The following is a 198,085-nucleotide window of genomic DNA, read 5'->3' on the forward strand; positions in this document are numbered from 1 at the left end:
TCCACAGGCAACTCGCCCGACAGCACGCCATGCACTCGATCGAAGAACGCATTGGAAACGCGTGGATAGCGATCGGCAGTGATTGAGGCGGGGCGCATGACCCCATCGTTGAGAATGCTGTGCAGCTGAGCGTAATAAGGCATGGCCGCGAGCAATTCGGGGTCTTGATACAGCGACTCGATAACCGGGTTATAGGCGCCTATCAGGGCACGACGTTTTTGCTCTTGGGCACGGGTCAGGTAGCTCACCAGTTCGGCGGCAAGTTTTGGATGGGCGCTGTAACGCGATACCGCCAGACCCCAGCCACCAAGGGTGGAGGCATGGCTGCCGGTCTCGCCGCCACGGGGCAGGGGAGCAACGCCGACTTTGTCTTTTACCGCACTGTCCTGACTTTGAACCAGGGCCCAGACATACGGCCAGTTACGCATGAACAACGCATTGCCCGACTGGAATACGCCTCGGCCTTCTTCCTCGGTGTAATTGAGTACGCCACGCGGGGAGATGTCTCCTACCCAGCTTTTCGCCAGGGTCAACGCCGTTCTTGAAGCCTGGCTGTTGACCACGATGTCGCCTTGCGGATTGACCAGCCCACCTTGCGGTTGGCTGCTGATCCACTCCAGCGCATTACACGTCAGGCCCTCGTAGGCGCGCCCCTGAAAGATGTAACCCCAGGCATTGGGGTTCCCGGCAGCGCGCTCGGCCTGTTGAACATTCCGGGCGGTCGCGGTCATTTCTTCCCAGGTCTGGGGAACCTGTTGGTTGTACTTCTCGAGCAAGTCCTTGCGGTAATACAGCAGACCCGAGTCGGTGAACCACGGCATCGTCACCAGCCGTCCGTTCACCGTGGCGTTATCCACCTGTGCCTGGAAGTAGCCTTGGGTCGCATTGGCGGGAAGCACCTCGCGCAGATCCATCAGATGTTTGGCCAGCATTCCCGGCCACACCATATCGATTTGAATGATGTCGATGTCGCTGGACTGCGCACTGAGGATCTGTTGGTAGAACGACAACCGCTCGGTTGCCGAATTAGGCGTGGAAACCACCTCGACGTGGTTGCCGGTCTGTTTCGACCACGCCTCGACAGCCTCTTTACAGAGTTGTAACTCCGCACCCACCGCGCCGCAGGAGATCGTCAAATCAGCTGCGTTCGAGAGGGATGGAAGCCCGGCACAAAGGGTGAGCAGTGCTGCTGGAAGAAGAGATTTAAGCTGTTTCATAAAGCCCTCTTTATTTTTGTTTTTAAAAAAGTTAACGTTAACATCGCCAAATGTAGCAGCGTATTTGCGATGAGGCATCCTTTTTTTCGTCAATTTTGACAATTCACAATTCACGAAGAAAACCGGTTGCGGAAGCAGAAAAATAAAAACAAAACAGGGGAATTCACATGCAGAAAGCATCAAGCTGGCTTCTCGCAGGCGTGCTCGGCACCTCGGCGGCAACCTCTCAGGCCGCGACTCTGGAGGAGCGCATGGCTGCGTTTGAAGCCCGTGCCAGCGCAGCGGAAAAACGCGCAGCGGCAGCTGAACAGCAAACCCAGGCCCTCGCCAGGGAATTGCAGCAGATAAAACTCGCCACTCCAACCTTGCAGCCTGCAACGTCTACCGCCGCAGCCATATCCGCGCCTGCTCTGGACACTCGACTGGCAAAACTCGAAGCCCGTCAGCAAAGCCTGGAAAAGCAGGACAGCAGCGCACACCTCACTGACGGCTTCAGCTTCAAGGGTTACGCACGTTCCGGATTGCTGATCAACGATGGGCTGGGTGGTGGTCGTGGCGGCCCTTATACCACCCCTGCCGGTTCAGTCGGGGGGGCAGTCGGGCGACTCGGTAATGAAGACGACACCTACATGCGCATCGACCTGTCGAAAGAAATCTATGCGCAGAACGGTACCCGTTCCAAATTCACGGTGTCCATCGCCGACGGTGTGGAGAGTTCCAATGACTGGACGGCCGACGAAAGCAACCTGAACGTGCGTCAGGTATTTACCGAACTCGACCATCTCGCCGCCTTCAAGGGCAACTCAGTGTTCGAAAATTCCACCTTGTGGGCAGGTAAACGATTCGACAGGGACAATTTCGATATCCATTGGCTGGACTCGGACGTTATCTTTCTGGCCGGCACCGGGGGTGGTATCTACGATGTGCAGATGAACAAGGATTGGCGCTCGAATTATTCCTTGATCGGGCGTAACTACGGGGATTTCAGTGAGGGCGGTGTCAATGCCGATGTAGAAAGCTACATCCTGACCTCCAACCAGTTCTTCGATAATGGTCAGTGGCAGTGGATGTTCAATGGCATTGGCTCAAAGAAAAACGACTTTGCCACCCGCACCAATGAAGCGGGTCTGACGCCTGCGGATTCCGGCTTGCACAGCATGGTGGCCAATCACCAGAAAAACTTTTTCGGCAGGGAAGGTTTCTTCAAAACGGCACTGCTCTACGGGCAAGGTCTGGGGGCGGAGGTCAAGAACATCGGCTCGGATGGCGAACTGATTGACGATGCCCGCGCGCTGCGTCTGGCGCTTTACGGCGAGACACCTATTGCCCCCGGCTGGCGCATCGGCCCAAGCTTGTTGGCCGAACAAAGCAAGGACCGGTACGTCAAGGGTGACGATTACCGCTGGATGACCCTGAACGTGCGGTTGGCCAATGAAATCAACAGCAATTTCGAGATGGCCTACGAAATGAGCTGGCAAACCATGGACCTCGACCCCAAGGGCTACATGCAACGTAATGCGGTCGACGGTAATTTCTGGAAATTCACCATCGCCCCGACATTCAAACCTGATGTTGGAGACCTGCTCACACGTCCCGAATTGCGAGTGTTCGCCAGCCTCATGAACTGGTCTTCGGACCTGGACAGGTACAGTTCTACAGACAACTTCGGCAAGTCGGATTTCAATGCTGGCGGCGTATGGCAATACGGCATACAGATGGAAACCTGGTTCTGATATCTGCTTCATCGGCGTAGGAGCCAGGCTGCCGTAATGCCGGTCAGTTAAGCGTGATACTGAACCTGTGGCGAGGGAGCAAGCTCCCTCGCCACAGGTTACTCATCGCTTGTTCTGTCTCTTAACTGGCCTCGCTTAACGGTGTGAGCTCATGGGTGAGCTTCCACGCAAAATCTCGATGGGCGGCTCGATCAGTTGCAGCTCGAGCGCACCCGAGGCAGGCACGAAGCGCGGGCCTGTACTTTCAGATGTTGCCCGCAACCTCCAGGTGCGCTGCACCTTCGCCAGCTTGGCGACGCCTGATCCCAGCGACCAGCGCCGGCAGACTTTCTCCAACTTGAGCGGGTAAATCGTGAGTTGGTCGCCTTTGAAATGCATGCGCAGGAAGCATTTGTGGTCGGCGATGCACTGTGAGGAAAAAACCGCCTCGCTATGTAGCCCCCAAAAGGTGTTGCCCATCACCATCCATGCACCGAACAACAAGCCTCCCAAACTGCCGCCGAGCACCAGCGTCTCCGCCAGGAACAACAAAACCTGGTGCAGGTTTTCTACCTCGAACTGCAAGTAGTGAATGTTGACACGGCCCATCAGCCATAGCAGTCCGATTGCCAGTCCCAGATGAAGTACCCCGTGAGCAGCGCCAATGGCATAGGCGAGCTTTCGGGTGCGCTTGACCCCGGCGGCTGAGAACACTGCGCAACCCAGCACAATGATCACGGCGAACATCACCGACGAAGGACTGTGTGACATGACCAGGAGCAGCTGTCGCCAAACTTCGCTGATGTTGGAGATAGACGCTTGGAGGTCAGACAACACGTCCATCAGGCTGCGGTTGCCTCGTGCCGGGTGGGGCACCGTGCTGGCGCTTTGTACCATCCAGTCAAACAGCAGGTACAAGATGGCTAGCATGCCGCAGAACGAGAGATTGCGGGTAGGTAGCCGCCATGCCCGGTTACGCAGTTGCTCGGAGGTTTTTTTGTCCGGGTAGACCGCAGCCAGCTCGTAGTGCTGCCGGGTTCCGCCAACGTTGATCGGCTTGGGCGGATCTGGAAGCTGATGTGTGGCATTCAAGAAGGCGCCACCACCTCCGCAGGTGATGCGCTGCGGTGCCTGGGTGCCAGCTTTTGGCTGGTAGCGCGCGTAGTGGTGCGAGTCTCCGGCCAAGACTACTGCCAAGTGGTCACCCAATAGTTCCTCGATCTCGCGCAGGCTGCGAAAACGCGGCGTCTGGGTTTCAATCGAGGGCAAGGCCTTGCTCTCCTCGCGTGCCAGCCGTTCGGCCTCGTCCACCCAGCTTGGCTCGGGTGTACAGAGGATCACGCGGTCGCCTGGCTGCAGTTTGGCGTGCATCTCTTCGAAGTAACGTTTCTGCTCTCGGTCGATCATGGACTCCAATTGCAGGTCCAGGCCCCAGACCCACCAGCCATTGGGCAGCTGCAGCACGTAGTAACTGGTGCGCTGACGGGTTTCCCAGCCGCCAATGGGCTTTTGCTCGCAAAACAGTTGGGAGAAGCCGCGTAGACCGTCATACCAATCGTGATTGCCGGGCGTCGCCAATATCCACGGTGCACCCGGCTGCCGCACGGGCTGGTCCTGGTCACTAGGGGGCTGCTTGGGTACTGGCGCGGGAAAGGCGGCGCGGAAGGGATCCAGGAAGCGGGTGCGGTAGCCGGATTGGGCTGGTGTGGGATAGACCTGATCGCCGCCGAGCAGCAACACATCGCCGCGCGGCAGCGAGAGCTGGTGCTGCGGCAACTCGACAGCATGGCTGACGCACAGCGCCATCGAATAGGTAGAGTTCCAGCCATCGCCGGTGTCGGCCAGATAGTCGACCCACACGTCACCGTCGGCAGGCGCCGGGATGGGCGGGTTAGCGTTCCGAGGGTTGAGCATGGCCGATACATCGCGTGGGTCCGCGAAGGCACCCATCGTGGTGGCCGCAGCCGATTGCAAGCCCGTGCGCATAAGCTGAAACGGGCCTAGCCAGTTGACCATCGGCTCTTGGGTGTAAAGCTCGATTCGGCTATTGAGCGTGGAAGATTGGGTGGAACGGGTCATGGCGAGGGGGGCAGAGTGCGGCGTATGCACCTCTCCAGCGCGAAACTCAATCGATTGCTCCTTCATCATCCAGCCTCCATTGCTGTAACGAGTTCAGGTACCTCAAAAGGGTGATCTTTTGTCGGTCGATTCAGAATAGGTCAGTTATGCGAGTGTCGCCGGTTCATCGACTCAAGGAGAGGCTGTCGTGAACAGTTCCCGAAAACGTTGCGTCTACCGGTCCGATGAGAAAGACAGGTCCCACGCCATCCCATTGAACCGTTACGGTTCCGCCATCACATTCAACCTCAACGCATTGGTCTAACAAGCCACGACGAATTCCGTTAACAGCGGCGCCACAAGAGCAGGAGCCGGAACCGAGCGCAATGCCACCCCCGCGCTCCCAAATGCGCAACCGAATGTGCTTTCGATTAATAACCTGGACGAAATGCACGTTCGTCTTGAGAGGAAACAGAGGGTTGGTTTCAATGGTCGGTCCGAGGGTCGCTATATCAACGGCTGTCAGGTCATCCACAAAATAGGTGCAGTGCGGATTGCCCATGCTGGTCGCTGCTGGGCCACCCGCCAGTGGTAAAACAGCAGTATCCAGTTCCAGAGCCAGGGGAATATCCGACCAGCCGAACAGAGGTTCTCCCATGTTGACGGAAATTGCGCCGGTTGAAGTTCGTTCGCAAGTGAGTAGACCACGGTTGGTTCGCAGCGCTATCGAAGTCATATTGGATTCACGCATCAGCATATCCGCGGCACCCCGGGTTGCGCTGCCACAAACATCCAGCGTGGAGCCGTCCGCATTCCAGAACATCAAGCGCGCAACGGCATCATCGCAATCGAGCACCACCGCGAGTTGATTGAATCCGATTCCTCGGTTCCGATCACCCAATCGCCGAGCCAAGGTACTTGTCATTGGATTGGCCGAGTTTCGCAAGTCCACAACAACGAAGTCATCGCCATTGGCGTGCATTTTATGAAAGCTCAGCGACATAAATTGATCCTGGTGGCGAGGCATGGGGTGAATTGATATTTAAAGGCAATCCAGCCCCACTCGCATAGAAATGGACCCGCCAGAATAGCGGGTCCGAAAGGGGAGATCAGAGTTTCGGCAACTGCCCGATGCGCCCGAACATCTCGGTTACGATCTGCAGGTCCAGCAGGAACTGGTCGACGGTCTTGAACTCGTTGTCGTTGTGGCCGGTGTACTTGAGCTCGGGCCTGGCCAGGCCGAACTGCACGCCATTGGGCAGCTCATGGACCGAGGTGGCGCCGGCAGAGGTGCCAAACTTGTGTTCCATGCCAAGGTTTTCGCTGGACACGGCCAGCAGGGCCTTGACCCATTCACCCTCAGGGTTGCGGTGCATCGGCTCGGCGATCGAGTAGTCGAAGGCCGGCTCAATGTGGGTCTTCTTGCTCCAGGCGCCAAGCTTGTCGGCGATTTCGGTCTTGAGCACTTCTGGGGATTTGCCCTTCGGCACGCGCAGGTTGACCGCGAGCTTGAAGGCTTTTTCATCCATCCCGACATAGGTCAGAGAGGTGGTCAGCGGTCCCATGAAGGCATCGGAAAAACCGACCCCTAATTTGCCTCCCAGGTAGTCCAGTCCCCAGTTATCGGCGGCGTAGCGGGCGGCGTCGGTAATGTGGTTGTGTTTGAGCGCGACCTTCCCGTCGAGGCTGTTGATGAAGTCCAGCATTCTTGCCACCGGGTTGATGCCTGACTCGGGTTCGGAGGAGTGGGCGGACACGCCGGTGACCGTCAGCTGGACGTCCTTGCCGACGACCTTGACGGTCACCTCGAAGTTGCCGCCATTGCGCTTGGCATAATCGCTACCAGCCTTCTGCAGACGGGTGGCCAATTCGGCGGGTTTGTCGGTCACGAGGGTGGCGACCGAAGTCGAAGGAATCTGGTTGGTGGCCAGCCCGCCCGTCATTGAGGTGATTTCAGCGCCTTTGCCCTCTGCGGCCCGTCGGGCAAAGTTCGCCATGACGGTGCCGTAGCCTTTCTCGGCAATCACCACCGGATAGCCGCCATCCAGCGCCAGGTTGTAGTTGGGTGTCGGGTTGTGTTCGAAGTAATAGGGGATGGCGTCGCCCGTGGTTTCTTCGGTGGTGTCTACCAGCAGCTTGAAATTCCTCGCCAGCGGCAACTTCTCTTCCTTGATGATCTTCATGGCGTAGAGCGCCACCACGATGCCGTTCTTGTCATCCTCGGTGCCCCGGCCATACAGGCGGTCGCCGACCAGGGTGACCTTGAACGGATCGAGTCGGGTGCCGTCTTTCAGGACCCAGTTTTCCGGCGTCACGGGCACCACATCGGCATGTGCGTGAATGCCTACGACTTCGTCGCCGTGGCCGGTGAGGGAGATTTCATAGACGCGGTTGTCGATGTTGCGAAAGTTCAGGTTGAACGCCTGGGCAAGGCCCTTGAGCTTGTCGGCGATCTTGATGAATTCGGGATTGTCGTGCTGGGCAACGCCGTCTACGCGGAAGGTCGGAATGGCCACCAGCTCGCGCAGGGTCTCGGTGGCAGCACTGCCGTATTTCACCCGTGCATAGAGGCCCAGCAGGCGATGAATCTCGTTCTGCTGTTCAGGGGTAAGAGGCTTGTTGCCCTGGAAGGCACTGATTGCCAGGCCGAGGTCGTCGGTTTTGGCAAGCTCGCTCTTGGCCAGGCGTCCCAGGAACTGTCTGAAATCGGTTACCGACGCGTCACTGAAAGTCTTGAGGATGGTCGCGCTCTGTTGTGGGGTGATGTTGGCGTGCGCTGACGTGGTGAACGACGAAAGGCTGGCCAGTATCAGGGTTGTCGTGGCCAGGTGTTTGAATGAGAAATCCATTGTTGGGGCATTCCTTTGCAGGCAGTTTGTGAGAAATATCTGGTCGATGAGTCAGAAACTTTTCCAAACTAACACCACGAGGGAGTGGTACGGGAGTCCCGGAAGTAGGATCTGTCGCACAGAAATGCAAAAACGACGCAGAAACGAAAAAAACCGAGAAGGTTTCATCTTGAGTCAGTGAGGATCTTGTGGCGAGGGAGCTTGCTCCCGCTTGAGTGCGTAGCACTCACAAAAATCGGTGATTGTCATCAGATTTTTGGTGCCGCTACGCAGCCCAGCGCGAGCAAGCTCGCTCGCCACAAAGGTAGGCTCTTACCAACGCAACTCGAAGGCATTTTTCGCGCCCGGCTGGATGCTGCTGCCCAAGCGTGCGCACTCGCGAGAAAGGGTGTCGTGCAGCCATTGACGGTCATCCCCTTCGGCGCGACAGATGCAAAAGCGACAGAGGCGGGTGGGTATCAGGTCCAGCGACTGCAGGTGTCCACCCGGGTCCAGCGAGGCAAAGTACAGAAGCCCAAGGTCGCCGCGAAAGTCTGTGTGGCCCTCGATGCCTTCGTAATCGTTCAGCAGATCACCGCAGCCATAGAGAATCAGGTGTTCGCGGTACACCTCGATGCCCTTGATATGGTGCGAGGAATGCCCGTGCACCAAGTCAACTCCTGCCTCGTCGATCAAGGCATGGGCGAACCGGATCTGCTCCCGTGGAATATCGAACCCCCAGTTGCCGCCCCAATGAATGGAGGCGACCACCAGATCCCCCGGTTTTTTGCTCTCGAGAATCCGTTTGGCCACAGGGCGCAGGCTTCGCATAGTCAGATCTTCCAGCCGCGCCACGCCCGCGCGCTTATCCGTGGCGGCCCAGTCCTGCCCAATGCCGCTGTCGGGGGCGCCGAGGCCAAACACCAGTAAGCGCCGCCCGCCAGGCTGCGGCAGCACGGCAGGCCCTTCGGCAGATTGTCGGTTGTGCCCGGCGCCGGCGCTGCACATGCCGTTGCTCGACAAGGTATCCAGCGTATCGGCCAGGCCGACTGCTCCCCAGTCCAGCACATGGTTGTTGGCCAGCACGCAGCAGTCGATGCCGGCTGCACTGATGGCCGGGAAGTTCTCCGGAGTCATGCGGTAATTGATGCCCTTTTGCTCCGGTCGTCCACGGCGGGACACCGCCGTTTCCAGATTGATGATGCGTGCGTGTGGCTGGCGAAGTTCAAGCTCATCCAGCGCAGCGCCCCAGATATAGGTGAAATCGACGGGGAGGGGAATCGGGCCATTGAGTCTTTCTGCCAGCCGGACGTAAACGCCGGCATTCTTGACGTAGTCTTCGTAAAGCCGCGGATCGCCAGGATGCGGCAGTACTGAGTCAATGCCGCGGGCGGTCATGACATCGCCGGCAAGAAACAGCTTCAGTGTGTCGGTAACAGCCGCCATGGCACTCTCCAGGGTCAAGAGTAAGCATCTGTTTTAAAACAAATATATTTTTGTGTTGGCCTTCCCAGGCGAAGCGAAAGTTGATAAATTCCCGCCCGTTCTTGCAGAGCTCCTTACAAGGAGAGGCCCTTACAGGGGTTGTAGCGCAAGGACGCAGCATCTCGATGTTGCCGGCAAGCTGAAAACTCAGCGCCGGGCACTCGCAGCAACAGATACAGGGGCGTCGCCAAGCGGTAAGGCAGCAGGTTTTGATCCTGCCATGCGTTGGTTCGAATCCAGCCGCCCCTGCCATTTTCCTTACACTCATCCAAGTATGGCTCCGCCAGCAGGTATTGCGGGAGTCCGGGATGATTGTCTTTACAGAAAACGCCAACGCCGATCCGGTCTGGCGTTTTTTTATGGCTGAAAATCCCTTTTTGTGACGCCTTTGACATTCAGCTGACTTGCGAGCAAAGCGAGCGCGGCGCCGTGGCGGCGCGCTCGCCAGTCACTCAGTGGGGCGCGCGAGGGAGGGTCTTGAGCAGGTCTTCAGGGCTGATGTGGCCGACGACTTGTTGCACCACGCTGCCCGGTTGCGGCAGGTCAAGGATGTGCCCCTTCATCTTGCCGATCACATGCATCTCGCAAGGCTTGCAGTCGAATTTCAGCGTCAGCACCTCGTCACCGTGTACCAGTTGCATCGGCGCGACCTTGGTGCGCACGCCGGTGACGCCCTTGGCCTGCTTGGGGCAGAGGTTGAAGGAGAAACGCAGGCAGTGCTTGGTGATCATCACCGGCACCTCGCCGGTCTCCTCGTGAGCCTCATAGGCCGCGTCGATCAGCTTGACGCCGTGACGGTGATAGAAGTCGCGGGCTTTCTCGTTATAAACGTTGGCCAAAAACGACAGGTGCGATTCCGGGTACACCGGCGGCGGCTCGGTCTCGGCCTTGCGACCACCCCGTGGGTGAGCTTTGATGCGGGCCGCGGTCAGCGCTTCGATGACTTCGCGGCGCAAGGCCTTGAGCTGCGAGTTGGGGATGAAATACGCCTGCGGTGCATCCAGCTCGATAGCCATAGCGTGATACTGAGTGGTGCCCAGTTGGCCGAGCAGGTCATGCAATTGCTCCATGGCCTGTTCCGGCTTGTTGGCCAGACCGAACGGACCGTCCAGGGCAACACTGATGCTGACACCTTCCTCGCTAGTGGCGGTCAGCTCCAGGCGATCCTCACGCAGGCGAGCAACCCAGGCAACCCCCACCCGGCGTTCGGCGGAGGTCTTGAGCAAGGCCTGCTGCCAGTTGTGGTCCAGGTTACGGTTCAGCGGGTGGTTCGGCCGCAACTGGTGCAGCCCCTGCGGCATCTCGTTGGGCTCGACGCGGTAGCGGTAGCGCTTTTCACCGTCCTCTTCGAACTCGCCCTTGGGCTCGGCAATGTTGGTACGCCAGCCCACCACCTCGCGCTTGACCAGCACATTGAGGCCGTCGCCGTTGGACAGCGGTTCTTGGGTGACCACCAGCAGGTCGCGCTTGCCGACTTTTTCCACGATACCCACCGGCAGGCCGGTGAAGGTGGGTGTGTCGAAGGCGCCGATATCGATCTTGCGGTCGCTGACGAAGTAGTCGGTGCTGCCGCGGTGGAAGGTCTTTTCCGGGTCAGGCAGGAAGAAGTGCGCGGTGCGGCCGCTGGACGCGCGGGCCAGGTCCGGGCGGTCTTCGAGGACGTCGTCCAGGCGCTGGCGATACCAGGCGGTGATGTTCTTCACATAGCCCATGTCCTTGTAGCGCCCCTCGATCTTGAACGAGCGCACGCCGGCTTCAACCAGCGCGCGGATGTTGGCGCTCTGGTTATTGTCCTTCATCGACAGCAGGTGTTTTTCGTAAGCGATCACACCGCCTTTTTCGTCCTTGAGGGTGTACGGAAGGCGGCAGGCCTGGGAACAGTCACCACGGTTGGCGCTTCGACCGGTCTGTGCGTGGGAGATGTTGCACTGGCCGGAGAACGCCACGCACAACGCGCCATGGATGAAAAATTCGATGGCCGCATCGGTCTCGTCGGCGATGGCGCGGATCTCCTGGAGGTTCAGCTCGCGGGCCAGTACCAGTTGGGAGAAGCCGGCCTGATCGAGGAACTTCGCCCGCGCCAGGGTGCGGATGTCGGTCTGGGTGCTGGCGTGCAGCTCGATCGGCGGGATGTCCAACTCCATCACGCCCAGGTCCTGAACGATCAGCGCATCGACGCCGGCGTCGTACAACTGGTGGATCAGCTTGCGGGCCGGCTCCAGCTCGTTGTCGTGTAGGATCGTGTTGATGGTGGTGAACACCCGGGCGTGATAGCGACGGGCGAATTCCACCAATTGGGCGATATCGCTCACCTCGTTACAGGCGTTATGGCGGGCGCCGAAGCTCGGTCCCCCGATGTAGACGGCGTCGGCGCCATGCAGAATGGCCTCGCGGGCGATGGCTACGTCGCGGGCGGGGCTGAGCAGTTCCAGATGATGTTTAGGCAGGGACATGTTTTTTTAGTCTGGCTTGTCACGGTCAAGGTGCGCATTGTAGCGGCGAAATGTTCGACCGGCACCCGTATGCTGCCCGATGGCGAGCGGGGCCGCCGGATGAAGCTGTGGTTAGCCTCTGCCAGGCATGTCGATGTCATGTTGATGCACCCGTCGATACAGCGTTGCCCGGGAGATGCCCAAAGCCTTGGCTGCGGCGGTGGGTTTCCAGCGATGACGCACGAGCGCATCGATGAGTGCCTGGCGTTCCGGGCTGGCGCAGTGTTCCACGGTGTCGGCTGAAGCCGGATCACTGAGTCGATGGCCGAGCAGTTGCTCAGGCAAGTCACTCAACAGAATCAAATGGGTCTCGCACACCGCGCAGGCGTAACGCAGCACGTGCCGCAGTTCGCGCACATTGCCCGGCCAGCGATAGCCGAGCAGGCATTCCAGTGCGGCGTTTCCCAATTGCATTGCTATCGCGCAGGCCGATGATTCTTCTTCGAGTATCCGGTTGATCAAGGCCAGTCGATCACTGCGTTCGCGCAACGGCGGCAATTGGAACCGCGCGCCACTGAGGCGAAAGTACAGGTCTTCGCGAAACTCGCCAGAGGTCACTCGTGCTTCCAGATCGCGGTGGCTCGCGCAGACGACCTGAATGTCTATCGCTTTGCTTCGTGACGCTCCCAGGGGCGCCACTTCGCCCTCGGCTAAAACCCGCAGTAGCCGAGTTTGCAGGGACAGAGGCATATCGCCGATTTCATCGAGAAACAGAGTGCCGCCATCGGCCTGTTCCAGCAGACCTCGCATACCTTTATTCGATGCACCGGTGAAGGCACCAGCCACATAACCGAACAGCTCGCTTTCGATCAGGTTTTCGGGAATCGCTGCGCAGTTCACCGCGATAAAAGGCTGCTCACGGCGCAGACTGGCCTGATGCAACTGGCGGGCGAAGACTTCCTTGCCAGAGCCGGTTTCGCCCTGGATCAGCACCGGCAAATTACGGTCTTTGACGCGCACCGCAAGGCGCAGGCTTTCTTCCAGTCGCGGGTCGAGTTCGGCGGGTGATAGCACCCGGCGCGCAGGATTGCGTTTGACTCGCCGTGGCGCGCTGAGTCGTCCATGCAAGGCATGGCGACCACCCTGGCCGTGAAGCAGGCAGAGCGATTCGTCCCTGGCCCGATGCAATAACTGCTGATCGAATATTTGGTCGATGTGTTCCGGCAATTGGCCAAAGCTTTGTAACAGCCACTGCCGCGCAGCAGGGTTCAGCGCCTGCAGTCGTCCGTCATCATCCCAGGCGAGCAGGTAATCGGGTTGGCTGTCGACATAGCCCGGGCTGTTGTGGGCCCGCAGCACCCAGTAACCCTGGGCACTGCTCATGAAAAATGCCTGTTCTATTTCCCGCGCGCTCTGCACCACCATCTGCCGGATCAGGTGTTGCGAACGGCGGTCGTCCGGAGAACGCACCGCGGACACATCAAGCACCCCAAGCAGTTCGCCCCGAGGGTCGAAGACCGGAGCGGCAGAGCAGGTGAGCCCGATAAAAGCAGCGCGGAAATGATCTCGCTTATGCACCGTGACCGGTGTTCGTGCAGTCAGTACCGCGGCTACGCCGCAGGTGCCTTCCTCGCCTTCTGACCAGCAAGTGCCCAGGTACAGGCCGGCTTTGCGGCAGTCATTACGGATAGATGTTTCCACGCGATAGTCGATGGTCTGGCCCTGGGCATCGGTGAGCAACACGCAGTAGTCGGCATCGCGCACGCGACCGTGGAGGCGGGCGACTTCTTCGCTGGCAATACGCAGGAACAGTTCGGAGCGTTCTCGACACTCCTGCAGCACGTTCTGCGAAAGGATCCGTGGCCCTTGTAATGAGCCGGGGTCCAGGTGGTGTTGCTCCATGGAGCGGCGCCAGGAATCCAATATCAAGTCTGGCACTGGCAACTGCGGCAGGTGCGCTGCGTTCTTCAAAACACGGCTGACGCAATCCACGTGCGCCTTCGAGTGTGCGGAAAGCATTCAAGGTCTCCGGTTCGATCTTCTTTTAGTTGTGCGGCTATTAAGCGCTGTTCGTGGAGGGTCGACAAGCCTCGGTTCACTCACGGCGAAGATGAGACGCAACGTCTCAAAGTCTCACCAGAAGCCCGTGCGGGCTGACATGTGACGTCTCAATCGAGCGTAACCCCAATTCCTGGAAGTGCGATCAAGACCGCTCTGGAACAGGCCTTCTGGCGATTCTTTGCCGATCTGGCACCGCCCTTGCTCTAGCCCCTGCAACCAGTACGACTGGCAACCCGATAATAACAAGAGGTGCCCTATGTCCTCCTGCCGAGGCCTTTACCCTGCTTTATCTGTGGTGGCGACATGAGTCGCGTGCCCCTGACCGTCGGCATCATTGCCAACCCTGCGTCCGGCCGAGATGTACGGCGCCTGACGGCGAATGCAGGGCTGTTTTCCAGCACCGACAAAGTCTCGGTGATCCAGCGGCTGCTGGCCGCTTTTGGCGCCACCGGTGTCGAGCGGGTGCTGATGCCCACCGACATGACCGGCATCGCCGCTGCGGTGTTGAAGAACAGTCACGGCCGCCAGGCGCGTGACAGCCACTGGCCAACCCTGGAGTTCCTCGACCTTACCTTGCGCCAGAGCGTGGCGGACACTCGCCAAGCCGCGCGCTGGATGGCTGAACGCGGTGTGTCGCTGATCGCCGTACTCGGCGGTGACGGCACCCACAAAGCGGTGGCCGCAGAAGTCGGCGACATTCCACTGCTGACCCTGTCGACGGGGACCAACAATGCCTTCCCGGAACTGCGTGAAGCCACCAGTGCCGGGTTGGCCGGCGGGCTATTCGCCAGCGGGCGGATTCCCCCCGAAATCGCTTTGCGCCGCAATAAACGCCTGCTGGTGCGGATTCCGAGCCGCGACGTGTGTGAAGTGGCATTGGTGGACGTGGCGGTGTCCTCGCTGCCGTTTATCGGCGCTCGTGCAATCAGCCGCGGGATCGATCTGGCGGAAGTTTTTGTATCCTTCGCCGAACCTCAGTCCATTGGCATCTCGGCCCTCTGTGGCTTGTGGTTTCCGGTATCACGCCAAGCCCCCAATGGCGCCTGGATGCGCCTCGATCCGCAATCTTGCGAAGCCTTGCTGGTGCCACTGGCGCCCGGCCTGTTGCAAGGCTGCGGGGTGCTTGCCGCCGCCAGCCTTGAACCCGGCGTTGCCCATCGCCTGTGCCTGGACCGCGGCACCCTGGCTCTGGATGGCGAGCGAGAAATCGAATTCAACGCCCATGATTTACCCACCGTGACCCTCGATGCCGGCGGTCCGCTGAGCATCGATGTCAATGCGGCGCTGGCCTATGCAGCGCAAGAGCGGCTGCTGGCCATCGGCCGTGAACATCCGCAACACCCTCTGAACCTTGAGTCTCAAGACACCCTGGAGAATAAAAATGTCGACACAGCTGACCGCTGATCAATTGCTGCATGCCTATCGGGCGATGCGCACCATCCGCGTCTTTGAAGAGCGCTTGCACGTGGAGTTCGCCACCGGCGAGATTCCCGGTTTCGTCCATCTTTATGCCGGTGAAGAGGCCTCGGCCGCCGGTGTCATGGCTCACTTGAGGGATGATGATTGCATCGCCTCCAACCACCGTGGCCACGGTCATTGCATCGCCAAGGGCGTTGATGTGTACGGGATGATGGCCGAGATCTACGGCAAGAAAACCGGGGTCTGTCAGGGCAAGGGCGGCTCCATGCACATCGCCGATTTCGAGAAGGGCATGCTCGGCGCCAACGGCATCGTCGGCGCCGGCGCACCGTTGGTTGTAGGGGCGGCGCTGGCAGCCAAGCTCAAGGGGACCGACGGTGTCGCCGTGGTGTTTTTTGGCGACGGCGGTTCCAACGAAGGTGCGGTATTCGAAGCGATGAACATGGCCTCGGTGTGGAACCTGCCGTGCCTGTTCATTGCCGAGAACAACGGTTATGCCGAGGCCACGGCCTCCAACTGGTCCGTGGCCTGCGATCACATCGCCGACCGCGCGGCCGGCTTCGGCATGCCAGGGGTCACCGTCGACGGCTTCGATTTCTTCGCCGTTCACGAAGCCGCCGGTGCCGCAGTGGAGCGGGCCCGCGCCGGTGAAGGACCGTCGCTGATCGAGGTCAAGCTGACCCGCTACTACGGCCACTTCGAGGGCGACGCCCAGACCTATCGGGCACCGGACGAGGTCAAGTATTTCCGCGAGCACAACGACTGCCTGATGCAGTTTCGCGAACGCACCACGCGAACTGGTTTGATCGATGCCAGCCAGTTGGACCAGATCGATAGCGAAGTGGAACTGCTGATCGAAAATGCCGTGCGCAAGGCCAAGTCCGACCCCAAGCCGAGCGCGGCCGACCTGCTTACCGATGTCTACGTTTCCTATCCCTGAACGCCCCCTATAACAAGAATCGAGACCTTCATCATGGCGAGAAAAATCAGTTATCAGCAGGCAATCAACGAAGCCCTGGCGCAGGAAATGCGCCGCGACCCCAGCGTGTTCATCATGGGCGAAGACGTCGCCGGCGGTGCCGGTGCTCCCGGTGAAAACGACGCCTGGGGCGGGGTGTTGGGCGTGACCAAGGGCCTCTATCATCAATTCCCCGGACGCGTGCTCGACACGCCGCTGTCGGAGTTGGGTTATGTCGGTGCCGCCGTCGGCGCAGCGACCTGTGGCGTGCGCCCGGTGTGTGAATTGATGTTTGTCGACTTTGCCGGTTGCTGCCTGGACCAGATCCTCAATCAGGCGGCCAAGTTTCGCTACATGTTCGGTGGCAAGGCCTCCACCCCGTTGGTGATTCGCACCATGGTCGGCGCGGGCCTGCGGGCAGCCGCCCAGCACTCGCAAATGCTCACATCGCTGTGGACCCACATCCCCGGGCTGAAAGTCGTCTGCCCGTCGTCACCTTATGACGCCAAGGGCCTGTTGATCCAGGCTATCCGCGACAACGACCCGGTGATTTTCTGCGAGCACAAACTGCTCTACAGCATGCAGGGCGAGGTACCGGAAGAGCTCTATACCATTCCTTTCGGTGAAGCCAACTTCCTGCGCGATGGCAAGGACGTGACCCTGGTCTCCTATGGACGCACGGTCAATACGGCGATGGACGCAGCCCGAAGCCTGGCAGGGCGAGGCATTGACTGCGAGGTCATAGACCTGCGCACCACCAGCCCGCTGGACGAGGACAGTATTCTCGAAAGCGTGGAAAAGACCGGGCGCCTGGTGGTGATCGACGAAGCCAACCCGCGCTGTTCCATGGCCACCGACATCTCGGCCCTGGTGGCGCAAAAAGCGTTTGCCTCGCTCAAGGCGCCCATCGAGATGGTCACGGCGCCGCACACGCCGGTGCCATTCTCCGACGCCCTGGAAGACCTCTATATCCCCGACGCGGCGAAGATCGAAAACGCCGTGCTCAAGTTGATCGAGTGGAGCAAGCGTTCATGAGCCAGATCCATACCCTGACCATGCCCAAGTGGGGCTTGTCCATGACTGAAGGCCGGGTTGATGTCTGGCTCAAGGAGGAGGGCCAGGCGATCGCCAAGGGCGATGAAGTGCTCGACGTAGAAACCGACAAAATTTCCAGCAGCGTCGAGGCGCCGTTTTCCGGTGTGCTACGTCGGCAGATCGCGCGCCAGGATGAAACCCTCGCGGTCGGTGCGTTGCTCGGCATCGTGGTCGACGGCGAAGCCAGTGAGGCCGAAATCGATGCGGTGATCGAGCAGTTCCAGGCCGCGTTCGTGCCAGGTGACGGCGCGGAGGAAGACAGTGGGCCGAAGCCGCAGAAGGTCGAGCTGGACGGGCGGCTGATCCGTTACTTCGAGCGCGGCGAAGGCGGGGTGCCGTTGGTGCTGGTGCATGGGTTTGGCGGTGACCTGAATAATTGGATGTTCAATCATGAAGCATTGGCTGCCGAACACAGGGTGATTGCTCTGGATTTGCCGGGCCATGGCGAGTCGGCCAAACAGCTGCAACGCGGAGATCTGGATGAGTTGAGCGAAGTGCTACTGGCACTGCTCGATCATCTGGAGGTTCCCGTGGCGCATCTGGTGGGGCATTCCATGGGCGGTGCGGTGTCGCTGAACACCGCGCGTCTGGCACCCCATCGGGTGCGCTCCCTGAGCTTGATCGGCAGCGCCGGTCTGGGCGCGGAAATCAATGGCGATTACCTGCAAGGTTTTGTCGAGGCGGCCAGCCGCAATGCCCTCAAACCACAGCTGACGCAACTGTTCTCCGACCCCGAACTGGTCAATCGGCAGATGCTTGAAGACATGCTCAAGTACAAGCGCCTGGAAGGGGTGGACGCGGCCCTGCGCCAGCTGGTTTCGGGGTTGTTCAACGAAGGACGGCAACAGTTCGATCTGCGCGGCGTGGTGCAAGAAAACCGGCAGCCGACGTTGCTGATCTGGGGCAGTGACGACGCGATCATTCCTGCGGCTCACAGCGTTGGCCTGACAGCCCAAATCGAGATCCTGCCGAGCCAGGCGCACATGGTGCAGATGGAAGCGGCCGAGCAGGTCAATCGGCTGATTCTGGACTTTGTGCAACAACACTAATGCTCCTTGGCGACCATTTTCGGGTCGCCAAGGCCAACGACTTCAAGGAGATTCCAATATGAGCCTTTCAATTAATCCGGCCCGTAGCATGCGTGCCGCTGTCTGGCATGGCCGTCACGATATCCGTGTCGAAGACGTTCCATTGCCCGTGTCGCCACCCGCGGGCTGGGTCCAGATTCGTGTGCAATGGTGCGGTATTTGCGGCTCCGATCTGCATGAATACGTGGCCGGGCCAGTGTTCATCCCGGTGGATGCGCCGCACCCGCTGACCGGAATCAAAGGGCAGTGCATTCTCGGTCATGAGTTCTGTGGCGAAATCGTCGAAATCGGCGCCGGTGTTCAGGGGTTCAGTGTTGGCGAGCCGGTGGCTGCAGATGCCTGTCAGCACTGTGGCACGTGTTATTACTGCACCCACGGGTTGTACAACATTTGCGAGAACCTGGCCTTCACCGGGTTGATGAACAACGGTGCGTTCGCCGAGTTGGTCAACGTGCCGGCCAATCTGCTTTACAAATTGCCGGCCAACTTTCCCGCCGAAGCCGGGGCGCTGATCGAACCGTTGGCAGTGGGCATGCATGCCGTAAAAAAGGCCGGGAGTTTGCTGGGAAAAAACGTGGTGGTGGTTGGCGCGGGAACCATCGGTCTGTGCACCATCATGTGTGCCAAGGCGGCTGGTGCGGCCCAGGTCATCGCCCTGGAAATGTCAGGAGCGCGCAAGGCGAAGGCTCTGGAGGTAGGGGCGAGCCATGTGCTTGACCCCAATGAATGCGACGCTCTGGCAGAGGTGCGACGGCTGACCGGCGGGCTTGGGGCGGACGTCAGTTTCGAATGCATTGGCAATAAACACACGGCCAAGCTCGCTATCGACCTCATTCGCAAGGCCGGCACGTGTGTGCTGGTGGGTATTTTCGAGGAACCCAGCGAGTTCAATTTCTTCGAGCTGGTCGCCACCGAAAAACAGGTGCTGGGTGCGCTCGCCTACAACGGTGAGTTCGCCGATGTGATCGCCTTCATTGCCGATGGCCGGTTGGACATCACCCCGCTGGTCACCGGGCGTATTCAGCTGGAACAGATCGTCGGGCAGGGCTTTGAGGAATTGGTCAACAACAAGGAACATAACGTGAAAATCATCGTGTCACCCGCTCGAGTCTGAGGCCCTTGCGGGAGAACGATGGATAAACGATCGCCATAAAAAAAGGACCTCTGAACAGAGGTCCTTTTTTGCCAAAAGGGTCTTTCCAAGCCTTTCTGGATCAGCCCGGGTTGCGCTGAGCTGCCTGCTTCAGCACAACTATTGCTTAGTTCTTCACCGTTTCCTCAAGAGAGAAACGCCCCAACGGATTCTGCTGGAAGTTTTCGATGTTCTTGCGCGAAATATTGATATACGGGCTGTAGTACAGGTCGATCCAGTTGACGTCCTGTTTGGCGACTTTCTGTAAATCGACATACATCTGTTCACGCTTGATCGGGTCCGCTTCGATTCGGGCAGCCGACACCAGATTCTTGACCTTGTCGTTCTTGTAGCGGGTCATGTAGTTCATGTTGGTGTCGTGGCCCAGAACGAACGTGGTCTTCTGGTCCGGGTCGAGGATGTCGTTGGTCCAGTACATCACGGACAGGTCGTAGTCACCGTCGACCAGCATTTGCCAGCTCTGGGTCGGGTCGACCTTTTGCAGGTTCGCGGTCACACCGACTGCCGCCAGTTGCTGTTGAACCAGCACGGCAATCTGCTCATCGGCTTCGTTACCGGCGTTGACCACGTAATTCAGCTTCATGCCCGCTGCGCCGGCATCGCTCAGCATCTGCTTGGCTTTGGCCGGGTCGAATGGACGCTTCAAGTTGTCGGCGTAGTGGTAAAGCGAGCCCTTGGGGATGTAGGAGTAAGCCTCCTGACCATGGCCGAAGGTGACGGTATCGACCACCGACTTCTTGTTAATAGCCATGTCTAGCGCCTGACGTACTTCAGGCTTGCTCAGCAATCCGTGCTCATGGTTGATCAACAGGTGATCTTCCCGAGTGGAAGGGTCGGAGTGGATGGTCAGGTTGGGGTCCTTGCGCAACGCATCGACGCGCGAAAACGGTACGAAAATCGCCGAGTCCAGCTCGCCTGCCTGCACCTTGAGCATCCGGGTATTGTCATCCGGGATGGAAATCCATTCCACGCCATCCAGGCTGACCTTGTCGGCCTGCCAGAAATGCGGGTTTTTCTCCAGCTTCACGCGGTCGCCGCGCAGCCACTCTTTGACAAAAAATGCGCCGGAGACCACAGGCTCCTGAGCATAAGCATCTTCGCCCATGCGGGTCATGGCCTTCTGCGAGAGAACCGACACGGTCGGCGAAGCCAGTTGCGAGAGGAACGGTACCGACGGAGCGGTCAGGGTGACCACCAGGGTACGCGGATCGGCCGCTTTCGCCGTGTCGATCAGTTTGTAAGCGTCGCTCCACAGCGAGGCCTTGTTATCGCGAGTGCGCAACAGACTGAATGCCGCATCATCGGCCGTGATTGGCGAGCCGTCGGAGAATTTCGCCGCGCGCATTTTGAACGTGTAGGTCAGGCCATCGTCGGAGACTTTCCAGCTTTCAGCCAGGCCGGGCTCCATCTTGCTGCCGGCCTTGTCGACCCGGATCAGTGTGTCGTAGACATTGGAAAACACCCAGGTATCGCGGTTTTGCGCGCTCTTGATCGGATCGAACGTGGTGCTTTCTTCACGGCAACCGATGGTGAGTACGCCGGCCGCTTGTGCAATGCCGCTGGCAAGGGTGCAAGCGGTCAATGTGGCTGCGGCGAGCAATTTCAAATGCCTGGATCTCATGGTCAAACTCCTTCTTGATGGGTGCATTGTTTTCTAAAACAGTGGCTCCTCGAGCACGCAGTCGTAACGGCGAGCGTCGAGTTGACGGGTAGGGGGCGTCACCTGGCTGCAAGTGGGACGAACGTAGCGACAGCGCGGGTGAAAGGCGCAGCCGGATGGCAGCTGCAAAGGGCTGGGCGGTTCACCGGGCAAAGGGTCGGTGGGTAGCGCCCAGCTTGGGTCGATTTGCGGAATCGACTGGATCAGTGCGGCGGTATAAGGATGTCGCGGGGAGCGAAATACTTCCTCCACGGGGCCTTCTTCGACGATCTTGCCCAGGTACATCACCGCCACCCGATCACAGAGCCGGCGAACGATCGCCAGATCATGGGCAATGAACACAATCGCCAGGTTCATGCGCTGGCGCAGCTCCAGCAGCAGGTTAATGATCTGCCCCTGAATGGACACATCCAGCGCGGCCACGCATTCATCGGCGACGATCAGGCGCGGCTCCACGGCCAGCGCGCGGGCGATCCCGACACGCTGGCATTGGCCTCCACTCAAGGCGTGCGGTTTGCGGGCGGCCAATTCGGGGCGTAGACCAACCAGTGTCAGCAATTCATCGACTCGGGCGGCAATCAGTGGCTCCGGCACTTTGCGTTGGACCCGGAGCACTTCCGCCAGGGTCTGGCCGATGCTCAGGCGTGGGTTGAGAGCGGCGTAAGGGTCTTGAAAAACCATCGCCGTTTCCTGACGCAGCCTCTGGATATCGATCTTTCCGGCGTGGGCCATGTCGACGCCATCGAACAGCACCTGTCCGGCGTAAATCTCGTTAAGGTGCAGGATCGCCCGGCCCAAGCTGCTTTTGCCACTGCCGGACTCGCCGACCAGCCCGAGCGTTTCTCCAGCCGAAAGGGTCAACGAAACGCCGTTGACCGCTGTCAGCCATTGCCGCTTCATGCCCAGCAGACCGCTGCCCGGCGCCGCAAAACGCACCTGCAGATCCTTGACCTCGAGCAGGGTCATGAGCGGTCTCCGACGGCCAAGGGGTAATGGCAAGCGATGCGGTGTTCATGGCTGACGGGCTGCAAACTCGGCATCAGTGATGTGCATCGGTTGCCGGTTTGCTGGCAGCGCGGATTGAAGCGACACCCCTGGGGCAGGGCGTCGAGCAGGGGCGGTTGCCCGGCGATGGTTTTGAGTAAGGCGTGACCGTGACTGGTGGCTGGCTGACAGTCGATCAATCCGGCGGTGTAAGGGTGGCGCGGATGAGCCAGCACCTGGTGTTTGTTGCCGTGCTCGCACAAGCGTCCGGCGTACATCACGGCAATCGAGTCGCAGGTCTGGGCAACGACGCCCAGGTCATGGGTGATCATGATGATCGACAGGCCACGCTGGTCGCGTAAATCGAGCAGCAGGCGCAGGATCTGCGCTTGCACCGTGACGTCGAGGGCGGTGGTCGGTTCGTCAGCAATCAGCACGTTCGGGTTGCAACCCAGGGCCACGGCGATCATTGCTCGCTGACGCATGCCGCCGGAAAATTCGTGGGGGTAACTGTCGACTCGCCGCTGCGGATCGGGAATGCCCACTTGCCGCAGTACGTCGATGGCCTGGGCGCGGGCTTCACGCTTGCTGGTGCCCTGATGCAGACGAATGCCTTCGCCAATTTGCTCGCCAATGCGCATCAACGGGTCGAGATGGCTGCTGGGGTTCTGGAAGATCATCCCCAATTGGCGCCCACGCATGCGACGCATGCCGGCCTCGTCCAGGTGCAACAGATTTTCCCCGGCCAGCTGCACGGTGGTGCCTTCGACTCGCAGGTTCGGCGATGGCAGCAGCCGCATCAAGCCGCGACAAGCCATGGTTTTGCCGGAGCCGCTTTCACCCACCAGCCCGAGGACTTCGCCCTCGGCCAGGTCAAAGGACAGGCGATCCACCAGGGTCACCTCGTGCTCACCCTTGCGGGCGATGACGCTGAGCGCTTCGACCTTCAGCACGGGTGTACTCATGAGCGTTCACCCAAGTGTTCGGCGACAGCGTCGGCCAGCAGGCTGAAGCCCATGGCCAGGGTGACGATCGCCAATCCCGGAAAGGTGCAGATCCACCAGGCGGAAGTGATGAAACTCTGGCCTTCGGCGACCATCGTGCCCCACTCGGCGGTCGGCGGTTGCACCCCGAGGCCGAGGTAACTGACTGCCGCGCCGTTGAGCAATACCAGCACCGCATCGGACATGGAAAACACAATCGAGCCGAACATCGCGTTCGGCAACAGGTGCCGAAACAGAATGCGCCCATGACCGAAGCCGAGGCTTTTGGCGGCCAAGGCAAAATCGCTTTCCTTGAGTATCAGGATCTGCGAGCGGATCAAACGTGCATAGGACACCCAACCCACCAGTGCCATGGCGATATAGAAACTCATCAGGCCGGGGCCGAGGATTGCCATGATCGCCAGCATCAACACCAGAAACGGGAAGGCCAGGATGATATCGATCAGGCGCATGCAAAACGTATCGAAACGCCCGCCGATGTAGCCGGACAAGGCCCCGACACAAGTGCCGATCAGAAACGGAAAAATCACCCCGATCACTGCCAGCTGCAAGTCGATGCGGGCGGCCCAGATCACTCGAGACAACACGTCGCGGCCAAAATTGTCGGTGCCGAACGGGTGGGCCAGATGGGGCGCCAGCAGGCGAATATCAGTGTTCTGGGCGATTGGATCGAAGGGCGCGATCCAGGGCGCGAAGATCGCCAGCAGCAGCCAGCCGAGCAGGATTGCCAGGCCCAATCCCATGGCCAATCGAGGGTTGCGCAAACCAAGGCGCAGGTTTAGCCGGGGGGCAGTCGTTGCCTGACTGCTCATCGGATGTTCACGCGAGGATCAATGGCTACGGTCACCACATCGGCGAGAAAGTTGACCGCCACGGTGGCGCAGGCCAGCACCATTGCCACGCCCTGGACCACCATATAGTCACGGGTAAAGATGCCTCGGACCAACAACTGGCCGATCCCGGGAATGGCGAACAGGCTCTCGATGACCACGGTGCCGCTGATCAGCCAGCCGATGTTCACCGCCAGCAGGTTGACGGCGGGTACGAGCGAGTTGGGCAGCACATGGCGTCGAAACACCGCGTCTTCAGGCAGACCGCGAGCCCGGGCCGCCGTGACATGGTCGGCTTGCAACTCCATCAGCATGCTGGCCCTCAGGTTACGTACCAACACCGCCGATAGTGCCAGGGCAATGGTCAGGCAGGGCAAGGCCATGTGGTGCAGTTTGTCCAGCCAGGAACGGCCGTAGCCGGAAACCGGGAACCAGCCCAGTTGCACACTGAATAGCAGGATCAACATGATCCCCAGCCAGAACGCTGGCATGCCGAGGCCGGCGGTGGTGAACAGGCGAATCAGGTTGTCGCCCCAGCCGCCCTTGTTACGGGCCGCAACGGTGGCCAGCGGCACCGCGATCAACATGGCGAGCAGCACGCTGCCAAGCACCAGAAACAGTGTGGGCTCGATGCGCGTGCTGATCAGCTTCAAGGCGTCGACCTTGTACAGCAATGACTGGCCTAGATCGCCGTTGAACAGGTTTTTCAGGAAGTAGAAATATTGCATCCACAGCGGCTGATCGAGGCCGAATTGAGCGCGAATCCTGAGCAGCCCCTCCGGCGTACTGCGCGAGCCGAGCAGGGCGCGCGCCGGGTCGCCGGGAATCGAGCGCACCAGCACAAACGTGATGAGACTGATGCCGAACAGCACCGGCAGCAGCTGCAGGGGGCGTGACAGGATGAAACGGTAACGCGACAGATTCATCGACTAACCTCGGTGCTGCCGGAGGAAATCCAGCAACACCGGAAAGTAGGCGTGAGGTTCTTCGTAGAAGGGCATATGGCTGCTGTTGGGGAACACATGCAGTGACGCATCCTTGAGCACCATTTTCATGCGCATTGCACAGGCCGGTGTGAGTTCGTCGTGCTGGCCGGTGGTAATCAATACCGGCATGGTGAAATCGGTCATTTCCTGCAGACGATTCCAGTTTTTCAGGTTGCCGACATAGAGAAACTCATTCGGCCCCTGCATGGTTGTGTAGGGTCCCATGTTCCAGTCGCCAAGAGAGCGCGTGACCGGCGCCGGCCACTCATCCAGGCGGCAGACATGGCGGTAGTTGAGGAGGGTGATCGCTGCTTGGTATTGCGGGTGATCGAGGGTGCCCATGGCTTCATGGCGTTGCATCATGGCCACGGTTTCGCTACCCAGCGCGCCACGCAGACGCTCCAGTTCCTGGGACAGGTGCGGGATATCGCCTACGGTGTTTTCCAGAATCAGGGTTTTGAGCGCGTGAGGGTGGTGAATGGCGTATTCGATCGCCAGCCAGCCGCCCCAGGAGTGCCCCATTAAGTGCACCCGGCCCAGGTCGAGGGCCTGACGGACGGTTTCCACCTCAGCGACATAACGGGTGATGTCCCACAGGGACGGGTCTTCGGGCCGGTCGGACGCGCCGGTGCCGAGTTGGTCGAAGGCGACAACGCGCAACCCCTTGTCCTTGAGCCAGCCATGAGCGTCACGCAGATAATCGCAGGGAAGGCCCGGGCCTCCATTGAGGCACAACAGGACCTCATCGCCCTCGCCAAAGCTGTAAACCACCAGATTGTGGCCGTCGACTTCGACGTTATATTGCTGATCCGGTTCGATTTCACGCCACATCGCACGCTCCCTTTATGATGCTGGCCGGTACGGATGCTGACCAAATGCTCAACCTTACCGAGTAAGTCCTGCGCCCAAAAGCTAGTATTTGTTATAGGTTTTGGTCTGGCAGTCCCTCGCCGAGGCGTGGCATTCTACGTGCTGAATTTCAGGATTGAAATTAATTAGGGAGCGCAATGGATGCAGACCAAGCTGTCTGACCTCAATCCCCGTCTGTTGTCGGGCAAGAGCCTGGATGAGCAGATGGACAACGCCATGCTATTGGCCGAGGAACTGGGCTTTGATGCCTTGGTGTACGACTACAGCCCGGTGCCGCTGGACCATGAGGGCAAGTTGATCACGCCCTCGGTGCTCAAACTGCGCAACACTCCAGCCGATTGGCATACGCGTTGGTGTGCAGAGGGTTACTACCAGATCGACCCGGTTCAGCAGGTAGCACTCAATTGTGTTTCACCCTTTGTCTGGTCTTACAAACCGGGGACGGACACTTTGTTGGAGCCGGTCATCAGTCAGTGCCATGCGCCGGTGGTGAATTATCTGGAAGACGCGCAGATGACCTGTGGTGTGTCGGTCCCGATTCATCTGCCCAGAGGCGGCTTTGCCTCCTTGACCGGGCTGCGTACCGGCAACAGCAGTGTCCTATGCGATGCCCGGCGGACCCTGGCGGATTTCAGCCTGATTTCCCATGCCTTGCAGGAAGCGGCCTATCCGTTGCTTGGCAAAGAGGCTCATACGCCTCCCATTCACCTGACCAAACGTGAACGCGAGTGTCTTAAATGGGCGGCTGAGGGCTTGACCGCCGCCGAGATTGCCAGCCAACTGAATCGTTCGTTGGCCACCATCAGCCTCCATCTGACCTCGGCCATGCATAAACTCGGGGCCAAGAATCGGGTCCAGGCCGTGGTTCGGGCCACCCACTACCGACTGCTCGATAGCTGAAACAGGGCAAAAACCTATCTATTTCTCTAGTTATTTTGAAGGTCGGATCCCGCTATTGTGTGCCGTACGGTTTTTCAGGGGCGGCACGAAGAAATGGAATCTATCGGAACACGCGAAGGCTTCGCACCTTTTGGTCCTTATCAGACCTGGTACCGCGTCACGGGTCACTTCGACGGTAAAAACACGCCGCTGGTGATTCTTCATGGCGGTCCGGGCTGCACGCATGATTACGTCGACGCTTTCAAGGACATCGCCGCGAGCGGCTATCCGGTGGTTCATTACGATCAACTGGGTAACGGTCGTTCGACCCACTTACCAGAAAAAGACGCCTCATTCTGGAACGTAGCGCTGTTTCTCGATGAACTGGACAACCTGCTGGATCATCTGGAGATCAGCGACAATTACGCGCTGCTGGGGCAGTCCTGGGGCGGTATGCTCGCCAGTGAGCACGCCGTACGGCAACCTGCGGGGCTACGGGCCTTGATTGCCGCCAATTCTCCCGCGGATATGCGCGTCTGGGTTGAGGAGGCCAACCGTTTACGTCAATTATTGCCCGCCGGCGTACATGAAACATTGCTGGAGCACGAGCGGACAGGGGATTTTCAAGCGGTCGCCTATCAGGACGCTTCGAGGGTTTTTTACGACAACCATGTGTGTCGCGTCCTTCCCTTGCCAGACGAAGTCGCACGTACGTTTGCCCAGGTCGATGCCGACCCCACCGTTTACCATGCCATGAGCGGGCCGACGGAGTTTCATGTGATAGGCAGCCTGAAAGACTGGACCATTGTCGACCGCTTGCAGCACATCAACGTGCCGACGCTGGTGATCTCCGGTCGCTACGATGAAGCAACACCGACGGTGGTCAAACCCTATCTGGAGCAGATTCCGAATGCTCGTTGGGCGCTGTTCGAGAACTCCAGCCACATGCCTCATGTCGAGGAGCGGGTTGCCTGCATGGGGACAGTGGTGAGTTTTCTGGATGAGTGCTTGTAGAGTGGGATGAAGGTCGGCCAAGGCCTGCTTGCGGCAACCAGGCATAAAAAATGGACCTCTTAAAAGAGGTCCATTTTTTTTGCCCGGAAGACGCCTTTTGTACCGTCGCGCATTTCCACTACATCAGGGGTATTTACTGATAATACATCGCACAATACAATGAGAATCGTTACTACTAACTCATCGAGTGCGACGTCTTGAGCCAGCCCCACCCCTTTGCCCGCCGCAAGGTCTTCATGAAAAACGCGTTGCCAACGCTCTCCTGCGTTATGTTTGCCAGCCCTCTGTGGGCACAGGCACCCCTCGAACTGCCGACCACTGATATTCAGGCAAGCCGCGTCAGCCAAGACACGAGCTACACCACCTCTCAAGCCAGCACCGCGAGCAAAAGCACTGTGCCGATCAAGGAAGAGGCGCAATCGGTCAATGTGGTAACCCAGCAAACCCTGGCCGACTATCAGGTGCGCTCGCTGGACGACGCCATGAAGTTTGTCAGCGGCGTCAGCCAGGGCAATACCTTGGGCAACTCTCGCGACTCACTGGTCAAGCGCGGTTTTGGCACCAACGATGACGGCTCGATCCTGCGCGATGGCGTGCGTTCCAATATGGGGCACAACTTCAGCGCCACCACGGATCGTGTCGAAGTGCTAAAAGGGCCTGCTTCGATGCTGTACGGCGCGCTGGAGCCCGGCGGATTGATCAACGTGATCAGCAAGAAGCCTGAATACACCCAGAGCACGACCCTGAGCGGATCGGCCTATAGCGAAGGCGGCGGCACCCTGGCCGTCGACACCACCGGGCCGCTGGGAGATACGGGCCTGGCCTATCGTCTGATTGCCGAACGCGGCCATGAAGATTACTGGCGCAACTACGGCGTGAACGAGAGCACCCTGGTCGCGCCATCGCTGAGCTGGACCGGCGACCGCGCCAGCCTGACCCTGAGCTACGAATACAACGACTATTCCAACCCCTTCGACCGCGGCACTGTGTTCACCAACGGTCACCCGGCGGACATCGACTACGACAAGCGTCTCGACGAAAAATGGGCCAAAAGCGTCGGTATCCGTGAAGTGGCCACCGCGCGTTTCGAGTATCAGCTGAGTGACGATTGGAAAACCCGCGTCACCTACGGCTGGAACAACGACCGCTACAGCCTCTCGATTGCCCAGCCGAGTTCATTGACCGGCAACAATCTGCGACGTGCCGCCAACGGCGCTCACTACGATGATGAGACCCGTTACGCCAGTTGGGATTTCATCGGCCAGCAAGAACTGTTCGGCCAGCGCCATGACCTGCTGGTGGGCGCGGATACCGAAGCGTCCGACCAATTTCGCGGCAAAACCTACCGTAATACCCCGCGGTCAGGCTTCGACATCACCGCGCCAGTTTATGGGCGTTTGGCCGAGCCCAGCCTCATCAGTGCCACGCAAAGTGACTTGAGCAATCAGCTGACTTCCAGCTCCGTGTACTTCAAGGATAACTGGCACCTCGATGACCGCTGGATCCTGGTCCTCGGCGGTCGCCAGCAGCATTACGATCAGTACAGCGATCAGGGCCGCGGCAGCCGCTATACCGTCAACCGCGACGATAACGGCGATGCCTTCGTGCCGTTTCTGGGCCTGGTCTACAAAGCCACCGATACCTTGTCGCTGTATGGCAACTACAGCCGTTCGTTCAAGCCCAATACCCAAGTCGACGATGCCGGCCATACGTTCGATCCGGAGGAGGGCCGCAGCTACGAAGTCGGCGCGAAGTACGACCCGCTGCCGGGGCTGAACATCAACCTTGCGCTGTTCGACATCGTCAAGAAAAACGTCGTGACCACCCAGTCGATCGGAGGGGTCAACCTCTCGGAGGCGGCGGGCAAGGTGGGTTCACAGGGGCTGGAACTGGACATCACCGGGCGTGTGGCCGAGCGCTGGGACCTGATCGGCACCTACGCCTACACCCACACGGAAATCCTCGACGACCCGGATGACGAGGGTCATCGCCTCGCCGATGCGCCGAAGCACACCGCGAGCCTGTACCTCACCCATCACCTGAATGTTCCTGCGGAATTCGGGGCCTGGCATGCCGGCGCTGGCGCACGTTACGTCGGCGAACGCGCCGCCAACAACGCCAACGATTTCTGGCTGAGCAGCTACACCGTGGCCGATGCCTTCGTGCGTTGGGAAACACCAATGTTCGGCTACAAGACTTCGCTGCAATTCAACGTCGACAACCTGTTCGACAAACAGTACTACCCGTCCTCTACCGGCACCCCACTGGCAGTCAATGTCGGTGAGCCGCGCACGGCAACACTCAGCGCCAGTGTGACGTTCTGATCCTTGTGCATTGATTCACTGACCCGTTCCGCTGGTAGATGTATCGGGCGGAACGGGTCGGGGCTCAGAGCTTCATGACAGTGATCAGGTTGTCCAGCGCCTGGTGAATGATCAAAGCAACGGGATCTACGTGCGCGAAGAGGTCTCTATCGATCCGCCAAATCCAATGATCGCTTTGGTTTCCAGGTACTCTTCAAAGCCGTAGACACCGTATTCACGACCATTACCAGATCGCTTGTAGCCGCCGAAGGGAGCCGTTGGATCCCAGGCGGGATAGTTCAGATGCACTTGTCCCGCGCGGATACGAGAGGCAACGGCACGTGCAAGGTCAAGGTTCTGAGCCTGAACATGGGCGCCCAGCCCGTAGACCGTATCGTTCGCGATAGCGACCGCCTCATCGATCGTTTCATACGGGATGATGCACAGCACCGGACCAAAAATTTCTTCTTGAGCGATCCGCATGGCGGAATCTACTTCGGAGAAAACTGTCGGTCGGATGTAGAAGCCCTGTTCATAACCCGGTACGCGTCCGGGTCCGCCGCAAATGAGTTTTGCGCCCTCATTCAAGCCAGCCTCAATCATTAATTGCACGCGATTGAACTGGGCCTCGTTGGCAATGGGGCCGAGTACCGTCTCTTCTGATTGCGGGTCACCAACGATGATTGCATTGGCGGTAGCGGCAGCCAGTGATTCGACCTCCGCCAGTCTGTTTTTTGGAACGATCATTCTTGTCGGGGCGCTGCACGATTGTCCGACGTTGCGAAACGCCGACATCACCCCCAGCGGAACGGCTTTGGCGAAGTCGGCGTCGGGAAGCATCAGGTTCGGTGACTTGCCGCCCAATTCTTGTGTGACACGCTTCACCGTATGGGCGGCCGCCTGTGCGACCAGCGCGCCTGCCCGGTTTGAGCCGGTGATCGAAATCATATCGATGTCGGGGTGCGCTGCCATGGCTGCGCCTACCTCGTGACCACTTCCGTTCACCAGGTTGAACACGCCCGGTGGAAGGCCTGCGTCATGCACCAGTTGTGCAAAAAGAAGGGCGCTCAGAGGTGATAGCTCGCTGGGTTTCAGGACCACTGTGCAGCCGGCCGCAATAGCCGGGGCGACTTTCGCAGTGATTTGATAAAGCGGCCAGTTCCACGGCGTGATGAGACCGCAAACGCCTATCGGTTCGCGTTCAATCGCGGTGCTGCCTTCAACGGTTTGGAAACGGTAGGTGGACAGCAGATCACGTGCGACCCGTACATGTTCGGCCGCAAGAGGCACTTGCATGGCCCGGGCGGAACCGATGGCTGCGCCCATTTCGAGAGAGATCGCCTGCGCAAGAAGCTCCTTTCGTTCAAGGATCAGATCATGGATTTTCCCAAGGAAAAGCGCGCGCGATTCTGCCGAAGTGGCAGACCAACCGGCAAACGCGGCACGAGCCGCTGATACAGCCCGATCAACATCCTCGGCAGACCCTTGCGCGACGTGCGCAACAACCTCTTCAGTTGCCGGATTGACCACCGGCAAACTGGCCGGGACTGCCGGGGAAGACCAACAGCCATTGATATAAAACGTGTGAGACGTTTGCGGATCAACGCTGTAGCTATTCGAAGATTGTGTTGTCATCCAACTAGCTCCTTAGAGCGGTAATAGGCACTGCGAGCAGCAGAGGGCGGGCTGTCTTGCGACTTTGCAAGGCTGCCGAGTCTTCTCAATAAGCTAACAAAGCAGGCCAGACAAAATATGCCGTTCTTTAAGGTTGCAAAGGACAATCTGCTGTATCTGCCAGGCTAACTTTGCACCAACGTAATTTGACTCCTTTTACGTCAGTAACCCATCTGATAAAGCCTCTTGCTGGCGGTCGTGATCGCTAGTCGATAGCTTTTAGTAACCAGAGCAAACTGCTTGATTGCGCCGCTTGATTGCGGCTAAACAGAGCTCGTCAGCGCACCATAACTGCCCGATAAGGCGCAGAAACAGCGCTGAAACGCCCGAGTCTGGAGCGTCCCGCACAGTCTGCTGAGCGAGCCCTGCAAAACGGTGGTTTGTACCAAGCAGCCTGCACATTTAACGATTTATGCACGGTCTCATGATGTTGTAATGAATTCGTGATGCAGCGTTGCCCCGATGCTTCTCGAACGGAGTAACTGCTTGCCCCGTCATGACCTCAACCATCATTCAGGACTGCACTCATGAGCTTTCTTCGACCCAAGTTTATTACCTTCGACTGCTACGGCACGTTGACCAACTTCCAAATGGGAAACATGACGCGCGAACTGTTCGCCGATCGTGTCCCTGCCGGGCAAATGGATCAGTTCGTCAAGGACTTCTCCGCCTATCGTCTGGATCAGGTGATGGGTGACTGGCGGCCGTATGATGAGATTATCAAGACCTCTCTGGCGCGGGTCTGCAAACGTTGGGGCATTGAGTACAAAGGCGAAGGCCAACTCTATTACGACGCCGTACCGACGTGGGGCCCACATGCCGACGTGCCGGCCGGCCTGGCGAAAATCGCCGACAAGATTCCGCTGGTAATTTTCTCCAACGCGATGGACGAGCAGATCATGTCCAACGTCGACAAGCTCGGCGCGCCTTTCCATAAAGTCTTCACCGCCCAGCAAGCCCAGGCCTACAAGCCGCGCCTGGCCGCCTTCGAGTTCATGCTCGATAACCTCGGCTGCGGGCCGGAGGACGTTCTGCACGTATCTTCAAGCTTTCGCTATGACTTGATGCCTGCCCACGACATGAAGATCAAGAACAAAGCCTTCGTTGCCCGTGGTCACGAACAGCCGGCGAATGCGGTCTATGGCTACCACCAGATCCCCGATATCGGCGGGTTGGCCGGGTTGGTCGGTCTCTGAGTCTCACGGCACTCTTCAAGGCAAAAGGGGTTAGACATGGGCAGTGAGTCCTATTGGCTCGATACCGCACCGGTATTCACCGGTGCCCAGCTCGGCGGGTTGCCCGGGCAGGTCGATGTGGCCATCGTCGGTGGTGGTTTCACCGGCCTGGCGGCGGCCCGGGCCCTGGCCTTGAAGGGGGCCAGTGTGGTGGTGCTGGAAGGGGGGCGGGTAATTGGCGAGGCGTCAGGGCGCAATGGCGGTCAGTGCAACACCGGCGTTGCCCAGGACTACGCGGCGCTCAGCGCCAGCCTCGGCGCTGATAAAGCGCGAGCCTATTACCTGGCCTATGAAAGCGCCGTGCAGAGCGTCGTTTCGCTGGTGGAGCAGGAGCAGATTGCCTGCAACCTCAAGCGCAATGGCAAGCTCAAGCTGGCCGCCAAACCGATGCATTACGAAGGCCTGGCGCGTACCTGCGAATTGATTCGGCGCGAGGTCGATGCCGAGGTCGAGTTGCTGTCTGCGCAAGAGGCCCGCGCTGAAGTCAACTCGGCCGAGTTCCATGGCGGCTTGCTGCAGCGCAACGGCGTGCAGATGCACGTCGGGCGCTTCGGTGTCGGTCTGGCCGAAGCGGCAGCACGTCACGGCGCGTTGATCTTCCAGGGCGTGTCGGTGACGGACTGGAAAGCCCGTGCCGGCGGCTATCAGGTCAACACCACCAAGGGCTCGCTGCATGCCAAACAGGTTCTGCTGGCCACCGGCACATGTCAGCAGGGCGGATTGGGCTGGTATCGGCGGCGGATCGTGCCGGTGGGCAGTTTCGTGATCGCCACCGAGGTGCTACCGCAGGCCCTGATCGACAGCTTGCTGCCGGCACGGCGTTCCTATGTCACCAGCCGCATGATCGGCAACTACTTCCGCCTGACGCCGGACAACCGCTTGCTGTTTGGCGGTCGTGCGCGGTTTGCCATGTCTGACAGCGTTTCCGACGCCAAGAGCGGCGAAGTGTTGCAAGCGGCGATGGTGCAGATGTTCCCGCAGTTGGCTGCCGTGAAAATCGATTATTGCTGGGGTGGGTTGGTGGACATGACCTCCGATCGGTTGCCCCGGGCCGGCCAGCATGGAGGGGTTTATTACTCCATGGGTTACAGCGGTCATGGGGTGCAAATGTCGGTGCACATGGGGCAGGTCATGGCCGAGGTTATGGCCGGCAAGGTCGAAGCCAATCCTTGGCGCGAACTCGACTGGCCAGCCATTCCCGGGCATTTCGGCAAGCCCTGGTTCCTGCCCTTGGTGGGTGCGTATTACCGCCTGCAGGACTACCTACACTGAGTTCAAGGTATTTGCTTTACGTTTCAGCCACACACGATTAATCGCGAGCACTCGAGCCTTATCATTTTTCGAAAGGTAGAACTGACATGACTGACAACAAAAATAGTATCGACTCCCAGTTGATCACAGGGAAAGAAAGTCTGCGTATTTTCGAAGGGCTCAATCGCGGCATGTCACGCCGCAATGCATTGCAAATGCTGGGGTTGGCAGGAGTGGCCGTCGCGGGCGCCGGCAGCCTGTTCGGCGCCGCTGGCAAGCTGTTTGCCGATGATGAGGCCGCAAGCCCTGGCAAAGGCAAACCCGGCGGTCGTATCCGCGTCGCAGGCTCGTCCAGTTCCACCGCCGATACCCTGGACCCGGCCAAAGGTTCATCGTCCACCGACTACGTGCGCCATTACATGTTCTACAACGGCCTGACCCGTTTCGACAGCCATATGGTGCCGCAACTGGAGTTGGCCGAGCGTATCGACACCACTGACGCCACGCTCTGGGTGATCACTCTGCGCAAGGAAGTGGTCTTCCACAACGGCAAGCCTCTGACCGCCGCCGACGTGGTGTTTTCTCTGTTGCGGCACAAGGATCCAATCACCGGTTCCAAGGTCCTGCCGCTGGCGTCGCAGTTCGCCGAAGTCAAGGCTAACGGCACCCACGAAGTGCAGATACAGTTGAGCGGCCCCAATGCTGAACTGCCATCGGTTCTTGCCATCTCACACATGTTGATCGTTCCCGAGGGTACGAGCGATTTCAGCCAGGGCATCGGCACCGGCCCGTTCAAGGCCAAGGAGTTCAAGCCTGGGGTGCGCTCGATTGGTGTGCGCAATACCAATTACTGGAAACCCGGCTTGCCGTATCTGGACGAGATCGAATTCATCGCCATTGCCGACGAGCCGTCACGGATCAATGCCCTGTTGTCGGGCGACGTACACATCGTCAACGAAGTTAACCCGCGTTCAACGGTTCGTATCAAGGCCAGTACCAAGCATCGGGTCGTGGACTCGCCGTCGGGTAACTACACCGACCTGATCATCCGTCAGGACCAGTTGCCGGGCAAAAGCCCGGAATTCACCGAGGCTATGAAGTTGCTGCTGGACCGGGAACAGATCAAGTCGGCGATATTCCGTGGCTACGCCAGGGTCGGCAACGATCACCCGATCGCACCCGGTGCGCGCTTCTTCAACGCCGACCTGCCACAACGTGCCTACGACCCGGAAAAAGCCAAGTTTCTGCTCAAAAAGGCCGGAATGGAAAGCATCACCATGCCGCTGATGTGCTCGCCGGCCGCGACCGGTTCGGTGGACATTGCTGTGCTGCTGCAGCAGTCAGCCAAAGAGGCCGGGCTCAAGCTCGACGTCAACCGCCTGCCGAGCGACGGCTACTGGTCCAACCATTGGGCGAAGCACCCGCTGAGTTTCGGCAACATCAACCCGCGGCCCAATGCCGACATGCTTTTCTCGCAGTTCTTCCAGTCGACAGCACCCTGGAACGAGTCCGGTTGGAAAAACGATCAGTTCGACCAGCTGTTGGTACAAGCCCGAGGCGAAACCGACGAAGCCAAGCGCGGCAAGATGTACGCAGACATGCAAACCCTGGTGCATGAGCACAGCGGTATCGGCGTACCGGTGTTCATCAGCAACATCGATGGTGCCGATCAGCGAGTCAAAGGCTACGGCACCAACCCTCTGGGCGGTTTCATGGGCTACATGTTTGCCGAGCAGATCTGGCTGGACGCTTGATGAAAGTCGGGTTTTTGCTGCAGCGATATTGCATGAGGATAGGGTGATGAATAGCAACACACTGTGGTTGATCGGCCGGCGCCTGGGCGCGGCGATCGTGACCTTGTTGATTGTGTCCATGGTGGTCTTCGCCATCACGGCGGTGCTGCCGGGAGACGCGGCGCAACAGTCTCTGGGGCAGTTCGCCACGCCGGAACAAGTGGCCGCCTTGCGCCTGAAAATGGGGCTGGATCAGCCTGGTGTGTTGCGTTACCTGCACTGGTTGATAAGCCTGCTCAGCGGCGACATGGGGGTGTCGGTGTCCAATGCCATGCCGGTCAGCGACTTGATGGCCGGGCGGCTGCCCAACACCCTGATGCTGGCGGCCGCCACGGCGCTGGTATCGGTGCCGGTGGCGTTGATTCTGGGCATCGGTTCGGCCATGGGCCGGGGCGGACGTATCGACAGCTTCCTCAGCTTTTGCACCTTGACCATGGTGGCGGTGCCGGAGTTTCTGGTCGCGACCCTGGCGGTGCTGATTTTCGCGGTGAACCTGGGCTGGTTGTCGGCGTTGTCCTACGCCAGTGACATCACTTCACCTTGGCAATTCATGCGCACTTACGCGTTGCCGGTGATGACGCTGTGCTGCGTAATCGTCGCGCAAATGGCGCGCATGACCCGGGCGGCGGTGATCGATCAGCTCGACAGTCCTTACGTGGAAATGGCCCGACTCAAAGGTGTGAGCAAGATGCGGATCGTCCTGCGCCATGCCTTGCCCAATGCCATCGGCCCCATCGCCAATGCTATTGCCTTAAGCCTTTCCTACCTGTTGGGCGGGGTGGTGATCGTTGAAACGATCTTCAACTACCCCGGCATCGCCAGCCTGATGGTCGATGCCGTGACCAATCGCGACATGGCCTTGGTTCAAGCCTGCACCATGTTGTTTTGTACGGCGTATCTGACGTTGGTGCTGATTGCCGACCTGTGCGCGATTCTTTCCAATCCGAGGCTGAGAAATCAATGAACAATCTCATTGTGAAATCGCCGGCTACTACCAAGTTAGCGCTGGGCAAGGTTTCCCACGGATCGTCCTGGCTCGGCCTGATCGGCGCCGCGATGTGTGTGATCTGGTTGCTGGTGGCCATCTTCGGCCCGTGGCTGGCGCCACATCCGGTGGGGGAAGTGGTCTCTGATAATGTTTTCGACAACCTGAGCGCTGCTTACCCGTTCGGCACCGATTACCTGGGCCGCGACATGCTTAGCCGGATCCTCGTCGGCGCACGATTCACCGTCGGCCTGGCGTTGGTGGCCGCGGTAATGGCCAGCGGTCTGGGGACCAGCTTTGCGTTGCTGTCGGTGGTTTCACCAAAGTGGCTGGATGAGTTGATCAGTCGCCTGATGGACGCCTTCATTTCGATCCCCAGCAAGATGCTGGCGTTGATCATGGTCTCGGCCTTCGGCTCCTCGGTCACCTTGCTGATCTGCACGGCGGTATTGAGTTTCACCCCGGGCGCATTTCGCATCGCCCGCAGCATGGCGGTGAATATCGAAGCGCTGGAATACGTGCAAGTGGCCCGTACTCGCGGCGAGCGTCGGCTGTACATCGCCTGCGTGGAAATCCTGCCGAACATGCTCAACCCGGTGCTGACGGACCTGGGCTTGCGCTTCGGCTTCATCGTCCTGCTGCTCAGCGGCATGAGCTTTCTGGGCCTGGGTGTGCAACCGCCGGATGCCGACCTCGGCTCCCTGGTGCGCGAGAACATCGGTGGCCTCAATCAGGGAGCACCGGCCATCGTGATTCCGGCCCTGGCCATCGGTACGCTGACCATCGGTGTGAATCTGTTTATCGACCGGCTGTCGTCGCGACGTAGTCGACGTTCGGGAGGCCATTGAAATGAGCGAATTAATTCGAGTCCAGGACCTGCGAGTGGTCGCCTGTGGCGAGCTCGGTGAGGTGGAAATCGTCAAGGGCGTGAGCTTCTCCCTGCAAAAAGGTGAAGTGCTGGCGTTGATCGGTGAGTCTGGCTCCGGCAAGACCACCATCGCCTTGGCGTTGCTCGGTTATGCCCGGCGTGGTTGTCGGCTGGCGGGTGGCGTGGTGCAAATCGGCGAACACGACATGCTGGCGTTGAGCGAAAGCGAGCTGCAAGGCCTGCGCGGCAATCGGGTGTCGTACATCGCGCAAAGCGCTGCGGCGGCGTTCAACCCGGCGAAAAAACTCATCGACCAAGTGGTGGAGGGCGCGTTGATTCATGGTCTGGGCAACCGGGCTGTGCTTGAGGCCAAGGCCATCGAGTTGTTCCGCGATCTGGCCCTGCCTGATCCCGATAACATTGGCCAACGTTACCCCCATCAAGTCTCCGGCGGGCAACTGCAACGGGTGATGGCGGCCATGGCGCTGATCAGCGATCCGCTGCTGGTGGTGCTCGACGAACCGACGACGGCACTTGATGTGACGACCCAGATCGATGTGCTGCGTGCCTTCAAACGGGTGGTGCGCGAACGCGGCGCGACGGCGGTCTACGTCTCCCACGACCTAGCCGTGGTCGCGCAAATGGCTGACCAGATCGTGGTGCTCAATGGCGGCGAGATCTTCGAACAGAGCGCCACCGGACCTTTGCTCAACGGCCCGGCCCATGAGTACACCCGCAGCCTGTTGGCGGCGGCGCGGCCGGACACGACGATTCGTCCGCCTTGCGGCATCGCCGAAGAGACGCCGCTGCTGACCATCCAGGGCCTGACCGCCGGTTACGGCCACAAGAATGCGCAAGGCATGCCGGCCATTCGCGTGCTGGAAGACATCGACCTGACGGTTCGCAGAGGCCAGGCCATCGGCGTTATCGGTGAGTCGGGTTCTGGCAAGTCGACCCTGGCACGGGTGGTGGCCGGATTGTTGGAGCCCGCTCTCGGCGGTCTGACTTTCGATGGCCAACCCTTGGGTGGCAGCCTGTCGTCGCGCACCGACGAGCAGTTCCGACGCATTCAAATGGTCTTCCAGAATGCCGACACCGCACTCAACCCGATGCACAGCGTCAGCACCATTCTGAGCCGTCCGCTGAAGATGTATTTCGGCCTTAAGGGGGCCGCGCTGCGCGAACGTATCGGCGAGCTACTGGATCTGGTGCGCTTGCCGCGAACCATGGCCGAACGCCGCCCGAACGAACTCTCCGGGGGGCAAAAACAACGGGTCAATCTGGCCCGGGCCCTGGCCGCCAAGCCGGACCTGATTCTGTGCGATGAAGTGACCTCGGCACTGGATACCGTGGTGGGGGCAGCGATTCTCGAACTGCTGCGCGATCTGCGTCAGGAGCTGGGCGTTTCCTATCTGTTCATCAGCCATGACATCTCCACCGTGCGAGCGCTGTGCGACGACATTGTGGTGATGTACAGCGGCCACAAGGTTCAGTCCGGCAGTCGCCAGTCGTACGCTGAGGCGCCGTTCCATCCTTACACAGACCTGTTGATCCATTCGGTGCCGGAGTTGCGCCAGGGCTGGCTGGAAGGCTGCGGAACAACGACCTGCGGCACGCTGCCGCCCATTGGTGCCAAAGCCAATGTGCCTGGGCTGTGCACGTTCCTCAATCGTTGCCCGGTGCGGGTTGATGGCCTGTGCAATTGCGTCCCGCCGGACCGCAGGATGATTGTTGGCGGCAGTGAAGTCCTTTGTCATCACGACAGTGCCGAGTTGCTGAAAACCCAGAAGGATTCAAACAGCATGACTGCGGGAGCCTATGCATGAACGGGCGTTTCGTAAGGCTGGCCGAACAGGGCCGGCCCATCATCAAACTGCAGGTAGACGGCAAGCCTATCGAGGCGCTGAAGGGCGATACGCTGATGGTCGCGTTGCTGACTCAGGGCTCGGCGTTGCGCCAATCAGAATTCGATTCGGGTCGCCGCGCCGGTTTCTGCCTGATGGGCGCGTGTCAGGACTGTTGGGTCTGGACCCGCAGTGGCGAACGTCTACGCGCCTGCTCCAATGAGGTCCGTGAAGGCCTGGATATTGTCACCACACAACCGGAGGCGATATGGCCACTGCGCGGATAGTCATTGTCGGTGCCGGGCCGGCCGGCACACGTTGTGCCGAAACCCTGGTTGCCGCTGGTTTCAAGCCCATTCTGATCGATGAGAATCGCCGGGATGGCGGGCAGATCTACCGTCGCCAACCCGAAGGGTTTACCCGCGATTACACCACGCTGTATGGCACCGAAGCCGCCAAGGCCAACGACCTGCACCAGAGCTTCGACCGCTTGCGCGGGCAGATCGACTACCGTCCGGACACGCTGGTGTGGAACCTGACACCGGGGCAACTGTGCTGCGTCAGCCAGGGCAAACACTCGACGGTGGATTACGACGCGTTGATCCTGTGCACCGGCGCCACCGACCGTTTGATGCCGATCGAAGGCTGGCAGTTGGCGGGCACCTATAGCCTGGGCGGAGCGCAGATTGCGCTCAAATCCCAAGCGGTTTCCATCGGCCACCGCGTGGTGTTCATCGGCAGCGGGCCGTTGCTGTATCTGGTCGCCAGCCAATACGTCAAGGCTGGCGCCAAGGTCGCGGCGGTGCTCGATACCTCGCCGCTGAGCAAACGCATCCTCGCCATGCCGAAACTGCTGGCGCGCCCTGGCCTGTTGTTCACCGGGATGAAACTGCTGGCGCAGCTGTACCGGGCGAAGATCCCGGTGCATCTGGGAATTTCGCCGCTTCAAGTGGTGGGCGATGCGGTCAGTGGTGTCAGTGGTGTACGGGTGCGGACCGCTGGCGGGAAGACCCTGGTGGTGGATTGCGATGCTGTGGCGCTGGGTTATCACCTGCGCCCGGAAACTCAGTTGGCGGACCTGGCCGGTTGTCTTCTGCGCTTCGATGAAGCGTCGAACCAATGGTTGCTGGCCACGGATGAAGACGGTCGGACCTCGATCAGTGATGTGTATGCCGCCGGTGACGGTTCGAAGATTCGCGGTGCCGATGCCGCCGAGTGCGCCGGACGCCTGGCCGCACTGGCGCTGCTGGAGGACCTGCAGCAGCCGGTGGATGCCGGACAGGTCGCCGAACAGCGCCAAGCCCTGGAAGTGATGGATGAATTTCGCCTCGGCCTGGCTCAGGCGTTTCCCTGGCCATCTGCGCAAGCCAAAGCCTTGCCGGACGAGGCGATCGTCTGCCGCTGCGAAATGATCACGGCCGGCGAGTTGCGCCGTACTGTCAGTGAGAAAGGTGCCTGTGAAGTCAATCGCGCCAAGGCTTTCAGCCGGGTTGGCATGGGCCGTTGTCAGGGACGTTATTGCTCCCAGGCTGGCGCCGAAGTGATCGCCGCTGCGGCGGGTGTTGCCGTGCAACAGGTCGGCCGGCAGCGGGGGCAGGCACCGGTCAAACCCCTATCGATGCTCACCGAGGAGGTGTCGCCATGACGGTACAGAAAGCCGATGTCGTGATTGTCGGCGGCGGCCTGATGGGCGCCGCGGCAGCCTTTTTCCTGCGCCAGCGCGGGCAGTCGGTGATCCTGCTGGAGCGCGACCAGATCGGTCAGTACGCCAGCGGCGTGAACTTCGGCAATGTGCGACGCCAGGGGCGTTACCTCGGGCAGCTGGAATTGGCCAACCGCTCCTGGGCGCTTTGGAAGCGTCTGCCGGAACTGATTGACGATGACCTCGAATTCATCGCCAGCGGGCATATGCGGGTGTGTTACCGCGAAGACGAGATCGCCGAGCTGCAAGCTTATGCCGACGCTCCCGAGGCGGAGCAACTGGAGCTGAAAATCTTTCGTGGCGCCGAGCTGCACAAGCGTTTTCCGTTCCTCGGCCCGGATGTAAAGGGCGGCTCCTATGCCCCCCATGATGGTCACGCCAACCCGCGTCTGGCGGCCCCGGCGTTTGCCCGGGCGGCACGCCGCCTCGGTGCGCGGATCGAAGAGCGGACCGAAGTGGCCGAGGTGCAGAAGGTGGGTGGTGAGTTCAGCATCAGCACCACCGACGGCCGTCAGTTCAGCGCCGAGCGTCTGCTGATTACCGCTGGCGCCTGGGGCCAAAAACTTTCGGCGCAGTTCGGCGAACCGGTGCCGCTGGACACCCATGGCCCGCAAATGGCCGTGACTGAGCCGGTGCCTTACGCCTTGCCGACGGTGATCGGCGTCTATACCAAGATTCCCGAAGAATTGATTTATTTCCGCCAGATCCCCCGCGGCAACATCGTCATTGGTGGCGGCTACCGCAGCAAGCCGGACATGCTCACCCGTCGGGCTCAGGTCGAGCCGCGCAGCATCCTCAATCAGCTCGAGCAAATGCGCCGTCTGCTGCCGGGTGTCGGCAACCTGAATATCATTCGGGTCTGGAGTGGTATCGAAGGTTACCTGCCTGATTCTCTGCCCGTGATGGGGCCAAGCGGCACGGTTGATGGCTTGTTCTATGCCTTCGGCTTCTCCGGCCATGGTTTCCAGCTCGGTCCGGGCGTGGGCGACGTGATGGCCGAACTGATCAGCACCGGCAGCACCAGCACTTCGATTTCGCCGTTTTCCATCAACCGGTTCGCTTCTTCAGCCGAGCAACGGAGCAAGGCCTCATGAAACCCCGCGTACTGGAGATTCTCAAGCGTCTGATGGCCTTTGACACCGTCTCTTCGGAGTCGAACATGGCTTTGATCGAGTACGTGCGCGATCTGCTGCTGACCAAGGGCATCGAGTCGTTGATCGTCAAGGATGAAAGCGGCAAAAAGGCCAACCTGTTCGCCAGTACCGGTCCACGGGAAGTGCCGGGGATTTTGCTGTCCGGGCACACCGATGTGGTTCCCGCAGCGGGACAGGCCTGGACCTTCCCGGCGTTTCAGGCGACGGTGCAGGACGGACGGATTTATGGGCGTGGCAGTTGCGATATGAAGGGCTTTATCGCGCTGGCTATCGACGCCATGCTCGATGCCGCTGACCATTCCTTGAACCGGCCATTGCAACTGGCGCTGTCCCATGACGAAGAGATCGGCTGCGTCGGCGTGCGACGTTTGCTCGACGTGCTGCACCTGGCGCCGGTGCGGCCGTTTTTGTGCGTGATTGGTGAGCCGACCAATATGCGGTTCGTGCTCGGGCACAAGGGCAAGGGTTCTTACCGCACTTACTGTCGCGGCCTGGAAGCGCATTCCTCGCTGGCGCCACGTTCGGTCAATGCGATTCACGTGGCTTGCGATTTCATCGCGGCACTGCGTCAGAGCCAGCAGCAACTGCAAGAGCAGGGCGCGCAGGATGCAGATTACGACGTGCCTTACAGCACCGTGCATGTCGGGCAGATTGTCGGCGGCAAGGCGCTGAACATCGTGCCGAACCTGTGCACCCTGGACTTCGAAGTGCGTAACTTGCCGGCGGACGATCTGGATCAATTCCTGGAGCAGATGCGCGAGCGTGCCGAAGTGATCGTGCGCGAAGCCAAAAAGCTGTCCAGCGCGGCAGATATCGAAATTGAAACCCTGAACGTCTATCCCGGCCTCGATACCCATCCGAGTGTCGAAGCGGTGCGCTTTGTGAAAAACTTCGCCGCACCGGATACCGGCACCGCCAAGGTCTCCTTCGGCACCGAGGGCGGGTTGTTCCAACAACGCCTGGATGTGCCGGTGGTGGTCTGTGGCCCGGGTTCGATAGAGCAGGCGCACAAGCCTGACGAGTTCATCGAGATCAGCCAAATGGAGGCTGGCGAGCACTTCCTGCAAGGGTTGTTGGGCTCGATGCGGGTTTAGAGTTCCGTTTGCCTACGCCGAACACTTGCTCACACACGCTTGTGTCCCGGTTATGGCGTGACGCCCGAGCTTGAGTTCACCCCTTCAACGTTCTGACAGTGTGGGAAGTGCTGAGAAAGACTTCCCAGGCTTGACTGCGCCTATTCAGAAAACCGCTAGCCACTCGCAACCCTTCCGGAGTTCCCCCATGAAAGTGCTTGAGCGCCTGTCATTCTCTGGCAAGTTCGTCTTGCTCGGCTTGCTAGCCGTGACCCTGATTGCCATTCCAACCAGCCTTTACGTATTGGGTGCGTACCAGAATAGCCGCCAGACAAATCTTGAACTGCGCGGCATACAGCCGGTGCAGGCATTGCTCCAGCTGATCCACTTGACGCAGCAGCATCGCGATTTGTCATCCGTCGTGCTGGGCGGCAACCGGACTTTCCACGAGGCTCGTTTGAACAAGCAGGCCGAGGTGGATCAAGCCTTCGAGGCAACCGAGCGCGTATTGCAGGAGGTCAAGGTCAGCCCCGACATCCTGGCTGCCTGGGGGCGGGCGCAGCAACAATGGCGCGAGCTGGCCGGCGAAGTTGGCCAGGCAACAGTCAAAGGCCCGCAGAGTCTGGCCCGGCATAGCCAGTTGATCACAGCCTGCCTGCTGATCGAGGATGCAATGCTCGATCACTTCAAATTGTCACTGGACCCGGTTTTAGAGACTTACTCGCTGATGGCGGGTGCCTTGATCGAGTTGCCGCAAGCCAGCGAGTTGTTAGGTCAGTTGCGCGGTGCCGGCGGCCTGTATCTGGCGCAGGGCCGGATCCTGCCCGAGCAACAAGGTGCACTGCGTGGCTTGGCCACCCAGGCGCTGAGCAGCGTTGACAAGACGGCGCGTGCCTTGACCAAGGCGAGTGCCGCCGAGCCCGAACTCAAGACTCTGCTGGACGCGCCGCTAACGGCACTAGGTCCGCAAATCCATCAGGCGCTTGAACTCAGCAATGCGCGATTGGTATCGGCCGTCGAAATGGACATGGATTTCGCGCCCAGTGCAAACCCCACCGGGAATAACGAGTCTACCGATGCTCTGTACGCGCTTAAGCTGAATTACCCGGTCGGCGACTATCTCACGGCTTACAACAAACCTGTTGACGCCTTGTATGCCCTTGGCGATTCAGCGCTGACGGCACTCGATGAGGCGCTGGTGAAACGCCGCGACAGTGCCCGGCAGAGCCTCATCCTGATGTCCTCAGGTTTGCTGGCGCTGCTGTTAGCTGGCGGCACCTTGGCCACCTTGATCGTGTTGCGTCTGCTTAAACAGTTGGCGATTGCCATGGCGGCAGCCGAGCGTATCGCCAAGGGTGACCTGACCCAACCACTGGATATCGTTGGCATGGATGAAGCGTCGCGCCTGCTGCAGGCGCTTGAGCGCATGCAGATGAATCTGCGCAGTACCGTCAGGCAGGTATTGAGTTCTTCCGAGCGACTGGCCACGACCTCCGCCCAGTTGAGCGCAGTGACCGATGAGGCCACCCGTGGCGTGCAACGCCAGAGCGCTGAACTCGACCAGGCGGCCACTGCGGTCACCGAAATGACTGGCGCGATCGAAGACGTGGCGCGCAATGCTGCCTGGGCTTCGGAGGTTTCCCTGGCCGCAGATCAACGCTCGCGTCAGGGCCAGGAGAGCGTCAGCCGTACAGTCGGTGCCATCGAATCGTTGACCGAGGATATCGAGGATACGGCAGGGGCCCTGCAAGCCCTGGCAGGCCAGATAGGTGATATCGGCTCGGTGTTGGATGTGATTCGCGGCGTTGCCGAGCAAACGAATCTGCTCGCCTTGAATGCGGCGATCGAGGCGGCTCGCGCGGGCGAAAGCGGACGCGGTTTCGCCGTGGTGGCCGACGAGGTCCGGGCCTTGGCGCAACGAACCCAGGAATCGACCAAACAGATCGAGAGCATCATCGGCTCGGTGCAGAAAGGCAGTCAGGTTACGCTGCGGGCGATGCAAAGCAGCAATGGTAAAACCCGCGATGCCCTGGAGGTCGCCCGTGCGGCAGGTACGGCACTGAATGCCATCGTCGCCGACATCGCCCAGATCAACGAACGCAATCTATGCATTGCCAGTGCCACCGAAGAGCAGTCCCATGTTGCCCGTGATGTGGACCGCAACCTGCTCAATATCCGTGATGTTTCCCAACAGGCCTCGGCCGGGGCCAATCAGAGCCAGACCTCTAGTCGGGAGCTCGCCGGCTTGGCCAGCGAGCTGAATGGCATGGTCAAGCACTTTATCGTTTGACCGAGGCTCGTGGTGTTGAGCGGCTGCGCCTCGGCACCGGGGCCTCCCGACGATAGCGATCTCAAACCAACAGTAGAGCCTGCCGTCGAATGCTGATTTTCAGCATTCGACGGCTGCAGGGGCGGCGCTTTCAGCATCCTCGTCTGTGACGACGCAATAGACTGAAGGCTGTCTCGGAACAGGACTCGACCATGCTCAAGAATCGCCTGAAAGACCCCAGCCTGCTGGTAGAACTCGCTTACATCGACGGTCAGTGGATCAGCGCCGACAACGCTGCCATCCTGGACGTCATCGATCCGGCCAGCGGCCAGTTGCTCGCCCGCGTGCCCGCGATGCAAGGCAGCGAAACCCGACGTGCCATTGAAGCCGCCGACCGCGCCTGGCCTGCATGGCGCGCACGCCCGGCGGCAGAGCGGGCGGCGCTGCTGGAGCGCTGGTATCAGGCCATGGTCGACAACCTCGACGACCTGGCGCTGATCATGACCTGCGAACAGGGCAAACCGCTGAATGAAGCCAAGGGTGAAATTCGCTACGGTGCCGGCTTCGTCAAATGGTTCGCCGAAGAAGCCCGTCGGGTCTACGGCGAAACCATACCGGCACCCAGCGGCGACCGCCGCTTGCTCACGCTCAAGCAACCGGTTGGTGTCTGCGCCGCGATCACCCCATGGAACTTCCCCAACGCGATGATCACCCGCAAGTGCGCGCCGGCCCTGGCCGCCGGGTGCACGATCATTGTCAAACCCTCGGACCTGACGCCGCTGTCGGCCCTGGCGCTGGCAGTACTCGCCGAACGGGTCGGCATTCCGGCCGGGGTGTTCAACGTCGTGACCGGCATGCCCGCCGGCATTGGCGAAGAACTGACCGGCAACCCGACGGTGCGCAAAATTTCCTTCACCGGTTCCACCGCTGTCGGTCGGCTGCTGATGCGCCAGAGCGCCGAGCACATCAAGCGCTTGAGCCTGGAGTTGGGCGGTAACGCACCGTTCATTGTGTTCGACGACGCTGACCTTGAGCAGGCAGTGGCCGGCATCATGCTCAGCAAGTTCCGCAACGCTGGCCAGACCTGTGTTTGCGCCAACCGGATTCTGGTGCAGGACGGTATCTACGAACGCTTCGCCCAGCGCCTGGTGGAGGAGGTGGGCAAGCTCAAGGTCGGCAATGGCCTGGACTTTGAGGTGACCATCGGCCCACTGATCAATGCAGCGGCGGTGAGCAAGGTCGCTCGACATATCGACGAGGCTTTGAGTCAGGGCGCCCGTCTGCTCTGTGGCGGAATCCCTGAGGGCGACAGCCAGTTCGTCCAGCCGACGGTGCTCGGTGAGGCCCATGCCGGGATGTTGCTGGCCAACGAAGAAACCTTCGGCCCGGTTGCACCGCTGATGCGCTTTACCACTGAGGAAGAGGCGCTGGCCCTGGCCAATGCCACACCTTATGGCTTGGGCGCCTATTTCTTCACCCAGGACTTGCGCCGTTCATGGCGGTTCGGCGAGGCGCTGGAGTTCGGCATGATCGGTCTTAACACCGGGCTCATTTCCATGGAAGTCGCCCCATTCGGCGGTATCAAGCAATCGGGCCTGGGTCGCGAAGGCAGCAAGTACGGCCTGGATGAATACCTTGAAGTCAAAGCCTTCCACATCGGCGGGCTGTGATCCGGTCATCGTTTGAACAGACATTGAGGAGCCACGATTGATGAGCAAACCATTCAGAATCGCCGCGATTGCCGGCGATGGCATCGGCAAGGAAGTCTTGCCGGAAGGGCTGCGGGTACTGGAGCAGGCCGCGAAAAAATGGCAGCTGGATTTGAGCATTGAGGTGCTCGACTGGGCTCACTGCGATTACTACCTGGAACACGGGCAGATGATGCCCGCCGACTGGTTCGAACAACTCAAGGGCTTCGACGCAATTTACTTTGGCGCCGTGGGCTGGCCGGACAAGGTGCCGGATCACATTTCCCTGTGGGGTTCGTTGCTCAAGTTCCGCCGCGACTTCGATCAATACGTGAACATCCGTCCGGTGCGGCTGTTTCCCGGTGTGCCGTGTCCGCTGGCCGGGCGCGAAGCCGGGGACATCGATTTCGTAGTGATTCGCGAGAACACCGAAGGCGAGTATTCGTCGGTCGGCGGCAAGATGTTCGAGGGCACCGAGCATGAGTTCGTGCTGCAAGAGTCGGTGTTCACCCGGCGCGGCGTGGACCGGATTCTCAAGTTCGCCTTCGACCTGGCCCAGACCCGGCCGCGCAAGCGTCTGACGGCGGCGACCAAGTCCAACGGGATTTCCATCAGCATGCCGTATTGGGACGAGCGCACTGCATTGATGGCTGCGAAGTACCCGGACGTCACCTGGGACAAGCAACACATCGACATTCTGTGCGCGCGGTTTGTGCTGCAACCGGACCGCTTCGATGTGGTGGTGGCGTCGAATTTGTTCGGCGACATTCTGTCCGACCTGGGACCGGCCTGCGCCGGTACCATCGGTATCGCTCCTTCGGCCAACCTTGATCCAGAGCGACGCTTCCCTTCGCTGTTCGAGCCGGTGCATGGGTCAGCGCCGGACATCTATGGGCAGAACATCGCCAACCCGATTGCGATGATCTGGTCCGGGGCCTTGATGCTCGATTTCCTCGGCAATGGTGATGAACGTTATCGCGCGGCCCATGACGGTATTCTCAAGGCCATCGAGCAGATCATTTCCGAGGGGCCGATCACCCCCGATCTGGGCGGGCAGGGCTCGACTCAGGATGTCGGCAAGGCAATCGCCGCGGCGCTTTGAGCTGAGGTAACGACAGGTCGGCTGGAAAGCTCTATTCATTCTTGTGCGTCACCCTTTTAGCCCGTTCACACTGCGGGCTTTTTTTTTGGTTTGTCGCGTCCAGACACCGCTCCCGCAGACACTGCCCAGGTCTGCCGGCGCAAGCGTTGTGAAACTGTTCTAACACCCCTTTCCTTTACTGTTGCGAAGGAGCAGGAAAGAGGGATCAACGGAAGGAAATCCTGCATGCGGATGTTGCTGGTTGTTTTACTGGGGGGCGTGCTACACGCCAAGAGTTGGGCGAGCGCCCCCGTAGACGTGGTCATTCTCTGTGACGCCGGCTACCCACCCTACAGCTACGCCGAGGGGGATGAGGCCAAGGGGCTTTACACCGATATTTTGCGTACTGCCTTTAAGCGCATGCCAGACTATCGCGTGCATATTCGTCCCGTACCCTGGGCGCGCGGTCTGGCGGAAGTGGCTAGCGGCCGAGCCTTTGCCCTGTATCCACCCTACTACCGGCCCATCGAGCGCCCTTGGATGGATTATTCGCGGCCTATATTGAAAGAGAAGGTAGTCGTCTTCGTGCGCGCCGAAGTGGCGCGAAAACGTCCGATCGAGCGCTTTCCGCTCGGCTATGGCGGCCTTCACATTGGCATGAATAGAGGGTTCATGAGCATTGACGATAAAGACTACCAAGTCATGCTGGCCTCAGATGCACTGAAGCAGAGTTATGCCAACGACAACCGTACCAACCTGGAGAGGCTCTATCACGGACGAATAGATGTCTATATCAATGACCGTCGTTCGATCCACTGGGAGCTTGACCAGATGCAACACGAGGGCGTCTTCGCCCAGAGTGATCTCAGTTGGCTAGTCGAAGGACCTTGGCTCTCCGGTGAGGCGGGGTACCTTGGTTATACCCGGCTCAATGCTACGGCTTACCCTTACAAGCCCAAATTCATGCAGCGTCTCGATAAGATTCTGGCGGAGTTGGAACGTGATGGCAGCATCGAGCGCCTGGTAAAAAGTTACGACTTGGTTAACCCCTTGTACTCCCCGGGTGATGGCATCTAGCTGCGGTGGGGGGGACACGCCCGGCCCACCTTTCAGGGGGCACTGCCTCCGCGGGTCTCAAGTGTACCCCCTGGCCCACCGGCCTATCTGCTTGCAACCACCTGCTTTAGCGCCTCGACAAAGCGGCACAAATTGCTCTTCTGCGTGTAGAGGCTCGGCGATACCCGAAGGCCGCTGATATGTCTGATCTGGCGAAACTTGACATGCACCCCGTGGGTTGTTCGAAGCGCCTGTTCAATCCATCGAGCATCGCATTGATCAATAGAGAACAGACTGACTGCGCCCAGCTCGACGGTATCAAGTGGCGTGTGAAGCCTGAAACCGGGAATGTCTTTGGCGAGGTCAACCCAGTAGCGGGTCAGCTCCTGTAGACGAGCGTGAATGACTCGCGTGCCGATTTCCGTATGGAAACGGATAGCGGGGGCAATGCCTGCCTGTATCGCCGAGTTATAGGTGCCGAGATTCCAGTGGTCGAACTTGTCGATCTGCAGCGGCGGCGGGTCGAAAGGTCCCAGCAACGGCCAGGTGCTGTCGATTCGGTCGCGCCTGACAATGAGCATGCCATTGCCGACCGGCGCGCCCAGCCATTTGTGCAGGCTGGTGACAAAGTAGTCGCAATCCAGTTCGCGGAAGCTGAGCGGTATCTGCGCAAACGTCTGGGCACCGTCCACCACCGTGATAATCGCCCGCGCCCGGGCTAGCGCACAGATGCGCTTGACCGGTAGGACCCGCCCGGTCCAGTGCAGCATGTGGGTCAGCTGGATCACCCGGGTACGCGGGGTAATGGCCTGCGCATACGCTTGCACGATGACATTCTCATCGTCCATCAGGTCGAAGTCGACGGTCACCACTTCGATGCCTTCGCGTTGCTGACGCTGCAACCATCCAGCTATTACGCTCGGATAGTCCCACAGTGAGACCAGCACTTGGTCGCCGGCCTTCAATGGAATGCCGAAGATGGCCGTCGACAAGCCTTCGGATGAGTTACGGTTCAGGGCGATCTCATCGGGATTGCAATCGGCCATGTCAGCCAGCTGTTGCTTGATCGTAGGGAGTTCGGCGTCGAGCTTGCTCCACATATTGACGTCCGGGTTCTGGCTGATCAGCCGATAGGCATCGATCATGGCCTGCTCTACCACCAGCGGCGGTGGGCTCACGGCCGCGTTGTTCAGGTTCAATAGGGGGCGCTGCTCCGGATAGGCTGTGCGCACACGCTCCCAGAATGCTTCCCCACCGACAGGCTTGTCGGGCATCGACTGCACTTCCATCTCTACTTCTCACCTCGGTTTGAATGGTTGACTGGGGCTTGGGCACTCGAGTCTTCGAGCGTGCGCGCCTGAGCGTCAATAGGCGGGGCGCTGGGCTCGTCAGTGACTGGCTTATCGCCGCCCATGGATTTGCGGAACCCCCTGATCGTGTCGCCGAGGTCCGACCCCAAGCCTTTCAGGCGCCTGGTTCCGAACAGCATGACCACGATCAACAGGATGATCAGGAGTTTTCCGGTACTGAGGCCACCCAATCCCATTGTCTGTACTCCGCAAGTGATTGATCGGTTTTGTGGTGCGGCCGGCGGAGGAAAATTCATCTGCCGGCGCTAACGTTGTTCGAGTTATTTGACGACGTAGAACTTGCGCACATAGACGCTGCTCTTCCAGGCGCAGGGGGCACCTCGGGGCACGAACACCGTATCGCCGGTGTTGACCGTCAGATGGGTCCCGTCTGCCACCTGGAGGGTGACGCTGCCTTCGAGCAGGTGCATCAGTTCATGCAGCAGGTGCGGCCTCGCCCCGCGGGTATAGGGAGTCGAGTCCCAGACGCCGATGCGTAGATTGGTCGGTTCTTCGACAAACAAATTGTGCGAGCGGCATTGCGGTGCGGGGCTTAGCAGAATTTCTGCACCCGGTGCCGCCGAGGGAGAGAGCAGGGTTAGCGGGGGGAGCACCGTGAGCCCGGGATGGCGCTCTGTAACGAGCTGGGTATCCGCGCAGAATGCCCAGAGAGAGTCGGGTTGCGCCTCGATCTGGAGCGACGTACCGCGGGCGATCACGGCGCTGTCACCGGGATTTAGTTGGAGCGTGCAATCCTGGCTCCGCAGGGTGACGTGTCCTGTGTGAACCACGATCATTTCGCTGTAGGGATAGTCATCGATGCTCAATTGTCCGCTCGCCTGGACCACGCCGGCAGCGATGTCGTCCTGCCCGACATAAGCAATGTGTCGGTCGAAAGGATCGTTGGCTCCCAACGAACCGGGGGTGAATGTTGTTGGAACGGGACTGCCGTCGGCGTGTGCCAACAGCACTGCAGTGGGCTCTAGCATGAAGGTGTTTCTCCAGGAAAATGCATCGTGTTGCGTTGGATGTACTGAGGGGTTTGTCAGCCGATGGCCTGAGTCACCAGAGCAAACTGACGCATCGCGCCGACAGCCTGCGGTGGGGTACCACGAGCCATTTGTGCGACGGTATCGACATGCTTCAGCCCGGCCTCTTCCAGCCAAGGGGCCAGACCGCTGTCGGACGGTATATCCATGCGCACGAAGGCGTCCGGCACTTGGGCCAACAACACCGCGATCAAGTGCTTGGCCTGCTCTGGGTTTTCGGCGATGACCGGGCCGATACAGCGGCCACGGCCGAATGGACGCAGCATGGCGAAGGCGCGCAGCTGACCATCGCGCTTGATACCGACCGAGTGTTCAACGACATCGAACAGATCATTGAGCACGGCGTGTCTGTCCAGGCCGCTGCCGGCGTTGGCCAGTTCAATCTGGCTGCTCCGATCGGCATCGGTCAGCGGGCGGCAGCGCTCACCGGCTGCCAGGTCATTGGGTGCAGGAACCCGCGCGAGCCCCTGATGTTGTTGAATATGGCCAAAGTCAATGAACCCCTGGCTGGCATAAAGCGGGGCACCGGCCAGCGTCGCATTGAGCATGGCGGTACGCGATCCGCAGGCCTCAAGTGCCAGTTCCATCAGCTTGCGACCTATACCCTGGCCTTGGTACTCATCACTGACGATCACCAGGCCGATGGTGGCGTAATCTCCCTGCGGACAAGTGAACGCGGTACCGATCAGGCGGCCTTGGTCTTCTACGACAAAACCCTGCGCGACACGCTGCAACATGGCCCATTCCTCCAGGCGGTGGGGCCATTTCAACTGTACGGACAAGTCATGGGCTGACGCTACATCAGCAGAGGTCATGGGACGATAGAGATACGCAGGGCGTTGCGAGATGGACATGACAGATCTCCATTGATGGGGAGCGTAATCGGTCGGATTTCTCCGCTGAAAGTCTTTGTATCTCACCTGCGACGAGGCCTGACAAGAGGCCCCGATTGATTCGGCAGATTCCGTCAGCGGCGGCTTTGCAAGCCACAGTTACTGCTCAAACAGGAAGCTGGATCGGCAGCAAATACCGGGTCGGCTTTCATGATGCAGGTCGAAGCGAAAGACACTCCTGAGGGGTACATTGCAAAAAAAAAGCGCCCGAATGAGCGCCTCAAGGCAAAGGGAGCGAGGAGGAGGCCTTCAAGAAAGCCGGCCGGCCCACGCGCTAAACCGACCGGGAACAACCCTTACAGAATGCTCAGCGGGTACTCGATGATCAGGCGGACTTCGTCGATGTCGCTGTCGAACGAGCTGGAGCGATGGGTGGCTTGGCGCAGGCGGAAGGACAGGTCCTTGGTCGCACCTTCCTGGATCACGTATTTGGCTTCCAGATCGCGTTCCCAGTGCTTCTGGTCGTCACCCACCTTGTTGGCGTAGGCACCGTTCGGATCGGCCTTGGTGCCATCGATCTGATCGCCTTTGACATAGCGGGTCATAAAACTCAGCCCCGGTATGCCGTAGGCGGCCATGTTCAGGTCATAGCGAGCCTGGACGGAGCGCTCGTTAGGGGCGTTGAAGTCGGAGTACTGAACCGAGTTGGCCAACCAGATCGAGTCCACACCGATGTAGTCGAAATACTCGTCGCCATCGATCTTCTGGTAGGCCAGGGTGAGCTTGTGGGCGCCGAAGGACCAGGCCGCTTTGGCCGACCAGCTAGTGGTGTCCAGTTTACCGGCACGCGCTTCGCCCTGGTCACTGGTCTTATAGGCTGTCAGACCGAAATTGAGCGACTGCTTGTCAGCCAGTGGAATCGTATAGGAGGCACTGCCGAAGTGCTGACGCCAGACATTGACGGCCTCGCTGGTGTACGCCTTCAGGATGAGGTTTTCGTTGATTTTGTAGGTGCCGCCGACAAAGTCGACGCTGTCAGCTTCAGTCCCTCCGTAGGTGGTGAACAGGCCGTCATCGGAGTTGGTCGAATTGCGATTATTGAAGGCGGTGAAGTGACCACCCTCCAGGGATAAGGCATCGAACTCGTTGCTGGTCAGTTGAAAGCCGGTCGCTGTTTCCGGCAGCAAGCGGTTGTCGCCGGTGGCGAATACCGGAGCGGTCGGGCGTTGTTCGCCGTACTTCAGCACGGTAGAGGAAATGCGCATCTTCACAGCGCCGCCAATCTCGCCATAGGCGTCCGGCACGTCGGCTTCGGCGGTGCGGTTGTTGCTGATCGGCAGCAGGCCGTTGCCGGCTCGGCCGCGGCCGGTGTCCAGCTTGACCCCACCGTAGGCGAAGGCATCGGTGCCAAATCCGATGGTGCCCTGGGTGAAACCGGAAGCGAAGTTGAGCATGGCACCGTGTGCCCACTCCTCGCGATAGCCGTTGCGCTCGCTGGACGGCAAGGAGCCGTTGATACCCTGGCTGTTGCTGCCGCCATTGCGAAAGTCGCGGTTCATATAGAAATTACGGTTGAGCAGCACCAGGCTGCTGTCTTCAATGAAGCCCTTGGCTTGCTGTTGCTGATCCGCTATTGCCAGTTGCGCGGTGGCGGCAATGACCGCCAAGGAGAGAGCGCTTTGTTTTGCGATGTTCATCGCTTACCTCATTTGATCTTATTAGTATTCGTTGCCTGCACGGCAGGCAACGTTCTGCTCAGGTGAACACTGCGAAGCAAACCGGGAGAACCCTGGATCTTGTCGATCACTGCACGGCCGGACTGCACGCAGCGGTGGCTGTATCGCAGCTACGGCGAGGCCTGGCAATGGGCTGCAGTCAATTCGGTAGATTGCATAAGTTGCGACTTCACAGGCCGCAGTTATTGCTCAAACGAGGGGTAAGGCCAGCAGTTAATAACTTCGCTCGCGGTCAACCTGGCCAAGCATTGATTCACCGCGTTGATGCCGACGGATGTTCTCCAGCAACACGCTAAATGCGCTTTCTGGCTGAGTCATCGCCGCGATATGCGGTGTCAGCAATATCTGCGGATGCTGCCAGAAGGGATGATCCGGCGCTGCCGGTTCCTGTTCCAGTACATCGAGCACCGCCGCGCTGAGTTGGCCGCTGGCCAGAGCCTCCAGCAGATCCTCTTCTACCAGATGCCCACCGCGGCCCATGTTGACCAAGGCAGCACCTTTGGGCAGGTGCTGGAACACCTGACGGTTGAGAATCCCTTTCGTCTGCTCGGTCAATGGCAAGACACACAGCACGATGTCGCACTGGCCGAGGAAGGCCGGAAGTTGCTCTGCACCGGCAAAGCAGTCCACCCCGGCGATGCGATGCTCGCTGCGTGCCCATCCCGACAAAGCGAAACCAAAGGTCTGCAAGGTGGCCAGAATCTGTTGGGCCTGCGTGCCGAGCCCCATCACGCCCACCCGACGTTTGGCGGCCGGTTGCAGCAGGTGAGCCTGCCAGCACCGGGCCATTTGTTGCTGGCGATAACGGAGCATGTCCCGGTGCAGGCTCAGCACCGCAAAACTGGCGTATTCGCACATGCCCCGGGTGATGCCCGGGTCGAGTAAACGTACCACCGGCAGGTTTGTGGGCAAGCGGTCAAGGTCAAGCTGATCGACCCCGGCCGACAGGGCGAACAGTACTTGCAGGTTGGGCAACAAGGTGTCGAGATCGTCCGGCGTCTGCCAGGCCGCAAGGTAGCGAATATCCTTCGGATCGCCGATGTCCGGCCAGGCACGCCATTCGATATCCGGAGCGTGCTCAGCGAATAGACGCTTCCATTGTTCGCCGCGCACCGGGTCAGCTTTATAGAACAGGGCCATGGGTAATTTCTCGCATTAAATAGGGAGCCTCAAGCATGCCCGAGTGACAAAGCAGGATATGTCGAAAGGCTCTGCGTAAACACACGACGCTGCGTTGTAGGGGGCACCTATCGGCAGATTCCATGGGGGCTGGCCGCCGCTGAAGGATTCTGCTGTTTGCCGGGGTGAAAACAGTCGATCCCGATTTCTCAGAGGCCAAGTTCGGCTTAGACAATTGCGTCGAAAGCTTAACCTGTGAAACACGTCGCAGCCGCTTCCCGGTTGCCAGGCCCACTATGAGAGATGCCAATGAACAGTAAAGTCGAAGAAACCCCGAGTTTGCTCCGTCAACGCGATCAATTCGTGCCACGGGGTTTGGTCACCGCACACCCGCTGGTTATCGATCGCGCCCAGGGTTGCGAGGTGTGGGACGTGGATGGGACGCGCTACCTGGACTTCGTCGGTGGCATCGGCGTTTTGAACATCGGCCACAATCATCCGAAGGTGGTTGCGGCGGTGCAAGCCCAATTGCAAAAGGTCAGCCATGCTTGCTTCCAGGTGGTGGCTTACAAACCCTATCTGGACCTGGTACAGCGTTTGTGCGAGTTGGTCGGTGGTCGCGAAGCCTATAAGGCGGCGCTGTTTACCTCCGGTGCAGAGGCTGTGGAAAACGCGGTGAAGATCGCCCGCGCGCATACCAATCGCCCGGCAGTCATCTCCTTTCGTGGCGGTTTCCATGGGCGCACGTTGCTCGGTACGACCTTGACCGGCATGAGCCAACCCTACAAACAGAACTTCGGGCCTTTCGCTCCCGAAGTCTTCCATACTCCGTACCCTAACGCCTATCGCGGTTTCAGCAGCGAGATGGCCCTGCAAGCCCTGAACGAATTGCTGGCGACCCAAGTCCCTGCGGACCGGGTAGCGGCGATCATCATCGAGCCAGTGCAGGGCGACGGAGGCTTCCTTTCCGCGCCACCGGAGTTTCTCCAGGCGCTGCGAGCTCTGACTGAGCAACATGGCATCGTGCTCATTCTCGATGAAATTCAGACCGGCTTCGGCCGCACCGGCAAATGGTTCGGTTTCCAGCACGCAGGCATTCAGCCGGATCTGGTCACCGTCGCCAAGAGCCTGGCCGGTGGTTTGCCGATTTCGGGCGTGGTGGGGCGTGCGCACATCATGGACGCGCCATTACCCGGTGGCCTTGGCGGTACTTATGGTGGTAACGCCCTGGCTTGCGCGGCGGCGTTGGCGGTGATCGAAGCCTACGAACAGGAGCAGTTGCTCACGCGCGGTGATGCATTGGGCGACCGGTTGCGTCAGGGCCTGCTGCGCTTGCAGGCACGTCATCCGCGTATTGGTGATGTACGCGGTACTGGCTTCATGCTGGCGATTGAACTGATCAAAGACGACGAGGCCCGCAGCCCCGATGCCGAACTCACCCAGCAACTGATCGATCAGGCCAGGATTGGCGGGCTGTTGGTGATCAAATGCGGCGTACACCGGAATGTGCTGCGCTTCCTTGCGCCTCTGGTGACCGACGACGATCAGATCGACGAAGCGCTGGCGATTCTTGAGGCAGCATTGTTACGCGTGTTGAATTAACCTCAGACTTCGGTTGGCGCAGTGTCGCTGCGTCAACCGGGGCATTTGGAACGCATGGATTGATGAAACGCATCATGGGAGGCTACACACCATGTACCTGACTGATTATCGTGCACTGTTGATCGATTGCGATGAAGTTCTGGTCGATCGGGATTCGGGTATCTGGACGGCCCTGCAACCGTTGCTCGAAAACCATCCGGGCGTGCTGAGCAGGGAAGAGATATTGGCTGAGTTTGACGAGGCGGTGCGCACGCTCTATCCACGCTTTGCCGAGCTGGGTTTCAGTGGCTTGTTGTGCTTCGCCCATCGTCAGTTGGCAGAGCGTTTTGGGCTCAAGGCCAGTTGGGAGGAGGGGATGAGTTTCGCCCGATCGGTGGGCAACTGGTCGCTGTTCGAGGATGCGCCCGGTGCCATGTTGTATCTGCGCAAATTCTATCGGCTGCTGGTGTGTTGCGATCGTGATGCCGAGGATCGCGAACAGCTCTGTGAGCGTTTGGGGATTACGCCCGAAGACTTGCTGTCTCGAGCCAGCAAACCGTTAGAGGACCGCGACTGGTTGCAAGCCAACAATCTGGAACCTAAAGATATCCTGCAGGTTTCCAGGCCTCCTGCCGAACCGCAAAAATCGGCTGGTTTGTGCCTGATTTGTCGTGGCCATGGGAACGATACCCCGCAATGCCCTGCAGATTTTTGCATCAATAGCATGGCCGATCTGGTCGCTCAGCATCAGCAATCCTTGCATCGCTGATTTTGCTATAACCTCTGTACATCCGAACGGCATCAAGAGGTACGCGATGGAAGGTTTGATCAAACTGGACCGCATTGATATCAGTATCCTGGTTGAGCTGCAAAAAGACGGCCGAATGACTAACGTCAGCCTCGCCGATGCGGTGGGTCTGTCGTCCAGCCCTTGCTTGCAACGGGTCAAGCGGCTTGAGTCGGCCGGTTATATTTCCGGGTATAGAGCCCATCTCAATCTCGCCAAGATTACCGACTCGGTCACGGTATTTACCGAGATCACGCTCAGCGACCACAAACGGGAGGACTTCGCCAAGTTCGAGTCCAATATCCGTTTGGTCGATGAGGTGCTCGAGTGCCACTTGATCAGCGGTGGTTACGATTACCTGGTGCGTTTCATGACCTGCAGCATCCAGCATTATCAGGAAGTGATGGAAGGCCTGTTGGACAAGAACATCGGTATATCCAAGTACTTCAGTTACATCGTCATCAAATCGCCGGTCCTCAAAGATGGGGTTCCGTTGCGCAGGCTATTGCGTCACTGAGGCCCGGCCATGAGCGCAATTAATTTTGCTCTCGCCCCTGTTTTACCGAGATAAAACGTATCAGCAGAGAATGGGAATTGATATTATTCGTCATCAATTCTCGCCGAGCTCCTGATGTGCCCGGCATCTTCCCAAGGTTGTCTGTCGATGCGTCGAACTCTCGTTTCTCTGTGTGTGATCCAAGCCATTTCCCAGACCACCTGGGCTGACCAGGCACCGACTGATCCTGCGTCAATAGAGTTACAAGCGATCGACATCAACGGCACATTCGAAGAGCCGGCCCAAGGCCCGGTTCAAGGGTATCGAGCAACCCGTTCGGCCAGTGCGACGCGCACAGACACTCCAATTCATGAAACCCCACAATCCATCAGCGTTGTCACCAAGGATGTCGTGGAAGACCTCGGCGCCACTCGCCTGCAGGACGCTCTCGATTACGCCGGTGGCGTGGGCCGTGCGAACAATTTCGGCGGCCAGGGCCTGACCACGTTCACCGTGCGTGGCTTTACCACCGGTGAGTTCTACCGCAACGGTTTCCCGATCAACCGCGGTTATCCGAACATGCCTGATGCCAATACCATCGAGCGCCTGGAGGTCCTGCGCGGGCCAGCCACAACACTCTATGGCCGTGGCGACCCGGGCGGCACCTTCAACGTGGTGTCCAAACAACCCCTGGCCGAGCGCACCGTCACCTTGGGCAGTCAGCTCAACGATCAGGGCATGCGTCGCGGAACGCTGGATGCCTCAGGGCCGCTGGATGATGAAGGGCGACTGGCCTATCGGCTGAACGTGATAGGCGAGGGTGGCGATACCTTCCGTGATCACGTCGAAAACGAGCGTTACGGTGTGGCGCCGGTGCTCGGTTGGCAGGTCAACGACACCACCCGTATCACCTTCGAAGGCGATTTCATGCGCAACAACGCGCCGCTCGATCGGGGTGTGACCCACTATCGCAATCAGATCGGCGTCGCGTCGCGGGATACTTTTTTCGGTGAAAAGGATATCGGCAAGCTGCACAACGACAACAACATGGCGCAGGTGCGTTTCGAGCATTTCCTGAACGACGACTGGACCTTGGGCGGCGGCGGCCAGTGGCTCGACGGCAGCATGCAAGGCAATGCCATCGAAGGCAATGGTGTCGCTGCCGACGGCCGCACGCTGGGACGCAACTTCAACTACCGCAAGCTGGAGTGGCGCGACCGGGATGTGCAGTTGAACCTGACCGGGCATTTTTCCACGGCCGGATTCGACCACACGTTGCTGACGGGCATCGAATATGAGGATTACGACTACAAGTCGATCATCCGTCGCTCCAGTGGGGCGGTGAGTGCCTACCCCATCGATATTTTCAATCCGGTCTACGGCCAGCCGCGTCCGGCGCTGACTCGCACCACCACCCACGATCAGGAAAACCTCAAGACCTACGCCGCTTTCGTGCAAGACCAGGTCACCTTGACCGAGGGATTGAAAGCCTTGGCAGGCGTGCGTTTCGAACGCTTCGAACAGGATTACGACAGTTACCTCGTCAACGGTACGAGCTGGACCAACAGCGACAACGCGGTCACCCCGCGCCTGGGGCTGATCTACGACTTGACCCCGACCGTGGCGATTTATGCCGATACGGCGCGGTCCTTCAAGCCCAACAGCGGTGCCAGTCGAACGGGCGGTGGCTTCAAACCTGAAGAAGGCAAATCTTACGAGGTGGGTGTCAAGTGGGAAGCCTTCGATCGCCAGTTGAGCGTGGATGCCGCGGTGTATCAGATCGAAAAACGCAACGTCCTGACGACAGACCCGGTGGACTCGACCTTCAGCGTGGCGGCGGGTGAAGTTCGTAGTCGTGGCTTCGATCTGAATGTGGCCGGCAACCTCACGCCGCAGTGGCGCATGATCGGTGGCTACGCCTATGTGGATGCCGAAGTCACCCAGGACAACGTGCTGAAGTCAGGCACGCGCCTGGTGAACATTCCGCGCAACAGTCTCAGCCTGCTGAACGTCTATGAGTTTCAGGACGGCGGCCTCAAAGGGCTGGGCCTGGGACTGGGCGCCAAGTATGTCGACGAGCGCGCCGGTCAGACCGCGGCCAATGCCTTCTCCATGGATAGCTACACGGTGGTCGACCTGCTCAGCTATTACAAAGTCAACGAACACCTGCGGCTGAATCTTGACCTGAAGAACCTGTTCGACAGCCACTATGATGAAGGCGCCTTTGGCAATGTCTACGCCTATCCGGGGGCGCCGAGAACCGTGCAGGCGGGAATTTCATACACCTTGTAGAGAGGAAATTCCTGGGGCGCGGGTGCATGGCGTGAGTGCGCAGGAGGCTCAAGACCAGGGCATGTAAGGAGAACGCGTCGGTGGCGACCGCCGACCGTCTGCCGTGCTGCCCGTCGGGCAGGTATTAATCGGGGAACATTGAGTATGGTCAAGTTAGGCATGGCACAACGTATCGTCATCGGCTTTTGATTGCGCCGTTGCACTGTTCATCAAGCGGGCTTGCTCGCGAAAACGGTGTATCAGTCAACATCAAAGCTGAATGACACACCGAATTCGCGAGCAAGCCCGCTCCCAGGTGGACTGCGCCAGGTTGTGTTTTTCAGAGCTGTACCCGTCGCAGTCTGCCGCTCAACGGGACGACGTTGTTGTCTGGCGTGGGCAGTGGCCGGCCGGCCAGTCCCATGCCTTCACTCACCAGTACCGCATCCTCCACCAGGCACAGATTGGAAGGGGTATCCAGGCCGCAGGCGAGCACGGCGACCTGGGCGGTTTGCAGGTTGCAGCTCAGCAGTCGACCGGTGAAACGGGTGAAACCGCCATGCAGCGGTTCGCCGTTCCAGTCCGGTGGCAAGGGTTGCTGCAGGCGGTCGCAGAGCTCCAGGACCAGCACATTGCCCTGCGGACACAATGCTAGTCCGGTGGGCAGTTGCAAGCCATGAATCAGCACCTCGATCTGCCCGCTGTCGGGCCAGACCCGAATCACTCGGCCTGCCTTATCGGCAAAGTCGATGCCCTTGCGCGCAGGGTCGCCTTGCAGCTCTCCGGAGAACAGGCTGATCAGCACGGCGTCTGTCGCCGGTTCGTACACCAGGGTGACGGGGACGGCTTCCTGGCCTTGACCCAGTTCGGGCAACTGGACCAATACGCGCTCGCCCTGTTCGCCGGTGAATTCCACCAACTGATTGGTATCGGGTTTGACCGCCAGCCAGCTGCGGCGGGTCGGGTGGTAACACAGCGCATTCAGATTGCCACGGCTGTGAAACACCGGCTCGGGCGGGGTGTATTGCAGGTCCAGCAGTTTGGAGCCCTCGACATAATCGGTCTGGCTGGCCAGGCAGCGCCCGTCACCGCAGGCGATGTCCGACAGCCCCATGATTTCATCGCGCAGCATGCGGGCCTGCATGTTCATGGCGCGAAAGCCTTGCGCCAGTGTTTCGCGAGGCAGGTAGGCGCCGGGGCTGTGCGGATCCGGTCGTAGCCGACTGATACGGCCGCTGAAGGTCTGGTCCGGCAGGCCCGAGCCGGCTTCGGTCAGCAGCAGGCTGCCATCGGCCTGCACACAAAGGCCCCGAGGGTTCAGCAGACCCTCGGCGATGATCGTACTCGGGCGCAGGGTTTCGCTGGGTCGCGCCGGGATATAAAAGGGAACGGGCATAAGGGTTCTCTCCATGAACAAGGGGTGGACGCGACTACTGTGGCGCCTGCCACGGTTCACCGGTGAGATAGGCCCTCAGCAGTGCCCGCTGGCAGGGCGACATCGAGCGCACCACAGGCATGAACAGGGTGGTGCCTTTGTAGGCGTCCGAGGTGCGGGCGAGAATGGGGTTCTTGGCGCCCATGACCGCGTCGGGCTGATTGAGCGGGATGTAGCGCGACATGGCGGGGAAGGCCAGGTAGTGAAAACGCAAGACGTTCGGGTACATCAGCTCCCAGGTGATGGTGGTGCCCGCGGGGATGCCGAAGTCGGTCTGTGCGTATTTGCGAAAGCTGGTGAAGTAGCCACTGCTTGGAAGGCCATTGGCCGTGCAGGTCAAGGCGACAAAACCCGCCTGGGCGGCGCTACCCGGTTTGACGGTGACGGGGAAACTGATTGCGAGCTGGCCGGTGTTGACGGTCAGCGAGACAGGAAAGTCGAGGAAATCCCAGTATTGCGGTTCATCGTACACAGCAGGAGCCGCGGCCTGCAGGTCGATTTCGGTGGCGCTGGGGACCGGACCGCCCAGGTACCTGACCTGCAGGGTGACCGACAGGCCATTGGGGTAGTCCTCCAGGTAGACATTGCGCTGATCGGCATAGATTCGATAGGTCGATTCGGTTGCTTGAAGCGAGGTTCCAGCGACCTTGTTGGGTGCGTTGATTGCCAGCGCAGTGGTCCGCACCGCCTGTTGCTGGCTGGCGGTCATGGGCAGGTCGACGATGCCGCCATACACGTAGTAATCGAATAAAGGGCGGGTGGTCGGGTCCAGGGTGGCCAGTGTGGTGGTGCCGGCGCTGATGGTCACGGTCCCGTAGTTCGCGTTGGGTCCGATAGGGCTGGTGATGTCGTCCCTGACGGCCCTGAAGGTTTCCTTCGGAATGACGTTCACCATGTCGATGCTCAGGTAGCCGTTGTTTTCGCTCAGATCGGCATAGCCGGCATTCCCTGTATTCTGGTTGACCAGTTGTCGGCCCGGCTGGCAGTTCAGCGGCTCGTCGGCGAAGGCCGGGGCCAGTGTACCGATGACCCGGCCGATGCTCGGGTTGGGCGTGTACCTGCCGGCGGCGTAGTCGGCATCCAGTTGTTCGGTGGTCATCGTGGGGCACATTTCGAACATGACGAAACGCAGGACGATGCCTGTCGCACCCGGCGCGTTGATGATTGAGCGCAGGCCATTGCTGTTCTGGTTCCAGCTGACGATGCTGCTCAAAGGGAAGGTCAGTTGAAACGTACCGCTGGCGTGGAAAGATCCCGGAGCATCCATTTTCGCGGGCAGCAGCACACGTCCCGCCACGTCGAAACTGCTGCACACGGTATTACTGCGAATCAGCAGTTGGATGTCGCTGTTACCGCCAATTTGCAGACCACCGACGAATATCTGAGTGGTCGTTGAGGAGGTGGGGTCCAGGTCCACCATCATCGGGCCGGAAACAGGGCCCTGTCCGGTCACCGGGTCCACCGAGCCGAGCAGATAGACCGGCTGGCCCACCATATCGCCGGTGGTGTTGATGCTGCCCGGAATACCCTGGGAACTGATCAAGGCGTTCTGCATGTCGACGACATGCTGCCCGTAGTGATTCCAGCCGCCGGCGGTGTAGTAGGTGCCGTCGGGCGCGTTGATCATGTTGTTCAGTTGATCGTCGGTGTAAGACTGGGCACCCGGTGCCAGGGTCGAGGTGGTCAGGTCGAAGAGCGGCCATTCGTCATTGCCGTCGTAAGGGATGGTGGGGGAGTTGTTCGGCAGGCTGACGTCCGTGCGGATGCCGCCCCAGAAATTCAGCCGTGGTCCATTGAGAATGCTCATGATCTATTCCTCGTCCTTGGTGGTTTTGCCGACAGGTGCATTGGCGAATTTGAACAGGTAGGAGTAATCGGATTTGTAGGGGCTCTTGACCGGTGTCGCCATGGAGTGGCAATTCATGCAGCTGCTGTTGGGCTGGATGTAGCTCTCCATGGTCACGTTGGCCGACAGGGAGGGTGTCGGCTGGCCCAGTGGGTTACTGGGGTTGTCCGGCATCAGCGGGCGCTGGGTGGTGATGAGCTGGTAGTACTTCAGCACGCTTCTTTGCAGGTCCGGGTCGCTGCGGTATTGGGTGTTGACTCCGTTGGTGACCTCGGCAATCGGGGTGACCCGGTTCAGCGGGTTCGGAGTCTGGAACGTGGTGCCGGGTTTAGGCACGCAGACCAAATGTGCGCCCTGTGTCTGCCAGTCGCACGGCGACTGGTTGAGGCTGGCGGCAGGAGCGGCGGAGTTGAAGTAGGAATAGGCCGTGCCGGATGTCGGCTGGTCGACCCACTTGTCGTTCACCAGCGCCTTGGACGGAACGTTGTCGATCTGCTCGAAGGTCGACCAGATCCACTGCGGATAGCCGTTCGCCTTGGTGATAATGTGCAGGCCCACCAAACCCAGGTAAGCCTCGGTGACACCGGTGCGCTGGCCTTGGTCGTTGAACGTGGCCACGCGCGCGAGCATGGTCAGGTAGTGACTGGCGTTGTCAGCGGTCGTGAGGATGCGCCAGCTCGATTTGACCTCGATGACCCCATAGGGAAAGTTGATGTTGTTGGCTTTGGAAACGACATTAGCGTTATAGAAACTATTGGTGACGATGTAGTTGTAAGAGGTCTCGTTGGCCGAGATGTCGTAGTAGGTCGGGTTGCCGGCCTGGTCGATCAGCCAGCCACCGACGGCCTGGTCGACAGCATTCACCTGAGTGCTGTTCTTCAGTGCGGCGATGTTGATGATACCCAGGCTTTTTGCGGTCTGCGGGGTATTCCACGGGCCAGGGTTGGCCCCTTGCGGCAGAAAGATTTCCTCCACGGTCTTGTAGGTCTGCCAGACGGTATAGCCGGGATCCCCAGGCTGTTTGTTGCAGTCGGGATCACCTCGCTGCCCGTCCTGCGCGGGCCAGTTCAAGGCGATGAACATCTGCCAGCTGTATTGATCGAACAGGTCTTGACTGGCCGAGGCGGCCGGTGCGGTGCTGGGAGGCTGGCAGCTCAGGCTGGTGGCCTGCGTCGATGGCATGGCCTGTTCCCGAGCCAGGGCTGGCAGGCTGGCCAGACCGAGTAACACCATGGTGAGACGGAGTGAAGTTTTCATGGCGATCCTTCGTCATTGATCAGGGTTTGCGTTGCATGAGCTTGTCCCACTGCGCTCGCTTGCCATTACCCAGAGAGGGCGGCGGATCGAACAGTTGGCACTGCGGTGGATTCGCCGGGCACATCGCGGCCACTTGCGCCCAGGTCTGGGCCGGGTCCGGTTTGGCGATGCGGAAGTTGGTGTAGTTCTGGCTGACGATGGGCGCATTGGCGACGCTGGTGTCACCGGAGAAAAAGAATGACTGGGGATGCCGGTAGGGCGGTTGTCCTGACAGTTGTTTGAAAAAGGCGTAGCCGAACAGGATCGGACCTTGCGGTGACTCGAGGTCCAGGGCGTAGGCCTGCACGCTGCCATCGAGGTTTTTGCTGCGCTCGGCACTGTAGGGCAGGTGTTGGATGAAGTCTTGGCGCGGCGGGTGATTCATCGGTGAAAACATGCAGCAGGCCGGCATGTCCTTGGGGCGGTCTTGCGGGTACGTCAGGAAGTACGCCTTGTTGCCCAGGGACACAAAGGAGCAGGTGTAGTTGTTGTTCTTGATCGGGAAGATCGGCAGACAGTATTTCTCGTAGTGCTCCATCATGGCGCCGAAGCCGTCGCCATCCGGTGGGATGTAGGTCGTGTCGTAATAGCTGGTGCCTCGGGAGACGGTGTAGTCCGCCGGGGTCAGGGTCGTGGGTGGATTACTGTAGGGCGGCGGGTTTTTTTCGTAGTTGTGCATCACCCGGTACATGGTCCAGTCGCTGATCCAGAACGCCGGAAAAAACGGATCGGAAGGGTCGCCCGGTGCTCGAGTGGCGATGCAGTTGCCGTTCTTTTCATTGCACCCCTCGGTGTTGTGCACCCCCATGGTGAAGTAGACGGCGCCGCTGTCCGCCTGGGCGAATAGAGTCGGGCTGAGCAGCAGGGTCAGCAGCAACAATCGGTTCAAGATGCTGGCTTTCATATGACACTCCTGTGAAGTGCCGGGTGACAGGCTCGTCACCCGGTGGTCCCGTGTGAAACGTTGGTGTTTTAGCCTTGTTCGTAGTCGCTCATGCTGAGCGGGACGGGTGGGTAATTGCGTTTCACCAGCGACTGCGCCCAGAGCTCCAGCACAGCGCGTCGGCTTTGTGACATGTCGCGGGTGATAGGCATGGCGAGGGTGCTTTCCTCCTGATACTCCTTGCTGATCAACACAATGAGCTGGTCGACGGCACCCTCTATCCGTTCCAGCGAATTGAGTGGCATGTATTTGCTCATGATCGGGTACAGGTAGTAGAAGGGCTGCAGGATGCGTGGGTAGATGAAGCTTTCCCAGATCAGCACCCGGGCCTCGGGTTTCGTGTAGATCTGGTTCCATTCATTGACGAAGTCCTCCTGCAGTTTCGGTTCCAGCGGCAGCACACGCAAAGGCGCCATGAAGTCGGTATAGGCGTCGGTGTAGTTGAAACTGAAAGGGATCTCGGGAGGCTGTTCACCCTCCTGCACGAAGAAGCGCAGGGTCGGAAAGCCAGGAGCCCGACCTTTGACGGTCAGTCGTGCGATGCCCTTGGCGTCGGTCTGTATCTGCGTTACGCAATAGTTCACGGTACTGTTCTGGAGATCCTGCAGTTTGCCTTCCATGGCAATGGGATTGCTGAAGCCCAGGCTGGGGGCCAGGGAGACCGAAGCGGGAGTCGACAGGTATTGTTGATAGGTGACAGGGATCGGCACCTCGAAGGGAGCCTCGGCGTGCAGCGCCATGAGCCGGCGGCCACTGCCCGTGCTTGCCTGGCTGTGTTCGCTGGGGGTATCGATAAATTGCGGCAGATTGGATTTGTTGTTTTGGCGGTTCAACGGATAGTCGTAGAACAACGTGAAGTCGACCTTGTTGCTGAACGCCAGGTAATAGTTGCTGGTACTCAGCATGAAGGCGTTGTCGTACTCCGCCACCCAGAGCACGGTGCCGGCCGGCGCCGGAAGGCCGTCGTATTGCACCATGATCTGCAGTGTTCTGCTGTCTCCCACATCGATGAAACTGGCGCTTTCCACCACCTCGGCGGTCCACATCTGCTGGGTAGCAGCCTGCGTCGGTGTTGTGCCCTGCAGTTGCAGTTCCAGCGATCCGGTTTGCAGCTTTTTCCTGGCGCCGGGGTTGAGCGTCAAATCCAGGATGCCGGAGCGTTTGTCGAAGGCTGCCTGTCGATACTGTTCGAAGCCGAAACTGGCCAGGGGGCTGAATTGGCCTGCGTCGTTTATCCCCAGTACGTAATTGCCTGCCTGGAATTTCTCCGCCACCGGAATGTCCGCCTTGCTGTCGAGCGGATAGAACGGGAAGGCAGTCGAGAGATCCAGCGACAGGGTATCGCTGTCGGGTTGGAGCTGGGTCGAGATCACTCCCAGCTGTATTTCCACACCCGGAGGAAGGGGGGTATCGCCCGGCGTTTTTTGGTAGATGCTGATGGCGGAGGCGGGGACCAGGCGTCGTCCTGCCGGCGCGGTCGGGAACTCATCCTCAAACCACAAACCCAGGGTGCCGGCGGTGCGGCTGTAGGCCGGGTTGAAGAAAATGTCGGCAACGTTATCCAGGCCTTTTTGATACATCGCCTGCACGTTCGCCTGTATCTCGGGGTCTGTGGAGTGGGTGTTGATGGGAGGGTAGTTGTTGAAAATACCATTTTTGTCGTAGCAGGTCAGGTAGGTGGAGAACCTGAACATCAGCCCCTTGGCGTGTTGTTGGTCCATCTGTTCCTGGAGGTCTTTGAGCAGTTGCGAGTCGCCAATTACCCACTGCAGGTTCTCTTTGGGAAAGCAGGTCTGCCACGTCGTGGTGACATAGATCAGGCCACCCAACGCCCCCCAGTTGAAGTTCAGAAAGCGATCGAGCATCCGGTGTTGACGCTTGAGCGTCACGCCGCACTGATCGTCACCCAGCACCAGCTTGTCGAAGTACAGCGCGGTGAAGGTGTTCTGCCAGGGGCTGACGTCGACGAATCGGGCAGGGGTGGGATTCGTGCTGCCAAGGGGGTTGCCGAACAGTTGGTAAGCCTTGTCGATCAGCGGATCCTGGTCGACGTAACCACCGCCAGGAAGCTCGCCGCCAATGATCACGGAGCGGGTCTGGTCATAGCTGACAGTGCCGCAGGCGTTGTCACCGAACAGGTCCCATTCGGCGGGAATCATCGGGTAGTTACCCGGATTGGCATTACCCGGTACTTGCTGGGCATAGGCAGGTACGTCGCTTAGCGGCAAGGGCGCGATGGTCCAGGGCATCAAGGTGCTGGCGGCATTCTCGGGATCGATGCCGTATTCAGCGAGAAACCGCCAGTTCATCTGCATCTTGACCGCGTCGTAGAGCGGCAGCACATCGTTGTTGTTGGCCGTCGGCGGGTTCCAGAACATATGGCCGTTGAGGTAGATACGGGGAAAATTCAATACGCTCATGTCATGCTCCTTAGCGTTGCCACTGGGCGCGTTTGAGCGACCAGACAAAGTCCAGTTTGTTGTAACCGACGAAGGCCGACTCCGGCAGGAGGGCGGTGGGGTAGACGATGCCGCCCTGTTCTTTCATGGCGAAGTTGAAATAGCCCTTTTTCGCCGAATACGCGGCGGTGTCGTGGCAGGCAAAGCACGACGACTGGCTCTGAAAGGCTGACTCCAGCTGAGAGTTGGCCAGCAAGGTCGGGTTGGTCCTGGACTGGACTGCGATCAGTTCGTACTGCGACAACCCTGGATATTGGGCCTGGAACTGGCTATTGACGGGCTTGGCAGCGGCTATCGGCCCGGTACTGTTGGTCATCGGGGTGGGCGGGATGGCGTTGGTGACGGTGTATTTGCTGTTGTTAATGTTTTCGAAAGTGGTCCAGACCCAGCCGGGATTCAGTTTGTTGATGATGTGCAAGCCGCTCAGCGCTGCATAGCCGACCTGGTAGTTGCCGTCTTGCAGGTAATAGGCCTGGGCGATGTAGTAACCGTCGTTTTCCAGTGTCTGTTTGTAGGTCGCGTCGGAGCCGATCCACAACCAGGCGGACTTCAATTCCCAGGCGATGGACGGGAATTCCAGGTTGCTGGTCAAGTCGGCTTGACCATTCATGTTGTAGACCTGGCGTTGAACGACGTAATCGAAAGTGCCTTCGCCCATCAGCAGCTGAAAGCGCACGGGTTTGCCGGTTTCCGGCGCCGGCACCGCACCGCCCATTTCCAGAATCATGCCATCGACCTGTTGCGTGGCATTGAGGTTATGGAAGATTCGGGAGAGGTCCATTCCCTGCGCCTTGGCTTGCGTAAGCACCGCGCCCGGGGGCGGCACGGGCGTGCCATAAGGGGCGGGTTTGGCGCCATTGGGCAGGTAGACCTGGTCGGAGGGCTTCATGGATTCCCACTCGCGGTTGGGACTCCCCGCGGCGGCAGGCTGGTTCAAGCAGACGAACCAGTTCCAGGCCAGGGTTTCGGGGCTCTGGACAAACGCGGTCCGGGTCTTGTTGACGTCTCCTCCAAACTGCAGAAAATTGTTGCAGTCGAAGGTGTTCGGGCTCTGAGCCTGGGCCAAACCGGCCAAGGCACTCAGAACTGTTATAGAAATGGCGCGCCGCATGGAAGCTCCTTGGCATTGGCCAGGTCGGTGTGTGGGTGCCCCAGGAAATGCTGTAGGAGCAGTTGTTTCACCGCCGTGGCCGCAAGGTGCTGCGGCAACGGCAGATCGCAATTGGTGATGAGCAGCGGGCCGGTCTTCTCGCTGACGGGCAGGCGGCCATGGCTGCCGCGGACCAGTCCTGTATCCAGCGGAATCAGGTCCATGTAGTAGCGAAAGCCGAGCTTTTTCTGCAGCAGGCGGCGCGCCACTTTCAGTTTGGGGAAGCGAATGGCCGGGTCAATGAACAGCTCAAGCGGGTCGTAGCCGGGCTTGCGATGGATGTCCACGGTGCGGGCAAAGTCGGGTGCCTGACGATCGTCAAACCAATAGTAGTAATCGAACCAGTAACCCGGCGCGGCCACGGTCACCAGCTCGCCGCTGCGGGGATGATCCAGCTGCCAGGCGCGTTGTTCGGCTTTATCCAGCACCTGCTCAATGCCGGGTTGGCGCTGCAACAACGCTTTGACGCGAGGTATGTCTTGCGCCTGCTTCACGTAGACATGCGCGATCTGATGATCGGCCACGGCAAACGCAGCGCTGGCGCCAGGGTCGAGCAATTCCCAGGTCAGCGATTGGCGCACCTGCAACAAGCCTTCCGAGCGCAACAGCCGGTTGATGGAGACCGATTGCTGTACCGCTTCGATGCCGTATTCGGACAGCAGCATCACCGCCGCGCCTTGTTCCTGGGCAAAGTCCAGCAAACGACCCACTTCACTGTCGATGGCACGCACCTCGTCGGCAATCGATGGATGATCGGGGCCCAGGCGCTGCAGGCTGTAATCCAGATGGGGCAGGTAGACCAATTGCAGGTCGGGTCGGTCGAGCTGGAATTCGGCGATGGCGCAGTCGACGATCCAGCGGCTCGACGCGATGCCGGCCGCCGGGCCCCAGAAACTCGGAAACGGGAATTCGCCAATCTGCTGCTCGATGCGCTCGTGCAACGAGGCCGGTGATGAATACAGACCGAACATTTTGCGGCCGTCGGCCGGGTAGTGAGGGCGTGGGGTGATGGCGGCGTCCACGTCCGCATACATGTTGTACCACCAGAACAGCTGGCTGCAGCGAAACCCGGGGATCTCACGCTTGAGCTGCTGCCAGACCTTTTCCCCCTGGATCAATGCGTTGGGTTGCAGCCAGAAACGCACTTCGGCCTGATCGCGAAAATACCAGCCATTGCCGACGATACCGTGCTCCGACGGCGGCAGACCGGTGAGGATCGAGGCCTGCACCGTAGACGTGACGGCTGGAAACACCGGTTGCAGGCTGGCCATTTTTGCCGTTTTCAACAGGGCATTGATGTGAGGCGTCGCCGCCCCCAGCAGCACCGGGGTCAGCCCCACCACGTTGATCAGCAGCAACGGTTGACGCGGGTGATCAGAGGGCATCGGCGTACGCCTCCCACGCTTGGGTTTGCAGCAATTTTCGCTGGCGCAGTTGGTCTTCGACCCAGTGCAGTTCGGCGGCGATCCCCTGGAGTTGGGCGTGCTCGGTAGTGGGCCGCAACTGGGCGGGCAGGACGCCCCAACTATAGGTTTCCACTTCCAGCACCGGACGAAAATCCGCATGGTCTGCCAGAAAGTCGAAGGTCTGCGACAGGGCAATCTGACTGCCGCTGAGCTCGGGCAGCAGCAAGTGTTCGCTGAACAGTGGAATGTGGAAATGAATCCTCAGTTCGGGGTATTGCCCCGGACTTTTTGCGCAATCGTCGAGGGCGGCGGGAAGGTCTGCCCAAGCCAGTAACCGGCCCTGCGCATCGCGAGCTTTCACTTGATGCAGGTAGGTGGTTTCGGCAAAGTCGCTCAAGGTCTTGAGTACGTGTTCGCGCCGGTTGTCGTCTTCAGGGGGCAGGTGACAAATCAGGGCGTTGGACAGCTGGATCTTGCCGATGGGCACCCGGGCTTGACGCAGCTTTTCCAGCGATTGATAGCAGTGTTCGAAGACCACGGCCTGGTGGCAGACATCAAAACACAGCGCCAAATAGTCATGGTACGGGTCCGTGGCTTGGTAGCGATGGAAGAAGGCGATGGCCTGGTCGGTGTTTTCCAGCACGCAATCCGGCTCCATTTCCAGGCAGAACACGATCTTCTTGCCCGTCTCCAGATGCAGCCTGGCCAGTGCGGCCGTGAGTTGGCGCAGCAGATGCTCGGCACGCTGCTGTAAGGCCGGGTTCCAGCTAGCGGCATAGCCCAGCGGCACGGTGGAAATCACCCCCTGTTTACAGGCCGGGGGCAGGGCATCCGCGAGGATCCGCGCCAGATTCAGGCTGTACGCCAGCCGTTCCGGATCGGCCCAACTGGGCAAATACACCTCGGCTTTCACCGCGCCCTGATGAAATTGGCCGTAAGGAAAGCCGTTAAGCGAAGTCAGGCGTAGCCCGCTGCGTTGCAGCAGGCTCAGGAAGTCCGCGCGAGCCGATGCCTGTTGTAATTCGGACGCGGCGAGGGCGCTGATCCACAATCCACTGTCCTGCTCGTTCAACCCGCGCAGGGTTCGCACGCCCTGAAAATGCTGTTCGATGGAGGACCGTAGCCCAGCCAGGTCACGGGTCGGGTGCACATTGCTGCAATAACCGACCTGCGCGGCAGCCCAACCCGTGCCGGCACTCATTTGATCACCGGTTCCTGGCCCCGCAGGGCGGAGTTGTCCTGCCACTGCCGACGCTGATCGATGGGCAGTGGGGTGCTGACCAGGGCTTTGTCCAGTTGGCCGCTTTGGGCAAAAAAGTCCACCGGGTTGTGGAACAGCACCTGTTCGACCTGGGCCTCGGTGAAGCCGGCAGTCAGCATCGCCTCGCCCGTTTTGGGCACCTTGAGCGGGTCGCTGATCCCCCAGTCGGCGGCGCTGTTGACCACCATTTTCTCGGTGCCGTATTCCTTCAACAGGGCGACCATGCGCTGTTCCGACATCTTGGTATTGGGGTAGATCGAATGACCGCGCCAACAGTCGCTGTCCAGCACCAGAGGGAGGGTCAGTTCGTTGAGGTGGTCGATGATCACCAGGTGCTCGGCAATGCCCACTTCGCGAATCACCGCCAGGGTTCGTTTGGTGCCACCGATCTTGTCGCGGTGCGGGGTGTGCACCAGCACCGGCAAGTTGAACTGTTTGGCCAGTTCCAGCTGAGCGGCGAGAAAGCGATCCTCCTCGGGGGTGATGTCGTCGTAGCCGATTTCGCCCACCGCCACGACGCCGTCTTTCACCAGGTAGCGCGGCAGTATCTCCAGCACTTCATTGGCCACCGACAGGTCATTGGCTTCCTTGGGGTTGAGGCCGATGGTGCAGAAGTGATGGATGCCGAACATGCTGGCGCGAAAGCGCTCCCAGCCCAACAGGGTGTCGAAGTAGTCGATGAAGCTGCCGACACTGGTCCTGGCCTGGCCCTGCCAGAAGGCCGGCTCGATCACTCCGGTGATGCCGGCAGCGGCCATGTTCTGGTAGTCATCGGTGGTACGGCTGACCATATGAATATGCGGGTCGAAGTACTTGAGCATGGTGAATCCTCGTCAAGGGGAGGGGAGCCGTTGAGTATCAGTTCAGTGGGGTATCGGCCAAGTGCTCACGCCATTCGGGCGGCAAGCGATGCTGCTGACTCAGGCCGACCAGACGCTGGCGTTGCGCCGGGCTGAGCAGGTCGAAGGCAATCACCCGGGGTAGCCCGGCGGACACCGTTCGTTCGGCAGCGAGCTGTTCGTCCAGCAGGTCGAGGGCCAGTTGGTTGAGGGTGACGCTGTGTCGTTGCGTCAGGCCGATCAGGCGTCGTACGTCGAGCCCCATGCCCAGTGCCTTCAGCACCAGTTGATGGAAGGCCCGTTCGCTGTAGTGACGCGACGGGTAGAGGGTGTCCAGGGCGAGGGCGGCAAACACCTGGCTGTTGCTGGTACGCCCGGCCTGCAGCGCCAACTCGACGCATAGCCCACGGCTATCGAGCCAGTCGAGGGCTTTCAAGGTGGCGATCTTTTCCTGATCGTCCCCCCACATAAACAGCTGGCGCAGCAAGGGCAATTGCCCGGCGAGGGGTTGTTGCTCCAGTACCTGAGACAGCAACAACGCCCGCGCCATCTGGACGTTGCTCCAGCCGCAATTGTCGGGCAGCGCATGCTCCTTGAGGCTGCGCTTGCATTGGCTACTCAAGAGCGCAGCAGTGTTGGCGTCCGGGCGTTGGTCAAGCCGCTCCTGCGCCTGGCGCCACCACTGCAACTCAGTATCATCGAGCTGCTGGGTGAGGGCCTGGCGTTGTTCGGCAAGGCAGTCGTGGCGCATTTCGAGGGCCGCCGATGGCGGTGCAGTGACGTCCATGTTCATGTCGGCTTGATCCAGCGCTGGAAGTGTGGAAGCAGGAAAAACACCAGAACACATAACAGGCTGCCCAGTGGCTGGTTGGCCACCGCCAGCACCAGGGCATCGAACAGCGGCAGGGCCGCCAGGCCGGCGCCGATAAAGGCGCGGACTTGCCGTTGCTGCGGGTTGGCCAGGTGGCGCCAGTAGTGCCAGCCCAGCCAGCCAAGCCAGAGCAGCAGCACCGGCCAAAACCAGACGTTGTCGGAATAGAACGCCAGGGCCAGCGGGCTCATCATCAGGATCAGGGGGAGGCGGCTGAGTAACTGGTTGCGGTGTTCCTGGCGGGCCAGGTAGGTCAGGCCACTGATGTAGACGCCCAACAAAATGGCGCAGAGCCAGATCGGCTCCGGTGGCACCGCGAGGCTGGCCGCCGCAGTGAGGTAGAGGGCCGAGCGGCAGGCCCCCATCAGCCAGACGCTGTGGGCGTATTTCTTGTGCAGCAGGTTGTAGCCGAGGATGCAGCCCACCAGCAGGGTGGCGCTGCCCAGCAACCAGTGCGGTTGGTCGATCAGTCGGCTCAGGCCCAGTACCGAAGCTGCGGCCAGCATCAGCAACAGCGCAGTGGCCAGGCCCACTTGCTGTCGACTGACCAGACCCAAAGTGATAGGGCGGGGATTATGGTGCTGTTGGTCCCAGTCGGCGTCGAGCAGGTCGTTCAACAACATGCCGGCCAGATACAACAGCGACAGTGCGGCCAGCAGCAGGATCCACACCAGGGACGACGGCGGCGCCAGCGCTCCGGCGCTACTGGCCAGCAGGGCGGCGGCCAGAGTGTTGGTCCACACGGTGGGCAGGTTGGACACCCGACCCAGGGTCATCCAGGTCTTCAGGTTCAGCGGTGTCTGGCTCATTGTGCGCAGCCCTCGCCAAAGGTGAGCGCCGGGCCGATGTAGGTGGACAGTCGCTGCAACGCTTGCTCCATCCGCGCGGCATCGATTTCATGCAGGTCCACCGACTCGCCGATCCGGCTGAGCATGGGGATGGAGAGTTGCCCACCCAAGTGCTGGCGGAATTCCTCCAGCCCGAGCAAAACCTGTGAGCGCCCCTGTGGATCTTTCAAGGTCAGTTCCGGTGGGCACAAGCTGAAGCCGAGCTTGAGCAGCAGGGACAGAACACGTTCGGTGTCAGCATCGTTCAACAGCCCGAGGGCATTGGCATAGAGTCCATCCAGGGCCATGCCCACGGCCACGGCTTCGCCATGGCGCAGCCGGTGGTGGCTGAGATTTTCCAGTTTGTGCGCGGCCCAGTGCCCGTAATCCAGTGGCCGCCCATTACCGCGTTCGAAGGGGTCGCCAGCACCGGTGATGTGCGCCAGGTGCAGTTCGGCGCAGCGGCGGATGGCATAGCGGCTGGCCGGGTGATCGAAGTGGGCGAGGGCGTCGGCCTGTTGCTCCATCCATTGGAAAAACGCCTGGTCCTTGATCAGCGCCACCTTTACCGCCTCGGCCAGCCCGGCGATCTGGTCGCGGCGGGTCAGGCTGGTCAGCAGCTGGAAGTCGTTGATCACCGCGGTGGCGGGGTAGAAGGTTCCCAGCAGGTTCTTCTGGCCGAAAGCATTGATGCCGTTTTTCACACCGATGCCGGCATCGTTCTGGGCCAGCACCGTACTCGGGATACGAATCAGGCGAATGCCGCGATGGAAGGTGGCGCTGGCGTAGCCCACCGCATCCAGCACCGCGCCACCCCCCAGGGCCAGGACATAGCAATGTCGGTCCAGCCCATGTTGCAGCATGTCGCTGTACAGCTGCTGCAACACCTGTGAATCCTTGCTCAGCTCGCCGGCCGGAACCGCAATCGGCGCGGCTTGCAAATGCAGATCCGTCGCATGGGCGCCAAAGTAGGCATCGATCTGTTCCAGCAGGTGCGGGGCGCTGCGCAACAGATTTTCATCTGCGAACACCAGCACCGCCACTGGGCCTATGTGCTGTGGGGTGAGTCGTGCAGTGAGCTGGCGGTGCAGGCAGGGGTTGGACGGATCGAACAGGTGATCGGTAAACACCACCGGGTAGTCGTAACTGACCTCGAATCGCCCGTGCAGTGGTTGCTCCGCGCTGTGTCTGTGCAAGGTCTTGAACAGGCTGTACCCGGCGATAAACAGCCCGGGCAACACCATGCTGGCGAGAAGGGTCACCAGCAGCGCGTTCTGCTCGACGAGGAAGGTGCCGATGGCGCTGTAGGCCAGTGCCAGGCCGGCATTGGCCAGGGTGGTGACCAGCACAAAAGCGCGCAGTGGATAACGCTGCATACCGGCGGCGACCACTGAGGTTTCCGCCAATACCGGCACGCCGCGCAGGCAGATCAACGACAGCGTGCCCAACCGGTACGCCAGCTGCCCCGGCTGGCGCTGATGCAGACCCAGGCGACCGGACAGCAGACGAAAATAGCCCGCCCCCAACGCATAACCCAGCCCGGCACCCAGGCACAGGCCAATGAAAATCACCAGGTAGCCACCGAGACTGCCGAGCATGGCCACGGCCAGCAGCGCCACCATGCTCGAAGGCACCGGCAGCACCACGTCCAGCGCCAGCAGGGCGATCAGCAGCAGCGCCAGGTTGAGTTTCTGGGAAGGTGTCGAGGGCAGGTACAGGTTGAGATGGGTCAGGAAGTCCTGGATTTGTTGTTCGAACAACAGAAAGCTGGCGATCACCAAGCCTGAGAAGCAAAGCAATGAAATCCAGAAATGTCCGGCAGGCCCTCTTTTCGAGAGCGCACGATACCAACAGCTGCGCTTCATCAAGCATCCCTCTTAATTTTTATGACTGATTCCGTGTCAGTAATTAAAAGCAGCGTCTGGTTTTTTTTAGGTAAATAGACTCTCTCGCCTGAGGGGCTGGTTAGGTGCGGTTGATTGCGCTTGTAGAGCTAGTTGTGAACTTAGACGGTCGTGGTGTTTTTGCAAGCTCGCCTGATGGCAATTTGATTTTTCAACGACGCCTTCTGAAAACACCCTTTTCCAGCCGAATGGGTGCATTGGCAAGACGTCAATGTGCCCCATTGAGTCAATGCATCTGAGCGGCACGTCAGTGCAGTGTTAAAAAATGTTATTTTAAAAAAACACTTCACATAATCCGTTCATTGGGGGATTATCTGCTCAACCTGTATGACAACCTGATAACAAGACAAAAACAGGATGGCTACGATGTTCGACAAGGTCCCGACTCATGTGCTGAGTGACAGCGTCGCTCAGCAGCTGCTGGACAAGATTGAGAACGGTGTGTTCGCCACCGGTAGCAAATTGCCCAGTGAAGCCATGCTCTCAGAAGCCTTCGGTGTCAGTCGCACTGTGGTCCGCGAAGCCATTTCCCGCCTCAAGAACGAAGGCGTGCTGCAGCCCCAACAAGGGCGCGGCATCTTCGTCACCGCCAACGCCAATATCCGCCCGCTGCGTATCGATTACACCGAAGCCAATCTGCCCGGCAGTGTCTTTCACCTGTTGGCATTGCGGCGTGCCATCGAGGCGGAAATCGCCAGCGAGGCGGCGCTCAATCGCAGCGAGGCGGATCTGGTGCAGATTGACGAGGCACTGGCACGCATTGATGAAGAGGTCGATGAAGGGCAGGACGGTGTTCGCGCCGATGTGGCTTTTCACCGCGCCATCGCTCAAGCCACAGGCAATCCCTACTTTCTCAAGACCCTGGAATTCGTCAGTCAGTACCTGGAGGCCGCCACCCGCATCACTCGCACCAACGAGGCGGGCAGGGCGGATTTCTCCCGTCAGGTGCATGAAGAACATCAAGCGATCGTGGCGGCCATTCGGCTGCGCGATCCACTCGCCGCCGGGCATGCCGCCCGTGCCCATATCTACAACGCGGCCCGCCGCCTGCGCCTTGCTGGCGTGGAATAGGCCGCCGCTTTTCTCATAAGCAGCTATCTCGGGAGTGCCCCATGAATAACAAGAATGTCGGTGTCGTCGGTCTGGGCGCGATGGGCCTGGGCATTGCACGCTCACTGTTGCGCAGTGGCTTTAATGTGCATGCCTGTGATGTGCGTGCCGCGGTGACGGAACAGTTTGCCAGCGAGGGCGGCGTGGCGTGCGCTTCACCCGCGCACATGGCCGCAGAATGCGACGTGATCATTACCGTGGTGGTGAATGCCGAGCAGACCGAAACCGTATTGTTTGGCGAGGGTGGTGCCGTCGCTGCGTTGCGCCCGGGCAGTCTGGTGATCGGTTGCGCCACCGTGGCGCCGACCTATGCCGTGGATCTGGGGCAGCGCCTGACCGCGCAAGGCTTGCGGTATCTGGATGCCCCGATTTCCGGTGGCGCAGCCAAGGCGGCTGCCGGTGAAATGACCATGATGACGTCTGGCCCGGCCGACGCTTATGCCAAGGCCGACGCGGTTCTTGCAGGCATGGCCGGCAAAGTCTATCGCCTGGGTGACACCCATGGCCTGGGCTCGAAGGTCAAGATCATCAACCAGCTGCTCGCCGGGGTACACATTGCTGCCTCCGCCGAAGCCATGGCGCTGGGCCTGCGTGAAGGGGTCGATGCCGATGCGCTTTACGAAGTGATCACCCACAGCGCCGGTAATTCCTGGATGTTCGAAAACCGCGTGCCGCACATTCTCAAGGCCGATTACACGCCGTTGTCCGCGGTGGATATTTTCGTCAAGGACCTGGGCCTGGTGCTGGATACCGCACGGGCCAGCAAATTCCCGCTGCCGCTGTCGGCCACCGCTCACCAGATGTTCATGCAGGCATCCAGTGCAGGTTTCGGTCGTGAAGACGATTCGGCGGTGATCAAGATTTTCCCCGGCATCGAATTGCCAACTGCCAAGACTGAGCCGGTTTGAGGAACGCCCAATGAACACAACCACTGCACGCCCATTACTGGGTTGCATCGCCGACGATTTCACCGGTGCCACGGACCTTGCCAACATGCTGGTTCGCGGCGGTATGCGCACCGTGCAAAGCATCGGCATTCCGAGCAGCGAAGTGGCGGCGGGGCTTGATGCCGATGCGATTGTCATCGCACTGAAGTCACGCACGATTCCCGTCGCCGAAGCGGTCGAACAGTCTCTTGCCGCGCTGGCCTGGCTGCGCGAGCAAGGCTGCGAGCAGATTTTCTTCAAGTACTGCTCGACGTTTGACTCCACCGCGGCCGGCAATATCGGCCAGGTCAGCGAAGCGCTGCTGGCGGCGCTGGGCAGTGACTTCACCCTGGCGTGCCCGGCGTTCCCGGAGAATGGCCGGACGATCTTTCGCGGCCACTTGTTTGTGCAGGATCAACTGCTCAGCGAATCGGGCATGCAGCATCACCCGCTGACGCCGATGACCGATGCCAATCTGGTTCGGGTGCTGCAATCGCAGACTGCCCTGAACGTCGGCCTATTGCGCTACGACACCATTGCCCAAGGGGCCGAGCCGGTGCGTCAGCGAATCAAAGAGTTGCGGGCTCAAGGTGTCGGCATGGCGATTGCCGATGCCTTGTCGGACCGCGATCTGTACACCCTCGGCACCGCCTGCGCCGATTTGCCGCTGCTGACCGGCGGTTCGGGGCTGGCCCTGGGCTTGCCGGAAAACTTCCGTCGCGCAGGCAAATTGCGTGATCTCGATGCCTCGAAACTTCCGGCAGTATCGGGCGGTGAAGTGGTGTTGGCCGGCAGCGCTTCGATCGCCACCAATGGCCAAGTCGCGGCCTGGCTCGAAGCCGGTCGGCCGGCGCTACGGATTGATCCATTGGCCCTGGCGGCCGGTGAACCGGTGGTTGCCCAGGCCCTGGCCTTCGCCAAGAACAATGAACACACCGTATTGATCTACGCCACCAGCGCACCGGACGAGGTTAAGGCGGTGCAACAGCAGCTCGGCGTCGAGCAAGCTGGCAGTCTGGTGGAAAACGCTTTTGGCGAAATTGCCGAGGGCCTGCGCCAGAGCGGCGTACGACGCTTCGTGATTGCTGGCGGTGAAACCTCGGGCGCGGTGGTTCAGGCACTGGGTGTGCAATTGCTGCAGATCGGCGCACAGATCGATCCGGGTGTACCGGCGACGGTCAGCAGCACGGATGAACCTCTGGCCCTGGCGCTCAAATCGGGCAACTTCGGTGGTCGGGATTTCTTCAGCAAAGCCTTGAAGCAACTGGCCGGGGATGTGCAATGAACGGTGCAGTGAGTAATGAAAACGCCCTGCGCGAAGAAATCTGCCAAGTCGGTCGCAGCCTTTATGAGCGCGGTTACACCGTCGGCAGCGCCGGCAATATCAGTGCGCGCCTGGATGACGGTTGGCTGATCACACCGACCGATGTCTGCCTCGGCCGCCTCGATCCGGCGACCATCGCCAAGGTCAATCTGGCCGGCGAATGGGTCTCTGGTGACAAGCCTTCGAAGACCCTGGCGTTGCATCGCCAGGTCTACGACCGCAACCCGAGTGTCGGTGGCGTGGTGCATACCCATTCCACTCATCTGGTGGCGTTGACGCTCGCAGGTGTCTGGCAGCCGGACAACATCCTGCCGCCGCTGACGCCCTATCAGGTGATGAAAGTCGGGCCTGTCCCGTTGATTGGTTACCAGCGGCCCGGTTCACCGAAGGTGGCCGAACAGGTCGCGCAATTGGCCAACAGCGTTCGCGGCGTGATGCTCGAACGGCTGGGGCCGGTGGTCTGGGAGAGTTCAGTCTCCAGGGCCAGCTACGCCCTGGAAGAACTCGAGGAAACCGCGCGGCTGTGGCTGATGAGCAATCCCAAGCCCGAGCCGCTCGATCAGGCAGCGCTGGACGAGCTGCGAGTGACCTTCGGCGCGCACTGGTAGAGCTGTGATTTTTTAACACGAACACGACAGACCGATAACGCAGGCCCTGTTCGGGAGACGCGCAGCGACTTCCCACGACCCCGGCTTGCCTGAAAAATACAATAACAAGAGGACATCCAGGCATGACTCACGTTCACTGCGACATTTTCAGAACAACCCTTTCGTTCAGCCGATGTGGAGGGCTTCTGAAATGAGCCCGTTAATCCTGATGGTTACCGCGGGGCTAGGGATCGCTCTGTTGTTGTTTCTGGTGCTCAAGTACAAGTTCCAGCCCTTCGTGGCGTTGATGCTGGTGAGCATTCTGGTGGCGCTGGTGGCTGGGGTGAAGCCGGCCGATCTGGTCGCCACCATCGAAGGCGGCATGGGCAAGACCCTGGGCCATATCGCGATCATCATTGCCCTGGGCGCGATGATCGGGCGGATCATCGAACTCTCCGGCGGTGCCGAGGCGCTGGCCAAGACGCTGATTAGCCGTTTCGGCAACCGCCGCACGCCACTGGCGCTGACGATTGCCGGATTCATGGTCGGGGTGCCGGTGTTCTTCGAGGTCGGCGTGATTATTCTGATGCCGTTGGCCTATGGCGTCGCTCGCAGTGCTCGCAAGCCGTTGTTGGTATTTGCGCTGCCGATGTGCGCTGCGTTGCTGACCGTACACGCCTTCCTGCCGCCACACCCGGGGGCGGTGGCTGCTGCCAGCCAGTTGGGTGCAGACCTCGGCCGCGTGCTGATGTTCGGCCTGCCGCTGACTGCGTTCCTTTGCTATGTCGGCTATCGCGTGGCCGGGCGCATGACCCGTCGGGTGTACCCGATGACCGATGATATTCGTGCCGAGGTCTATGGCCCGCATGTCACCAACGAGGACTTGGCCGCTTGGTCCAATGGCCACGACAATAGCACTGAACGAGCGGCTGTGGCCGTGTCGCACATGGGCCTGGAAGAGTCCACCAGCAGCATCGTTTCCAAGTTGCCGCCGGCACCAGCGCCGGGTTTTGGTTTGATCGTCAGCCTGATTGTGTTGCCGATCATTCTGATTCTGCTGGGAACGCTGTCCACCTCGTTGCTGCCTGCCGACTCGATCCTGCGCGGCATCATGACCGTGCTCGGTGCGCCGCTGGTGGCGCTGCTGATCGATACTTTGCTGTGTGCCTGGTTGCTGGGTTCGCGTCGGGGCTGGAGTCGTACTCAGGTGTCTGACGTGATCGGTTCGGCCTTGCCTGGCGTGGCCATGGTGATCCTGATTGCCGGCGCCGGCGGTGTGTTCGGCAAGGTGTTGGTGGATACCGGAATCGGCGCTGTGGTCTCCGATATGCTGCGCACCACCGGTCTGCCGGTACTCGCGCTGGGCTTTCTGCTGACCATGCTGCTGCGTGCGGTTCAGGGGTCGACCACGGTGGCACTGGTGACCACCGCCGGCATTATCAGCCCGCTGATCGCTACCCTCGATCTCACGGCAAACCACATGGCACTGTTGTGCCTGGCCATGGGTGGTGGCGGGTTGGCCATGTCCCATATCAATGATGCCGGTTACTGGATCTTCACCAAATTGTCCGGGCTGAACGTGGCCGACGGCTTGCGCACCTGGACGGTGTTGACCACCTTGCTCGGCACGTTGGGTTTCGGTATTACCTTGCTGATCTGGCCGTTTGTCTAACGCACTGTCGACTTGTAGGAGCCAGCGGTGCGGCGATCCGACTTGCCGCACCGCTGGCTCCTACAAAAAACATACATAGGAGCTACCATGCCTCGTTTTGCCGCCAACCTCAGCATGCTCTATCCAGAACATGAGTTTCTGGACCGCTTCGCCGCCGCTGCCGCCGATGGCTTCGAAGCCGTGGAATACCTGTTTCCCTACGACTACAGCGCTCAGGAACTCAAACAGCGCTTGAGCGACAACGGCCTGGTGCAGGCATTGTTCAACGCACCGCCCGGCGATTGGGCGGCGGGCGAGCGCGGCACGGTGTCGTTGCCGGGGCGGGAGAGTGAATTTCGTAGCGGCTTCGATCGCGCGCTGGAATATGCCGCGGTGCTGGGCAACTCGCGTATCCATGTGATGGCCGGGCTGCTGCCGTCGGAAAGCGATCGCCCGCGCCATCACGGCGTGTACCTGGAGAACCTGGCTTACGCCACCGCGCAGGCCACCAAGGCGGGTATCACGGTGTTGCTGGAACCGATCAATACGCGGGACATGCCGGGCTTTTTCCTCAACCGCCAGGATCAGGCCCAGGCCATCTGCAAGGAAGTGGGCGCGAGTAACCTGAAGGTTCAGTTCGACTGCTACCACTGCCAGATCGTCGAAGGCGACCTGGCGACTAAACTGCGTCGGGACTTCGACGGCATCGGTCATATCCAGATCGCCGGCGTGCCGGATCGACATGAGCCGGACCTGGGAGAAGTCAATTACCCTTATCTGTTCGAGTTGATCGATCAGTTGGGTTATGACGGCTGGGTAGGGTGCGAATATCGGCCGCGTGGTAACACATCGGCCGGTTTGCAATGGCTGCGTGACTGGAAGGCGCGCTAACGCCTTACACGTTGTTATCGGAAGGCAACAGCAGTTCGACACCCTGCTTGCGGATGCTATCGGCTGCGGCAGGGGTCAGCGCGTCGTCGCTGAGGATGATGTCGAACTGCTCGAGTCCGGCGATCCGGTACATGCTGAACGTGCCGTACTTTGAACTGCTGGCCACCAGCACCACTTGCGAGGCCGATTGCATCGCGACTTGCTTGACTTCCACCTTCAGCGCCGAAGGCGTGGTAAGGCCGCGACGCAAATCCCAGGAACTGGTGGAGATGAACGCGATATCGGTGACGACCTGGCGCAAGGTGGCCACCGCCAGACCGCCCACGCACGATTGATTGGAATGATCCAGCTGCCCGCCAGTGTGAATCACTGTGACATGGGGCGCATCGATCAGCGCCTGGACAATCCCGAAGTCGTTGGTCACCACGGTCATGCCCGACAGCGCCTTGATGTACGGGACAATCTCCAGCGTGCTCGTCCCCGCGTCCAGATAAATCGTCATATCGGCATGCAGTAGCCGGGCGGCCAGCTTGGCCATCGCCTGCTTTTGCGGCAACTCGACCACCGCCTTGATCTGATGGCTGGGTTCGCTATGGAGCTGGCTGGCGATTCGCACGCCACCGGTGACCGAATAAGCCCGGCCTTCCTGTTCAAGCAGCGCGATATCGCGGCGAATGGTCATGTGCGAACATTCGAACATTTCCATCAACTGATGAACGCTCAGCACCTGATGCTTGCGCAATTGACGCAGCATCAATTCACGGCGCTGTTCAGGGATCATCGGTGCGCCGCTGTCGGCGGCGATGTCCTTTTGACTAGGCATTCGGGCTCCAGAATGAAGAAATCCGCCAACGGGGAAAGCGGGGCAAACATAGTAGCGAATCTATGGTGAAGGGACGAGTTGTTGCGGATCGTCATGGCGATAAATAGCTCTGCTGTATACGCGCCAAAGTGCCGTCAGCACGAAGCGTTTCAACCGCCTTGCGCAAGTCTTGCACCAGTTGAGCGGAGCAAAGCCTGGAGCAAGCCAGATAGAGCTCCGCTCTGCTCATGACGGGGCTCATGAACAGCTTGCGTTCAGACACCTTCGGCCAGATGTATTGACTCTCGGGAACACCATTGAACCAGGCATCAATGCGACCTTTCAAAAGCATCTGCGCAGGGTTGTCGCCAATGGTCAGCGGGTAGATCTGCTCGTCGCTGAAGCCTTGTGCACGCAGGATTTCCTCCTGAGCGCTGCCCAGGCCGACACCGATCACCCGGTAGGTTTTTTTCGCTTGGGCGAAGCTGCTCACCGGCCGGTCGAGGCTGAAAAAAGCGCGCTCCATGGGCATGATTGACGTGATCCAGGTGAAGCGATCTTCGCGTTCCGGCGTGCGCGACAAGGGGGCTATCAAAATATCCTGCTTCTCGCTGACGTACTTCTGCGATCTGGCCCAGGGAAGCACCTGGACATGAGCGACATAGCCGGCGTTGGCAATGGCCGTCAGAACGGCTTCTCCGACCATTCCGTGACCCTTGGCATCATCGACAAACGTCAGGGGCGGCGCGTCCGGGATATACAACTCAAGCGGTGATGGCGCGCCAGATGCGTTACCAGCAATAAGCAACGATACCGACAGACAAAACCTGCAAAGCGCTTTTGTATTGGTAATTAATACCCATGAGCTCTCGCTCATGGTTGATAGTTCAGGCATTGAACGTGGAAGGGCGCCACAAATCACCAGTTGATCACAGGGAGGATGAGTCTACCGGCCGTTGTTTATTAGTGGATACGGTATCGACCCGCATTCTACGCAAACTTGAAGTCAGGACATATCTTCCCCCAGGTGCCGAAGAAGGAAAGTGCTGATCTGGTCCAGTGCTCGGCGGGCTTCTTCGAGTTGATCGCTCATGGTCTGGAAGACATGGATCATTCCCGGCCAGACGTCCAGGTATACCGCCACTTCAGCGCTGGCCAGGCGGCTGGCGAGCCGGGTTGAATCGTCCAGCAGGCATTCCCGACTGCCTACCTGGATCAGCACTGGCGGTAGACTCCGAAGGTCACCGTATAAGGGGGAGGCCAGCGGATTCCGTGGCTCGGCGCCCTGCAAATAGGTGTCGGCCATAATGGTCTTGCCAGCAAGCGGGCCGAGCAATGGATCTCGAGCCTTCTGCAAATTCCAGGACTCTGCGGTCTGAGCCATGTCTACCCAAGGCGACATCACTACCGCAGCCGCGGGCAACGGCAAACCAGCGGCCTTGGCAGCCAGCATCAGGGCCATGCACAGACCGCCACCGGCACTGTCGCCGGCCAGCACCAGGTGCTCGACGTTCACACCGTTTTCGAGGAGTGCGCGGTAGACATCCAGAGCGTCCTCTACGGCGGCCGGGAAAGGGTGTTCCGGGGCCAGGCGGTAATCGATGCAAAGGGTACGAATCCCGCTGCGGGCTGCCAGTTGGCTGACGAGCGGGCGATAGGCCTGGGCGCTGCCGAATGAGTAGCCTCCGCCATGCAGATACAGCAACACGAAGTCTGGCCGGGCATCTGTGGGAATGGCCCAAAGTCCGCTGACGCTGGCCAGGTTGGCGACCTCAAAGGTCACGCCCTCGGCACAGGAGCCGGCGCCGAAGAGTTGTTCGGCCTGTTGACGCTGTTGATCGACAGTCAGCGAGCTGAGGGGGGGCAGTTTGCTGAGCTGTTCAATGATGCCGTCGATGCTGTTGAGGGGCATGTGGACTCCGGGCGCGTGTTATGGGGTAAACAAGTTAACTTCAATCATAGTTAATTAGCATAACTATATTGGCAAGATAATTTCGTTTCACCCTCATCTGTGTCGGGTAGCCGTTGCTCCGCCAACCTCCGTGCTTCAACAAGAGCGGGGCTGCTCCTACCGAGGTGGGCTTGCATTGACTCAGCCTGAGTCAAGCCGATGCCTGTCGGTACTTTTTCAGTCGGTAGGCAAACTGCGCACGACTCAATCCCAGCAACCGAGCGGCGGCGGCCAGGTTGCCTTCGCTCTTTTGCAGCGCTTCGTCGATCAGACGCGACTCCAGACCTTCAATGGAGAAGCCGTGTTCCAGACGAGCCAGGGTTTCCAGCAAGGCTGGACGAGGCTGCGTGCTGGCGGGGCTCGGGTCAGTGGCTGCGAGGCTGCCATTGCCGTCCAGAGAGTACGCCTCCTGCGGCATGGGTTCGTTGCGAAACAGGTGGACCAGATCGATGGCTTGACCGTCTTCGCTGGCGATCAGGCCGCGCTCGACCAGGTTCTGCAATTCCCGCACGTTGCCAGGAAAGTCATAGCGCAACAACACCTTGAGCGCGCGCATGGTCAACCCGGCGGGCTTGCGGGCGTAGGCTGTACAGAAGCGTCGCAGGAACGCGTTGACCAGCAACGGAATGTCGTCACGGCGTTCGCGCAATGGCGGCAACGTGATGGGGTAGACGTTCAGGCGGTAGAACAGGTCTTCGCGAAAGTCTCCGGCCGCCACGGCTTTGCGCAAGTCGACATTGGTTGCCGCCACCACTCGGACATCGACCTTGATCGGCTGACTTGCACCGATGCGCTCGATCTCACGCTCTTGCAATGCACGCAGCAGCTTGCCTTGGCCCGGCAGGCTGAGGCTGGCGATTTCATCGAGAAACAGCGTGCCGCCGTGAGCCCGTTCGAAGCGTCCAGGGCGCGAATGGGTCGCGCCGGTATAGGCGCCGCGTTCGACACCGAACAGTTCGGCCTCGATCAGATTGTCCGGGATCGCGGCGCAGTTGAGGGCCACGAAAGGTGCTTGATGGCGTGGGCTGAACTGATGCAACTGACGGGCGAACAATTCCTTGCCGACCCCGGACTCGCCACTGAACAGCACCGTGGCCGGCGTCGGCGCAACCCGCTGCAAGGCGAGGGTCGCGGCGTTGAAGGCGGCGCTGGCCCCAATGGGTATTGGTCCGCCGGGCATTTCGCTGTCGTCGCCCTGGGGCGCGGGCGCCGGGGCTGGACGCTGCTTCGGGGCGATGCTGGATGGCGAGGCGGTGAGATAACTCAGGTCCTGTTCGACATCGCCCCATTGCTCGGCGGTCTTGCCGATCACCCGGCAGTTCTCATGGCCCATGCCCCGGCACTCGGTTTCACGGAAGATCACCAGGCGGCCGAACAGTCCGCTGACATAACCGATGGCATAGCCCAGTTCGGTCCAGCACACCGGATCCTGGCCGATCCCGTAGGCGGCGATATGTTCGTCGGCCTCACAGGAGTGGTGCCAGAGGAATTCACCTTCGTAGAAGCCTGAGTCGGCGTCGAATTTGAAGTGCAGGGGTTCGACCTTGGTCATGCCTTCGAGTGTGTGCAGGCGAGTGCCGGCCGAGAAAACCGCCGCGGCGTCGGCGTCTGGCCAGCGCTCGCGGATCAATCGCGCATCGCGTGCACCGGACAAATAACCGGTGCGGGTAAACAGGCCGCGGGTCTGTTCCAGTCCCTGGCGCTCGATAATCTCCCGCCGCAGCGCGCCGAAGGATGAACTGTGCAATAGCAGCATGCGCTGGTCGTTGAGCCAGATACGTCCGTCAACCGGGGAAAAGAACAGGCATTCGGCTAACTCGGCCAGGGTCGGTGAGTTGCCCTCGGTCAGTTGAGTGCTGTCTCCCCGTGGCGAGAAATGTTCCTCCTGCACCGCGAGATGAGGAAGCAGCGAATGGGGATTATTCATTGTTATATGCCCCTGAGCGAGTCGACTGATCGAAATGATCAATTAGCAAAACAGTTATTAAACATAACTTTATCATTTGGACAAGTGGCCGGGTGTCGACCGAACGCCAAACGCCTTGCCTTATTCATAAGTCCCCCTCTCAAGCCCGCAGGCCAGAGCCTTCGCCACCTAAAACGCGAGGCGACGGAGGAAGTCGGCACAGCCCTTGCTCTAGTGCTTTCACGACGCTGCATCCTTTTAGCAAGGCGCGTCAGGCAATTACAAACACAAGAGCCGGGAGACCGAAATGTCGGTAAGTGAACCATCTGATTTTCTGCGGGACGCACTGTGGTGCGAACGCATCTTCAATGGCGACTGGATACGTCCATTGGGCGGCGTCAACAGAGTCATCGAGCCTGCCACCGGCGAGGTACTGACCGTCACAGGATTAGCCGATGCGGCGGACATCGCGTTTGCCAGCCTGATCGCTGCCCGTGTTCAACCGGCCTGGGCGGCATTGGGGCCACGGGAACGCGCAGAGATCTTTCGCAAAGCCGCCGCCCTGGCCCAGCAACACTTTGCCGAACTGGCGCTTTACATCGCCCGGGAAAGTGGCGGCAGTCTGTTCAAGGGTGAACATGAGGTTCGCGAGGCGATCGTCTTGTTGCATCAGGCTGCCGGTCTGCTGTCGCAACCCCATGGTCTGGTCCTCCCAAGCGAAGCGGGGCGTTTGTCCTATGCGCGCCGGTTGCCCCATGGCGTGGTCGGGGTGATCTCGCCGTTCAACTTTCCCCTGGTGCTCTCCCTGCGTTCGGTGGCACCGGCGCTGGCGGCCGGTAATGCGGTGGTGCTCAAGCCCGATCCACAGACCCCGGTCAGTGGCGGCTTCATCATTGCCCGGTTGTTCGAGGCGGCCGGTTTGCCAAAAGGGTTGCTGCAGGTTTTGCCGGGCGCAGCAGTGGCCGGTGAGGCCCTGTGCCGCGACCCGAATGTCCGGATGATCGCGTTCACCGGTTCTACCGCAGCCGGGCGCAAGGTCGCGGAGGTGGCTGGGCGTCATCTGAAAAAAGTCGCTCTGGAACTGGGCGGCAAGAACTCGTTGATCGTGCTCGAAGATGCTGATCTTGAGTTGGCGGCGAGCAATGCCGCTTGGGGTGCCTGGCTGCATCAGGGGCAAATCTGCATGGCCACCGGACGCATCCTGGCCCATGAATCGATCGCTGAAGAACTGGTCCGCCGGCTGGCAGAGAAAGCCCGGGCGATCACGGTCGGCAATGCCGCTCGCGGCGAGGCGGTATTGGGGCCTTTGATCAACAAACGACAGTTGCAACGCGTGCATGAAATCGTCACGGAGAGTGTGACTGCCGGGGCAACACTGAACGCCGGCGGCGAGTTTGAACGGCTGTTCTACCAACCTACGGTGCTTTCCGGCGTGCGTCCGGGCATGCGCGCATTTGATGAGGAGATCTTCGGTCCGGTCGCCACAGTGGTGAGTTTTGCCAGCGACGATGAGGCCATCGATCTGGCCAACCGCACCGAATATGGCTTGTCCGCTGGGATCATTTCGTCTTCGGTAGGGCAAGCGATGGCGATTGGCGAGCAACTCAATTGCGGTCTGCTGCACATCAACGATCAGACGGTGGCCGACGAGTGCATCAACCCGTTCGGTGGGCGCGGCAGCTCGGGCAATGGCGGCAGTGTTGGCGGCCCGGCCGACTGGGACGAATACACCCAATGGCAGTGGGTAACGGTCAAGGATAAGGCGCCACGTTATCCGTTCTGACGGACAGGACCAGACCGACGAGGTCGGGCGAGTACACAAAAATAATAAGAGGACTCAACATGAAACTCGACAACAAGATTGTGCTGGTGACCGGGGTCTCCTCGGGTATCGGCGCCGCTACTGCAAGCCTGCTGCGCGCCCACGGCGCCCACGTGATTGGTGTCGATCTGAAGGCCCCGCACATGACCCTGGACGGTTTTGTGCAGGGTGATCTGAGCAGTGCCGAGAACATCGACCGGCTGCTGCCGCAGTTACCGGCACGGATCGACAGCCTGTGCAATATCGCCGGGGTGCCGGGCACCGCAAATCCGCAATTGCTGGCGCAGGTTAATTACCTGGGACTGCGTCACCTGAGCCACGCATTGCTGCCGCGAATCGCCGCTGGCGGCAGCATTGTCAATATCGCTTCGATCCTCGGCGCCGAGTGGCCGTTACGCCTGGAACAGCACAAGGCGCTGGCGCGCATCGAAGGCTTCACCGCCGCGCAAGCCTGGCTGGCCGAGCACCCGGTACCGGACGCGACCTGCTACCAGTATTTCAAGGAAGCCTTGATCGTCTGGAATTACCTGCAGGCCCAGCCCTGGTTCCTCGAACACTCAGTGCGCATGAACAGCGTAGCGCCGGGCCCGGTCTTCACGCCCATCCTCGGCGACTTCGTGAGCATGCTCGGTGAAGCACGAACCCAGGCTGATGCCCATCGCATGAAACGTCCAGGTTATGCCGATGAGGTGGCGGCGGTGATCGCTTTCCTGTGTGCCGACGAGTCGCGCTGGATCAACGGCGTCAACCTGGCAGTCGATGGCGGGTTGGCCTCCACCTACATCTGAAACGCACACACCTAGACAGCTGCGCAAGCCGCTAACTGTGGCGAGGGAGCTTGCTCCCGTTCGGCTGCGAAGCAGTCGTAAACCGGCACACAAGTTCTACTTTAGAGAACGCGTTGCCCGATTTTAGGGTCCGCTGCGCGCCCCAGCGGGGGCAAGCCCCCTCGCCACAAGTGCAAAGCCATGCCAAAAATAAAAATAATGAGGAGCGTCCATGGACAACGTTAAACGTTGCTTTCGTTTCAAGCATTGCGCCCTGTTTCTGGCGTTATGCAGTGCAGGTGTGATGGTCGAAAGGGCCGAGGCCATGCAAATGGACCTGGGTGATTCGGACTGGAAACTGCGTTGGGACAACACCATCAAATACAGCCAGGCCTGGCGTCTGCAAGGTCAGGACAGCCGATTGGTCAACGCACCGACCGCCAATGGCCTGTACCCCTCGATCCAGAGTCAGGGCGATAAAAACTTCAGCAGCGGCCTGGTCTCCAACCGTCTGGATCTGTTTTCTGAAATGGACCTCAGCCGGCAAAACTATGGGCTGCGTGTGAGCGGCGCGGCCTGGTACGACGATATCTACAATCAGGACACCGACGACAGCGAGCAACCGCATTTCCTCAGCGAAACCCGCAAGCTCCACGGTCGCGACGCTGAAATTCTCGACGCCTTCGTGTTTCTGCGTGGTGACCTCGGCGAAGACTCCCAGGGCGTGGCGCGTTTGGGGCGGCACAGCCTGATTTACGGTGAAAGCCTGTTCTACGGTGGCAACGGCATTGCCAATGCCCAGGGCCCGACCGATGTGGTCAAGTTGCTCAGCGTGCCGGGAACTCAGTTCAAGGAGATCCTGCGTCCGGTCAACCAGATCTCCGGGCAGTTGCAGATCAACCCGCAGTTGTCGGTGGGCGCTTACTACCAGTTCGAGTGGGAACGTTCCAATCTGCCCGGTGCCGGCAGCTACCTGAGCGATGTCGATGCCATCGGTTACGGCAGCGGGTCCCTGCGCGAAGTGTTCGGCAACGACACGGTGAATGGCGGCGATCTGAAACCGCGAAATTCGGGGCAGGGCGGCATGCAGATTCGCTTCAAACCGACCGGGACCGAACTGGAGCTGGGTTTCTACGCCGCGCAGTATCACGACAAAGCCCCGATCGGTCTGTACGCCTACCTTGATGGCGCAGACGCGGCGGCCACCGGGCTGCCGATCCTCAGTTCCTATCGTCAGGTCTACGCCGAAGACATCAAGACGGCCGGCGTCAGCTTTTCCACTGCCTATGGCCCGTTCAACTTTGCCGGTGAAACTTCCGTGCGCTGGAATGCGCCGCTGGTGAGCAACCTGCAAGTGGTGACCCCAGGCATGGAAGCCGATGGCGGCGATGACTCACTGTTTGCCCGGGGCAAAACCGCTCACGCCAACCTGTCGGCGATTTACCTGTTGTCGCCTACCGCGTTTTGGGATGGCGGCTCGGCACTGGCCGAACTGGCGTGGAACCGCACCCTGAGCGTCACCGAGAACGCCGCCGCGCTGGATTCCAACACCACCCGCGATGCCACTGCGTTGCGGGTATTGGTGGAGCCCGCGTACTTCCAGATTGTCGACGGGATCGACCTGACCGTGCCGATCGGCATGGGCGTGGTGCTCGATGGGCGTTCTTCGGCCGTCAACAAGTCGGGCTTCGGCAATACCCATTCCGGCGACTGGAGTGTCGGGCTCAAAGCCACGTATCTGCAGCGCTGGGATGTTGGCCTCAACTACGTGAACTTCTTCGGGGCCCCGAAAGCCGGCCTGCGCGAGGACGGCAATTTCAGTTACGGGCAGTCGCTGGCCGACCGCGATTTCGTCTCGCTCTACGTGAAAACCTCATTCTAATAAGGTGGATTCGCCATGCAGAACAACGCTTTCCTGAACACTTGCGTCCTTACCCTGGCCCTGGCCGGCATCAGCCTGGCGCAGGCAGCAGTGTCGCCTGAGCAGGCTGCACGTTTGAAATCTGAACTAACGCCTCTTGGCGGCGTGCGCGCCGGCAATGCCGATGGCAGCATCCCGGCTTGGGACGGCGGTTACACCAAGGTCGCGCCGGGCTACAAACCGGGTGACAAACGTGCCGATCCATTCGCCGGCGAGAAGCCGCTGTATTCGATCAAGGCCTCGAACATGGAGCAGTACGCCAGCGAACTGGCCGAAGGCACCAAGCTCCTGTTGAAGAAATACCCGGACTATCGCCTGGACGTCTACCCGACCCATCGCTCGGCAGCAGCCCCGCAATGGGTGTATGACAACACCGGCAAGAATGCCACCCGTGCCACGCTGGAAGTCGAGAGCGAGAAAGTCGCCGGTGCTTACGGCGGCATCCCGTTCCCGATTCCGGATAACGGCGCGCAAGTGTTGTGGAATTACCGGTTGTCCTGGCAGGGCGGCGACACCATCAGCTCGCCGTTCGACACCTGGCTGATGACCGCCGGCGGCAAGAAAGTCCAGGCGACCCGAGCCCTGTTCACCTACCAGTTTCCCTACTACGTCGAAAGCGGCAGCCTGGAAAATTATTCCGGCAAGTACCTGATTGGCAAACTTCTGACCGAACTGCCGTCGTCCAAGGCCGGTGAAGGCCTGATGACCCATTGGGACATGGACCCGGCCAACCGTGCGGCCTGGCAGTATCTGGTCGGTCAGCGTCGGGTGCGTCGGGCGCCGAACATCGCCTACGACACCCCGGATTTCGTGACCTCTGGTGTCGGTCTGTTCGACGAAGCGTTCATGCTGTTCGGGCCTACCGATCGCTATGACCTCAAGCTGACGGGCAAGAAAGAACTGATCGTTGCCTACAACAATAACCGCGCCGGCCTGGCCAGCAGCGACGATCTGGTCAAACAGAATTTCCTCAATCCCGATCTGGTGCGTTGGGAGAAACATCGGGTCTGGGTGGTCGAGGCCACGCTCAAACCCGGCAAGCGCCACGTGGTACCACGTCGGACTTACTACGTCGACGAGGACTCCTGGCAGATCCTGATGGCCGACGGGTATGACGCGCAGGGCAAACTGGGACGGCAGCAGTATTCGCTGACACTGCTGGCGCCGGACCTGCCGGCGCTCACTGCGCAGGTCATGTGGGGCAGTTACAACCTCGACACCGGCGCCTACTTCCTGAACTCATCGAGCAACGATCTGACGGTCCAATACCAGAAAGTCGCGAAACCGTCGGCTTCCTATTTCACGCCGGATGCCATGGCCAACGAAAACATGCGTTGAACCATGGGGGCCGTGGCGGGCGAGAGGCTCGTCGCGGTCGCCAGCGATTTTACAGCCGGGGTAAAGACATGAACGTTGAAAAAATCTTTGCGAGTTTTGGTCTGCGATTGAGCGCCCGCGCCCTGGTGTTGTGCCTGTTGGCGAGCACATCAATGGCTGCGCAGGCCGCGACGTTCGCGGTACTGCAGCAGCCGGCACTGCCGACCGCCAAGGCCGCGCGTGCGGTATTGCTTGGGTTGGCCCGGGCTGGCGAGCGTCTGGTGGCGGTCGGCGAGCGCGGCATCGTGCTGCTGTCGGATGACTCTGGAATGAGTTGGCGCCAGGCCCGTGTGCCGGTCAGCGTCAGCCTGACCGCGGTGCAATTCGTCGATGCCGAGCAGGGCTGGGCGGTCGGTCATCTGGGTGTGGTGTTGCACACCGAGGACGGTGGTGAAACCTGGCACAAGCAACTCGACGGTGAACGTGCCGCCGCGCTGGCGGTGCAGGCCGCGGAGCGCAACGCCGATCAGCCGGGTGGCGCCAGCAACCTTGCGCAGGCACGGCAGATGCTCGACGACGGGCCGGATAAACCGTTTCTCGACCTGTACTTCCGTGACCGCCTGCATGGCTACATCGTTGGCGCCTACAACCAGATCTATCGCACCGACGACGGCGGACGAAGCTGGCGGCCGTGGATGCAGCATGTGAACAATCCGCAGGGCCTGAACCTGTATGGGATCCGCGCTTCGGGTAACGACCTGCTGCTGGTGGGCGAGCGCGGTTTGCTGTTGCGTTCGACCGATGCCGGGCATTCGTTCCAGCCTCTGAAATCACCTTATGAAGGTAGCTTCTTCGGTCTGCTCGGTACCCGCGGCGGAGCGTTGATTGCCTACGGATTGCGCGGTAACGCCTGGTGGTCCGAAGACCGTGGCAGCAGTTGGCGACGCCTCGACACCGGCATCGAATCAACACTGGCGACAGCCATCGAGCTGCGTGACGGCAGCCTGCTGTTGGCCAGCCAGAGCGGTGAACTTTTGTTCAGCCATGACCAGGGGCGCAGTTTCGACAAGCGCCAGAGCCGCAGCGGCGGGACGGTCGCTGCCGTGCAACAGACAGCCGACGGCAGTCTGGCCAGCGTCGGTTTGAGTGGCGTGGCCACTGACCAGGATCCGCGGGCCTCCGCCAAACCTTGAAACTTCACGGTGTAGCGCTATCGGGCCATAGCCCGTGCAACAGGAGTCAGACTTGAAAGACGACAAAACCCAAACCGTGATCGGCCGCCTGGAAGACTTCGACCAGGCGTCGGGTAATTTCGCCGAGCGAATGATATTCAACCATCGACCGCTGGTGATCCTGCTGTGTCTGCTGGTGACGCTGGTGCTCGGCTGGCAAGCCACGCGCATCGGTATCAACGCCAGCTATGAAAAGACCATCCCTACGGGGCACCCCTATGTCGCCAACTTCCTGGAGAATCGCAGCGAGTTGAGCGGTCTGGGCAACTCGTTGCGGATCGCCGTGGAGGTCAAGCAGGGCAGCATCTTCACCAAGGATTACCTCGACACCCTGGCCAGGCTCAACGATGAGCTTTATCTGCTGCCGGGTGTCGACCGTCCTTACATGAAGTCGTTATGGACCCCGACCACGCGCTGGACCGCAGTAACCGAGGAGGGGCTCGATGGCGGTACCGTGATCCCCGACGATTACGATGGCTCGGCGACCAGTATCGAGCAGGTGCGAACCAACGTCGGCCGTTCCGGTGAGGTCGGCCAACTGGTCGCCGGCAACTTCAAGTCCAGCGTGATCTTCGTGCCGTTGCTCGAAGTCAGTCCGCAGACCGGCAAAGCCCTGGACTACGGTGAGTTCTCCCGGCAGTTGGAGGCGCTGCGGGACAAGTACCAGACCGATGACCTGCGAATCCACATCACCGGTTTCACCAAAATCGTCGGCGATCTGATCGAGGGGCTGACCCAGGTCTTGTTGTTCTTCGTGATGGCGGTGTTGGTGACCGTGGTGGTGCTTTACGGTTACACCCGCTGCGCGCGCAGCACCCTGGTGGTGGTGACCTGTTCGTTGGTGGCCGTGCTCTGGCAGATGGGGCTGCTCGCGATATTTGGGTATGAGCTGGACCCGTACTCGGCGCTGGTGCCGTTTCTGGTGTTCGCCATCGGCATGAGCCATGGCGCGCAGAAGATGAACGGCATCATGCAAGACGTCGGTCGCGGCACCCACCGGGTAGTGGCCGCGCGTTATACCTTTCGCCGACTGTTCGCCGCCGGCATGACCGCTTTGCTCTGCGATGCGGTGGGCTTCGCCGTGTTGCTGCTGATTAATATCCGGGTGATTCAGGACCTGGCGATCACCGCCAGCCTCGGCGTGGCGGTGCTGATTTTCACCAACCTGATTCTGCTGCCGATTCTGCTCAGCTATATCGGCGTCAGCCCGGCAGCGGCGCAACGCAGCCTGAGTTCCGAAACCGCCGAGCTGCAAGCACAAACCAAGCATCCCTTGTGGCGTGTACTCGATCTATTCACCCAGCGGCGCTGGGCCATTGGCGCGATGCTGGGCGGCCTGCTGCTGGCAGCGTTCGGTTTTGCCGTGAGCCTGAACCTGAAGATCGGTGATCTCGATCCCGGAGCTCCGGAGTTGCGCGCCGACTCGCGCTACAACCGCGACGCACTGTTCATGACCCAAAACTATGCGACCAGTTCGGATATTTTCGTGGTCATGATCAAGACGCCGGAAGATCAGTGCACGCGCTACGCCAGCCTGTCTGCGGTGGACGCGTTGGCCTGGCAACTGGAGCAATTGCCTGGCGTGGAGTCGACCACTTCAATGGCGGCGCTGAGCAAGATCGCCACGGCCGGTTACAACGAAGGCAACTTCAAGTGGTATGAGCTGATCCCCAACGACGGTGCGCTGGGCGCAGTGCAGACACGTGCACCGCGGGAACTGTTCAATCAGGGCTGTTCGATGCTGTCGCTGTACGTTTACCTGTCCGATCACAAGGCCGATACCTTGAATCGGGTGGTGGAGGCGAGCGAGGCCTTCATCGCTGCGCATCAGGTGCCCGAGGTCAAGTTCATGCTGGCCGCCGGCAGCGCCGGAATCGAAGCCGCGACCAATATCGTGGTGAAAAAATCCATGCACGAGATGCTGTTCTGGGTCTACGGCGCGGTCAGCCTGCTATGCCTGCTGACCTTCCGTAGCTGGCGTGCAACCCTTTGCGCGATGCTGCCGCTGATGCTCACCTCGATTCTTTGTGAGGCGCTGATGGTGGGGCTGGGCATGGGGGTGAAAGTCGCGACACTGCCAGTGATCGCACTGGGCGTGGGCATCGGCATCGACTACGCGCTCTATGTATTGAGCGTGATCCTGGCTCGAATGCGTGCCGGTGACACCTTGGCTCAGGCGTATTACCAGGCGCTGTTGTTCACCGGCAAAGTGGTTCTGCTGACCGGCATGACACTGGCGGTCGCAGTCTCGACCTGGGCCTTCTCGCCGATCAAATTCCAGGCCGACATGGGCATCCTGCTGGCCTTCATGTTCCTGGTGAACATGCTAGGCGCCTTGATCCTGCTGCCGGCTCTGGCCTGGCTGCTGCTGCCGCAGAAGGTCTTCGCAAAAAAGCCTGAGGAGAGCGTGCTTGTGCAGTGGGTCAAGGAGGGCTGAAGGGCTCGGTAAAGAGCAAGGGCCGGGCGAAGTGTGGGGTGCTACCGGCACGCCGGACCCTGTGGGAGCGGGCTTGCCCGCGAAGACGGCGGCACAGGCAACATTGATGTCGTCTGACACTCCGTCTTCGCGAGCAAGCCCGCTCCCACAGGTCTCGCGTTTTAACTGACGGGCATCAGGCCTTGGCCTTTTCCATCGATACAGTCAGTGGGGCTGAACGGGCAATCACGCTGATGATGGTCAGTGCTGCAATCACCAACCCGGGGGAGGTCGCCAGCAATACCCCGGTGGTGCCGGCTCCGGCTGCCAGAATCTGCCCCGCGGCCAAGGGCCCGGCGACTGACCCCAGACGACCGATGGCCACAGCCGCGCCGACGCCGGTGGCACGCACCGAAGTCGGGTATGACGGCGGTGCCAGGGCGTAAAGCACCAGTTGCGCAGCCATCACAAACAACCCCGCAGCAAACCCGGCGATGCCCATAGGAACAATGCCCACCGACAGGCCGACCCCGGCCAGCGCCGCCAGCAACCCGGCATAGACAAACAGCACAACCTTGATGCCGTTGCAGCGATCCAGCAGCAGTCCGCCGAGCAGGGAGCCGAGGGCGCCGCCGATATTGAACAGCATCTGCACCAGGCCAGCCTGGGGTTTACTGAAACCCTGTTCCAGCAGCAGTGACGGCAGCCAGTTGAGCAACATGTACATCACGGTCAGGGTGAAGAAATAGCTCAGCCACAGCGCCAGGGTGACGCGAGCCCGGCCTTCGCCGAACAGTGCCTGACCGGTTGAAGCGCGCGCCACATTGACAGTCCCTTGCTGCTGGCGAAAGGCGCTGGACTCGGGCAGCAACAGGATCATCAGCGGCACCACCAGCAACGGCGCGAGTCCGCCGATGATGAAGGTCGCCTGCCAATGATCGGTGAACAGCATGGCGACCACCGCCGCCAGTGCTCCACCCAACGGCACGCCGGCATACATGATGCTGATGGCAGTACCTCGGCGTTGCTCACCCACGGCTTCGGCACACAAGGCGATCAGGTTGGGCAGGGCGGCGCCCAGGCCCAGGCCGGTCATGAAGCGCGCCAACAACAGGCTGGAGAAAGTGCTGACGTAGGCAGTGCTGAGCGAGAACACGCCGAACAGCAACACGGCGCCGATGAGGATTTTCTTGCGACCGATGCGATCGGCAATCCTGCCGCCGAAGAAGGCGCCCGGCAGCAAGCCGATGATGCCGGCGCTGAACACCCAACCCATCATTTTCGGGTCCAGGGCAAAGGTCTGGCGCAGGCCCGAGGCGGCAGTGCCGGCAGCTTGCAGGTCGAAGCCTTCAATCAGTGCAACGATAAAACACAGGGCGATGGTCAGCGTCGTACGACGTGATGGGATGTCCATGGCGAACCTCATTATTGTTTTTGTGGGTGTGCTGACGGGTGAGCGCGAGTCTGCTCGCCTCAAGCGATGACAGGCTGAAATTAAGATTAACAAAGATAACTAAAAAATGAACAGCCAAGGTTTTTGGCCAAAAAAATGGCATTAATCTCATTAAATCAATGTCATGACGCATTGAGTAAGATGGATCTAAAAAATAGATAATAATATTAATGTTCGGTTATCGGTCATTATGGATTGACGCCACCCCTCGGCTGTTTCCATTCTCTGGCCTGAGATCCCTGGAACAACCCTGGCGATCCCGTTCAAAAAACAACAACAATAAGTGGACATCGAACATGCCAAAGCTCCCTTGGAAGGCCCTTGCGGCGACTTCCGCCTTACCTGTTCGCGCACCTTGCCTGGTCCTGTTGGGCTTGAGTGTGATTGCCACCCCGGCGCTGGCCGAAGGCTTTATCGACGACAGCCACGGCACCTTGACCTTGCGCAATTACTACCTGGATCGCGACTACAAGGATGAAGGGGCGAAAACCGCGGCCAGGGAATGGGCTCAGGGTTTCATCATGAATGTGGAGTCGGGCTTCACCACGGGGACTGTTGGCTTCGGCCTGGATGCCCGCGGGCTGATGGGGGTGAAGCTGGACTCGTCGCCGGACCGTAGCGGCACCGAGTTGCTGCCGGTGTCCAGCAGCGACAAGCGCGCGGCGGACGAATATTCGCGCCTGGCCATGACCGCCAAGATGCGTTTTGCCCAGACCACGGTGAAGAGCGGCGACGTGTCGATCTTCCTGCCATTTGCTTTCGCCAGCCCGTCACGGCTGCTGCCGCAGACGTTTCGCGGCACCACCCTCAGTTCCAAGGACATCGACGGGTTGACCTTCAACACCGGCTACATCGATCGCATCAACAAGCGTGATTCCACCGACTACCAGCCGATGAGCATCGCCTCGCCGAACCGGCGTTTCAATGGCGCGGCCACCTCATCGCACATGGCCTATGTCGGCGGCGATTATCAGGTGAACAAAGACCTCAGTCTGCGTGCCTATCACGCCGAAGTGGCGGACCTGTACCAGCAGAACACCCTGGCCTTGCTGCACAATCTGCAGGTGGGCGAGGGCACGCTGACCACCGATCTGCGCAGTTTTTTCAGCGACGAAGATGGCAGCGCCAAGGCCGGCAAGGTGGACAACCGCAACCTGTCGGCGCTGTTTGGCTATCGCTTTGGCGGCCATCGCCTGAGCCTGGGCTATATGCACGCCAGTGGCGACACGGCGACGCCCTATGTGTCGGGCACCGAGTTGATGGGCATGAGTGAGCTGACCATGAGTTCGGACTTCCTCAATGCCAAGGAGCGGACCTGGCAAGCGATGTACGACTATGACTTCGCCGCCGCCGGGGTGCCCGGGCTGAAAAGCCGGCTGCGTTATGTGCGCGGTGACCATATCGAGCTGACGGCGCTGAATGCCGACGACCGCAAGGAGCGAGAATTCCAGATGGAGCTGGGCTATGTGATCCAGAGTGGCCCGCTGAAGAACGTCGGGCTGATGGCGCGCAAGTCGATCTATCGCAATGACTTCCCCGCCGGCGCGGCGTTTCGAGATGAAAACCAGACCCGGTTTCTGGTGCTCTACACCGTGCCGATCTGGTAAGTCGTTTTTACCTGCATGCGCATGCGTTTCTTGATTTTTATGGTGTGCATATCCGTTTCTGCGGCAACGGCTGCTATTGGTTTCGCTTTTACAGCGAGTCACTTTGGAAAAGCCCCAAAGTAACCAAAGGGCTTCTGCCCCTGTCGTTCGGTGCCTCGCTTAGGCTCGGCATGCCCTCGCTCCGGTCCTGCTCCGTGGGCCCGCCGCGATCGGCCATCCCTGGCCGTGCGCGGCTAACCCGGCATCCATGCCGGGTTGCCCACTGCGCAGAACCTCCTCTCGGCCTCTCGAGGGGGCGGTGCGTCAAGATCAACAGCTGCAGGCGAGCTAACGCTCGGCCTGTTGAGTGGTGAGAAGCGTTGTCGTACGCCGATCTATTGTGGGAGCTGGCTTGTCGGGTCGCCGCTTCGCTGCGATGGCGACCTGACAGCCGACCAACCTCTTGCAGATGCACATCATCCCTGTGGGAGCTGGCTTGCCTGCGATGGGGACCTGTCAGCCGACCAATTTCCCCGGGATGTACCCAGTCCAATTGTGGGAGCGAGCCTGCTCGCGATGCTGTTGATCTTGCCGTTGCCGTTGCCGTTGCCGTTGCTTTGGCTTTTGATCTTGATCTGCCGCCCCTTTCCCAGAGGCCGAACGCAGGCGTTGCGCAGGGGGCACCGCGGCAAGGATGCCGCGGTAGCCGCCCCCGGCCATGGATGGCCGATGGCGGCGGGCCCCCGGAGCAATGCCGGAGTGAGGGCATGCCGAGCCTAAGCGAGGCACCGAATGGCGGGGCAAAAGCGCTTTGGTTACTTTCGCGCTTTTCGAAAGTGACTCGCTGTAAAAGCGAAACCGTCAGCGGCCGTTACCGCAGAAACGGATATGTACTCCAAAACACCAAGCCCCAACAACAAATCTCTAGCTCAAGAGATGTGTAGATACCCATGCTGCCATGAGGCCTGCCGTTCCCCAGGAACGCCGGCATCGGCGTTTCAGGCCTGATAGACCTTTTTCAGCAACCTGAGCAGTTCTTCGCGCTCCTGGCTGTCGAGGTTGGACGTTGCATCCATGTCGCTCTCGGCAGCGATCTGCTTCAATTCCTTGAGCAGCGTCTCGCCGGTCTTGCTGAGAAAAATCCCATAGGAGCGCTTGTCTGGCTTGCAACGCACCCGCACCGCCAGCGCCCGTTCTTCCAGTTTGTTCAGCAGCGGTACTACCTGCGGTGGCTCGATGGTCAAGGCCTTGGCCAGGTCGGTCTGCATCAGCCCTGGGTTCTGGTCGATGATCGCCAGGGCCGAGAACTGCGCCGGTCGCAAGTCATGGGCCGAGAGCCGACCAATGAGATTCTGGAACAGTTTCAGCTGCGCCCGGCGCATGGCGTAACCGATCAGATCGTCCAGGGCGGAATCCAGCGGCGCCTGGGTTTCGGCGCTGTCGGCAGGGGCCTCGGGGGCGGCGGCAATCTTGGAAGACTTGGCCATTGCAGGGTGAATCCTCAGCTGGCGGTTAAGAAGACTATCTAGTTTGCCGAGATTGGCCGGGGATAGCCATGGCCTCTTTCAGATCTCTGGGCGTTGCGCCTGTTTTCGGGACAAAAAATATTCGGTTAATTTCATTAATAGTTAATTGACATAACTAATATTGGGGTTTAGTTTTTACCCATCGTCAAGCCAAGAACAAGAGAGCATCACCATGAGCAATTACGAAGGTCGCTGGACAACGGTCAAAGTGGAAATCGAGGAAGGCATCGCGTGGGTCATCCTCAACCGCCCGGAAAAACGCAACGCCATGAGCCCGACATTGAACCGCGAGATGATCGACGTTCTGGAAACCCTGGAGCAGGATCCAGACGCCGGTGTACTGGTGCTGACCGGTGCGGGCGAAGCCTGGACCGCCGGCATGGACCTCAAGGAATACTTCCGCGAAGTGGATGCCGGCCCGGAAATCCTTCAGGAAAAAATCCGCCGTGAAGCCTCGCAATGGCAATGGAAACTGCTGCGCATGTATGCCAAGCCAACCATCGCCATGGTCAACGGCTGGTGCTTCGGTGGTGGTTTCAGCCCGCTGGTGGCCTGCGACCTGGCGATCTGCGCCGATGAAGCGACCTTCGGCCTGTCGGAAATCAACTGGGGCATCCCGCCGGGCAACCTGGTGAGCAAAGCCATGGCCGACACCGTGGGCCATCGGCAGTCGCTGTACTACATCATGACCGGCAAGACCTTTGATGGGAAAAAAGCCGCCGAGATGGGCCTGGTCAACGAGAGCGTACCCCTGGCGCAACTGCGTGAAGTGACGATCGAGCTGGCGCGTAACCTGCTGGAGAAAAACCCGGTGGTGCTGCGGGCGGCCAAGCACGGCTTCAAGCGTTGCCGCGAACTGACTTGGGAGCAGAACGAAGATTACCTGTACGCCAAGCTCGATCAGTCGCGTCTGCTGGACACCGAAGGTGGTCGCGAGCAAGGCATGAAGCAGTTCCTCGACGACAAGAGCATCAAGCCCGGTTTGCAGACTTACAAACGCTGAAACCCGGCATTGAATCAGGGCGAGTTGGCTGGGCGATCGAGCGTCCGCCAGCTGTTCGCCCCGGCGCCTTGGCGCTACTGTGAGCCCCTCGAACGTATTCCCGAAAAAGACAATAAAGAGGAATCACCATGCTGGACGTGCCCCTGCTGATCGGCGGCCAGTCGTGCCCCGCCCGAGACGGTCGAACCTTCGAACGACGTAATCCGGTGACCGGCGAAGTCGTGTCGCGGGTTGCCGCCGCCACCCTGGACGATGCCGACGCCGCCGTGGCCGCGGCCAAAGCGGCATTCCCGACCTGGGCGGCCCTGGCCCCCAATGAACGACGTACCCGGCTGCTGCGCGCGGCCGAACAGTTGCAGGCCCGCAGTGCGGAATTCATCGCGGCGGCCGGTGAGACTGGCGCGATGGCTAACTGGTACGGTTTCAATGTGCATCTGGCGTCCAACATGCTGCGCGAAGCCGCGTGCATGACTACTCAGATCACCGGCGAAATCATTCCCTCCGATGTGCCCGGCAGCTTCGCCATGGCCTTGCGTCAACCCTGCGGCGTGGTGCTGGGCATCGCGCCCTGGAACGCCCCGGTGATCCTCGCCACCCGCGCCATCGCCATGCCGTTGGCCTGCGGCAACACCGTGGTGCTCAAGGCGTCGGAACTGAGCCCGGCGGTGCACCGACTGATCGGCCAGGTGTTGCAGGACGCAGGCCTCGGCGATGGCGTGGTCAACGTCATCAGCAACGCACCCCAGGATGCCGCGGAGATTGTCGAGCGGCTGATCGCCAACCCGGCGGTGCGTCGGGTCAACTTCACCGGCTCGACCCATGTCGGGCGCATCGTCGGTGAACTGTCGGCGCGTCATCTCAAACCGGCGTTGCTGGAACTGGGAGGCAAGGCGTCGTTCCTGGTGTTGGAGGATGCCGACCTGGATGCAGCGGTGGAGGCTGCAGCCTTCGGCGCTTTCTTCAACCAGGGACAGATCTGTATGTCCACCGAGCGCCTGATCGTCGATGCCAAAGTGGCCGATGCCTTTGTCGCCAAGCTCGCGGCGAAGATCGCCACCTTGCCCGCCGGCAACCCCAACGCCGAAGGTTCGGTGCTCGGTTCCCTGGTGGACAGCAGCGCTGGTGAACGGATCAAACTGATGATCGACGATGCCCTCGACAAGGGTGCGACTCTGGTCTCGGGTGGCCAACTTGAGGGCAGCATTTTGCAGCCGACCTTGCTCGACGGCGTCACCGATGCCATGCGCCTGTACCGCGAAGAGTCCTTCGGCCCGGTGGCGGTGGTGTTGCGCGGCGAGGGCGATGAAGCCCTGTTGCGCCTGGCCAACGATTCCGAGTTCGGTCTGTCGGCGGCGATTTTCAGCCGCGACACCGGCCGCGCGCTGGCCCTGGCCCAGCGAGTCGAGTCGGGCATCTGCCATATCAACGGCCCGACCGTGCACGATGAGGCGCAGATGCCCTTCGGCGGGGTCAAGTCCAGCGGCTATGGCAGTTTTGGCGGCAAGGCGTCCATCGAGCATTTCACCCAGTTACGCTGGGTGACCTTGCAGAACGGCCCGCGGCACTACCCGATCTGAGCATCCGCCGCACCGTCGGGCGAGCGAACGCTTGAGAGCAATCGCTGCCCGCGTGCAGGCAGACATAACAATAAAGAGGCTGCTGCCATGCCCTGGTTGAACGCATTTCTGCGAGCCGGTGGCGTGCCTTGATGGAGAACAAGCACGTGAGTTCCGAATTCAGATCGCCACCCCAGACCGAAGCCAACGCGCCGCGCTATCGCCAGGTGTCCATCGGTCATCCTGCGGTCGAGGTCAGCGAAGAGCAGGGCATCCTGCACATGCGCTCCCTGGAGCCTTTGGCCAAGTTGCCTGTACGTTTGCTGGATCGCCTGGTGCATTGGGCCCATGTGCGCCCGCAACAGACCTTTATCGCTGCTCGCCAGGACGGCGGCGACTGGCGTCGAGTGAGTTACGCCGAGATGCTGACCAGCGTCCGCGCCATTGCCCAAAGCCTGCTGAGTCATGGGCTTTCGGCCGAACGACCGCTGGCGATCCTCTCGGGCAACGACATCGAGCATTTACAGATTGCCTTGGGCGCGATGTATGCCGGGATTCCTTATTGCCCGGTTTCTCCTGCCTATTCATTGTTGTCCCAGGATTTCGCCAAGCTGCGGCATGTCTGCAACCTGCTGCAACCTGGCCTGGTGTTCGTCAGCGACGCCGCGGCTTATCAGCGGGCGATCGATGCGGTGCTGCCGGCCGAAACGCCGCTGATCACCGTGCGCGGTCAAATTCCTGGCCGCAATCAGGCGAGCTTTGCCAGTCTGCTGGAACAACCCGGCAGTGCCGAGGCCGATTGTGCTTTCACGGCTACCGGGCCGGACAGCATCGCCAAGTTCCTGTTTACCTCAGGTTCCACCAAGTTGCCCAAGGCAGTGATCACCACCCAGCGCATGCTCTGCGCCAACCAGCAGATGCTATTGCAGACCTTTCCGGTGTTCGGCGAAGAACCACCGGTGCTGGTGGATTGGCTGCCGTGGAATCACACCTTCGGCGGTAGCCACAACGTCGGCATCGTGCTGTACAACGGCGGCACCTTTTATCTGGACGACGGCAAGCCGACCGCCCTGGGTTTTGCTGAAACACTGCGCAACCTCAAGGAAATATCGCCCACCGCGTACCTCACCGTGCCCAAGGGCTGGGAAGAACTGGTCAACGCGCTGGAGCAGGACGGCGAGTTGCGCGAATGTTTCTTCTCGCGCATGAAGCTGTTCTTTTTCGCCGCCGCCGGTTTGTCCCAACGCGTTTGGGATCGTCTGGACCGGGTCGCCGAACAGCATTGCGGCGAACGTATTCGCATGATGGCCGGGCTCGGCATGACCGAGGCGGCACCGTCCTGCACGTTCACCACTGGGCCATTGTCCATGGCCGGCTACATCGGTCTGCCGGCCCCCGGTTGCGAAGTCCGGCTTGTGCCGGTGGACGGCAAGCTGGAGGGGCGTTTTCGCGGGCCGCACATCATGCCGGGTTACTGGCGTGCGCCGCAGCAGACCGCGGAAGTGTTCGACGAGCAGGGCTTTTACTGCTCCGGCGACGCGTTGAAACTGGCCGACGCCCGCGATCCGCAACTGGGGCTGATGTTCGACGGGCGCATCGCCGAGGACTTCAAACTGAGCTCCGGCGTGTTTGTCAGCGTCGGCCCGTTGCGCAATCGCGCGGTGCTCGAAGGTTCGCCCTATGTTCAGGACTTGGTGGTGGCCGCGCCGGACCGCGAGTGCCTGGGGGCGCTGGTCTTTCCCCGGTTGTACGAATGCCGACGTCTGGCCGGTTTGAGTGCTCACGCCAGCGATGCCGAGGTCCTGGCCAGCGCGCCGGTGCGTCAGTGGTTCGGCGATTGGCTGCAACGGCTCAATCGCGACGCCACCGGGAATGCCAGCCGCCTGGAATGGATCGCGCTGCTCGACGAACCCGCGTCCATCGACCGCGGTGAAATCACCGACAAAGGCTCGATCAACCAGCGCGCGGTGTTGCAGTGGCGCGCCGACAAGGTCGAGGCGCTGTATCGCGGCGAAGAACCTTCCATCTTGCGTGCCGGACCTCTGCCGTGAGCGGTACGGGGCAGTATTCGAGCTTTGGCGATGTAGCCATTTTCGAAGCGCTGCGCACACCTTGGGTCGATCTCGGCGGGGCCTTGGCCCAGGTTTCGCCGATCGACCTGGGGATCAAGGTCGGGCGCGAGGTGCTTGCCCGCGCCGCTATCGATCCATCCGCGGTCGATAGCGTGCTCGCCGGCTCCATGGCTCAGGCCAGTTTCGATGCTTACCTGCTGCCTCGGCATATCGGCCTCTACAGTGGCGTGCCGCAAGAGACTCCGGCACTGGGTGTGCAGCGCATCTGCGCCACCGGTTTCGAACTCTTGCGGCAGGCCGCCAGGCAGCTGGATGACGGCGTGCAGTTGGCCCTGTGCGTAGCGGCCGAGTCCATGTCGCGCAATCCGATTGCCGCCTACACCCACCGAGGTGGTTTCCGGCTCGGTGCGGGCGTGGAATTCAAGGACTTTCTCTGGGAGGCCCTCTACGACCCGGCCCCGGGCGTAGACATGATCACCACAGCCGACAACCTGGCCCGGCGGCATGGCCTGAGCCGCGAAGAGGTGGATCGCTTCGCCCTCGACAGCCATCAACTGGCGCTGCAGGCCCAGGCCGAGGGCTGGTTTGAACCGGAGCTGGTGGCGCTCGGCAATGAGCGCTTTGAACTGACTGGCTATCAGCCACGCAGTATCCAGTTGCCACGGGGCGTAGACCGCGTGACTCGCGACAGTCATCCGCGACCCACCGATCTGGACGCCTTGGGCCGGTTGCGAGCGGTGCATGCCGGCGGTGTGCAAACGGCCGGCAACAGTTGCGCGGTGGTTGATGGCGCGGCGGCCGCGCTGGTGGGGCGAGCATCTACCGCCCGGCGTCCGGTATTGGCCCATTTGCTGGCCAGTGCCGTGGTAGGCGTGGCACCAGAATTGATGGGGATCGGGCCGGCGCCAGCCATCCAGTTGCTTCTGCAACGCAGTGGTTTGGCCCTTGGCGACATCGGCTTACTGGAAATCAATGAGGCCCAGGCCGCTCAGGTATTGGCTGTGGCCCAGGCGCTTGAACTGGACGGTGACCGGCTCAACCGGCGGGGCGGCTCGATTGCTTTGGGACATCCTCTGGCCGCCACGGGTTTGCGCCTGGTGCTGACCCTGGCCAGGCAACTGCGCGAGGGCAATCTACGTTATGGCATTGCCGCCGCGTGTGTCGGTGGCGGGCAGGGCATGGCGCTGCTGATCGAAAACCCGGCGTATCAAGGCTGAAGTAGATCTGCAGTCAGCCCAATCCTTGCGTCACTGTCTTGCGTTACTATGCAGCCCCACCTTTCTGGAAGTTGCCTGGATGAGTAAGCCCGGTCAAACGGTGCTGGTCGCGTTGCGCAAGATGATCGCCTCGGGCGAGCTGGCGGCTGGCGAGCGCTTGATGGAAGTTCCCACAGCGGAGTTGTTCGGTGTTTCGCGAATGCCGGTGCGCATGGCGTTCCGCACGCTGGAGCAGGAAGGCTTGCTGGTGCGCTTTGGCGGGCGTGGATTTCAGGTGCGTTCGGTCAGCCCCGATGACATTGCCGGTGCGGTTGAAGTGCGAGGTGTACTCGAAGGCCTGGCGGCGCGTCAGACCGCCGAGCGCGGGCTATCGGACGAGGCCCGCGCGACCCTTGAACAGTGCCTGATGCAAGGTGATCAGCTGTTCGACAAGGGGTTTGTGACCATCGAGGACCTGGAGGTCTATCACGATCTCAACATGCGTTTTCACGAAGTGATTGTCGAAGGCAGCCACAACCCGGCGATCGCCGACGCACTGGCGCGCAACGATCACTTGCCCTTCGCTTCGGTAACAGCCCTGGCAGTGGACCGCAACGACATGGTCCGGGAATACCGACGCTTCAATTACGCCCACATGCAACATCATTCGGTGTTCGATGCCCTGGTCAACCGCCAGGGTGCGCGTGCCGAAGCGATCATGCGCGAGCACGCCAACGCCACGTTACGCTATGCCGAGATCTTCGGCTCGGCGACAGCCGAAGAGCGGATGAAGGTCATTCTCCGCTCGGAATAGGCACGATATCTTTCAGATATCCAGCACCAGCAGCGGCGTTTTCGAGCGCGAGCAGCAAGGAGTGAACTGGTCGTTGCAGGCCTGTTCATCCTCGGTGAGGAACAGGTCACGGTGTTCCGGCACGCCCTCCAGAACCCGAGTCAGGCAGGTGCCACAAATGCCCTGTTCGCAGGAGATGGCGATTTCGATGCCCTGGTTTTGCAGTACCTGCACCACGTTCTTGTCGGCCGGCACCTCGAAGACCTGGCCGCTGCTGGCGACCTTGATCGAGAAACTGCCATCGGCGCCAGTGTCGACGGGGTTGGCGGCGAAGTACTCGCGATGCAGGCATTGCTCCTGCCAGCCTTTGGCCTTGGCCGTGTCCAGCACATGCTGCATAAAACCGCCGGGGCCACACACATATAAATGAACGTCATTGTGTGGCGTGGCCAGGACCCTGGCCGCGTCCAGCGCAGTGTCGGGTTCCTGATCGAAGTGCAGGAATACCCGGTGGGCAAAAGGCGAGTGTTGCAGGCGTTCGACAAAGGCCGCGCGCTCTCGCGAACGGGCGCAGTAGTGCAGCTCGAAATCCGCGCCGCTATGGGCCAGTCGTTCCGCCATGCAGAGGATTGGGGTGATGCCTATACCGCCAGCGAAGAGCAGGCTGCGCCGGGCCTCATGCGCCAACGGAAACAGATTGCGCGGCTCACTGATAGACAGCCGCATGCCAGCGTGGATTTGCTCGTGCATGGCCAGTGAACCACCACGAGAGGTCGGGTCCTTGAGCACGCCGATCAGGTAGCGATGGCGTTCCTCAGGGTGGTTGCACAAAGAGTATTGCCGGATCAAGCCGCCAGGCAGATGCACGTCGATATGCGCGCCGGCGCTGAAGGTCGGTAGCGGTCGATCATCGACACTGGCCAGCTCGTAGCTGCAGATGTCCTGGGCTTCGTTGTTGCGGGATACCACCAGCACTTCGATCATGCCATTGACTCCTGCGGTGTTTTTTCCCGGGCGAGAAGGCGCTCCAGAACACGGCGCGACTGCACGCCACCGGCGTCGATATTGAGCTTGAGCAAGTTGCGCTGGGGATGGCTGAGCAGGTTCTGTTGCTGGCGTTCGAGCATTTCCAGGTCCTCGCTGAAAATCTTCCCCTGACCCTCGCGAATGCTCGCGGTCAAGGCTTCATCCTGCGGGTTGAAGTTGCGCGCCATGCCCCAGAAGTACCAGATCGAGGTTTCGGTTTCCGGGGTGATGAAGTCGACGACGATGCTCGACGCCTTGAACTGTTGGGGAGCGTGATAACCACCTTTGCCGGCATGGGCCACACCGACTTCGATCAGCACATGACTGGGCGGGGTGAAGCGGCAGATCTGCCAGCGATCCACTGGCACATCGTCGGCCAGGTTGTTGCCGCGCAGAGCCATGCGCCAGAAGGGCGGGGCCATGATGTTTTCCATGTGGCGGGCGGTGACCACCTCGTCGCCATCGACTGTGGTCACCGGAGGTGCTTCGTCGATTTCCTTCTGGCCGATGCTGGACGCGTGAACGTAGGTTTCGTGCGTCAGGTCCATCAGGTTGTCGATCATCAGGCGGTAGTCGCACTGGATGTGGAACAGGCCGCCGCCATAGGCCCACTCGTCGCTGACCGCCCATTCCAGATGATGGATCAGCGCTGCGTCGGCCAATGCCTGATCGCCAGGCCAGACCCAGATAAATCCGTAGCGCTCGACCACGGCGAACGTCTTGTTGCAGGGAAAACCGCGAACCCGTTGCCCGGGCATTTCCACGGTCTTGCCGTCGCACCCCATTACCAGGCCGTGATAGCCGCACACCAGATTGCCATTTTCCACGTAGCCCAATGACAGCGGTGCGCCGCGATGCGGGCAGAAGTCCTCGACAGCGGCCACCTTGCCTTCGTGACCGCGATAAAAAACCATCTTTTCACCACAGATCTGACGGCCTAGCGGCTTGTCGGCGAGTTCATCGGGCGTACAGGCGACGTACCAGGTGTTCTTGGGGTACATGGAGATTCTCCAAGGCTGTTTGTTGTTATTTAGTGGATCCATTAATGGTGATTTGTAGGGTGTTTGTCAAACTGATTCTGTTTGTTAACGATTGTATGGATCCATTGGTGAGGTTTTAGCCCTCGGTCGGGCCAGCCGGATCCGCAGTGGATCATCACGGATGTCAGCTTCGGAATCGGTCGATTCTTGTGCCGCGTATTAATGCTCTTTGGCTTTCCTGATTCTGATCAAAATAAACAGCAGGACGCAGAGCGCGAGCGGGGTCATGGCCAGCATGGCGTCTCTCGCGGAAATGTCCGCGCCCATGACGTGCAGCCCCGAGTAGAACAGCTTGAACAGGCTCAACAAGTAATAGGTGATGGCGATAATCGACAAGCCTTCGACCGCGCGCTGGATTTTGATTTGAGTGTCGGCACGGGCGTTCAGGCTTTTCAGAATTTCCGAGTTCTGCTCTTCCATTTCGACCTGCACACGGGCCTGCAACAAGTCCCCGAGGTTGGCCACGCTTTCGGCCAGTTGCTCCAGGCGTTGTTCGGTGACGGCGCAGTATCTGACCGTGGGTTTAAAGCGTCTTTCGATGAAGATACCCAGTCGCTGGCAATCACCCACATGACTTTCGCGCAGTTCGCCCAGGCGTTCGAAAACCAACTGTGCATAGGCCTGAGTGGCGCTGAAGCGGTGTCGGGTTTTTGCGCTGCTGCTGACCACTTGTGCCGACAGGTTGGCAATGTCGGTCAGCAACGCTTTCGCATTTCCGGTATCCGGGCCGGCGTTACGTTCCGAGAGGTTTACCAGGGTCTTGTCGAAGACGTTGAGCTGAGTGCTCAAGGCTTTCGCGGTGATGAGTGAAAGCGAAGCCATCATTCGGTAGGTTTCGATTTCCAGCAGGCGGCGGATCATCCGTCCCAGCCGATACGCATTCAGGCGTTTATTAATGAACAGGAAACGGTTGGTGCCATCGGCGCTCAGGCGAAAATCGCTCCAGACCGTCGCATCGCCACCGCCGATGCAAGAGCCGCTAGGATCTTTGAATCCATAAACAGACAGATCACCAGAAAAGGACGTATCAGTGCGCACCACAATCTGCACAGCGTTGATCATGTGCTGCATGAAGGGCTCGACCCGCTCCATCAAGGCTTTGGGTGGCGGGCTCCAGCATGGCTCGTGACTGGAGGAGGGCACCACCAGCGTCAGCGTCAGGAATTCCGCGTGCCGCTCCCACTTCAAGGCATGGCCCTCCAGCTCGGTGATGCCCTGCGCCGCATCCGGGTCGACCGGGCCGGGGCAGCAGCGACTCAGCAGGGTGTCGCACTGCCCGTCATTCGCCAGAAACGCCAGATGAAACACGTGGGCGGGCTCATCGAAATACAGAGAAGGACGCGCGTGCAACTCGTTGTGCAGGATCAGTCTTTGCGGGTGCATGCTGTTTGGGCCATGTTGGAGTTGTTTGTTGTTGGGACTGGATGACGAATACCCGAGTCACAAACCAAACCTGGTGATTGCCCAATACCAATCAGCCAACCACGGAACCTGTGGGAGCGGGCTTGCCCGCGAAGGCGGAGTATCAGGCAACATTAATGTCGACTGACACTCCCTCATCGCGGGCAAGCCCGCTCCCACAGGGAATGCGTTTAACTGACTGGGTTCACGTACTCCTTAACGCAGCGCTGTACAGAACGCGCGGATGGCTTCGCAGGCCTGGCGCAATGAAGCGTCGTCGAGGGCATAGGCAATGCGAATATAGGGGCCAAGGCCGAACGCACTGCCATGCACCACCGCCACATCGGCTTCGTCGAGCAGCGCATGGGCGACATCTTCGTCGGTGTGCAGCACTCGACCGGCGGGCGAGGTGCGGCCGATCAGGCCCGCACAGGAGGCGAATGCGTAGAACGCGCCCGCCGGGCTCACGCATTCCAGTCCCGGTGTGTCGTTCAGCAGCGCCACCATCAAATCGCGACGCTCCTGGAAAGCGGCACGGCTTTCGCGGATGAAGTCTTTCGGCCCCTCTAGCGCGGCGAGTGCGGCTTGTTGCGAGACAGAACTCGCGCCAGAAGTCTGCTGGCCCTGCAATTTTCCCATGGCCTCCAGCAACCAGCGCGGCCCGGTGGCAAAGCCGATGCGCCAGCCGGTCATGGCGTAGGCCTTGGAGACACCGTTCATGGTCAGGGTTCTTGGCGCCAGTCGCGGCTCCACCTGGGCCAGGGTGTAGAACGCTTGATCGTCGAAGATCAGGTGTTCATAGATGTCATCGGCCAGAATCAGCACGTGGGGATGATCCAGCAGCACGGCCGCCAGGGCACGAAGTTCCGTCTCGCTGTACACCGCACCGGTCGGATTGGACGGTGAGTTGAGGATCAACCAACGGGTCTGCGGGGTGATCGCGGCAGCCAGTGCCGCAGGCGTCAGTTTGAAACCGGTACCGGCATCGCACGTGACGATCCGCGCTTCACCGCCGCACAGTTGCACCATTTCCGGGTAACTGACCCAGTACGGCGCCGGCACGATGACCTGATCGCCCTCGTTGAGGGTCGCGGCCAGCGCGTTGTAGATCACCTGTTTGCCACCGTTGCAAACCAGCGTGTCTTGCCAGTTCACGTCCAGACCGTTTTCGCGGCGGAACTTGGCCGCCACCGCTTCTCGCAACGAGCGCACACCGGCGACCTGGGTGTAGCGAGTGTGGCCATGCTCGATGGCGTGAGTGGCTGCTTCACGCACATGTTTGGGAGTATCGAAATCGGGTTCGCCGGCACACAGCGAAATGATCTTCGCCCCTTGTGCCCGGCGCTCCGCCACCCGGTCCATGATCCGATAAGTCGCCGAGGGTTGTGCGCTGGCCAGGCGTTGGTTGAGGCGCTGAATGTCGGTGCTCATGCCCGGGTTCTCCAGTCTGTCAGGTTCATCAGTTCCAGCGTGGAGCGGCCTTCGGTCAGCGCCTGCATCATTTGCGCTTCCTTGTTCGCGCGCGATTCGCCTTCTGCGAGGGTACGTGCCGCATCGGCCTTGGGGATGATGATCACGCCGTCATCGTCAGCCACCACCAGATCGCCCGGCGCTACGAAAGCACCATTGAAATTGAACGGTTGTCCTACCGAGGGGGCGCTGGCCTTGACCGTGCCTTTGACCGAGATACCACGGGCAAATACCGGGAATTGGCGTTTCTTCAAGGCAGCGATATCGCGTACGCCCCCATCGATCACCAGACCCACCACGCCAGCCGCTTCCGCCGCCACGGTGAGCACCTCGCCCCAATAACCGGCGATGAAGCCCCCCGTGCCCACGACCAGTACGCTGCCACGGGGCACCCGTTCCATCGCCAGATGCAGGGCCAGGTTGTCGCCCGGCGAACACTCCAGAGGGTAGGCGGGGGCGGCGATGAAGGCGCCGTCCCAGATCGGCCGGATCGCACTGTCGACTGCGCAGGGCAGATGGGACGCTTCGTACAGTGTCGAACTGCCCAGTACTTTTGCCCGCGCGCGAAAATCCTGGGGGAAGGGGAGCGTGGTCATCAGACTTTCCTCTGCAGGTTGTGGTAACCCAGGGCGGCCCGGGCTTCTTTAAGGGTTTTGCCTTGGGTGATCAGGGCGCGAATGTCGGCTTCGACCGATTCGATCTGACGGGCACATGCCGCCACTTCAGCGGCACGGGCGCGAGGCACGATCACCACGCCGTTGGCATCGGCGACCACGATGTCACGGGAACAGACCCGCGCCGTGCCGATAGACACCGGCTGGTTGACCGACTGCACTTGCACGCGGTCTTTGCCGGTACGCATGAAGCGACCCTTGCTGAAGATCGGGTAGCCATCGCCCAACGCTTTGTTCACGTCACGGCACACCCCGTCGATGACCGTGGCGGCGATCTGTCGGGTGCCGGCGTACTGGGTCATGATGTCGCCCCAAACGGTGCAGTCGGTGCGGCCGCCGTTGTCGATTACCACCACGTCGCCGGGTGCGACGTCTTCGATGAAATCGCCCACCGTGCCCGGCGGGACGCTGGCCGAGACGTACTGCACGGTGAACGCCGGTCCGACGATGACCTTGCGGTAATTGTCCAGTGGCGCCACACCGAGGCATTGCCCGGGCAGGCCGAGCTTGTCCAGGGCATCGGAGACGCCAGGAGTGTCGAGGCCTTCAAACAAGGCGACCAGTTCTTTATCTTCAAGATTCATCAGGCGTGCTCCACGCGGATCGCTTCGAATTGGGTGTCGTGCATTACCTCGGCCACCGAACGACCGCTGCGAACGGCCTCGACCATGCCGTCCTGGCGACGGGCGATGCGCTCACCGAGATCGATGACCTTTTCGATATCGGTTTGGGGGACGAATACGGTGCCGCAGGTATCGGCAATGACATAGTCATCCTCGCTGACATCAACACCGGCCACCTTGATCGTCACCGCCGCATCGATCTGCACCACCCGATTGCGCGCACTGATCATGGTGACCCCACGACCATAAACCGGGTAACCAATCGCCTCGCTGCCGTCGATGTCGCGGCTGAAACCGTCGATCACCGTGCCGCGCACCTGCTTGCCGGCCGCCGCGTTGGCGAGGATGTCGCCCCAGCAGGAGATACCTTCGATGCCACCGGCGATCACCAGCACACGATCGTCGCTGTCGATTTGTTCAACTACCGGAGTAATCAGGTGCACGGTCGGTAGGGTGTCGGACTTGGGCGCCAGCAACACGGTACTGGCGCGGCCGACGATCTTCGGGCAGTTCCACAGCGGGCGTAGCCCCACGGTGGCGCCCGGCAGGCCGAGGAAGTCGAGTGCGTCGGAAACCGTGTTGGTGTCCAGCGCCGCCAAGCGATCCAGCAAACTCTTATTGATCATGGGAAAGTCCCAGTGGTGACGGAGGCGCCCAGTGTCAGCGAGACAATTTGATAGGTATATTACTAATCACAGAAGCGTTACATACGTTAAACCTATGGATTAACCATGATCAATTTCCGCTTGATTCGTCACCTCTGGTTGTTCCTGGCCGTTGCCGAAGAACAGAATTTCGGCCGCGCCGCCAAACGCCTGGGAATGTCCCAGCCGCCGCTGAGCGAGCAGATTCAAGTGCTGGAGCAGGCGCTCAAGGTCAAACTGTTCGACCGCTCGCGGCGAGGGGCGAAGCTGACTCCGGTGGGGGCAGCGATCCTGCCGGCGGTGCGCAAATTCGCCGAGCAACTGGAGCGCCTGGAACTGGCCGTGGAAGAGGCGGTGGCGGGGCAGTCGGGGATGTTGACCGTCGGCGCGATTTCCACGGCGATGTTCGATGTGTTGCCCGGGTTGATCGAGCAACTGAAGATCGATTACCCGCACCTCACCGTGTCCGTGCGGGAAATCGACAGCGTCGAAGCCGTGCCTGCGCTGGAAGCCGGGGACATCGACCTGGCCTTCGCCCGTCTGGACGGTGATCTGGGGGCCTCGATCAAGTCTCTGCCGCTGACCGAGGATCGCCTGGTCGTGGCTTTGCCCAGCGATCACCCATTGGCTTCGCGCAAGCGCATCAGCCTGTCGAGCCTGGCCACCGAGCCCTTGGTGATGTTTTCCCGAAAGGTCAGCCCGGTGTACTTCGACAATCTGATCGCGACCTGCCGCGCCAGTGGTTTTTCCCCGCGCGTGCTGCATGAGGTGCGCTCCGTCGCTTCGCAAATCGCTTTCGTCAGTTGTGGGCAAGGCATCGCCCTGGTGCCGGCGTCGCTGAAAAAACTCGCCCCCGATAATGTGGTACTGCGACCGCTGAGCCAGCCGCTCAATGTGGTGACCACCGCAGTGGCCTGGAATGCCGATCGGCCCAATCCGCTGGTGGAGGAGGTGGTTGCCCGGCTCCAAAAAACAGTTTGATAGGTTTGACCTATGACGGTATTCCCGAATGAGGAATTTACAGAAGGTCCGATCCCCGCGAAATTGACGGCCTGCCGGCGCAACCTGTGGCGAGCGAGCTTGCTCGCGCTGGGCTGCGTAGCGGCCCCAGAAATCGGACAAACATTGCCTATTTTTGTGAGTGCTGCTCACTCAAGCGCGAGCAAGCTCGCTCGCCACAGTGAACAGCATTTGCGGCCCGGCGGTCACCCTTTTCGCTCAAGGAATCCATCACGTGTCCACACCCGAAACCTTCACTCAAGCGCACATCCCTCTGACGGTGGAGGGCGTCCAGCTGAACATCGCCACTCTTCACCGCGACGGTGTCCTGGCGCCGATTGTGTTCCTGCATGGGTTTGGCTCGACCAAGGAAGACTATGCCGACATCGTGCAGCAAGCCGCGTTCGCCGGTCATCCTTTCATCGCTTATGACGCACCGGGTTGCGGCGAAAGTCAGTGCGACGACCTTTCGCGGATTTCCATCCCTTTTCAGCTGAAAACCGCGTTGCAGGTGCTGGAGCATTTCGGTATCGAACGCTTTCATCTGGTCGGCCATTCCATGGGCGGACTGACCGCACTGATGCTGGCTCATCAATACCCGGGCCGGGTACTCAGCTTCGTCGACATCGAGGGCAATATCGCCCCGGAGGACTGTTTCCTCAGCCGGCAGATCGTCGATTACCCGGTGGACGATCCTGAGGTATTTTTCGCCGCCTTCATCGAACGCGCCCGGCACGCGCCGGCTTATGCCAGTGCACTTTATGCCGCCAGTTTGCGGCACAAGGTTCGTGCCGGTGCGGTGCGCGGGATTTTCGAGTCGATGGTTGATCTCTCCGACAACGCCGACTTGATGGGCAAGTTCCTCGGCCTGCAATGCCCGCGCATGTTCATGTACGGCGAGCAGAACGCTTCATTGTCCTATCTGCCGCATATCCAGGCCCAGGGCGTGCGGTTGGCGCCGATTGCGCAGTGCGGGCATTTCCCCATGTATTCCAACCCGATCGCGATGTGGCAGCAGATCGCCGATTTTCAGGCGAACGGCCATCGCGGATGAGTCCGGCACGAGTTGCACAGCACCGTTGTGAACTATTCTTTTCAAGTGGCCCCTGCAATGCCTCATTCAAGGAATTGATATAAATCAACGCCTAAGAGGCTTTAAGGGCGGAGTCTGGGCCTGATGCTGGATTCTCGAGCCGGCGTCGAGGATCAACCTGTCTGGAGTCAGATCATGAGCCAGTATCAACGGTTATTACTGATCATCAACCCGCTGCTGCGCCATTCTCCTGCGATAAACCATGGCGCCGCCCTGGCCAAGGCCAGCGGGGCGAGCTTGCACATTGCCGGCCTGATTCCCTCGTTGGACATTCTGTCGCTGCTCGAAGAAGGCGACCGCAAAATGGCCCGGGCGACCTACCTGCAGGAGCACCGCGACTGGCTCGATGAGCAGGCGGTAAAGATGCAAGGCCGGGGAATCGAGGTGACAACCGAAGTCGCATGGGCCGATAACATGCGTCAGGACATCCTTGACCATGTCACGCAAATGCAGCCCGATCTGTTGATCAAGCAAGTGCAGCATGAACCCGTGCTCAAGCGCGCATTCTTCACGCCGCTGGATTGGCGTTTGTTGCGCCATTGTCCGGTCCCGGTTTATCTGGTGGGGGGTGAGTGCCATGCCTTGCCGCAGAAGGTGGTGGCCGCGGTTGACGTGTCAGACACCGAGCCTTCGAACAGTGAACTCAATGACCGGATCATCTTGCAGGCTTCCAGCCTGGCGTTGCAGTGCAATGCCGAGCTGCACCTGCTGTACGCGTGTGACATTTCGGCAGCTTTTCTGGCGGATATGGACGGCGGTCTGACGCTCTCGGAGCTGACCAAGGAGTTGCGCAACGACCTGGAAAAAGCTTTTCTCAAGCTGGCCGCTCGGTTCGGTGTACCCCCTGAGTGTCGGCATTTCATCATGGGACAACCGGTCCCGGTGCTGAGTGAGTTCGCCCACGTGCATCAAGTGGATGTGGTCGTGATGGGCAGAGCTCAATACCACGGCCTGGAGCGGCTGCTCGGTAGCACCACCGAACATATTCTGTATCAGGTGCCTTGCAGCATTCTGGCGGTCTAGGGGCGGGCATCCTTACCGGGTTCCCGCCCCAGGGAGGTTTTCAAATGACTAGTCCTTCATTGCAAACCATCTTGCATGACCGGGTTGATGCCGGCCGAGGCCTGGTGGAGCCGTTGCTTAAATACGCTAAAAGAGCCGATGTCATCGTCCTTGCCTTGCCCCGTGGCGGCGTTCCGGTCGCCTATGAAGTGGCCACGGCCCTGGAGGTTCGCCTGGACCTGATGCTGGTGCGCAAGTTGGGAGTACCGACCCACCAGGAGTTCGCCATGGGCGCGATTGCCAGTGGCGGCATACAAATTGTCAATGACGATGCGCTACGGGCTAACGGTATTGATCAACGTACGCTCGATGGCGTGGTTGCAAAGGAAACGCAGGAGTTGTTGCGTCGCGAGCGGGTATACCGGGCATCCCGTGCACCTGTGGCACTCAAGGATCAGGTGGTGATCCTGATCGATGACGGCCTGGCGACAGGTGCCACGATGATGGCCGCGATACAGGCTGTGCGCCTGCAAACGCCGTCTCGCATCGTCGTTGCCGTGCCGGTGGCACCGCTTGAGACGGCAGAGGCGTTGCGCGATGAAGTGGACGAGCTGATTTGCCCACTGATCCCCGATTGGCTGATTTCGATCGGACATTGGTACACGGATTTTTCGCAGACATCGGATGAAGAAGTCATCGATCTTTTGCACCGGGCCTGGCAGAGAGAGTCCGGTTCGGGCGACTCATTTCAGAACGGATCCGGTATTTGAGCCGTTGCCTGGCGTGGAATAAACCACGTCAGGCCTTCAAGTAATCCTGACGTTCAAAACCGTCCACTGACGGGAATGAGGCGAACTGCTGGCCCCCCGATGTCCGTTTCGTTGTCAAACTTGCTTTCTTTTCAGAAGGTTAGGCGTTGGCGATATGCGGACTTTGGTATGGATGGCTGCGACGTTTGTCCTGGTGACTCTTTCGCTTGAGGTTCAGGCAAAGGAACTGAGCAATAACAGTCGTTTCGTCTGCAGCTGGGGCTCGGACATAGCCGCAGACGCGCAAGCGTCGAAGCTTTCCGGATTCACGCTTTACGGGGCACGCAAGAAACTGCAATCGCGAAAATTCCCCCGGCCGTGGATGCGCATGACGGCCATGGGGATTACCGAACAAACCTATAACAGTCCCTCGCGCCTCAAGCCTGCCGGTATCAAGCAAACGTATTACGAACAATGCGTCCGGCATGAATTGGCGCGACGCTAGGGGCTGGACTCCTCAACTGAAACGATCAGCGCGCACGATCAGAAGTTGATCGAGGCGCTCAGCCGGGCGGTCAGTGGGGCGCCCTGGAACACGTAGCCATCGCCCATGTATTCACCGGCGTCACGCCAGTAGCGTTTATCGAACAGGTTGTCCACGGTCAGGCGGAACACGGTGTCGTAACCGTCGATGCGCGTGCTGTAGCGGCTGCCGATGTTGAAGATGGTGTAGGCACCGGTCTGCACCTCACCTTGGCGGTTGGCGTACTTGCTGGCGCTGTACTGCACTGCGCCGAGCAGCGCCAGGCCGTCGAACCAGGGCAGGGCGTAGTCGCCGTAGAGGCTGGCACGCAGGGTCGGAACGTTGATTGCCTGGTGGCCCTCATAAGCTGGCGTGCCGCTGTCGGTGACTCGCGCGCGGATCGCCGCGACACTGGCGGAGATCTGCATGCGTTGTGTGGCCCAGCCATTGGCCGAGAGCTCCAACCCGGTGTTTTTCTGTTCGCCCTGTTGGGTGAACGTGAATGTGCCGTCGTCATTCGGTCGCGAGTACTGGTAGGCCTGGCGAATCTGGAACAGCGCCGCGGCCAGACTGATGCGCTGCCAGTCGTATTTGATACCGGCCTCGATTTGTCGCGATACGGTGGGCGCGAGTATTTCATAGGCATTGGTGGTGAACCACGCCGCTTCGCCGCCCAGGGACAGGCCCTTGCTGTAGCGGGTGTACAGCGACAGGTTTTGCACCGGCTTGTAGATCAGCGCGGCTTGGGGCAGGAACACATAGCGTTGAGTGTGCCGGGTGGTGTCGCCCTGGCTGTCAAAGGTCTCTTCATCCAGGCGCACTTCGCGCCCGCCAAGCACTGCCTGCCATTGCTCGTTGAAGCTGATCCGGTCATTGAAGAACAGCCCGTATTGGCGGCTGTCCAGGCGTCGGTAGGCGTCGTTGAGCGGCCCTTCGTAGCGGGCAAAATCAGCCGGCTCGCTGTTGATGTTGGCACTGCCGATCATCTGGTTGATGGCATCACGTTTGTCCACCACGCGGCGGAACGCGCTAGTCCCCACGCTCAGTTCGTGACCCAGACCGCCAGTTTCGAAGCGGCCACTAAGGGCAGCCTGCACCTCGTCGTTGCGGCGGGTATCGTCGGGGCTGCGGAAATCGTAAATGTCGTAGTCGCCCTCGGGGCTGAAGTAATTTGGCACTGCAGCGCTGGCGCAACTGGCGGAGCCGTAGCAACCCCAGGCGAACGAGCTGTAGTCATCGATCACCACGCGGCTGCGCGAGGCGCTGAAGCTGCCTTTCCACTGGTCGCTGAAGCGGTATTCGAAGTTGCCATTGAGGTTCAGCGCATCGGTGGTGACCGGCTTCGAACCACTCTGGTGTGCCAGCAGCTTCTTCGGCGAGGCGTGGTGCGGCAGGCTGGAACCGCCGAGCAGTTGATAGCCCGGTGCCGAGCGCTGTTCCTTGGTCTGGTACTCGGCGTCCAATTGCAGCAGCGCATCGGGGCTGATGTTCCAGTCAAAGGCCAGCGAGGCGAAATCGCGTTGGCCATTGGTGTGTTCGACGTAGGAATGGAGGTCTTCGTGGGCAAGGTTGGCGCGCAGGCCGAACTGCTGCTCACTGCCGAACCATCCACCGACGTCAGTGGCCAGGTAACCACTGCCGCGATCATCGGTGGAGACGGTGACCGAACGCACATCGGCAGGCCGCTTGGTCACATAGTTGACTAGCCCGCCGGGCTCGCTGACGCCGCTTTGCAGGCCGGAAAGGCCCTTGAGCAACTCCACCTGCTGTTTGTTCTCCAGCCCGACATTCTGCTCGCCGGTGATGGTGCGGCCGTTGATCTTGTAGCTGCTGGCGGAGTTGAGGGAGAAGCCACGTACGACGAAGTTTTCGTAGTAGCCGACCGGCGCGTAGCTTTCACCCACCGAAGCATCGTTGCGCAGTACTTCGCTGAGCAGGCGGGCTTGCTGATCCTTGATCAAGGCTTCATTGACCACCGAAATCGAGGCCGGCGTATCAAGCAATGGCGCCGCCTCGAAACCACCGACCGAAGCGCTGTCGGCCTGATAACCGGAGGTGTCTTCGCCGGTAACGGTCACCGCCGGTAGTTCGGTCGCGGCGGCCCAGACCGAAGGCACGGCGCTGGACAGCAGCAGGCCCAAGCCCAGGTTCAGGGAATTGAGCGCGAACCGCGGGGCGGCCACTCCCTGGCGGGAGGTCCGGTAAAGCCTATTCATGAAAAATCCTCGACGACTGCGGGCCTGGGTTTGGCGGGTTTTAGCCTGGGGCTCACGCTGAAGCGGGGCATCATACAAGAGGAGCGATCACAACCCCCCAAGCCATCTCTCACAGCCTTTCGAATCCCTTCCAGCAACATCGCAAACGCCGTGCCATCAAACGCGAAGGCAGTTAAAGCCACTCATGCGTTATCCGGCGCCAGAAACCGTTGCTCGATGGCATCCGCAAACGGGTACAACGAAAACCAGGGCCTGGCTTCGTCGATCACCCGCTGAAATGACGGTCTCTGTACCAACCTGTCGAAATAGGCGCTCAAGTGGCCGTAGTCATCGGGGAATGGCACGAGCGTGCTGGCATAGAAAAGTGCCGGGGCGGCGGCGCAATCGGCCATGCTGAACTCCGGGCTGGCCACCCAGATTCTGGACGCCATCCGGCGATCGAGCATGCCGTACGCGGTTTCCAGCGTGGATCGCTCTCTGCTCAAATCGCCGTTGGTCGCGTGTAGTCGATCACTGACAATCTGTTGCATCGGCACTTGTACATAATGGTCGAAGAAACGATCCCATAACCGGACCTCCAGCGCGCTATCCCAATCGTCTGGAACCAGTCTGTGTTTGCCTGGATACCGTCGATCCAGGTACTCGATGATGATGCTGGACTCGGGCAGATTCCGCTGGTGAACATGGTCGCGAATAATCGGAAACTTTCCGATTGGCCACAATGCCTGAAGTTCTGCGCGGTCGGCAGCGTCCCCGAGATCGATGATTCTTCTCTCGAATTCGGTGCCGTTTTCGTAGAGCGCAATGAGTACTTTGTGACAGAACGACGCCAGCGGATGGTAGTAAAGCGTCAGCGACATCTTTCAACTCCTCATTTGAGGTGAGGGGGCGAGAGCCCTGGAACTGATGAAGGTGGGTCAATAAACAATCATAGGCGGATGTTGGCGATGCGTCAGCGCCGCCACTTTCAAGCTTGCGTACTTGCAGACGGAAGAATCCCTGCTTAACTGTGAGCCACTGGTCGGTTTGTGACTTGTTGGTCATGGTGTTCATCTCAGCGCCCTTGTACCGTTGTCGCTGGTTCGTGCTGTCAGGCTTGCCCGGAGGAAGCCGGATAGTCATTCACGCTGGGTGTTGATCCAATTTTGTTCAAGGAAGAGAGTGACATGATGCTGAAAACTGCGATCGTCGAGATTGGTAAGAAGTACAAGGTTTATACCGAGCATTATCTCAACGCCACCGCCGACAAGACCATTATTCTGGTCAATGGCTCGCTGGCAACGACCGCATCTTTTGCCCAGACGGTGCGTTACCTGCGGCCACGCTTCAACGTAGTCCTCTACGATCAGCCCTACGCCGGTCAATCGAAACAGCACAACCAGCATGACCAACCGATCCGCAAGGAAGACGAGGCCGCCATCCTGTTGGAGTTGATCGAACACTTTCGCGCGCAGCATGTGATGTCCTTTTCCTGGGGTGGGGCGGCGACTTTGCTGGCGCTGGCTCAGCGGCCGCGCCTGATCGAAAAGGCGGTGATCAGTTCATTCGCCGCACGGATCAACACGCCGATGCGCGATTATCTGGAAAGCGGTCGGCATTTTCTCCAGGCCTGCGATCGGCGCAATGTCGGGCGCTTGATCAACAGCACCATCGGCAAGCACCTGCCGTCGTTGTTCAAGCGTTTCAATGAGCGCCATGTCAGCAGCCTGGACGAACACGAATACCGGCAGATGCATTTTCACGTCAATGAGGTGCTGACCCAGGACACGCACTGCTACGTTTCCTGTGCCGATGCCATCGACGTCCCGCTGCTGTTTATCAACGGTGATTGGGATGAATACACGTCGGTGGAAGATGCCCGTCTGTTTGCGACCCATACCCGTCAGGCTCAGTTTCAGACCATCAAGAACACCGGGCACTTCCTCGACATGGAACACCCGACAGCCTGGCATGACACCCAGCAGGCCTTGCTGGGCTTTCTGCAGCCGGTCGCCAAAATACCGAACCAGCCTCGTGACCTTACTTTCAGTAGCAAAGCGTCGGTGATTCCGCCCCTTCAGTCAGCTAACTGGGTGCGGCTTTAACTGGCGCAGCAACTCGATCTGATCTGCCGGGATCAGGGTGCGCAGGGCTTTATACAGCGCGCGGGTTTCAAGCAGGTTCCAGACGCGCAGCATGGTTTCCAGGGCATCCAGTGGCTTGCTGATGAAGTCTTTGGCACCCAGGGCCAGCGCGCGCAGGCGGGTATCGCGGGTGGCGTCGGCGGTGAGCACGAGGATCGGCAGGTATTCGCCGGCCGGGATGCGCCGGTTGAGCTGTTCCAGTACGGCAAAGCCGTCGAACTCCGGCATGTGCAGGTCGAGAATCACCAGGTCAGGCTCGAAGCTGTTGAACAGGTCCAGGGTTCGCAGCGGCTGGGTGCTGCTCAATACATTGGTCAGCCCTTCGCGGACAAGCAGCTGCTCCATCAAATCGAGGTTAGGCCGTTGGTCGTCAATGATCAGAATGCGCAGGTCAGTGTTCACACGGGCTCCGGTAGATGCTGGTCAAGATGGGCGAGGAATGAAGGGATGTGAATCGGCTTGGTCAGCACCGCCGTCGCTCCCGCTTCCAGCAATGCCAGATGAGTGAGGTCGCTGGCATCGGCGGTGATCATCAGCACTGGAATGGCGCGGGTGATGGAAGACTGGCGCAAGCGTTGCAGAACATTGAAACCATCAAGATCCGGCAGCACCACGTCGAGCAAAATCAGTTGCGGCGCATGTTGACGAGCCAGGTCCAGACCCATTTGCCCCTGCATGCTTGAGAGCAACTGGATGTGCGGTCGTCGTTGCAGCAGGGTTTCAATCAGGGCCAGGCTCGAGAGATTGTCTTCGATACACAGCACTTTGCCCTGATAATCGGGAGCGGTGAGGGCGGCTGTGACCGTTGGGTGGTTGATGCGTGCAGCAAGCGATTTGATGGCTGGTTGCAGGCGCACGAAGGGCAGTTCCAGGGTGAAACTGGAACCCGCGCCGGGCTGGCTTTTGACAGTCAGGCTGCCGTTCATCATTTCCAACAGACTCTTGCTCAAGGCCAGGCCCAGGCCGGTACCTTCCACGTTCGGATCGGTCTCCAGGCGCTCGAACGGCTTGAACAGTTGCTCCAGTCGATCGGCCGCAATGCCCTTGCCGGTATCGCAGACCGCCACGGCAATTCGCTGTTGAAGAATCCTGACCTCAATGTGCACCTTGCCTTCGGGCCGGTTGTATTTGATCGCGTTGGATAACAAGTTGAGCAGCACCTGAACCAGACGTTGCCGATCGGCGACGATTCCGCTGTCGGCGGCCAGCATCGGCAGTTCAACCAGCTGAATGCCGGCGTCGCAGGCCATCGGGGAAACCAGTGCCAAGGCTTCTTGCAGCACCACCGCCAAGGGCACGGCTTCAACGTTGAGAGGCAGGCGCCCGGCCTCGATTTTGGCGATGTCCAGCACCTCGTTGATCAGAGTCAACAGGTGTTGCCCGGCCCGCAAAATGTGACCGATCTGCGCCCGTTGTCCCTTGGGCGAGTCCATGTCCAGCAGTTGTGCGAAGCCAAGAATGGAGTTGAGCGGGGTACGCAGTTCGTGGCTCATGCGCGACAGGAATTCACTTTTGGCGCGGCTGGCGCGTTCGGCTTCTTCCCGTGCGGTGCTCAGCGCGATCTCGGCGGCACGGCGATCGGTGATGTCGCGGGTGATCTTGGAAAAACCGCGCAGGGCGCCACTGCTGTCGTATTGCGCGGTAATCACCACGCTGGCCCAGAAGCGGCTGCCATCCTTGCGACAACGCCAGGCCTCTTCCATGTAATGACCGTCGCGAGTGGCCTCGCGTAGCGCCATGTCGGGATGCTGCGGGCATTCTTGCGACAGATAAAACACCGAGAAATGCTGGCCGACGATTTCTTGCTCCGTGTAGCCCTTGATCCGTTCGGCGCCGGCATTCCAACTGGTGACGAAGCCCTGTGTGTCGAGGGCGAAAATACCGTAGTCCTTCACCCCGTCGATGATCAGCCGCAAGCGCTCTTCGTTATCGCGCAAGGCCCGTTCACGTTCGGCCAGCAACAGCCCGGCTTCGACCAGACGTGTGCCCAATTGACCGATCTCATCGTTCTCCGGCGGTTGCGGCAACAACGGCTGACCGAGTGCCAGGCGTTGTGCGTTGCCCTGGACCTGTTTGACCCGGGCGACGATGCCCTTGGACAGGAACAGCACCGCCACAATGGCGCCAAACAACCCGCACGCAGCGGCCAGCAGGGTGGAGAACAACAACCGCTGTCGAGTGGAGGCGGCGGCCGCCGTGCGCTCGGCCAGCAGCGTGTCTTCAAGGGTGCGCATGGCGCTGATGCGTTCGCGCAATTCGTCGAGGATGTGCTTGTTGTTGATCAGAATCGTGGTGACCGACTCGGGTGTAGCGTTGCGATCATCGAGCAGTTCAACCAGGCCCTCGACCTTGGTCTCGATCAACGGAGTAATCGCCTCCAGATGTTTGCGCACCCGCACGTCGCGAACGTTGCTGTCGAGCCGTCGCAGTGCGGATTCGATCAAGGGCTTGGCTTGCCGATAACCCGGCAGGAAATCCTCGCGGCGAGTCAGCAAATAACCGCGCACGCTGGCGGCAGCCTCGGCGAGCAGCGTATGTACGGCCTGAATGTCACCTTGCACCAGCAGCACACGGCGCACGTCCTCTTCCGCGCGTGCGGTCTGGCGCTCGGTGGTATAGATCAGCACCAGCGACAGCAACAGGATCACCAACGGTAGGGAAATCACCACGAGGGCTTTGCCACGTAACGGCAGATCGGCCCAGCGTCGAGCGTTTGAAGCCTTCATGACTGGGTCACCAGACCCAAGGCGATGCCACGGACCGCCGCCTGGGTTCGGTCGGCGGCGCCGAGTTTACCAATGACCCGTTCCACGTGGGCCTTGGCCGTGCCCGTAGTGATGCCGAGTTCTTCGCCGATTTCACGATTGCTGAAACCGCCGGCCACCAGCCCGAGGACCTGGCGTTCGCGGGCAGTCAGGGTTTCGGCAGGCGCGGCGCCACTGGTGTTGCGCTCGGTCATGCGCCGTAGCAGACGGGCGCTGACCGCGCTATTGAGGGCTTCCTCACCCGCGGCGACGCGTTGCAGGGCGTTGATCACTTCATCGCGGCTGGCGTCTTTGAGCAGGTAGCCCACGGCACCGGCATTCATCGCCGCTTCCAGGTGATCCGGGCTGTCGTCCATGGTGAAGATCACCACTTTCAGGGTTGGCAGGCGCTGCTGAAGAATCCGCGCCGCGCCCAACCCGTTGAGCACGGGCATGCGAATGTCGAGGATCACGATGTCGGGCAGCAGACGTTCGCACGCGTCTACCGCTTCCTGGCCATCGCGGGCCTGGCCGACCACTTCGAATTGCGGATGGCCCGCCAGCAGCGCGACGAAGCCGGTCCGGGTGACCTCATGATCGTCCGCCAGAACCAGACGTAAAACTTCAGTCATTGAGCTGTTCCATTGAGGTCGGAGGGCACGGTGGCGCGCAGTTGCGTTCCGTCATGTGCATGGCTGACACAGGTGAAATCACCGCCCAGCAGGCTCGCGCGTTCCTGCATCGCCGCGAGCCCCAGGTGCCGGGCACCGCAGGTGTCGAGGCGTTGTTCCATGGCAAAACCTTTGCCGTTATCGTCCACCCGCAGCGAGGCTTGCTCTTCGTGCAGTTCCAGCGCCAGGACGACGTGGCTGGCCTGTGCATGTTTGAGAATATTGTTGATGCCTTCCTGGGCAATCCGGAACAGGGCGATTTCCACCTGGCTGGGCAAGCGTGCTTCGCAACGCGTGCTCCAGTTCACTTTGATCCCGGCGTCACGTAGGCGATCCGCTTCTTTGTCGACCGCCTTCAGCAAGCCAAAGTCGTCGAGCACTGTCGGGCGCAGGCCACTGATCAGTTGCCGGCCTTCACCGACACAATGCTGGGCCAATGCAAGAATCGTCTGTAAGTCCGCACCGAGTTCGTCGGGCAGTGGTGGGCAGCGACCGGCAAAACCTTGCAGGCGCTGATGCAGCCCGGCGAGGGTTTGCGCCAGGCCGTCGTGCAGGTCGTAGGCCATGCGTTTGCGTTCGTCTTCCTGGGCCCTGAACAGCCGATGCACCAGATCGGACATGGTGCGCTCGCGCGCGACCAGTGCATCCAGCAGACGCTGGTTTTCCAGGTGCGCGGCCAGCAGGGTGGCGAGCAATTGCAGGGATTCGATGTCCTCGGTGTCCGGCGCACTGATGCTGACACTGTTGGCCAGCACCAACGCACCAAAGGCCGCGCCATCGCCACCGCGCAAAGGCACCCGCAGCACGTTGGGCAGGACGGCGCTAGGCTGCTCCTGCCATTGCGGAGTGCGCATCGCGGTATCGGCGAGGTGTTCGAGGCTGTTTAAACGATCACGACTACCGTGACTGGCGGTGGTCCTGACTTGCGCATCCTCGTCCCATTCCAGCAATAGCGCGTGGTCCATCGCGAGGAAGGCACAGGCCCGTTGCAGCACGCGTTGGCGCATCGCTTCGGGGGCCAGTTGCGTCAGTTCCTGGCCGGTATCCACCAGCAACCGCAGCCGCGCGGCGCGACTTTGCGATTGCCGATACTGGGTGCGAATGGCCAGGGCGCTACCGGGGTCATGATCAGGAATTTGCATGGGCGGGTTCCGGCGCAGGCACGCCCGTTCGGGCAGGGGCGTCATTAAACCGTGTTAACGGGGCAGGGCGCTATCTGCCGAATGGCATAGGCAAATGACTCCGGTTGGCCGATGGCGGGTGGCGTTTCGAGCGGCACAGTGTCGCCATCGACCACCATTGGAATAGTGCAATGAAACTCAAGACCTTAACCATCGCCCTGTTGTTCGCCCTGACCGCCCCGTTGGCCCAAGCTCTGGAGGCAGTGCCTTACGTTTACAGCAGCGTGGCCGAACAGCCCGCTAACGTGAAGGATCGCGAAATCGCCGCACTGTTTGATCAATGGAATAGCGCGTTGAAGAGCGGCAATGTTCAAAGCGTGGTCGACTTGTACGCGCCGAACGCCGTGCTGCAGCCGACGGTTTCCAATAAAGTGCGCACCACGCCAGCGCAGATCAAGGACTACTTCGATCACTTCATGGCGCTCAAGCCGGTGGGGCAGATCAACTACCGTGAGATCCGTCCATTGGGCGCCAACGTGGCGATGGACAGCGGCGTCTACACCTTTTTCCTGACCGAGGCCGATGGCAAGACCCGTCAGGTGCAGGCGCGTTACACCTTCGTCTACGAGCAAGTAGGCGGTCAGTGGAAGATTCTCAACCATCACTCTTCGGCGATGCCGCAAGCGCAGGTGCTGCACGCCGGGAAGTAATCGCGTCTTCGACGGCCAATCGCAGAAAATGTGCAAGACACAGCCCAATGTCAGTCAAGCACAATCCCTGTGGGAGCGGGCTTGCCCGCGATAGCGGTGTATCAGTCAACATTGATATTGACTGACTCGCCCTCATCGCGGGCAAGCCCGCTCCCACAGGGTCTGTGTCTTAACTGACTGATTGTGTGCTCAGTTCAACGCCAGGTCGTCCACCGGCTGCTGCCCGCGGGCCAGCGCGGCGCGTTGCAACTGGCTGGCGATCAGGGTGTTTTTCAGCAGAAAGGCAATGGTCATCGGCCCGACGCCACCGGGCACCGGGGTGATCGCACGGGCGACGGTGCGGGCGCTGGCGTAATCGACATCGCCCACCAGACGGTCGCCGGACTCGGTGGCGATACGGTTGATGCCAACATCGATCACCACCGCACCGGGCTTGAGCCAACTGGCGTCGATCAATTCTGGCCGGCCCACCGCAGCGACCACGATATCCGCCAACCGGCACAACGCCGGGGCATCGACGCTGCGCGAATGCACCACGCTGACCGAGCAGTTGGCCTGCAACAGCAAGGTCGCCATCGGTTTGCCGACAATGTTCGAACGGCCGATAACCACGGCGTGCAAGCCGCTCAAGTCATCACCGCAGGTCTCGCGCAGCAGGCGCATGCAGCCGCTGGGCGTGCACGGGGTCAGAACCTCGAAGCCTTGCACCAGCCCACCGACGTTTTCCCGATGAAAACCATCCACGTCCTTGATCGGGTCGATGGCATGAATCACTGCTTGTTCATCGATAGCATCCGGCAAGGGCAGTTGCACCAGGATGCCATTCACCGTGGGATCGGCATTGAGTTGTGCAATCAGTTCCAGGACCTGGGCCTGACTGGCGGTTTCCGGCAGACGGTATTCAAGGGAGCGGATGCCGACTTCCTTGGCGCGCAGCAGTTTATTGCGCACATAAACGTGGCTGGCCGGGTCGTCGCCGACCAACAGGACCGCCAGGGCGGGATAGATTTGCTGGCCGGCCAGGGCCAGAACCTCTTCCCGGACCTCGTCGAGAACCTGGGCAGAAATGGCTTTGCCGTCGATATCGCGGGCAAATGCGGAGGTGCTGCTGATCAAGAGAGTCACCGTTGTCTTGATTGAAAGGGATGAAGTGACCATCGAGGCGTCTTCGCGCGACGGTGATCCATCAGAGACATGCAGGCAAGGGCGCTCAGGCTACCAGTTGAGGGCAGGCGAACACCACCGCAACACCGGAAGATTAGACGGGCAGGTATCGAGGAAAAAACAGGCGACGCTTAGCGAGAAACCTGTGGCGAGGGAGCTTGCTCCCGCTGGGGCGCGCAGCGGCCCCAAAAAAGGAGCCACTGCACAACCCTGCGTCAGTCACTCACCACGGCAGACCGCACCTACTCAGGCGGATTCATTTGATCCAGCACCCGGTTCGCGGTGATCTCCGCCACCATGATGCTGTTTGAAATGCCCAGCAGGGCATGACGAGACTCACCCTCTAGATGATCGACCAACTGATGGACCATCACATCGACCGAGGCCAGCGTCTCGACCAAAAAAACCGCCAGGGTTTCGGTCGTCGCCTCTGGGTCCACGGCAAACAGCTTGCTGGGTTTACGCGCGGTGGCTTTGATGTCGGCATTCGACGGGAAGTGGAAGTCGAGGGCCCGCTCGGCGGCCTCGTTGAGTTTCTTTGAATCGGGTTCGTAGGGGGAGACCGGATCGGTGTCCGGTGGGTTTGGCGTTACCTTGAACATTGGCTCTATCACTCATAGGAGTGAGGCTACAACCCGTTCGCTGCTAAACGAGAGGGAGGCAGCTGTGCGCAGGTTAGCAGACCGATGAGCCAAGAAATCGGCGCGCCGAAGCGCCCTGCGCACAGCCACCATCAAATGCAGGCTGGGATACCTGATTGATAGGGACATCGTGCGTCTTGACATCAACGGGCTGCTAAACCCGATCACTGATGGGCAGTGACGGGAACCAAGTTACCGAGCAGCCCCCAGGCGCACAAGCCGGCGGATTCTGGCGTAAGCGTAGGCAATGGCGCAAGATCTTGTAGCTTGCAGGAAGTAACCTTGATAGCGCTTAAACAGATGCCTTCAACCGATGTTTAATGATCTGGCGCGCACTTCCTATAAACGGTGAAAGCCTCGAAAAAACCGCTACATGCACTTTTATAAAGCGCGATGCCATAAAAACGTGCACCCACCGTGAGCGGTGCACCGGGTTTTATCCTCTGCCAGTGCCCCCAGCGATCCGCGCAACCACTTCTGAAAGACCGTCCTCCCCCCGCCAGAACAGGCCTATCCCACGGTCGCCAAGTTGTTCCGCGGTTAGGTTTCAGCACGGGTGAAGTGTCAAGCCGCTGGCTGGCACAAAGGCTGCATTGATCCCCTCAGGTCCATCGAAAACAGATGGGCAGCCCACTCGATCAACGAAGATCGACCGGCCGAGCAGGTCGTGGGCAACATCGGTGGATCCGGCGAAGGCGCCAGGTCGAACACCGCGAAGAACAGGCAAAGACGCCTGAAACCGAGAGGTTTCAGGCGTTTTTTTTTGCTTTTTTAACCGTGATTGGCTTTGGCTGGGTGCTTACTATGAATTCCAATGTTGCCGCGTTGAACAAACTGCAAACACTGATCGTGATCGGCAATGGCATGGTCGGACATCATTGTGTCGAGCAGCTCATCGAGCGCGGCGCCCTCGACCATTACCGCCTGCATGTCTTCAGCGAAGAGCCGATGCGTGCCTACGACCGTGTGCATCTGTCCGAATACTTCGGCGGTCGCGATGCCGAGTCGCTGGCCCTGGGCGAAGCCTCTCTGTACCAGACGCCGGGCGTTACCCTGCATCTGGGCGTACCGGTTCTGGAAATCGACCGGGCGCGACGCCAGGTGATCACCGCACAAGGTTGCGTCGCTTACGACAAACTGGTTCTGGCCACCGGCTCTTATCCGTTTGTGCCGCCTATTGAAGGTGCTGAAGGTGACTCGCGCCTGGTCTATCGCACCCTTGAAGACCTCGACGCGATTCGTGCCGCCGCGGCCGATGCCCGGCGCGGCGTGGTGGTCGGCGGTGGCCTGCTCGGTCTGGAAGCGGCCAACGCTCTGAAAAGCCTGGGTCTGGAAGCGCATGTGGTGGAATTTGCCCCGCGCCTGATGCCGGTGCAACTGGACGAGCAGGGTGGCTTGGCGCTGAAGGCGCAAATCGAGCGTCTCGGCGTGGGTGTGCATCTGTCCCGTGGCACGCAGTCGATCAGTGCCGGCGAGCAGTACCGCTACCGGATGAATTTTGCCAATGACGAATTCCTCGAAGCCGACCTGATCGTGTTCTCCGCCGGGATCCGCGCGCAAGATGCGCTGGCCCGGCAATGTGCGCTGGACATCGGTCCGCGTGGCGGCGTGGTGATTGACGATCAGTGCCTGACCAGCGATCCGAATATCTACGCCATCGGCGAGTGTGCCGCGTGGAACGGCAGCCTCTTCGGTCTGGTCGCCCCCGGTTATCAAATGGCTCGTGGCGTTGCGACGCTGCTGTGCAATCAAGTGGCGGAGCCGTTCCAGGGCGCCGACATGTCGACCAAGCTCAAACTGCTCGGCGTCGATGTCGGTTCCATCGGCGATGCCCACGCCCAGACACCGGGTGCGCGCAGTTATCAGTTCATCGATGAAGCCACGGCCAGCTATCGCCGGTTGGTGGTGGATGCTGACAGCAAACGCGTTCTCGGCGCAGTACTGGTCGGCGACAACAGCTATTACGACACCTTGCTGCAATACATGCAGAACGGCATTGCCTTGCCGCCGGAACCGGCCAGCCTGATTCTGCCATCGTCCACCGGCGCGCCAACCCTGGGCCCGGGCGCGCTGCCTGAGGCGGCGACGGTGTGTTCGTGCCATAACGTCACCAAGGGCTCGATCTGCTCGGCCATCGACGGTGGCTGCACCGACCTCGGCCTGCTCAAGTCGCAGACCAAGGCTTGCACCGGTTGCGGCGGTTGCGCGGGGCTGCTCAAGCAAGTGTTCGAGCATGAATTGATTGCTCGCGGCGTCAGTGTCGACAAGAGCCTGTGCGAACACTTCGCCTACACCCGTCAGGAGCTTTACGCACTGGTGCGGGTAGAAGGGGTGATCACCTTCGAAGAACTGCTGGCCAAGCACGGTCGCGGCCACACCGGTTGCGACGTATGCAAACCGGCGGTGGGCTCGATCCTCGCCTCGTGCTGGAACCAGCCAATCATGGACGCCTCGCTGGTGCCGTTGCAGGACACCAATGACACCTTCATGGCCAACATGCAGAAAAACGGCACCTATTCGGTGGTGCCGCGCATCGCTGGCGGTGAGATCACCGCCGACAAGCTGATCGCGATCGGCGTGGTGGCGAAGAAATACGACCTCTACACCAAAATCACCGGCGGCCAGCGGATCGACCTGTTCGGCGCGCAGTTGCATCAGTTGCCGGACATCTGGTCCGAGCTGATTGAGGCCGGTTTCGAAACCGGGCACGCCTATGGCAAATCGACCCGCACGGTGAAGTCTTGCGTTGGCAGCACCTGGTGCCGTTACGGCGTGCAGGACAGCGTGAAAATGGCCCTGACCCTCGAGGATCGCTACAAAGGCCTGCGCTCGCCGCACAAGCTCAAATTCGCGGTTTCCGGCTGCACCCGTGAATGTGCCGAGGCACAAAGCAAGGACGTGGGCGTGATCGCCACCGAGAACGGCTGGAACCTCTACGTGGCCGGTAACGGCGGTATGCGTCCGCGTCATGCCGAGCTGTTCGCCACCGACCTCGACGATGAAACCCTGATCCGTTACATCGACCGGTTCCTGATGTTCTACATCCGCACCGCCGACAAGTTGCAGCGCACCTCGGTCTGGCGCGAAAGCCTGGAGGGCGGCCTGGATTACCTCAAGGACGTGGTCATCAACGACAGCCTGGGACTTGGCGCGGAACTCGAGTCGCAGATGCAACTGGTGGTCAACCGCTACGAATGCGAATGGGCCAATGCCCTCAAAGACCCGGAAAAACTCAAGCGCTTCCGCACCTTCGTCAACGATCAACGCCCGGATCCGGACATCCATTTTGTTCAGGAACGCGGTCAACGCCGGCCGATCATGGCCGCCGAACTCAACCTTATCCCTGTCACCGAGGAGAATGCCTGATGAGCCAGTCCAATACCCAGCGTGTCAACGCCCTTGCCACGGCCGCCAATGCTCAAGCCTGGCAGGCGGTGTGCAGCCAACAGGATCTGGTCAGCAACTCCGGCGTCGTCGTCTGGCTCGACGGCGCGCAGGTGGCGCTGTTCTACCTGCCGCAGGCCGAAGGTCGCACCCTCTACGCCATCGACAACCATGATCCGCAATCCGGCGCGAACGTCATCGGCCGCGGACTGATCGGCAGCCTCAAGGGTGATCTGGTGGTGGCGTCGCCGATCTACAAACAGCATTTCCGTCTTGAAGACGGCAGTTGCCTGGAGTACCCGGAACAGCGCCTGCGCGTATGGCCGGTGCGCCTGAACGCCGGCGTCGTGGAAGTCGCGGCGGCTTGATTGCTGCCCTGAACCGTATCGGAGAACGTTGATGAAGACAGCCGCACAGTTGCTGAAACTGAAAGTCGTGCAAAACCAGCAGGTGCACAGCATTGCGCCGGATCAGATGGTCCTCGACGCCCTGAAAATGATGGCCGAGAAAAACGTCGGCGCGTTGCCCGTCATCGAAGACGGGCAGGTGGTCGGCGTCATCAGCGAGCGTGACTATGCGCGCAAGGTGGTTCTACAAGGGCGATCTTCGGTCGGTACGCCGGTGCGCGAGATCATGAGTGCGCCGGTGGTGACCGCCGACAGTCAGCAGAGCATCGAGCGCTGCATGGCGGTCATGACCGACAGTCATTTGCGCCATCTGCCGGTGCTGGAGAGCGGCGCACTGATCGGGCTGTTGTCGATCGGCGATCTGGTCAAGGAAGCCATCGTCGAGCAGGCCGATTTGATCCGGCAACTGGAGCACTACATTCGCGGGCACTGAGAACTTTGCGTTGCCGACTCACAAGATCAAAACGCGATAAGGCATACCGCAGGTCGATTAAAACGGCTTGAGTGGAAATAGGCCTAATTAACCGGTGGGAACAGTCGATAACCCCAGGAGCAAAGCACGTTAGCCGAGCATGCAGATGCCGTCAGGGGAATCATCAAATGTCCATAAAATTGCGTTTGTTTTTGTTGATCGGCACCAGTTTGCTCGCCGCCCTGATCGTGAGCCTGGTCAGCTATCTGGGCAATACCCGGATGGCTGAAGCGGTGAGTGACAACGAGGTCAGCATGACCGCGCTGCGCAACCACCTCGAAGCCGACATGATGCACGATGCGCTGCGCGCGGATGTGCTGTCGGCAATGCTGGTCGGGCTGGGTAAAAGCGACAGTAGCAAAGCAGAAGTGCGCAGCTCCCTCGATGAGCATGCAGGGCATTTTCGGGAGATGCTTGGCGACAACCTCAAGCTGCCGGTCAACGACACCCTCAAGGCAGCGCTGGGCAAGATCAAGCCCAGCCTGGATTCATACATCGGTGCCGCCGAACGCATTGTCGCGCTGGCGCTGGAAAATCCGGATACCGCACAGCAGCAACTCGGCACGTTCAATACCGCGTTCAGCCAACTGGAAGACCAGATGGGCGCTCTCAGCGAGCTGATCGAAACCAACACCCAACAGACCAGTGCGGGCACTCAGCAAGCTATCAGCAATGCCAATTTCACTCTCGGCACGGTCCTCATCGCCAGTTTGTTATTGCTGCTTGCCCAAGGGCGTTGGGTCATCCTGAGCATTATGGGGCCGTTGCAGATCGCCAGCCGGATTGCCGACAGCATCGCCCATGGCAACCTGAGCGAGCCTATCGTCGAGCCCACCCGCAAGGACGAAGCCAGCACCTTGATTCGCAGCCTGGCGACCATGCAACGCGACCTGCGGGGCATGATCGAAGTGGTTCGCAGCAACGCCCATGGCGTGAGCGGCATGAGCCAGCAATTGAGCAGTGGCTGCCATCAGGTCGCGGGCAGCAGTCAGCAGCAAAGCGTCGCCGCCAGCACCATGGCCGCAGCCGCCAGTGAGATGACCGCGAGCATCGAGGAAATCACCCGGCATGCCGAGCGCGCACTGGACATGGCCAACCAGGCCGAGGAACTGGCCAAGGACGGCGGTCGGGTGATTCATCAGGTGGTCAGCGACATGGACGGTATTGCGCGTTCGGCGCAGCAATCGGCTCAGGTGATCCGCACCCTGGACAAGGAGTCCGAGGGGATTTTCAGCATCATTCAGGTGATCAAGGGCATTGCCGATCAAACCAACTTGCTGGCGCTAAACGCCGCCATCGAAGCCGCCCGCGCCGGTGAACAGGGCCGAGGTTTTGCCGTGGTGGCCGATGAGGTGCGCAGCCTGGCGGGCCGCACCAGCGCCTCCACCCAGGAAATCGCCGCCATGGTCGCACGCATCCAGCAAAGCACCCGCGAGGCAGTCACTAGCATGGAGGCGGGCGTCGCGCAGGTCGACAAAGGCATGGCAGTGACCTCCGACGTCGAGCGCGCTATTCGTGAAATCCTCCAGGCCACGCTCAGCACCACTGAACTGGTCAATGACATCAGCCGCACGATCGGTGAACAGAGCCTGGCCAGTAACGAAATCGCTCATCAGGTGGAAATGATTGCCGGCATGTCCGAAGGCAACAGCAAAGTCATCAACCAGACGGCCTCGACCACCGATGAGCTGTCCACTTTGGTGGGTCAGCTCTCGCAGTCAGTGGACCGGTTTCGCCTTTGAGGCATGGGCTGGCCCTGGATTGATTGATGTGCAAGGCGGCGTAAGAAGGCCATGTCTACCGTGCAGTAGACATGGCCTGTTCGGTACGGGCTTCAAGTCGGGTTCAATGCGAGTCAGCTCATCCAGTTGCCACCATCGACGTTGTAAGTCTGCGCCACAATGTAATCGCTCTCGGCCGATGCCAGGAAGATCGCCATACCGACAAGATCGTCTGCCGTACCCATACGTCCGTAGGGAACTTCCTGGCCCGCCAGCTTTTTCTTTTCCCCAAGCGGCCGGTTTTCATATTTGGCGAACAGCGCGTCGACGCCATCCCAATGCTCACCGTCCACCACGCCCGGTGCGATGGCATTCACATTGATCTTATGGGGAATGAGATTGAGGCCGGCCGATTGCGTGAGGCTGATCACCGCCGCTTTGGTCGCGCAATACACCGCAACAAGCGCTTCACCGCGTCGACCGGCCTGACTGGCCATATTGATGATCTTGCCGCCGTGGCCCTGGCGGATCATCTGCTTGGCCGCGGCCTGCAGCGTGAACAGGGTGCCGGACACGTTGATCGAGAACAGCCGTTCGTAGCTCTCGCGAGAAATCTCCGTAATCGGCGCGAGATCAAACAGTGCCGCGTTGTTGATCAGGATATCGAGCTTGCCTGCGGTAGCGATGACCGCCGCGATGGCGCCGTCGATTGATTGCTGATCGGTCACGTCCATCTCGACCGCATAGGCATTCGGCCCTAGCTCGGCCGCGGTGGCTTGCGCACGCTCAAGGTTGATGTCTGCGATCGCGACCGTAGCGCCTTCGCGGATATAGGCTTGCGCGAACGTTCTTCCGATGCCTCTGGCAGAACCGGTGATAAGGGCGCTTTTTCCTTCCAGACGTTTCATTTTTTCCATCCAATCGTTAGAGCTAAAGAGACGCCCCCGTTGAGGGCATTAAAAGCAGTCGTGAGTCTGCGAAGAACCCTTGTAGGAGCGGGCTTGTGTGGCGAGGGGGCTTGCCCCCGTTCGGCTGCGAAGCAGTCGTAAACCAGACAACGCGTTGCTGACTAAAGATCGCGGTGACTGGTTTCAGGGTCGCTTTGCGACCCGACGGGGCAAGCCCCTCGCCACACAAGCCCGCTCCCACAGAAATTGCCCCAAGCCGTTGCTACTTGGGATAACCAGCGCGCTTCATTTCGCGTTCGGTGGTTTGCTGGGCCGAGGCCAAAGCCTGCTCAACCGGCATCTGCCCGGTGAGCGCCGCAGACAGTAGCTTGCCGACCGACGTGCCGATGGCCTGGAACTCAGGAATGGTCACGTACTGGATACCGACATAGGGCACGGGTTGGACTGACGGGTGCGCAGGGTCGGCGTGCTGCATCATTTTCAGCGTGACACTGGCGAAGGGCGCGGCCTGCAAGTAAGCATCGTTATAGGTAGACATCCGTGTGCCCGGCGGTACGTTGGTGATGCCATCCTTCTCGGCGACCAGTTGGATGTATTCCTTGGAGGTCGCCCATGTCACAAAGGCTTTGGCGGCTTCTTTGTGTTTGGACGTCGCAGGGATGGCGAGCGACCAGGCATAGAGCCAGGACGAGCCCTTGTCGGTGACTTGCGTGGGCGCCGCAACGAAGCCGACGTGGTCAGCCACTTTGCTTTGGGTTTTGTCGGTGATGAAGGAACCGGCGACGCTGGCATCGACCCAGATCGCGCATTTGCCGCTGTTGAACAGGGCCAGCGTCTCGTTGAAACCATTACTCGAAACACCCGGCGGGCCGTACTGCTTGAGGGTGTTGACGTAGAAGTTGGCCGCAGCGGTCCATTGCGGCCCGGTGAGTTGCGGCTGCCATTGCTCGTCGAACCAGCGCGCACCAAAAGCGTTGGACATGGTGGTCAGCAGGGCCATGTTTTCACCCCAACCGGCCTTGCCGCGCAGGCACATTCCATACTGCTCTTTATCCGGCTGGTGCAGCTTGCCGGCGAACTCGCCGAGCTGCGTCCAGGTCGGGTGCTCGGGCATACTCAGGCCAGCGTCCTTGAACAGGTCGGTTCGATAATAGGTGATGGTGCTTTCGCCATAGAACGGCAGGGCGTAGAGGGTGTTGTTGACCGACAGTCCCTGACGAACCGAGGGGAAAATATCCTCGAGGTCATAGCTGGCGGGCAGGTCTTTCAACGGTTCCAGCCAATGCTTGGCGCCCCACAATGGTGTTTCGTAGGTGCCGATGGTCAGCACATCGAATTGACCGCCCTGAGTGGCAATGTCAGTGGTCAGGCGCTGACGCAACACGTTCTCTTCGAGTACCACCCAGTTGAGCGTCACGTCCGGGTGCAGCTGTTCGAATGTTTTGGACAGCCGCTGCATGCGGATCATGTCGCTGTTGTTCACGGTGGCGATGGTCACCGTTTCGGCAGCCTGGCAGAGCAGGGCAGAGGACAGGCCGGCGGACAGAAAAAACGCATTTGGAATGATCTTCATCGTGTTCTCCGCTCTGCGCCTTGGGGGCAGAGGCTCTTATTGTTGTTGTAGTCCACGGTGCGAGTCATAGCCGCAACGGGATGACCACAGGATTACAGCAACCCAAGCGGTGAACAAATGAACGGCATACGCGGCACTGATACTTTTTTAACCACGCAGGACCATGGAAAAAAAGTATCAGTGGCCGCCATGCAGCGCGCTAGGCTTGCTGCCTGTTTAGGGTGAATCTGATAACAGCGCCGTGGAGTTTCGGATCAGCTTCGACTCGTCCCGGGCTTCGCGGTAGCCTTGATAAAACCAACAAAAATGGAATCGCCAGGGTGATGAACCATCACGTAACAGCAGACAAGCCGCCAGCGCTTGAAGTCATTCTGAACGAGCCCCAGCACAGCTTTCGTTGGTATGAGCATGACTATCCCTTCGACCTTGCCCGCTGGAACCATCATCCGGAATTCGAGATCCACCTGATCCGCGAAGGCAGCGGACGGCTGTTGGCCGGTGACTACATCGGCCTGTTCGAGGCCGGCCATGTCGCCCTGATCGGCCCTGGCCTGCCACACGACTGGATCAGCGATCTGGGCAAAGGGGAGGTGATTGCCGGCCGCGACGTCGTGTTGCAATTCGATGGTCAGATGCTGATGCAACTGCGCGACAAGGTCCCTGAACTCAGCGAATTGCAAAGCCTGTTTCGCCAAGCGGCCCAGGGCATCGAATTTCACGGCGTTACCCGCAAGAAAGCGGCCCGACTGCTGGAAGACATGGGCCAGTGCGAAGGATTGCAGCGGTTGTGCCTGTTCCTGTCGTTACTGCAATTACTGGCGTCAGCCCCCGACAGCGAGCGACAGACGCTCGCCAGCCTGCAATATGCGCCGATGCTCGACGCATTGACGGCCCAGCGCATGAGTATTGTCTTCGATTACATCCTCAACGACCTCGCGGATGAGTTGCGCATGTCCGTCATCGCCCAGCGCCTGGACATGAACGAACCGGCCTTCTCCAAATTCTTCAAGCGCGCCACGGGCCATACCTTCGTCGACCTGACGCGCAAACTGCGAGTCCAGCGCGCCTGCCGGTTGCTGGCGCAAAGCAGTTTCAGCGTTGCAGATATCTGCTTTGAAGTGGGGTATGCCAACCTGTCGAACTTCAATCGACACTTCCGACATGAAATGCAGGAGACGCCCAGTCAGTATCGACAGCGGCTGCAGCGGGTGGTGGCGGTCAGTCATTGAAGAGGGAAAACACAAGCAAGATCAAAAGCCGACACTCATCTTGCGATAGGTAGCGTTTTCTGTGGCGCTGAAGTGTTAGGCTCGAAAGCGACCGGGTATTGGCGATCGCGCATCTCGAATTATTTTCCTCCGCTTCTTGACATGCCTTTCGAACCAGTCCAGAATTGCGTCCATTCCTGCTTAGGGAACACGAAAACCCCTTAGATTTCAAAGGGTTGGAAGCTAGATTAGTATCTTGTTTCCAGATACGAGTTTACACGTTTGATGTTGTGTTATTGACGTCAGATGTTTGAGGCCGAATAGCAAAATGGTTATGCAGTGGATTGCAAATCCACCTACGCCGGTTCGATTCCGACTTCGGCCTCCACTATTAAAAACCCCGTAACTCAATGAGTTACGGGGTTTTTTTATGTCGCAAGGAAAGTGAAGTGTTCCGCAATTTTTGTCGGGTGTTCCGCAATTATTGAAATTATGATCACCGTCCAATGTCGAACCTGTATCTCATCTGATTCCCCTCTTAGACATCTAGTACACCGCTAGTGTCTGCGCTCTTATTTTCAAGAAAATGCGCGATAGTTGTTATTCCAAAATATTACTTTCGTTGTTGACTTTGGCCTAAATTTCATCGTCTAGACTCCTTTTGGCTAGTAGAATTACTGAAGTAATAATTAATAATCAGCCAGCACAGGACTAATATCATGATACCTCAAGGGTTTCAGCCGAATCTGAACACCGAGGAAATGAATAAATTCATAACTGATCAGCAACAAGGAGCGGGAAGTATCTATTACGAAAGTCCGCCTAAGCAAAGTGGCTTTAGACTTTCTTCCGTGCAGGGGCGTTTTGCTGGATCATTTGATAAATTGATGGATGATAGCGGTGTGTCGTCTCCAGTGGTAATGTTTTGGACGTTGTTAGAGCATTACATGGTTACGGAGGGCGATCGTCCTGATATGACGGTGATCTCTGATCTGCAAGTTGCTGTGCCTCAAGAACAGAAACTTAAAATATCTGTGTGGGCTTATCTTTACTTCAAAGAAATGGGAGAGGTGCCTACCGAAAATATGATTAGTGCGGTGGAGTCTGCGTTTAATGGTTATAGCTATGCTGTGCATGGTCCTGTCGATGAATACGCGGAAAAAAAACTGGCGGATGTGCCTGGCTTAAAAAGAAATATGTTTGTTATTGCATATGTATTTTCGGCTGAAAAAATTGGTGATGGGAAGTCTTATGATACTGTTCGGGATGCCGCACTGGCTATGTACTATAATAGTGCAAATGGAAAAGTTTATCCGAACCCTCGTGATCGATCCGATGAAGGCGAGCGAATTGGTGATAACGCCGGTGGTTGGCTCGCGCAGAAACACTTTGTAGTGACGCGTATTCGGTCTGAGGTAGTTGCCGGATTTCCAGATACCAAAAAAGACACGCTCCATGAGCGGGAGCTCAGTCCGGGAGCAGATCCAGAAGAGGCGTTAGAAGGCATATCAAAGCAAGAGGCAGAAAAACTAGATTGCGGTGGAACATTCAAGCAGCATAATTATAAAATACTGACTTTATTTGAGTATCCTGAGTTTATGTTGGTATGGCGCGAGAAGAGGCTTGTTCTTTATCGCGACGATTGCGGTAATGAAATATCGATCAGGATACAGGTTCCAGTCATTCAGATACGGTTTTCGCAACTCAATCTTTGGGCGTATATGAGGCACCCAGATAATACAGATGAAGTTAATGATGTGATTATGAAGGTGTTGGAGACATGTGCGATTCGTGCAGCACTTTCTGGTGCGGTTGTAGGTGTTGCGCTTCTGAATTTCTCCGCTGCGGTAGCAGCTTTTAAAGCTGTTTTTCAGCGGTGTGTTGATGATCATTTAAATACAGTGATTCAGTGCATGATACCCGGACTGTCTACTTTGACAGAGGTAAAAAGTCCAGGGTGGAAAGACTTTATTGCGCCTTGATTTGGTGTCTCATCTGGAGAGTGAAAATGGCAGCGGCAAAGTTTATTAAGAAGGAAGCGTCAGGTCCATTGGGGAATTTTAAATACACATATGAATGTACTTGTAGCGATAGTTCAAAAAAAACAATAACAGTTCAGGCTGCAAATGATAATGAGGCTAAAACCTTGGCGGATCTTGAGTGTAAAGATAAGTGTAAAGAGTCTTAGTTGGAGCATATGTTGATTGCTTTAAGGATTTTAAATGGTGGATATGAAGCCAAGGCACAGACCTTGGCTTCATATTTTGTGCGAGTTACTTGGTGTAAGATCAGTGTTTAGTGTTAGAGCGTCTTAAGCTTGTTGGCTTTTGTTAAAGGCTTACTTTGTAGGGTTCACAATTTCACCAACTCGACGATAAATTTTTTTAGTTATCTCTTGTGTTGAATGTCCTAGCAAACGGCTGGCTTGCTCAATATTGTCGATTTCACTGGCCGCCTTTGGTCGTATATCGCGGAACTGAAACTGGCGTACCGCGGAAGCTAACGTTGAGTCACCCTCGCTCATTGCTTTTGTCGCAGCCTTGTCCCTCGCTTCATCCCAGCGATTTCTCAGCATCGCATAGCTCATGCGTAGTCCATTCTGGTTGGTTATTAAGTTTGAGCTTTTGATGCCAGCGATGGCTTTGCGCTCTAGTAATGCATCCAGGAAGGTGCTGAGGTCGGAGGCGGCGGCACCATCATGTAAGCGGATCCGTAGTCGTTTCTGGGTTTTGCCTTGGCCAACCATTAAGAACCCGTTGTTGATGTCTGCCTCCGATGCTTTCAACACGTCAGCCGGCCGTTGCCCTGTCAAATAAGCCAGGTCCATGGCGTCCTTAAGTTCGAGCGGGGCTTGTGCGTACACCGCATCCCACACTATTTTTCCAGCGTAAAAGTCCCGCGGCGTCTCTTTGTTTCGGCGCATGCCAATGCAAGGATTTGCCTTATCGGTAAGACCCCATTCTCGAGCGAAGGTGAACATTGTGGACAGCAGGGCGATTTCCCGATTCGCCCGAACCTTGGCCGATCTGGCATCGCGATATTGTGCAATCACTTGCGGGGTCATGGACTCAAGTGGGGCAGACTCAAAAGCGTTGCGTAACTGCCTCAAGCCTTTTCTATAGTCATCCTGGGTGCCAGAGGTTAGCCGAGGCATTACCTTCGACTCGTAATCGTCGAACAGACGGCCCATCAAATGGGCCGGCTTAGGGACAGCTTTGCGATCGAGGCGCGCCCATTCGATCTTGGCTTCGTCCAGATCGCCGCCCAGCGGGATCTCGACACGCTTACCGTCGGCGTCCCTGCCGTTGTAGTAATAGCCAGTCCATTCGGTGCCGCCTTTTCTTTTGCGGGTACGCCGGATCATCCGTGGCGGCAGGTCGCGGTTTGCTGTTTTTTTCTGTCGCATCGTCAGCCCACACGCGAAAGGTCGAGAGTCCAGGTCTTGGCTACGGCGTTGTTTGCCGTGGGTTTGACGCCGGCCAGTTTTAGTCTGGCATAAATCCTGCCGACGACTGGGCGTTGGGCGCCGGTCAGCGCGAACTCCCAGTGATTGCTACTCAGCCACTGACGCTGGCAGGATGGGATTTTGTAGCCCGTTATTGCTGCCAGTTCGTCCTCGGTCAGGGTTTCACTGGTTAGCTGGGACGCGGTTTCTCTATTTTCAAATACGGTCATGTGCTGTGTACCTCAGTAGAGCCCGCCGCCGGGATTCTTGGTGAGAGGCCGGCGGCGGGGTGTTGCATGGTGGTTAACCGAGGTTGAAGCTGCCGATGGTCAGGTTCGCGCCGCCGCCAACTTCCTGTTGCACGACATCCTTGAACTCTTGGGCCAAGTCTTCGCGCAGTTGCTCTTCGCCAATCCAGCGCAGACGGAGTAGTGGCTTGTCACCACCGGTGAGAACGGCAACACGAAGACGGATGATCTGGACCTTCAGTCCTTCGTATGGCTCGACGGTGAACAGGAATTCTGCGGGCAGGCCTTCCGAGGACTTGGCTTCGATCTGGTCCATCGCTGAACGGGATGCACTCAGGTCACCGACGACGTGCTCGCTCTTACGTGCTTGCTCGATGCTGATAGAGCGGATGGCGCTCGCGGCTTTGCGCAAATCAATGTGGCTGTCATCGGCTGCAAGGGTCTGGAGGTTCGACGCCCAATCCTCGATCCAGTCGCTCAGGTCTTTCTGCGCGAATTGGATGGAGGCAGCACGCTCCAGCGCTCGGAACGCAGCGGTTTTTCTCAGGTTTAGGGTGGCAGTGAAGTCGCCGTGCCCTGGTGCTTTGGTGTCGCCCAGGTTGAAAATCACGGTGCATGACATGGATTCTGCATCGACAAAACCAGAAGCAACGATCTCGGCGCTTTGCTCCATAACGTAGTTGCCGAAATCCAGCAATGAGTGGGTGGTCAGCGCGCCACGGAACCGACTGCGAGTGGCTTGGAATTTCTCGATGCTGTGAATCTTCTGGTCAGACGGCAGTACCAGCGTAGGGGTGAAGGTGTTGAGCTGCTTGGCGTAGGCGAGAACGGCGGTGTCTTGAATCAACTGAATTGCTTTGGCTTCCATCGGATCGATTTCCTTTTGGCGAGAGGTATGGAGCTGGGTAGCTTAGGACTTGGCGTGAATCGGTGCGTTGGCTCGGTTGAACAGCTGGCCCGCCCGGGGTGCTTCAGCAAATAGCGTCAGGCGCCCGCCCTCGTTGACGTGCATAGGTGTGTCGAGCGTGGTGTCTTCGCTGCGGCTGCCGCGTTTCGTTGGCACTTTGTAGGCGAGCTTATGGTTGATGGTGACCTGGTGGCTGTCGGCGATCTGCTTCAGGGTGAAAGTCAGGGTGACTGACCCGACTTTGCCGTTATCGACAACGCCCGTTGCCACTTCGGAAAGCGCGTGGCCGATCTGATTTGCGAAGACGCCTGCGTTGAGTTCACCGATGAATTCGGCGGTGTCTGTTGGTTTCATGTGCTCTGCCTAATTGAGTGCATGTTGTTTGTCCCTGGACGGCAGGGGCCACCGTTGAATCAGGCTGCTGCTTTCGTCGCTTGGGCGTCGAGGTAAGCGGCCAGGTTGTGCAGGTACACCACCGGTTTTGCCCGCACCGAACAGTGCAGGCGCGTCACGACCAGCGCGATGCGGCCGGCCTTGATCTCGCCCAGTAGGTGGCGGTCGGTGCGGATGTGCGTGAAGTACTGTTCCCGCACTGCGGTCAGGGACGGGCAGGGCGTGGCGAACTGTTTGCGGAGTTGATCGAGGGTGTCGCTCACGCTGCGTCCTCCCCGAACCCCTCCGTTGGGGACACCAGCTTAAGGCGGATCAGTTCGGCGAGGCTTTCTTTGCTTTTGCCCATGCCGGCGGCGCAGACGTTGCCCTTTGCGTCAGCGACCACCGCGCCGAATGGATATTCGGGCGAGTTGGTCGGGGTAACGTAGGCGATCTGGCCTTCGTGGATCACGTTGTTGACGCAACGGAACACTTCTGCGAGTTCGGTACTGAGCGCCGGCATGTTGTCCAGCAACTGGACCGCTTCGGTCGAGGCGCCCAGCAGCGTTGCGCGACTGATGACGCCGGGGCAGTTGAGGTAGATCGGGATCAGCTTCAAGGCGCCAAGCGCCTGGGTGTAGGCGTTGAGTTGATTGGTTTTCATGCGGCGGCGTCCTTCTTGGTGATGGTGATTCCCAGCTTCTTAGCCAACCAACTGACCCCATCTTCTTTCACCATCACTACGGTGTAATGGCGGCATTTGTTGATCGACGGAATCAAGGTGCTGCGCGGGTCCGAGTACAGGTAGCCCCGGTCGCGGTGCTGGCTGGCAAGGTCGCCGCTGCTGTTCAAGATGCCCAGCTCCCGCAACCTGGTGCGGAAAGCGCGGGGCTTGATGCCGAGCACTGCGGCGGTTTCGTCCAGGGTGCGGTTCATGGCGCTGTCCTCAGACCACTGCTGCGCGGGTGTGCAGGGTGTCCACAAGCTTGTTGAGGTTGGTTTGAAGGTCTTCGATGGTCCCGTCATTTGGCAGGAACCAGTCGCCCTGTGCGCCCCAGATACCGCGTTCGCTGCGGTGCGGCACCACGGCTTTGACTGAAGTGCGCTGGATGTGAATCACTACGCCACCACGCCGGCGGATGAATTCCGCTTCGTTCTCAAACCGCAGATCGCTGACCACGAACCCGCGAACTGTGTCGTGAGTGCGGGCCAACAGGTCGAGGTTCTGCGCGGCCAGCAGCAGCCACAGTTCGGGATGCACGGTGTCCCGCCCCCACTCGGTGCCCAGGGTCTGCATCAGGTAGCGTGGAGAGCGGCCTAGCCACGGCAGGATGCTTTCCTTTTGCTCGCCTTCGAAGTCGCAAGGACTCAAGTTGAGGATGTGCATCAAACCATCGCGAAGTGGGTCGGCGAACGCGTAAGACTGGAATCCGTGTTGGTTCACCAGGTGCTGCGCGGCGGTGTCTTTGCCGGAGCGGGCGACGCCCGCGAGGCCGAACAGAAGTGTCTTCATGCTGCATCACCCCCTAATGGGCGTGACTCGGAGCCGACAACGTTGATCTTTGCGGACGCTAGGCGACAACAGGCTGTGACAATCACCAGCAAACCGGTGTTTTTTTGGATGGTGTCAACGGCTTGTGGGTTGGTGCAGGCTGCCGGGTGCAGGTACACCGTGCAGCGAGGGGATTTGTGCTGTGCAGTGGGCATCGCTCGTACTCTTGGTGAGAGGTGTACGAGCAGATTAGGTTGGCGGGTTTAAAAAATCAACCGTAGGTTTAAATATTAGTATTTTTTGAACTTGCCTATGACCACGCCGCAGATAGTCCAGCTGTCGTCCAAGCGTACTACGGGTTCCGGCCAGTCTCTGTTCTGCGCTTTCAGATATAGATTATCTCCCTCTTGCAGCAGCTTTTTGAGCGAAGCCTCACGATGCAGCGCAAGTTTTGCGACAACAAAGTCACCTGATTTCGGAGGTCGAGCCGGGTCTACAAAAATGATCTCATTTTCGAAAAACTCGTTCTCCATACTGCTTCCACGCACGGGGAGAGCATAAGTAGAAGCACTGCAAGGATATGGCCAAGCCAGCCAATCCTCTGCGTCGGCAGGTGCAATTTGTTCGTTCGGGTCAAGCAGCGTTGCTGCTTGGGCGTAACTGAGCAAGGGGTGAAGCTCAACGGATTCCTTCATAGGGCGAACACCTGGCATCTGAAGCATCAGGCTTTCGGGGTCATGAGGACGCCAACTTCTTTCGTTTGTATCGAGAAACCAATCGATGCGAAGCCCTGTGATATCTGCGAGTTTTTGAAGGTTCGCTTTTTCGATCTTGCCGGTTTTGATCCACTTGTAAACGGATTGAGGCGTAACGCCTATGCGCTGCGCGGCTGCCGTTTGGGACAGAGAAGCGCGCTTGAGTGCGTAGCGAATTTTTTCGTTCAAATCATTCATTTGTGGATCATCTTCAATCTTTGGTTGACGGTCTACAACGCACTGGCTCATTATTTAAACCATAGGGTTAAATCAGGGGTTGCCAATGGATATCTTTGAGATGCTCCGACAGCAGGTTCGCAGCCAGTCAGCTCTCGCTCGTGAGCTGGGGATTTCCCCCCAAGCTCTAGATGGCTGGCGAAAGCGCAAACAGGTTCCTGCCGAGCGTGTTCTCGACATCGAGAGAATTACTGAGTTGAGAGTCACTCGGTACATGCTGCGGCCTGATATTTTCGGTGCAGCACCAGAATCCATTCAATGAAAGCACACGGTTGCAATGACCGCAGAAAAGTTTCCCGCTAATCATTGAAATGGTTGCTCTGTTGTTTAAGTGATTTCGCCACAGAGCGCTTGTAAGGGTGCCGGGCTGGGACCTCTCACCAAAGAATCCCCCAGCCCAGCTACGACGATACACAACACATGCACATCGGTCGTGGTCGTAGGATAGGGCGTGCCCTATCTTATGGCTAGGCCGTAAATGGGGTATTTACGGTTATGAGTCGCACAGATCTTTTGCCGGACGCTGGTCCGGTTCTTCCCCTGCGCCAGGCGATTTATCGCGCTGGTCGTGACTACAAGGGCGGAATCACCGCCCTTGCCTTTGACATGGTTTTAGATAACGACACCCTCCAGAAGAAACTCAAGCTCGATGAAGAACGGCGTTGGCTGAACCCTGATGAGCTTGAAGAGCTGATCCGGCTCACCGGTGATTCTCGTTTACTAGATGCGCTGATGCGCCCGGCAGGGGCGGTCTGGTATCGCCCGGTGCCAGTGCCAGCAACACGCGATGCCTTGAAAGCCGTTGGCAAGTTGCTCGGTGAGACTGGCGAGTTCGTGGCCGCAATGCACGATGGCGCTGCCGACAACGTCTGGGAGCTTCACGAAGTCTTGGACTTGGAAAGGCAGGGGATGGACGTGATCCGCGAAGTCCTCGGGATCATGGCGGGTGCCCGTCAGGCGATGGAGGACTCGGAATGAATCCTCCATCCTCTAATTCAGTTTGGAGAGGTGCCGACCGGTCAAGTGTTTGCGGGAGGCTGCCGCCGGCTGGCGATCAGAGCTGGAAGCGTAAATATATAAGTCAAAAATGCTTCGGTAAACGTAACGATATCTTCTGCATCTTTCGCGGTGAATTCTTCATCATCGTGGATTGCCGTGTTCCGATCTATGCGTATTTCTTCAGCCCAGTCGGCCATAGCAGCGGTGATTTTGCCATCGGTAGCAAGCTTTTTGAGGCGCTTGTCCAATTTCCAAGCTGGGTCCATATCCTTTGTAGCCAGATCCAGAGCTTTTCCGCAAAGCAACACCGCAGTTTCAAACTTCTGTCGATGAAGGTTATCGAGTGCTTCTTCGTAGGTATTACCTATCTTTTCCGGAACAGCATCAGGTACCTCTCGTTTCATTACTTTCGGATATTGAAGCCCCGTTCGCCTGAAGTAGCTGTTTTCATTGTCAAGATTAAACACCACGGAATCCAGGAAATTGGTTTTCTCGTATTGCATCGTCGATTGGCCGCCGACTATGACCATTTCATGGCAGTGGGGGCAGATCAGGGGGATCCTGTACGCCCCGCCGGTACTGATGGCCACTTCAGATCTCATGCCTGCTTTGGTAGTTTTACAGTGTGGGCAGTCAAGACTCGCAACGTATGCCGGCATAGTTCATTCCTTTTGAAGGCGTTGGGAATCAGCATCATTGATTGCTTCACACCTATCTCGCAAGATGGGGAAAGCAAGAATGCTTAAGGGAGCAGTGATATCGAAGTGGGCAAAGCATTACGTCGAATCTCTCAACCTAGCACTCGTACCGATTGAGCCTGGCGAAAAGGCCCCGAAAGGCAGGGGGTGGAACAAACCCGGCGGCTACATGACTGATGCTGCCGCGGCTGAAGTGTTCTGGCAACGAAACCCTAACCACAACCTTGGCGTCGTGCTCGGGCCAAGCCGTGTCTGTTCGTTGGATGTCGACGACGTTCAATGGACGCGGCATGTGCTGTATGAGCTGCTGGGCCTCGATCTGGATGCGATGGCCGTGGTGTATCCGACGATTGTCGGTAACCCGCTGCGGTTCCGCGTGATGTTCAAGTTGCCGGACGGTATCGAGCTGACCCGGCATTCGCTTTCGTGGCCGAATCAAAATGACCCGGACGGTTCGATTTTCAAGGCGCTGGGAGAGAAAGCAAAGGCGGCGAAAGAGCTGGGCGATGCAGCGGGTGAAGCGACAGCACAGGCAGAAGCCGAGGATTACAAGCGCTTCACTGTGTTCGAGCTGCGTGCTGGCCTGGTGCAGGACGTGTTCCCGCCGTCGATCCATCCGGGCACTGGCAAGCCGTACTCCTGGCGCACGCCGCCGAATGCCACAGATGGTTTGCCCACGCTGACCACTGAACTGTTGGCCATCTGGCAAAACTGGGACATTTTCAAACGCGACGGTGAAGCGGCCTGCCCGTGGGCGCCCAAGCCGAAAAAAACGGTGGCCAAGGTCATCAAGCGAGCACCGCCCGCGGCGGGTAAACCCTCGGTTATCGATGAGTTCAATCGCAGCCACGACGTTGAAGAGCTGCTGCGATCGCATGATTACATCAAGCGCGGCAGTAAGTGGCTGTATCCACACAGCAGTACGGGGGTGCCGGGTGTGACGATCAGTGACGGCAAGGTGTATTCGCACCATGGCGCCGATCCGCTTGCGAACGGTCATCAGAATGATGCGTTCGAGGTGTTCTGTTTGTTGCAGCACGGCGGTGATCAGTCGCGCGCCGTCAAGGACGCGGCGCTGTTGCTGGGTATGCAGCATTCTTCTCGACCGGATCCGCGTAATCTTCCCCCGACCCCATCTGGTGACCTGAGCGAGCCGAACTGTGCGCTTGGCGGCGGCAGTGAGGCCGCTCCGGCTTCTGACGGGGGCGCGGGGGAGGTGCTGACGCTTGAACAGATTCTCCGACGGTATGCGCTGGTGGAAGGAACCACTCACGTGTGGGACTTCGACCAGTCACGGGTGATGAAGAAGTCGGCGTTTGAAGCGCGTGTCGGCAAGCCGCTGGCGAAACAATGGACGGAAGATACCGAGCACCGCAAGCTGATATCAGATGACCATGTGCGCGACATCGAGCAGTCGCGGCGGATGGCGGGCAAGAAGGGCGGGGCGTTCGGTATGCCGCCGACCGAGCGTTACGTGTACATCGATGGCACGAAGGACGTTTGGGATCGAGAGAAGAAACGCCGCGTTGCCGAAGGCGCCGTGAAAATGGCGCTGGGCGACACGTACCCGTTGTGGTTGAACAGCAGCGAACGGCGGGTGGTCGATGTCGACCACATTGTCTTTGACCCGACGATGACCAAGGACCCGAGTGTCTTCATCAATACGTTTGATGGCTTGCCGCTTGAGCCAGTCAGGGACGATGACGCCTGCGCGAACCTACGGTGGTTGATTTCGTTCCTGTGCAACCACGATGAAGACGCGGCGCGGTGGTTAACCCGGTGGATGGCGTACCCGCTTCAGCACCTGGGTGCGAAGATGGACACGGCGGTTCTGATGCATTCCATCATGGAGGGCTCGGGCAAAAGCCTGTTGTTCGCCGATGCACTGGGGATGCTCTACGGCCAGTACGCCGCGACAGTCGGGCAGACGCAGTTGGAAAGCAACTTCAATGCCTGGCAAAGCCGCAAGCTGTGGTCGGTGTTTGAAGAAGTTGTTAGCCGCGATCAGCGATACAACCAGGTGGGCAAGATCAAGCATTTGATCACCGGCAAAACGGTGCGCATGGAATCTAAGTTCATAAATGGCTGGGAAGAAGCTAACCATATGAACGCGGTGTTCCTGAGCAACGAGATCATGCCGTGGCCGATCAGCGAAAGTGATCGGCGGATGCTGGTGATGTGGCCCGAGCAGACCCTACCCGAAGTTCGCCAGAAGGCTATCGGCCAAGAGCTGAAAAACGGCGGGGTGGCGGCGCTATATGGCTGGCTACTGTCGATTGACCTGGGCGACTTCGACGAGCGCACCCGGCCGCCGAATACGGACGCGCGTGAACGCTTGGTGGCGTTGAGTCGGGCCGGTTGGCAAACATTTCTCAACCTTTGGAAGTACGGCGATCTGGGGCGCGATTTGTGGGGCGTGTGCCTCTCGACTGACCTCTACTCGCTGTTCCTTGAGTGGTGCCACCGCAACAAAGAGCATGTGATGAGCCAGACGAAGTTTTCGCTGTTCATTGGCTCGGAGGTGGATAAAACCCGGTCCATTCCCTGGACTGAAGGCAGTAACCGGCGCTTTGGTGCGTTCTTCTTTCCCAATGATCCCGGCGCTTCCCAGCCCCCATCACTGAAGGCGGCAGACCTGGGCAAGACGGTCAGCGACTGGCGTGCCCAGGCGAAGCTGGCAGGGTGGAACGTTGACAACTGGGAACACGTGAAGGCGGCTGCGGCATGAGTGCGCTTAAAAGTGTGTTGGGTGTGTCGGGTGTGTGTTGGGTTGGTTTTGGCTATCCAACACAGCTTCGAGGCTTTGATTACGCGGGTTTGCGGGCAGTGTGTTGGGTGTGTTGGGTTTGGCGTCGCGTGCGCGCATGCGTGATGTTATTTGCAGCGAAAACAGAAGACAGAAATTTTTCTTATGCGAAGGCAGAAAAACCCAACAAACCCAACACACTCAACACAGATAGATTGAAAGCATTGATTTTGAAGGGAATTATTTGTGTTGGGTTTGTGTTGGGTTGCAGCTTTTCTGTGTTGGGTTCGGTTTTTCAGGGGGAAGGGCAATGATCGGGGCAATGGAAGAGCTTTTGAAGCACTGGGGCGAGCAATGCCGGCTGAACGGCGAAAGCGGCGGCATGGGCAGCCCGATGGCGACCATTATGGAGTGGGGTGGGTCGGCGCCTCGCGGCACACCGGGATCGCGGATCATCCTCGGTGCAGGGGCTGGGCCTGATGCGGTCGCCCAGCAAGTCGCGGCAGCTCTGTCGGAGATTGGGCGGCAGGATGAGCAGGGTGATCGATTGATGCGGCTGGCCGGTTTGCGTTACGGCGATGATCCGGCACCGACCTGGTTGATGCAGCTGCATTTGTTAGGGTTCGAGTCGAGGGCGAAACAGACTTACTACGACCAGGTGCATCGCCTGCATGAGCGGCTGCTGGTGGTGCTGGCCGAGCGTGCCGATGCCCGTCAGTGGCTGACCGCTGGTCGGGGCGTTTTACCTCAAAGTCTCCTCAAAGTTGCGTCAAAGTTGTGTCGAGTTGGATAACCGAAAATGCCCCCTTTTCGGTTCCGTACTCGGAGGGTAAAAAGTCACCACGATATGAAATTTGCGCCTTGGCGCTGACCTCGCACGTGCTGTGCAGCTTCAACCGGCCTCCCTGAACCGGTCACTTAACCCCGCTTCGGCGGGGTTTTTATTTTCGGACAGATGCGGGAGCTTTTCCTAAAACAATATACGTTTCAACGTATTAGGAGGGTGTATCGGTCTTGAAAATGCGGTGGGAAACCCCCAATCATTTGTTTGCCGCTGGTGTAAGGGCTTAACGCAGAGAGAGGGCAGGGAATGACTGACGATATGAGTTCTAAACTTGATGAGTTTTTCAACGCTCGATCTGAGAAAAAAGCTGAAGTTGATCGGGAGAACCGTGAACGCGAGGCTGTTCGGCAGGAAAACCTTCAAGCGTTTCTGGCGCTGATAGAGTCGCTAATCCGGCCAGCTCTCGAGTCTTTTGCTGGCATGCTTAGGGATAAAGGCAAACAGACCAGCATTTATGAATACAAAGATGGGGAATGGGTAGGCAGTGGCCCACGCCCGCAGACGATAGGTATTCGCTTTTTGGTAAGAGGTACGCAAGCTTTTGGCTTTCCGGATCCCTATTTTGCAGTGTCAGTCGACAAAAACATTCGACGAGTGAATATCTTCAGTAGCAGTGCACCTCGAGGATCGTCTACACCTAGTTTCGAAGATTCTATGGTTTTTGAAGAGTTAACCGTAGAACTGATCAATGAAAAGCTTTTCACGGTTGTTACCGACGCTTACAAATAGGCTTTTTTGTTTGCCCCCCAACCCCGCTTCGGCGGGGTTTTTATTTTCGGCCCGATGGGTGCCTGCAAGGAGAATCAGCATGAGCGAGCCGGCAACTGTTGTCGTGGCCGGTGGTGTGGGACTGGCAGCTACCGGTCTGCTGGCGGGCGTAGACATGCTCGCGGTGATCGGTGCTCTGGCTGGTTCCCTGGTGTTCTTCACCACCACTGAGGAATTGCCGGTCTGGAAGCGGGTTTTGTTCCTGCTGGTGTCTTTCGTGATGGGTTACATGTTCGCCCCTGGCATGGCCGAGGTTGAGTTGTTCGGTGCTAGGCCTTTCAAGTTCACCGGGCCGGCGGCGTTCGGTGCTTCGGTTGAGCAACGAGACGCCGCAGACAAATACTTCAGTTGACGATCGCGTCACCGCCTTTGCCCATGCCGTACTGGCCGGCGAAATTGTCGCCGGTCCCAACGTTCGCAACGCCTCTAAACGTCATCTGCGTGACCTCGAACACGGACCAGCCCGCGGTTTGGTTTGGGATCTGGAAAAAGCCAATCGTGCGATCGGCTTTTTCGAGGATGTGCTTTGCCTCAACGGAGGTGATTACGAAGGCATGCCTTTCCTGCTCGCTCCCTGGCAGGCATTTGTGGTCGGAAGTTTGTTTGGCTGGATGACTGTTGACGGTTATCGGCGTTTTCGACTGGGCTACATCGAGACTGGCAAGGGCTCTGGTAAAAGCCCACTGGTTGGTGGGATCGGCCTTTACGGGTTGGTTGCCGACGGTGAACAGCGCGCTGAAATTTATGCGGCGGCCACCAAGCGCGATCAGGCGATGATCTTGTTTCGCGATGCCGTGTCGATGGTGGACATGTCGGAAAAACTTCGCTCCCGGCTCGTGCAGTCGGGGCGCGACGAAAAAGTCTGGAACCTGTTCTATCCGAGTACCAATTCCTTCTTCAGGCCGATCAGCGCCGATGAAGGCAAGTCCGGCCCACGGCCCCACATTGGGCTACTCGATGAGGTGCATGAGCACAAGAGCGCGGCCACTGTGAACATGATGCGCGCCGGTACCAAGAACCGCCGCAAAGCCATGGTGGTGATGATCACCAACAGCGGTTCCGACAAGAAGACGGTCTGCGGTCAGTACCACGATCTGGGCGTACGGATCTGCGCGGCCATTGAAGATGACGACAGTTTCTTCGCCTTCATCTGCTCCCTGGATGAGGGTGATGACCCATTCAAGGACGAAGCCTGCTGGCCCAAGGTCAACCCCTCGCTGGACTATATCGCCGAAGGGCAAAGCGATGGCATCCCCGGTCGTAAGTATTTGCGTGAGCAGGTCCAGTCGGCTCGAGGGTTGCCGGCTCAGGAGTCGGTAGTGCGCCGTCTCAACTTCTGCGAGTGGACGCAAGCCGATGCCCCGTGGATTTCTTGGGGGGTTTGGAAGCAGGCCGAAGAACGTGTGCCAATGCGACTACTGCGCAACCGCCGATGCGTTGGCGGGCTCGATCTTGCCAGCACCACGGACTTGACCGCATTTGTCCTGATCTTTTGGCCCGCCCCACACGATCCGCACTGGCGGCTGCTGCCGTACTTCTGGATCCCGGACGACGACCTGCAAGGGCGCGAAGATCGCGACAAGGTGCCCTACGCCATGTGGGTTAAAGATAGTCACCTTGAAACGACTCCAGGCCGGGCCATCAGCAAGCTGCATGTGCTGCGGCGGCTGGTCACAATCTGTGCGTACTTCGATGTCGAGCGCATTGCCTATGACCGGTGGCGCATCGAAGACCTGTTGCAGCTGATGTCCGAATACGACATCTCGCTGCCGGAAATGGTGGGCTTCGGCCAAGGCTACAAGGACATGGGGCCGGCGGTAGATGAGTTTGAGCGCCGCCTGCTGGGGTTGGCCCTTGAGCAGGAGGTAATCGATCTTGATCCCGCTGACTGGGAGGTCATCGAAAGCGAGACAGTTGAAACCCTGCGTCACGACGGCAACCCGGTAATGACCTGGTGCGCCGGCAACGCGGTGATCGTTTCCGATCCAGCCAATAACCGAAAGGCCGACAAGGCCAAGGCGACCGGTCGGATCGACGGCATCGTCGCATCCATCATGGCCGTCGGAATCAGCAGCAAGGCTGCGGGGCCGAGTGGCAAATCCATCTACGACGAAGGGGCGGGTATATGAAATTGGTCATCCTTTCATGGCTGGCCGGTCTGCTGGGCTTCGGTCTGCTGGTGTACGGCGTAGCAATGATCAGCACGCCGGCTGCCTGCATCGTCGCAGGCCTCGGCTTGATGGCCTGGTCATTCCTTGCCGATCGAGCATCCGCTGCACTGAAAGCCAAAACCAAATCCCAAGGAGATTGAGCATGTTCTTTTCAAGCGTGCTCGGCGAGGGGCGCGGAAATCTGACAGAAACGGGCGGCGGCTTTTGGCGTGGTCTTCTTGGTGGTGGCCGCAACAGCTCGGGCGTGAAGGTCACACCCGAGTCGGCGCTTGGACTGCCGATCCTACAAAACTGCGTCACGCTCCTAGCAGAGACAATGGGGCAACTGCCTTGCGAGATGTACCGCCGGCTGGATAAAGGTCAGCGTGAAGCCGCCATTAACCATCCTGCGTATGACGTCCTTCGGTACCAGCCGAACGGATTTCAGACGCCGTATGAGTACCGGGAGTGCACGCAAGGTGCCGCCGGCTTGCGTGGCAACGCTTACAGCTTCATTGATCGTCGGGACGACGGAAACGTCACCGCGCTCTGGCCGTTGTGCAACGACAAGGTGCAGGTGCTGAAGGGCGGCGACATGCTGCCGTATTACCGGATCAGCGGCGGTGAAGCCCTGCCGATGCGCATGATTCACCACGTGCGGTGGTTCAGCACCAACCATTACGTGGGGCTGTCGCCGATCGAGGTTCATGCCGAATCGCTGGGCTTGGCTCAGGCGGTGCGGCAATACACGGGCAAAAGCTTCGCCAACGGTGTGACTGTTTCAGGTGTGATCGAGCGCCCGCGCGAAGCCCCGGCGATCAAGGATCAAGGCAGCATCGACAAGATCGTCGATCAGTGGGGGCAGAAGTTCGGCGGCATGGACAACGCCAAGAAGGTCGCGCTGCTGCAAGAGGGAATGACCTTCAAGCCGGTCTCCATGAACAACGTCGATGCCGAAGTGTTGGGGATTCTCAAAACCACCGGTACCGACATTGCGCGGATCTACAAGATCCCGCTCCCCATGGTCAACGACCTGGAGAAGTCGAACTACAACACCCTCGAACAACTGATGATCCAGTTCGTGGTATTCGCGCTGCTGCCCTGGGTCAAGCGTCACGAACAGTCGATGATGCGCGACTTTCTGTTACCCGCTGACCGGCGCGAGTACTTCATCGAATTCAACTTGTCCGGCCTGTTGCGCGGTGATCAGAAGAGTCGTTATGAGGCCTATGCCATTGGACGCCAGTGGGGATGGCTCAGCGTCAACGACATCCGCCGGTTGGAGAACATGCCTCCGGTACCGGGCGGTGATATCTACCTGCAACCGCTGAACATGGTGGACGCAGGCAAGGGCGCCCCTGACTTGACCAACCCCAACGTGCGAGCGCAGCTCGAACTGCAGCACGCTGAAATAGAGAGGATTCTCGCGCAATGAAAAACTACCTGCGAGCCTCCAGCCTGCTGTTCAATCAGCCGCTGTTGGTGACGCCTGACATGTTGGACCTCGGCGTTCGCTGGGCCAACCAGGCAATGAGCTTGAACATCGTCAACATCGGTGGTCAGGGAGTTGCCAACCTGTGGTCGGATGACGGCATGGACCGAATCGCTCAGCGTGAAGAAGAGCGTCGGACGGCAATCGCGCGCACCGGTATCGAGGTGATTCCGGTCAGCGGTGTGCTGGTCAGTCGCGGCAGCCACGTCAGCATGTGCGAGACGATGACCAGCTATGAAACGCTGCGGGCTCAGATTCGCAACGCTGTTGCGGACCCGATGGTCGAGCGCATCGTGTTGGACATCGACAGCCCAGGCGGTTCTGCCGTCGGTGCGTTCGAGCTGGCAGCCGACATTCGCGCCATGGCCCAACAGAAACCCATCACCGGCATCGTCAATTTCATGGCCTACAGTGGCGGTTACCTGATCGGAGCCGCTTGTAGTGAACTGGTGGTGAGCCAGACCAGTGGTGTCGGATCGATCGGCGTCATCGCCAGCCACATGGATCGTTCCAAGATGGAAGAGGGCATGGGCGTTAAGGTGACCACTGTGTTTGCCGGCGCTCACAAAAATGACCTCAGCCCTCACGAACCGTTGAGCGACCAGTCGCTCAAGTACCTGAACGACGTTGTGCAGGAGAGTTATCAGCTCTTCGTCAATGCGATTGCCGACTACCGCGGGCTCTCAGTGCAGCAGGTCATTGCCACGGAGGCGGGCCTGTATCGAGGGCAGGCTGGTATCGCAGCGGGCCTCGCCGATCGCATACAGAGCCCGCAACAAGCCGTCGATGATTTATCCAACTCGGTGGCATTGAGCCGAGCCAACCGGCAGCAAGGCCGCCTTTCGGTCCGTGCAGCTGCACTGCATTTTCAAACCCAGATCTGACCGCGTTCGCGGCAGTCGTCGAAGCCCGCCTTGTGCGGGTTTTTTTATGCCCAGGAGGCACCATGTCCCTTGTACTTCAATTGCGTAGCGAACGCGCCAAGATCAACGACACGCTCCAGGCGCTGGCTAAGCTCGAAGCCGGCGGTGAAGCGCTGTCTGCTGAGCAGCTGGCTCAATTCACCAGTCTGGAAGCTGAGTTCAATGCGTTGACTGACAAGATCAGTCGGGCGGAGAAGGCCGAGCGAATGGCGGCCGCCAATGCGGTTCCGGTGAGTGAGTCGGCGCAAGGCCGCACTGGTCCACCACCAGGTTACATTTCCGGGTCGGGTCCAGCTGACGCGCCTGGGGTGCGTATGGCGCAGATGGTCCGTTTGCTTGCCGCCGCGGGAGGCAATCAACATCAGGCTGCTCAAATGGCGGAGCAAGGTGGTTTCTCCACTGATGTTGCCATGGCCTTGAGCACGGTAACGCCCGGTGCCGGTGGCGTGTTGGTACCGCAAAACTTCGCCACCGAAATCATCGAGGCTCTGCGCCCGATGTCGGTGGTGCGCAAGATGGGGGCTCGCAGTCTTCCGTTGAACAATGGCAACCTGACTCAGCCTCGTATCACCGGCAACACCATCGTCACCTACATTGGGACCGAAACCGATATCCCACTGACCGGTATGACCTTTGCGGACACCAAGCTGTCGGCGAAAAAAGCCGCCGCGATCGTCCCGATCTCCAATGATCTGATTGCCAACGCTGGTACCAGCCCTCGAATTGATGATCTCGTCGTGGCCGACCTAGCGGTGTCGATGGGGCTTTCGGAAGACCTGCACTTCATTCGTGCCGATGGTAGCGGCACGCTGCCCAAGGGCATGCGCTATTGGGCACAAGCGTTCAACGTGTTGCCGGCTCCGGACACTACGGACATCACACTGGAAAAAATTGACCTGTTCTGCGGCGGCATGATGCTCCGTATCGAAACCGCAAACGTGATGATGAAAAGCTGTGGTTGGCTGATGCATCCCCGTGTTTTCCGCTGGTTGCAGTCGTTGCGTGATGGCAACGGCAACAAGGCCTATCCGGAAATTGAACAGGGTCTGTTCAAGGGCTACCCGGTTGGCTTGAGCAACCAGATCCCGGTGAACCTCGGTGCGGGTGGCAACGAGACGGAATTCTACTTCGTCAACTTCGCCGACATGATGATCGGCGAAGATATGGACCTGACAATCTCGTTCAGCAATGAGGCCGCGTACAGGGATGCTGAAGGCAACATGGTCAGCGCCTTCCAGCGTGACCAGACCCTGGTCAAGGTGATCGCCAAGCACGACTTCGGTCCACGCCATGTGGAGTGCATCGTGGTCGCCGTCGCCGTGAAGTGGGGCGCCGGGATGTAATCCTTTTGCCCCGCTTCGGTGGGGCTTTGCATATCTGAGGTCGAAGCGATGAGCGATAAAGTTGTGGTGCGTTTTCTGAAAGCCTGGCGTGGTTACTCGGCAGACGAGTTGGCCGGGTTTGATCCAGACGTTGTTGAAGGCTTGAAATCCAAGGGCTTCGCTGAAGTCTACGAAAAGCCAAAAGCCGGTAAGACTGCAGCGGCGAAAACCAGTAGTGCAAAAAATGCTGGTGAAGCGGGCGCGGTAAGTTCGCCCGCTGAGACGCCAGGCGCAACGTCAAATGGTGCTGATGGCGGCGAAGGTAATACGGGTACCGATGACGACGCGAAGCCGTAAGCCATGGCCCGTCGTATCGAGTACTTCGGCGACCCGGTCCTGACACTGGAACAGGTGGCTTACCAGTGTCGGGTTGAGCCGGAGGACATGGAGCCGGCGCTGATTGAACAGATCATCATTCCCGGCGTGACCACTCAGTGCGAATCGAAAACAGGTGCTTCGATTCGCGGTGCCGTTTACGAAGAAGAATGGCCAGCCGATCGGCAGAGCGGGCATGCCTTGGATGTTGGGCAGGCCAATGAGATTGTCTCAATTTTGTCGCAGCAGCCAGACGGAACATGGACTGAGCAAGCCGGACCATTCGAGTTGCGGCAGGAACAGCGGGAAAGCTTTCTGTACTTCCCCGCAGCTCGTCCGGGTGGCCGGCTTCGCATTCGCTACAAAGCCGAGCTCAATCTTGAGCTTAACCCTGGTGTCCGTAACTGGTTGTTGATGGCGGCGGCGACGATCTTCCGGCATCCGGAAATGTTCCTGGTGGGCCAGACGTTGGTCGAGCTACCGTCGGCGTTCCTTGATCACCTGGTGGCTGATATCACCGTTCCGCCGAGGTTCTGAATATGGCCATGCGCGAACCGAGTGCTGGTGAGTTGGACCGGCGTATTGCGTTGCGATTGAGGACGGACATCCCGGCGCTGGATCAGGGGCTTGATTCGTTGTTCACCGATCAGAAAAGACGCTGGGCAAAGATTGAGCCGGTCGGTACCGCTGTTTACGCGAACGGTGTCCAGACCGATGTGAAGATCACCCATCGGGTGACTTTTTACTTTCTGAAGGGCATGAGCGAGTCGCACGAAGTTGTGCACGGTGCCACGATTTATCGAGTACGTCGGGTCGCGGACATGAACGGAAATCGTCGGTTTACCCTGCTTGAGGTCGAGGAGCTAGGGCCGGAGCAAGCCGGGGGAGGGATCTATGGCTAACTCAGCATCTATTGACGGCTACTTGCATTTCGAGGGCTACGACAACCTGCCGCGAGATATCTTCGACAAGAAGAAAATTCGTGCAGGCATGCGCAAAGCTGGGCGGCTGGTGATGCAAAAGGCTCAGATGAACCTGGCTCTTGCACGTGGTGAGGAAGGCTACCCGGTCAATCGCACCGGGGCGACTTTGGAGTCGATCACTTTCAAGGTGTCGCGATCGGGTTTCCTGGTCAAGGTTGCTCCGCGCAAGACAAGTGCCATGCCAGAGTTTTATCCAGCCTACTTGCACTACGGCGTGAAGAAAGGCCGTCGCCCTGGAAAGCTGGCACCCGGTAAGGGCAAGGGGCGGAAGAATCGTCGCGCCGCTGGTGCCCGCGCTCGACTCGTTGCTGAACGGGCTGCCGGTGAGTGGCGCATCAAGCCCCGCGACAACTACATGGCCGATGCATTGCAGGACTCCAAAACGGACGTTCAAGCCATTCTCTCTGCGGCGTTCGCTGCGGCTTTGAGCTGATCGCAGTCAGCGCCTGCTGGCACTTCTAACCCTGGAACAAATGATGAAAATCAGTCTGATCGTCGCGCACCTGCGTGCGTACTGTCCTGCCTTTTCCGGTCGTGTGTCGGCTGGCATCGATTGGGACGCCGTGGCTACCAGCGCCAAGTTGAGCCATCCCTCGGCATACGTGATTGCCGCTGGTGATGACGCTGGCCAAAACGACCTGCAGAACGCCATTCGCCAAGACATTACCGACTTGTTCGACGTGATCCTGGTGCTCGACAGCGCCGATGAGCGCGGCCAAGAGGCAGCAGATCTGCTGCACGATCTGCGCGCTGGTTTATGGAAGGCCTTGGTGGGCTGGAAGCCCGGCACCGAGTACGACCCGATCGAGTACGGCGGTGGCAGTTTGGTCTTTATCAACCGGGCTCGTGTTGTGTACCGCTTCAGCTTTGAAGCTGCGTTTCAGCTGGGCAGAAATCGGGCATCTGATCCTGCCGAAACTTGGGAGGAGTTCGAACTCGATGGTCTGCCGGTACTTGAGGGTATCGATTTCAACGTCGACTTCATTGATCCCGCTGATCCCAATCTTAAAGCACCTGGTCCGGATGGACGGATCGAGGTGCGTTTCTCTGCAGAACTTCCCCAACCCCAAGAGGATGCCCCATGACCCGCATCACTGTTTACCCGGCTGAGGGCCGGAAGACCCCGGATCCGGAGGCCGGTGATTATTTGCCGCCGGAAGGACGCGACGTTCCTCGTAACGCCTACTGGTTGCGGCGCCTGAGTGACGAAGATGTCACCGACCAGGCGCCGAAGAAAGCCAAGGGCACCACTCAACCTGCTGCCGATGCTGGGTCGACGAAAACCGGGAGTGCTGAGCAATGAGCGCAGTCAGTTTCAACAACATCCCCAGCGACATCCGGGTGCCGCTTTTCTACGCCGAGGTGGATAACAGCCAGGCGAACAACGCATCCTCCAGTATGGCGCGGTTGATCGTCGCCCAGGTCAACGATGATTCGGTCGCCGAGGAGGTCGGCCAGTTGACCCTGGTGTCCAGCCTCGGGCTGGCCAAGAGTATCGGCGGCGTCGGTTCGATGCTGGCTCAGATGTACGAAACGTGGCGTGCCAGTGACCCTGCTGGCGAGGTCTGGTGCTTGCCGCTCAAAGGCGTGGGCACCAAGGCAACCGGTACGGTCACCATCACCGGTGCCGTAACCGCCGGAGGGCTGATCAACCTGTACATCGGCGGTACCCGGGTGCGTGCGAGGGTGGCCACCGGCGCTACCCCTGCGGCTGTAGCTGCAGCGCTGGCGACGGCGATCAACTCCGCGGGTCTGGCGGTCACTGCTCTGGCTGCGGCCGGCGTGGTGACACTGACGTGTAAATGGTCTGGTGAGAGCGGCAACGATATTGCGCTGCAGCTCAATCGCCTGGGGCGCAATAATGGCGAAACCACACCCGAGGGTTTGACGGTGGTGCTCGTGGCGATGGCTGGAGGTGCCGGTTCGCCCGATGTGGCAGCTGCTCAGGCAAGCCTGGGCGATGAGCCGTTCGAGTTCATTTGTGCGCCTTGGTCGGACGCCACTTCGCTGGATGCCTGGAAAGAGTTTATGGGTGATTCCAGTGGGCGGTGGAGCTGGGCCAAACAACTCTACGGTCATGTGTACAGCGCCAAGCGCGGCACGCTCGGAACGTTGGTCGCCTTCGGCTCGGTGCGTAACGATCAGCACGTAACGGTCCACGGCTTTGAGGCGCCCGGTCCTGATCCGTTCTGGAAGGTGGCAGCGGGCTACGCGGCTCGGCAGGCGGTGTTTATCTCTGCAGACCCGGCGCGGCCAACTCAGACCGGTGAGTTGACGGGTATCAACCCGGCGCCGGCTGGTGATCGCTTTACGCTGACAGAGCGTCAGTCGCTGCTGTCCCATGGCGTTGCAACGGCCTATTACGGTGGCGGTGCAGTGCGGATTGAACGTGCGATCACCACCTATCAGCTCAATGCCTTTGACCAGGCGGATGACTCGTACCTGGACAGCGAGACGCTGCACCAGTCGGCGTATGTCATCAACTTCCTGAAAACCCGGGTGACCAGTAAGTACGGGCGTCACAAGCTGGCCGATGACGGTACCCGCTTTGGTGCCGGACAGGCGATCGTGACCCCGAACGTGATCCGGGCCGAGATGGTCGCAGGGTACTTCGCGCTCGAGCTGCTGGGCATCGTTGAAAACGCTGAGGCCTTTGCGGAAAACCTGATTGTGGTGCGGTCGCCGACCAACCCAAACCGGGTCGACGTGCTGTATCCGCCGGACCTGGTGAACCAGTTGCGCATCTTCGCGCTGCAGTATCAGTTCCGCCTGCAATACGCGGCCTGACGGATCGAACAACCACAGCCCGCCTTGCGGGCTTTTTTGTAGGAGTAAGGCCATGGGCCAGAAAGTCGCCGGTACCGTCTACATCAAGGCGGACGGCATCCAGTTCACGACCACGGGTGGTGTGGAATGTCCGCTCAGTGACGTCAAGCGCGAGTCCGTAGCGCCGGGTTTCTTCAAGGAAGAAGACCTGGTGCCCTACGTGAAAGCCACGGTCATCCATTCACCTGATCTGCCCATCAAGCAGATCACAACGGCCACTGACCAGACCATTACGGTCGAGTTCAAGAACGGTGGCGTCTACGTTTTGTCCGGCGCCTACATCATCGGTGAGCCTGCGTCGAAGGGCGATGACGGCACCATCGACATTCAGTGGGACGGCTCCAAGGGAGTATGGCAATGAGTGAAGTCGTGAAGCTGTCAGCGCCTATCGAGGCGCATGGTCAGGAGGTGAGCGAACTGACCATGCGCCGGCCTACCCCACAGGAGGCCAGAGCTATCAAGGCCTTGCCCTACAAGATCGACAAGGATGAGTCCGTATCGATCGACCTCGATGTCGCTGCGAAGTACATCGTGGTGTGTGCGGGTATCCCGTCGTCCTCGGTTAACCAGCTGGATCTGGCCGACCTCAACAGCCTCAGTTGGCAGATCGCCGGTTTTTTCATGACGCCGGCATCAGCGATCTTGACGGCCTGATTGCCGCTGCCTATGACCTGGCCTACTTCTGGAAGACCGACCCAGAGCTGGTCATGGCCAGGTCACTGGACATCGTCCTCGAGTCTATAGCGCACGCCCAGCGCATCAATAATGTGCTGCAGGGGGAGTGATGGCAGATAAGTTTCAGCTCAAGGCGTTGATCACCGGCGTCGACAAGCTCTCGCCTATGTTGGCCGGCGCCCGCAAGAACGTCGCGATGTTCCGAAAGGGGCTGGAGAAAACCGGCCTCGGTAAGATTGGATTCAGCGATGTGGTGACTGGTGGTGTGCTGGCCGCGCCTTTTGTGGCCGGGGCCAAAGCGGCGATCGACTTCGAATCGCAGATGGCGGACGTGAAGAAGGTCGTCAACTTCGACGCGCCGCAACAGTTCAAGGAGATGGGCGACGATATTGGCCGGATGTCGGATCGGTTGCCGATGGCCGCTGGCGACATTGCCAAGATTGTCGCCGCGGGGGGCCAGGCCGGTATCGCGCGCGGCGAGCTGCTGGGGTTCGCTGAAGCTGCTGTGAAGATGGGTGTTGCATTTGACCAGAGCGCCGAAGACAGCGGTGACATGATGGCCAAGTGGCGGACCTCGTTCAAAATGACCCAGACTGATGTGGAGGGGTTGGCCGATAAGATCAACTACCTGGGCAACACGGGGCCGGCGAACACCAGACAAATCTCCGACATCGTCACCCGCATCGGGCCGTTGGGTGCCATTGCCGGTTTGGCGTCGGGACAGATCGCAGCGCTGGGCGCCACCATGGCCGGCGTCGGAGTTGGCGAGGAGGAGGCCGCCACCGGCATCAAGAACTTCATGCTGGCCATGACCAAGGGCGCATCCGCGACCAAGGCTCAGTCTCAAGCCTTCAAATCGCTGCGGCTTGATTCCAAGCAGGTTTCCCAAGCGATGCAGAAAGATGCGCAAGGGGCGGTGCTCGACATCCTGCAGCGGGTCAAAGCCGTTGATCCTGCGGCTCAGGCAGGGCTACTCACCAACCTGTTCGGTTCGGAGTCAGTCGCGGCTATTGCGCCGCTGCTAACGAACTTGGACCTGCTGAAGGGCAACCTGCAAAAGGTGGGGGATACCACCAAATATGCCGGCTCCATGGAGAAAGAGTACCAGTCGAGAGCCGCCACGACGGCGAACAACATGCAGCTGTTGCGCAACACCGTCGCAGGTCTGGCGCGAGCCTTTGGTAATGCATTGCTGCCGGGTATCAACTCGGTGGTGGATGTCATGCGGCCAATGATCACCCAGGCGGCGGCCCTCATTCAGGCTAATCCCCAGTTGGTCAAAGGCCTGGCCGCCGCTGGCATTGCGTTCACTGCGATTCGTGCGGCTGTCTTTGCCGCGACAGTGGCCGTTCGGGTGCTCGGTGTTGCCTTCGCCGCGACGCCGGTGGGGATTATTGCGGTGGCGATCGCGGCAGCAGCGGGGTTGATTATCGCCAATTGGGAGACAGTGGGTCCGTTCTTCACAGCCCTCTGGGAGCTGGTGAAAGCGGTATCGACGCCAATCGTGGAGTTTTTCAAAACGATCTTCGACTGGTCACCCATGGGGATGATCATCAAGAACTGGTCGCCGATCACGGCTTTTTTCAAAAAGCTATGGGACGGCATTAAGCCCTATGTTCAGCCGATCCTGAAGCTCTTCGGGATGGATGAGGACGGAGCCGGGTTGACCGCGAAGATGCAGCAAGTGGCCGAGGCGCAGCGTATTCGCAATGCTGGGGTCGGCGGTGGCACCGGCGCTTTGCTGCTGGCCAATGCGCCGCAGACTCTGCGCAATCAACAGGCCGAGCGTAACGCGACCCAGACGGGGCTTGATCCCAATCAGTTGCTGCGTCCGCCGGGCTTGCCGGCGCCTGGCTCGTTGCTCCAGCAGACGGCGGCAGCGAACAAGACACAGCTCAATGGCGAGTTGGTGGTGCGCTTTCCGAATGCGCCGGCGGGATTGCGGGCCGACCCGGCTAAAACCAGCCAGCCCGGACTTTCCATCACGCCGAAGGTTGGCTATCGATCTTTATCGGGGGATGCACCATGAGTGAATGGCGTGACCGCAAACAGGACGCATCCTTTCGTGGGATCCCGTTTTGGGTTGATACCGATACTGTCCCGGTAGGCCGGCGCACGCAGGTCCACGAGTACCCCAAGCGTGACCGGCCTTACACCGAAGACATGGGGCGCCAGACACGCAAATACCGGTTTGCTGGATTTGTCGTCGGTGATGATTGTCTGGCGCAGCGTGACCGCTTGCTGGCCGCGCTGGATAAGCCGGGAAGCGGTGAGCTGGTGCACCCCTGGTTTGGTCGGCTGACGGTCACGGCAGGGGAATGCGAAGTCTCGCATGCACGGGATGAAGGGGGCATGGTCCGTTTCGGCCTGGAGTTCATCGATGGCACCTTGGAGTTTCCTGTCCAGTCGCCGAACACCCGGCAGCAATTGGTGAGGCAGCAAGAATCTCTGCTGGATTCTATCCAGAGCCGTTTCAGAAGTGCGATGGCTCCAGTTAACTTGGCGGGGCAGCGTGCTCGAGCCTTGCGTACCGCGCTGTCGAGCGTTTATGCCTTCGGCATCAACTTCTTGAAGCCTCTGACATCGCTGGCCTCGGACCTGGACGCCTTTGTGGATGCCCTGATAAACGCTCCCGATGCGTTCTCAGCCAGCTTGTTGAGTGACCAGATCAGTTTGGAGCGAACCTTTGACGGCTACGGAGCAGGCAGTCAGGTGAAGAGCAGTCAAGCCATGGCGGAGGCGATGCCGACGTTAACGACAGAGGTGCCGGCCACGGCAACCGCAAACGAAGCGGTGATCCAGGCGGCGGTCATTGCGCTGATTCAGGACGTCGCCATTCTGGGGCTGGTGCTGGATATGGCGCAGGTGCCCATTGCCGCGGTGGCCAGCCCGGCTCAAGCCGCAGGGCTGGATGCGCAACTGGCCGAGCAGGGGCTGACAACCTCGGCCGGTGATGCCGCATTGACCAGTGTCCCGGTCGCCGATGACATCCTAGAGTTACGTGACTCGATCAGCGAAGCCATTTGGTCCGTTGCCGCAAACAGTGCTCCCGATCACTTCGGTGTGCTCAGTGATGCGCGATTGCATCTTGATCGCCATCTAACCGAAGTCGCCCGCAGCGGTGTGTGGTTGCACGCCTATTCCCCGCGGGAAACAGTTTCGTCGCTCGTCCTGGCCTACAGCCTTTATGGCGATGCACTGCGGGGAGTCGAGATTGTTTCGCGCAACCGCATCCGTCATCCCGGCTTTGTGCCGGCCACCGAGCTACAAGTCGCCAAGAGCTAATTATGGACCCATTGAATACCGTCACCCTGAGCGTTGGCGGGTACGACTACGCCGGTTGGAAGTCAGTGCGGATCAGTGCCGGCCTGGAACGTCAGGCACGTGACTTTGAGTTGGCCATCACCTGGAGCTGGCCGGGGGGTGGTGATGTGCCAGTGCGCATCCGGGCGGGTGAGGCGGTCGAAGTACGCATCGGTACCGAGCTGATCCTGACGGGGTATGTGTCAGCGACCCCCATTCAATACGACGGTCGCAACGTCAATCTGTCGATCGCTGGAAAGTCTCGGACGGGCGACCTGGTCGATTGTGCCGCGATCAATACTCCCGGCCAATGGCGCGCCCAGAGCGTGCAGAGCATCGTTGCGGCACTCGCCGGCGAGTACGGCATCACCGTGGTCGATGATTCCGGCCTGGCGCAGGCGATCGATGATCATTCGATTGAGCCAGGCGAAACAGCGTTCGAGAGCATTGACCGATTACTGACCTTGTCTCGCCTGTTCAGTACCGACGATGGCCGGGGTCGTTTGGTCATCGCCTCGCCGGGGAGTGCTGGTCGTTCAGCCGACCGGTTGATGCTCGGGGAGAACATCCTGACCGGGGATGCGCAGTTGGACTTCTCCAATGTGTTCTCCGAATACATCAGTAAGGGGCAGCGCAGCGGTACCGACAACAGCTTTGGAGTCTCCGCAACTGAGGTCGAGGCCAGGATCACGGATGATCGAATCGGGCGCAGGCGGGTGAAGGTTATCCAGCAATCCGGTCAGTTATCTCCGGCGATCGCCCGGGCGCGAGTCGAATGGGAGCGTGGCAACGCCATCAGCAAGGCACTGGCTGCGTCCTATAAGTTTCAGGGCTGGCGGCAGAGCAATGGCGAGCTGTGGCGGCACAACATGATTGTGCGCGTTGTGGATCCGGTGATCGGTTTTGATCGGGACATGCTGATCACCGAGATCAGTTACGAACTAGGCGAGCAGGGCACCTTGGCGACGCTCAGCGTTGCACCTCCCGATGGGTTCCTGCCTGAACCGAACGACTCCTATGAGAAGCGCAAGCTGCGCAAAGGCAAGAAGACCGACAACTTCGAATACCTCATACCTGCGGACTACAAACCATCATGAGCGCACTGACGAACTTTCTGGCTCGTGGCGTCGTTGCCCTGAGCAATTCGGCCAGCAAGCTGCAGAGCCTGCAGCTGCGTTTGCTGGCCGGCGAAGTGAAGGATCAGGTTGAACACCTGGAGCCCTATGGCTTTACGGCTCGCCCACTTGACGGTGCGGAAGCGCTGGCTGGATTCATTGGTGGCGATCGCAGCCATGGGGTGGTGATCGTCGTCTCGGATCGTCGCTATCGCCTGCAAGGACTGAAGTCCGGAGAGGTGGCCATCTATACCGATGAAGGCGACAAGATCCACCTCAAACGTGGACGGATCATCGATATCGAAACCCAGACCCTCAACATCAAAGCCACCGCCAGCGTGAACTTTGATACGCCGGAAATCACTCAGACTGGTCGGTTCGTTAGCCAAGGCGATCAGGTGGCCGGCGGCATCAGCCAGATCGATCACCCACACGGTGGTGTCCAGGCGGGTAATGGCCAGAGCGGTCCGCCCATTGGAGGTGCTGAATGACCCGTGAGCAACTCTTGCGCCGCGCGGTGACCATTAGTCTGTTCTCCTGGCGACGCGCGAATGATGACGATGAGTTGGACGACAGCGATCGCCAGGGTTGGTGGGGCGACAGCGTGCCCACGGTGGCAGGTGACCAGATGGGGTCGCGCCTGTGGCTGCTGCGCCGGCGAACACTGATCCCAGACACCTTCAAGGATGCAAAGGCGTATGCCGATGAGGCGTTGGCCTGGATGGTCACTGACCTGATCGTAGCGGCTGTCACGGTGACGGTCGATCGGCTGGGCGTTGATCGGATGAACATGCGGGTGCTGCTTATCGAACAAAGCGGCGAAACCCTGGAACTTGCTTTCGAAGACACCTGGAGTCTGATCAATGCCGTATGAAATCCCGACATTGCCAGCGCTGATCAAGCGCACAGAGTCAGACTTCGAGCGTAACGCACCGGATGCACTGCGCCGATCAGACGCAAAAGCTGCCGCCCGGGCCCACAGTGGTACCGCTTTCGAGTTGTATGGTTACCAGCAATGGATTGCCCGCCAGGCTCACCCAGCAACGTGTGACGAGGAGAATCTGCTGAACTGGGCCGACTGGCGCCTCACTGAGGGGCGGACACCTGCGGTGGCCGCATCTGGCTTCATCGCGGTGACCGGCACTTCTGGCGCTCTGGTCGACGTCGATCTGATATTTCAATCCACTGACGGCCGTCGCTACCTGGTGGCCCAGACGGCCACCCTGGTCAACGGCGCCGCGAGTGTTTCGGTTCGATCTGAAATCGTCGGTACCGCAGGAAACATCGAAGGCGGCAATCTTTCGGCAATCTCGCCAATCGTGGGCGTCAACCCTACCGCGGTGATCGGGGGCGACGGGATTACCGGCGGTACCGAACAGGAAAGCGTCGATGCACTCCGGGCTCGCGTTCGGACCGCTTTTAAGAATCCGAGCAAGGTCGGCAGTGGCGCAGACTTTGTCGAATGGGCGCTTGAGGTTCCGGGCGTCACACGAGCGTGGGCACTGCCTCGTTGGATGGGGCCGGGGACGTTTGGCCTCACCTTTGTGCGGGATGGCGATATCGACATTTTCCCCACGGCCGCGCAGGTGGCGGAAGTTCAGGCGCATCTGGATGCAAGGCGCCCGGTGACTGCTGAGGTATACACCTTCGCGCCAATCCCTAAAACGATAAACCTGACATTGAAGTTGGTACCGGATAGCACGGCATTGCGAGATGCCGTGAGTGCCGAGCTGGTGATCCTGATCAGGGACGAAGCCGGGCCGGACGATACGCTCCTTATTTCGCATCTGGATGGAGCCATCACCAATACCCCGGGCGAGACGGACCACACTCTACTGTCACCGAGTGCGAATGTGGACATCGCCAAAAACGAGGTGGGCAGGTTAGGGGTGATCACATGGCAATGACTGAACAGGATTACCGGCAGCAGTTGCAACAGCTGCTGCCGCCCGGTCCTGCCTTTGATCCGGAACTACAGCCGGACATTGGCGAGATGGTTGCCGGGCTTGCGCCTGAGTTTGCCAGGGTCGACACCGCGCTCGACAGCCTGCAGCTCGAATTGAATCCGGCCACTGTCATCCAGTTGCTAACGGATTGGGAGGACTATTTAGGGTTGCCGGACGGTTGTACGTTTCCGGGTTCGCAAACACTGGAGGAAAGACAGCTTGCCGTCATTAACAAGATGGCGGCTACCGGTGCGCCTCAACTCACCTACTACCTGAAACTAGGCACGCAGGTCGGACTCTCTACCAGCATCGAAGAATTCCGGCCCGCTCGGATAGGTTCGGCAAACGTCGGCGACTTCCTTTTTGGGGATGGGTGGCCTTGGTCCTGGCTCGCATCGGTTCCAGCGTCCGCGTATGGCACCGAGCCAGCCGCGACTCTGGACTGCCGCCTGCAACGGGAAGCCCCCGAATACACCGATGTGGTGCTGGGCTTTGGCAAAGAGGTTGTTGCAGACGTCTTCAGCAAAGCGGATCAACTATTCAACACCGTTCATTACGTCATGCCTGTCGCTGTTAATGGCGCTGAGGAATAAGTATGCAAAAAATTTCAGAATGGACGGATCTCGTAACGCCGGCGGGCGAGTTTCGTTACGGCAGCCTCACTGGCGGCGAACCACCTACGCCTCTAAAGGCTGAGTGGTTAAACCAGGTCCAGGCTGAGTTGGCTAACTTCATTCTGGCGTCACTGCCAACACTGGATGCAGCAGATAGTTTTCAGTTACTGAAAGCCGCTCAGAAGATGATTTCGAACTTGGCGGTTCAAGCAACGACGCTGGCGGGATACGGGATCACGGACGCCTATACCAAGGCGCAGGCCGATTTGATTATTTCCGGTAAAGCAAACTGGGCGATAACCTTAGCGGGTTACGGCATTAATGATGCTTATACAAAGTCGACCATTGATGCCTACTTGCAGAATAAGGCCGACAAAGTAACGGTTGATCAGCAGCTAATGCTGAAGCAAGACAAAAGTACAGCGTTGATGGCTGTTAATGGGTGGCACCTAGACAAAGCCACGGGGCGCCTGGAGCAGTGGGGGAGTGGTGTGGTCGCACCCGATTCGGTAAGCCAGGCGTTTGATTTTCCGACCCCGTTTGCTGAGGTTTATAACTGCTTTGGCAATAAGGTAACTCCAAACAGTCAAGACGATGATGCCAACTCGGCCGGTGCCTTTTTCATTAGTCCAACTCAATATAAGTTGTTCAACGACACGGTTCATTTCGCGGCAACGGTTCACTGGCGCGCGATTGGTCGAGCACCAGGTTATTAAGTTTTAACTTCTATTTTTGCGCGACCCACTTCGGTGGTTTTTTTTGTGCCTGGAGAAACCGAATGACTGATATTTCAGCGCTGGAAGCCTACGCTGGCCAGCTCTCTGAAGCGGCTCAGCGATCGACCGCGGCGGCCGCGCTGCAACACCAGTTCGTGAACGCAGATGAAAACACCGCTATTGAAACTGAATCTGGCCCGCTACCTTCGTTAGCAAAGTGGCGCAAAGACTTGGCGACATTGGAAACCCAATTAGCTGACCCCGACGTAGGCGCTGAAATTGTGGCCTGGAAGCGCACAGGCCTTTACTCCGCGATCAAGACGGCCAACCTCGCGCTCTCTGGGCTTGTGGTCAACATCTGGGAGTTTGCTGACCTTGCCATCGGTTACGATCCGACGGGTATTGTTCCTTACTGGCAATGGGACTGGACACCGGCCACGTCAGCAGCCAGCTATTACGTTAAGAACAAAGGCGGGGGTACGGTCCGCTACCCCTCAGGCGCCTATCCACATCGCATAATGACGAAGCTGCACTCGGTTGCTTGGGATGGTGACGGCCCAAGCTCGACATTCATTACTACTTTGCCTGTTGCTACCACCGGCCACTATGGCTTGATTGAAGTCGAAGCCGGTGCCGTTTCTGCGTCTCACATGAGCGACATGCATATCATGGGTAGTGCAACTCCAGGCTTCGACTTGCCACCCGTTAACTCGACTCAATGGGGGATGTACTTTAAAGCCAAGTGGGATGCTACCTACAAACACGGTGGCCTTTGGTATTCAAACTTCACGAATGTGCGGATTTCAAACTTCAATAAAGGTATCTGGACACGCGGTGGATACACCAACCTTCACTATCAGCTCCCAATTCAGTTCCTGAAGTTTTACCAGTTCTTCGTACAGGTTCCCAATGGTGGTGAGGCCATCAGGATGACTGGCCAGCATGGTCAGATTGATTTTATTGGTGGTTCCGGCGAAGGGCGAGACGGTGCTGTGGCGTTCAGGTGTGTGACGCTGGACTACGACCCCGATCCGGCAACAATGGCGGACAACAACAGCGGTCATGGTGAGAGTACCGCCCATGTGGCGGGCGTCGATCATGCTGTCCTAGCTCCCATCAATGTGACCTTCGGTGGCAAGTTTTCCTTTCAAAAGGCCCAAGAAGGTTTGTATGGGCGCAGCTGCCGGGCGATTGTGGTTGATCGATGCTGGGTAGAGGACATTGGGAAGTTCGTCACCTTGACGGGGAGCGGCCAGGCAGTTGTCACAAAAAACCATTTAGCCAATGCCGCTGACGGTTCTAAGTTTGGTTCGCTTGGGGCGGGCTATTTGTACAAGTGCAGCAGTGGTGCCGGCATTGATTTCGCCGAGGACAACGAGATTCAGGGTGTTGTCGATAACTATATGGACCCGTCGACAAACTACAACGATTGCCAGGGCTTGAATCTGAAAGGCATGTTGTCGGGTAGTCCTGCTGGGAAGTTTAAAGCGGCTGGCTTTAAAACGCTGACGCTCAATGGCGGCGTGGTAGATCTGCTGGCTCATAAATTTGCTACGGTAAACCCGTCGCTCAGCGATCCCTTACTGAAACTCAGCCACCTTGCTGCTACAGCAGCACCTGGTGAGACGGTCCGGCTGCGCCCGCTGATAGGCCCGATTACCGTGACCAACACCGGCAATATCTCTCTCAATAACCTCACCGAATTCACTGTCCCGCAGAACGGGGTGGTGACATTGCTGCGGATTCCTCAGGTCGTGGGAGCGGTGGAGTGGGTATTTGTCAGCTGTACACCGAGCATGGGCACAGCGGTCCCCGCTGACGGCTTCTATTACGCAGCGGGTTTCGAAAGAGAGCGAAGTAATCCGGCCGCCGGTGCGACCACGGGTTGGAAGTGCGTGACAGGGGGGATCGCGGGATCAACAGCAGTATTCAAGAACAAGTCGAACTTATCCGCGTAATGAGGAAATGAAATGGCCGTCACAGCAAGTTTAACCACGTCATACGGCGAGACGCGTGACCTCTATGTGCGCGTCAACAGCCTGTCGACTAGTAATCATGGGGTCAGCTCCAGTGCACTGTTTCGAGGCTATATCGGCCAAGAACAATTTCAGGCGGGTGGTGGCTACGTGTGGGAGTTTGAGATGGATTTCATGGTGGATGTCTCGGGGCCGATCTGGGGGCAGGTCTATGAGGCACTCAAGGCACTGCCCGAGTTCTTTGGCTGCACTGACTGTTAAGTGAGGGCTTTGAATGAAGTACTACGTAGTCAAATACACGGATGATTTACCGGATGGATTCGGTGGGGTCACCCAAGGCCCGGCCATCAAAATAAGGCCCAAGTATGAGGGCGACATGGGGTTGCTAGAGCATGAAAAGACCCACGTACGACAGTGGTATGTGTTGATGGTGCTGGGTCTGTTGATTGCAGTGGCGCTGATGTTGTTCGTCTCACTGGCACTTTGGCCCGCCATCATGATGACTCCCTATATTCATCCGTTGACCTACAAATACCTGCGGCCATACCGGCAGTGGTGCGAAGCACGTGCCTATCGCAAGCAGATTGCAGTGGGCGGCTACACCAATTCGGATTTTGCAGTGACCGCCTTGGTCGAGAAGTATCACTTCAGACTGAGCATCGCTGAGGCCAGGTCTCTGCTCAGCGGCTAAAAGCTGCGCCCCAATTCAACCCGCCATGAGCGGGTTTATTTTTGCCTGGAGAAAAGCAATGACCGGAACCGAGAAAGACCGCGACATCCTCGCGCGTACCTTGTGGGGTGAAGCCCGTGGCGAAAGTCTGGCCGGCCAAATCGCCGTAGCCTGGACCATTCGAAACCGTGTGGACGATGGTAAAGCCAAGTCTTGGTGGGGGGAGGGCTATGCTGGTGTTTGCCAGAAACCTTACCAGTTCAGCTGCTGGAACAAAAACGATCCAAATTTCATCTACCTGAGCGGTGCGAAATCCATACCGTTTCGCGAGTTTGCTCAAGCGCAGATCGCTGCTGACCAGGTGATGGCTGGCAATGTGCCGGACCCAACCGGCGGAGCCACGCACTACTACGCGACCACTATGCCAAAGGCGCCTGGTTGGACTCTGGGAGCGAAGCAGACTTTGAAGCTCGGAAACCACATATTCTTCAAGGATGTGCCATGAACCCCGTGGAGATGAAGGTGGCCTTGGCCGGGGTGCTGGCGTTGTTGCTGATCACCGCAGGCAGCGTATGGAAGGTACAGGATTGGCGCTATGGCAAGGAGCTCTCCGAGCAGGCTCGGCTACACGGAGGCACGCTGAACGAGCTGACCCTTGCCGCCGCGACCCAACAACGTAACGCACAGGACAAGCGACTCGAGCTCGAGCAGCGCTTGTCGGTCAGCGAGCACACCTACTACGAGGAACTGAGCGATGCTCAACGCAACCAGGCTCGTTTGCGCGATCGCCTTGCCACTTCTGATTTGCGGCTGTCAGTCCTTCTCGACAGCACAGATTCAGCCGGTGGTTGTTCAGTGCCAGCCAGTACCGAAGCCGGCGGCATGGTTCATGGAAGCGCGCGCGCCCAACTTGACCCAGCGCATGCTCAACGAATTGTCGAAATCACCGACAGCGGCGATCGAGGATTGATCGCACTAGCCGCCTGTCAGGCCTACGCCACAGAAGTCTCAACAATGAAGTAGAAAGATCGGCGGCAAGATACATTATTGTTTAGACTGGCCGCCGTTCCCTTCGGACTATTGTATGTTTGCATGGCTCAATTTTTTCCAGATCCAGCTTAGGGTGCCGATATAAGGGATTGTTGTTATATATAGGAGTAGGTAGTTTAGTTCTTTAGGCCATTTAATGTTAAAATCGTTTTGTATGCTCAGTAAGATTGGAGGTAAAAAAACACCAATTGTAAGGAGTAGTCCGATGATGCTTATGACTTTCATGGTCGTTTTTTTTATTTGAAAGTGGGAGTTAAATAGATTGTAGTTTCCCATCGCGGAGCGAAGTTCAATGAGGGTCCCATCCCTATATCTAACTATTCCCTCGAAGCCATCTCGAATTATGCTCTCGTAATCAGGTGTATGTCTTGGTTTGTTTTCATAGTATCTTGCCCAGATCGCGTCTCTCTCTTCTGGTAATATAGTTGGATTTTGTTCTATTTCTTTACGTTGAGCTTCGATTTGTGCTTTTTTTTCTTGTAGATTCGTTACTTTAGCTACGTTTAAAATATCGTCTTTGGATTGCTCCCATATTCGAGCAAAGCCTCTTATACGGAGCTCTATTTCGTCGAGCCTTTCATCGTCTACAAGGTTTGGAGTTGGTTTAAACATCTTTGGCGTATCTGGATTGGTGTTTGATTTTATGGAAAATGGAGGTGAGGAGTAAAGAAGTGTTAATAGTCTGCAAAGACTATCGCAGAGTTGTTTGTCTGGTTGATTTTTTATGGATGACCATGGTTGTCTGATTACAGATTTGCATGTTTCATATCCTAGGTCTCCATCTACTAATAATGGGTCGTTACTCATGAGAGAGTAAGTGTTTAAATGAAGCTCAATATTTGTCGCGTCTTTAGATATTTTTTCAAGTCTAATTCGAGCTTCTTGGATTTTCTGATAAGCATATATTGCATACGCAGAATAGAATGCGGCGCCTATGCCGATCAGTGTGGAGTGTATAGAAGGAAGGGCCGTTAAAATTGCTGAGTCCATTTCTTTGCCTTTTAAGGGTTCTCGGATAGCCTTATAGTGAAGTTGTTTTGGGCGTAATGGCAAATTTTATGCAGGTTTTTTCCGACAATAAATAACGGCTTGTACGACTAGGAAGCCGCGTTTGAGGACCGGCTCTTGGCATTGGAGTCAATGGTTCCGGTTAGTTAGCCATTGTCCTGGTAGTTCCCCCTGGCAACCTCAATGACGGGCTGAATTAGTGCTGGCCCCTGGTTTCTAACGTTGCCCACCGCACAGTCAACCTTGAACCACTCGAAGGCCTCAGTCGGTACTCCTTGCAACAGCACCATCTGCTCGGCGCGCTCCTTGGGCGTGGCCGGATCCAGCCATTCCCGGGCCAGATCGGGGTTCAGCGTCACCGGCTGCCGATCGTGAATATCCAACATGCCGCCCTTGCTATCGGCGGTGATGACCACGAAGCCGTCATATTCACTCGGGCCAAATTCAGCGCTTGGGTATTGGCCGATCGCGGCGCACAGGATTGGCGCTCGGTCTCTTCGGCGGATCAGGTAAGGCTGTTTCTTCGGTCCACCTTCATCGACCCATTCGAACCAGTTGTTGATCGCGATGATTGCCCGGTGTGGCCAGATCGCTTTGAAGAACGGACCATGGGCGACTTTTTCCACCCGAGCATTGATTGGCGCGGCGCGGTCCTTTGCCCAGTGCGGCCGCCATCCCCAGCGAACCATGTCGGCTCGCAGAAACTGGCCTTCCTGGTGAAAGAGGGCGAGCTGAGTGGACGGCGGGGCGTTGTAGAGCTCGAATGGCTGGTTGCCTGCATAGTTGATCAGGGCGTTGGGCATGCTCAGCGCCGCGACAAAGTCATGAATGCCGCTGTATTGGGAAAGACGTCCACACATGGCTACGCCCTCGGATTGCTGATTTCAGCTTAGTCGGTGAGGCGTCGACTGTGGGTAGGTGTACCCCGTCAGTTCCTTAAGTTTTTGCTGGTAACCGGCCAACTCCCGGTCCTTCATCATCAGGATGCTGTTTGAGGCATTGAGTAGGTCAGAGTGTTTCCGGCTTGTTTCGGCAAGCTCTGCTTCCACCTGCTTGAGCTCGTCGCGAAGTCGACGGCACTCCCCGGACGCGTCTGTATGCATTTGCACCAGGCCGAAAATATTTTCCCTGGCTACGCGTAGCTGCAGGTTCAATTCCTGGACTTCGTTTTCCAGCATGCGTGAATAGTGTTTGATGGTTTCCAGTTCGGTCGGGCATCCATGCCAGTCGCTGGTGTCTTCGATGTCGAGGGGATCCACGGGAGGTGCCTTTGTCGTTTACTGTTTATGTATACAGTAGTCGAGACGTAAGGATCAGTCGAGGGAGGGGCGACGAACCGTAACGGTGCGGAGAAAAACAGTTCCGCAACCTGAGAGACACCCCTTGAATGGTGTGGGTTGCAGAACCTTAAAAATCAGTAGCTTGCGGAACACTTATAGTGCTAACCTATTGAAATAGCTTGTTTTGTTGATGGATTGCAAATCCACCTACGCCGGTTCGATTCCGACTTCGGCCTCCACTTTAAACGAGCTCCGTAGATCCATGATCTACGGAGCTTTTTTATTTTCGCAGTCCTGCAAGATTTAGTCTTGAAAAGGATCTTTGCGAACTTGCTTCACCGGGGCGGGATGTATATATTTCCCCCTCTGTTGCATAAGCGTCAGAACTGCCAGATCGTTGTTGGTCAGTTTTCAGACTGCTTTACCGCGCTACCGCCCGAATGGCGAAACTGGTAGACGCATGGGACTTAAAATCCCCCGCTCGTAAGGGCGTGCCGGTTCGATTCCGGCTTCGGGCACCAATAGTATGATTTCAGATGTTCCCGTAAACACCTGAAACCTAGAGAAACCGGCCTTATAGCCGGTTTTTTTGTGTCTGAATATCCCCGTATGTTCCTGTACAGTCCCAAGATTTAGGTATACGTTTAGGTATATATCGGTTCGATATAGAGGCGTATACCTATGGCGCGCACCGTAACCCCCCTTACCGACCCCAAATGCGAGGCCGCCAAGCCCCGCGCAAAGGACTACACCCTGTTCGACGGGCAAGGGCTTTTTTTGCTTGTAAAGGCTACCGGCACCAAGGTCTGGCGCTTCAAGTATAAAAAGCCAAGCGGTAAGCCTGGTCTGGCAACGTTCGGCAACTACCCGGCTCTCGGTCTGAAAGCCGCCCGCGCGCGTCGAGCCGATGCACTCGAGTTGCTGGCGCACGGCCAAGACCCCATCGAGAGCGCTAAGCAAGCAAAGATCGAGGCGGCCAATGAGGCGGGGAACACCTTTGAGGCGCTGGCCCTGGAATGGCACGCCAGCATGGCCGGCAAATGGTCGAAGGATCACGCGGTCAGGGTGCTGAAAGAGATTGAGGTCGATCTTTTCCCCATGCTGGGCAAACGCCCCGTATCCGACCTGAAAACCTGCGACCTGCTGGCCTGTCTGAAGACGGTAGAGAAGCGCGGCGCGCTTGATGTGGTTGGGCGACTGCGTCAGCGCATCGCCGGAATCATGCGAATCGCCGTTCAGCGCAATTTCATCGAATACAACCCGGCGCTTGATCTGGTGGGGGGGACTGCCACCCGCAAGACCAAACACCGCCCGGCCTTGCCCCTTGAGCGGTTGCCGGAGTTGTTGCAACGCTGCGAGGCTGACACCGGACGACCGCTTACCTGTCTTGCTGTAAGCCTCGCTTTACTGGTGTTCATTCGTTCTAGTGAGCTGCGCTTTGCTCGCTGGTCGGAGTTCGACTTTACCCGGAGCATGTGGACGATTCCCGGCGAACGGGCACCAATCGAGGGCGTCAAGAGGTCGCACCGAGGAGCCAAGATGGGGACTCCGCACCTTGTCCCTCTGTCACGCCAGACGCTTGAAGTACTAGAGCAGATACGCCGGCTTAGCGGGCGTTTTGATCTGGTGTTGCCGGGCGATCACTACCACTGGCGGCCAATGTCGGAGAACACCGTAAACAAGTCACTGCGCCGCATGGGGTACGACACCAAGATAGAGATTTGCGGGCACGGTTTCCGCACTATGGCCTGTTCCGCGTTGGTCGAGTCCGGTCTGTGGTCGCGTGACGCGGTTGAACGGCAAATGAGTCACCAAGAGCGCAACGGCGTGCGCGCGGCCTATATCCACAAGGCTGAGCATCTGGAAGAGCGTCGACTGATGATGACGTGGTGGGCTGACTACTTGGACGCCAACCGGGAAAAGCACATCACGCCCTATGATTTTGCACATCGGGACATTGAAGAGGGCATTGTGATGGCGCGGGAGGGTGTAAATGGCTGAGTCAGGGACTGATCGCTGGAAGGCTGTGCCTGACGAAGATGATCCTCGGAAGCTTGTCTTGGCATGGGACCCTTCTGCAAACGATGATCTGGACGAGCTTTTCGCTCGGGTAAGGGGTAGGACTTCTTCGGAAGAGGATCACGCTTTTTTTGATTTTGCGATGCTCGATCGCTTCATTAGCCGGGTTTACAGGGGTGAACAAGTCGAGCCTTGGATTCTCGAGTGGATGGCGGATACCTGTTACAAAGTATTGATGGGCGGTGCCTGGGATGAGGAAATAATCAGCCCAGGAAAAGCGGATTTACCACCCAAAGAGAAACGATATCAGCGCGATCTGGCCATTTACTGTGACGCGACGAATCTGGCGAACGATGAGCATATTGCGATCACGGATGCCCTGCAGGTGGTTTCAGAGCGGCATTCGGTCTCATTCGAAACGGCGAGGGCCGCCTACTATCGATTCAAGAAGCAACTCGGGGATAGGGTTTCTAAAAAAGCGGAAAAACCCTAGAAAGATTTTACTTTCAGCGTGTGAATAATAAAGAGCGTCACCCATACGGAGGCGCTCAAATGCACCCAGCAACGACTCCCGCAAAAGCTCTAATCCGCCAGCCAGCGCTGTGTGGCTGGTTGGACCTATCCCGCTCAGGCTTGGACAAACTCCGCAAGAAAGACCCGACCTTCCCGAAGCCGATTAAAGATGGTGAGGCTCGTCAGGCTGCCGCCTATTACGTTGTGGCCGAGGTGGAAGCCTGGCTCCAGGCCAAGATCGCAGCGAGGGACGCAGCATGACGCCTGCACCATCGCATACGGACGTCTGGAAGGCCTGCGCCTTTGTCGTGCGCAACAATTTCACTTCGTCTGTCCGGCTGCCTTGCTACAACTTCGCAAGTGCTCTTGCAATTGCTGACCTAGGCAACGATGCCCGGTTCTACCGTAACCGTCGCAACGTCAAACAGCTCGAGGCATAACCCATGAAAAGTCAAAACGGCGCCAATGCGCCGACGGGATCGGCTTGGCTGAAATCCATGATTGGGCCCGTGGCGCTCTACCTTCTTGGCGAGCCAAATGCCGCAATGAGCAAGCCGACCGAGTTTCGATTCGGAGCGCACGGCTCGTTATCCGTCGATCTGGAAAAGGGGGTATGGCACTCGCACGAAGACGGGCGCGGTGGCGGCGTATTGGATTTGATTGCCTGGAAAATCGGCATCACAAGTCGGGCCGATCAAATGGGCTGGCTTGAGCAGCAAGGCTTAAAAGAAAAGCAGCCGGCGCCATATCCTGAAAGTCCTGATGTCCTACCGGCCAGCCGTCGCATCTCGGCTTGTTATGACTACACCGACGAAGACGGCAACGATCTGTTTCAAGTTGTCCGCTACGAACCAAAGGACTTTCGCCAGCGCCGCCCGGATGGAAAAGGCGGCTGGATGTGGTCAGTGAAGGGCGTGCGTCAGGTTCTCTACCGTCTGCCGCAATTGCTGGACACGCCGTGGGATACGCCAGTGTTTGTCGTGGAGGGCGAGAAGGACGTATTGCGCCTGGAGTCACTGGGGTTGGTCGCAACCTGCAACGCCGGCGGCGCTGGCAAGTGGCCTAATGCGCTCAATAAACATTTCGCGCGCCGCCACGTAGTGATTCTGGCGGATAACGACGAGCCGGGACGTCAACACGCCGACAAGGTTTGTCGGGCACTGAGTCAGGCCGAGGCAAAAGTTCGCGTACTGAGCCTTCCAGGGCTGCTGCCGAAGGGCGACGTATCCGACTGGCTGGACGCGGGCGGCACCGTCGAGCAACTGCTGCAAATGGTGGACGCTCCCGGCAAACAGCAGTTCGAAGACGATCAGCAGCCAGCCGAGGAACACTTCGAGCCCGGTGATGATGCTGACGAAAAGCAGAGCCAGGCGTCTCTACTGGTCAAGTTCGTGGAGCAACGCTTTGAGTTGTTCCACGATGAGAACAAGGACGTCTTCGCCCGGGATCGCGCTACGGGCGAGGTGCGTAATCTAGACACGCGCCAGTTCCGAGATGCACTGGTCGCCGGTTTTTACTCCGACAGCGGAAAAGCGCCCCGAGAACAATCGGTCCGGGAGGCGCTGAGCACCCTGGCCGGCCTCGGTCGATTCCATGGAGACTGTCAGGAGGTACACCGGCGCACTGCTGGTGCCGCTGGTGATTATTTTCTCGACTTGGCTGGACCAGGCAGTAGCCGAGCGGTTCGCATCCGGCCGGGTAAGTGGGAGATCGTCGAGTCACCCGAGGCCATGTTCGTTCGGCCTGAATCCATGCAGCCGATTCCGGCTCCAGTTCCAGGTGGATCGATCGAGCAACTTTGGCACGTGGCGAACATCCCGCGCGGCTCCCGTCTGCTGGCCCTGGCTTGGCTGATCGAATGCCTGCGTCCTGATACACCTTATCCAGTGCTGGAGCTGCTGGGCGAGCAGGGCAGCGCCAAGAGCACGACACAAACAGCGCTGCGCCAGCTTATTGATCCGAATTCCTGCCCATTACGCAGCGCACCGAAGTCGGCGGAGGACCTATTCATTTCTGCTCGTGTGTGTGCGGTAGTGAGCTTGGAGAACGTCTCGCACTTGCCCGCAGCAACTCAGGATGCCATGTGTGTATTGGCAACCGGAGGCGGCTTTGCCAAGCGCAAGCTGTACTCGGATGCCGAGGAAAGTGTTATCAGCGTGAAGCGCCCCGTCGTGCTGAATGGCATATCTGCGGCAGTCACGGCGCAAGATCTAGTGGACAGAACGATCACTATCGAGACGCCCGTTATCAGCGAGCGGCTGGAAGTGACAGACCTTTGGCGGGAGTACGAAGCCGAGCGTCCGTGTTTGCTGGGGGCGCTGCTGGATATTTTCGCCAAGGCGTTGGAGTTAGTGCCGCAGATGCACATCCCCGCTGACGAGCGTCCGCGGCTGGTTGAATTCGCTCGCCTCGGTATGGCTGTCGCCGCCGCAGCGGGACATGAGCCCAAGGATTTCCTGCAGGAGTTCATTTCCAGTCGGCAGGAAAGTCTGGCTCGCACCATTGACGCTAGCCCGGTAGCTGCCGCCGTAGTGGAACTGGTCGAGGCGCGTCCGCACGGAGTGACCGCCCCTGTAAAGGAGATTCTGCGTACCCTGGACCAGTACCGTCCAACCGGCTGCGATTCGTGGCCGCGTTCCGCGAAGGGGCTAGGGGACGCCCTGCGACGTGCCGCTCCAGCTCTTCGGCAGATAGGCATCGAGTGCAAACCCTTGGGTAAATCTGGGGGGACGGTGAAGTGGGGCATCGGGAGAAAGTTATCGAAGCAATGTCCTGCAAGTCCTGATGTCCTGCCAGACGATCACCTCGAGCAGGACATTGGGACTTGCAGGACTTCGAGTCGGCAACTATCCCCCGACACCACCAGTACTTCGCCGGACATGGCCTTCGATGAATCCGACGCGGAGGCCTTCTGATGGGAGTTATCGACTATCTCCATGATCGTGGGTTCAGTGCCGAGGTGGTGGGCAACCGCTTAAGCGTCTCACCATCCAGCAGGCTGACACAGGAGGAGCGCCTCTATATCAAGTTGCACCGTTTGGAGCTGATGGTCGAAGTTGTGGCCAACGATGGTGAAGCCCGCCGCAGTCACTGGACAGTGCACGTGACTGGGTACAGCCCCTTCACAATGATCGGCGAGCCGATGACTCATACCGAAGCCTTGGTTGAAGCCCGAATGCTGTGGCCTGGCGCGCAGGTCATGTAGTGCTGAGCCCGGACAACTACCGGGCTTTATTCTTTTACGCAGTTGATTGGTGATGATTTCGCCTGCATGGGTGTCCGGGAATACTTGACCAGTTCGGGTTGCCTCCAGACTACTTGATCACTGCTTTTGATTTGGCGTAGATTTGCTCTTGTCGTTCCCTTAAGGGGGCGATGTTGGGCCGGTTCGAGTGAGTCGACTGGTACCGTTTCTTGCCTTTAGGCGCAGCGGACTTCCTTTTTCATACAGGAGGCCGCCATGGCCCATAAATCAGTTATCAAACATCGTTTCGCTGCGTTCGATCGCCAAGGTGGCCGCTGCTATTACTGCGGCTTCCAGATGTGGCGCGATACTCCTGAGGCCTTCGCCCGCCGCCATGGCCTTTCCCTTCGGCAGGCTAGGCACTTCCAGTGCACAGCCGAGCATCTGGTTGCCAGGCAGGATGGCGGAAGAGATACCCAGTCCAATATTGCTGCCGCCTGCCAGCGGTGCAATCAGCGCCGTCATAAGCGTAAGGACGCGCCTGAGCCGCAGGAGTACAAGGCTCTAGTGGAGAAGCGGCTGAGCAAAGGTGGCTGGCACCCGCTCCCAGCAGATACCCATTTGTTCTGATCACCAAGGTGGCCTTGGCTGCCCTGGAACGCGTCTATCGGGAGCCGACCCGAAGCTGACGATGGCGGCATGCAAACATCGGCCAAAAGCTTTCTGTCGAGTGAGTCTATGAATTCAGGTGCGATTTGTTCCCCAAGCTCCGGCCTATCACAGACAGCGAAAACACGAAAACACAAGCATTGTTTTCGGTTGCTCTCATTTGATAGACGTTGCTCATGATTTGGCTAGCCATCGGTACCCAACGCCAACTTCATAATTTCCGGATTTTCAGTGGTGAGTGTCTGTAGTCGTAGGTTTACTGCATCACTCAGCGATGTAGAGGGAGGTAGCTTCCCGCAGATAACAGCAATAATATATTCGGAAAGAAGGCTAGCTTGGTTGATATCTTCCAAGGCTGGTAGCAATATTCCCAAAGTTTTCTCTTTTTCGATCACTCCAAATTCGATTGCAGATGCATTTCTAATCAGTGCGGCTCTAATAATTCCTTCTGAGTAATTCGAAAAATTAATAGCCCCCAGTACCTGAGTGTAAGGGAATCCTGGTGCGAGGCGTTTTGCTTCATCATCTGTGGTTCGCATTTGCTGAAGAGCGGATGCAACTGCAAGTACCACGCCGCAAATAGCCGTCTCTTGTGGTGCGAGGAAAGAATCAGCGCCCAGCATTAGATTTTCAGTGCTTTTGTCAATGTGAAATATGGCGTCAATCCCACGAACACCTTCATGCAAGTTTGAAAGTTTGGAAACTCTTTCATAAAATCGGCCCGAGCCCTTCAAGGCCGATTTTATTGAATTTTTGATCGCTCCAAGCTCAAGACACCAAGGACATTCCATAGGGCCGTAATCGGGTATAACGAGCATCTCAATGTATGAAAATTCTCTCGATACTCGAGCATCCTTATAGGCTAGAGAACTTCGAATTGCTTTTTCGGCAGATGCTGATGTGGGTCTATATATTCCCGCCAAGAAAACGATATTCTTAATCGAGGCACTTAACTCGCCCTTCTCTCGAATAAAGTTGTTTAGCTTTTCAAAAGCTTTTCCATTAATGGTGACGGAGTCATAGATAATAACTTTGTCTGCATTTTTTATAGACTCTATAACTTTCTTGTCAAGTGCGGACTCTGGGCTGTTCAAATAATAAAATGTGGCGCCCGTGATGCCAACTGCAGATTCAATCGCAGGATCATTAACTAACGCCAAAACTACAGAGTCTATAGTTAACGCAGTCGAGAGTTTTTCAGCTAAGGCCTCAGCAAAAGCAGCTAGGTTAGAGATTTTATTATAGTCTATGTAGTATGCGTAATGCTTGTTTCCTTTGGAGGTGTCTCCTTTATGAAAGGATACGATATCGTTTAAATTGGCGTGATACTTTTGAAAAAAACCATAACCTGACTCAGCAATTAATCTAGTAAGTTTTACGCCAGAATCTGTAGCGTCCTTGACGTAGTAAGCGCTCGGATGAATCTCAATGGCTTTGCTTCCCTGTTGACAGAGTTCGCAGTTGTCAAAGTTGTAATTTACCACGTTGCGATCAACATAGCAGTAGCTGTACTCCTGCTCGATAAAAGAATAGACCGCGACAATAGATAGCTTTTTTAAGTTGTAAGCACCTTGAAAAATTTCCTTGAATTTTTCGACCAGACTTCCACTACTAACTACACTGACCAGTAGCAGCGGGCTTACAGATAGTTTGAGTTCTGGAGTCGCGGCGCAGACGACACTTCTGCAATCGACAATTTTTTTCGCTGGATGAGCAGGCAGCGCGTCGAATACTGTATCTTTGCACAGAATTTGTAATGCTCTCAACGGGATCGCAGCGATAGACCAGGAGTCAATAAATATATAGTCAGACTCATCTACACATTTGAGTAGCCAGAATGTAACTCTATCCAAGTCGTCCCTGTTCTTGATGGAGTCACCCAACCTGAAGAACGCGTTGGTGTGATTGTGGGATGGGGTTGCAAAATGGTATTGCTTATTTCCCCGAACAAAGCTTTCATTAGAGTGTTTGTTAAGCAGCCTTTCCAGATCAATAGAGGCTGTACTTTTTATATCAAACTTGTCTTCTGTCAATGTTACGCCATCTGATGTTATCTCATACAGTTGGTATTGCATCTGTTTTTTGCAGTAGAAAATTATTCCAACATAATCAAGATTTAATCTGGCTACTAATTTATCTCTGATCGGCGCATTATTGTCGTCGCCCATTGCTTGTAAAAAAACATTACTTGTCGAGAGTATATAGCATCTATCATATGGTGCATCTGAAGAGCTTGTGGACACTAATAAGAGTGGTTCAACATCTGCCGGGGCCATCATGCCAGTGCAATTGATAATTACAGGATTCATAAGTCAGGCCGGAATAATTAGCGATAGTGATGTTGAAAGGCTGTCGATAGGCAGGTTTAGATCTAGTACCTGTGTCTCAGTCAAGAACTCATCGCTTTTATAGTCATAGTTCACACAAAGTACCCCGGAGGTGGTCATGACCACTAGCCCCCTGAGCTTTTGCGCGCACTCCATAGCTGCAAATAAACCTAGGCCCCGACTTATTGGGGCGCGTTGAATCTTAGAAGTGCTGTTTTTACGGAACGCGTTTTTCACCACTTCCGTTTTGTGTGCGCCAGGCATGGAGCTTTTCAAAGTTTCAAAAATTCCACTACCAGAATCGACGATATCAATGATTAAATATTTTTTAGCGCCATCCTTCTGAGACCTAAATTTTAGATACGCACTTAAAGCAAGTGGTAAATCTGATTTTTCAATCTCGCTTGGACTATTATAGATGACTCTAGAAACCTTTATATATCTGAGAGAAACGTTGGAGCTCCGAGCATGGTGGATTGTGTTTTCCCAGACCTCCTTCAGAAAAACATATAAGCTCATTGAACTTACAATTTTTTCTAATGTTTTTCTGCCACTTGCTGTATCCCCAATCATGCACTTTTCAATCTTTGGACCCAAGAGCGATCTAAAGTCCGTCTCAGATGGCTCTGTACTGCCGAGATTAAGAATCGGTGGATGTACAAAGTAAGGGTCTAGAGCGTATAGGGAGTATGATTGTCCGTTCTCGTACGCACCATAGTCCATATCAACTATTTTTCCTACCTCCTCGATAAGCATGTCAGTAATGACAACACCATATCGGTCGACGATCACTACATCTTGGATACAAATATTTATGAAGCACGCCAAGCTGAGATAGTTGTCAGCTCTAATGCCATGCTGCTTAAGTTCTGCACTAGATAAATGAATCTTGACCTGACCAAGTCTACCTGCTCTGCTTAAGGCAATGATGCATGATATGAAGAACCCTTCTGCACCCAGAGAAAAGCTCGCATCCTTATCAAATACTATGCACACCCGATTGTTTAGATCGATGTGCTTGGTTAAATAGCTTATAGAGCAGCCTGAGGAAATTGTAACGTCGCTCATAAAATAAAAACCTCAACAGCAGCGGAATTTTCTGGTTCAGTGTATCACGGGGCATCTAAGTAGTAGATATTCACTAGATACCTTGTAGGAAAGTAGACTTCGAAACCACAAATGCGCTTTTATCCACCCTGCGCAGGTAGTGACTCGTCTCCGGACCTCCGCAATTGGCCGATTTCGGCCTGTCGCGACGGGCCGCAATCGACCCAGGCTGTGTGAAAACGCATGCACCGTTTTGTAGTCTGCATTGCTACGTAAAATCTGTCGGCGTTTGGTTCATCAGCAGGCCGGAAATTTGCGTAGGAACGCGATTTTCGTTCCAGTCCTGACTGTCAAACCCGCTCTAAAACGTTTTCACACAGCCTGGACCCAGAGCGGACATTTCCGATCTAATCCCCTATGCCGGGAGGAATTGCACGAAAAAACCATCACTGACCCGATCTGATTTTAGTGAAACGTCTTGCTTACAAGTAGTCCTGCTTTGCACCTCTACGAATACAGGGGGTAGACGTTACTTGTACCATTCAGCCTTGATCGCCGCGAAGTCCATATCCTTCCATTCCTCCTTCCACAGTTGCCAGTAAGGGATGTCGTTCGAGGAGGGGGCGTCGGCGCAAGGTTCAATCTGAACGATAGAGGGAAGAATGATGGATTCACCTACCAATAAAGCTTCCCCCTGCCGGAACGATGTCATCTTGTCGATCAATGAGCCGAGCGAGTCCGGAAGTAGCTTTTTAACGTAGCCTTGATCCGTTGGATTGGTGAGGCGCATCGCAATGAAATTGCTGCATTGGGAGAAGATCGTTTCAGATATCTCTGATGGCCGTTGGCTCGCTAACAATAGCGTAACGCCATACTTTCGCCCTTCCTTGGCAATCCGCTCAATAGAGGCTTTGGACGACCGGTACTTGGAAAGCTCGCTGTTAGGGACATATTTGTGCGCCTCCTCGTAGACAAGCAGGATTGGCACGTCGTTGTTCACCTTCTCGCTAGGGTTTTTGGCGCAGCGTATGCGTTTGTATATGTACCCATACTCAAAAACGAGCCTCGAGATGAGTGATACTGTGATGCTCAGTATTTCGAACGGAACTCCGCTAAGGTCAATGACGGTCACGTTTGATCTGCTTTGCAAGGGGTATCCGAGCAACTGCTGAAGTGTTTCTTCGAACGTGATGTTCTTTGATTTTTCGCCTAGGAAGAATTCGAGCCTGGTGTCGTTCACCTTGTTCTCGAGTCGGTTCACGAAGTTAGTCAGCTTTCCGTAAAGACTTCCCTGCGTGTATTTAGGCTGTCCGGCCTTTTCTTTGTTACTGGATGCGTAGACTTCTCCGGTATCGACCATCTCTTCATTCTTAGCGATTGCGTACGCAAGCACCTCTTTGATGTCGAATAGAATAGGCGTGTCGAGGTGAATTTTTTGCTTTTCGGTATCGGAGCCGCTGAATTTTGCGCGTCGGTCCCTAATGATCGCTTCCTTGAAAATGTTCCTCTGGTTGTGATCGTTTGCTTCGGTGTCGAGGAAGAACTCCTCCAACTCTTCACTGTTTAGCATCCAGTATGGCAAGACTAAGTTTGAGATGTCGATGTGGTTTGCGGAAGGGAACGCCGACTTGTACTCCGCGTGGATGTCGAAAATAATTACATGAGAGTTGTTAAGGGAGAAATCGCCGTCTTTTCCCGATACTGCCTTCTGGATAATGGTAGCCAAGGTGTGCGATTTACCGGAGCCGGTCGAGCCGACCACTGCGATGTGCTTGTTGAAGAACTTGTTTCCGTTGACGGGCACAGGGACGTTCCCATTTGAAGCCAACGTCGAAAATAGGAACCTCTCACCTTGGGGGACTGAGTCGTCGTAAATTTTCTTAATGTCGGCGATGGTCGCGGGTTGGACTTCCTTCGGCGGGATCGCTAGCGAGTCGCCGCCGCGTTCGAATTTGCCGTCCCTCAAGATGCCGATCGGGAATGCTTCGATGATGTAATCCCGCTTCCCATTTGCGCTGACGGCAATCTGGAAGTTCTCGATAATTGCTATGAGAACTGCGTTTTCGTTGTCCGCAATCTTCACATAGGAGCCGACCCTCAGCGACTCTTCCGCCGTTTTAAAGTCTTCGAGGTCATCCACAACAATGCGCACCTTGTCGGGAAAAACCGCGATTACCTGGGCATTAATTTTCTCTTCTTCCTGTTTGTGTACCATGCTCACGTCCCTGCGTTTAGATAATGGATTTGACGTCCGACAGCCGTTCTACCTGAATCTTGACGTGTCGGACCGCTGGCTTGTCGTATTGGAAGTAGCAGCTGCCTAAGTGGAATTGGTAGATGCGCCGTGTCTTGGTAACTGCGTCTACGGTTTGCTCGACGTTGGGAAGCGTGTTTAGGACTTTGATCCTTATACCGTTACCGTGCGTGGCCGTCTGCGTGATCGATTGGTGGCTGAAGTCCGCCCCTTGGAAGTCGTGGCCGTCTATGAGCTTAAACCCCTCTGTGCTGAGCTCCCTCTTCAGGTCGAGAAGCTCACTGTCTGGTACTCCGTGAACATAAATGTACGGGCAGAAAGGGGACGGCTCACGTGCGGACAGTTTGGCCCATTTCCTTGAAAGCTCGTGGAATAGGTCCTTTAGGTCGCCTCGATCATATGAGCCTGAGTCTACCTCTACCATGAAGAAGCGTTCGGACGGCGGCACGTTGAGCTCCGTGAAATACTCCTTACGAAGCGCTGCCAAGTGGGCCTTTTTGCCCTTCCTCTCGACGAACCACTCGTTGAACAGAATGCTTGAGGTGTTGATCTTGGTCAGGAATTGCTTCTTCGTAACTACCCGGTCCGTTGGCGCAGCCTTGATCGATAGATCGCGGATAACTGCTAGCGCATTATTGTAGAAAAAGTATTCGGCAGAGAATGACGTCCCTCCCAACGCAACTTGGAGGGCCCCGACCACCTCTCGGAACTGTTGGTCAAACGCCTTCGCCCTGATGTCGATAGTCAGGCGCTTTAGGAATTCCTCGAGTTCAGCATCGGAAAGGCCTAAGTCCAAGTAATGGTAATAGGTGACTTTTTCTTTCGTGTAGGTCAGGAAGTGCTTCTTCAGGAAATCGACGTCTACACCGCCGTCCAGTTTTTCCTGGCCGGAGGCGTAGTGTCCCTTAATGGAATACGCAACATTCGGTTTCGTTCCCGCCAAGCTTTCCTTGAAGTGGGACACCATGTGCTTAACCGCATCTTTGATCACGGAATGGTTGTATTCAGTCTTCGCGTAGTACTTGCACTGCGTGGCTGTGACGTCGCTTGCGGTCCGGATATCGATGTCCTCGGTGCACTCAATCTCGATGGAATCGTCCGGCGAAGCCAGTTGCAAGACGCTGAGGATGGACAGATCGAACTGGTAAAAATACCCTCGGATAGTGTCAACGGCGCTTCTGTCGGTCATGGCATGTCCTTTTGCTATGTCTCTATCAGTAATTGCTTGCATTCAGCGATGCAAGCCGGGGCTGAGGACTCGCGATGCGCCGAGCACGCGTTACCACCATATGGGCAGTGACAGTTTTTGCTGAGCATACACTGTGGATAGCATGGAATACTGTCGATTTGTGCATCAGCGGCAGCTAGTCTCCGTAACTCAGCATCCGAGACGGTCTGAACGAATGACGGATTGAGGTTTCTGAAGGACCGCTTCTGGCCGAGGGTGTGTAAAAACGTTTTTGAGCGCGACAGGTGCTCAAAACTGGACTGGAAATCGCGCTTCTGCGCGTAATCCACATTTTCTGACGTGCCGATCAACTTCAGATTTAACGTAGACGCGCACACTTCAATTTTGACGAAGCGTTTTTACACACTCTGGGCCGATTGCTGACTGTCGGGAAGGGTATCAATCGACCCATAGCGGCGGGTCCAGCGTCTATGTAACCAGACTAATTCAGAGCTTGGCAGATCATGTGGGTACGTTTTTGACAGCGTGGGGGGCACATGTTACTTGTCAACCTGGCCTCAGCTTCCCCTGTGTGCGCATCTCGACACAAAATGAGGCAAGTATCGGACAATGCATACCTTGGTCGACAAGCCGATGGTAGGAATATTCGGGATTGTCCTAAGCGTGTAGCAGTTAATTCTTTGAGGGTCCGTCATGGATAAAAAGCTCAAAACCGCCATCCAAAAGTATAAAGTCTACTTTTTAATAGATGAGGATTTAATTTCCTCGTCTACTGGGGATGCATTCATTATTCCGAACAAGAAGCGAGTTGATGAGTTTGGGTATGCAGTATCTTGCAGGCTCGGACTAAGAACCACGGATGGGAAGGTTTTTATTTTTGATGGTTTGTGCGCTATAAAAGGTCAAAAAAACTTGCATAAATTTATTTCCGGTTTGGTCGGGGAGGATTTGCGCCAGTTGCTTGTTGAGGAGATAGCATTACCTTTCAAATGTTTATTTGTAGATGCGAAGTCATATAGTCTAGTTAGGCGCGCTATCGGAGTTGAGCGAGGAACGGAGCTTCTGAAGGCATTGCATGACATGGCTATCAGCACTTTTGTCTCAAGAGACTGGCCAGAATTTGTTGCTGACCCCATCTTTTCATTAGCAATGGTTAGATCCAGCGAGGCCTTTTTCGCTTATCGTCGCGGAGCAAGGATGTTAAGCGGGCTTCAGGAGGAAAGCAGTGACTCGCAGAGACCTTTCAAAGTTGAGTTGAAAGGGGTCGGGCCGAAGTACAAATTTGATTTCAAATTTGAAGAGGCCAACCTTCTACGAGGAAGGATTGCTGTTCTAATTGGTAAAAACGGCTGCGGAAAAACATCTAGTCTTGCTAAGATGTCAAGGGCTTTAATAGATGCGCATAGCCGCCTGGCAACGATAGATAATAAGCCTGATCTTAACCAAGTGGTCGTATTTATTCATACCTCTTCAGTGAGAGATTTCACCCCGAGTTCAAAAGAAGGGGCCGCGCGAGCGCGAGTTTTCACTTTCAATCCTGGCACACCTCGCAAAGCTAATAGTGAGTCGATGGCCGTTCTATTGGTTGATGTGGCACGTGGTCATGATAGTAACGGACCGTTGTTAACTCATTTTTCAGGAATTCTAAAAGAGGAGTTTCCCGATTTTGAACTACGGGTGCCCGTACGAGTTGAGTATGATGGACTTCGGCCAAAAGTGGGTTATGTGCCTTTTGACGTTTGGTCGAATGGAAGTGAACAGGAAATATTAGAGAACTCAGGTAAAGTCGATACTAGTTATCCGCTGGAGTTTTTTGACTCCGATGGAGCACGCCGGAAACTTAGTTTGGGGCAAAGCTCCTTTCTTCGTTTTGTGCTGACAGCCTTATCGAATGCAGGGCCTGCCTCAGTGCTGGTTATTGATGAGCCGGAAAATTTCCTGCATCCTAATTTGATCTCAAGATTTATGCGTACTCTCAACAGAATACTTGAGGGAACTCGCTCAATAGCCATTGTTGCAACACATTCTCCTTTTGTCGTACGAGAAGTGCAGAGTGCGCACGTTCATGTAATGGGTGTTGAGGATGGAGAGAGCGTCATCAAAAAACCGTTGGTGCAGACGCTCGGCGCCAGTATATCGACGATCTCCAATGAAGTCTTTGGGGATGATCTTCCCAGTCATTTGTACGATGAACTACTTGATCGGGCGGAGTTTCATAGCCACTCTTTCGAAGAGGCGCTGGAGCGTTACGCATCGGAGTTGAGCGTGCCTGCTTTGATGACCCTTCGATTGAAAATGGGAGCGAAAATTGCGCAAAATTGATTGCCCCATCATCCAAGACTTACTTTTGCTAGATGCCTTGAGGCTGTCTCCAAGTTCAGCAGCACAACAGGCTATCCCGTATTTCGACGCTATCGCGTTGCGGTACTCGGCTTACGAATTTAGCCTTGGCGATCCTTGGGCTGTATTGCCTGATGCAGGTTTCCTTCCTGTTAAAGAGCAGTTGAAGTCTTTATACAGTACCCCACCTGTGGCGTTGAGTTTTATAGGAGATCTAAGGGATTCAGTAAGAGGCGCCTGTCCGGTTTGTGGGCGTGATGCGCTTGGCACCTTGGATCATTATCTGCCCAAGAGTTTATATTCCGAGTTCTCTTTTTTTTCCAAGAACTTAGTTCCCTGCTGTGATCGATGCAATAATAAGCGTAATGCACTTGTGAGGGGGACTAGTATCGGTGAAAGACCACTCCATCCTTACTTCGACAATTTCGCAGTCAACAGAATTCTCAGTGTGCAGTTTGAGCCCGATTGGAGAGCTCCGAAGCTGACGCCTATCCCGTTCGATGTGGTTGGCCAAGAGCTTGCAACGGTTCGTTGGCATATCGAGAACGTTATTCGCCCTGCAGGTATCGATGAGTACTTGGTTGATCTCTGGGGAACAATGGTCAGCGAATTGAAGCAGATTTTTCCGGAGGTATTGACCATCGGCGACTTGAAGAGAGAAATCTTGCAATACGAGCGTTATGAGCGAGTCGTGTCCCAATCTCCCAACTCATGGAGATCTGCTTATTACCATGGACTTGGCCGCAATGATGAAGCCATCACGTACCTATACGGGTTACTTAGTTAATGGGTATTTGGCCTGCGGAGGAGCAATGTAAGCGGGTGGTAGATTCTGGCGTTCGACTCCTTAATTGTGCATAGCTCCGAGACGAAGTGTACCGGGGGATAGGGCGCGCGCGCACTGTTCCAAATGTACTTGTGCCAGAAATACCGCATACGTGCGTTCGAACGACTGCCTCTAGCCGAGGGTGTGTAAAAGTTACTGAGCGCGACAGGCACTCAAAACTGGACTGGAAATCGCGCTTCTACGCGAAATCCACATCTGATGACGTGCCGATAAATTTCAGATTTGACGTAGATGCGCACACTTCAATTTTGGCGAAGCGTTTTTACACACTCTGGGCCGTTTTTAGCCTTTCGCGTCAGGCAGAAATCCACAACCTATAGCGGGCAGTCGCGAAAGCCAGCTATAGGCCGATTTTGTTGAAAAAGTCGGCTAGGATTTGCGCATCAGAAAAGTACGCGTCCGAGATTGAAATTTTTACTTTTGGCAGAAGCTTCCGAACTCGGATTTCACGTAGCAGCGTGCAAAAAAGGCATATTCACTCGCCAATGACCAGGCAGTTTGGACAGTCCGACTTTTTCAACAGAATCGGCCAGAAGCAGTCGTTAGCGCTTTGACCACCTAGCGGAATCCAAGCGATGGGCTATCGTTTGCGATCAGCATGCCTTGTGGGCATGAATTTCAAGTGTAAACCGCAAAAGGAATAGGACTCGCGGGATAGAAAAGTCGATCGTTACCGATGGCTGCTCTATCCACTTCTTGAAAGAGCGATTACAAATGGAAGGATTACGATATGTCTAGATGCACAGCGCCGGTACGCGGACATAGCTCAGCGGCAGCGGCCGCTGCCTGCCCTGCATGCCGCTATCGCACTAGCTCCCGCAGTAGTTCCCGCTATGAGAGTTATAGTTCGTCCTACTCATCGTCGGGCAGCAGTGGGAGCAGTGGCGGCGGTGGTGGCAGGTCCGGCAGCAGTTCAAGGCCGCGCTGGTCGAAAGCGGGTTCGTCCGTGTCGTACACGCCTGCTCAAGTGCAGTCCCTCACGCCAATCCGCGAAACCGTTGAGACGCGAGCAGCGCAGCAACCTGACCTTCGTGACGTCTTCCTGTGCCACGCGTGGGACGATCGGCAAGGGCCAGCCAAAGAGCTGCACCAGTTGCTAGTGGCGGCTGGTGTCAAAGTTTGGTTCAGCGAGAAGGACCTTGGCCTCGGCGTTCCAATGATGCGCGCAATCGACAAGGGCTTAGCGAATTCGCGAATCGGGCTTGTGTTGGTGACCCCCGCGCTCCTAACCCGCCTCCCCAAAGAGAGTGTCGCCGACAAAGAGCTTTCGGCACTCTTGGCGGGTAACCAGCTCGTTCCCATTGTGCACAACACGACGTATGAAGCTCTCCGCAATGTTAGCCCCTTACTCGCCTCCCGAAGCGGCCTCGACACTGCAGAAGATTCAATGGCTGTGGTCGCGGAAAAAATCGCCGAACTGGTCGCACTCTAGCTCTATTGTCCACACAGGTTCGCCATTCAGGTGCGGCTGTTCGAAAAAAATCGCTCTATCCCTTCGGTTAACTAGACCTGCCTCCGGCAGGCCGGTTAGCTCCAACTTAAGTGTCCGCTTCTGGCCGAGGCTGTGTAAAAACGTTTTTCAGCGCGACAGGTACTCAAAACTAGACCGGAAATCGCGCTTCTACGCGAAATCAACATTTGCTGACGTACCGATAAATTTCAGATTTAACGTAGAGGGAGCGTACTTCAATTTTGGCGAAGCGTTTTTACACACTCTGGGCCGTTTTCTGCCTGTAGTGACAGGCTGCAATTGACTTGAAGCTGCCATACGTGCCAAACGCAAATAACCCGGCGGGTTGAATTACTGGCCAGATTGCACGCACTCTATAGCTTCGAGAAGCTGGCCGTCAAAATACTCGATTCCTAATTCGAGACCCGGCGCAGGGTCGCATACGGCAGGGTATGCCTGATTGGATGTTTATCCGTAACTCGCCATCGGGCAACGCAACCAGGGCAGTTGGTACTGCTCGATAAAGCCATTGGGTAGGGGGGGGGCAAAAGTCTGGAGTCTTCGCCCGAAGGACCGATCCCTGCCCGTTTCAATCATTAATTCGTAGTTTTTTAGGAAATCGCCGTCTTGGGCGAATGTGGGAGAATACTGGAGGTGCTGCATCAAAAGTATTAGCGTTCGCAGTATCGGCGGCGTCACGCCCAAACTATTTTTCCATCTCTTCCATCCCAAAACGGGGAGAGTAGCGCTTGATCACAAGCGTCACCTCGCGACGGCAAAACGGGGGGAGGGTGTTGGCACGATAGGCGACCGGCGGGAGGCGGAGAAGATAAGGGTACTTCCCGTTTTAGGTATACGTTTAGGTATACATGTCGAGATTAATAATATATAAGGCCACTAAAATAGAGGCCTGTAGGCGGTATGTTCGACCCCGGCTTCGGCACCATATTTATCAAAGGCCTGCATGAGGTTTCTCATGCAGGCCTTTGTCGTTTCTGCCACGCAATTTTCGACAGGCGCTATCCTTGA

Annotated in this window: 175 protein-coding genes, 3 tRNA genes and 1 pseudogene; 106 read left to right on the forward strand and 73 right to left on the reverse strand. The window is 58.6% G+C overall.

What is annotated here, in order from left to right:
- Nucleotides 1-1,217 (reverse strand): ABC transporter substrate-binding protein (locus ACZ3HH_RS23645; RefSeq protein WP_465808191.1); only part of this gene is annotated, 1,217 nt, incomplete at its 3' end.
- Nucleotides 1,218-1,384: 167 nt separating this feature from the next.
- On the opposite strand from ACZ3HH_RS23645, the gene ACZ3HH_RS23650 reads away from it, so the two are divergent.
- The gene (locus tag ACZ3HH_RS23650; RefSeq protein WP_465808193.1) at nt 1,385-2,950 is read left to right on the forward strand and encodes a carbohydrate porin; all 1,566 of its coding nucleotides are present in this window, start codon (nt 1,385-1,387) and stop codon (nt 2,948-2,950) included.
- A gap of 135 nt (nt 2,951-3,085) precedes the next feature.
- On the opposite strand, the gene ACZ3HH_RS23655 is transcribed toward ACZ3HH_RS23650, so the two are convergent.
- The 4 genes from ACZ3HH_RS23655 to ACZ3HH_RS23670 form a co-directional block, all read right to left on the reverse strand.
- On the reverse strand, nt 3,086-5,074 hold the full coding sequence (locus ACZ3HH_RS23655) for a preprotein translocase subunit YajC (protein WP_465808496.1): 1,989 nt from the start codon (nt 5,072-5,074) through the stop codon (nt 3,086-3,088).
- A 97-nt stretch (nt 5,075-5,171) separates the two neighbouring features.
- On the reverse strand, nt 5,172-5,990 hold the full coding sequence (gene dapF / locus ACZ3HH_RS23660; RefSeq protein WP_465808195.1) for a diaminopimelate epimerase: 819 nt from the start codon (nt 5,988-5,990) through the stop codon (nt 5,172-5,174).
- A gap of 106 nt (nt 5,991-6,096) precedes the next feature.
- On the reverse strand, nt 6,097-7,836 hold the full coding sequence (locus ACZ3HH_RS23665) for a dipeptidase (RefSeq protein ID WP_465808197.1): 1,740 nt from the start codon (nt 7,834-7,836) through the stop codon (nt 6,097-6,099).
- 312 nt (nt 7,837-8,148) lie between these two features.
- On the reverse strand, nt 8,149-9,261 hold the full coding sequence (locus ACZ3HH_RS23670) for a CapA family protein (protein WP_465808199.1): 1,113 nt from the start codon (nt 9,259-9,261) through the stop codon (nt 8,149-8,151).
- Nucleotides 9,262-9,477: 216 nt separating this feature from the next.
- Between ACZ3HH_RS23670 and ACZ3HH_RS23675 the strand changes: the two genes are divergently transcribed.
- Nucleotides 9,478-9,552 (forward strand) — tRNA-Gln (locus tag ACZ3HH_RS23675).
- Nucleotides 9,553-9,752: 200 nt separating this feature from the next.
- Here ACZ3HH_RS23675 and ACZ3HH_RS23680 read toward each other — a convergent pair.
- Both ACZ3HH_RS23680 and ACZ3HH_RS23685 read right to left on the reverse strand, forming a co-directional pair.
- Nucleotides 9,753-11,753, reverse strand: coding sequence for a peptidase U32 family protein (locus ACZ3HH_RS23680; protein WP_465808200.1), 2,001 nt, complete (start codon nt 11,751-11,753; stop codon nt 9,753-9,755).
- Nucleotides 11,754-11,864: 111 nt separating this feature from the next.
- Entirely contained in the window at nt 11,865-13,751 is a 1,887-nt protein-coding gene (locus ACZ3HH_RS23685; RefSeq protein ID WP_465808202.1) for a sigma-54-dependent Fis family transcriptional regulator, read from the reverse strand.
- Between the two features lie 345 nt (nt 13,752-14,096).
- Between ACZ3HH_RS23685 and ACZ3HH_RS23690 the strand changes: the two genes are divergently transcribed.
- The 5 genes from ACZ3HH_RS23690 (at nt 14,097) to ACZ3HH_RS23710 (ending at nt 19,467) form a co-directional block, all read left to right on the forward strand.
- Nucleotides 14,097-15,197, forward strand: coding sequence for an ATP-NAD kinase family protein (locus ACZ3HH_RS23690; protein WP_465808204.1), 1,101 nt, complete (start codon nt 14,097-14,099; stop codon nt 15,195-15,197).
- Nucleotides 15,175-16,152, forward strand: coding sequence for a thiamine pyrophosphate-dependent dehydrogenase E1 component subunit alpha (locus ACZ3HH_RS23695; RefSeq protein WP_465808206.1), 978 nt, complete (start codon nt 15,175-15,177; stop codon nt 16,150-16,152). The genes ACZ3HH_RS23690 and ACZ3HH_RS23695 overlap by 23 nt, the downstream gene beginning before the upstream one ends.
- A 33-nt stretch (nt 16,153-16,185) precedes the next feature.
- Complete coding sequence (locus tag ACZ3HH_RS23700; protein WP_030128853.1) at nt 16,186-17,205, forward strand: alpha-ketoacid dehydrogenase subunit beta; 1,020 nt, start codon at nt 16,186-16,188, stop codon at nt 17,203-17,205.
- A complete protein-coding gene (locus ACZ3HH_RS23705) occupies nt 17,202-18,314 on the forward strand; it encodes an acetoin dehydrogenase dihydrolipoyllysine-residue acetyltransferase subunit (RefSeq protein ID WP_465808209.1) in 1,113 nt (370 codons plus the stop codon). Before ACZ3HH_RS23700 ends, ACZ3HH_RS23705 begins: the two co-directional genes overlap by 4 nt.
- Nucleotides 18,315-18,402: 88 nt before the next feature.
- Nucleotides 18,403-19,467, forward strand: coding sequence for a 2,3-butanediol dehydrogenase (locus ACZ3HH_RS23710; RefSeq protein WP_465808498.1), 1,065 nt, complete (start codon nt 18,403-18,405; stop codon nt 19,465-19,467).
- 145 nt (nt 19,468-19,612) lie between these two features.
- Here ACZ3HH_RS23710 and ACZ3HH_RS23715 read toward each other — a convergent pair whose 3' ends face one another.
- From ACZ3HH_RS23715 to ACZ3HH_RS23740, 6 genes are read right to left on the reverse strand one after another with little or no spacing between them, the layout of a single operon-like run.
- Entirely contained in the window at nt 19,613-21,127 is a 1,515-nt protein-coding gene (locus tag ACZ3HH_RS23715) for an ABC transporter substrate-binding protein (protein ID WP_465808211.1), read from the reverse strand.
- A 33-nt stretch (nt 21,128-21,160) separates the two neighbouring features.
- Nucleotides 21,161-22,132 (reverse strand): ABC transporter ATP-binding protein, encoded by a 972-nt coding sequence (locus ACZ3HH_RS23720; protein WP_465808213.1) that lies wholly within the window; start codon nt 22,130-22,132, stop codon nt 21,161-21,163.
- Nucleotides 22,129-23,115: an ABC transporter ATP-binding protein gene (locus tag ACZ3HH_RS23725; protein ID WP_465808215.1), complete on the reverse strand. Its 987-nt coding sequence runs from the start codon at nt 23,113-23,115 to the stop codon at nt 22,129-22,131. The genes ACZ3HH_RS23720 and ACZ3HH_RS23725 overlap by 4 nt, the downstream gene beginning before the upstream one ends.
- Nucleotides 23,112-23,966 carry an ABC transporter permease gene (locus ACZ3HH_RS23730; RefSeq protein ID WP_465808217.1) on the reverse strand — a complete coding sequence of 285 codons (855 nt, stop codon included), beginning with the start codon at nt 23,964-23,966 and terminating at the stop codon, nt 23,112-23,114. Before ACZ3HH_RS23730 ends, ACZ3HH_RS23725 begins: the two co-directional genes overlap by 4 nt.
- The gene (locus ACZ3HH_RS23735; protein WP_465808219.1) at nt 23,963-24,910 is read right to left on the reverse strand and encodes an ABC transporter permease; all 948 of its coding nucleotides are present in this window, start codon (nt 24,908-24,910) and stop codon (nt 23,963-23,965) included. The genes ACZ3HH_RS23730 and ACZ3HH_RS23735 overlap by 4 nt, the downstream gene beginning before the upstream one ends.
- Nucleotides 24,911-24,913: 3 nt before the next feature.
- Nucleotides 24,914-25,801, reverse strand: coding sequence for a proline iminopeptidase-family hydrolase (locus ACZ3HH_RS23740; RefSeq protein ID WP_465808220.1), 888 nt, complete (start codon nt 25,799-25,801; stop codon nt 24,914-24,916).
- A gap of 180 nt (nt 25,802-25,981) precedes the next feature.
- On the opposite strand from ACZ3HH_RS23740, the gene ACZ3HH_RS23745 reads away from it, so the two are divergent.
- From ACZ3HH_RS23745 to ACZ3HH_RS23755, 3 genes are all read left to right on the forward strand, one after another.
- Nucleotides 25,982-26,740, forward strand: coding sequence for a LuxR family transcriptional regulator (locus ACZ3HH_RS23745; RefSeq protein ID WP_465808222.1), 759 nt, complete (start codon nt 25,982-25,984; stop codon nt 26,738-26,740).
- A gap of 93 nt (nt 26,741-26,833) precedes the next feature.
- Entirely contained in the window at nt 26,834-27,733 is a 900-nt protein-coding gene (locus ACZ3HH_RS23750; RefSeq protein WP_465808224.1) for a proline iminopeptidase-family hydrolase, read from the forward strand.
- A gap of 197 nt (nt 27,734-27,930) precedes the next feature.
- Nucleotides 27,931-30,057, forward strand: a complete 2,127-nt coding sequence (locus ACZ3HH_RS23755) for a TonB-dependent siderophore receptor (protein ID WP_465808226.1) — start codon at nt 27,931-27,933, stop codon at nt 30,055-30,057.
- Nucleotides 30,058-30,183: 126 nt separating this feature from the next.
- Here the strand turns inward: ACZ3HH_RS23755 and ACZ3HH_RS23760 are convergent, their stop codons facing one another.
- On the reverse strand, nt 30,184-31,671 hold the full coding sequence (locus ACZ3HH_RS23760) for an aldehyde dehydrogenase family protein (RefSeq protein WP_465808228.1): 1,488 nt from the start codon (nt 31,669-31,671) through the stop codon (nt 30,184-30,186).
- Nucleotides 31,672-32,237: 566 nt separating this feature from the next.
- Between ACZ3HH_RS23760 and ACZ3HH_RS23765 the strand changes: the two genes are divergently transcribed.
- From ACZ3HH_RS23765 to ACZ3HH_RS23830, 14 genes are all read left to right on the forward strand, one after another.
- A complete protein-coding gene (locus ACZ3HH_RS23765) occupies nt 32,238-32,906 on the forward strand; it encodes a haloacid dehalogenase type II (RefSeq protein WP_007904415.1) in 669 nt (222 codons plus the stop codon).
- A 36-nt stretch (nt 32,907-32,942) separates the two neighbouring features.
- A complete protein-coding gene (locus ACZ3HH_RS23770; protein ID WP_465808230.1) occupies nt 32,943-34,217 on the forward strand; it encodes an NAD(P)/FAD-dependent oxidoreductase in 1,275 nt (424 codons plus the stop codon).
- Nucleotides 34,218-34,303: 86 nt separating this feature from the next.
- Complete coding sequence (locus ACZ3HH_RS23775; protein ID WP_465808232.1) at nt 34,304-35,950, forward strand: ABC transporter substrate-binding protein; 1,647 nt, start codon at nt 34,304-34,306, stop codon at nt 35,948-35,950.
- Between the two features lie 46 nt (nt 35,951-35,996).
- The gene (locus ACZ3HH_RS23780) at nt 35,997-36,953 is read left to right on the forward strand and encodes an ABC transporter permease (protein ID WP_465808234.1); all 957 of its coding nucleotides are present in this window, start codon (nt 35,997-35,999) and stop codon (nt 36,951-36,953) included.
- Nucleotides 36,950-37,822 carry an ABC transporter permease gene (locus tag ACZ3HH_RS23785; protein WP_465808236.1) on the forward strand — a complete coding sequence of 291 codons (873 nt, stop codon included), beginning with the start codon at nt 36,950-36,952 and terminating at the stop codon, nt 37,820-37,822. Before ACZ3HH_RS23780 ends, ACZ3HH_RS23785 begins: the two co-directional genes overlap by 4 nt.
- 1 nt (nt 37,823) lies before the next feature.
- Nucleotides 37,824-39,668: an ABC transporter ATP-binding protein gene (locus ACZ3HH_RS23790; RefSeq protein ID WP_465808238.1), complete on the forward strand. Its 1,845-nt coding sequence runs from the start codon at nt 37,824-37,826 to the stop codon at nt 39,666-39,668.
- A complete protein-coding gene (locus ACZ3HH_RS23795; protein ID WP_460145807.1) occupies nt 39,665-39,973 on the forward strand; it encodes a (2Fe-2S)-binding protein in 309 nt (102 codons plus the stop codon). The genes ACZ3HH_RS23790 and ACZ3HH_RS23795 overlap by 4 nt, the downstream gene beginning before the upstream one ends.
- Nucleotides 39,955-41,331 (forward strand): FAD/NAD(P)-dependent oxidoreductase, encoded by a 1,377-nt coding sequence (locus ACZ3HH_RS23800; protein ID WP_465808240.1) that lies wholly within the window; start codon nt 39,955-39,957, stop codon nt 41,329-41,331. Before ACZ3HH_RS23795 ends, ACZ3HH_RS23800 begins: the two co-directional genes overlap by 19 nt.
- Nucleotides 41,328-42,482 (forward strand): NAD(P)/FAD-dependent oxidoreductase, encoded by a 1,155-nt coding sequence (locus ACZ3HH_RS23805; protein ID WP_465808242.1) that lies wholly within the window; start codon nt 41,328-41,330, stop codon nt 42,480-42,482. Before ACZ3HH_RS23800 ends, ACZ3HH_RS23805 begins: the two co-directional genes overlap by 4 nt.
- Entirely contained in the window at nt 42,479-43,636 is a 1,158-nt protein-coding gene (gene argE, locus ACZ3HH_RS23810) for an acetylornithine deacetylase (RefSeq protein ID WP_465808244.1), read from the forward strand. Before ACZ3HH_RS23805 ends, argE begins: the two co-directional genes overlap by 4 nt.
- A gap of 187 nt (nt 43,637-43,823) precedes the next feature.
- The gene (locus ACZ3HH_RS23815) at nt 43,824-45,905 is read left to right on the forward strand and encodes a methyl-accepting chemotaxis protein (RefSeq protein WP_465808246.1); all 2,082 of its coding nucleotides are present in this window, start codon (nt 43,824-43,826) and stop codon (nt 45,903-45,905) included.
- A gap of 191 nt (nt 45,906-46,096) precedes the next feature.
- Nucleotides 46,097-47,554: an NAD-dependent succinate-semialdehyde dehydrogenase gene (locus ACZ3HH_RS23820; RefSeq protein WP_465808248.1), complete on the forward strand. Its 1,458-nt coding sequence runs from the start codon at nt 46,097-46,099 to the stop codon at nt 47,552-47,554.
- Between the two features lie 40 nt (nt 47,555-47,594).
- Complete coding sequence (locus ACZ3HH_RS23825) at nt 47,595-48,674, forward strand: tartrate dehydrogenase (protein WP_465808250.1); 1,080 nt, start codon at nt 47,595-47,597, stop codon at nt 48,672-48,674.
- Nucleotides 48,675-48,899: 225 nt separating this feature from the next.
- Nucleotides 48,900-49,730 carry a substrate-binding periplasmic protein gene (locus ACZ3HH_RS23830; protein WP_465808252.1) on the forward strand — a complete coding sequence of 277 codons (831 nt, stop codon included), beginning with the start codon at nt 48,900-48,902 and terminating at the stop codon, nt 49,728-49,730.
- A gap of 83 nt (nt 49,731-49,813) precedes the next feature.
- On the opposite strand, the gene ACZ3HH_RS23835 is transcribed toward ACZ3HH_RS23830, so the two are convergent.
- The 6 genes from ACZ3HH_RS23835 to ACZ3HH_RS23860 all read right to left on the reverse strand — a co-directional run bounded on the left by ACZ3HH_RS23835 (nt 49,814) and on the right by ACZ3HH_RS23860 (nt 55,816).
- On the reverse strand, nt 49,814-50,983 hold the full coding sequence (locus ACZ3HH_RS23835; RefSeq protein ID WP_465808254.1) for an aminotransferase class V-fold PLP-dependent enzyme: 1,170 nt from the start codon (nt 50,981-50,983) through the stop codon (nt 49,814-49,816).
- A 17-nt stretch (nt 50,984-51,000) separates the two neighbouring features.
- Complete coding sequence (tatA, locus tag ACZ3HH_RS23840; RefSeq protein ID WP_465808256.1) at nt 51,001-51,255, reverse strand: twin-arginine translocase TatA/TatE family subunit; 255 nt, start codon at nt 51,253-51,255, stop codon at nt 51,001-51,003.
- Between the two features lie 84 nt (nt 51,256-51,339).
- Nucleotides 51,340-52,047, reverse strand: a complete 708-nt coding sequence (locus tag ACZ3HH_RS23845; protein ID WP_465808258.1) for a cupin domain-containing protein — start codon at nt 52,045-52,047, stop codon at nt 51,340-51,342.
- Nucleotides 52,048-52,103: 56 nt separating this feature from the next.
- A complete protein-coding gene (locus ACZ3HH_RS23850) occupies nt 52,104-52,961 on the reverse strand; it encodes a GNAT family N-acetyltransferase (RefSeq protein ID WP_465808260.1) in 858 nt (285 codons plus the stop codon).
- Nucleotides 52,962-53,296: 335 nt separating this feature from the next.
- Nucleotides 53,297-54,637 carry an OprD family porin gene (locus tag ACZ3HH_RS23855; RefSeq protein WP_465808262.1) on the reverse strand — a complete coding sequence of 447 codons (1,341 nt, stop codon included), beginning with the start codon at nt 54,635-54,637 and terminating at the stop codon, nt 53,297-53,299.
- Nucleotides 54,638-54,889: 252 nt separating this feature from the next.
- Complete coding sequence (locus ACZ3HH_RS23860) at nt 54,890-55,816, reverse strand: 2-hydroxyacid dehydrogenase (RefSeq protein WP_465808264.1); 927 nt, start codon at nt 55,814-55,816, stop codon at nt 54,890-54,892.
- Between the two features lie 288 nt (nt 55,817-56,104).
- Between ACZ3HH_RS23860 and gabT the strand changes: the two genes are divergently transcribed.
- From gabT to ACZ3HH_RS23880, 4 genes are all read left to right on the forward strand, one after another.
- Entirely contained in the window at nt 56,105-57,397 is a 1,293-nt protein-coding gene (gene gabT / locus ACZ3HH_RS23865) for a 4-aminobutyrate--2-oxoglutarate transaminase (protein ID WP_465808266.1), read from the forward strand.
- A 91-nt stretch (nt 57,398-57,488) separates the two neighbouring features.
- Nucleotides 57,489-58,145, forward strand: a complete 657-nt coding sequence (locus tag ACZ3HH_RS23870; protein ID WP_465808268.1) for an HAD family hydrolase — start codon at nt 57,489-57,491, stop codon at nt 58,143-58,145.
- 46 nt (nt 58,146-58,191) lie between these two features.
- On the forward strand, nt 58,192-58,680 hold the full coding sequence (locus tag ACZ3HH_RS23875; RefSeq protein ID WP_048393171.1) for an Lrp/AsnC family transcriptional regulator: 489 nt from the start codon (nt 58,192-58,194) through the stop codon (nt 58,678-58,680).
- 147 nt (nt 58,681-58,827) lie between these two features.
- Nucleotides 58,828-60,951 carry a TonB-dependent siderophore receptor gene (locus ACZ3HH_RS23880; protein WP_465808271.1) on the forward strand — a complete coding sequence of 708 codons (2,124 nt, stop codon included), beginning with the start codon at nt 58,828-58,830 and terminating at the stop codon, nt 60,949-60,951.
- Between the two features lie 319 nt (nt 60,952-61,270).
- Here the strand turns inward: ACZ3HH_RS23880 and ACZ3HH_RS23885 are convergent, their stop codons facing one another.
- From ACZ3HH_RS23885 to ACZ3HH_RS23940, 12 genes are all read right to left on the reverse strand, one after another.
- A complete protein-coding gene (locus ACZ3HH_RS23885) occupies nt 61,271-62,326 on the reverse strand; it encodes a hypothetical protein (protein WP_465808273.1) in 1,056 nt (351 codons plus the stop codon).
- Between the two features lie 34 nt (nt 62,327-62,360).
- The gene (locus ACZ3HH_RS23890) at nt 62,361-64,172 is read right to left on the reverse strand and encodes a hypothetical protein (protein ID WP_465808275.1); all 1,812 of its coding nucleotides are present in this window, start codon (nt 64,170-64,172) and stop codon (nt 62,361-62,363) included.
- A 3-nt stretch (nt 64,173-64,175) separates the two neighbouring features.
- Entirely contained in the window at nt 64,176-65,468 is a 1,293-nt protein-coding gene (locus tag ACZ3HH_RS23895; protein WP_465808277.1) for a hypothetical protein, read from the reverse strand.
- Nucleotides 65,469-65,487: 19 nt separating this feature from the next.
- Complete coding sequence (locus tag ACZ3HH_RS23900) at nt 65,488-66,411, reverse strand: hypothetical protein (RefSeq protein WP_465808279.1); 924 nt, start codon at nt 66,409-66,411, stop codon at nt 65,488-65,490.
- 68 nt (nt 66,412-66,479) lie between these two features.
- Nucleotides 66,480-68,870 (reverse strand): hypothetical protein, encoded by a 2,391-nt coding sequence (locus tag ACZ3HH_RS23905; RefSeq protein ID WP_465808281.1) that lies wholly within the window; start codon nt 68,868-68,870, stop codon nt 66,480-66,482.
- A 10-nt stretch (nt 68,871-68,880) separates the two neighbouring features.
- Complete coding sequence (locus ACZ3HH_RS23910; protein WP_465808283.1) at nt 68,881-70,020, reverse strand: hypothetical protein; 1,140 nt, start codon at nt 70,018-70,020, stop codon at nt 68,881-68,883.
- Nucleotides 69,999-71,444, reverse strand: coding sequence for an alkaline phosphatase family protein (locus tag ACZ3HH_RS23915; RefSeq protein ID WP_465808285.1), 1,446 nt, complete (start codon nt 71,442-71,444; stop codon nt 69,999-70,001). Before ACZ3HH_RS23915 ends, ACZ3HH_RS23910 begins: the two co-directional genes overlap by 22 nt.
- Nucleotides 71,434-72,666 carry a metabolite traffic protein EboE gene (eboE, locus tag ACZ3HH_RS23920; protein ID WP_465808287.1) on the reverse strand — a complete coding sequence of 411 codons (1,233 nt, stop codon included), beginning with the start codon at nt 72,664-72,666 and terminating at the stop codon, nt 71,434-71,436. Before eboE ends, ACZ3HH_RS23915 begins: the two co-directional genes overlap by 11 nt.
- On the reverse strand, nt 72,663-73,547 hold the full coding sequence (locus tag ACZ3HH_RS23925) for a TatD family hydrolase (RefSeq protein ID WP_465808289.1): 885 nt from the start codon (nt 73,545-73,547) through the stop codon (nt 72,663-72,665). The genes eboE and ACZ3HH_RS23925 overlap by 4 nt, the downstream gene beginning before the upstream one ends.
- 37 nt (nt 73,548-73,584) lie before the next feature.
- Nucleotides 73,585-74,358 (reverse strand): EboA domain-containing protein, encoded by a 774-nt coding sequence (locus ACZ3HH_RS23930; RefSeq protein WP_465808291.1) that lies wholly within the window; start codon nt 74,356-74,358, stop codon nt 73,585-73,587.
- A complete protein-coding gene (locus tag ACZ3HH_RS23935) occupies nt 74,355-75,245 on the reverse strand; it encodes a UbiA family prenyltransferase (RefSeq protein WP_465808293.1) in 891 nt (296 codons plus the stop codon). Before ACZ3HH_RS23935 ends, ACZ3HH_RS23930 begins: the two co-directional genes overlap by 4 nt.
- Nucleotides 75,242-77,128, reverse strand: a complete 1,887-nt coding sequence (locus ACZ3HH_RS23940) for a 3-dehydroquinate synthase (RefSeq protein WP_465808295.1) — start codon at nt 77,126-77,128, stop codon at nt 75,242-75,244. The genes ACZ3HH_RS23935 and ACZ3HH_RS23940 overlap by 4 nt, the downstream gene beginning before the upstream one ends.
- Before the next feature lie 405 nt (nt 77,129-77,533).
- Here ACZ3HH_RS23940 and ACZ3HH_RS23945 point away from each other — a divergent pair, with 405 nt between their 5' ends.
- From ACZ3HH_RS23945 to otnI, 6 genes are all read left to right on the forward strand, one after another.
- Nucleotides 77,534-78,238 (forward strand): FadR/GntR family transcriptional regulator, encoded by a 705-nt coding sequence (locus ACZ3HH_RS23945; RefSeq protein WP_465808297.1) that lies wholly within the window; start codon nt 77,534-77,536, stop codon nt 78,236-78,238.
- A 41-nt stretch (nt 78,239-78,279) separates the two neighbouring features.
- Nucleotides 78,280-79,185, forward strand: coding sequence for an L-threonate dehydrogenase (ltnD, locus tag ACZ3HH_RS23950; protein WP_465808299.1), 906 nt, complete (start codon nt 78,280-78,282; stop codon nt 79,183-79,185).
- Nucleotides 79,186-79,195: 10 nt separating this feature from the next.
- On the forward strand, nt 79,196-80,488 hold the full coding sequence (otnK, locus tag ACZ3HH_RS23955; RefSeq protein WP_465808301.1) for a 3-oxo-tetronate kinase: 1,293 nt from the start codon (nt 79,196-79,198) through the stop codon (nt 80,486-80,488).
- A gap of 8 nt (nt 80,489-80,496) precedes the next feature.
- Entirely contained in the window at nt 80,497-81,135 is a 639-nt protein-coding gene (otnC, locus tag ACZ3HH_RS23960) for a 3-oxo-tetronate 4-phosphate decarboxylase (protein WP_465808303.1), read from the forward strand.
- A gap of 190 nt (nt 81,136-81,325) precedes the next feature.
- On the forward strand, nt 81,326-82,786 hold the full coding sequence (locus ACZ3HH_RS23965) for a GntT/GntP/DsdX family permease (protein ID WP_465808305.1): 1,461 nt from the start codon (nt 81,326-81,328) through the stop codon (nt 82,784-82,786).
- A gap of 87 nt (nt 82,787-82,873) precedes the next feature.
- The gene (gene otnI / locus ACZ3HH_RS23970; RefSeq protein ID WP_465808307.1) at nt 82,874-83,656 is read left to right on the forward strand and encodes a 2-oxo-tetronate isomerase; all 783 of its coding nucleotides are present in this window, start codon (nt 82,874-82,876) and stop codon (nt 83,654-83,656) included.
- A gap of 4 nt (nt 83,657-83,660) precedes the next feature.
- Here the strand turns inward: otnI and ACZ3HH_RS23975 are convergent, their stop codons facing one another.
- The 4 genes from ACZ3HH_RS23975 to ACZ3HH_RS23990 form a co-directional block, all read right to left on the reverse strand.
- Nucleotides 83,661-84,479, reverse strand: a complete 819-nt coding sequence (locus ACZ3HH_RS23975) for a DeoR/GlpR family DNA-binding transcription regulator (protein WP_465808309.1) — start codon at nt 84,477-84,479, stop codon at nt 83,661-83,663.
- Between the two features lie 91 nt (nt 84,480-84,570).
- Nucleotides 84,571-85,335, reverse strand: coding sequence for a substrate-binding periplasmic protein (locus tag ACZ3HH_RS23980; protein ID WP_465808500.1), 765 nt, complete (start codon nt 85,333-85,335; stop codon nt 84,571-84,573).
- A gap of 129 nt (nt 85,336-85,464) precedes the next feature.
- Nucleotides 85,465-86,370, reverse strand: a complete 906-nt coding sequence (locus ACZ3HH_RS23985) for an alpha/beta hydrolase (RefSeq protein WP_465808311.1) — start codon at nt 86,368-86,370, stop codon at nt 85,465-85,467.
- 190 nt (nt 86,371-86,560) lie between these two features.
- Nucleotides 86,561-88,336 (reverse strand): sigma 54-interacting transcriptional regulator, encoded by a 1,776-nt coding sequence (locus ACZ3HH_RS23990; RefSeq protein ID WP_465808313.1) that lies wholly within the window; start codon nt 88,334-88,336, stop codon nt 86,561-86,563.
- Between the two features lie 286 nt (nt 88,337-88,622).
- Here ACZ3HH_RS23990 and ACZ3HH_RS23995 point away from each other — a divergent pair, with 286 nt between their 5' ends.
- The 6 genes from ACZ3HH_RS23995 (at nt 88,623) to ACZ3HH_RS24020 (ending at nt 97,811) form a co-directional block, all read left to right on the forward strand.
- Nucleotides 88,623-90,098 (forward strand): benzaldehyde dehydrogenase, encoded by a 1,476-nt coding sequence (locus ACZ3HH_RS23995; RefSeq protein ID WP_465808315.1) that lies wholly within the window; start codon nt 88,623-88,625, stop codon nt 90,096-90,098.
- Nucleotides 90,099-90,157: 59 nt separating this feature from the next.
- Complete coding sequence (locus ACZ3HH_RS24000) at nt 90,158-90,925, forward strand: coniferyl-alcohol dehydrogenase (protein WP_465808317.1); 768 nt, start codon at nt 90,158-90,160, stop codon at nt 90,923-90,925.
- A gap of 211 nt (nt 90,926-91,136) precedes the next feature.
- A complete protein-coding gene (locus ACZ3HH_RS24005; RefSeq protein WP_465808319.1) occupies nt 91,137-92,786 on the forward strand; it encodes a DUF1302 domain-containing protein in 1,650 nt (549 codons plus the stop codon).
- Between the two features lie 15 nt (nt 92,787-92,801).
- Nucleotides 92,802-94,163 (forward strand): DUF1329 domain-containing protein, encoded by a 1,362-nt coding sequence (locus ACZ3HH_RS24010; RefSeq protein ID WP_465808321.1) that lies wholly within the window; start codon nt 92,802-92,804, stop codon nt 94,161-94,163.
- Nucleotides 94,164-94,231: 68 nt separating this feature from the next.
- Entirely contained in the window at nt 94,232-95,335 is a 1,104-nt protein-coding gene (locus ACZ3HH_RS24015) for a WD40/YVTN/BNR-like repeat-containing protein (protein WP_465808323.1), read from the forward strand.
- Between the two features lie 52 nt (nt 95,336-95,387).
- The gene (locus ACZ3HH_RS24020) at nt 95,388-97,811 is read left to right on the forward strand and encodes an efflux RND transporter permease subunit (protein WP_465808325.1); all 2,424 of its coding nucleotides are present in this window, start codon (nt 95,388-95,390) and stop codon (nt 97,809-97,811) included.
- Nucleotides 97,812-97,986: 175 nt separating this feature from the next.
- Here the strand turns inward: ACZ3HH_RS24020 and mhpT are convergent, their stop codons facing one another.
- Nucleotides 97,987-99,204 (reverse strand): 3-(3-hydroxy-phenyl)propionate transporter MhpT, encoded by a 1,218-nt coding sequence (mhpT, locus tag ACZ3HH_RS24025; protein ID WP_465808327.1) that lies wholly within the window; start codon nt 99,202-99,204, stop codon nt 97,987-97,989.
- Nucleotides 99,205-99,539: 335 nt separating this feature from the next.
- On the opposite strand from mhpT, the gene ACZ3HH_RS24030 reads away from it, so the two are divergent.
- Nucleotides 99,540-100,850 carry an OprD family porin gene (locus ACZ3HH_RS24030; protein WP_465808329.1) on the forward strand — a complete coding sequence of 437 codons (1,311 nt, stop codon included), beginning with the start codon at nt 99,540-99,542 and terminating at the stop codon, nt 100,848-100,850.
- A gap of 977 nt (nt 100,851-101,827) precedes the next feature.
- On the opposite strand, the gene ACZ3HH_RS24035 is transcribed toward ACZ3HH_RS24030, so the two are convergent.
- On the reverse strand, nt 101,828-102,316 hold the full coding sequence (locus ACZ3HH_RS24035) for a MarR family winged helix-turn-helix transcriptional regulator (RefSeq protein ID WP_465808331.1): 489 nt from the start codon (nt 102,314-102,316) through the stop codon (nt 101,828-101,830).
- 211 nt (nt 102,317-102,527) lie between these two features.
- Here ACZ3HH_RS24035 and ACZ3HH_RS24040 point away from each other — a divergent pair, with 211 nt between their 5' ends.
- The 5 genes from ACZ3HH_RS24040 (at nt 102,528) to ACZ3HH_RS24060 (ending at nt 108,996) form a co-directional block, all read left to right on the forward strand.
- Complete coding sequence (locus tag ACZ3HH_RS24040; RefSeq protein WP_465808333.1) at nt 102,528-103,358, forward strand: p-hydroxycinnamoyl CoA hydratase/lyase; 831 nt, start codon at nt 102,528-102,530, stop codon at nt 103,356-103,358.
- A gap of 128 nt (nt 103,359-103,486) precedes the next feature.
- Entirely contained in the window at nt 103,487-104,935 is a 1,449-nt protein-coding gene (locus ACZ3HH_RS24045; RefSeq protein ID WP_465808335.1) for an aldehyde dehydrogenase, read from the forward strand.
- Between the two features lie 146 nt (nt 104,936-105,081).
- A complete protein-coding gene (locus ACZ3HH_RS24050; RefSeq protein ID WP_465808337.1) occupies nt 105,082-106,965 on the forward strand; it encodes a feruloyl-CoA synthase in 1,884 nt (627 codons plus the stop codon).
- Nucleotides 106,962-108,203: a thiolase family protein gene (locus ACZ3HH_RS24055; RefSeq protein ID WP_465808339.1), complete on the forward strand. Its 1,242-nt coding sequence runs from the start codon at nt 106,962-106,964 to the stop codon at nt 108,201-108,203. The genes ACZ3HH_RS24050 and ACZ3HH_RS24055 overlap by 4 nt, the downstream gene beginning before the upstream one ends.
- Before the next feature lie 79 nt (nt 108,204-108,282).
- Complete coding sequence (locus ACZ3HH_RS24060) at nt 108,283-108,996, forward strand: GntR family transcriptional regulator (RefSeq protein WP_465808341.1); 714 nt, start codon at nt 108,283-108,285, stop codon at nt 108,994-108,996.
- A 12-nt stretch (nt 108,997-109,008) separates the two neighbouring features.
- On the opposite strand, the gene ACZ3HH_RS24065 is transcribed toward ACZ3HH_RS24060, so the two are convergent.
- From ACZ3HH_RS24065 to ACZ3HH_RS24095, 7 genes are all read right to left on the reverse strand, one after another.
- Nucleotides 109,009-109,959, reverse strand: coding sequence for a PDR/VanB family oxidoreductase (locus ACZ3HH_RS24065; RefSeq protein ID WP_465808343.1), 951 nt, complete (start codon nt 109,957-109,959; stop codon nt 109,009-109,011).
- The gene (locus ACZ3HH_RS24070) at nt 109,956-111,002 is read right to left on the reverse strand and encodes a Rieske 2Fe-2S domain-containing protein (protein WP_465808345.1); all 1,047 of its coding nucleotides are present in this window, start codon (nt 111,000-111,002) and stop codon (nt 109,956-109,958) included. The genes ACZ3HH_RS24065 and ACZ3HH_RS24070 overlap by 4 nt, the downstream gene beginning before the upstream one ends.
- A 198-nt stretch (nt 111,003-111,200) precedes the next feature.
- Nucleotides 111,201-112,424 (reverse strand): DUF3422 domain-containing protein, encoded by a 1,224-nt coding sequence (locus tag ACZ3HH_RS24075; protein ID WP_465808347.1) that lies wholly within the window; start codon nt 112,422-112,424, stop codon nt 111,201-111,203.
- Between the two features lie 234 nt (nt 112,425-112,658).
- Entirely contained in the window at nt 112,659-113,873 is a 1,215-nt protein-coding gene (locus ACZ3HH_RS24080) for a pyridoxal phosphate-dependent aminotransferase (RefSeq protein WP_465808349.1), read from the reverse strand.
- Complete coding sequence (locus ACZ3HH_RS24085; RefSeq protein WP_465808351.1) at nt 113,870-114,508, reverse strand: RraA family protein; 639 nt, start codon at nt 114,506-114,508, stop codon at nt 113,870-113,872. Before ACZ3HH_RS24085 ends, ACZ3HH_RS24080 begins: the two co-directional genes overlap by 4 nt.
- Complete coding sequence (locus tag ACZ3HH_RS24090) at nt 114,508-115,170, reverse strand: RraA family protein (protein ID WP_465808353.1); 663 nt, start codon at nt 115,168-115,170, stop codon at nt 114,508-114,510. Before ACZ3HH_RS24090 ends, ACZ3HH_RS24085 begins: the two co-directional genes overlap by 1 nt.
- Entirely contained in the window at nt 115,170-115,835 is a 666-nt protein-coding gene (locus ACZ3HH_RS24095) for an RraA family protein (protein WP_465808355.1), read from the reverse strand. Before ACZ3HH_RS24095 ends, ACZ3HH_RS24090 begins: the two co-directional genes overlap by 1 nt.
- 105 nt (nt 115,836-115,940) lie before the next feature.
- Here ACZ3HH_RS24095 and ACZ3HH_RS24100 point away from each other — a divergent pair, with 105 nt between their 5' ends.
- The 5 genes from ACZ3HH_RS24100 to ACZ3HH_RS24120 all read left to right on the forward strand — a co-directional run bounded on the left by ACZ3HH_RS24100 (nt 115,941) and on the right by ACZ3HH_RS24120 (nt 120,201).
- On the forward strand, nt 115,941-116,834 hold the full coding sequence (locus ACZ3HH_RS24100; RefSeq protein ID WP_123358864.1) for a LysR family transcriptional regulator: 894 nt from the start codon (nt 115,941-115,943) through the stop codon (nt 116,832-116,834).
- A 253-nt stretch (nt 116,835-117,087) separates the two neighbouring features.
- A complete protein-coding gene (locus ACZ3HH_RS24105; RefSeq protein ID WP_465808358.1) occupies nt 117,088-117,906 on the forward strand; it encodes an alpha/beta fold hydrolase in 819 nt (272 codons plus the stop codon).
- 174 nt (nt 117,907-118,080) lie between these two features.
- Entirely contained in the window at nt 118,081-118,968 is an 888-nt protein-coding gene (locus tag ACZ3HH_RS24110; protein ID WP_465808502.1) for a universal stress protein, read from the forward strand.
- A gap of 44 nt (nt 118,969-119,012) precedes the next feature.
- Nucleotides 119,013-119,717, forward strand: a complete 705-nt coding sequence (locus ACZ3HH_RS24115) for a phosphoribosyltransferase (protein ID WP_465808360.1) — start codon at nt 119,013-119,015, stop codon at nt 119,715-119,717.
- Nucleotides 119,718-119,871: 154 nt separating this feature from the next.
- Nucleotides 119,872-120,201: a hypothetical protein gene (locus ACZ3HH_RS24120; RefSeq protein ID WP_465808362.1), complete on the forward strand. Its 330-nt coding sequence runs from the start codon at nt 119,872-119,874 to the stop codon at nt 120,199-120,201.
- A gap of 38 nt (nt 120,202-120,239) precedes the next feature.
- On the opposite strand, the gene ACZ3HH_RS24125 is transcribed toward ACZ3HH_RS24120, so the two are convergent.
- Both ACZ3HH_RS24125 and ACZ3HH_RS24130 read right to left on the reverse strand, forming a co-directional pair.
- Nucleotides 120,240-122,435, reverse strand: a complete 2,196-nt coding sequence (locus ACZ3HH_RS24125; protein ID WP_465808364.1) for a TonB-dependent siderophore receptor — start codon at nt 122,433-122,435, stop codon at nt 120,240-120,242.
- 182 nt (nt 122,436-122,617) lie between these two features.
- Entirely contained in the window at nt 122,618-123,295 is a 678-nt protein-coding gene (locus ACZ3HH_RS24130) for a glutathione S-transferase family protein (RefSeq protein ID WP_465808366.1), read from the reverse strand.
- A 306-nt stretch (nt 123,296-123,601) separates the two neighbouring features.
- Between ACZ3HH_RS24130 and ACZ3HH_RS24135 the strand changes: the two genes are divergently transcribed.
- On the forward strand, nt 123,602-124,519 hold the full coding sequence (locus ACZ3HH_RS24135) for an alpha/beta fold hydrolase (RefSeq protein WP_465808368.1): 918 nt from the start codon (nt 123,602-123,604) through the stop codon (nt 124,517-124,519).
- Here ACZ3HH_RS24135 and ACZ3HH_RS24140 read toward each other — a convergent pair.
- From ACZ3HH_RS24140 to ACZ3HH_RS24155, 4 genes are read right to left on the reverse strand one after another with little or no spacing between them, the layout of a single operon-like run.
- Nucleotides 124,496-124,960, reverse strand: a complete 465-nt coding sequence (locus ACZ3HH_RS24140; RefSeq protein WP_465808370.1) for a response regulator — start codon at nt 124,958-124,960, stop codon at nt 124,496-124,498. The two genes, ACZ3HH_RS24135 and ACZ3HH_RS24140, sit on opposite strands and share 24 nt — an antisense overlap.
- Nucleotides 124,957-127,284: an ATP-binding protein gene (locus ACZ3HH_RS24145; protein ID WP_465808372.1), complete on the reverse strand. Its 2,328-nt coding sequence runs from the start codon at nt 127,282-127,284 to the stop codon at nt 124,957-124,959. The genes ACZ3HH_RS24140 and ACZ3HH_RS24145 overlap by 4 nt, the downstream gene beginning before the upstream one ends.
- The gene (locus ACZ3HH_RS24150) at nt 127,281-127,934 is read right to left on the reverse strand and encodes a response regulator (RefSeq protein WP_465808374.1); all 654 of its coding nucleotides are present in this window, start codon (nt 127,932-127,934) and stop codon (nt 127,281-127,283) included. Before ACZ3HH_RS24150 ends, ACZ3HH_RS24145 begins: the two co-directional genes overlap by 4 nt.
- Nucleotides 127,931-129,115 carry a sensor histidine kinase gene (locus tag ACZ3HH_RS24155; protein WP_465808376.1) on the reverse strand — a complete coding sequence of 395 codons (1,185 nt, stop codon included), beginning with the start codon at nt 129,113-129,115 and terminating at the stop codon, nt 127,931-127,933. The genes ACZ3HH_RS24150 and ACZ3HH_RS24155 overlap by 4 nt, the downstream gene beginning before the upstream one ends.
- 170 nt (nt 129,116-129,285) lie before the next feature.
- Here ACZ3HH_RS24155 and ACZ3HH_RS24160 point away from each other — a divergent pair, with 170 nt between their 5' ends.
- A complete protein-coding gene (locus ACZ3HH_RS24160; protein ID WP_465808378.1) occupies nt 129,286-129,804 on the forward strand; it encodes an SgcJ/EcaC family oxidoreductase in 519 nt (172 codons plus the stop codon).
- 189 nt (nt 129,805-129,993) lie between these two features.
- Here the strand turns inward: ACZ3HH_RS24160 and ACZ3HH_RS24165 are convergent, their stop codons facing one another.
- Both ACZ3HH_RS24165 and ACZ3HH_RS24170 read right to left on the reverse strand, forming a co-directional pair.
- On the reverse strand, nt 129,994-130,920 hold the full coding sequence (locus tag ACZ3HH_RS24165; protein ID WP_465808380.1) for a bifunctional 5,10-methylenetetrahydrofolate dehydrogenase/5,10-methenyltetrahydrofolate cyclohydrolase: 927 nt from the start codon (nt 130,918-130,920) through the stop codon (nt 129,994-129,996).
- Between the two features lie 290 nt (nt 130,921-131,210).
- Nucleotides 131,211-131,570 carry a DUF6124 family protein gene (locus tag ACZ3HH_RS24170; RefSeq protein WP_465808382.1) on the reverse strand — a complete coding sequence of 120 codons (360 nt, stop codon included), beginning with the start codon at nt 131,568-131,570 and terminating at the stop codon, nt 131,211-131,213.
- Between the two features lie 843 nt (nt 131,571-132,413).
- Between ACZ3HH_RS24170 and nirB the strand changes: the two genes are divergently transcribed.
- The 5 genes and pseudogenes from nirB to ACZ3HH_RS24195 all read left to right on the forward strand — a co-directional run bounded on the left by nirB (nt 132,414) and on the right by ACZ3HH_RS24195 (nt 137,614).
- Nucleotides 132,414-134,975 (forward strand): nitrite reductase large subunit NirB, encoded by a 2,562-nt coding sequence (nirB, locus tag ACZ3HH_RS24175; RefSeq protein WP_465808384.1) that lies wholly within the window; start codon nt 132,414-132,416, stop codon nt 134,973-134,975.
- Nucleotides 134,975-135,361, forward strand: a complete 387-nt coding sequence (gene nirD, locus ACZ3HH_RS24180) for a nitrite reductase small subunit NirD (RefSeq protein ID WP_123358847.1) — start codon at nt 134,975-134,977, stop codon at nt 135,359-135,361. The genes nirB and nirD overlap by 1 nt, the downstream gene beginning before the upstream one ends.
- A gap of 31 nt (nt 135,362-135,392) precedes the next feature.
- The gene (locus ACZ3HH_RS24185; protein ID WP_465808386.1) at nt 135,393-135,833 is read left to right on the forward strand and encodes a CBS domain-containing protein; all 441 of its coding nucleotides are present in this window, start codon (nt 135,393-135,395) and stop codon (nt 135,831-135,833) included.
- A gap of 167 nt (nt 135,834-136,000) precedes the next feature.
- Nucleotides 136,001-136,756: pseudogene (locus tag ACZ3HH_RS24190) on the forward strand (MCP four helix bundle domain-containing protein); the annotation flags it as partial.
- A gap of 132 nt (nt 136,757-136,888) precedes the next feature.
- A complete protein-coding gene (locus tag ACZ3HH_RS24195; protein WP_465808504.1) occupies nt 136,889-137,614 on the forward strand; it encodes a methyl-accepting chemotaxis protein in 726 nt (241 codons plus the stop codon).
- Nucleotides 137,615-137,727: 113 nt separating this feature from the next.
- Here the strand turns inward: ACZ3HH_RS24195 and ACZ3HH_RS24200 are convergent, their stop codons facing one another.
- Nucleotides 137,728-138,501 carry an L-iditol 2-dehydrogenase gene (locus ACZ3HH_RS24200; protein ID WP_465808388.1) on the reverse strand — a complete coding sequence of 258 codons (774 nt, stop codon included), beginning with the start codon at nt 138,499-138,501 and terminating at the stop codon, nt 137,728-137,730.
- Between the two features lie 262 nt (nt 138,502-138,763).
- Complete coding sequence (locus ACZ3HH_RS24205; RefSeq protein ID WP_465808390.1) at nt 138,764-140,074, reverse strand: ABC transporter substrate-binding protein; 1,311 nt, start codon at nt 140,072-140,074, stop codon at nt 138,764-138,766.
- A 323-nt stretch (nt 140,075-140,397) separates the two neighbouring features.
- On the opposite strand from ACZ3HH_RS24205, the gene ACZ3HH_RS24210 reads away from it, so the two are divergent.
- The 4 genes from ACZ3HH_RS24210 to ACZ3HH_RS24225 all read left to right on the forward strand — a co-directional run bounded on the left by ACZ3HH_RS24210 (nt 140,398) and on the right by ACZ3HH_RS24225 (nt 143,470).
- Nucleotides 140,398-141,303 carry a helix-turn-helix domain-containing protein gene (locus ACZ3HH_RS24210; protein ID WP_465808392.1) on the forward strand — a complete coding sequence of 302 codons (906 nt, stop codon included), beginning with the start codon at nt 140,398-140,400 and terminating at the stop codon, nt 141,301-141,303.
- A gap of 293 nt (nt 141,304-141,596) precedes the next feature.
- Nucleotides 141,597-141,670: transfer RNA gene (locus tag ACZ3HH_RS24215), tRNA-Cys, on the forward strand.
- A gap of 331 nt (nt 141,671-142,001) precedes the next feature.
- On the forward strand, nt 142,002-143,264 hold the full coding sequence (locus ACZ3HH_RS24220) for a hypothetical protein (RefSeq protein ID WP_465808394.1): 1,263 nt from the start codon (nt 142,002-142,004) through the stop codon (nt 143,262-143,264).
- A 26-nt stretch (nt 143,265-143,290) separates the two neighbouring features.
- Nucleotides 143,291-143,470, forward strand: a complete 180-nt coding sequence (locus tag ACZ3HH_RS24225; RefSeq protein ID WP_465808396.1) for a hypothetical protein — start codon at nt 143,291-143,293, stop codon at nt 143,468-143,470.
- A gap of 150 nt (nt 143,471-143,620) precedes the next feature.
- Here the strand turns inward: ACZ3HH_RS24225 and ACZ3HH_RS24230 are convergent, their stop codons facing one another.
- The 9 genes from ACZ3HH_RS24230 to ACZ3HH_RS24270 form a co-directional block, all read right to left on the reverse strand.
- A complete protein-coding gene (locus ACZ3HH_RS24230; RefSeq protein ID WP_465808398.1) occupies nt 143,621-144,688 on the reverse strand; it encodes a tyrosine-type recombinase/integrase in 1,068 nt (355 codons plus the stop codon).
- 2 nt (nt 144,689-144,690) lie between these two features.
- The gene (locus tag ACZ3HH_RS24235; RefSeq protein ID WP_465808400.1) at nt 144,691-144,957 is read right to left on the reverse strand and encodes a DUF4224 domain-containing protein; all 267 of its coding nucleotides are present in this window, start codon (nt 144,955-144,957) and stop codon (nt 144,691-144,693) included.
- Nucleotides 144,958-145,030: 73 nt separating this feature from the next.
- Nucleotides 145,031-145,843 carry a DUF2303 family protein gene (locus ACZ3HH_RS24240; protein ID WP_465808402.1) on the reverse strand — a complete coding sequence of 271 codons (813 nt, stop codon included), beginning with the start codon at nt 145,841-145,843 and terminating at the stop codon, nt 145,031-145,033.
- Between the two features lie 42 nt (nt 145,844-145,885).
- A complete protein-coding gene (locus ACZ3HH_RS24245; protein ID WP_465808404.1) occupies nt 145,886-146,236 on the reverse strand; it encodes a hypothetical protein in 351 nt (116 codons plus the stop codon).
- 59 nt (nt 146,237-146,295) lie between these two features.
- A complete protein-coding gene (locus ACZ3HH_RS24250; protein WP_465808406.1) occupies nt 146,296-146,538 on the reverse strand; it encodes a pyocin activator PrtN family protein in 243 nt (80 codons plus the stop codon).
- The gene (locus ACZ3HH_RS24255) at nt 146,535-146,918 is read right to left on the reverse strand and encodes a hypothetical protein (protein ID WP_465808407.1); all 384 of its coding nucleotides are present in this window, start codon (nt 146,916-146,918) and stop codon (nt 146,535-146,537) included. Before ACZ3HH_RS24255 ends, ACZ3HH_RS24250 begins: the two co-directional genes overlap by 4 nt.
- Nucleotides 146,915-147,190 (reverse strand): hypothetical protein, encoded by a 276-nt coding sequence (locus tag ACZ3HH_RS24260; RefSeq protein ID WP_465808408.1) that lies wholly within the window; start codon nt 147,188-147,190, stop codon nt 146,915-146,917. Before ACZ3HH_RS24260 ends, ACZ3HH_RS24255 begins: the two co-directional genes overlap by 4 nt.
- Before the next feature lie 10 nt (nt 147,191-147,200).
- Nucleotides 147,201-147,767 (reverse strand): deoxynucleotide monophosphate kinase family protein, encoded by a 567-nt coding sequence (locus ACZ3HH_RS24265; protein ID WP_465808409.1) that lies wholly within the window; start codon nt 147,765-147,767, stop codon nt 147,201-147,203.
- Nucleotides 147,768-148,036: 269 nt separating this feature from the next.
- A complete protein-coding gene (locus ACZ3HH_RS24270) occupies nt 148,037-148,750 on the reverse strand; it encodes a LexA family protein (RefSeq protein WP_465808410.1) in 714 nt (237 codons plus the stop codon).
- Between the two features lie 34 nt (nt 148,751-148,784).
- Between ACZ3HH_RS24270 and ACZ3HH_RS24275 the strand changes: the two genes are divergently transcribed.
- The gene (locus ACZ3HH_RS24275) at nt 148,785-149,000 is read left to right on the forward strand and encodes a Cro/CI family transcriptional regulator (RefSeq protein WP_465808412.1); all 216 of its coding nucleotides are present in this window, start codon (nt 148,785-148,787) and stop codon (nt 148,998-149,000) included.
- A 233-nt stretch (nt 149,001-149,233) separates the two neighbouring features.
- Nucleotides 149,234-149,716: a phage regulatory CII family protein gene (locus ACZ3HH_RS24280; protein WP_465808414.1), complete on the forward strand. Its 483-nt coding sequence runs from the start codon at nt 149,234-149,236 to the stop codon at nt 149,714-149,716.
- Between the two features lie 41 nt (nt 149,717-149,757).
- On the opposite strand, the gene ACZ3HH_RS24285 is transcribed toward ACZ3HH_RS24280, so the two are convergent.
- Nucleotides 149,758-150,396, reverse strand: coding sequence for a DUF4145 domain-containing protein (locus ACZ3HH_RS24285; protein ID WP_465808416.1), 639 nt, complete (start codon nt 150,394-150,396; stop codon nt 149,758-149,760).
- A gap of 79 nt (nt 150,397-150,475) precedes the next feature.
- On the opposite strand from ACZ3HH_RS24285, the gene ACZ3HH_RS24290 reads away from it, so the two are divergent.
- From ACZ3HH_RS24290 to ACZ3HH_RS24445, 32 genes are all read left to right on the forward strand, one after another.
- Complete coding sequence (locus ACZ3HH_RS24290; RefSeq protein ID WP_465808418.1) at nt 150,476-153,163, forward strand: bifunctional DNA primase/polymerase; 2,688 nt, start codon at nt 150,476-150,478, stop codon at nt 153,161-153,163.
- A complete protein-coding gene (locus ACZ3HH_RS24295) occupies nt 153,160-153,495 on the forward strand; it encodes a hypothetical protein (protein ID WP_465808420.1) in 336 nt (111 codons plus the stop codon). The genes ACZ3HH_RS24290 and ACZ3HH_RS24295 overlap by 4 nt, the downstream gene beginning before the upstream one ends.
- An 8-nt stretch (nt 153,496-153,503) precedes the next feature.
- Nucleotides 153,504-153,974, forward strand: coding sequence for a hypothetical protein (locus ACZ3HH_RS24300; protein WP_465808422.1), 471 nt, complete (start codon nt 153,504-153,506; stop codon nt 153,972-153,974).
- A gap of 297 nt (nt 153,975-154,271) precedes the next feature.
- Nucleotides 154,272-154,754, forward strand: a complete 483-nt coding sequence (locus ACZ3HH_RS24305; protein ID WP_465808424.1) for a hypothetical protein — start codon at nt 154,272-154,274, stop codon at nt 154,752-154,754.
- A gap of 79 nt (nt 154,755-154,833) precedes the next feature.
- Nucleotides 154,834-155,145: a putative holin gene (locus ACZ3HH_RS24310; RefSeq protein WP_465808426.1), complete on the forward strand. Its 312-nt coding sequence runs from the start codon at nt 154,834-154,836 to the stop codon at nt 155,143-155,145.
- The gene (locus tag ACZ3HH_RS24315; RefSeq protein WP_465808428.1) at nt 155,108-156,922 is read left to right on the forward strand and encodes a terminase large subunit; all 1,815 of its coding nucleotides are present in this window, start codon (nt 155,108-155,110) and stop codon (nt 156,920-156,922) included. The genes ACZ3HH_RS24310 and ACZ3HH_RS24315 overlap by 38 nt, the downstream gene beginning before the upstream one ends.
- Nucleotides 156,919-157,104 (forward strand): hypothetical protein, encoded by a 186-nt coding sequence (locus ACZ3HH_RS24320; protein WP_465808430.1) that lies wholly within the window; start codon nt 156,919-156,921, stop codon nt 157,102-157,104. The genes ACZ3HH_RS24315 and ACZ3HH_RS24320 overlap by 4 nt, the downstream gene beginning before the upstream one ends.
- 2 nt (nt 157,105-157,106) lie before the next feature.
- A complete protein-coding gene (locus tag ACZ3HH_RS24325; protein ID WP_465808432.1) occupies nt 157,107-158,378 on the forward strand; it encodes a phage portal protein in 1,272 nt (423 codons plus the stop codon).
- Nucleotides 158,375-159,319, forward strand: a complete 945-nt coding sequence (locus tag ACZ3HH_RS24330) for a S49 family peptidase (protein ID WP_465808434.1) — start codon at nt 158,375-158,377, stop codon at nt 159,317-159,319. Before ACZ3HH_RS24325 ends, ACZ3HH_RS24330 begins: the two co-directional genes overlap by 4 nt.
- A gap of 62 nt (nt 159,320-159,381) precedes the next feature.
- A complete protein-coding gene (locus tag ACZ3HH_RS24335) occupies nt 159,382-160,701 on the forward strand; it encodes a phage major capsid protein (RefSeq protein WP_465808436.1) in 1,320 nt (439 codons plus the stop codon).
- A gap of 48 nt (nt 160,702-160,749) precedes the next feature.
- Entirely contained in the window at nt 160,750-161,037 is a 288-nt protein-coding gene (locus ACZ3HH_RS24340; RefSeq protein WP_465808438.1) for a hypothetical protein, read from the forward strand.
- A gap of 3 nt (nt 161,038-161,040) precedes the next feature.
- Entirely contained in the window at nt 161,041-161,592 is a 552-nt protein-coding gene (locus ACZ3HH_RS24345) for a hypothetical protein (protein ID WP_465808441.1), read from the forward strand.
- Nucleotides 161,593-161,594: 2 nt separating this feature from the next.
- A complete protein-coding gene (locus tag ACZ3HH_RS24350) occupies nt 161,595-161,957 on the forward strand; it encodes a head-tail adaptor protein (RefSeq protein WP_465808443.1) in 363 nt (120 codons plus the stop codon).
- Nucleotides 161,950-162,471, forward strand: coding sequence for a hypothetical protein (locus ACZ3HH_RS24355; RefSeq protein ID WP_465808445.1), 522 nt, complete (start codon nt 161,950-161,952; stop codon nt 162,469-162,471). The genes ACZ3HH_RS24350 and ACZ3HH_RS24355 overlap by 8 nt, the downstream gene beginning before the upstream one ends.
- 43 nt (nt 162,472-162,514) lie before the next feature.
- Nucleotides 162,515-163,123, forward strand: a complete 609-nt coding sequence (locus ACZ3HH_RS24360) for a phage tail terminator protein (RefSeq protein WP_465808447.1) — start codon at nt 162,515-162,517, stop codon at nt 163,121-163,123.
- Entirely contained in the window at nt 163,120-163,341 is a 222-nt protein-coding gene (locus ACZ3HH_RS24365) for a DUF2635 domain-containing protein (protein WP_465808449.1), read from the forward strand. The genes ACZ3HH_RS24360 and ACZ3HH_RS24365 overlap by 4 nt, the downstream gene beginning before the upstream one ends.
- Nucleotides 163,338-164,825, forward strand: coding sequence for a phage tail sheath subtilisin-like domain-containing protein (locus ACZ3HH_RS24370; RefSeq protein ID WP_465808451.1), 1,488 nt, complete (start codon nt 163,338-163,340; stop codon nt 164,823-164,825). The genes ACZ3HH_RS24365 and ACZ3HH_RS24370 overlap by 4 nt, the downstream gene beginning before the upstream one ends.
- A gap of 52 nt (nt 164,826-164,877) precedes the next feature.
- Nucleotides 164,878-165,225 (forward strand): phage tail tube protein, encoded by a 348-nt coding sequence (locus ACZ3HH_RS24375; RefSeq protein WP_465808453.1) that lies wholly within the window; start codon nt 164,878-164,880, stop codon nt 165,223-165,225.
- Nucleotides 165,222-165,518 carry a phage tail assembly protein gene (locus tag ACZ3HH_RS24380; RefSeq protein WP_465808455.1) on the forward strand — a complete coding sequence of 99 codons (297 nt, stop codon included), beginning with the start codon at nt 165,222-165,224 and terminating at the stop codon, nt 165,516-165,518. Before ACZ3HH_RS24375 ends, ACZ3HH_RS24380 begins: the two co-directional genes overlap by 4 nt.
- Nucleotides 165,519-165,675: 157 nt before the next feature.
- Entirely contained in the window at nt 165,676-167,568 is a 1,893-nt protein-coding gene (locus tag ACZ3HH_RS24385; RefSeq protein WP_465808457.1) for a phage tail tape measure protein, read from the forward strand.
- Complete coding sequence (locus tag ACZ3HH_RS24390) at nt 167,565-168,824, forward strand: DNA circularization protein (RefSeq protein WP_465808459.1); 1,260 nt, start codon at nt 167,565-167,567, stop codon at nt 168,822-168,824. Before ACZ3HH_RS24385 ends, ACZ3HH_RS24390 begins: the two co-directional genes overlap by 4 nt.
- Before the next feature lie 2 nt (nt 168,825-168,826).
- Nucleotides 168,827-169,939: a phage baseplate assembly protein gene (locus ACZ3HH_RS24395; protein ID WP_465808461.1), complete on the forward strand. Its 1,113-nt coding sequence runs from the start codon at nt 168,827-168,829 to the stop codon at nt 169,937-169,939.
- A complete protein-coding gene (locus ACZ3HH_RS24400) occupies nt 169,936-170,448 on the forward strand; it encodes a phage baseplate assembly protein V (protein ID WP_465808463.1) in 513 nt (170 codons plus the stop codon). The genes ACZ3HH_RS24395 and ACZ3HH_RS24400 overlap by 4 nt, the downstream gene beginning before the upstream one ends.
- Entirely contained in the window at nt 170,445-170,831 is a 387-nt protein-coding gene (locus ACZ3HH_RS24405; RefSeq protein WP_465808465.1) for a phage GP46 family protein, read from the forward strand. The genes ACZ3HH_RS24400 and ACZ3HH_RS24405 overlap by 4 nt, the downstream gene beginning before the upstream one ends.
- A complete protein-coding gene (locus tag ACZ3HH_RS24410) occupies nt 170,821-171,864 on the forward strand; it encodes a baseplate J/gp47 family protein (RefSeq protein ID WP_465808467.1) in 1,044 nt (347 codons plus the stop codon). The genes ACZ3HH_RS24405 and ACZ3HH_RS24410 overlap by 11 nt, the downstream gene beginning before the upstream one ends.
- Nucleotides 171,855-172,496 carry a putative phage tail protein gene (locus tag ACZ3HH_RS24415; RefSeq protein WP_465808469.1) on the forward strand — a complete coding sequence of 214 codons (642 nt, stop codon included), beginning with the start codon at nt 171,855-171,857 and terminating at the stop codon, nt 172,494-172,496. The genes ACZ3HH_RS24410 and ACZ3HH_RS24415 overlap by 10 nt, the downstream gene beginning before the upstream one ends.
- Nucleotides 172,497-172,498: 2 nt before the next feature.
- Nucleotides 172,499-173,233 carry a gp53-like domain-containing protein gene (locus ACZ3HH_RS24420; RefSeq protein WP_465808471.1) on the forward strand — a complete coding sequence of 245 codons (735 nt, stop codon included), beginning with the start codon at nt 172,499-172,501 and terminating at the stop codon, nt 173,231-173,233.
- A gap of 62 nt (nt 173,234-173,295) precedes the next feature.
- Nucleotides 173,296-175,191, forward strand: a complete 1,896-nt coding sequence (locus tag ACZ3HH_RS24425) for a hypothetical protein (protein ID WP_465808473.1) — start codon at nt 173,296-173,298, stop codon at nt 175,189-175,191.
- A 12-nt stretch (nt 175,192-175,203) separates the two neighbouring features.
- A complete protein-coding gene (locus tag ACZ3HH_RS24430; RefSeq protein ID WP_465808475.1) occupies nt 175,204-175,470 on the forward strand; it encodes a hypothetical protein in 267 nt (88 codons plus the stop codon).
- A 13-nt stretch (nt 175,471-175,483) separates the two neighbouring features.
- The gene (locus tag ACZ3HH_RS24435) at nt 175,484-175,900 is read left to right on the forward strand and encodes a hypothetical protein (protein WP_465808477.1); all 417 of its coding nucleotides are present in this window, start codon (nt 175,484-175,486) and stop codon (nt 175,898-175,900) included.
- 58 nt (nt 175,901-175,958) lie between these two features.
- Nucleotides 175,959-176,384, forward strand: a complete 426-nt coding sequence (locus ACZ3HH_RS24440) for a cell wall hydrolase (protein WP_465808479.1) — start codon at nt 175,959-175,961, stop codon at nt 176,382-176,384.
- Nucleotides 176,381-176,902, forward strand: a complete 522-nt coding sequence (locus ACZ3HH_RS24445) for a lysis system spanin subunit (protein ID WP_465808481.1) — start codon at nt 176,381-176,383, stop codon at nt 176,900-176,902. The genes ACZ3HH_RS24440 and ACZ3HH_RS24445 overlap by 4 nt, the downstream gene beginning before the upstream one ends.
- 54 nt (nt 176,903-176,956) lie before the next feature.
- Here the strand turns inward: ACZ3HH_RS24445 and ACZ3HH_RS24450 are convergent, their stop codons facing one another.
- The 3 genes from ACZ3HH_RS24450 to ACZ3HH_RS24460 all read right to left on the reverse strand — a co-directional run bounded on the left by ACZ3HH_RS24450 (nt 176,957) and on the right by ACZ3HH_RS24460 (nt 179,196).
- The gene (locus tag ACZ3HH_RS24450) at nt 176,957-177,919 is read right to left on the reverse strand and encodes a hypothetical protein (protein ID WP_465808483.1); all 963 of its coding nucleotides are present in this window, start codon (nt 177,917-177,919) and stop codon (nt 176,957-176,959) included.
- A 164-nt stretch (nt 177,920-178,083) separates the two neighbouring features.
- Nucleotides 178,084-178,797: an SOS response-associated peptidase family protein gene (locus ACZ3HH_RS24455; RefSeq protein WP_465808484.1), complete on the reverse strand. Its 714-nt coding sequence runs from the start codon at nt 178,795-178,797 to the stop codon at nt 178,084-178,086.
- Between the two features lie 24 nt (nt 178,798-178,821).
- Nucleotides 178,822-179,196, reverse strand: coding sequence for a hypothetical protein (locus ACZ3HH_RS24460; RefSeq protein WP_465808486.1), 375 nt, complete (start codon nt 179,194-179,196; stop codon nt 178,822-178,824).
- Between the two features lie 455 nt (nt 179,197-179,651).
- Between ACZ3HH_RS24460 and ACZ3HH_RS24465 the strand changes: the two genes are divergently transcribed.
- The 6 genes from ACZ3HH_RS24465 to ACZ3HH_RS24490 all read left to right on the forward strand — a co-directional run bounded on the left by ACZ3HH_RS24465 (nt 179,652) and on the right by ACZ3HH_RS24490 (nt 184,954).
- Nucleotides 179,652-179,738, forward strand: a tRNA-Leu gene (locus ACZ3HH_RS24465).
- Nucleotides 179,739-179,898: 160 nt separating this feature from the next.
- Nucleotides 179,899-181,218, forward strand: a complete 1,320-nt coding sequence (locus ACZ3HH_RS24470) for a tyrosine-type recombinase/integrase (RefSeq protein ID WP_230139141.1) — start codon at nt 179,899-179,901, stop codon at nt 181,216-181,218.
- Complete coding sequence (locus ACZ3HH_RS24475; RefSeq protein ID WP_230139143.1) at nt 181,211-181,729, forward strand: hypothetical protein; 519 nt, start codon at nt 181,211-181,213, stop codon at nt 181,727-181,729. Before ACZ3HH_RS24470 ends, ACZ3HH_RS24475 begins: the two co-directional genes overlap by 8 nt.
- 59 nt (nt 181,730-181,788) lie before the next feature.
- Nucleotides 181,789-182,010, forward strand: coding sequence for a helix-turn-helix transcriptional regulator (locus ACZ3HH_RS24480; protein WP_230139144.1), 222 nt, complete (start codon nt 181,789-181,791; stop codon nt 182,008-182,010).
- Nucleotides 182,011-182,192: 182 nt separating this feature from the next.
- A complete protein-coding gene (locus ACZ3HH_RS24485) occupies nt 182,193-184,664 on the forward strand; it encodes a toprim domain-containing protein (protein ID WP_465808487.1) in 2,472 nt (823 codons plus the stop codon).
- Nucleotides 184,664-184,954, forward strand: a complete 291-nt coding sequence (locus ACZ3HH_RS24490) for a hypothetical protein (RefSeq protein WP_230139146.1) — start codon at nt 184,664-184,666, stop codon at nt 184,952-184,954. The genes ACZ3HH_RS24485 and ACZ3HH_RS24490 overlap by 1 nt, the downstream gene beginning before the upstream one ends.
- A 267-nt stretch (nt 184,955-185,221) precedes the next feature.
- Here the strand turns inward: ACZ3HH_RS24490 and ACZ3HH_RS24495 are convergent, their stop codons facing one another.
- The gene (locus ACZ3HH_RS24495) at nt 185,222-185,458 is read right to left on the reverse strand and encodes a hypothetical protein (RefSeq protein WP_230139162.1); all 237 of its coding nucleotides are present in this window, start codon (nt 185,456-185,458) and stop codon (nt 185,222-185,224) included.
- On the opposite strand from ACZ3HH_RS24495, the gene ACZ3HH_RS24500 reads away from it, so the two are divergent.
- On the forward strand, nt 185,378-185,563 hold the full coding sequence (locus tag ACZ3HH_RS24500; protein WP_230139161.1) for an HNH endonuclease: 186 nt from the start codon (nt 185,378-185,380) through the stop codon (nt 185,561-185,563). The two genes, ACZ3HH_RS24495 and ACZ3HH_RS24500, sit on opposite strands and share 81 nt — an antisense overlap.
- Nucleotides 185,564-185,787: 224 nt before the next feature.
- Here the strand turns inward: ACZ3HH_RS24500 and ACZ3HH_RS24505 are convergent, their stop codons facing one another.
- From ACZ3HH_RS24505 to ACZ3HH_RS24520, 4 genes are all read right to left on the reverse strand, one after another.
- Nucleotides 185,788-187,911: a hypothetical protein gene (locus ACZ3HH_RS24505; RefSeq protein ID WP_465808488.1), complete on the reverse strand. Its 2,124-nt coding sequence runs from the start codon at nt 187,909-187,911 to the stop codon at nt 185,788-185,790.
- 3 nt (nt 187,912-187,914) lie between these two features.
- Entirely contained in the window at nt 187,915-188,997 is a 1,083-nt protein-coding gene (locus tag ACZ3HH_RS24510; protein WP_230139148.1) for a hypothetical protein, read from the reverse strand.
- Nucleotides 188,998-189,505: 508 nt separating this feature from the next.
- Entirely contained in the window at nt 189,506-191,191 is a 1,686-nt protein-coding gene (locus ACZ3HH_RS24515; protein ID WP_230139149.1) for an ATP-binding protein, read from the reverse strand.
- Between the two features lie 16 nt (nt 191,192-191,207).
- Nucleotides 191,208-192,419 carry a DUF4297 family anti-phage-associated protein gene (locus ACZ3HH_RS24520; protein ID WP_465808490.1) on the reverse strand — a complete coding sequence of 404 codons (1,212 nt, stop codon included), beginning with the start codon at nt 192,417-192,419 and terminating at the stop codon, nt 191,208-191,210.
- A 693-nt stretch (nt 192,420-193,112) separates the two neighbouring features.
- Between ACZ3HH_RS24520 and ACZ3HH_RS24525 the strand changes: the two genes are divergently transcribed.
- The 3 genes from ACZ3HH_RS24525 (at nt 193,113) to ACZ3HH_RS24535 (ending at nt 197,038) form a co-directional block, all read left to right on the forward strand.
- The gene (locus ACZ3HH_RS24525; protein WP_465808492.1) at nt 193,113-194,741 is read left to right on the forward strand and encodes an AAA family ATPase; all 1,629 of its coding nucleotides are present in this window, start codon (nt 193,113-193,115) and stop codon (nt 194,739-194,741) included.
- Nucleotides 194,728-195,546: an HNH endonuclease gene (locus tag ACZ3HH_RS24530; RefSeq protein ID WP_230139152.1), complete on the forward strand. Its 819-nt coding sequence runs from the start codon at nt 194,728-194,730 to the stop codon at nt 195,544-195,546. Before ACZ3HH_RS24525 ends, ACZ3HH_RS24530 begins: the two co-directional genes overlap by 14 nt.
- Before the next feature lie 1,027 nt (nt 195,547-196,573).
- Entirely contained in the window at nt 196,574-197,038 is a 465-nt protein-coding gene (locus ACZ3HH_RS24535; RefSeq protein WP_465808494.1) for a toll/interleukin-1 receptor domain-containing protein, read from the forward strand.
- Nucleotides 197,039-198,085 lie beyond the last annotated feature (1,047 nt).

The sequence above is a fragment of the Pseudomonas sp. PME37.24/025 genome, from assembly GCF_055556615.1.

Bases quoted from the DNA above. Each gene is read 5' to 3' on its own strand.
- ACZ3HH_RS23650 (WP_465808193.1), top strand. From the start codon at position 1,385: ATGCAGAAAGCATCAAGCTGGCTTCTCGCAGGCGTGCTCGGCACCTCG.
- ACZ3HH_RS23655 (WP_465808496.1), bottom strand. From the start codon at position 5,074: ATGAAGGAGCAATCGATTGAGTTTCGCGCTGGAGAGGTGCATACGCCG.
- dapF (WP_465808195.1), bottom strand. From the start codon at position 5,990: ATGTCGCTGAGCTTTCATAAAATGCACGCCAATGGCGATGACTTCGTT.
- ACZ3HH_RS23665 (WP_465808197.1), bottom strand. From the start codon at position 7,836: ATGGATTTCTCATTCAAACACCTGGCCACGACAACCCTGATACTGGCC.
- ACZ3HH_RS23670 (WP_465808199.1), bottom strand. From the start codon at position 9,261: ATGGCGGCTGTTACCGACACACTGAAGCTGTTTCTTGCCGGCGATGTC.
- ACZ3HH_RS23680 (WP_465808200.1), bottom strand. From the start codon at position 11,753: ATGTCCCTGCCTAAACATCATCTGGAACTGCTCAGCCCCGCCCGCGAC.
- ACZ3HH_RS23685 (WP_465808202.1), bottom strand. From the start codon at position 13,751: ATGCTTTCCGCACACTCGAAGGCGCACGTGGATTGCGTCAGCCGTGTT.
- ACZ3HH_RS23690 (WP_465808204.1), top strand. From the start codon at position 14,097: ATGAGTCGCGTGCCCCTGACCGTCGGCATCATTGCCAACCCTGCGTCC.
- ACZ3HH_RS23695 (WP_465808206.1), top strand. From the start codon at position 15,175: ATGTCGACACAGCTGACCGCTGATCAATTGCTGCATGCCTATCGGGCG.
- ACZ3HH_RS23700 (WP_030128853.1), top strand. From the start codon at position 16,186: ATGGCGAGAAAAATCAGTTATCAGCAGGCAATCAACGAAGCCCTGGCG.
- ACZ3HH_RS23705 (WP_465808209.1), top strand. From the start codon at position 17,202: ATGAGCCAGATCCATACCCTGACCATGCCCAAGTGGGGCTTGTCCATG.
- ACZ3HH_RS23710 (WP_465808498.1), top strand. From the start codon at position 18,403: ATGCGTGCCGCTGTCTGGCATGGCCGTCACGATATCCGTGTCGAAGAC.
- ACZ3HH_RS23715 (WP_465808211.1), bottom strand. From the start codon at position 21,127: ATGAGATCCAGGCATTTGAAATTGCTCGCCGCAGCCACATTGACCGCT.
- ACZ3HH_RS23720 (WP_465808213.1), bottom strand. From the start codon at position 22,132: ATGACCCTGCTCGAGGTCAAGGATCTGCAGGTGCGTTTTGCGGCGCCG.
- ACZ3HH_RS23725 (WP_465808215.1), bottom strand. From the start codon at position 23,115: ATGAGTACACCCGTGCTGAAGGTCGAAGCGCTCAGCGTCATCGCCCGC.
- ACZ3HH_RS23730 (WP_465808217.1), bottom strand. From the start codon at position 23,966: ATGAGCAGTCAGGCAACGACTGCCCCCCGGCTAAACCTGCGCCTTGGT.
- ACZ3HH_RS23735 (WP_465808219.1), bottom strand. From the start codon at position 24,910: ATGAATCTGTCGCGTTACCGTTTCATCCTGTCACGCCCCCTGCAGCTG.
- ACZ3HH_RS23740 (WP_465808220.1), bottom strand. From the start codon at position 25,801: ATGTGGCGTGAAATCGAACCGGATCAGCAATATAACGTCGAAGTCGAC.
- ACZ3HH_RS23745 (WP_465808222.1), top strand. From the start codon at position 25,982: ATGCAGACCAAGCTGTCTGACCTCAATCCCCGTCTGTTGTCGGGCAAG.
- ACZ3HH_RS23750 (WP_465808224.1), top strand. From the start codon at position 26,834: ATGGAATCTATCGGAACACGCGAAGGCTTCGCACCTTTTGGTCCTTAT.
- ACZ3HH_RS23760 (WP_465808228.1), bottom strand. From the start codon at position 31,671: ATGACAACACAATCTTCGAATAGCTACAGCGTTGATCCGCAAACGTCT.
- ACZ3HH_RS23765 (WP_007904415.1), top strand. From the start codon at position 32,238: ATGAGCTTTCTTCGACCCAAGTTTATTACCTTCGACTGCTACGGCACG.
- ACZ3HH_RS23770 (WP_465808230.1), top strand. From the start codon at position 32,943: ATGGGCAGTGAGTCCTATTGGCTCGATACCGCACCGGTATTCACCGGT.
- ACZ3HH_RS23775 (WP_465808232.1), top strand. From the start codon at position 34,304: ATGACTGACAACAAAAATAGTATCGACTCCCAGTTGATCACAGGGAAA.
- ACZ3HH_RS23780 (WP_465808234.1), top strand. From the start codon at position 35,997: ATGAATAGCAACACACTGTGGTTGATCGGCCGGCGCCTGGGCGCGGCG.
- ACZ3HH_RS23785 (WP_465808236.1), top strand. From the start codon at position 36,950: ATGAACAATCTCATTGTGAAATCGCCGGCTACTACCAAGTTAGCGCTG.
- ACZ3HH_RS23790 (WP_465808238.1), top strand. From the start codon at position 37,824: ATGAGCGAATTAATTCGAGTCCAGGACCTGCGAGTGGTCGCCTGTGGC.
- ACZ3HH_RS23795 (WP_460145807.1), top strand. From the start codon at position 39,665: ATGAACGGGCGTTTCGTAAGGCTGGCCGAACAGGGCCGGCCCATCATC.
- ACZ3HH_RS23800 (WP_465808240.1), top strand. From the start codon at position 39,955: ATGGCCACTGCGCGGATAGTCATTGTCGGTGCCGGGCCGGCCGGCACA.
- ACZ3HH_RS23805 (WP_465808242.1), top strand. From the start codon at position 41,328: ATGACGGTACAGAAAGCCGATGTCGTGATTGTCGGCGGCGGCCTGATG.
- argE (WP_465808244.1), top strand. From the start codon at position 42,479: ATGAAACCCCGCGTACTGGAGATTCTCAAGCGTCTGATGGCCTTTGAC.
- ACZ3HH_RS23815 (WP_465808246.1), top strand. From the start codon at position 43,824: ATGAAAGTGCTTGAGCGCCTGTCATTCTCTGGCAAGTTCGTCTTGCTC.
- ACZ3HH_RS23820 (WP_465808248.1), top strand. From the start codon at position 46,097: ATGCTCAAGAATCGCCTGAAAGACCCCAGCCTGCTGGTAGAACTCGCT.
- ACZ3HH_RS23825 (WP_465808250.1), top strand. From the start codon at position 47,595: ATGAGCAAACCATTCAGAATCGCCGCGATTGCCGGCGATGGCATCGGC.
- ACZ3HH_RS23830 (WP_465808252.1), top strand. From the start codon at position 48,900: ATGCGGATGTTGCTGGTTGTTTTACTGGGGGGCGTGCTACACGCCAAG.
- ACZ3HH_RS23835 (WP_465808254.1), bottom strand. From the start codon at position 50,983: ATGCCCGACAAGCCTGTCGGTGGGGAAGCATTCTGGGAGCGTGTGCGC.
- tatA (WP_465808256.1), bottom strand. From the start codon at position 51,255: ATGGGATTGGGTGGCCTCAGTACCGGAAAACTCCTGATCATCCTGTTG.
- ACZ3HH_RS23845 (WP_465808258.1), bottom strand. From the start codon at position 52,047: ATGCTAGAGCCCACTGCAGTGCTGTTGGCACACGCCGACGGCAGTCCC.
- ACZ3HH_RS23850 (WP_465808260.1), bottom strand. From the start codon at position 52,961: ATGTCCATCTCGCAACGCCCTGCGTATCTCTATCGTCCCATGACCTCT.
- ACZ3HH_RS23855 (WP_465808262.1), bottom strand. From the start codon at position 54,637: ATGAACATCGCAAAACAAAGCGCTCTCTCCTTGGCGGTCATTGCCGCC.
- ACZ3HH_RS23860 (WP_465808264.1), bottom strand. From the start codon at position 55,816: ATGGCCCTGTTCTATAAAGCTGACCCGGTGCGCGGCGAACAATGGAAG.
- gabT (WP_465808266.1), top strand. From the start codon at position 56,105: ATGAACAGTAAAGTCGAAGAAACCCCGAGTTTGCTCCGTCAACGCGAT.
- ACZ3HH_RS23870 (WP_465808268.1), top strand. From the start codon at position 57,489: ATGTACCTGACTGATTATCGTGCACTGTTGATCGATTGCGATGAAGTT.
- ACZ3HH_RS23875 (WP_048393171.1), top strand. From the start codon at position 58,192: ATGGAAGGTTTGATCAAACTGGACCGCATTGATATCAGTATCCTGGTT.
- ACZ3HH_RS23880 (WP_465808271.1), top strand. From the start codon at position 58,828: ATGCGTCGAACTCTCGTTTCTCTGTGTGTGATCCAAGCCATTTCCCAG.
- ACZ3HH_RS23885 (WP_465808273.1), bottom strand. From the start codon at position 62,326: ATGCCCGTTCCCTTTTATATCCCGGCGCGACCCAGCGAAACCCTGCGC.
- ACZ3HH_RS23890 (WP_465808275.1), bottom strand. From the start codon at position 64,172: ATGAGCATTCTCAATGGACCACGGCTGAATTTCTGGGGCGGCATCCGC.
- ACZ3HH_RS23895 (WP_465808277.1), bottom strand. From the start codon at position 65,468: ATGAAAACTTCACTCCGTCTCACCATGGTGTTACTCGGTCTGGCCAGC.
- ACZ3HH_RS23900 (WP_465808279.1), bottom strand. From the start codon at position 66,411: ATGAAAGCCAGCATCTTGAACCGATTGTTGCTGCTGACCCTGCTGCTC.
- ACZ3HH_RS23905 (WP_465808281.1), bottom strand. From the start codon at position 68,870: ATGAGCGTATTGAATTTTCCCCGTATCTACCTCAACGGCCATATGTTC.
- ACZ3HH_RS23910 (WP_465808283.1), bottom strand. From the start codon at position 70,020: ATGCGGCGCGCCATTTCTATAACAGTTCTGAGTGCCTTGGCCGGTTTG.
- ACZ3HH_RS23915 (WP_465808285.1), bottom strand. From the start codon at position 71,444: ATGCCCTCTGATCACCCGCGTCAACCGTTGCTGCTGATCAACGTGGTG.
- eboE (WP_465808287.1), bottom strand. From the start codon at position 72,666: ATGAGTGCCGGCACGGGTTGGGCTGCCGCGCAGGTCGGTTATTGCAGC.
- ACZ3HH_RS23925 (WP_465808289.1), bottom strand. From the start codon at position 73,547: ATGCTCAAGTACTTCGACCCGCATATTCATATGGTCAGCCGTACCACC.
- ACZ3HH_RS23930 (WP_465808291.1), bottom strand. From the start codon at position 74,358: ATGAACATGGACGTCACTGCACCGCCATCGGCGGCCCTCGAAATGCGC.
- ACZ3HH_RS23935 (WP_465808293.1), bottom strand. From the start codon at position 75,245: ATGAGCCAGACACCGCTGAACCTGAAGACCTGGATGACCCTGGGTCGG.
- ACZ3HH_RS23940 (WP_465808295.1), bottom strand. From the start codon at position 77,128: ATGAAGCGCAGCTGTTGGTATCGTGCGCTCTCGAAAAGAGGGCCTGCC.
- ACZ3HH_RS23945 (WP_465808297.1), top strand. From the start codon at position 77,534: ATGTTCGACAAGGTCCCGACTCATGTGCTGAGTGACAGCGTCGCTCAG.
- ltnD (WP_465808299.1), top strand. From the start codon at position 78,280: ATGAATAACAAGAATGTCGGTGTCGTCGGTCTGGGCGCGATGGGCCTG.
- otnK (WP_465808301.1), top strand. From the start codon at position 79,196: ATGAACACAACCACTGCACGCCCATTACTGGGTTGCATCGCCGACGAT.
- ACZ3HH_RS23965 (WP_465808305.1), top strand. From the start codon at position 81,326: ATGAGCCCGTTAATCCTGATGGTTACCGCGGGGCTAGGGATCGCTCTG.
- otnI (WP_465808307.1), top strand. From the start codon at position 82,874: ATGCCTCGTTTTGCCGCCAACCTCAGCATGCTCTATCCAGAACATGAG.
- ACZ3HH_RS23975 (WP_465808309.1), bottom strand. From the start codon at position 84,479: ATGCCTAGTCAAAAGGACATCGCCGCCGACAGCGGCGCACCGATGATC.
- ACZ3HH_RS23980 (WP_465808500.1), bottom strand. From the start codon at position 85,335: ATGAGCGAGAGCTCATGGGTATTAATTACCAATACAAAAGCGCTTTGC.
- ACZ3HH_RS23985 (WP_465808311.1), bottom strand. From the start codon at position 86,370: ATGCCCCTCAACAGCATCGACGGCATCATTGAACAGCTCAGCAAACTG.
- ACZ3HH_RS23990 (WP_465808313.1), bottom strand. From the start codon at position 88,336: ATGAATAATCCCCATTCGCTGCTTCCTCATCTCGCGGTGCAGGAGGAA.
- ACZ3HH_RS23995 (WP_465808315.1), top strand. From the start codon at position 88,623: ATGTCGGTAAGTGAACCATCTGATTTTCTGCGGGACGCACTGTGGTGC.
- ACZ3HH_RS24000 (WP_465808317.1), top strand. From the start codon at position 90,158: ATGAAACTCGACAACAAGATTGTGCTGGTGACCGGGGTCTCCTCGGGT.
- ACZ3HH_RS24005 (WP_465808319.1), top strand. From the start codon at position 91,137: ATGGACAACGTTAAACGTTGCTTTCGTTTCAAGCATTGCGCCCTGTTT.
- ACZ3HH_RS24010 (WP_465808321.1), top strand. From the start codon at position 92,802: ATGCAGAACAACGCTTTCCTGAACACTTGCGTCCTTACCCTGGCCCTG.
- ACZ3HH_RS24015 (WP_465808323.1), top strand. From the start codon at position 94,232: ATGAACGTTGAAAAAATCTTTGCGAGTTTTGGTCTGCGATTGAGCGCC.
- mhpT (WP_465808327.1), bottom strand. From the start codon at position 99,204: ATGGACATCCCATCACGTCGTACGACGCTGACCATCGCCCTGTGTTTT.
- ACZ3HH_RS24030 (WP_465808329.1), top strand. From the start codon at position 99,540: ATGCCAAAGCTCCCTTGGAAGGCCCTTGCGGCGACTTCCGCCTTACCT.
- ACZ3HH_RS24035 (WP_465808331.1), bottom strand. From the start codon at position 102,316: ATGGCCAAGTCTTCCAAGATTGCCGCCGCCCCCGAGGCCCCTGCCGAC.
- ACZ3HH_RS24040 (WP_465808333.1), top strand. From the start codon at position 102,528: ATGAGCAATTACGAAGGTCGCTGGACAACGGTCAAAGTGGAAATCGAG.
- ACZ3HH_RS24045 (WP_465808335.1), top strand. From the start codon at position 103,487: ATGCTGGACGTGCCCCTGCTGATCGGCGGCCAGTCGTGCCCCGCCCGA.
- ACZ3HH_RS24060 (WP_465808341.1), top strand. From the start codon at position 108,283: ATGAGTAAGCCCGGTCAAACGGTGCTGGTCGCGTTGCGCAAGATGATC.
- ACZ3HH_RS24065 (WP_465808343.1), bottom strand. From the start codon at position 109,959: ATGATCGAAGTGCTGGTGGTATCCCGCAACAACGAAGCCCAGGACATC.
- ACZ3HH_RS24070 (WP_465808345.1), bottom strand. From the start codon at position 111,002: ATGTACCCCAAGAACACCTGGTACGTCGCCTGTACGCCCGATGAACTC.
- ACZ3HH_RS24075 (WP_465808347.1), bottom strand. From the start codon at position 112,424: ATGCACCCGCAAAGACTGATCCTGCACAACGAGTTGCACGCGCGTCCT.
- ACZ3HH_RS24080 (WP_465808349.1), bottom strand. From the start codon at position 113,873: ATGAGCACCGACATTCAGCGCCTCAACCAACGCCTGGCCAGCGCACAA.
- ACZ3HH_RS24085 (WP_465808351.1), bottom strand. From the start codon at position 114,508: ATGACCACGCTCCCCTTCCCCCAGGATTTTCGCGCGCGGGCAAAAGTA.
- ACZ3HH_RS24090 (WP_465808353.1), bottom strand. From the start codon at position 115,170: ATGAATCTTGAAGATAAAGAACTGGTCGCCTTGTTTGAAGGCCTCGAC.
- ACZ3HH_RS24095 (WP_465808355.1), bottom strand. From the start codon at position 115,835: ATGATCAATAAGAGTTTGCTGGATCGCTTGGCGGCGCTGGACACCAAC.
- ACZ3HH_RS24100 (WP_123358864.1), top strand. From the start codon at position 115,941: ATGATCAATTTCCGCTTGATTCGTCACCTCTGGTTGTTCCTGGCCGTT.
- ACZ3HH_RS24110 (WP_465808502.1), top strand. From the start codon at position 118,081: ATGAGCCAGTATCAACGGTTATTACTGATCATCAACCCGCTGCTGCGC.
- ACZ3HH_RS24115 (WP_465808360.1), top strand. From the start codon at position 119,013: ATGACTAGTCCTTCATTGCAAACCATCTTGCATGACCGGGTTGATGCC.
- ACZ3HH_RS24120 (WP_465808362.1), top strand. From the start codon at position 119,872: ATGCGGACTTTGGTATGGATGGCTGCGACGTTTGTCCTGGTGACTCTT.
- ACZ3HH_RS24125 (WP_465808364.1), bottom strand. From the start codon at position 122,435: ATGAATAGGCTTTACCGGACCTCCCGCCAGGGAGTGGCCGCCCCGCGG.
- ACZ3HH_RS24130 (WP_465808366.1), bottom strand. From the start codon at position 123,295: ATGTCGCTGACGCTTTACTACCATCCGCTGGCGTCGTTCTGTCACAAA.
- ACZ3HH_RS24135 (WP_465808368.1), top strand. From the start codon at position 123,602: ATGATGCTGAAAACTGCGATCGTCGAGATTGGTAAGAAGTACAAGGTT.
- ACZ3HH_RS24145 (WP_465808372.1), bottom strand. From the start codon at position 127,284: ATGAAGGCTTCAAACGCTCGACGCTGGGCCGATCTGCCGTTACGTGGC.
- ACZ3HH_RS24150 (WP_465808374.1), bottom strand. From the start codon at position 127,934: ATGACTGAAGTTTTACGTCTGGTTCTGGCGGACGATCATGAGGTCACC.
- ACZ3HH_RS24155 (WP_465808376.1), bottom strand. From the start codon at position 129,115: ATGCAAATTCCTGATCATGACCCCGGTAGCGCCCTGGCCATTCGCACC.
- ACZ3HH_RS24160 (WP_465808378.1), top strand. From the start codon at position 129,286: ATGAAACTCAAGACCTTAACCATCGCCCTGTTGTTCGCCCTGACCGCC.
- ACZ3HH_RS24170 (WP_465808382.1), bottom strand. From the start codon at position 131,570: ATGTTCAAGGTAACGCCAAACCCACCGGACACCGATCCGGTCTCCCCC.
- nirB (WP_465808384.1), top strand. From the start codon at position 132,414: ATGAATTCCAATGTTGCCGCGTTGAACAAACTGCAAACACTGATCGTG.
- nirD (WP_123358847.1), top strand. From the start codon at position 134,975: ATGAGCCAGTCCAATACCCAGCGTGTCAACGCCCTTGCCACGGCCGCC.
- ACZ3HH_RS24185 (WP_465808386.1), top strand. From the start codon at position 135,393: ATGAAGACAGCCGCACAGTTGCTGAAACTGAAAGTCGTGCAAAACCAG.
- ACZ3HH_RS24195 (WP_465808504.1), top strand. From the start codon at position 136,889: ATGGCCGCAGCCGCCAGTGAGATGACCGCGAGCATCGAGGAAATCACC.
- ACZ3HH_RS24200 (WP_465808388.1), bottom strand. From the start codon at position 138,501: ATGAAACGTCTGGAAGGAAAAAGCGCCCTTATCACCGGTTCTGCCAGA.
- ACZ3HH_RS24205 (WP_465808390.1), bottom strand. From the start codon at position 140,074: ATGAAGATCATTCCAAATGCGTTTTTTCTGTCCGCCGGCCTGTCCTCT.
- ACZ3HH_RS24210 (WP_465808392.1), top strand. From the start codon at position 140,398: ATGAACCATCACGTAACAGCAGACAAGCCGCCAGCGCTTGAAGTCATT.
- ACZ3HH_RS24220 (WP_465808394.1), top strand. From the start codon at position 142,002: ATGATACCTCAAGGGTTTCAGCCGAATCTGAACACCGAGGAAATGAAT.
- ACZ3HH_RS24225 (WP_465808396.1), top strand. From the start codon at position 143,291: ATGGCAGCGGCAAAGTTTATTAAGAAGGAAGCGTCAGGTCCATTGGGG.
- ACZ3HH_RS24230 (WP_465808398.1), bottom strand. From the start codon at position 144,688: ATGCGACAGAAAAAAACAGCAAACCGCGACCTGCCGCCACGGATGATC.
- ACZ3HH_RS24235 (WP_465808400.1), bottom strand. From the start codon at position 144,957: ATGACCGTATTTGAAAATAGAGAAACCGCGTCCCAGCTAACCAGTGAA.
- ACZ3HH_RS24240 (WP_465808402.1), bottom strand. From the start codon at position 145,843: ATGGAAGCCAAAGCAATTCAGTTGATTCAAGACACCGCCGTTCTCGCC.
- ACZ3HH_RS24245 (WP_465808404.1), bottom strand. From the start codon at position 146,236: ATGAAACCAACAGACACCGCCGAATTCATCGGTGAACTCAACGCAGGC.
- ACZ3HH_RS24255 (WP_465808407.1), bottom strand. From the start codon at position 146,918: ATGAAAACCAATCAACTCAACGCCTACACCCAGGCGCTTGGCGCCTTG.
- ACZ3HH_RS24260 (WP_465808408.1), bottom strand. From the start codon at position 147,190: ATGAACCGCACCCTGGACGAAACCGCCGCAGTGCTCGGCATCAAGCCC.
- ACZ3HH_RS24265 (WP_465808409.1), bottom strand. From the start codon at position 147,767: ATGAAGACACTTCTGTTCGGCCTCGCGGGCGTCGCCCGCTCCGGCAAA.
- ACZ3HH_RS24270 (WP_465808410.1), bottom strand. From the start codon at position 148,750: ATGAGCCAGTGCGTTGTAGACCGTCAACCAAAGATTGAAGATGATCCA.
- ACZ3HH_RS24275 (WP_465808412.1), top strand. From the start codon at position 148,785: ATGGATATCTTTGAGATGCTCCGACAGCAGGTTCGCAGCCAGTCAGCT.
- ACZ3HH_RS24280 (WP_465808414.1), top strand. From the start codon at position 149,234: ATGAGTCGCACAGATCTTTTGCCGGACGCTGGTCCGGTTCTTCCCCTG.
- ACZ3HH_RS24285 (WP_465808416.1), bottom strand. From the start codon at position 150,396: ATGCCGGCATACGTTGCGAGTCTTGACTGCCCACACTGTAAAACTACC.
- ACZ3HH_RS24290 (WP_465808418.1), top strand. From the start codon at position 150,476: ATGCTTAAGGGAGCAGTGATATCGAAGTGGGCAAAGCATTACGTCGAA.
- ACZ3HH_RS24295 (WP_465808420.1), top strand. From the start codon at position 153,160: ATGAGTGCGCTTAAAAGTGTGTTGGGTGTGTCGGGTGTGTGTTGGGTT.
- ACZ3HH_RS24300 (WP_465808422.1), top strand. From the start codon at position 153,504: ATGGAAGAGCTTTTGAAGCACTGGGGCGAGCAATGCCGGCTGAACGGC.
- ACZ3HH_RS24305 (WP_465808424.1), top strand. From the start codon at position 154,272: ATGACTGACGATATGAGTTCTAAACTTGATGAGTTTTTCAACGCTCGA.
- ACZ3HH_RS24310 (WP_465808426.1), top strand. From the start codon at position 154,834: ATGAGCGAGCCGGCAACTGTTGTCGTGGCCGGTGGTGTGGGACTGGCA.
- ACZ3HH_RS24320 (WP_465808430.1), top strand. From the start codon at position 156,919: ATGAAATTGGTCATCCTTTCATGGCTGGCCGGTCTGCTGGGCTTCGGT.
- ACZ3HH_RS24325 (WP_465808432.1), top strand. From the start codon at position 157,107: ATGTTCTTTTCAAGCGTGCTCGGCGAGGGGCGCGGAAATCTGACAGAA.
- ACZ3HH_RS24330 (WP_465808434.1), top strand. From the start codon at position 158,375: ATGAAAAACTACCTGCGAGCCTCCAGCCTGCTGTTCAATCAGCCGCTG.
- ACZ3HH_RS24335 (WP_465808436.1), top strand. From the start codon at position 159,382: ATGTCCCTTGTACTTCAATTGCGTAGCGAACGCGCCAAGATCAACGAC.
- ACZ3HH_RS24340 (WP_465808438.1), top strand. From the start codon at position 160,750: ATGAGCGATAAAGTTGTGGTGCGTTTTCTGAAAGCCTGGCGTGGTTAC.
- ACZ3HH_RS24345 (WP_465808441.1), top strand. From the start codon at position 161,041: ATGGCCCGTCGTATCGAGTACTTCGGCGACCCGGTCCTGACACTGGAA.
- ACZ3HH_RS24350 (WP_465808443.1), top strand. From the start codon at position 161,595: ATGGCCATGCGCGAACCGAGTGCTGGTGAGTTGGACCGGCGTATTGCG.
- ACZ3HH_RS24355 (WP_465808445.1), top strand. From the start codon at position 161,950: ATGGCTAACTCAGCATCTATTGACGGCTACTTGCATTTCGAGGGCTAC.
- ACZ3HH_RS24360 (WP_465808447.1), top strand. From the start codon at position 162,515: ATGAAAATCAGTCTGATCGTCGCGCACCTGCGTGCGTACTGTCCTGCC.
- ACZ3HH_RS24365 (WP_465808449.1), top strand. From the start codon at position 163,120: ATGACCCGCATCACTGTTTACCCGGCTGAGGGCCGGAAGACCCCGGAT.
- ACZ3HH_RS24370 (WP_465808451.1), top strand. From the start codon at position 163,338: ATGAGCGCAGTCAGTTTCAACAACATCCCCAGCGACATCCGGGTGCCG.
- ACZ3HH_RS24375 (WP_465808453.1), top strand. From the start codon at position 164,878: ATGGGCCAGAAAGTCGCCGGTACCGTCTACATCAAGGCGGACGGCATC.
- ACZ3HH_RS24380 (WP_465808455.1), top strand. From the start codon at position 165,222: ATGAGTGAAGTCGTGAAGCTGTCAGCGCCTATCGAGGCGCATGGTCAG.
- ACZ3HH_RS24390 (WP_465808459.1), top strand. From the start codon at position 167,565: ATGAGTGAATGGCGTGACCGCAAACAGGACGCATCCTTTCGTGGGATC.
- ACZ3HH_RS24395 (WP_465808461.1), top strand. From the start codon at position 168,827: ATGGACCCATTGAATACCGTCACCCTGAGCGTTGGCGGGTACGACTAC.
- ACZ3HH_RS24400 (WP_465808463.1), top strand. From the start codon at position 169,936: ATGAGCGCACTGACGAACTTTCTGGCTCGTGGCGTCGTTGCCCTGAGC.
- ACZ3HH_RS24405 (WP_465808465.1), top strand. From the start codon at position 170,445: ATGACCCGTGAGCAACTCTTGCGCCGCGCGGTGACCATTAGTCTGTTC.
- ACZ3HH_RS24410 (WP_465808467.1), top strand. From the start codon at position 170,821: ATGCCGTATGAAATCCCGACATTGCCAGCGCTGATCAAGCGCACAGAG.
- ACZ3HH_RS24415 (WP_465808469.1), top strand. From the start codon at position 171,855: ATGGCAATGACTGAACAGGATTACCGGCAGCAGTTGCAACAGCTGCTG.
- ACZ3HH_RS24420 (WP_465808471.1), top strand. From the start codon at position 172,499: ATGCAAAAAATTTCAGAATGGACGGATCTCGTAACGCCGGCGGGCGAG.
- ACZ3HH_RS24425 (WP_465808473.1), top strand. From the start codon at position 173,296: ATGACTGATATTTCAGCGCTGGAAGCCTACGCTGGCCAGCTCTCTGAA.
- ACZ3HH_RS24430 (WP_465808475.1), top strand. From the start codon at position 175,204: ATGGCCGTCACAGCAAGTTTAACCACGTCATACGGCGAGACGCGTGAC.
- ACZ3HH_RS24435 (WP_465808477.1), top strand. From the start codon at position 175,484: ATGAAGTACTACGTAGTCAAATACACGGATGATTTACCGGATGGATTC.
- ACZ3HH_RS24440 (WP_465808479.1), top strand. From the start codon at position 175,959: ATGACCGGAACCGAGAAAGACCGCGACATCCTCGCGCGTACCTTGTGG.
- ACZ3HH_RS24445 (WP_465808481.1), top strand. From the start codon at position 176,381: ATGAACCCCGTGGAGATGAAGGTGGCCTTGGCCGGGGTGCTGGCGTTG.
- ACZ3HH_RS24450 (WP_465808483.1), bottom strand. From the start codon at position 177,919: ATGGACTCAGCAATTTTAACGGCCCTTCCTTCTATACACTCCACACTG.
- ACZ3HH_RS24455 (WP_465808484.1), bottom strand. From the start codon at position 178,797: ATGTGTGGACGTCTTTCCCAATACAGCGGCATTCATGACTTTGTCGCG.
- ACZ3HH_RS24470 (WP_230139141.1), top strand. From the start codon at position 179,899: ATGGCGCGCACCGTAACCCCCCTTACCGACCCCAAATGCGAGGCCGCC.
- ACZ3HH_RS24475 (WP_230139143.1), top strand. From the start codon at position 181,211: ATGGCTGAGTCAGGGACTGATCGCTGGAAGGCTGTGCCTGACGAAGAT.
- ACZ3HH_RS24480 (WP_230139144.1), top strand. From the start codon at position 181,789: ATGCACCCAGCAACGACTCCCGCAAAAGCTCTAATCCGCCAGCCAGCG.
- ACZ3HH_RS24485 (WP_465808487.1), top strand. From the start codon at position 182,193: ATGAAAAGTCAAAACGGCGCCAATGCGCCGACGGGATCGGCTTGGCTG.
- ACZ3HH_RS24490 (WP_230139146.1), top strand. From the start codon at position 184,664: ATGGGAGTTATCGACTATCTCCATGATCGTGGGTTCAGTGCCGAGGTG.
- ACZ3HH_RS24495 (WP_230139162.1), bottom strand. From the start codon at position 185,458: ATGACGGCGCTGATTGCACCGCTGGCAGGCGGCAGCAATATTGGACTG.
- ACZ3HH_RS24505 (WP_465808488.1), bottom strand. From the start codon at position 187,911: ATGAATCCTGTAATTATCAATTGCACTGGCATGATGGCCCCGGCAGAT.
- ACZ3HH_RS24510 (WP_230139148.1), bottom strand. From the start codon at position 188,997: ATGAGCGACGTTACAATTTCCTCAGGCTGCTCTATAAGCTATTTAACC.
- ACZ3HH_RS24515 (WP_230139149.1), bottom strand. From the start codon at position 191,191: ATGGTACACAAACAGGAAGAAGAGAAAATTAATGCCCAGGTAATCGCG.
- ACZ3HH_RS24520 (WP_465808490.1), bottom strand. From the start codon at position 192,419: ATGACCGACAGAAGCGCCGTTGACACTATCCGAGGGTATTTTTACCAG.
- ACZ3HH_RS24525 (WP_465808492.1), top strand. From the start codon at position 193,113: ATGGATAAAAAGCTCAAAACCGCCATCCAAAAGTATAAAGTCTACTTT.